This is a genomic window from Emticicia sp. CRIBPO (assembly GCF_009905725.1).
GTDB lineage: Bacteria > Bacteroidota > Bacteroidia > Cytophagales > Spirosomataceae > Leadbetterella.
The window spans coordinates 403,700-634,385 of record NZ_JAAAKV010000001.1 but is presented as its reverse complement, the minus strand read 5'-3'; the positions used below and the strand labels follow the sequence as shown (position 1 = coordinate 634,385).

205 protein-coding genes and 1 tRNA gene (2 of these 206 cut by a window edge) are annotated in these 230,686 nt (G+C 43.6%); 85 read left to right on the top strand and 121 right to left on the bottom strand.

What is annotated here, in order from left to right; genetic code table 11:
- The 6 genes from GVN16_RS02815 to GVN16_RS02790 all read right to left on the bottom strand — a co-directional run.
- Positions 1 to 1,014, bottom strand: the 5' portion of a protein-coding gene (locus tag GVN16_RS02815; RefSeq protein WP_166562309.1) for a TolC family protein. It extends 336 nt beyond the left edge of the window; 1,014 of the gene's 1,350 nt are visible here — the first part of the coding sequence; it begins with the start codon at positions 1,012 to 1,014; its stop codon lies beyond the left edge, outside the window.
- 7 nt (positions 1,015 to 1,021) lie between these two features.
- Entirely contained in the window at positions 1,022 to 4,090 is a 3,069-nt protein-coding gene (locus GVN16_RS02810; protein ID WP_166562308.1) for an efflux RND transporter permease subunit, read from the bottom strand.
- 36 nt (positions 4,091 to 4,126) lie between these two features.
- On the bottom strand, positions 4,127 to 5,164 hold the full coding sequence (locus GVN16_RS02805; RefSeq protein ID WP_166562307.1) for an efflux RND transporter periplasmic adaptor subunit: 1,038 nt from the start codon (positions 5,162 to 5,164) through the stop codon (positions 4,127 to 4,129).
- On the bottom strand, positions 5,154 to 5,624 hold the full coding sequence (locus tag GVN16_RS02800; RefSeq protein WP_166562306.1) for a hypothetical protein: 471 nt from the start codon (positions 5,622 to 5,624) through the stop codon (positions 5,154 to 5,156). Before GVN16_RS02800 ends, GVN16_RS02805 begins: the two co-directional genes overlap by 11 nt.
- Before the next feature lie 69 nt (positions 5,625 to 5,693).
- Positions 5,694 to 6,254 carry a Crp/Fnr family transcriptional regulator gene (locus GVN16_RS02795; protein WP_166562305.1) on the bottom strand — a complete coding sequence of 187 codons (561 nt, stop codon included), beginning with the start codon at positions 6,252 to 6,254 and terminating at the stop codon, positions 5,694 to 5,696.
- A gap of 61 nt (positions 6,255 to 6,315) precedes the next feature.
- The gene (locus GVN16_RS02790; protein WP_166562304.1) at positions 6,316 to 7,293 is read right to left on the bottom strand and encodes an alpha/beta fold hydrolase; all 978 of its coding nucleotides are present in this window, start codon (positions 7,291 to 7,293) and stop codon (positions 6,316 to 6,318) included.
- A gap of 176 nt (positions 7,294 to 7,469) precedes the next feature.
- On the opposite strand from GVN16_RS02790, the gene GVN16_RS02785 reads away from it, so the two are divergent.
- Positions 7,470 to 8,786, top strand: coding sequence for a DEAD/DEAH box helicase (locus GVN16_RS02785; protein ID WP_166562303.1), 1,317 nt, complete (start codon positions 7,470 to 7,472; stop codon positions 8,784 to 8,786).
- A 543-nt stretch (positions 8,787 to 9,329) separates the two neighbouring features.
- On the opposite strand, the gene GVN16_RS02780 is transcribed toward GVN16_RS02785, so the two are convergent.
- From GVN16_RS02780 to GVN16_RS02735, 10 genes are all read right to left on the bottom strand, one after another.
- A complete protein-coding gene (locus GVN16_RS02780) occupies positions 9,330 to 11,429 on the bottom strand; it encodes an alpha-amylase family protein (protein WP_166562302.1) in 2,100 nt (699 codons plus the stop codon).
- 97 nt (positions 11,430 to 11,526) lie between these two features.
- A complete protein-coding gene (locus GVN16_RS02775) occupies positions 11,527 to 11,910 on the bottom strand; it encodes a hypothetical protein (protein ID WP_166562301.1) in 384 nt (127 codons plus the stop codon).
- Between the two features lie 23 nt (positions 11,911 to 11,933).
- Positions 11,934 to 12,323, bottom strand: a complete 390-nt coding sequence (locus GVN16_RS02770; protein ID WP_166562300.1) for a hypothetical protein — start codon at positions 12,321 to 12,323, stop codon at positions 11,934 to 11,936.
- Between the two features lie 31 nt (positions 12,324 to 12,354).
- A complete protein-coding gene (locus GVN16_RS02765; RefSeq protein ID WP_166562299.1) occupies positions 12,355 to 12,747 on the bottom strand; it encodes a hypothetical protein in 393 nt (130 codons plus the stop codon).
- A 223-nt stretch (positions 12,748 to 12,970) separates the two neighbouring features.
- Positions 12,971 to 16,600 (bottom strand): M1 family aminopeptidase, encoded by a 3,630-nt coding sequence (locus GVN16_RS02760; RefSeq protein WP_166562298.1) that lies wholly within the window; start codon positions 16,598 to 16,600, stop codon positions 12,971 to 12,973.
- Between the two features lie 21 nt (positions 16,601 to 16,621).
- Entirely contained in the window at positions 16,622 to 17,497 is an 876-nt protein-coding gene (locus GVN16_RS02755; protein WP_166562297.1) for an ABC transporter ATP-binding protein, read from the bottom strand.
- Positions 17,498 to 17,714: 217 nt separating this feature from the next.
- On the bottom strand, positions 17,715 to 18,404 hold the full coding sequence (locus tag GVN16_RS02750) for a thioredoxin domain-containing protein (RefSeq protein ID WP_166562296.1): 690 nt from the start codon (positions 18,402 to 18,404) through the stop codon (positions 17,715 to 17,717).
- A 3-nt stretch (positions 18,405 to 18,407) separates the two neighbouring features.
- Complete coding sequence (locus GVN16_RS02745) at positions 18,408 to 18,602, bottom strand: DUF6132 family protein (protein WP_166562295.1); 195 nt, start codon at positions 18,600 to 18,602, stop codon at positions 18,408 to 18,410.
- A 118-nt stretch (positions 18,603 to 18,720) separates the two neighbouring features.
- Positions 18,721 to 19,755, bottom strand: coding sequence for a cytochrome d ubiquinol oxidase subunit II (gene cydB / locus GVN16_RS02740; protein ID WP_166562294.1), 1,035 nt, complete (start codon positions 19,753 to 19,755; stop codon positions 18,721 to 18,723).
- 4 nt (positions 19,756 to 19,759) lie between these two features.
- A complete protein-coding gene (locus tag GVN16_RS02735) occupies positions 19,760 to 21,133 on the bottom strand; it encodes a cytochrome ubiquinol oxidase subunit I (RefSeq protein WP_166562293.1) in 1,374 nt (457 codons plus the stop codon).
- Positions 21,134 to 21,590: 457 nt separating this feature from the next.
- On the opposite strand from GVN16_RS02735, the gene GVN16_RS02730 reads away from it, so the two are divergent.
- The 10 genes from GVN16_RS02730 (at position 21,591) to GVN16_RS02685 (ending at position 31,638) form a co-directional block, all read left to right on the top strand.
- Complete coding sequence (locus GVN16_RS02730) at positions 21,591 to 22,187, top strand: acyl-homoserine-lactone synthase (protein WP_166562292.1); 597 nt, start codon at positions 21,591 to 21,593, stop codon at positions 22,185 to 22,187.
- 67 nt (positions 22,188 to 22,254) lie between these two features.
- Complete coding sequence (locus GVN16_RS02725; protein WP_166562291.1) at positions 22,255 to 23,154, top strand: AraC family transcriptional regulator; 900 nt, start codon at positions 22,255 to 22,257, stop codon at positions 23,152 to 23,154.
- Positions 23,155 to 23,238: 84 nt separating this feature from the next.
- On the top strand, positions 23,239 to 24,078 hold the full coding sequence (locus GVN16_RS02720) for an SDR family NAD(P)-dependent oxidoreductase (RefSeq protein ID WP_166562290.1): 840 nt from the start codon (positions 23,239 to 23,241) through the stop codon (positions 24,076 to 24,078).
- Positions 24,079 to 24,215: 137 nt separating this feature from the next.
- Entirely contained in the window at positions 24,216 to 24,464 is a 249-nt protein-coding gene (locus GVN16_RS02715) for a DUF6364 family protein (protein ID WP_166562289.1), read from the top strand.
- Complete coding sequence (locus tag GVN16_RS02710; protein ID WP_166562288.1) at positions 24,464 to 24,886, top strand: PIN domain-containing protein; 423 nt, start codon at positions 24,464 to 24,466, stop codon at positions 24,884 to 24,886. Before GVN16_RS02715 ends, GVN16_RS02710 begins: the two co-directional genes overlap by 1 nt.
- A gap of 344 nt (positions 24,887 to 25,230) precedes the next feature.
- Positions 25,231 to 27,369 (top strand): bifunctional aldolase/short-chain dehydrogenase, encoded by a 2,139-nt coding sequence (locus GVN16_RS02705; protein ID WP_166562287.1) that lies wholly within the window; start codon positions 25,231 to 25,233, stop codon positions 27,367 to 27,369.
- A 190-nt stretch (positions 27,370 to 27,559) separates the two neighbouring features.
- Entirely contained in the window at positions 27,560 to 28,837 is a 1,278-nt protein-coding gene (locus tag GVN16_RS02700) for a sugar isomerase (RefSeq protein ID WP_166562286.1), read from the top strand.
- Between the two features lie 143 nt (positions 28,838 to 28,980).
- Positions 28,981 to 29,694, top strand: coding sequence for a (Fe-S)-binding protein (locus GVN16_RS02695; RefSeq protein ID WP_166562285.1), 714 nt, complete (start codon positions 28,981 to 28,983; stop codon positions 29,692 to 29,694).
- 1 nt (position 29,695) lies between these two features.
- Positions 29,696 to 31,057: a lactate utilization protein B gene (locus GVN16_RS02690; protein ID WP_166562284.1), complete on the top strand. Its 1,362-nt coding sequence runs from the start codon at positions 29,696 to 29,698 to the stop codon at positions 31,055 to 31,057.
- Complete coding sequence (locus GVN16_RS02685; RefSeq protein ID WP_166562283.1) at positions 31,057 to 31,638, top strand: LUD domain-containing protein; 582 nt, start codon at positions 31,057 to 31,059, stop codon at positions 31,636 to 31,638. Before GVN16_RS02690 ends, GVN16_RS02685 begins: the two co-directional genes overlap by 1 nt.
- Before the next feature lie 45 nt (positions 31,639 to 31,683).
- On the opposite strand, the gene GVN16_RS02680 is transcribed toward GVN16_RS02685, so the two are convergent.
- The 12 genes from GVN16_RS02680 to GVN16_RS02625 form a co-directional block, all read right to left on the bottom strand.
- Positions 31,684 to 32,409 (bottom strand): sterol desaturase family protein, encoded by a 726-nt coding sequence (locus GVN16_RS02680; RefSeq protein WP_166562282.1) that lies wholly within the window; start codon positions 32,407 to 32,409, stop codon positions 31,684 to 31,686.
- 305 nt (positions 32,410 to 32,714) lie between these two features.
- On the bottom strand, positions 32,715 to 33,284 hold the full coding sequence (locus tag GVN16_RS02675; RefSeq protein ID WP_166562281.1) for a Crp/Fnr family transcriptional regulator: 570 nt from the start codon (positions 33,282 to 33,284) through the stop codon (positions 32,715 to 32,717).
- Positions 33,285 to 33,371: 87 nt separating this feature from the next.
- On the bottom strand, positions 33,372 to 33,944 hold the full coding sequence (locus GVN16_RS02670; RefSeq protein ID WP_166562280.1) for a type 1 glutamine amidotransferase family protein: 573 nt from the start codon (positions 33,942 to 33,944) through the stop codon (positions 33,372 to 33,374).
- A gap of 119 nt (positions 33,945 to 34,063) precedes the next feature.
- The gene (locus GVN16_RS02665; RefSeq protein ID WP_166562279.1) at positions 34,064 to 34,474 is read right to left on the bottom strand and encodes a hypothetical protein; all 411 of its coding nucleotides are present in this window, start codon (positions 34,472 to 34,474) and stop codon (positions 34,064 to 34,066) included.
- Between the two features lie 138 nt (positions 34,475 to 34,612).
- Positions 34,613 to 35,206, bottom strand: coding sequence for a rhomboid family intramembrane serine protease (locus GVN16_RS02660; protein WP_166562278.1), 594 nt, complete (start codon positions 35,204 to 35,206; stop codon positions 34,613 to 34,615).
- Positions 35,207 to 35,250: 44 nt separating this feature from the next.
- Positions 35,251 to 36,462 carry a multidrug effflux MFS transporter gene (locus tag GVN16_RS02655; RefSeq protein ID WP_166562277.1) on the bottom strand — a complete coding sequence of 404 codons (1,212 nt, stop codon included), beginning with the start codon at positions 36,460 to 36,462 and terminating at the stop codon, positions 35,251 to 35,253.
- 18 nt (positions 36,463 to 36,480) lie between these two features.
- Entirely contained in the window at positions 36,481 to 37,017 is a 537-nt protein-coding gene (gene hslV / locus GVN16_RS02650) for an ATP-dependent protease subunit HslV (RefSeq protein WP_166562276.1), read from the bottom strand.
- A 149-nt stretch (positions 37,018 to 37,166) separates the two neighbouring features.
- Positions 37,167 to 38,810: a pyruvate dehydrogenase complex dihydrolipoamide acetyltransferase gene (locus tag GVN16_RS02645; RefSeq protein ID WP_166562275.1), complete on the bottom strand. Its 1,644-nt coding sequence runs from the start codon at positions 38,808 to 38,810 to the stop codon at positions 37,167 to 37,169.
- 92 nt (positions 38,811 to 38,902) lie between these two features.
- Positions 38,903 to 40,690 (bottom strand): translation elongation factor 4, encoded by a 1,788-nt coding sequence (gene lepA / locus GVN16_RS02640; protein ID WP_166562274.1) that lies wholly within the window; start codon positions 40,688 to 40,690, stop codon positions 38,903 to 38,905.
- Between the two features lie 276 nt (positions 40,691 to 40,966).
- Complete coding sequence (locus GVN16_RS02635; protein ID WP_166562273.1) at positions 40,967 to 42,439, bottom strand: capsule assembly Wzi family protein; 1,473 nt, start codon at positions 42,437 to 42,439, stop codon at positions 40,967 to 40,969.
- Positions 42,440 to 42,493: 54 nt separating this feature from the next.
- Positions 42,494 to 43,741, bottom strand: a complete 1,248-nt coding sequence (locus GVN16_RS02630; RefSeq protein WP_166562272.1) for a DUF819 domain-containing protein — start codon at positions 43,739 to 43,741, stop codon at positions 42,494 to 42,496.
- 22 nt (positions 43,742 to 43,763) lie between these two features.
- A complete protein-coding gene (locus tag GVN16_RS02625; RefSeq protein WP_166562271.1) occupies positions 43,764 to 44,321 on the bottom strand; it encodes a hypothetical protein in 558 nt (185 codons plus the stop codon).
- A 1,017-nt stretch (positions 44,322 to 45,338) separates the two neighbouring features.
- On the opposite strand from GVN16_RS02625, the gene GVN16_RS02620 reads away from it, so the two are divergent.
- The gene (locus GVN16_RS02620; protein WP_166562270.1) at positions 45,339 to 45,803 is read left to right on the top strand and encodes an Lrp/AsnC ligand binding domain-containing protein; all 465 of its coding nucleotides are present in this window, start codon (positions 45,339 to 45,341) and stop codon (positions 45,801 to 45,803) included.
- Between the two features lie 181 nt (positions 45,804 to 45,984).
- On the opposite strand, the gene GVN16_RS02615 is transcribed toward GVN16_RS02620, so the two are convergent.
- The 3 genes from GVN16_RS02615 to GVN16_RS02605 all read right to left on the bottom strand — a co-directional run bounded on the left by GVN16_RS02615 (position 45,985) and on the right by GVN16_RS02605 (position 51,977).
- Positions 45,985 to 46,827 (bottom strand): endonuclease/exonuclease/phosphatase family protein, encoded by an 843-nt coding sequence (locus tag GVN16_RS02615; RefSeq protein ID WP_166562269.1) that lies wholly within the window; start codon positions 46,825 to 46,827, stop codon positions 45,985 to 45,987.
- A 101-nt stretch (positions 46,828 to 46,928) separates the two neighbouring features.
- Positions 46,929 to 48,701: a RagB/SusD family nutrient uptake outer membrane protein gene (locus GVN16_RS02610; protein ID WP_166562268.1), complete on the bottom strand. Its 1,773-nt coding sequence runs from the start codon at positions 48,699 to 48,701 to the stop codon at positions 46,929 to 46,931.
- A gap of 18 nt (positions 48,702 to 48,719) precedes the next feature.
- On the bottom strand, positions 48,720 to 51,977 hold the full coding sequence (locus GVN16_RS02605; RefSeq protein ID WP_166562267.1) for a TonB-dependent receptor: 3,258 nt from the start codon (positions 51,975 to 51,977) through the stop codon (positions 48,720 to 48,722).
- A 402-nt stretch (positions 51,978 to 52,379) separates the two neighbouring features.
- Here GVN16_RS02605 and GVN16_RS02600 point away from each other — a divergent pair, with 402 nt between their 5' ends.
- The 11 genes from GVN16_RS02600 to GVN16_RS02550 all read left to right on the top strand — a co-directional run bounded on the left by GVN16_RS02600 (position 52,380) and on the right by GVN16_RS02550 (position 63,711).
- Complete coding sequence (locus tag GVN16_RS02600; RefSeq protein WP_166562266.1) at positions 52,380 to 54,254, top strand: NACHT domain-containing NTPase; 1,875 nt, start codon at positions 52,380 to 52,382, stop codon at positions 54,252 to 54,254.
- A 50-nt stretch (positions 54,255 to 54,304) separates the two neighbouring features.
- A complete protein-coding gene (locus tag GVN16_RS02595) occupies positions 54,305 to 56,128 on the top strand; it encodes a hypothetical protein (RefSeq protein ID WP_166562265.1) in 1,824 nt (607 codons plus the stop codon).
- Positions 56,129 to 56,547: 419 nt separating this feature from the next.
- The gene (locus GVN16_RS02590; RefSeq protein WP_166562264.1) at positions 56,548 to 57,015 is read left to right on the top strand and encodes a CYTH domain-containing protein; all 468 of its coding nucleotides are present in this window, start codon (positions 56,548 to 56,550) and stop codon (positions 57,013 to 57,015) included.
- Positions 57,016 to 57,230: 215 nt separating this feature from the next.
- Positions 57,231 to 57,749: a hypothetical protein gene (locus tag GVN16_RS02585; protein ID WP_166562263.1), complete on the top strand. Its 519-nt coding sequence runs from the start codon at positions 57,231 to 57,233 to the stop codon at positions 57,747 to 57,749.
- Between the two features lie 4 nt (positions 57,750 to 57,753).
- Positions 57,754 to 58,320: a dihydrofolate reductase family protein gene (locus GVN16_RS02580; RefSeq protein ID WP_166562262.1), complete on the top strand. Its 567-nt coding sequence runs from the start codon at positions 57,754 to 57,756 to the stop codon at positions 58,318 to 58,320.
- A gap of 6 nt (positions 58,321 to 58,326) precedes the next feature.
- Positions 58,327 to 58,914, top strand: coding sequence for a Crp/Fnr family transcriptional regulator (locus GVN16_RS02575; RefSeq protein WP_166562261.1), 588 nt, complete (start codon positions 58,327 to 58,329; stop codon positions 58,912 to 58,914).
- Positions 58,915 to 58,951: 37 nt separating this feature from the next.
- Positions 58,952 to 59,791, top strand: coding sequence for an SDR family NAD(P)-dependent oxidoreductase (locus tag GVN16_RS02570; RefSeq protein WP_166562260.1), 840 nt, complete (start codon positions 58,952 to 58,954; stop codon positions 59,789 to 59,791).
- Positions 59,772 to 60,185: a hypothetical protein gene (locus tag GVN16_RS02565; RefSeq protein ID WP_166562259.1), complete on the top strand. Its 414-nt coding sequence runs from the start codon at positions 59,772 to 59,774 to the stop codon at positions 60,183 to 60,185. Before GVN16_RS02570 ends, GVN16_RS02565 begins: the two co-directional genes overlap by 20 nt.
- Positions 60,186 to 60,291: 106 nt before the next feature.
- Entirely contained in the window at positions 60,292 to 61,227 is a 936-nt protein-coding gene (locus GVN16_RS02560; protein ID WP_166562258.1) for a carbon-nitrogen hydrolase family protein, read from the top strand.
- Between the two features lie 132 nt (positions 61,228 to 61,359).
- Positions 61,360 to 62,730, top strand: a complete 1,371-nt coding sequence (locus tag GVN16_RS02555; protein WP_166562257.1) for an SMI1/KNR4 family protein — start codon at positions 61,360 to 61,362, stop codon at positions 62,728 to 62,730.
- 141 nt (positions 62,731 to 62,871) lie between these two features.
- On the top strand, positions 62,872 to 63,711 hold the full coding sequence (locus tag GVN16_RS02550; protein WP_166562256.1) for an N-acetylmuramoyl-L-alanine amidase-like domain-containing protein: 840 nt from the start codon (positions 62,872 to 62,874) through the stop codon (positions 63,709 to 63,711).
- 210 nt (positions 63,712 to 63,921) lie between these two features.
- Here the strand turns inward: GVN16_RS02550 and GVN16_RS02545 are convergent, their stop codons facing one another.
- A complete protein-coding gene (locus tag GVN16_RS02545) occupies positions 63,922 to 65,511 on the bottom strand; it encodes a S8 family serine peptidase (protein ID WP_166562255.1) in 1,590 nt (529 codons plus the stop codon).
- A gap of 56 nt (positions 65,512 to 65,567) precedes the next feature.
- Between GVN16_RS02545 and GVN16_RS02540 the strand changes: the two genes are divergently transcribed.
- From GVN16_RS02540 to xerD, 5 genes are all read left to right on the top strand, one after another.
- Positions 65,568 to 66,833 carry an aminopeptidase P N-terminal domain-containing protein gene (locus GVN16_RS02540; protein ID WP_166562254.1) on the top strand — a complete coding sequence of 422 codons (1,266 nt, stop codon included), beginning with the start codon at positions 65,568 to 65,570 and terminating at the stop codon, positions 66,831 to 66,833.
- Positions 66,834 to 67,155: 322 nt separating this feature from the next.
- Positions 67,156 to 68,286, top strand: a complete 1,131-nt coding sequence (locus GVN16_RS02535; protein ID WP_166562253.1) for a sensor histidine kinase — start codon at positions 67,156 to 67,158, stop codon at positions 68,284 to 68,286.
- 5 nt (positions 68,287 to 68,291) lie between these two features.
- Positions 68,292 to 69,017: a LytTR family DNA-binding domain-containing protein gene (locus tag GVN16_RS02530; protein ID WP_166562252.1), complete on the top strand. Its 726-nt coding sequence runs from the start codon at positions 68,292 to 68,294 to the stop codon at positions 69,015 to 69,017.
- 104 nt (positions 69,018 to 69,121) lie between these two features.
- Positions 69,122 to 69,532 carry an OsmC family protein gene (locus tag GVN16_RS02525; RefSeq protein WP_166562251.1) on the top strand — a complete coding sequence of 137 codons (411 nt, stop codon included), beginning with the start codon at positions 69,122 to 69,124 and terminating at the stop codon, positions 69,530 to 69,532.
- Positions 69,532 to 70,431, top strand: coding sequence for a site-specific tyrosine recombinase XerD (gene xerD / locus GVN16_RS02520; protein ID WP_166562250.1), 900 nt, complete (start codon positions 69,532 to 69,534; stop codon positions 70,429 to 70,431). Before GVN16_RS02525 ends, xerD begins: the two co-directional genes overlap by 1 nt.
- A 523-nt stretch (positions 70,432 to 70,954) precedes the next feature.
- Here the strand turns inward: xerD and GVN16_RS02515 are convergent.
- Complete coding sequence (locus tag GVN16_RS02515; RefSeq protein ID WP_166562249.1) at positions 70,955 to 71,938, bottom strand: GlxA family transcriptional regulator; 984 nt, start codon at positions 71,936 to 71,938, stop codon at positions 70,955 to 70,957.
- Between the two features lie 193 nt (positions 71,939 to 72,131).
- On the opposite strand from GVN16_RS02515, the gene GVN16_RS02510 reads away from it, so the two are divergent.
- From GVN16_RS02510 to GVN16_RS02470, 9 genes are all read left to right on the top strand, one after another.
- Positions 72,132 to 72,911 (top strand): SDR family NAD(P)-dependent oxidoreductase, encoded by a 780-nt coding sequence (locus tag GVN16_RS02510; protein WP_166562248.1) that lies wholly within the window; start codon positions 72,132 to 72,134, stop codon positions 72,909 to 72,911.
- 12 nt (positions 72,912 to 72,923) lie between these two features.
- Complete coding sequence (locus GVN16_RS02505) at positions 72,924 to 73,559, top strand: Type 1 glutamine amidotransferase-like domain-containing protein (protein ID WP_166562247.1); 636 nt, start codon at positions 72,924 to 72,926, stop codon at positions 73,557 to 73,559.
- Between the two features lie 163 nt (positions 73,560 to 73,722).
- Positions 73,723 to 74,130, top strand: coding sequence for a VOC family protein (locus tag GVN16_RS02500; RefSeq protein WP_166562246.1), 408 nt, complete (start codon positions 73,723 to 73,725; stop codon positions 74,128 to 74,130).
- Positions 74,131 to 74,503: 373 nt separating this feature from the next.
- Positions 74,504 to 74,911 (top strand): VOC family protein, encoded by a 408-nt coding sequence (locus GVN16_RS02495; RefSeq protein ID WP_166562245.1) that lies wholly within the window; start codon positions 74,504 to 74,506, stop codon positions 74,909 to 74,911.
- Positions 74,912 to 75,383: 472 nt separating this feature from the next.
- Complete coding sequence (locus GVN16_RS02490) at positions 75,384 to 75,752, top strand: DoxX family protein (protein ID WP_166562244.1); 369 nt, start codon at positions 75,384 to 75,386, stop codon at positions 75,750 to 75,752.
- Positions 75,753 to 75,803: 51 nt separating this feature from the next.
- The gene (locus GVN16_RS02485; RefSeq protein ID WP_166562243.1) at positions 75,804 to 76,253 is read left to right on the top strand and encodes an SRPBCC domain-containing protein; all 450 of its coding nucleotides are present in this window, start codon (positions 75,804 to 75,806) and stop codon (positions 76,251 to 76,253) included.
- A 153-nt stretch (positions 76,254 to 76,406) separates the two neighbouring features.
- Positions 76,407 to 76,970, top strand: coding sequence for a dihydrofolate reductase family protein (locus tag GVN16_RS02480; protein WP_166562242.1), 564 nt, complete (start codon positions 76,407 to 76,409; stop codon positions 76,968 to 76,970).
- A gap of 16 nt (positions 76,971 to 76,986) precedes the next feature.
- Positions 76,987 to 77,217 (top strand): hypothetical protein, encoded by a 231-nt coding sequence (locus tag GVN16_RS02475; RefSeq protein WP_166562241.1) that lies wholly within the window; start codon positions 76,987 to 76,989, stop codon positions 77,215 to 77,217.
- A gap of 85 nt (positions 77,218 to 77,302) precedes the next feature.
- Positions 77,303 to 77,812: a hypothetical protein gene (locus GVN16_RS02470; RefSeq protein WP_166562240.1), complete on the top strand. Its 510-nt coding sequence runs from the start codon at positions 77,303 to 77,305 to the stop codon at positions 77,810 to 77,812.
- 276 nt (positions 77,813 to 78,088) lie between these two features.
- On the opposite strand, the gene GVN16_RS02465 is transcribed toward GVN16_RS02470, so the two are convergent.
- Positions 78,089 to 79,528 carry a PLP-dependent aminotransferase family protein gene (locus tag GVN16_RS02465; protein WP_166562239.1) on the bottom strand — a complete coding sequence of 480 codons (1,440 nt, stop codon included), beginning with the start codon at positions 79,526 to 79,528 and terminating at the stop codon, positions 78,089 to 78,091.
- Between the two features lie 112 nt (positions 79,529 to 79,640).
- Between GVN16_RS02465 and GVN16_RS02460 the strand changes: the two genes are divergently transcribed.
- From GVN16_RS02460 to GVN16_RS02450, 3 genes are all read left to right on the top strand, one after another.
- On the top strand, positions 79,641 to 81,044 hold the full coding sequence (locus GVN16_RS02460; RefSeq protein WP_166562238.1) for a pyridoxal-dependent decarboxylase: 1,404 nt from the start codon (positions 79,641 to 79,643) through the stop codon (positions 81,042 to 81,044).
- A gap of 67 nt (positions 81,045 to 81,111) precedes the next feature.
- Positions 81,112 to 81,900, top strand: a complete 789-nt coding sequence (locus GVN16_RS02455; protein WP_166562237.1) for a PhzF family phenazine biosynthesis protein — start codon at positions 81,112 to 81,114, stop codon at positions 81,898 to 81,900.
- A 213-nt stretch (positions 81,901 to 82,113) separates the two neighbouring features.
- Positions 82,114 to 83,202 (top strand): BamA/TamA family outer membrane protein, encoded by a 1,089-nt coding sequence (locus GVN16_RS02450; RefSeq protein ID WP_166562236.1) that lies wholly within the window; start codon positions 82,114 to 82,116, stop codon positions 83,200 to 83,202.
- 231 nt (positions 83,203 to 83,433) lie between these two features.
- Here the strand turns inward: GVN16_RS02450 and GVN16_RS02445 are convergent, their stop codons facing one another.
- Complete coding sequence (locus GVN16_RS02445) at positions 83,434 to 84,762, bottom strand: serine hydrolase (protein WP_166562235.1); 1,329 nt, start codon at positions 84,760 to 84,762, stop codon at positions 83,434 to 83,436.
- Between the two features lie 278 nt (positions 84,763 to 85,040).
- On the opposite strand from GVN16_RS02445, the gene GVN16_RS02440 reads away from it, so the two are divergent.
- Complete coding sequence (locus GVN16_RS02440) at positions 85,041 to 85,682, top strand: hypothetical protein (protein WP_166562234.1); 642 nt, start codon at positions 85,041 to 85,043, stop codon at positions 85,680 to 85,682.
- 51 nt (positions 85,683 to 85,733) lie between these two features.
- Here the strand turns inward: GVN16_RS02440 and GVN16_RS02435 are convergent, their stop codons facing one another.
- From GVN16_RS02435 to GVN16_RS02420, 4 genes are read right to left on the bottom strand one after another with little or no spacing between them, the layout of a single operon-like run.
- Complete coding sequence (locus GVN16_RS02435) at positions 85,734 to 86,195, bottom strand: RidA family protein (RefSeq protein ID WP_166562233.1); 462 nt, start codon at positions 86,193 to 86,195, stop codon at positions 85,734 to 85,736.
- 21 nt (positions 86,196 to 86,216) lie between these two features.
- Entirely contained in the window at positions 86,217 to 87,533 is a 1,317-nt protein-coding gene (locus tag GVN16_RS02430; RefSeq protein WP_166562232.1) for a gluconate:H+ symporter, read from the bottom strand.
- A gap of 40 nt (positions 87,534 to 87,573) precedes the next feature.
- Positions 87,574 to 90,711, bottom strand: a complete 3,138-nt coding sequence (locus GVN16_RS02425) for a PAS domain-containing sensor histidine kinase (protein ID WP_166562231.1) — start codon at positions 90,709 to 90,711, stop codon at positions 87,574 to 87,576.
- Positions 90,704 to 91,822: an FIST signal transduction protein gene (locus tag GVN16_RS02420; RefSeq protein WP_166562230.1), complete on the bottom strand. Its 1,119-nt coding sequence runs from the start codon at positions 91,820 to 91,822 to the stop codon at positions 90,704 to 90,706. Before GVN16_RS02420 ends, GVN16_RS02425 begins: the two co-directional genes overlap by 8 nt.
- A gap of 101 nt (positions 91,823 to 91,923) precedes the next feature.
- On the opposite strand from GVN16_RS02420, the gene GVN16_RS02415 reads away from it, so the two are divergent.
- The 3 genes from GVN16_RS02415 to GVN16_RS02405 all read left to right on the top strand — a co-directional run bounded on the left by GVN16_RS02415 (position 91,924) and on the right by GVN16_RS02405 (position 95,101).
- Positions 91,924 to 92,286: an Hpt domain-containing protein gene (locus GVN16_RS02415; protein ID WP_166562229.1), complete on the top strand. Its 363-nt coding sequence runs from the start codon at positions 91,924 to 91,926 to the stop codon at positions 92,284 to 92,286.
- A gap of 197 nt (positions 92,287 to 92,483) precedes the next feature.
- Positions 92,484 to 93,680: a glycosyltransferase family 2 protein gene (locus tag GVN16_RS02410; RefSeq protein WP_166562228.1), complete on the top strand. Its 1,197-nt coding sequence runs from the start codon at positions 92,484 to 92,486 to the stop codon at positions 93,678 to 93,680.
- Positions 93,681 to 93,901: 221 nt separating this feature from the next.
- Positions 93,902 to 95,101, top strand: coding sequence for a glycosyltransferase (locus GVN16_RS02405; RefSeq protein ID WP_166562227.1), 1,200 nt, complete (start codon positions 93,902 to 93,904; stop codon positions 95,099 to 95,101).
- Positions 95,102 to 95,225: 124 nt separating this feature from the next.
- Here GVN16_RS02405 and GVN16_RS02400 read toward each other — a convergent pair whose 3' ends face one another.
- The 15 genes from GVN16_RS02400 to GVN16_RS02330 all read right to left on the bottom strand — a co-directional run bounded on the left by GVN16_RS02400 (position 95,226) and on the right by GVN16_RS02330 (position 114,490).
- On the bottom strand, positions 95,226 to 96,275 hold the full coding sequence (locus GVN16_RS02400) for a sugar phosphate isomerase/epimerase (RefSeq protein ID WP_166562226.1): 1,050 nt from the start codon (positions 96,273 to 96,275) through the stop codon (positions 95,226 to 95,228).
- A 24-nt stretch (positions 96,276 to 96,299) separates the two neighbouring features.
- The gene (locus GVN16_RS02395; RefSeq protein ID WP_166562225.1) at positions 96,300 to 99,110 is read right to left on the bottom strand and encodes a c-type cytochrome; all 2,811 of its coding nucleotides are present in this window, start codon (positions 99,108 to 99,110) and stop codon (positions 96,300 to 96,302) included.
- A 170-nt stretch (positions 99,111 to 99,280) separates the two neighbouring features.
- The gene (locus tag GVN16_RS02390) at positions 99,281 to 100,615 is read right to left on the bottom strand and encodes a flippase (RefSeq protein WP_166562224.1); all 1,335 of its coding nucleotides are present in this window, start codon (positions 100,613 to 100,615) and stop codon (positions 99,281 to 99,283) included.
- A 5-nt stretch (positions 100,616 to 100,620) separates the two neighbouring features.
- Positions 100,621 to 101,577: a hypothetical protein gene (locus GVN16_RS02385; protein ID WP_166562223.1), complete on the bottom strand. Its 957-nt coding sequence runs from the start codon at positions 101,575 to 101,577 to the stop codon at positions 100,621 to 100,623.
- A 139-nt stretch (positions 101,578 to 101,716) separates the two neighbouring features.
- Positions 101,717 to 102,787 (bottom strand): ATP-grasp domain-containing protein, encoded by a 1,071-nt coding sequence (locus GVN16_RS02380; protein WP_166562222.1) that lies wholly within the window; start codon positions 102,785 to 102,787, stop codon positions 101,717 to 101,719.
- Between the two features lie 40 nt (positions 102,788 to 102,827).
- Positions 102,828 to 103,997, bottom strand: a complete 1,170-nt coding sequence (locus GVN16_RS02375) for a glycosyltransferase family 2 protein (protein WP_166562221.1) — start codon at positions 103,995 to 103,997, stop codon at positions 102,828 to 102,830.
- A gap of 3 nt (positions 103,998 to 104,000) precedes the next feature.
- Positions 104,001 to 104,876 carry a glycosyltransferase family 2 protein gene (locus tag GVN16_RS02370; RefSeq protein ID WP_166562220.1) on the bottom strand — a complete coding sequence of 292 codons (876 nt, stop codon included), beginning with the start codon at positions 104,874 to 104,876 and terminating at the stop codon, positions 104,001 to 104,003.
- Position 104,877: 1 nt separating this feature from the next.
- Positions 104,878 to 106,113, bottom strand: coding sequence for a lipopolysaccharide biosynthesis protein (locus GVN16_RS02365; protein ID WP_166562219.1), 1,236 nt, complete (start codon positions 106,111 to 106,113; stop codon positions 104,878 to 104,880).
- Positions 106,110 to 107,279 carry an acyltransferase gene (locus GVN16_RS02360; protein ID WP_166562218.1) on the bottom strand — a complete coding sequence of 390 codons (1,170 nt, stop codon included), beginning with the start codon at positions 107,277 to 107,279 and terminating at the stop codon, positions 106,110 to 106,112. The genes GVN16_RS02365 and GVN16_RS02360 overlap by 4 nt, the downstream gene beginning before the upstream one ends.
- Positions 107,280 to 107,302: 23 nt before the next feature.
- Complete coding sequence (locus tag GVN16_RS02355) at positions 107,303 to 108,496, bottom strand: glycosyltransferase (RefSeq protein WP_166562217.1); 1,194 nt, start codon at positions 108,494 to 108,496, stop codon at positions 107,303 to 107,305.
- Positions 108,497 to 108,527: 31 nt separating this feature from the next.
- A complete protein-coding gene (locus tag GVN16_RS02350) occupies positions 108,528 to 110,672 on the bottom strand; it encodes a hypothetical protein (RefSeq protein WP_166562216.1) in 2,145 nt (714 codons plus the stop codon).
- Between the two features lies 1 nt (position 110,673).
- A complete protein-coding gene (locus tag GVN16_RS02345) occupies positions 110,674 to 111,372 on the bottom strand; it encodes a TolC family protein (RefSeq protein WP_166562215.1) in 699 nt (232 codons plus the stop codon).
- A 6-nt stretch (positions 111,373 to 111,378) separates the two neighbouring features.
- Complete coding sequence (locus GVN16_RS02340) at positions 111,379 to 112,638, bottom strand: sugar transferase (protein ID WP_166562214.1); 1,260 nt, start codon at positions 112,636 to 112,638, stop codon at positions 111,379 to 111,381.
- A gap of 80 nt (positions 112,639 to 112,718) precedes the next feature.
- A complete protein-coding gene (locus tag GVN16_RS02335; RefSeq protein ID WP_229244008.1) occupies positions 112,719 to 113,111 on the bottom strand; it encodes a response regulator transcription factor in 393 nt (130 codons plus the stop codon).
- Between the two features lie 5 nt (positions 113,112 to 113,116).
- Positions 113,117 to 114,490, bottom strand: coding sequence for an O-antigen ligase (locus tag GVN16_RS02330; RefSeq protein WP_166562212.1), 1,374 nt, complete (start codon positions 114,488 to 114,490; stop codon positions 113,117 to 113,119).
- Between the two features lie 330 nt (positions 114,491 to 114,820).
- On the opposite strand from GVN16_RS02330, the gene GVN16_RS02325 reads away from it, so the two are divergent.
- Both GVN16_RS02325 and GVN16_RS02320 read left to right on the top strand, forming a co-directional pair.
- Entirely contained in the window at positions 114,821 to 118,063 is a 3,243-nt protein-coding gene (locus GVN16_RS02325) for a SusC/RagA family TonB-linked outer membrane protein (RefSeq protein WP_166562211.1), read from the top strand.
- Positions 118,064 to 118,075: 12 nt separating this feature from the next.
- Positions 118,076 to 119,371 (top strand): SusD/RagB family nutrient-binding outer membrane lipoprotein, encoded by a 1,296-nt coding sequence (locus GVN16_RS02320; RefSeq protein WP_166562210.1) that lies wholly within the window; start codon positions 118,076 to 118,078, stop codon positions 119,369 to 119,371.
- Between the two features lie 417 nt (positions 119,372 to 119,788).
- Here the strand turns inward: GVN16_RS02320 and GVN16_RS02315 are convergent, their stop codons facing one another.
- From GVN16_RS02315 to GVN16_RS02235, 17 genes are all read right to left on the bottom strand, one after another.
- Positions 119,789 to 120,235: an SRPBCC domain-containing protein gene (locus GVN16_RS02315; protein ID WP_166562209.1), complete on the bottom strand. Its 447-nt coding sequence runs from the start codon at positions 120,233 to 120,235 to the stop codon at positions 119,789 to 119,791.
- A 200-nt stretch (positions 120,236 to 120,435) separates the two neighbouring features.
- Entirely contained in the window at positions 120,436 to 120,894 is a 459-nt protein-coding gene (locus tag GVN16_RS02310; protein ID WP_166562208.1) for an SRPBCC domain-containing protein, read from the bottom strand.
- Positions 120,895 to 121,037: 143 nt separating this feature from the next.
- Positions 121,038 to 121,913 carry an alpha/beta fold hydrolase gene (locus tag GVN16_RS02305; RefSeq protein ID WP_166562207.1) on the bottom strand — a complete coding sequence of 292 codons (876 nt, stop codon included), beginning with the start codon at positions 121,911 to 121,913 and terminating at the stop codon, positions 121,038 to 121,040.
- 10 nt (positions 121,914 to 121,923) lie between these two features.
- Positions 121,924 to 122,415 carry an SRPBCC domain-containing protein gene (locus GVN16_RS02300; RefSeq protein ID WP_166562206.1) on the bottom strand — a complete coding sequence of 164 codons (492 nt, stop codon included), beginning with the start codon at positions 122,413 to 122,415 and terminating at the stop codon, positions 121,924 to 121,926.
- Between the two features lie 132 nt (positions 122,416 to 122,547).
- Complete coding sequence (locus tag GVN16_RS26320) at positions 122,548 to 122,733, bottom strand: helix-turn-helix transcriptional regulator (RefSeq protein ID WP_205748767.1); 186 nt, start codon at positions 122,731 to 122,733, stop codon at positions 122,548 to 122,550.
- 74 nt (positions 122,734 to 122,807) lie between these two features.
- Positions 122,808 to 123,095, bottom strand: coding sequence for a hypothetical protein (locus GVN16_RS25990; protein ID WP_205748766.1), 288 nt, complete (start codon positions 123,093 to 123,095; stop codon positions 122,808 to 122,810).
- 99 nt (positions 123,096 to 123,194) lie between these two features.
- The gene (locus GVN16_RS25985) at positions 123,195 to 123,662 is read right to left on the bottom strand and encodes an alpha/beta fold hydrolase (RefSeq protein WP_205748765.1); all 468 of its coding nucleotides are present in this window, start codon (positions 123,660 to 123,662) and stop codon (positions 123,195 to 123,197) included.
- 642 nt (positions 123,663 to 124,304) lie between these two features.
- A complete protein-coding gene (locus tag GVN16_RS02280; protein WP_166562205.1) occupies positions 124,305 to 124,910 on the bottom strand; it encodes an NAD(P)H-dependent oxidoreductase in 606 nt (201 codons plus the stop codon).
- A 174-nt stretch (positions 124,911 to 125,084) separates the two neighbouring features.
- On the bottom strand, positions 125,085 to 126,233 hold the full coding sequence (locus tag GVN16_RS02275; RefSeq protein ID WP_166562204.1) for a peptidogalycan biosysnthesis protein: 1,149 nt from the start codon (positions 126,231 to 126,233) through the stop codon (positions 125,085 to 125,087).
- 46 nt (positions 126,234 to 126,279) lie between these two features.
- Entirely contained in the window at positions 126,280 to 126,621 is a 342-nt protein-coding gene (locus GVN16_RS02270) for a MoaF-related domain-containing protein (RefSeq protein WP_409013158.1), read from the bottom strand.
- A gap of 114 nt (positions 126,622 to 126,735) precedes the next feature.
- Entirely contained in the window at positions 126,736 to 127,875 is a 1,140-nt protein-coding gene (locus tag GVN16_RS02265) for an aldo/keto reductase (RefSeq protein WP_166562202.1), read from the bottom strand.
- Between the two features lie 96 nt (positions 127,876 to 127,971).
- Positions 127,972 to 128,850 carry an AraC family transcriptional regulator gene (locus GVN16_RS02260; RefSeq protein ID WP_166562201.1) on the bottom strand — a complete coding sequence of 293 codons (879 nt, stop codon included), beginning with the start codon at positions 128,848 to 128,850 and terminating at the stop codon, positions 127,972 to 127,974.
- 30 nt (positions 128,851 to 128,880) lie between these two features.
- Positions 128,881 to 129,720 (bottom strand): SDR family NAD(P)-dependent oxidoreductase, encoded by an 840-nt coding sequence (locus GVN16_RS02255; RefSeq protein ID WP_166562200.1) that lies wholly within the window; start codon positions 129,718 to 129,720, stop codon positions 128,881 to 128,883.
- Between the two features lie 318 nt (positions 129,721 to 130,038).
- Positions 130,039 to 130,899, bottom strand: a complete 861-nt coding sequence (locus GVN16_RS02250) for a nuclear transport factor 2 family protein (RefSeq protein WP_229244006.1) — start codon at positions 130,897 to 130,899, stop codon at positions 130,039 to 130,041.
- An 83-nt stretch (positions 130,900 to 130,982) separates the two neighbouring features.
- Complete coding sequence (locus GVN16_RS02245; RefSeq protein ID WP_166562199.1) at positions 130,983 to 131,855, bottom strand: helix-turn-helix transcriptional regulator; 873 nt, start codon at positions 131,853 to 131,855, stop codon at positions 130,983 to 130,985.
- A gap of 174 nt (positions 131,856 to 132,029) precedes the next feature.
- Positions 132,030 to 132,584 carry a YbhB/YbcL family Raf kinase inhibitor-like protein gene (locus tag GVN16_RS02240; RefSeq protein WP_166562198.1) on the bottom strand — a complete coding sequence of 185 codons (555 nt, stop codon included), beginning with the start codon at positions 132,582 to 132,584 and terminating at the stop codon, positions 132,030 to 132,032.
- 87 nt (positions 132,585 to 132,671) lie between these two features.
- A complete protein-coding gene (locus GVN16_RS02235; protein ID WP_166562197.1) occupies positions 132,672 to 133,508 on the bottom strand; it encodes an AraC family transcriptional regulator in 837 nt (278 codons plus the stop codon).
- A 308-nt stretch (positions 133,509 to 133,816) separates the two neighbouring features.
- Between GVN16_RS02235 and GVN16_RS02230 the strand changes: the two genes are divergently transcribed.
- The 5 genes from GVN16_RS02230 to GVN16_RS02210 all read left to right on the top strand — a co-directional run bounded on the left by GVN16_RS02230 (position 133,817) and on the right by GVN16_RS02210 (position 142,186).
- Positions 133,817 to 134,665, top strand: coding sequence for an ABC transporter permease (locus GVN16_RS02230; protein WP_166562196.1), 849 nt, complete (start codon positions 133,817 to 133,819; stop codon positions 134,663 to 134,665).
- Positions 134,662 to 135,894, top strand: coding sequence for a polysaccharide ABC transporter ATP-binding protein (locus GVN16_RS02225; RefSeq protein ID WP_166562195.1), 1,233 nt, complete (start codon positions 134,662 to 134,664; stop codon positions 135,892 to 135,894). The genes GVN16_RS02230 and GVN16_RS02225 overlap by 4 nt, the downstream gene beginning before the upstream one ends.
- The gene (locus GVN16_RS02220) at positions 135,891 to 138,938 is read left to right on the top strand and encodes a glycosyltransferase (protein ID WP_166562194.1); all 3,048 of its coding nucleotides are present in this window, start codon (positions 135,891 to 135,893) and stop codon (positions 138,936 to 138,938) included. Before GVN16_RS02225 ends, GVN16_RS02220 begins: the two co-directional genes overlap by 4 nt.
- 206 nt (positions 138,939 to 139,144) lie before the next feature.
- Positions 139,145 to 140,197 carry an L-rhamnose/proton symporter RhaT gene (gene rhaT / locus GVN16_RS02215; RefSeq protein ID WP_166562193.1) on the top strand — a complete coding sequence of 351 codons (1,053 nt, stop codon included), beginning with the start codon at positions 139,145 to 139,147 and terminating at the stop codon, positions 140,195 to 140,197.
- A gap of 111 nt (positions 140,198 to 140,308) precedes the next feature.
- Positions 140,309 to 142,186, top strand: a complete 1,878-nt coding sequence (locus tag GVN16_RS02210) for a M1 family metallopeptidase (protein ID WP_166562192.1) — start codon at positions 140,309 to 140,311, stop codon at positions 142,184 to 142,186.
- 5 nt (positions 142,187 to 142,191) lie between these two features.
- Here the strand turns inward: GVN16_RS02210 and GVN16_RS02205 are convergent, their stop codons facing one another.
- From GVN16_RS02205 to GVN16_RS02190, 4 genes are all read right to left on the bottom strand, one after another.
- Entirely contained in the window at positions 142,192 to 143,376 is a 1,185-nt protein-coding gene (locus GVN16_RS02205; protein ID WP_166562191.1) for an MFS transporter, read from the bottom strand.
- Between the two features lie 45 nt (positions 143,377 to 143,421).
- Positions 143,422 to 143,778 carry a dihydroneopterin aldolase gene (folB, locus tag GVN16_RS02200; RefSeq protein WP_166562190.1) on the bottom strand — a complete coding sequence of 119 codons (357 nt, stop codon included), beginning with the start codon at positions 143,776 to 143,778 and terminating at the stop codon, positions 143,422 to 143,424.
- Positions 143,779 to 143,781: 3 nt separating this feature from the next.
- On the bottom strand, positions 143,782 to 144,978 hold the full coding sequence (locus GVN16_RS02195; RefSeq protein ID WP_166562189.1) for a DivIVA domain-containing protein: 1,197 nt from the start codon (positions 144,976 to 144,978) through the stop codon (positions 143,782 to 143,784).
- A 112-nt stretch (positions 144,979 to 145,090) separates the two neighbouring features.
- Positions 145,091 to 145,996: a WD40 repeat domain-containing protein gene (locus GVN16_RS02190; RefSeq protein WP_166562188.1), complete on the bottom strand. Its 906-nt coding sequence runs from the start codon at positions 145,994 to 145,996 to the stop codon at positions 145,091 to 145,093.
- A gap of 64 nt (positions 145,997 to 146,060) precedes the next feature.
- Between GVN16_RS02190 and GVN16_RS02185 the strand changes: the two genes are divergently transcribed.
- The gene (locus GVN16_RS02185; protein WP_166562187.1) at positions 146,061 to 146,684 is read left to right on the top strand and encodes a 4'-phosphopantetheinyl transferase superfamily protein; all 624 of its coding nucleotides are present in this window, start codon (positions 146,061 to 146,063) and stop codon (positions 146,682 to 146,684) included.
- Between the two features lie 8 nt (positions 146,685 to 146,692).
- Here the strand turns inward: GVN16_RS02185 and ytxJ are convergent, their stop codons facing one another.
- Together ytxJ and panC are read right to left on the bottom strand one after the other, a co-directional pair.
- Positions 146,693 to 147,028: a bacillithiol system redox-active protein YtxJ gene (gene ytxJ, locus GVN16_RS02180; protein ID WP_166562186.1), complete on the bottom strand. Its 336-nt coding sequence runs from the start codon at positions 147,026 to 147,028 to the stop codon at positions 146,693 to 146,695.
- Between the two features lie 130 nt (positions 147,029 to 147,158).
- Positions 147,159 to 148,001: a pantoate--beta-alanine ligase gene (panC, locus tag GVN16_RS02175; protein ID WP_166562185.1), complete on the bottom strand. Its 843-nt coding sequence runs from the start codon at positions 147,999 to 148,001 to the stop codon at positions 147,159 to 147,161.
- A gap of 112 nt (positions 148,002 to 148,113) precedes the next feature.
- Here panC and GVN16_RS02170 point away from each other — a divergent pair, with 112 nt between their 5' ends.
- Positions 148,114 to 148,722 (top strand): M23 family metallopeptidase, encoded by a 609-nt coding sequence (locus tag GVN16_RS02170; RefSeq protein WP_166562184.1) that lies wholly within the window; start codon positions 148,114 to 148,116, stop codon positions 148,720 to 148,722.
- On the opposite strand, the gene GVN16_RS02165 is transcribed toward GVN16_RS02170, so the two are convergent.
- From GVN16_RS02165 to GVN16_RS02145, 5 genes are all read right to left on the bottom strand, one after another.
- Complete coding sequence (locus GVN16_RS02165; RefSeq protein ID WP_166562183.1) at positions 148,719 to 149,636, bottom strand: EamA family transporter; 918 nt, start codon at positions 149,634 to 149,636, stop codon at positions 148,719 to 148,721. The genes GVN16_RS02170 and GVN16_RS02165 overlap by 4 nt on opposite strands.
- A gap of 62 nt (positions 149,637 to 149,698) precedes the next feature.
- Positions 149,699 to 151,537: a glutamine--fructose-6-phosphate transaminase (isomerizing) gene (gene glmS, locus GVN16_RS02160; protein WP_166562182.1), complete on the bottom strand. Its 1,839-nt coding sequence runs from the start codon at positions 151,535 to 151,537 to the stop codon at positions 149,699 to 149,701.
- Positions 151,538 to 151,711: 174 nt separating this feature from the next.
- Entirely contained in the window at positions 151,712 to 153,055 is a 1,344-nt protein-coding gene (locus GVN16_RS02155; RefSeq protein ID WP_166562181.1) for a DUF4270 family protein, read from the bottom strand.
- Positions 153,056 to 153,059: 4 nt separating this feature from the next.
- Positions 153,060 to 153,869 carry a glycogen/starch synthase gene (locus GVN16_RS02150; protein WP_166562180.1) on the bottom strand — a complete coding sequence of 270 codons (810 nt, stop codon included), beginning with the start codon at positions 153,867 to 153,869 and terminating at the stop codon, positions 153,060 to 153,062.
- A 379-nt stretch (positions 153,870 to 154,248) separates the two neighbouring features.
- On the bottom strand, positions 154,249 to 155,667 hold the full coding sequence (locus GVN16_RS02145; protein ID WP_166562179.1) for a M61 family metallopeptidase: 1,419 nt from the start codon (positions 155,665 to 155,667) through the stop codon (positions 154,249 to 154,251).
- A gap of 86 nt (positions 155,668 to 155,753) precedes the next feature.
- Here GVN16_RS02145 and rpmH point away from each other — a divergent pair, with 86 nt between their 5' ends.
- Entirely contained in the window at positions 155,754 to 155,909 is a 156-nt protein-coding gene (gene rpmH / locus GVN16_RS02140) for a 50S ribosomal protein L34 (protein WP_166562178.1), read from the top strand.
- An 80-nt stretch (positions 155,910 to 155,989) separates the two neighbouring features.
- Complete coding sequence (rnpA, locus tag GVN16_RS02135) at positions 155,990 to 156,391, top strand: ribonuclease P protein component (protein WP_166562177.1); 402 nt, start codon at positions 155,990 to 155,992, stop codon at positions 156,389 to 156,391.
- A 10-nt stretch (positions 156,392 to 156,401) separates the two neighbouring features.
- On the opposite strand, the gene GVN16_RS02130 is transcribed toward rnpA, so the two are convergent.
- Complete coding sequence (locus GVN16_RS02130; protein ID WP_166562176.1) at positions 156,402 to 156,731, bottom strand: hypothetical protein; 330 nt, start codon at positions 156,729 to 156,731, stop codon at positions 156,402 to 156,404.
- Between the two features lie 125 nt (positions 156,732 to 156,856).
- Between GVN16_RS02130 and GVN16_RS02125 the strand changes: the two genes are divergently transcribed.
- Entirely contained in the window at positions 156,857 to 158,509 is a 1,653-nt protein-coding gene (locus tag GVN16_RS02125) for a S41 family peptidase (RefSeq protein ID WP_166562543.1), read from the top strand.
- A gap of 4 nt (positions 158,510 to 158,513) precedes the next feature.
- Positions 158,514 to 159,203, top strand: a complete 690-nt coding sequence (tsaB, locus tag GVN16_RS02120; protein ID WP_166562175.1) for a tRNA (adenosine(37)-N6)-threonylcarbamoyltransferase complex dimerization subunit type 1 TsaB — start codon at positions 158,514 to 158,516, stop codon at positions 159,201 to 159,203.
- Between the two features lie 21 nt (positions 159,204 to 159,224).
- Here the strand turns inward: tsaB and GVN16_RS02115 are convergent, their stop codons facing one another.
- The 3 genes from GVN16_RS02115 to GVN16_RS02105 all read right to left on the bottom strand — a co-directional run bounded on the left by GVN16_RS02115 (position 159,225) and on the right by GVN16_RS02105 (position 162,723).
- A complete protein-coding gene (locus GVN16_RS02115) occupies positions 159,225 to 159,581 on the bottom strand; it encodes an HPF/RaiA family ribosome-associated protein (protein WP_166562174.1) in 357 nt (118 codons plus the stop codon).
- Positions 159,582 to 159,713: 132 nt separating this feature from the next.
- Positions 159,714 to 161,279 (bottom strand): hypothetical protein, encoded by a 1,566-nt coding sequence (locus GVN16_RS02110; RefSeq protein WP_310587405.1) that lies wholly within the window; start codon positions 161,277 to 161,279, stop codon positions 159,714 to 159,716.
- Positions 161,280 to 161,283: 4 nt separating this feature from the next.
- Positions 161,284 to 162,723: a TonB-dependent receptor gene (locus GVN16_RS02105; RefSeq protein ID WP_166562173.1), complete on the bottom strand. Its 1,440-nt coding sequence runs from the start codon at positions 162,721 to 162,723 to the stop codon at positions 161,284 to 161,286.
- Between the two features lie 311 nt (positions 162,724 to 163,034).
- Here GVN16_RS02105 and GVN16_RS02100 point away from each other — a divergent pair, with 311 nt between their 5' ends.
- The gene (locus GVN16_RS02100; protein WP_166562172.1) at positions 163,035 to 166,505 is read left to right on the top strand and encodes a M4 family metallopeptidase; all 3,471 of its coding nucleotides are present in this window, start codon (positions 163,035 to 163,037) and stop codon (positions 166,503 to 166,505) included.
- Positions 166,506 to 166,519: 14 nt separating this feature from the next.
- Here the strand turns inward: GVN16_RS02100 and GVN16_RS02095 are convergent, their stop codons facing one another.
- Genes GVN16_RS02095 through GVN16_RS02085 form a run of 3 tightly spaced genes read right to left on the bottom strand, consistent with a single transcriptional unit; the run spans position 166,520 to position 169,227 of the window.
- Entirely contained in the window at positions 166,520 to 166,954 is a 435-nt protein-coding gene (locus GVN16_RS02095) for a GNAT family N-acetyltransferase (protein ID WP_166562171.1), read from the bottom strand.
- Between the two features lie 2 nt (positions 166,955 to 166,956).
- Positions 166,957 to 168,738 carry a DUF885 family protein gene (locus GVN16_RS02090; RefSeq protein ID WP_166562170.1) on the bottom strand — a complete coding sequence of 594 codons (1,782 nt, stop codon included), beginning with the start codon at positions 168,736 to 168,738 and terminating at the stop codon, positions 166,957 to 166,959.
- A gap of 33 nt (positions 168,739 to 168,771) precedes the next feature.
- Complete coding sequence (locus GVN16_RS02085) at positions 168,772 to 169,227, bottom strand: nuclear transport factor 2 family protein (protein WP_229244002.1); 456 nt, start codon at positions 169,225 to 169,227, stop codon at positions 168,772 to 168,774.
- A 407-nt stretch (positions 169,228 to 169,634) separates the two neighbouring features.
- Here GVN16_RS02085 and GVN16_RS02080 point away from each other — a divergent pair, with 407 nt between their 5' ends.
- Entirely contained in the window at positions 169,635 to 169,817 is a 183-nt protein-coding gene (locus GVN16_RS02080) for a hypothetical protein (RefSeq protein WP_166562169.1), read from the top strand.
- Positions 169,818 to 169,875: 58 nt separating this feature from the next.
- Here GVN16_RS02080 and GVN16_RS02075 read toward each other — a convergent pair whose 3' ends face one another.
- Together GVN16_RS02075 and GVN16_RS02070 are read right to left on the bottom strand one after the other, a co-directional pair.
- Positions 169,876 to 170,364, bottom strand: a complete 489-nt coding sequence (locus GVN16_RS02075) for a YcxB family protein (RefSeq protein WP_166562168.1) — start codon at positions 170,362 to 170,364, stop codon at positions 169,876 to 169,878.
- A gap of 218 nt (positions 170,365 to 170,582) precedes the next feature.
- Positions 170,583 to 171,011 carry a DUF4783 domain-containing protein gene (locus GVN16_RS02070; protein WP_166562167.1) on the bottom strand — a complete coding sequence of 143 codons (429 nt, stop codon included), beginning with the start codon at positions 171,009 to 171,011 and terminating at the stop codon, positions 170,583 to 170,585.
- 112 nt (positions 171,012 to 171,123) lie between these two features.
- Between GVN16_RS02070 and GVN16_RS02065 the strand changes: the two genes are divergently transcribed.
- Positions 171,124 to 171,639, top strand: a complete 516-nt coding sequence (locus GVN16_RS02065; RefSeq protein ID WP_166562166.1) for a phosphoribosyltransferase family protein — start codon at positions 171,124 to 171,126, stop codon at positions 171,637 to 171,639.
- Positions 171,640 to 171,644: 5 nt separating this feature from the next.
- Here GVN16_RS02065 and aroC read toward each other — a convergent pair whose 3' ends face one another.
- Positions 171,645 to 172,724 carry a chorismate synthase gene (aroC, locus tag GVN16_RS02060; protein WP_166562165.1) on the bottom strand — a complete coding sequence of 360 codons (1,080 nt, stop codon included), beginning with the start codon at positions 172,722 to 172,724 and terminating at the stop codon, positions 171,645 to 171,647.
- A 7-nt stretch (positions 172,725 to 172,731) separates the two neighbouring features.
- Complete coding sequence (locus GVN16_RS02055) at positions 172,732 to 174,117, bottom strand: BatD family protein (RefSeq protein ID WP_166562164.1); 1,386 nt, start codon at positions 174,115 to 174,117, stop codon at positions 172,732 to 172,734.
- Between the two features lie 65 nt (positions 174,118 to 174,182).
- On the opposite strand from GVN16_RS02055, the gene GVN16_RS02050 reads away from it, so the two are divergent.
- Positions 174,183 to 175,199 carry a YCF48-related protein gene (locus GVN16_RS02050; protein WP_166562163.1) on the top strand — a complete coding sequence of 339 codons (1,017 nt, stop codon included), beginning with the start codon at positions 174,183 to 174,185 and terminating at the stop codon, positions 175,197 to 175,199.
- 52 nt (positions 175,200 to 175,251) lie between these two features.
- On the opposite strand, the gene GVN16_RS02045 is transcribed toward GVN16_RS02050, so the two are convergent.
- Entirely contained in the window at positions 175,252 to 176,439 is a 1,188-nt protein-coding gene (locus GVN16_RS02045) for a phosphoglycerate kinase (RefSeq protein WP_166562162.1), read from the bottom strand.
- 315 nt (positions 176,440 to 176,754) lie between these two features.
- Between GVN16_RS02045 and rpsF the strand changes: the two genes are divergently transcribed.
- The 3 genes from rpsF to rplI all read left to right on the top strand — a co-directional run bounded on the left by rpsF (position 176,755) and on the right by rplI (position 177,923).
- On the top strand, positions 176,755 to 177,132 hold the full coding sequence (gene rpsF, locus GVN16_RS02040; protein WP_166562161.1) for a 30S ribosomal protein S6: 378 nt from the start codon (positions 176,755 to 176,757) through the stop codon (positions 177,130 to 177,132).
- Between the two features lie 19 nt (positions 177,133 to 177,151).
- Entirely contained in the window at positions 177,152 to 177,406 is a 255-nt protein-coding gene (rpsR, locus tag GVN16_RS02035) for a 30S ribosomal protein S18 (RefSeq protein ID WP_166562160.1), read from the top strand.
- 64 nt (positions 177,407 to 177,470) lie between these two features.
- The gene (gene rplI / locus GVN16_RS02030) at positions 177,471 to 177,923 is read left to right on the top strand and encodes a 50S ribosomal protein L9 (RefSeq protein ID WP_166562159.1); all 453 of its coding nucleotides are present in this window, start codon (positions 177,471 to 177,473) and stop codon (positions 177,921 to 177,923) included.
- A 74-nt stretch (positions 177,924 to 177,997) separates the two neighbouring features.
- Here the strand turns inward: rplI and GVN16_RS02025 are convergent, their stop codons facing one another.
- The 4 genes from GVN16_RS02025 to GVN16_RS02010 form a co-directional block, all read right to left on the bottom strand.
- On the bottom strand, positions 177,998 to 178,318 hold the full coding sequence (locus GVN16_RS02025) for a c-type cytochrome (protein ID WP_166562158.1): 321 nt from the start codon (positions 178,316 to 178,318) through the stop codon (positions 177,998 to 178,000).
- Positions 178,319 to 178,469: 151 nt separating this feature from the next.
- Positions 178,470 to 180,131: a VRR-NUC domain-containing protein gene (locus tag GVN16_RS02020; protein WP_166562157.1), complete on the bottom strand. Its 1,662-nt coding sequence runs from the start codon at positions 180,129 to 180,131 to the stop codon at positions 178,470 to 178,472.
- A 3-nt stretch (positions 180,132 to 180,134) separates the two neighbouring features.
- On the bottom strand, positions 180,135 to 180,899 hold the full coding sequence (locus GVN16_RS02015; protein WP_166562156.1) for an MBL fold metallo-hydrolase: 765 nt from the start codon (positions 180,897 to 180,899) through the stop codon (positions 180,135 to 180,137).
- 12 nt (positions 180,900 to 180,911) lie between these two features.
- A complete protein-coding gene (locus GVN16_RS02010; RefSeq protein ID WP_166562155.1) occupies positions 180,912 to 181,289 on the bottom strand; it encodes a response regulator in 378 nt (125 codons plus the stop codon).
- 158 nt (positions 181,290 to 181,447) lie between these two features.
- Here GVN16_RS02010 and GVN16_RS02005 point away from each other — a divergent pair, with 158 nt between their 5' ends.
- Positions 181,448 to 182,224 (top strand): UDP-2,3-diacylglucosamine diphosphatase, encoded by a 777-nt coding sequence (locus GVN16_RS02005; RefSeq protein WP_229244000.1) that lies wholly within the window; start codon positions 181,448 to 181,450, stop codon positions 182,222 to 182,224.
- On the opposite strand, the gene GVN16_RS02000 is transcribed toward GVN16_RS02005, so the two are convergent.
- Complete coding sequence (locus GVN16_RS02000; RefSeq protein ID WP_166562154.1) at positions 182,221 to 182,856, bottom strand: DedA family protein; 636 nt, start codon at positions 182,854 to 182,856, stop codon at positions 182,221 to 182,223. The two genes, GVN16_RS02005 and GVN16_RS02000, sit on opposite strands and share 4 nt — an antisense overlap.
- A 251-nt stretch (positions 182,857 to 183,107) precedes the next feature.
- A complete protein-coding gene (locus GVN16_RS01995; protein WP_166562153.1) occupies positions 183,108 to 184,976 on the bottom strand; it encodes an ABC-F family ATP-binding cassette domain-containing protein in 1,869 nt (622 codons plus the stop codon).
- A 627-nt stretch (positions 184,977 to 185,603) separates the two neighbouring features.
- Here GVN16_RS01995 and GVN16_RS01990 point away from each other — a divergent pair.
- Positions 185,604 to 186,959, top strand: a complete 1,356-nt coding sequence (locus tag GVN16_RS01990) for an amidohydrolase family protein (RefSeq protein ID WP_166562152.1) — start codon at positions 185,604 to 185,606, stop codon at positions 186,957 to 186,959.
- Between the two features lie 164 nt (positions 186,960 to 187,123).
- Here GVN16_RS01990 and GVN16_RS01985 read toward each other — a convergent pair whose 3' ends face one another.
- Entirely contained in the window at positions 187,124 to 187,621 is a 498-nt protein-coding gene (locus tag GVN16_RS01985; RefSeq protein ID WP_310587404.1) for a VOC family protein, read from the bottom strand.
- Between the two features lie 214 nt (positions 187,622 to 187,835).
- Positions 187,836 to 188,270, bottom strand: a complete 435-nt coding sequence (locus GVN16_RS01980; RefSeq protein WP_166562151.1) for a GyrI-like domain-containing protein — start codon at positions 188,268 to 188,270, stop codon at positions 187,836 to 187,838.
- Positions 188,271 to 188,582: 312 nt separating this feature from the next.
- Between GVN16_RS01980 and GVN16_RS01975 the strand changes: the two genes are divergently transcribed.
- Positions 188,583 to 188,891 (top strand): hypothetical protein, encoded by a 309-nt coding sequence (locus GVN16_RS01975; protein ID WP_166562150.1) that lies wholly within the window; start codon positions 188,583 to 188,585, stop codon positions 188,889 to 188,891.
- Positions 188,892 to 188,997: 106 nt separating this feature from the next.
- Complete coding sequence (locus GVN16_RS01970) at positions 188,998 to 189,708, top strand: DoxX family protein (protein ID WP_205748763.1); 711 nt, start codon at positions 188,998 to 189,000, stop codon at positions 189,706 to 189,708.
- 266 nt (positions 189,709 to 189,974) lie between these two features.
- Here the strand turns inward: GVN16_RS01970 and GVN16_RS01965 are convergent.
- Positions 189,975 to 190,046 (bottom strand) — tRNA-Glu (locus GVN16_RS01965).
- 393 nt (positions 190,047 to 190,439) lie between these two features.
- Between GVN16_RS01965 and GVN16_RS01960 the strand changes: the two genes are divergently transcribed.
- The 8 genes from GVN16_RS01960 to GVN16_RS01925 all read left to right on the top strand — a co-directional run bounded on the left by GVN16_RS01960 (position 190,440) and on the right by GVN16_RS01925 (position 196,698).
- Positions 190,440 to 191,414 carry a DUF2157 domain-containing protein gene (locus GVN16_RS01960; protein ID WP_166562149.1) on the top strand — a complete coding sequence of 325 codons (975 nt, stop codon included), beginning with the start codon at positions 190,440 to 190,442 and terminating at the stop codon, positions 191,412 to 191,414.
- Positions 191,398 to 192,459, top strand: coding sequence for a DUF4401 domain-containing protein (locus GVN16_RS01955; RefSeq protein WP_166562148.1), 1,062 nt, complete (start codon positions 191,398 to 191,400; stop codon positions 192,457 to 192,459). Before GVN16_RS01960 ends, GVN16_RS01955 begins: the two co-directional genes overlap by 17 nt.
- Complete coding sequence (locus GVN16_RS01950; RefSeq protein WP_166562147.1) at positions 192,452 to 192,943, top strand: GDYXXLXY domain-containing protein; 492 nt, start codon at positions 192,452 to 192,454, stop codon at positions 192,941 to 192,943. Before GVN16_RS01955 ends, GVN16_RS01950 begins: the two co-directional genes overlap by 8 nt.
- 146 nt (positions 192,944 to 193,089) lie before the next feature.
- Positions 193,090 to 193,524 (top strand): LIC_13387 family protein, encoded by a 435-nt coding sequence (locus GVN16_RS01945; RefSeq protein ID WP_166562146.1) that lies wholly within the window; start codon positions 193,090 to 193,092, stop codon positions 193,522 to 193,524.
- 26 nt (positions 193,525 to 193,550) lie between these two features.
- Positions 193,551 to 194,240, top strand: a complete 690-nt coding sequence (locus tag GVN16_RS01940) for a YafY family protein (RefSeq protein WP_166562145.1) — start codon at positions 193,551 to 193,553, stop codon at positions 194,238 to 194,240.
- Between the two features lie 373 nt (positions 194,241 to 194,613).
- The gene (locus GVN16_RS01935) at positions 194,614 to 195,201 is read left to right on the top strand and encodes a TetR/AcrR family transcriptional regulator (protein WP_166562144.1); all 588 of its coding nucleotides are present in this window, start codon (positions 194,614 to 194,616) and stop codon (positions 195,199 to 195,201) included.
- A gap of 19 nt (positions 195,202 to 195,220) precedes the next feature.
- Positions 195,221 to 196,486 (top strand): MFS transporter, encoded by a 1,266-nt coding sequence (locus GVN16_RS01930; RefSeq protein ID WP_166562143.1) that lies wholly within the window; start codon positions 195,221 to 195,223, stop codon positions 196,484 to 196,486.
- Complete coding sequence (locus tag GVN16_RS01925) at positions 196,483 to 196,698, top strand: hypothetical protein (RefSeq protein ID WP_166562142.1); 216 nt, start codon at positions 196,483 to 196,485, stop codon at positions 196,696 to 196,698. Before GVN16_RS01930 ends, GVN16_RS01925 begins: the two co-directional genes overlap by 4 nt.
- Here GVN16_RS01925 and GVN16_RS01920 read toward each other — a convergent pair.
- Entirely contained in the window at positions 196,695 to 197,462 is a 768-nt protein-coding gene (locus GVN16_RS01920; RefSeq protein ID WP_166562141.1) for a ThuA domain-containing protein, read from the bottom strand. The two genes, GVN16_RS01925 and GVN16_RS01920, sit on opposite strands and share 4 nt — an antisense overlap.
- Positions 197,463 to 197,556: 94 nt before the next feature.
- Here GVN16_RS01920 and GVN16_RS01915 point away from each other — a divergent pair, with 94 nt between their 5' ends.
- Positions 197,557 to 197,976, top strand: coding sequence for a VOC family protein (locus GVN16_RS01915; RefSeq protein ID WP_166562140.1), 420 nt, complete (start codon positions 197,557 to 197,559; stop codon positions 197,974 to 197,976).
- Between the two features lie 42 nt (positions 197,977 to 198,018).
- On the opposite strand, the gene GVN16_RS01910 is transcribed toward GVN16_RS01915, so the two are convergent.
- Together GVN16_RS01910 and GVN16_RS01905 are read right to left on the bottom strand one after the other, a co-directional pair.
- The gene (locus GVN16_RS01910; protein WP_166562139.1) at positions 198,019 to 199,050 is read right to left on the bottom strand and encodes an Ldh family oxidoreductase; all 1,032 of its coding nucleotides are present in this window, start codon (positions 199,048 to 199,050) and stop codon (positions 198,019 to 198,021) included.
- A gap of 2 nt (positions 199,051 to 199,052) precedes the next feature.
- On the bottom strand, positions 199,053 to 200,009 hold the full coding sequence (locus GVN16_RS01905; RefSeq protein WP_166562138.1) for a c-type cytochrome: 957 nt from the start codon (positions 200,007 to 200,009) through the stop codon (positions 199,053 to 199,055).
- 319 nt (positions 200,010 to 200,328) lie between these two features.
- On the opposite strand from GVN16_RS01905, the gene GVN16_RS01900 reads away from it, so the two are divergent.
- A complete protein-coding gene (locus GVN16_RS01900; RefSeq protein WP_310587403.1) occupies positions 200,329 to 200,877 on the top strand; it encodes an HPP family protein in 549 nt (182 codons plus the stop codon).
- Between the two features lie 63 nt (positions 200,878 to 200,940).
- Here GVN16_RS01900 and GVN16_RS01895 read toward each other — a convergent pair whose 3' ends face one another.
- The 4 genes from GVN16_RS01895 to GVN16_RS01880 form a co-directional block, all read right to left on the bottom strand.
- Positions 200,941 to 202,554, bottom strand: coding sequence for a lytic transglycosylase domain-containing protein (locus GVN16_RS01895; RefSeq protein ID WP_166562137.1), 1,614 nt, complete (start codon positions 202,552 to 202,554; stop codon positions 200,941 to 200,943).
- Positions 202,555 to 202,684: 130 nt separating this feature from the next.
- Entirely contained in the window at positions 202,685 to 204,106 is a 1,422-nt protein-coding gene (gatA, locus tag GVN16_RS01890) for an Asp-tRNA(Asn)/Glu-tRNA(Gln) amidotransferase subunit GatA (protein ID WP_166562136.1), read from the bottom strand.
- Positions 204,107 to 204,191: 85 nt separating this feature from the next.
- On the bottom strand, positions 204,192 to 204,392 hold the full coding sequence (locus GVN16_RS01885) for a twin-arginine translocase TatA/TatE family subunit (RefSeq protein ID WP_166562135.1): 201 nt from the start codon (positions 204,390 to 204,392) through the stop codon (positions 204,192 to 204,194).
- Between the two features lie 156 nt (positions 204,393 to 204,548).
- On the bottom strand, positions 204,549 to 204,917 hold the full coding sequence (locus tag GVN16_RS01880) for a YkvA family protein (RefSeq protein WP_166562134.1): 369 nt from the start codon (positions 204,915 to 204,917) through the stop codon (positions 204,549 to 204,551).
- Positions 204,918 to 205,169: 252 nt separating this feature from the next.
- Between GVN16_RS01880 and mdh the strand changes: the two genes are divergently transcribed.
- The 4 genes from mdh to GVN16_RS01860 all read left to right on the top strand — a co-directional run bounded on the left by mdh (position 205,170) and on the right by GVN16_RS01860 (position 210,132).
- Positions 205,170 to 206,102 carry a malate dehydrogenase gene (gene mdh / locus GVN16_RS01875; protein WP_166562133.1) on the top strand — a complete coding sequence of 311 codons (933 nt, stop codon included), beginning with the start codon at positions 205,170 to 205,172 and terminating at the stop codon, positions 206,100 to 206,102.
- Positions 206,103 to 206,286: 184 nt separating this feature from the next.
- Positions 206,287 to 207,174, top strand: a complete 888-nt coding sequence (gene dapA / locus GVN16_RS01870) for a 4-hydroxy-tetrahydrodipicolinate synthase (protein WP_166562132.1) — start codon at positions 206,287 to 206,289, stop codon at positions 207,172 to 207,174.
- Positions 207,175 to 207,179: 5 nt separating this feature from the next.
- Complete coding sequence (locus GVN16_RS01865; protein WP_205748762.1) at positions 207,180 to 207,839, top strand: phosphatase PAP2 family protein; 660 nt, start codon at positions 207,180 to 207,182, stop codon at positions 207,837 to 207,839.
- A gap of 94 nt (positions 207,840 to 207,933) precedes the next feature.
- Positions 207,934 to 210,132, top strand: coding sequence for a S9 family peptidase (locus GVN16_RS01860; protein WP_166562131.1), 2,199 nt, complete (start codon positions 207,934 to 207,936; stop codon positions 210,130 to 210,132).
- Positions 210,133 to 210,342: 210 nt separating this feature from the next.
- Here GVN16_RS01860 and GVN16_RS01855 read toward each other — a convergent pair whose 3' ends face one another.
- Together GVN16_RS01855 and GVN16_RS01850 are read right to left on the bottom strand one after the other, a co-directional pair.
- Positions 210,343 to 211,080, bottom strand: a complete 738-nt coding sequence (locus tag GVN16_RS01855) for a hypothetical protein (RefSeq protein WP_166562130.1) — start codon at positions 211,078 to 211,080, stop codon at positions 210,343 to 210,345.
- Positions 211,081 to 211,270: 190 nt separating this feature from the next.
- The gene (locus GVN16_RS01850) at positions 211,271 to 212,089 is read right to left on the bottom strand and encodes a hypothetical protein (protein ID WP_166562129.1); all 819 of its coding nucleotides are present in this window, start codon (positions 212,087 to 212,089) and stop codon (positions 211,271 to 211,273) included.
- Positions 212,090 to 212,505: 416 nt separating this feature from the next.
- On the opposite strand from GVN16_RS01850, the gene uvrC reads away from it, so the two are divergent.
- Together uvrC and GVN16_RS01840 are read left to right on the top strand one after the other, a co-directional pair.
- Positions 212,506 to 214,320 carry an excinuclease ABC subunit UvrC gene (gene uvrC / locus GVN16_RS01845; protein ID WP_166562128.1) on the top strand — a complete coding sequence of 605 codons (1,815 nt, stop codon included), beginning with the start codon at positions 212,506 to 212,508 and terminating at the stop codon, positions 214,318 to 214,320.
- Positions 214,321 to 214,417: 97 nt separating this feature from the next.
- Positions 214,418 to 215,326 (top strand): sugar phosphate isomerase/epimerase, encoded by a 909-nt coding sequence (locus tag GVN16_RS01840; RefSeq protein WP_166562127.1) that lies wholly within the window; start codon positions 214,418 to 214,420, stop codon positions 215,324 to 215,326.
- 52 nt (positions 215,327 to 215,378) lie between these two features.
- Here GVN16_RS01840 and GVN16_RS01835 read toward each other — a convergent pair whose 3' ends face one another.
- The 6 genes from GVN16_RS01835 to GVN16_RS01810 all read right to left on the bottom strand — a co-directional run bounded on the left by GVN16_RS01835 (position 215,379) and on the right by GVN16_RS01810 (position 223,689).
- The gene (locus tag GVN16_RS01835) at positions 215,379 to 216,350 is read right to left on the bottom strand and encodes a UDP-glucuronic acid decarboxylase family protein (protein WP_166562126.1); all 972 of its coding nucleotides are present in this window, start codon (positions 216,348 to 216,350) and stop codon (positions 215,379 to 215,381) included.
- Between the two features lie 19 nt (positions 216,351 to 216,369).
- Positions 216,370 to 217,683 carry a UDP-glucose/GDP-mannose dehydrogenase family protein gene (locus GVN16_RS01830; protein WP_166562125.1) on the bottom strand — a complete coding sequence of 438 codons (1,314 nt, stop codon included), beginning with the start codon at positions 217,681 to 217,683 and terminating at the stop codon, positions 216,370 to 216,372.
- 287 nt (positions 217,684 to 217,970) lie between these two features.
- Positions 217,971 to 218,744, bottom strand: a complete 774-nt coding sequence (locus GVN16_RS01825; RefSeq protein ID WP_166562124.1) for a DUF3108 domain-containing protein — start codon at positions 218,742 to 218,744, stop codon at positions 217,971 to 217,973.
- Positions 218,741 to 219,769, bottom strand: a complete 1,029-nt coding sequence (locus tag GVN16_RS01820; protein WP_166562123.1) for an aminopeptidase — start codon at positions 219,767 to 219,769, stop codon at positions 218,741 to 218,743. The genes GVN16_RS01825 and GVN16_RS01820 overlap by 4 nt, the downstream gene beginning before the upstream one ends.
- Positions 219,770 to 219,838: 69 nt before the next feature.
- On the bottom strand, positions 219,839 to 220,882 hold the full coding sequence (gene recA, locus GVN16_RS01815; protein WP_166562122.1) for a recombinase RecA: 1,044 nt from the start codon (positions 220,880 to 220,882) through the stop codon (positions 219,839 to 219,841).
- 83 nt (positions 220,883 to 220,965) lie between these two features.
- Positions 220,966 to 223,689 (bottom strand): PSD1 and planctomycete cytochrome C domain-containing protein, encoded by a 2,724-nt coding sequence (locus tag GVN16_RS01810; protein WP_166562121.1) that lies wholly within the window; start codon positions 223,687 to 223,689, stop codon positions 220,966 to 220,968.
- 389 nt (positions 223,690 to 224,078) lie between these two features.
- Between GVN16_RS01810 and GVN16_RS01805 the strand changes: the two genes are divergently transcribed.
- Positions 224,079 to 225,404, top strand: coding sequence for a DEAD/DEAH box helicase (locus GVN16_RS01805; protein ID WP_166562120.1), 1,326 nt, complete (start codon positions 224,079 to 224,081; stop codon positions 225,402 to 225,404).
- A gap of 79 nt (positions 225,405 to 225,483) precedes the next feature.
- On the opposite strand, the gene GVN16_RS01800 is transcribed toward GVN16_RS01805, so the two are convergent.
- The 3 genes from GVN16_RS01800 to GVN16_RS01790 all read right to left on the bottom strand — a co-directional run.
- Positions 225,484 to 226,314, bottom strand: a complete 831-nt coding sequence (locus GVN16_RS01800; protein ID WP_166562119.1) for a sterol desaturase family protein — start codon at positions 226,312 to 226,314, stop codon at positions 225,484 to 225,486.
- A gap of 205 nt (positions 226,315 to 226,519) precedes the next feature.
- Complete coding sequence (locus GVN16_RS01795) at positions 226,520 to 228,109, bottom strand: serine hydrolase (RefSeq protein ID WP_166562118.1); 1,590 nt, start codon at positions 228,107 to 228,109, stop codon at positions 226,520 to 226,522.
- A gap of 343 nt (positions 228,110 to 228,452) precedes the next feature.
- Positions 228,453 to 230,686, bottom strand: the 3' portion of a protein-coding gene (locus tag GVN16_RS01790; protein WP_166562117.1) for an aconitate hydratase. 37 nt of this gene lie beyond the right edge of the window; only the last 2,234 of its 2,271 coding nucleotides appear in the window; the start codon falls outside the window, past its right edge; it ends in the stop codon at positions 228,453 to 228,455.

Genomic DNA, 230,686 nt, shown 5'->3' with positions numbered 1-230,686 from the left:
AATGTCCTGGATGTTCCATTTTAAAGATGCCCCGATGAACGGATTGTGAGCAGGGAAAAGATTATTCCCGGTCTGGAAACTGTACCCGGCAATCAATCCGAAGTCGGGCCTGTTACTAAGCCGGGCGGCTTTTATGCCATATTCTGCTTTGGTCTGCGTCAGCGATGCGATCTTCAGTTCGGGGTTATGCGAAGCTGCCATGCTTTTATAAGTCTCTGCCGGCAGGTATTGATCAGAATTTAAGCTGACGGGTTCCAGGATGAGTTCATTGGCTTTGATCCCTGTCAGCAGTTTGAGGTCTTCTGTATAATCTTCTGCCTGAATGCTGAGTTTAAGCAGGTTTTGCTCTTCATCGGCTATGGAGGCCAGCAGCCCGGCCTTGCTGATGTTGATGGTTTTACCGGACAATAAGGCACTTTCCACGTCATATATCCTGAGTTTGCTCAGTTCTATTTTAGACAAAGCCTCTTCTTTTTGTTTCTGATTGATCAGCAGACCATAATACAGCCTTTCAACAGCCTGTCTGATCTGAAGAGATACTTTTACTTTTTCCTGTCCGGCTATGTTTACCTCTGTTTCAGAAACGGCTACACCTGTTTTGATTTTGTCGAGTTGCGACAAGGGCTGATAGACGGATATCCCTGCATTGAAATTATTATGTTTACCCAGTTCAAATACTTTTTCTTCACCAGGCAGGGCAATGGTGTTTTCAGGACTCAGGGGAAGTGAACCGAAGGAACCCTGCGGTACCACGAGTTTTCCCAGGTTCTGGCTGTATTGATAAGTAGAGCTCAGGCTGACTGCCGGATATTTTCTGATCTTGTCTTCCGCTACTTTGGCCTGTTTTTCTTCGATCTGCATTTTCCTGATGTTGATCAGCTGGTTGTTTGTCAGAGCCAGGTCAATGGCCTTTTGCAGGCTTACCGGCTCAGACTGCTGGGCAAATCCGGGAATGATGGCACCTAGGGTTAGGATGATGGTCCAGCTTGTTTTTATGTTTTTAAGACTTTTCATGATGGTATTAATTATGCTGCAATTTGTCTTTCGGTTTAACAATGGCGATATAAAGCACCGGAACGGTGAGCAGGGCCATGACCATAGACCAGATGACACCCACCGCCAGTACACTGGCCAGGGGACTCCACATCGGTGAACCAGAAATAATCATCGGCAAGACACCTATCGCTGCAGCCATGGCGGTCAGGAAAATAGGTCTCAGACGTCGTTTTCCTGCTTCTACCGCAGCGGTAGGGATATCCATGCCTTTGTGAAGCAGTTCATTGGTGTAATCGATCAGGATGATGGCGTTTCTCACGACAATGCCTGATAAACTGACCAGCCCGACGAAGGCCGTGAAACCGAAATTGTTATGGGTAATGAGTAAGCCGAGAATGGCTCCGAACAGGCTCAGCGGGATGGTAAACATCACCAGGGTCGCTTCTTTGAGATTCCTGAACTGGAACAAAAGAATAAAGAAAATCAACACCAGGCTGATGACCAGCACCGTGATCATCTGGCTGAAAGTCTCTTTTTTGTTGGCATATTCCCCGCCATATTCTATTCTGTAGCCTGCAGGAAGCTGAATTTTAGCTACTTCCGGCTGGATTTCTTTTAATAACTCTGCAGGCAGTACACCGTCTTTCGTTTCGCTCTGGACAGTCAGCGTTCTGACCCCATTGCGATGCACGATCTTGCCGGTCTGCCATTCAGGTACCAGGTCGGCAATCTGTCTTAAAGGTACACTGGCTCCGGTAGCCGGTGAGGCCAGGTAAATATTTTCCAGGTCATCTGAAGTCTGGCGGTTTTTCTCATCCAGTCTCAATACCAGGTCTACCGGGTTATTGCCTTCATACATCGTTGAGACCGGGGCCCCGCTGAATCCGGTATAGACCATTTTTGAAATGCTTTCGGTGGTAAAACCCAGTCTGTTGGCTTCGTCTTTGAGCTGGATACTGATGCCGTAATAATCCTCCTTAAAGTCATTCCGCACCAGCGTGCTGCCATGGGCTTTTTTCAGAATGTTCTGTACCTGTGTACTCAGTTGTTTTAATTTATCGATATTTTCACCGATAATCCTGACTTCCACTTCTGCTTTCAGCGGGGAGCCTTGCTGCATCAGTTTTACCTGTGGCGTTCCTTCCGGGATAAGATTTCCTGTTTTTTCTGACAGTTCTTCTGCAAAAGACTCCGTTGTTTTTTCGTCCGTGGTGTTGATCAGGATCTGGGCATAGTTACTTACAGGCACTTCAGGCGAGAAGTTATAGTAAAACCTCGGAGCACTGGTGCCAATAAAGGTAGCATAAGAAGTAACCCTTTTGTCGTTTTTGACCAATTGTTCCACTTTCTGAATGGCCTGTTCTGTTTTTTCAAGACGGGTCCCGGTCGGCATCCATAACTCTACGACAAACTGGTTGCGTTCGGCCGCCGGGAAGAACTTCTGTTTTACCTGGGTGTACATCAAACCGGCCAGAGCGATGGTGAGGATACTGATTCCGATGGTCAGTTTTGAATGTTTTACACACCAGTCCAGTAAGTTATTATACCCGTTCTGCATCAGGTCGAGCAGAGACGTTTTCTTTTTCTTTTCTTCATCCGAATGGTCATGAAGGCCTTTTTTGATGAAGGTATAACACAACAGAGGCGTTAGGATCATCGCTACAATGAACGAGGCCGCCAGGGCAATGGCTACTGTAATAGGCAGGGCATGGATAAACTCACCCACTGAACCGGTCAGGATCACCATCGGCATAAACGAGGCGATGATGGTCACAGTGGCAGCCAGGACCGGAATCACCAGGTCTGTGGCACTTCTCCAGGCGGCTGTCCAGCGGTCAACCCCTTCGTCGAGCAATTCCACGTAATTGTCCGCAATCACAATCGCATCGTCAACCACCATGCCCAGCACCACTATCAACGCGGCCAGTGAAACCTGGTGCAGTTCTATGCCGAAAGCGTGTAAAAGTGCAAAAGTAACGGCCACTGTCATCGGAATGGCCATGGCAGCCACGGCGGCAATCCTCATGGGCAAAAGCAGGATGACCACAATCACCACCGAAATAATCGCCAGGAAAAACTCTTTGATAAAGTGTGAGATGTTCTCATCCACCAGCTTGGGCTGGTTCACAACGGTCGTCAGTTTAACATCACCCGGCAGCAGTTGCGATACTTCGCTGATTTTCTGCTGCACTTCCTCTCCGAATTTAACGATGTTGTTTCCTTCCTGCATCTGTACGGTCAGGATCATCGCATTGTTGCCGTTGACCGAAATCTTGCTTTTGGGCTCGGCATAGGTCCTGTTGATCGAGGCCACATCGCCCAGCCTGACGATGGCCCCGCTTTTGCTGGCATCGACGATCTGGCTGGCTATTTCATTTTCTGTATTGTAATATCCTGAAGTGTAGAGCGGTGTTTTACTGTTTTTTGTTTTGATTTCGCCGGTCGGACCAATCGAGTTTTGCGATTGCAATACCTGCACGACCCTTTGTAAACTGACGCCATACTGGGACAGTTTTTCAGAGTTGGAAGTGATGGTGATCTGCTCTTTCTGTTCACCCACTCTCTTGATTTTTGAAACCGATTTGATGGTTCTCAGGTGGTCTTCCAGTTTCTGGGTATATTCTTTCAGTTGTGCATAATCTGCATTTTTGCCTTCAATACCGATAACCAGGGCTTCCGTATCACCGAAATCTGAGTTGACGATGGGGCCCCTCACACCTGCAGGCAGGTCAAGGTTTTTAGCGAGCATCAGCTCATGACGGAGTTTACTCCAGAAAATATCCGGATTTTTGACCTTTTCGCCCAGTTCCACATTGATGACCACCATACCATCCTGCGTGGTGGAGTAAGTTTTATCTTTACGGACTTCTTCAAACTGGAAAAGGTATTGTTCGAGTTTTTTTGTGACCTGGTCTTCCACCTGTGCCGAATTGGCTCCGGGGTAGTAAGCCATCACAAGCCCCAGACGGACCGTGATTTTCGGGTCCTCTCTTCTCGGCATGTTGAGCAGCGAGTTTACCCCGATGGCAAAAACCAGCAACAGCACAGATAAAGTGACCTGTTTATATTTTAATGATGCTTTGACAAAATTCATAACGGTATGATTTAGGAATGGATAAAATCCGTTGGCTTATTTTTGAGAAATGGTAACGGGTGTGGCGTCATCCAGCTTGTGCTGTCCGCCGGTTACCACCACTTCGCTTTCCGACAGCCCGGACATGATTTCGATCTGGTTGTTGATCAGCTGACCGATGCTGATTTTACGTTTGAAAGCCTTGTTTTGCCTGGGATCTACCACATAGACATAACTCTGGTTGTCGCTGTCTCTGAGTACCGCGTCTGCCGGCAGGGTAAGTACTTCCCTGCTTTGGTCTGAGCTTACTTTTACTTCTGCGATCATACCGGGACGGATCAGGAGTTTCGGGTTCGGTAATTCTATTTTAATGGTAAAGGCCCTGGATGTTACATCAGCGGCAGAACCTACTTCGGTTACCCTGCCTGTGAAAGTGTCGTTTAAAGAAGAAATCAAAACCGTAGCCTGCTGCCCGAGTTTGATGTGATGCAGTTCACTTTCCGGAATAAAGGCGTTTACTTTAACGGTCCTGATATCTGAAACCACAAAAAGGGGAGTGCCTATACCGGTAATTTCCCCGGTTTCAGCCAGTTTTTTAAGTAATACACCGCTTATCGGGGAATACAGTTTGGTGTCGGCCAGGTTTTTATCCTGTAGTTTTTGCTGGGTTTTAGCCTGCTGTAGTCCGAAACTGACCTTCGAAAAATCGCTTTCACTCAGACTGTTCCTGTCTTTCATGATTTTCAGGCGGTTGTATTCGTCCTGCACCTGGTTAACCTGGATCTCAGCCATTTCATGGGCGATGTTGTAACTGGCCGGGTCAAGACTCGAGAGGAGCTGCCCTTTGCTGACCAGTTGCCCTTCAGCTGCTGCAATGTAGTTGATTTTTCCGGCCACCATAAAACCCAGGCGAACGGTCTTATGCCCTTCGATGTTTCCGCTGATGGAGATTTCGTGTTTTGAAGTGGTCTTCTGAGCCTGTTCTGTTACCACCGGAACGGCTTGTATTTCAGCAGTCTTTTCTTCTTTTTTGGATCCGCAGGCACTCAGCACAGCGGCAGTAATGATCAGGGGATAAATTTTCTTAGTTATCATTGTCTCTGTTGTTTAATTCAATTTGATGCTGCAAAATTGCTACGTGTGTTTTTCTTTTATTTTGATCTATATCAAAAAGCGTTACCAGCCCGTTACTTTCTCCAATGCCGAGAAATTCCAGTTGCTGCCTGACAGAAAAAGTAAAATCTTCGATACCCCTGATGCCGATATAAATGTGATCACGGGTGTTTTCATTGAGAATCACCTCTATGGTTTCCTGGCGGATATAGGCTGGAAAAGCTTCGGCGATGGTTTCGGTAAATACCTGTAATTGCTGATAGAAGTGCTCTTTGAGGGTCTTTAATTCTCTTTTAAACAGAAAATGACTTTCTGCAACGGCATAAACCAGGGAAACGTGATGGTCCCGGTTTTCGCGGAGTTTGTCTTTTAGCTGATAAAAAGCCGTATCAATACTGCTTTCATCGCAAATAAAAATGTAATGGTATGTCTGGTTCTGCATTGTTGTATCTGTTTGACAATGCAAAGTTCCGGTCTTCTGAAGAGAGCTCTTTTGATCTATATCAAAAAATCAACGGGCGGCCCTGATGCGGCTCAGGGTTTCCTGGGTGATGCCCAGGTAGGAGGCAACATTGCCCAACGGGGCCCTTAACAAGATGTTGGGGTAGTTGTCGATCATGGTTTTGTAGCGTTCCTGTGCCGACTGAAACTGCAGGGCATACAGCCTGTCGGAGAAAGATTTGAGGACGTCAATCAGCAGGAAACGGATGAATTTCTCAAGCTCTGAAGACTGCCCGAAGTATTTCTCCACATCCGGGTAGTTGATGGTCCTGACCACGCTGTTTTCAAGCAACTCCACTCCGTAAGGCGAAGTGTGGCCGTAAAAAATACTTTCAATGGGCATATTGAAGGCATTTTCAGGAAAGAAATGATGTGTAATATCCTTGCCGTCTTTTAAGTAATAGGTCCTGACCAGGCCCTGTTCCACAAAACATACTTTCTTGGACCAGTTGTCGGGCTGCAGTAATTTATGGTGCTTCGGATGTTCTTCTCTTTTAAAGGCGTGGTCAAGAGCCGCCTCCATTTCAGAAGGAAGTTGTACATGCTGCCGGATAAAACTGATCAATTCCATATATGCCCGATTGTTGGAGTGAAATTAAACAAATTGGCATAAAATAAATACAGAAATTAATTTAATGTGATTTTCCGACCATTTTGTGAATGGCATTGATCACCAGGTCCGGTTGGTCAAACTGTACATAATGACCACTTTTAGGAGCCAGTACGTGCGTCCCTTTGGTAGAAAGGGCCACCTGTTCTTTCTGAAGTCCCAGCCAGGCAGGGATAAACTTTTTGCCCATTTCAGGATCCGGGAAATCATTGATGCGGTTAGGGCTGGTGCCGGTGATGACGGTTAAAGGGATATTACCGAAACTGTTGATGTCCCTGGCTATCAGTGACATGGGGGCAAATTCATTTTTTTCTTCCAGTACCGCACTCAGCGACGAAGGAAACAAAGCGTTATTGATGATGTTGGTGGGGTCAGCCGGAAGTGTCGACGGGTAGTTTTCTTTTACCATCAGCCTCACCAGGCCGAGGTTGGAGGCCAGTTTGACCATCGCATCAGGAGGCAGGGCTTCCATGGCTTTGGCCAGTTCCGGAAAACGCGTAAGTTGCTCCGGATGGGAGGTGTCGACAAATACAATTCCGGCGACTTCCCAGGGATAGTTTTTAATGAAACTTCTGAGGATAATGCCCGCCATGGAGTGGCCCACCAGGATATACGGTCCTTTTAGTCCGGACTTATTTAATAAGGTATGTAATTCTTCGGCCATGGCCTCCCCGGTTTTCGGTTGCGGGCCCCTTTCACTGTAAAGGATCCCTGCACGGTCGTAAGAAAAGGCGGTGGTGAATTCGGCCACCTTGTCCTGCACTTTTGACCAGGCCAGTGAGCCGCCGCCGTCAAGGCCTGATTCGAAAACGACCACCGGTCCGCCTTTACCCCTGATGTCTGCATGTAATTTATAACCACCGATATCGGTCATGCTGCCGTGAGGCGGATATTTTTTCAGGGCCATGTTGCGGGAAATCTGCTCATACACAAATCCGGCAAGCAGTACCAATACTATAAACAGGAGAATTCCGATCGAGATCCTTTTGAACCATTTCATTTTTTATATCAGACTTTTAAAGTGCCGTGAACGCGGTTTCCGGTTTTACACAGCAAGGTTTTCATGCTTTATAGAAGTGTCCAAAACTACTGAATTTATGTTTTAAATCCTATAAAGAGTAAGGGCGTATGCATGGTAATTTCGCCTAATCCGGTATTTTCTCACTAAATTGCAGCATGAAAATCAACGAACAGCAAATTCTGGACAATCTCGGTATTGAAAGTCTTAATGCCATGCAGAAATCGGCATTAAAAAACATTACAAAAGAAAATGATGTTTTCCTGCTTTCCCCCACCGGTTCAGGTAAAACCCTGGCTTTTCTTTTACCTTTGCCGGGCATGTTAAAACCCGAAATCAATGCCGTTCAGTGTTTGATCCTGGCCCCGTCAAGAGAGCTGGCCCTGCAGATAGAGCAGGTATGGAAAAAGATGTCGACCGGATTTAAAGTCAACGCCTGTTACGGCGGCCATGACATGAGCACGGAAATCAATAACCTGAGCAATCCCCCGGCGGTCCTGATCGGTACCCCCGGTCGTATTGCCGACCACATGACCAGGAGGACTTTCTCCCTGAACAGCCTTCAGATCCTGATCCTGGATGAATTCGATAAATCACTTGCCATGGGTTTTCATGAGCAGATGTCGTTCATCATCGGCAATCTCAGGAAATTGAGAAAAAGAGTCCTGGTTTCAGCGACTTCGGGTATACAGATTCCTGAGTTTGCCGGGATCAAAGAGCCTGTAGTGCTTGATTTCATTCCTAAAGAAGAAACAGAAACGGCCCTTCTGACCCAGCTGGTGGTTTCGGAAGAAAAAGATAAGATCAATGCCCTTTTTCACCTGATCTGTAATCTCAATTCTGAAAATGCCCTGATTTTCTGTAACCACCGGGATGCCGTGGAAAGAACGAGCCAGTTGCTCAATGAAAAAGGTATTTTCAGCTCGTTTTATCACGGGGGTATGGAACAGGACGACCGCGAACGTGCCCTGATCAAGTTCAGAAACGGGACGGTCAGGTACCTGATCACTACCGATCTGGCAGCCCGCGGACTGGATATTCCTGAAATGAAATATGTGATTCACTTTCATTTGCCCGCTCATGAGCATGAGTTTATTCACCGCAACGGCCGCACCGCCAGGATGAAAGCCTCAGGTACAGCCTATGTACTTCTGCATCATGAAGAAAAAGTGCCGCATTATTTACCGGAAGACCTGGAAGAATTCAAAGTAAATAAAAACAGGCCTGTACCCAAACACCCTGAATTCCAGACGATTTATGTCAGCGGCGGCCGGAAAGACAAAGTCAGTAAAGGAGATATCGTAGGCCTTTTTTCTCAGAAAGGAAAACTGGAAAAAGAAGATATCGGTCTGATCGAAGTCCAGGATTTTATTTCATTCGTGGCGGTCAGAGAAGCTAAGGTGGCTGCTCTTTTAGCCGGTATCAAAAATGAAAAAATGAAAGGCAAGAAGTTCAAAATTGAAGTAGCGAGATAACCCGTTTAATCCTGTAATCCTGTCCTAAATAGTTAACGTAAAGTTACGTTGGAGCGGCGTAAAGTTACGTTGGAGCGATGTAAAGTTACGTTGGAGCGGCGTAAAGTTACGTTGGAGCGATGTAAAGTTACGTTGGAGCGATGTAAAGTTGCGTTGGAGTGGCGTAAAGTTACGTTGGAGTGGCGTAAAGTTACGTTGGAGTGGCGTAAAGTTACGTTGGAGTGGCGTAAAGTTACGTTGGAGCGATGTAAAGTTACGTTGGAGCGATGTAAAGTTGCGTTGGAGCGATGTAAAGTTACGTTGGAGCGACGCAAAGTTACGTTGGAGAGATGTAACTGACAGTTTGAGCTACGTATCTTGCAGTTTGAGTAACGCAGCTCGCAGTTGGGCCGACGTAAGAGAGGAGAGTGTAAACAGAACTGTGTCAGAGTAGACTTTTTTGCACTATTGTCACCTCAAGCGTAGTCGAGAGGCGAGGCTGATACTACTTTTTCAGGAGAGTGTAAACACAACCACACCAGGCCATGTTTACACCCCCCGTCTTTACTTATCGATCACAATTCCGTCAAACGACCCCAGTTTATCCAGTTTGAATTCCAGGATGCCATCTTTCCAGGTGAAGGCCAGCGGCTTTTTGGTGTCAAGAGAAATGACTCTCAAGGGTTTGAAAGCAGCTTTGATTTTAAAATTCAGATTGAAAACCGGTAAAGGTTCAAAATAAGTGATGCCGCTGAATCCAGTTAGATTGACCAGGTGGAGTATCAGTCCGTCAGATTCTTTTTTGTTCTTATTTTCCGGGATATTCCGGGTATACTCCTGCAAAATCACTTCGATCCTTTCATGGGCATTGGTTTCTACCATTTTGCCGGCATCCGGATAAAGATAATCAATCACATCCAGCAGGATATTTTTATGTTCCTGGTAACCGTGCTGATAGTATAATTTACCGAGGTTGGCCGGTATAATCGCCGCCGAACTGTTCGCGTGTTTCTTCACACCCATCGCCCAGAAGCCTGTAGGCTCATGGCCGCCGATGATTTCTGGCGGCCCCGGCCGTCCTTTTGACAGGATAGGTAAGGCTTTGAAATCAGCACCCGAAAGGTCATATTGCCCGAGGTTAAATTTCCAGAACAACATTTTTTGTCCCGGGAATCTCCTGAAAATAGTCCTGCTTTCCGGCTTCAGATAAAATCCAACCCCATCCATATCCCGCTGTATAATTTTGGCACCGAACAGCTCTTCCAGTGTTTCCGGAGTATCAAAGAATGTCCTGTTGGTAGCAATCAGATGCGTACCTCCCTGAACCGCCTCTTTCAGTACTTTGATGCCTTCAGCATTCAGATAGGTGATTTCGGGCAGGAGAATCAACCTGTAACTTTTAACTTTTTCGGCCAGGTTCCTGATCTGGTTGTCTTCAATGATGTCAAACGGAATATGGGCTTCTTTCAGCATCAGCTGAATGCCCCGGTATTCCTGCATGGGTTCGCCGGATGGCCACGAACCCGGTGCAATCAGGGCTACTTTGGCGACAGATTTGTATTTACCGAAATAGGCTTCGTTCTTTTTGTGATGGGCATATATTTTTCTGATGACTCCATAATTCCTTTCATCTTCATAGCCCCGCATATCGCCCATCATGCTGATGTCCAGTCCTGATCCGTGGGCAATGTTTTCATATAACCTGATGGCTACTTCCTGCGGTTCCACGGCATTGTATCTCGACTGGAAAGAGATCTGCTGGATGCTGGCGTTGCTGATGATGTGGTCAGGAAATGAACTCCCGGCACTGTTGACATTGTCAGACGCCGAATAAGGCCAGTAAGGTACCGTGGGGTTGGACTGGGATTCGTGCCTGATGATGTCCACGAACTTGTCCATGTAAGTACAGATTGCAATCTGGTCACTTTTAGATTTTACCAGTTTATGCAACCGTTCTGACCAGTCTTCTACGGTCGCTTTTTTGAACTCCAGGTATTTCTGAAAGACAGTATCTGCTTTATTTTCAACGGTGGGCAGGGTCATGCCGCCGCTGTATTCTGCAAATCTCTTTTTGTCGGATTCATTCTGGTCGATGCCATGATATTTGCCTTCATACGGATTATTGACCTGGTAGCCGGGCATATTCAGGAAGATGCCGTCGACGGGAAAGCGGTCGATGACCTCTTCGATGATCTTAAAGGCTTTTTCCTGCACATAAGGAGCGTTAATGGATACCACATACATGTCCGTATTGATGATCCTTTCGCCTTTCGGAGATATATAACACCAGTCGGGGTGGGCTTTAAAAATACTTTCATGCACCCGGCTGAAATCAAAGCGTACAATAACCCTGATATTATTTTCATGGCATTTCCTGACCACTTCCTCCAGCATGTTGTTTTTCACGAAAGGGTTCTTGTAATGAAAATCCAGGCCGGTTTTATAGAATGCCATGATACCACCCGCGTTGATCAGAAGGGTATTGGCTGAAAAGTTCTTAAGATCCCGGATCAGGGAGTCGGGGTGAAGGGTGGCTGCTTCGTATGCCGGGAGGTTGGTCTGTATGACCCTCAGGTTGTTTTTTTTCCACCAGGGGTCTTTTTCCTGTGCAAAACCGATAACAGTAGAAATGAGTAAAAACAAGACAGGACGGAGGAATTTCATCAGACTTGGTTTAAATGGTTGAATGCTCAAAAATAAGCATATTTGGCCATGTGTTAAGACTTCTCCGTCCTTTTTGAGGTACAAAAAAAGAGATTTATTACAATTTTGTGCAGAAAATAGTGTCTTTGGAAGACGGCAATTCTTTATTGCCTGAATCCGTGATTTTATCGTCCTCACATTGCCACCATGACAAGCTTAATGGTTTACGGCCGTTTTTCAGCAGTTCATCCATTTTAAAGGTCTTTGATCCTCCGGGTTCCAGGATATTAAAATGGGTACAATCCATAGGCATTCTGCTTATGTAGGTTAAGATAGAAGTATCTATGATGTTAAAGTGAACGGTTTTGGCAGTTTGGTTGGTCACAACCAGGTCTGCCCCTTTGATCGCAAAACACAATTCACCCTCTCTGGCCGTCAGGTTTTCTTTTTTACAACCATTTAAAAGCATAAGGAGCAAGGGGAATAACAGTAGTTTTTTCATCAATGATAAGTTAAGAATTGAGATTAATTTTTGATTTTGGCACATAACAAAGAGTGCTGATTGGTTTGAAAATCAGCAAAGTTGGTGTCTGTGATGATATTATTCTCACAGATCCACCAGGTGGCTCTCAGTGTTTTTTTGCCTTCTTTAATAAAACTGCTTAACCCATGGCTCTTGGATTTCCCTGGTTCAAGGATAAAATAGTTGTTACAATCATAAGCAGACCGGTTCATCAGATCCATCAGTTCAGTGTCCACGATGTCATAATGGACCGTTTTCCTGGTGTCGTTTTTTACTTCGATGCGGTCGACTTCAACGACAAAACAAAATTCTCCTGATCTGGCTTTGAGGTCATCCTGTTTGCAGCCGTTCATCAATAAAAATACGACAAAAAGCAGACTTAGCTTTTTCATAGAAGTAGTGTTAAAGTGAATGGTAATGGTGTTACTTTATGCTCGTGCAATAGTTGATATCCGTCGTGGTGACCAGGGTATGGTGACCCATGTTGCTGATTTTATCGCGTTTGCATTCCCACCAGGTAAGTACCAGTGGATTCCTTCCGTCCTCCAGTAGTTTATTCAGGTCATATGTCCTGGAGTTACCGGATTCCAGTATCTCAAAATTGCTGCAGTCAAATGGAATTCTGTTAACTCTGGGCAGCATTTCTGCATCAATCAGGTCGTAGTGAGCGGTTTTACCTGTTCTGTTAATGACCGTAATTTCATCCCCCTTGATGACAAAACAAAGTTCTCCGTTGGCGTTGCGTGCAGCAGGATCTTCATCGCCACAGGTTTTTAATGCAGTAAGAAGAGCCAGAAGTACAAATAGATGTTTCATGTTTGTAAGGTTGTTGTTGACTTATTGATTCTTTTTAAAGCCGGATGGTTGGAAGTGCAGAGGGAATAATTGAAATTGGCGGGTATAAAAATGTATTTTTTGAATCTGCAGATACGCACAGCCGTGCGTATCTGCAGACTTAAAAACGGGCCTTCAGGCCCGGAATCTCCTCGAGCAACAATTATTGACATTTGGCCCCGCCTTCAGGCGGGGCCAAATGAAATCAGGATACCTCTGCCGCTTCAGCGGTTTTGGTATTGTCGTCAGAGTGTCTGTCTATCAGCTTGTTGATCGGGTCAATGCCTGCTTTTGAAGGCAGCTCTTTAACAATGATCTTAAACTCACTCTTACCTTTTTTGACTTTATATTTCTTCAGATAGATCAGCTTTTGTTCTCCTTTTTTGTCGAGGGTATACACCCCAAGGTCTATCCAGTCGTTTGAGGCAATGCTTTTTTCATTGCCTTCTTTATCGGCCCTGAATTTCTCGCTGTTGACGCTCAGCGTCACTTCATATTTGCCGTCTTTCAGTTTTTTGTAACTTACTTTTTCGGCTTTGTTTTCATACAAAGTGATGGTCTCAAACATATCTTCAATGACATACTGCAGGCTGTCAGGTGTCTGGGCTTTGAAGAAACCTAGCAGGTCACGACTGGTCGGGTACCTGCCTTTCGGATGGTCCGGCCCCGGATATTGCCATTCTGCCAGGAAGTTACGCAAGGCCAGGTTTACCTTGTCTTCTCCGATGTAATCCTGCAGGGCATACATCACCAAAGCACCTTTCTGATAATGGATATAGCCCTGTGCCTCAACTTCCACCAGCGGTTGTTCTTTCTTACGTTCAGCCGAGCGTCCTCTCAGGTATCTGTCCAGTTCATATTTCAGGAACTTCTGCATCAGTTCAGGCGACTGGTTGTTTTTCATGACCATCAGGGCAGAATACTGGGCCTGGGTTTCTGATAACATCGCATTGCCTTTCACACCCGCTTCCGGCACCTGGTGACCCCACCACTGGTGTCCGAGCTCGTGGGCGGTTACATAAAACGGCATGTCCAGGTCTTCTTCAGGGTCTTTGATTTTCTGGATAAAACCTATGCCCTCAGAGAACGGAACAGTATTGGCAAAAGATTGAGCAAAGTCTGAATACTTCGGAAATTCCATGATCCTCATCTGTCTGTACTGATAAGGGCTGAAGTTTTTTGAGAAATAATCAAAGGACCTTTTCATCGAAGTCATCATCGTTTCGAGGTTGTAAGGGTGGCCTTTGTGGTAATAGATTTCAAGGTCCACATCCTTCCATTTGTCACGTTTTACTTCATACCTGGCAGAGACGATCGAGTAGAAATTGACCATCGGTACATCCATTTTGTAATGGAAATACTTCCTGTCACCCGCTTCCCAGCTTTTCTGAAGATAACCCGGGGCAATGGCGATCTGGTCTTTTGAGGTGCCGATCTGCATCTCAAAACGGATATAATCAGCGTCGTCACCAAACAGGTTCATCGCCAGACCACGCGGATCATTCTGTTCCAGCATCCTTTCTTTTTCAGGCAGTTTGTATTTCCTTCTTTCGTCATCGTCCCCGATTTCAAAATCAGAGCTATAACCCAGGCTCGGGAAATAGCCGTTGTTAAAGAATGTACCGTTGTAAACCACGTTGGTATTGGAGCCTGAAGCCACAAAACCTTTGGTCTCAAAGACGGTTTTGAATGATAGTTTGACCGAATCACCCGGTTGCAAAGGCTTGTTAAGCTGGTAAATGGTGTAGTCAAATTTGTCCCATTTCTGCTTCACTTTGGCACCTGTGGAGAAAGTCAGGTATTCCAGTTTCATTTTATGTAAAACGTCGTTCTGGATATGCACTTCCGAGATCACCTTTTTGGTTTTATTCTTCATCCAGTAAAAACCTTCCGCCGTGAAGTCCCTCTTTTCAGGATAGATTTCCACTTTAAGATTGGCTTCGATGATTCTGGGCTGATCTGTCTTTTCGTATTTTTTAAAGGTTTTTTCATATTCTACCTGCAGTTTTTCACGGTCTTCCTGGCTGGTATATTCATTGAGCTTGTTGGTGTTATAGAAAATATAACAGCCCGACATGATGAAGACCAGCAACGAAGTCAGCACAAAAGCAAGCATAGGCCTGGTTAATCTCAGCTTACCCACTTTGATCCTGCTTTTCAGAATGGCTTCAGAGCCTCTTACCCCGAATACGATGGCCAGTGCAAAAAGCAGCACCGAAAGCCCCGTCCAGTAAAGCTTGGTCCAGGAGAATGACGTCAGGAAGTGCCCGAAGTCGTTCATGTCCGAATAACTTCCCAGCCTGCCGCTGCCGAAGATCAGCATCGGGTGTTGTATACCCGCAGCACCTAAAAAGAAGGTCGTGATAAAGAACACAAACATGAGGGCAAAACCGACAAATTTGCTGTTGGAAACCACCTGCACAAAGAAACTGAGCAAAGAATACAAAAGGATGAAGGCGAGTGTACTCGAAAAAAGCGATTTGAAATAAAGCGGCAATTCAAAATTAAAGTAGCCCAAAGCCGCCTGAATACAAACCCCGCAGAAAATCAGGATAAAGATCAGGATGATGTTACTCAGCAATAAACCCAGGAACTTGGCCGTCAGGTTGACCCAGTCGGCCACAGGCGTAGCATCAACGATCAGGTTGAAGTTGACACTTCTTTCTTTCCAGACAAGTTCACCTGAGTAAAACACAATAATGATCAGGAAAAATAGATCAAATTCACTCAATAGCTCAATTACATTGGCCGTAACAGGGTAAGAACTTGTACCATACATTTGGTCGAAGTAGAATCCGCTAACTACAAGATTAAAAATACCCACAAACACAATGGCAAGATAAGGTATTTCTCGGGAGATCAGTTTTAAGTAAAACTTTGTCTGCTGGATAAGTTGTTGAATTGAGGTTGTAAATCCGCTGTGTTGGTGAACCAGAGGAATCTTAACAGTTTCTGGTTTTATCAGGTTATTTTCTGACTTTTTTGTTTTTTTTGATTTGAAGAAACTCTTCTGGACAACGTTAAAGTTGAAAGCAAAATAAGTAGCAGCCAAAATAAAGACAGCAAAACCACACCATATAAGCCTGTTGTAAAGCAAGAGGCCGGTAAGTGGTACAATCTGTGTGTTTTTCTGAGCTGGAGTCCAGTATTCGGTGTGTATCTCGAACGCTCTTAAGGCAAATGGATCAATCAAAGCGGCGAATGTCTTGTTTTCAATGTCAGAAAGTATGTCTGAAGTTACCTGATATAAAACAAGTAAAATGATACCTTGTGTGTAAATGACAATAGTTTTTCGGCTTAATGCACCGGAAGCAAAGAAGATAGCTCCCTGGATGAACAGGTTCGTTACACCGAATACAAAATAAGGTTGTAAATAAGACCAGGCATTAAAGGCGAGCATTTCTTTTTCTTTCCACGAAGGGTCCCATGGCAGGAATTTTCCGATGGAATAGCCAGTCATAAAGCCAAGCCATATAGAAGAATAAATCAGTACCATTACAAGGAAAGAACCCAGGAAACGGCCAAATAGATAATCGAATTTGGACATCGAAGTAGTAAACATCATAGACTCTGTTTTGTGATCAAAGTCTCTGAGTACTGCCACACCCATGATGGCTGAACAAATGAAGGTAAAGACGAAGGTCATGATCACGGTCATGAAAGCCAGGTTGAAAGGAGAGTTTTCCTTGATCTGGCCACCCGCCACACCCCCTATCGAAATATATTTTGAAGTTGCCGCTCCAAAGCAAAATAGAAATAAAATCCCAAAGTAAATATAGGTAGCCGGTCGCTTTTTCCGGTAATCGAATTCAAATCGTAAAATTTCTCTTAACATAATCGTCGGTTTTTAAAGGGTTCAGGCTGCGGTAATGATTCTGGAGAAATAAACGTCTTCCAGGTCGCCGGCAACTCCTTCAAAAGTTCCGTCAGGGTTTCCTTCTTCAGAAAGGATATGGATCAGCGGCGTTCCGCCAATCAGTTTTTCGGAGATCACCTTGAAATTATTCTTATAGTCAGCCAGTTCTGCTTTGGCGATTCTCTTGCTCCAGACTTTTCCTTCCAGTTCATTAATGGCGTCAAAAGGATTGCCTTTGTAAAGTACCTGCCCTCTGTTGATGATCGCCATATCTGAGCACAACTCTTTGACGTCCTCAACAATGTGGGTAGACAAAATGACGATGGTGTTTTCGCCGAGCTCCGACAAAAGATTAAGGAAACGGTTACGTTCCGCAGGGTCAAGTCCTGCGGTCGGCTCATCCACGATGATCAGTTTGGGATTGGCCAGCAAAGCCTGTGCAATACCGAAACGCTGTTTCATGCCGCCTGAATACCCGCCAAGGTTTTTCTTACGGGCGTCCCACAGGTTGGTTTTGTGCAGAAGGGCTTCCACCACTTCTTTTCTCTCGCCTTTATTAGTAATGCCTTTGAGCACGGCCAGGTGGTTAAGCAGGGTGACGGCATCCACTTTAGGATACACGCCGAATTCCTGGGGCAGGTAACCCAGGGTTTGTCTGACCTCATCTTTCTGGGTCAGTACATTGATGTCTCCCAGGAAAATTTCCCCGGAATCGGGTTCCTGCAGGGTGGCGATGGTACGCATCAGCGATGATTTTCCGGCACCGTTCGGGCCAAGCAGCCCGAACATCCCCTGGTTAATGGTCAGGTTGACGTCCTTGAGGGCATGGACACCATTTGAATAAGTTTTGTTAAGTCCTGATACAGACAATTTCATGGTTCAGATAGTTTGGTAAATGATATAGATTACAAATTAAGGATTTTACCTTACAATCAGAATACCAAATGGGAGGAATTCCCTGAATAAAAGTGATAAACGACAGGAATTGTGGGATAAGAGGAATACAATATATTCCTCCGGAGGTAAAAGGAGGAATATATTGCTGTATGATTGTCAAATGATCGATTGAAAAGTTATAGACGGAGCCGTAGCATTACATCCACTTTTTCAGTTGTTTAAGCATGTCTTTTTTGCTGATGTATCCGGAGTATTGCCACACCACTTCATTGTTTTTGTACAATTTGAAAACAGGCAGGGCATCTACTTTCTGGTCGGCAACGATGCTTTTATTCTTATCGGCGTCTATCTGTACAATAGAAACTTTTCCGGCCAGGTCGGTTTTGAACTGATTCAGGTAAGGTTCCATCTTTTTGCATGGTCCGCACCATTCCGCGAAGAAATCGACCAGGACCAGCTGTGAGGAAGTGGTCAGGCTGGTATATTCCTGTTGACTGATGCCCGTCCATCCGGCAGAGGGGCCTGATAAACCCGCCGCATTCCATTTGACAATGCCGCCTTTCAGTTCATAAACTTCCGTAAAACCCATGGCCCGCAATTTTTCGGCGGCCTGCTTACTCCTGATACCACTGAGGCAATAAACCATCAGCGGCTTGGTTTTGTCATAACCCGCCACCTTGTTTTCAAAGCCCGCTTCTTTCCAGTTGATGTTGACGGCTTTGCTTAAATGTTGCTTTTCGAATTCCTGTGGAGTTCTGACATCCAGGAGCAGCACTTCAGGCAAAGCCTTGATTTTACCCGCAAAATCTTCCGGTTCGAGTTCCTGTGCCTGGCTGCAGAATGTAATGGCGGACAGGAAAATAATACTTAACAGTTGGTTTCTCATGCTTTATCGTTTGGATTCTTTTGAAAACATACTCAATACCAGGCCGCCCATCATGGCTCCGTAAAGCGTACTGTTGACAGGTTTGGAAGTGATCATGCAGGTGCCGGAATTGCAACCTACAAAATGGTAATACAGGTAACCGCCCACCGCTCCGGCAACGACCCCGATACAGATCAGAATGATATTTCTTTTATTCATAATGACAAAATTAAAAAATAAGCAGAAAGGACCATGCGGCTTTCATAATTACTTCGCAGCAAGTCCTCGTCCGACGTAGCCGCCAGGCCGGGCGGGCTTTCCCCGTATTTCAGTCACTTCAGTAACTATGCTCCTCCAGTTTCACTTTCCCTTTAAACGTCCAGAAGACAAAAGTGGTATAAGTTAAAACCAGCGGAACGCCGACAGCTGCAAAGATCAGGACTATTTTCAGTGACTTTTCAGAAGCTGAAGCATTATGGACGGTCAGGTTAAAAGCCGGGTCGAGTGTTGAGACCACCATGTTGGGATATAACTCAACGGCTACGAGCAGCAACAGCAAACTCACGGTAAATCCTGAAGAAAGGAAGGCGTAAAGGTAATTCCTTCGGGTGATTTCCCGGGTAATGTTCGCAATGCTCAGCACCATCAGGATCGGCATGATGAACATCCAGGGATTGGCCCGGATGTTGGACGCCAGGTGAGGGACATACAAAATAGTATAAAAACTCAGCAAAAGCATACAAATGATAAAAAATATGGTCGTATTCCGCACCAGAATCGTCAGCTTGGCGTACAGGCGGTTTTCTGTTTTCATGACCAGGTAAATGGCTCCGTGCATCATAAAAAGGGACAGGGTGGTTATTCCCACCAGAACCGAATAAGGGTTAAGGAAATAGACCAGGGAACCTGTGAAATTCCCTTCTTTGTCGATCGGGATGCCCAGCAGCAGGTTTCCCAACACCACACCCAGCAGGAAAGCGATCATAGAGCTGGACAGGGAATAGGAGATATCCCACATGCCCCGCCACCAGAACATGGGTTCTTTGCTTCTGAATTCTATGGAAATGGCCCTTAAAATGAGAACAAACAGAAAGAGCATAAACGGCACATAAAAAGCCGAGAAGACTGTAGCATAAACCGCCGGAAATCCTGCAAACAAGGCTCCCCCGCCGATGACCAGCCAGACTTCGTTGCCGTCCCATACCGGGCCGATGGCGTTGATGGCGATCCTGCGGCTTTCTTCTTTTTTGAAAAACAAATGAAGGGCCCCGGCTCCGAGGTCGAAGCCGTCAAGAATAGCGTATCCTGTAAATACTGCACCGATGACCAGAAACCACCAGGTGGCGTAATCTAAACCTAAAAAAGTAGCCATAGTTTTATTGGATGTTGTCTGCAATGGTTTTTAATTTCGGACTGTGTTCTGAATGATCCTCATAATAAGGCCCGTGCTTTATTTTTTTATTCAGTAGGTAGATAAACAAAGCAAACAGCAAGGTGTAAATGACGGTAAACATGATCAGCGAAAACATGACCTGCTCGGCGGTCACCGCCTTTGACAAGGCATCTGAGGTTCTCAGCAGGCCGTAAACCACCCATGGCTGGCGACCTGTTTCTGCAGCATACCAGCCCACCTGGTTGGCAATTTGCGGCAGCAGGACACTCCAGGCAAAAACCTGTAGAAGCCAGGGCTGGTCAAACAGCTTTTTCTTCCATAGCATGTACGTCCCGAAAATGGACAATGCGATGAGGAACATCCCGATGCTGATCATGATGTGATAGGTCTGGAAAACGATGTTGGGCGAAGTGGGACGGTCTTCCGGCTTAAAACTTTTGAGTCCCCTGACCGGAGTAGTCAGGTCCTGGTGCATCATCATGGTCAGGCCTTTGGGAATGCTCAGGCCATGTGTTTTCTCATTCTTTTTGTCGACATACCCGAACAGGTACATGTCGGCCACCGCCAGGCTGTCGAAATGTCCTTCCATAGCGGCCAGTTTGGCGGGCTGGTATTCGGCCACCACCTCGGCCGAACGATGTCCGATAAACAACTGAACCACAGAGGAAATCGCTACCACATAAAAGGCGATTCTGAAAGATTTCTGAGCAAAATCAACGTGTTTTTTCCTGATCAGGTAATAAGCACTGATGCTCACCACCAGGAATGCCCCGGCAATGAAAGCCCCTGTCCAGACATGAAGAATACGCTCCACAGAAGAAGGGTTAAACACCATCGCCCAGAAATCGGTGATCTCTGCACGGGCATTGGTGCCTTCCCCGACGATGTGATAGCCTGCCGGTGTTTGCTGCCAGGAGTTGGCTACCACGATCCAGATGGCTGAAAACATGGAACCCAGTGTAACCATCACAGTAGAAAAGAAATGCACCCTGGGGCTCACTTTGTTCCATCCGAATAACAGGATACCCAGGAATCCGGACTCAAGGGCAAAGGCAAAAATACCTTCAGCTGCCAGTGCACTCCCGAAAATGTCCCCGACATATTTAGAGTAAACGGCCCAGTTGGTGCCGAATTCAAATTCCATCACAATGCCGGTGGCCACGCCGATGCCGAAGATCAGGGCAAATATTTTAGTGTAAAATTTGGTCATATCCTCATAAACTTTCTGACCGGTTTTGAGGTACATGCCTTCCATGAGGACCATCACTAGACCGAGACCGATGCTTAAAGGAGGATAGATGTAATGAAAGGCGATAGTAAAAGCAAACTGAATACGGGACAATACTTCAACATTCATGATTTCTTAGTTTTAATTTAAAAAAATCGGGAAAGCCTGTTGACAAATCACCATCCTGACAAACCTTGGATACACGTCTTTGTGGCGGTTTTGCCTGAGGGTTTCCTTCGAAACCATTCTTTTTTATGAGGGTCGATGTAAGGTTCGAGCAGAAAGAAATGAACCGGAATTGAAGGCTGAAATCAGGCTGCTCAGCGGTGGGATTCTGATGCTGCAAGTTAGGTCAGGAATGTGATATATGGATGGAGAAAGTGATTTTTTTATTTGTGGGTTCTGATTTAGAGATTGAGCGAATTCGTGATTGATCTCAGCTTCGATCGGGCCTTTGTAGAGATGTTGCATGCAATGTCGGGTTTTTATTCTCCTATAATGTTTTGGATTTGTTGGTATTTATGTAAAGTGTTTCGTATATTTATTGTTGTGTGTAAAATTTGCATATCCTTTAACTAACCAAAAAGTGAACTTATCTCCTTTTATCATCGATAGACGTGAAAACTTTAATAAAGATGTGTTGAATTCAATGCATAAATTAAGATACGATGTGTTTATTGGAAAAAGGAAATGGAAGACTGGATTAAAAAAAATAGGTAAAAAAGAATATGATAAATATGATAAAACAAATACTACTTATGTTATCAATCTGAATGAGAATAGGCAAGTGAACGCTTGCTGCAGACTTATTTCAACAGACACACCGTATATGTTGGCGGAAAGATATGCCGAAGCAATAGATTTAATCGATATACCAAATTCAAATAAAATCTGGGAAATTACTAGATTTTGTGCCTCAGATAAATTTATAGAAGAGACAAACCATAAAGTGCTTCCGCTAATGTTGCTGGAGGTAATAGAATTTGGATTAAAAAATAACGTTACAAATTTCATTTCATTAACCACCCTTGGACTAGTTGAGCAACTTAGAAAATCTTCTGGTTGGGACTTTAGTGTACTTGGAGAACCGATAAAAACACCTGATGATATTTCACAAGCCCTCTTTTTTACAGTTAATGAGATTGAAAGAGATAAGATCATAAGAAAGATCAATGAAGTATAAATAATTTCAAGACTATTTATATTTTAATATCTCTCTACATTATGTTTGAATCTTGTAACTTTGCAATATGAGCAAAGTAGAAAGCATCGAAGCGTTTTATCAATCCAAGCTGAACTGGATGCCTGAGAACCTGAAAAAGGAGATCGGTCATTTTAATGTTTTTAAGCTGGACGATTTTATGGGTTGCCGGGCCAAACCTATTCCATATAGCCGCAAGGATTATTTTAAGATTAGCCTGATCATCGGTAAAAACAGGGTGCATTATGCGGATAAGGTCGTTGACATTGAAAAACAGGCCTTGTTTTTTGCCAATCCCCAGATTCCATACAACTGGGAACAGCTTGACGAACAGCAGACGGGCTTTTTCTGTGTTTTTACTGAAGCTTTTTTTCATCAGTTCGGTCAGTTGAAAGACTATCCCGTTTTTCAGCCTCAGGGCACACCGGTATTTGCGATCAGCGATGACCAGGTGGAGACCATCAGTGCGATTTACCGCTCGATGACTGAGGAAATCGAGTCAGATTATGCCTATAAATATGATGTTTTAAGGAACCTGGTCTTTGATCTTATACACAAAGCGATGAAGATGCAACCGGCCAACCTCTCGGTGAATCATCATTCCAATGCTTCCAAACGCATTTCTTCTTTATTCCTCGAATTGCTCGAAAGGCAGTTTCCTATTGAAGACGCCCGCCAGCGGTTCACCTACCGCTCTGCTTCAGACTTCGCAGGCCAGCTGGCTGTTCATGTCAATCACCTCAACAGGGCCCTGAAAGAAACCACACAAAAAACCACTTCTGAGATCATATCGGAGCGTCTTACGCAGGAAGCCAAAGTGCTTTTAAAGCACACTGACTGGAACATTTCTGAGATAGCTTACAGTCTTGGTTTTGAAGAACCTGCTCATTTTAATAACTTTTTCAAGAAAAATATTCAATTGACACCTTCGCAATACCGGGCTGTTTGAATTTTGCAAGTTATTGTTTGAATCCCGCTAGCCGGGGCGATGCTGTACAAAGTAATTTTGCTGCATCATTTAAACAATATCATTATGAATGCAAACAAAGTATGGTTCGTGACAGGTGCTTCCAAAGGCCTGGGACTGAGCCTGGTTAAAAAGCTTTTGTCTGAAGGCTACCGTGTAGCCGCTACTTCGAGAACACTGAGCAGCCTGGAAGAACAAATAGGGGAGTCGTCGGCAGATTTTCTTCCGCTGGAAGTCAATATAGTCAGTGAACCCAGTGTGAAAGAAGCTGTTGAGAAGACCATCAGCCATTTCGGCGGACTGGATGTCGTAGTCAACAATGCCGGGTACGGCCAGATGGGGACGCTGGAAGAACTCTCTGATGAAGAAGCCAGGGCTAATTACGATGTCAACGTTTTCGGTCTCCTGCATGTGATCCGCCAGGTGATGCCGCATTTCAGGGCCAGGCAGAGAGGGCATTTCTTCAATATCTCTTCCATCGGTGGATATACCGCCAATTTTGCGGGCTGGGGAATCTACTGTTCCACTAAATTTGCCGTTTCGGGTTTGACCGAAGGACTGGCTGCAGAAGCTGCAGGCTTCGGAGTCAAGGTCACGCTGGTGTATCCGGGTTATTTCCGTACCAGTTTCCTGAGTTCAGACTCGGTTAAGACACCTGCCCGCTCCATTGAAGCCTATGAAGCAGCGAGGCAATCGGAGGCTTTTCACCAGGACGAGATGGACGGCAACCAGCCGGGTGATCCTGAAAAGGCTGCAGATGCGATGATAAAAATGAGCCTGGAAGAAAATCCTGCCCTACATTTATTTTTAGGAGAAGATGCTTACAGCGTAGCTCAGAAGAAAATACAGGAAGTAAACGGAGATCTCGAAAAGTGGAAAGAAGTGACTTTGTCGACAGCGTTTTGAAGGAACATTTAGGATTTTGATGAATAAGTTTGCTTTGTCGTAAAATATTTAACTCGAAAAAAAAACAATACGTGTAAAATGAAATTATTTTACACGTATTGTCGTTATTCCTGAAAGTAAAATAAATGATACAAACCATGAATACAAAATTAACTTTGACTATAGAGCATACGGTTATTGAAAAAGCAAAAAAATACGCTTTGGCACAAGAACGTAGTTTGTCGGATATCATTGAGAATTATCTTAAGTTAATAACCAGCGATGAAAGTAAAAGTGAAATAGAATTAAGTCCTACAGTTAAAGCCTTAAAAGGATCATTTAAAGCCCCTAATGACTTTGATTATAAAAAAGAACTTGGTAAAAGGTTATCTGAAAAATATATATAATGGTAAGAGTTCTGATTGATACTGATGTTATTCTTGATTTCTTTTTTGACAGGCAGCCTTTTTCGGAACATGCTGCAGAAATTTTTTCTCTATGTGAAAGAAAAGAAATCAAAGGATTTATTACTCCTGTTATTTTGAGTAATGTTTATTATCTGCTAAGGCAAGGAGCAAAGCATGAAAAGGTAATTGAAAAATTGTCAGGTCTGATCTCGATAGTGGAAATTCTTACCATAGATAAAGGAGTAATAAAAATGGCATTGGCTTCAGCATTTAAAGATTTTGAAGATGCATTGCAAAATTATTCAGCTGAAATGAGTGGAGAAATTGATTTGATATTGACGAGAAATATAAAAGACTATAAAAATAGTTTACTAAGTGTTTATACCCCGGAAAGCTATTGTGAATTGAGGTTAAATAGATAATGAGAATGTTTCGTTTTAATAGATATTTGGATTTACGTGACATGAAAGTGACTTTGTCGACGGCATTTTAATGAAGCCTTTCGTTTGTTGACGGTTTGCAGTTAGCTTCAGGATCAGAAAATAAGTAAAATAACAGGCCGGATGAAACTTTCATCCGGCCTGTTATTTTTTACATCATTACCAACAGATGACTATTGTTATGAACCGGAAAAGCTAATGGCTGAAGGCTGACAGCCAACCGCCCCAAAAATTATTTTTCAAAAAACAGGATACCATAGGATAGTTTAAATTACTATCTTTATTTGCTTTGCATAAATTACTCTTATATAAATATTTAGACGATAATGACAAAGACATTTGGGGTGGATAGTTTTAAACATGTTAGTTATTTGTGGGACGACGCCAGGGCGGCAGAACTGGCCGGTGATGAAGTGGCCCTGTTTATTTACCGTTCCAATCTCCTGGGTGCGGACTTAAGACTGACCAATTACGGCGGTGGCAACACCTCTGTGAAAATAACCGACAAAGACCCGCTTACAGGGCAGGACGCCGAGGTAATGTGGATCAAAGGTTCAGGTGGTGACATCGGGACACTGAAAAAATCGGGTTGTGCAGCTTTGTATGTGGAAAGGCTTCGCAGTCTTGAAAATGTCTACAGAGGCATTGATTTTGAAGATGAGATGGTGGAGTTGTTCAATCACTGTATCTTTGACCTGGCTTCAAAAGCACCTTCCATTGATACGCCTCTACATGGATTTTTACCTTTCAAACACATAGATCACCTGCACCCGGATGCGGCGATTGCGATTGCAGCGGCCAAAGACGGTGAGAAAATCACTGAGGAACTTTTCGGCGGGACCATCGGATGGGTGGGTTGGCAAAGGCCGGGTTTCGACCTGGGGCTTCAGTTGCGTGAATGTCTTGAAAAAGCGGCCGCAAAAGGCATTCAACTGAAAGGCATCATGCTGGGTTCACATGGTTTGTTTACCTGGGGTGACACCGCTTATGAAAGTTATATCAACACTTTAGAGGTGATAGAAAAATGTGCTGAATACCTTGAAAGTAACTATGGCAAAAAAGGACCTGTTTTCGGAGGTCAGAAAATCAGCAGCCTTGAAGAGGCGGACAGATTGAGCCAGGCCGCTAAACTGGCCCCGATCCTTCGCGGGTTCTGTTCGTCTTACAGAACCATGGTGGGCCATTTCTCGGACGATGACAGGGTACTGGAATTCATCAATTCAAATGACCTGGATAAACTGGCTCCTTTGGGAACCTCTTGTCCTGACCACTTCCTGAGAACCAAAATATCTCCGCTCGTGCTTGACCTGGCGGCTTCAGAAGACCTGACCGACACCAAAGGCATTAAAGAGAGACTTTCACCTGCATTTGAGTCATACAGGCAATTATATACCGATTATTACGAAACCTGCAAGCATGACAACAGTCCGGCGATGCGTGACCCCAACCCTGTGGTGATCCTGTATCCGGGTGTGGGTATGTTTACGTTTTCTAAAGATAAACAAACCGCGAGGGTAGCATCTGAATATTATACCAATGCCATCAATGTGATGAAAGGGGCCGAGGCGGTTTCTGAATACACTTCGTTGCCACGTCAGGAAGCTTTTGATATTGAGTACTGGTTGCTGGAAGAAGCAAAACTGCAAAGGATGCCGAAACCGAAACCTTTGTCGGGCAGGGTGGCTTTGATCACGGGGAGTGCCGGTGGAATAGGAAAGGCTATCGCGAAGAAATTTGTCCATGAAGGGGCTTGTGTTGTGTTGAATGACATTAACGCCGAAAGGCTGGAAGGGGCGAGAGCTGAGTTTGTGTCACTGTTCGGTAAAGATGCTGTGGCTACTACGGTCCTGAATGTAACCGATATTGAAAGCGTCAAAGCGGCTTTTGAAGCTTCTGCCTTAGCTTTCGGTGGTGTGGATATTGTTATTAACAATGCCGGTATCAGCATTTCAAGGTCTATTGAAGAGCACAGCCTGGAAGAGTGGGACAGACTTTATGATATCCTCGTAAAAGGCCAGTTTATCGTAACGCAGGCTGCTGTGGCGATCATGAGAAAACAAGGCTTCGGAGGCGATGTGGTTAATATTGTCTCTAAGAATGCCCTGGTAGCAGGCCCTAACAACGCCGGATATGGCTCAGCAAAGGCAGCACAGCTTCACCTGACACGTCTGAACGCTGCTGAATTGGGTGCCGATAAAATAAGGGTCAATACCGTTAATCCGGATGCTGTAATCTCCGATTCAAACATCTGGGCAGGCGGCTGGGCCGAAGGTCGTGCCAAGGCTTACGGAATCACCGTGGCTGAGCTTCCGGCTTATTATGCCAAAAGGACCTTGCTGAATGAAATCATCCTCCCGGACGATATCGCCAACGCCTGTTTTGCTTTTGTGGGCGGATTGCTCAACAAGTCGACCGGAAACGTACTGAACGTGGACGGCGGGGTAGCGATGGCGTTTGTGAGATAAATGGCTGTTGGCTTTTTAGCGGTTAGCTATTAGCCTCCCGATGTCATTGCTTTCATATTTTCGGATAAATTCGAAGCTATTCCTTGCGTAACAGATATCAACGGTTCTTTGAAAGTGAAAAACAGAAATAAATTAAAAAGCTAATAGCCCGAAGCTAACAGCTATCGGCTAAAAAACAATTCAACCAAAAATGAGTATTTCAAAAAACGATATAGAAGGATTTAACGGGAAAAACAGTTCTCAGCACCAGCTGAAACTGGCTTATGCCCTTTCGACGATTGAGCAGTCAGAAGAAGTAATTAATAAACTGATCGATTTTCAGATAGCCATCCCTTCATGGGCCCTGGGTACGGGAGGAACACGTTTCGGACGTTTTGCCGGTGGCGGGGAGCCGAGAAGCCTGGAAGAGAAAATAGCGGATGTGGGATTACTACACGCCCTTAACCAGTCTTCCGGGGCGATTTCCCTGCACATTCCATGGGACATCCCGCAAAATCCGGGTGCTATCAAGGCACTCGCAGGGCAGTACGGACTGAAGTTTGATGCAGTCAATTCCAATACGTTCCAGGACCAGCCCAACCAGGAATTCAGCTATAAATTCGGGTCGTTGCAACACGTCGACAGGGGGGTGAGAAAGCAGGCCATTGAGCATAACATTGAAGTGATCAAACACGGTATCGAGCTGGGCTCTGATGCCTTGACTGTGTGGTTGTCTGACGGATCATGTTTTCCGGGTCAGTTGAATTTCAGAAGGGCTTTTGAAAACACCCTGGAAGGTCTGCAGGAGATTTACGCGGCCTTGCCTGATGACTGGAAGGTGTTTGTAGAATATAAAGCTTTTGAACCCAATTTTTATTCCATGACCGTGGGCGACTGGGGTCAATCACTGCTTTATGCTTCCAAACTGGGCGATAAAGCTTATACTTTGGTCGATCTCGGTCATCACCTACCTAATGCCAACATCGAGCAGATCGTAGCCTTGCTGATGATGGAGGGCAAACTGGGTGGATTCCACTTCAATGACTCTAAATACGGCGATGACGACTTAACTGTCGGAAGTATTCGTCCTTATCAGTTGTTCCTGATATTCAATGAGTTGATCAGTGGCCAGCAGGACAATAACCCGCCTTTCGGTAAGAAAGGTTTCGGGTGGATGATTGATGCTTCGCACAATGTCAAAGACCCTCTTGAAGACCTTCTTCAGGCCGTCGAGGCGATCATGATTACTTATGCCCAGGCTTTGCTGGTAGACAAAAAGAAACTGAATGAAGCCCAGCTGAATAACGATGTGGTTCTGGCCCAGGAAATACTTCAGACGGCTTTCAGAACGGATACCCGGGCCCTGGTGGCTGAAGCAAGACTCAGAACCGGTGGAGCATTAAGCCCGCTGGGATTATTCAGGGAAAAGGAAATCAGAAAGCAGCTGATTCAACAAAGAGGAGCGAAGGCCATTGCGACGGGCCTGTAATTTCCCCTATTTTTCGATAATTGTAATTTTTATCTGAAAAACCCACCAGTGACTATTATATTTGGACTTCTGAACATCGCATAGCGATATGTGGTGTTCAGAATAACAACATTATTCAACCAGAAGGCACGGCCAAAATATAGATGAAAGTCGGACTTTTTATCCCCTGTTACATAGACCAGTTTTATCCACAGGTAGGCGTTGCTACTTTGGAACTACTCGAAAAATTGGGTTGCGAAGTAGGATTCCCCCTCAACCAGACCTGTTGCGGCCAGCCTATGGCCAATTCCGGATTTGAGCACCTGGCAGGATCATGCAGCCAGTTATTTATTGATAATTTTTCGGAATTCGATTACATCGTCAGCCCCTCGGGAAGCTGTACGCTGCATGTCAAAGAGCATGTCGGTATTCATCCCAAAGGCGGGATTTACGAACTGACGGAGTTTATCAATGATGTACTCAAAATTGACAAACTGGATGCCAGGTTTCCTCATAAAGTCGGATTGCACCAAAGCTGTCACGGACAACGCGGTCTGAAGCTTTCACAGATGAGTGAACTCAATGCTCCCGGTTTTTCGAAGCCCGAAAAACTCCTCAGGATGGTCGATGGCCTTGACCTGGTCACGCTTGACCGGAAAGATGAATGCTGCGGTTTCGGCGGTACTTTCTGTGTGACAGAAGAAGCAGTGTCTGTCAGGATGGGGATTGACCGCGTCAGAGACCATGTTAAAAATGGTACTGAGGTGCTTACCGGTGGAGATACCTCCTGCCTGATGCACCTGGAAGGGATCATCAGGAGAGAAAAACTGCCGCTGAAAGTAATGCATATTGCCGAAATCCTAAACTTCTCGAACTGAAATGCAACATTCAGAAGCTGCCGATATATTCAATAAAGATGTTGAACGGACCACCTGGCATGATGAAACATTGTGGTGGGTGCGTCAGAAAAGAGATAAAGTGGCCTTCCAGATTCCTGAGTGGGAATCGCTCCGGGAAACGGCCTCGCAGATCAAAAATAATGTCCTTTCCAATCTTCATGACTACCTGGTCTCATTCGAAGAGCAGGCCATCAGAAACGGGGTGAAAGTACACTGGGCTGCCGATGCGGAAGAGCATAATCAGATTGTTTTATCGATACTAAGGGAAAATAACATCAATTCATTGAGTAAGAGCAAGTCTATGCTGACGGAAGAATGTCACATGAACGAGTTTTTGTCTCATAATGGTATTGATGTCATAGATACGGATCTTGGCGAGCGGATTGTGCAGCTACGCCAGGAGCCTCCGAGCCATATTGTTATGCCGGCCATCCACCTTAAAAAGGAAGATGTCAGCGATACATTTCATGAGCACCTGAACACTGAAAAGGGTAATAATGACCCCCAATATTTAACCGAAGTAGCCCGTCATCACCTCAGGGAGAAATTCCTGGAAAGAAAACTGGCCTTGACCGGCGTTAATTTCGCCGTAGCGGAGACCGGAGAGTTTGTGGTTTGTACCAACGAGGGCAATGCCGACATGGGAGCCCACCTCGCGGATGTACATATTGCCTGTATGGGTTTTGAAAAGATTATCCCGAAACGCGAGCACCTGGGCGTTTTTCTCCGGTTGTTAGCCAGGTCTGCTACGGGACAGCCGATTACTACCTATTCTTCCCATTTCAGAAAACCACGTGAAGGGCAACAGATGCACATCGTGATTGTGGATAATGGTCGCTCTACGCAGCTGGGGAGAAAAGACTTCAGGAATTCTTTGAAATGCATCCGTTGTGCCGCCTGTATGAACACCTGCCCGGTGTATCGCCGGAGTGGCGGACACAGTTACCATAATGCCGTAGCGGGGCCTATAGGCTCTATTCTGGCTCCTAATCTGGACATGACCAAATTTGCCGATCTGCCGTTTGCATCCACTTTGTGCGGTTCATGCTCCAATGTGTGCCCTGTGAAGATTGATATTCATGATCAGCTATATAAATGGAGACAGGTGCTGGTTCAGAGCGGCCATGCCCCGACCGTCAAGAAACTGGGTATGAAGGCCATGAATTTTACCTTTTCACACCCTGCAGCGTATCAGTTGGGTGGGAGTGTAGGACGCAAAATCATGAAGGCTTTGCCTTTCCTGGTAAATAACGGAATGAACCCATGGTTTAAAAACAGGGAAATGCCTGAGCCTCCGTCGGAAAGCTTCAGAGACTGGTATAAAAAGAACCGGAAAAAATAATGAGTTCAAGAGAAAGTATATTGTCAAAAATAAAGGCCAGTCAACCGGAGCAGAGAGCCCTGCCGGGTCTTACGGGTTTAAACCTGCAGGTTGATTTGGTGTTTCAGAAATACAGGGAAGTATTGACTTCTATCGGCGGAACTGTGGTTGAAGTTGGTTCTTTTGATGAAATCAAGACATTTATCATGAGTGAATATAATACCTCATTAAGGTTGATCACGACTTTACCTGAGTTAGCAGATATCGCCGAAACCGGCTGGCTGGAAGCAGATCCCCATAGCCTCAGTGATGTTGAGCTCACGATCATCCGGGGTGTTTTCGGGGTAGCTGAAAACGGGGCCGTCTGGCTTACAGAAAAAGAAATGGGACAGCGGGTTGCCCCGTTCATTTGTCAGAACCTGGCTATTGTCATCCAAAAAGAAAATATTGTGGCAGACCTGCACCTGGCCTATGAGAGGATCGGAAACGAAGAAAATAACTTCAGTACTTTCCTGGCAGGGCCGTCTAAAACCGCTGACATTGAGCAATCACTGGTGCTGGGAGCCCATGGCTCCAGGAGTCTGGTGGTGTTTGTTTTGTAGGCTTGTGCCTCGAGGCATGGGCCTACAAAACAAACGCAAAATCAATTATTCTGCATCTTTGTGAACATCTTTGAATTTCAGCATATCAAAGAGTTTTTGTTCCTTATCATTGTCGAATCCGCAGGAAGTCCTGAATTCTTTAGGATTTTCATAAGTACCGAATAGCATATCCCACCAGACTATATCGCCATAATTGTTCGTGTGTTTGTTGTATTCATGATGTATCCTGTGCATTTCAGGCCGTTGAAAGACATACCCGATCCATTGAGGCGTTCTGACGTTTGTATGATAGAAAAATTCTCCGAGAGCTGTGCAAAGTGTATAAATTCCACCTGCTTCCAGACTGAGTCCGAGAAGAGAATAAACGAGCAAACCACCGATAATCGAGTTTACCGTCATTTCCAAAGGATGTTTGTAAAAAGACGTAATTACCTCTATACGCTGCGGGCTGTGGTGTATCTGGTGAAAACGCGTCCACAGAAAGTCAACGGTGTGTCTCCAGCGATGCCACCAGTAGAAAATAAAGGTGGCAATGAAGTAGGCAATGAGTCCTCCGAAAACAGGATTAACATGGTCTGAAAGGTTAAACAATGACCATGTTGAAAACCATTTTTCCCAGGTTATACCTGCGAGCGTCACAACGCCAAGCTGAACGAAGTTTATTCCTAAAACTCTGATTGTCCAGGTCGGTACCTCAGGTAATTTCCACCCGGGAATAATCCGTTCAAGAATAAAACAAAGTCCGAATACGATAAAGATGATGGTAAGCATTTGCCAGCGGTTAAAAGTTGTTTTGTGTTTTGGATCGTTCGGGAAAAGCCTGATTTTTCCTTTAAAAAACTTAAATATAAAGTCGGTAAAGGGGCCTCAATGATAGAAATTAATAAGCGAAGAGCATGTGGTCGGGGTTGCCGGATTTTTGGGTAGGGACTCAATATAAGCCAGGCCAGAATGATCGACGCTGAGCGTTGTTGAGGGATTGTTCGCATAGTGAATATAGTTTTAAAGTTTATGCTGCAAAACTCAGAACTTATTTATTATGAACAATTGACAAAAGTCAATTGTGAAGTTTTATTTCACCATTTCTTAGCCCTTAATCTGCTCAGGGTTTCAAAACTGATACCCAGGTAGGAAGCGATGAATTTCAGAGGAACACGATTACTTATATCAGGGAAAGAAGTGACCAGATGCCGGTAGCGTTCATCGGCGGTTTTCTTTCTTAAATTCTGGGTACGTTGCTCACTTAAAACATAATAACGCTCGGTTAACAAACGGCCCACCTGGTTAAATTCAGGGTATTGAAAATACAATTCGTTAAGTTGATCGTAGGAAATAGACCATAAAACACAGTCTTCAAGTGTTTCAATCATTTCTTCGGTCGGCATCTGGGTATAGAAACTGATAATGGAGATCACAAAATCTCCTTCTTTCATAAACCATGAATTGATTTCATTTCCTTCTCTCAGGTAATATCCTCTCAGGCAGCCCTGTTCAACAAAATACATGTGGTGGGCTGTTTGCCCTTCTTTTAGAACCAATTGTTTTTTGGGTATTATCTCCCTGACGATGGAGTTTCGCAGCGTATCTTCAAATTCCGGACACATTGAAGGCCATAGCTGTCTGGTGATTTGGATTAATTCTTCCATGTTATGTGATTATTATATTTTTTTTGTTGTGATTTTGGATGGGTTGGCCCGAACCTCGACGGCGGCTCCGTGCCTCGAGGCACGGAGCTACGCCTCCCAAATACCGTTTTTGAATAGTTGATACCATTTTTCTATTTCACTCTCTTCCCATAATTCGATTTTCCTGAATATCTCTCTTGCAAATTCTATCGGGGCGGTTCCGTTGGCGGTGATGATATTCTGATCTGAGGCAAACATTTCGGGCTGATAGAGGGCGTCTCCTTTGTATTCCGGTGCGACGGCTTTGAGGTAATTCAGGTCGTTGCTCACATGTTTTACATTATCCAGGTAACCCTTGGAGCCCAGGAATGTCGTGGCGGCACATATAGCGGCTATTGGTTTCCGGTGGTCATGAACTGTTTTTGTCAGTTCAGATACAAATTCCAGCTTTCTTTCATTCCAGTCTTCTCCGCCGGGAAGTACCAACAGCGAAACATCATCTGCTATTACTTTTTCGATGGATATATCAGGGAGGATTTTCAGGCCACCCATGGAAGTGACAGGCCCGCCATCCTTTGAGAAGGTGATCAGGTTTACCTTTTCACTTTTGTGAAGTTCGGGTGTCAGATATGCGATTTCCCAGTCAGAGAAACCATCAAAGAGGAATAGATAAATGTTCATTACTGATATGTTTAGACGGACGGACCGGCTTAAAAATAATCAGTATTTTAAACTTTCTCAGTACAATAAGAAATAATTTTTTTTGATTGCAGCAATTGTGATTTGATTGAATTTAGAAATTATTCCTTCACATCCTTTTTCAGGTCAGAATTTGTGAGCGTTTCCTGATAGTTTTTGATGTGATAAGGAAACTCGCTTTCGTAAATCTCCGATGGAATTCCCCCGATAGAAATTTCAAAACCGTCTGTCTCTGTTCCTTCTATGGAAGCAGAATTTCCCTTAATTTCAACTCCTTCTGTTGTGAATACCCGGAGCTTTGGAATGTTCAGGGTTGAAATCGACTTTTCATCCTGATAATAATTAAAGCCGATGGTGTTTTCAAGGCAATAGTCCCTGATGTAGTTACAGTCGTGGTGCGTATTTACCAGTTGAATAGAACCGGATACTATGCTCATAGGTACGTCGGCTTTTCCGAGGCTGGTTGAACCAAACCTGGCCCCATCTAACCAGATATCATATTGCTTGTTCATGCGGATTTGTTTTACAGAGATGAAAATTTACATATTTCTACAAGTTACGCTTTATTTCATGGATAATGCTATAAAATTATCCGGAATGAGATCATGACGGGATTTGTTCGTCGCAGTGCCGTGCCTTGAGGTTCCGACCTACGAAAATATTGCATTTTTCTTTTTTTCTCTGAAAATCCGGAATAGATTCAGAAAAACAGCAAACAGGATGACAATTATAATCTCATTTTTTAATTTGTGATCATTCCAGCAGAAATTGATCAGAAGTAAAACAGAGACGCCAACCCAGATTTTTTCGAACAGACCCGAAGTTTTCCAATGGGTCAGACCAAGAATAAAAGCGGTAACAACATAAGCCCATCCGATGAAAGCGGGTGAGCCCATAGGGGGATCAAAATCGTCAAGCCTGTGCATATACATATACGAGGCTCCTCCGATGACCGTGGCAGACAGGATCAGGGTCCATATTTGCTTTTTCTCCAGGTGTTTTTCGACCAGGAAGCCGGAACCGATCATCATAAACACAAGTATGACCCAGTTAAGAAGACCAGCCCCGTAAAAAGGATGAGTTAAAAGCCTGTACCACTGCCATGGCTCCTGCAGATTGGCCGGATAGACCAATATGAATAGCTTGATTTTTGAATAAGCAATGGTCAGAACATTCGTCACCAGGAATACCAGTACCAGGGAAATGGCAATTTTGGGTTTTATGTTTTTCAGGAAGGGCTTCATTTTAGTTTTTTTAGATTTTTTCTGTAAGATTTTGCTGAACAATCTTAGCTATCTTGACTCCTTAACGGTGAAAGTTCTAAACTGCGATAACTCAGACAACAAAGGCTGAGACTGGCAAAAAACAGAATCACCGCCACCATAGAAGTGGATGTTCCGTCTGAAAAATAACTCACCGTAAATGACGATAAAGCATTGATGCCCATTTGAAGGAAACCCGAAAGGGCAGAAGCCACACCGATATTGCGGGTAAATGGCTCAAGTGACAATGCATTCAGATTAGGGTTGATGATCCCGGTGAAAAGCAGGAAGAAGGCCAGGCAGGTAAAAATGGCCGGGAAGGAATCAAGTCCGTAATAGGTTAATGCCGCCAGTATCAAAGCCACCAGGAACAGCAGGCTGCCGAGGATAATGACCAGTTGCTCACTTGTTCTCCATTTGATCACCAGCCTGTTGACCTGCGATCCGAGGATGTAACAGGAAGCATTCAGTCCGAAAATCATACCAAATTGCTGTTCAGTCAACCCGAATTTATGCATAAACAGAGACGGTGAGCCAGTAATATAGGCAAACATACCCGCAGAGGCACTCGAAAAAGCTATGGTATATAAAATGAACCGCTTGTTGCCTAAGACTTCTGCATACTCCTTTAAAACTGCTTTGGGGTGAAGCGAGAAGCTTTTGTCGGGTTGTTTTGTTTCGGGTAAAAAGAATATGACGCTCAGGACAAGAAAAAGGGATATAACGGCCAATAAGGCAAAAATCGCCTGCCAGTTTAACGTTGTCACGATAAAGCTGCCCAGGGTCGGGGCCACAATAGGAGCAATACCCATGACCAGCACGAGCATCGAAAATACCTTGACGATTTCTTCTTTGGCAAAAAGATCACGGGCAATGGCCCTGTTGGCTACGAAACCCGCACATCCGCCAAAAGCTTGTAAGAACCTGAAGCCCACAAACTGCTCCACATGGGTTGCAAACAGACAGGCCAGCGAAGCCAGCAAATACAGCGACAGACCAAAGATCAGCGGCTTTTTTCGCCCGAACTTATCCATCAGCGGACCATAGAAGAGCTGCCCGGCACATACACCCACAAAAAATCCGGCCAGTGAAACTCCTACAGCGGCTACATCAGTATGCAGGCTGCGGGCAATGGCCGGAAATCCCGGAAGATACATATCGATGCTGAGCGGCATCAGGGCCGATAACACACCCAGCAGGATGATCAGCTGATAATATTTCTTGCGGGTTTCTATCACAAATCCTTTCCAGGGAGATTACAAAGTCTCGATAATGATGTTATGGTTGGTATAAATACAGATGTCAGCTGCAATGGAAAGGCCTTCCTGTACCATTTCTTCAGCAGAAAGGCTTGAGGCGTGTTTTTTTAATGCAATAGCGGCTGACTGGGCATACATGCTGCCCGAACCGATGGCGGCGATCTGGTTATCAGGCTCCAGTACGTCTCCTGTACCTGATATGATCAGCAATTCTTCTGAATTGGCTACGATCATCATGGCTTCCAAGCGTCTCAGGTAACGGTCCATTCTCCAGTCTTTGGCAAGTTCAATGGCCGCTCTTTTCATATTGCCGCCATAGGCATTCAGTTTTTCTTCGAATTTCTCTATCAGGGTAAAAGCATCAGCCGTTGATCCGGCAAAGCCCGCGAGGATTTTTCCGCCGGCCAGCCTTCTTACTTTTCTTACGTTTGATTTGGCTACGGTGTTACCCATAGTAGCCTGTCCGTCAGCCCCTAAAGCGACTTTTCCATTGTGTACGATTCCCAGTACGGTAGTTGATTTAATTTTCGTCATGTCATTTGATTTGTTAAAATCAAAATCCCCTCAAAACAAGGTTCAGAGGGGATTTTGATGGTTTATATTCCATGCAGATTAAACAGATGTTTACAGGAAACTGAAGAAAGCTGCAAATGAGTACTTTCCACTTTTTCCATTCTTTCTGATTAAACCAGCAATTTATAAGGCTCTTCCAGCAAATCTTTCAAAGTTACCAGGAATGCAGCACCTGTTGCACCGTCCACCACTCTGTGATCGCAGGTCAGGGTCAGTTTCATTACATTGGTAGCATAGAATTGCCCGTTTTTAACCGCAACAGTTTCTTTGATACCACCCACAGCCAGGATACATGATTCAGGCGGGTTGATGATAGAAGTAAACTGTTCGATACCAAACATACCCAGGTTACTTACCGTGAAAGTGTTACCTTCCCAGTCCTTAGGCTGTAATTGTTTGGTTTTGGCTTTGCCACCAAGGTCTTTGGTTTCAGCAGCCAGGGTAGAAAGCGACTTGGTGTCGGCAAATCTGATGACAGGCACGAGGAGTCCGTCTTCAACAGCCACCGCCATACCCACGTGGATATGGTGGTTACGACGGATTTTGTCGCCCAACCAAGAAGAGTTGACATTCGGGTGTTTGGTCAGGGCTACAGCAGCAGCTTTGATGACCATGTCATTGAATGATATTTTGACAGGAGACATGGCGTTCATGGCCGTTCTGGCCTCCATGGCTTTGTCCATATTGATTTCCATGGTCAGGTAGAACTCAGGAGCAGAGAATTTAGACTCCGAAAGTCTTCTGGCGATGGTTTTACGCATCTGGTTCAGAGGAATATCCTCATAGCTTTCCTGGCCTGTCAGTGACGGCGAAAGCTGGGTTTTAGCGGCTGCAGGAGCGGCAGGGGCTGCTTTAGGAACATAGTTGTCGATATCCGACTTGATGATCCTTCCACCTTCACCTGATCCGGCGACAGTGCCGAGGTTAATGCCTTTTTCTTCTGCCAGTTTCTTGGCCAGCGGTGAGGCAAGTATTCTTTCACCTGCATTGGAATGCGTTACAGCAGGAGCTTCTTCTTTTTTAGCCGGGGCAGCAGCTGCAGCAGCCGGGGCGGCTTCAGCGGCTTTCGGAGCTTCTGCAGCAGGTGCTGGGGCACTTCCATCGGCAGCGTTGGCTTTCAGTAAAGTCTCGAAATCAGCTCCTTTTTCACCGATAACGGCGATAACGGAATTGACCGGTGCAGCTTCACCTTCTTTAACGCCTATATAAAGTAAAGTACCGTCTTCATAAGCTTCGATTTCCATCGTAGCCTTATCTGTTTCGATCTCAGCCAGCATGTCGCCTGATTTCACAGAATCACCTACTTTTTTCAGCCAGGCGTGAACCACACCTTCAGTCATGGTATCACTCAGAAGCGGCATGGTAACCAGTGTCGCTTTGATAGATGAGGTATCTATGGCCGGAGCGGCTGCGGCAGGAGCTGCAGGGGCTTCGGTTTTCACTTCTTCTTTGGTTTCTGCCGGAGCAGCGGCAGGGGCTGAAGTACTTCCACTCAATAAACTCTGAAAATCTTCTCCCGGATTTCCAATCACTGCAATGATCGCATCGATCGGCACAGCTTCGCCTTTCTGAACTCCGATATGAAGAATGGTGCCATCGTAGTATGACTCCATGTCCATCGTGGCTTTATCTGTTTCAACTTCAGCTAAAATGTCACCCGATTTTACGACATCACCGACTTTAACATTCCATGCGGCAATTACACCTTCTTCCATGGTGTCGCTCATCTTGGGCATCCTGATTACTTCTGCCATAATTTATAGTATGTCTTTATTTTTGCTTAGAATTAATTCGTTTCAAAATTAACAGAATCCGTCTGAAAACTTATAAACTCAGCGAGTATATTTTAATTAATTTTCAATACGGCCATGAAAGCTTCCTGTGGCACTTCCACGTTTCCGATCTGTCTCATACGCTTTTTACCTTTCTTCTGTTTTTCGAGAAGTTTACGCTTACGGCTGATGTCACCACCATAACACTTGGCTGTCACATCTTTACGCATTGCTTTTACGGTTTCTCTCGCAATGATCTTCGCACCGATGGCCGCCTGGATGGCAATTTCGAACTGTTGTCTTGGCAAAAGCTCTTTGAGTTTTTCGCAAAGTTTCTTACCCCAGTCATAGGCTTTGTCTCTGTGTACAATGGCCGAAAGGGCATCCACAGGATCGCCGTTCAACAGGATATCCAGCTTTACAAGGGCTGATTCTTTATAGCCGGCCAGTGAATAATCAAGGGAAGCGTATCCTCTTGAAATGGTTTTCAGCTTATCAAAGAAGTCAAATACGACTTCCGAAAGCGGCATTTCAAAAGTAAGCTCAACCCTGGTGGCTGTCAGATAAACCTGGTTTTTAACAATACCACGTTTTTCCATACACAAGGTCATGATCACACCCACATAATCTGCGGCGGTGATGATCTGTGCATTGATATAGGGTTCTTCGATAGAGTCGATCAGGTTCGGATCAGGCATTTCTGAAGGAGCAGATACCTGTATGGTTTCTCCTCTCTTGGTCTTCAGGATGAATCTTACGGAAGGTACCGTCGTGATCACCGTCATGTTGAATTCCCTCTCCAGACGCTCCTGCACGATCTCCATGTGCAGCATACCCAGGAACCCGCAACGGAATCCGAAGCCAAGGGCGGCAGAGGTTTCCGGTTCCCAGATCAGGGCGGCATCATTCAACTGGAGTTTTTCCATGGCCTCACGAAGTTCTTCAAAATCCGTGGTGTCTACGGGGTAAATACCCGCAAATACCATCGGCTTAACTTCTTCAAATCCATGAATAGGCACAATGGAAGCATTATCTGTATGCGTGATGGTATCACCGACTTTTACTTCTTTGGCAACTTTTATACCGGAAATCAGGTAACCTACGTCGCCGCATTCCAAAACATCACGAGGCTGTTTTTTGAGCTTAAGACTTCCGATCTCATCCGCAAAATATTCTTTACCAGTGGCGATAAACTTAACTTTATCTCCTTTTTTGATTCTTCCGTTTTTAACCCTGAAGATTACCTCAATACCGCGATAGGAATTGAAGACAGAGTCAAAGATCAGGCCTTGCAGCTGACCGTCGGGATCTCCGACAGGATGAGGAATTCTGTGAATAATGGCCGATAAAATATCATCTATACCAATACCTTCCTTGGCACTGGCTAAAACTATGGTGTCAGGATCAATACCCAAAAGGTCGACGATCTGGTCTTTCACCTCTTCCACCATCGCTCCGGGCAGGTCAATTTTATTGATCACCGGGATGATTTCAAGGTCGTGTTCCAGGGCCAGGAAAAGATTGGAGATGGTCTGGGCCTCAATACCCTGGGCGGCATCAACGATCAGCAGGGCTCCTTCACAGGCAGCTATTGACCGTGAAACTTCATAACTGAAATCGACGTGACCGGGGGTATCTATCAGATTGAGGGTATATTTCTCATTTTCAAAGAGATAATCCATCTGGATGGCGTGGCTCTTGATGGTGATTCCACGTTCTCTTTCGAGGTCCATGTCATCCAGAAGCTGAGCCTGCATCTCTCTCGAAGTTACAGTTCCGGTAAATTCCAACAATCTATCCGCCAGCGTGCTTTTACCGTGATCGATATGGGCAATAATACAAAAATTACGAATGTGCTTCACTAAATCTTATGAAATTGAAATGTAATTGTTTCCGGAAGATACCGGAAACAGGCTTTTTAAAGTTTTGCAAAATTATAATAAAATAGGGAAAGTGCGGTAGTTTAGGGATATTTATTTAGCAGCAGGCTTTTAACGTCTGAAGGGGAGAAAAGAAAAAGGAGTAAAGAAAAAGGACGTGTCCGGATCCGGAAAAGTTTCCCTTGAAACAAAGCTTACCGACACAAGATGTTGTTTATTCCATTTTTCTCCACTTAGCCCGTAACACAATCCCTGTCTTCATTTCCAGATCCTCTGGTAACTCAGGTTAACCCCGTAGTTATCATTGATCAGGTCACCCTGGTCTATGCCCACACTTACTTTGATGTTTCCTTTCAGTTTGGCAGCGGGTACATAGCCCGTGAAAAGCAGCGACATCTGGTCGGCGGGACCCATCGCTTTTCTCGCCGTGCCGAAGTTTCTGCTGAGAGATGCCCTCATTTCAAGGTCTACCGAATTCAGTTTTGCATTCATTCCGATGAAAAAGGCCCTGATCCTGTTGTTGTTGGAGTAAAACTGCATGGTCGTGTTCCTTTTCTCTATTCTTATTTCCGGGTCCGGAATCATAAAGGGCGTGCCGATCGTCATCCGGTTATAAGACCAGCCGTCGAGATACTGTGCGTGATTGAAATAATAGGTATCGTTTCCGAACTGACGGTCTTTCAGCCCCAGCAAACGGGGCAAACCCGCCTGGTAGCTGCCCTGGTTTTTGGTGAACAGGAACTCAAAAACAAATCGCCGGAAAATTGTTTTTTCTGCCAGGCTCGTTAAGGATAAGCCATAAAGCCCGTCGTCGGCATTGGTGAGACTGCTGAAAGTCTGTCCTGTCTCAAAAATCGTCTGTTTGTATAACATCAGGTTGGTTTTCCTGATCCTGATTTCGCCTCCGATATCAAACTGCCCCACGTGATTGCCAAACCTGTTTTCCAGCTCAAAATTGGTATAGCCTGAAGTCGTGTCACGCAAGGCTTTAAATGGCAAAACCACTTGTTTGTAGGTAAACCAGTTGCTGGGCAATTTCCCGTTTTTAAAACGGCCGTCCCACGCCGGAATATCATACTTGGGTTTTCCTCCCCACTGCACATTGTGCAGGATACCGCCATAAAATTTAACTTTGGAGCCTGCTTTTCCGATCCTGCCGTACAAGGCTTTCTGATGCAGATAGTAGTTCTTTACATATTCCTGGTCCATGAACCATGCGTGGCTGTAATGCCCTTTGATAAACAGCCATTTGAAGATTAATTTCCGGTATTCGGGAATGGCCAGCTGGACTTCAGGCATTGGCAGCGAGTTGCCTGACCAGGTGACAGAGCCACTGCTTAAGGTGCTATCTACGATGCCATGGACCTGTTTTTTACGCCCGCCCATAACGGAGAAAATGCCCAGGTCAAATTTAAGATAAGCTTCGGGTAACAGGAACTGTGCCTGGTTGCCTACGACCACGGCCATGTCTGCTCCGTAACCAAACTTGAAAAACTTCCCGGTAGTGTCTTTTTTGGATGTTACAGATTGACGGAACAAAACGGTATTGCCTGTTTTTGGAATCACCCCGAACTGATTGCTACGCATCCAGAAAGGAATTTTATTGTTGATGGAGTAATAAGTGCCCAGCTCTACTTTGTATTCATAAGGTCTTACTTTTTGAGCGTATGCAGTCGGCAAACAGGCAAAGCCTGTCAGAAAATAGCTCAGATAATTTAGTAAATTCCTCATTTGGATTTATAAGAAAGCGTATAGAAATGTGTGATTGCAAAAACCAAGCCAAGCTTAGGTAGTTACCCAGCGGATGAGCTGGGCTGTCAGGTATCCTCCATAAGTACCTATGGCATAGCCTAATACCGCCATCATTACCCCGATGGTGACCAGTGACGAATGGAACGCTGCCGCTACTACCGAAGCAGAAGCTGCTCCGCCAACGTTGGCCTGCGATCCTACTGCCATCAGGAAATACGGAGCCCTGACCAGTTTGGCAGCGGCGATGACAAAGACAGCATGAATAAGTATCCAGATGATGCCGATCCATAGTAAACCAGGGTTGTCGGCAATGGCGAATAGATTCATTTGCATACCTATGGAGGCGATCAGGATATAAAGGAACAAGCTGCCGATTTTAGAAGCCCCCACATGCTCAAGTTCTCTGAACGAAGTACGTGACAAAATAATCCCGATCAATGTCACAATAGATACCACCCAGAAAAAGCCGGAGGTAAGACTGAATTGTTCAAGCTGGGGGTAATTGGTTTTGATAAAAGGCGTAATCAGGTCAGACAGGAAGTAAGCCAGACCGGTAGATACAAAGCCGACGGCCAGTATTTTTATATAATCGTAAAGCTCCGGGTGCTTTTGTTTATCCAGGCTGTCGGCCGTTAATTTCTCCTGTATTTCGTGGATCATGACCGGATCGGCTTTGATCCACTGATTGATGCGGTCATTGTAACCGACACCCACCAGCAGTAAAGCCAGCCAGATTTCGGCAACAATGACATCAAGGGCAACCATCTGGGAAAACAGGTTGGGGGAGGGCTGAAACACTTCTTTTAAAGCGGTTTGATTGGCTCCGCCTCCGATCCAGCTGCCTGCAATGGTCGCCAGGCCCCTCCATACTTCGTCAGCTCCCGTGCCTGAAAAAACAGAAGGATAAAGGCTTTTGATGATCAATGCCGCAACAGGGCCGCCGACAATGATTCCTAAAGATCCTGCGAAAAAAACGAAAAGAGCTTTTGATCCTAACATCCTGAGCATTTTCATGTCAAGGCTCAGGGTGAAATAAACGAGGCAGGCAGGTAACAGATATTTGGAAACAAAAGGGTAGACGCCTGAAGTTTCACCTGAAATGATATGAAACGAATTGAGTAATCCCGGCAGAAAATAACAAAGCAGGATAGGAGGAAAAAACCGGTAGAATTTTTTCCAGTACCGGTTAGCCGAATTTGAAGTATGAAAAACAAGAAGAAGGATACCACTTAGTATTCCGGCTACTACAGCATCGTTTGTAATCAGGCTTTTTTGGTCCATAAAGGTTTAATTATTTAGACGTTCAGGGCAGATTAAGCTTTTGTATCGAAAAAACGGCATTGCCGATAGGGCATATGATTACCTGTTTTTCTTTTTCAGGCACAAAAAATATATATACCGTATTTTGACCGATAACCCTTACTTTTTTTGTTCTTGAGTCGGCGAAAGTAATCAGATGGTCAGGTTTGGTAGTGCCGGCTTCTATCTGGCTTTTCAGTTTGGTGCCGCGACCGATTTCCACCCCGATAAACGGTGAAATCAACATCGCTAAAGAAATCAGCATTATTTTCCCGCTGGACAATGTTTTGGCAGGTTCTCCCTCTTTCTTTTTTTGGAATTTACGGAAAAAAAATCTGAAATACAGAAACGACAGCCCGAAGAATACCAGCAAAAATACCGTCAGAATGGGATTGCCGGTAATAAGGCTGATGGGAGAGAGCAGGATGTCGGAAAGGGAGGAGTAATTGAGAATGTTAATTCCCAGCAGTTTATAAAAGATGCTTTCAGTAATTAAACCAAGAATAAGTAAATAGATATAACCCAGGGACAGGTACTCCTGGAGACCGAGATTTTTGATCATGGCAGGTCAGTTAAAGTAAATATGGAACATAAATTTTTCACTTTCCAAAAATAAGGAATTATTGCAGATACTCTGACAAAGAATTTGCAAATCTACTTTTAATCCGGGTAATCAAATGAAAACAATCACTTAGTTCCGGCTTACAAGTATGGAAGATGACCGGCGATCCGGTTATAACGTTTACGCCAGGGTTCATGATGCGGACAGGCCCGTTTGAAAAGTGTAAAATCAGGGGTCTGGATACCTCCCGAAAAGAAGGTTTTCCGGTACATCAGGGACCCGTGGATCAGGCCTCGGGAATGAGGGTGTTTTATCTGACCGATGCCTACGGAAATAGGCTTGGATTCGGCAGGTCGCCGGCATTAAATTCACGAAAAAACGGAGGTGAGTTTCCTGTAATAATCAGTTCTGAAACCAGGTTTTAAAATGTGATGAGTTTTGATTAAGTAGTTGAATGTCAGTATGATATGAAAGGTAAGAAGAGCTATAAAACAAAACACACAGTCCACAATTCGGGACTGCGTGTCGCAATTACACTTCATCAACAAACTAAAAACCAAATAATATCTTTAGCATTTACAAATATGCAAAAAAAATGACATGAAAGAAATAAAAATAAGAAATTTTCTTCCATGTCACACGATGCTGTAGGAGGGGGATTCGAACCGCCCACGATGCAGTTAGCCAAAAAGCAAAATTTGGTGGTCAACCCCAGTCGACTTTGGAAAAAACCCGTCCGGCTTTACTTTTCGTTTATCCTGAAACCACCACCCCCGAGACAGGAGGGCACGGCTGCCAGTTTCGTCACCCTACATTATTTATAAGAACTAAACCAACGATTAAAAACTAATTTGTGGTTTTGTTTAACAATGCAAAGTTAATATGAAAAACCATTTCGATGCAAATTATTTATAAAAATTATCAATATTTAGGATAATATTTAGTTAATTTGGTGAATAGTTAAATTGTATTTAGTTTGTAAAAATAATTCATTCTTAAATCTGAATATTTTATATCATGGAAAAGTATCCCGGCATTGACGAAACCGACCTTAAAATCCTGACTTTACTAAGCAATGACGCCAAAATGGCTTATGCAGAAATTTCTGAGAAAGTTTTCCTGTCGCCGGGAGCGGTGCACACCCGGGTCAAAAAGATGGAAACTGCAGGAATCATCAAAGGTAGCAGTTTAATCATCGACACCCAAAGGTTAGGCTGGGATATCTATGCTTTTCTGGGTATTTACCTTGAAAAAAGCTATCTCTATGACGATGTGGCCAAACAACTGGTCGAAATCCCTGAAATCGTCAACATCAATTACACCACCGGGATATACAGTATTTTTGTTAAACTGGTGTGCCGGGATACCGCCCATCTTCGTGAAGTGCTGCACGACAAAATCCAGAAAGTGCAGGGGATTCAAAGAACCGAAACATTCATCTCGCTGGAAGAAAGCCTTTCAAGGACGGTGCCGATTATTTAAAGGGGGAGAAAGGAAAACGGCAGAACGGAGATAAGGTAGAATGCTTGTTTGTCCTGAGCTTTGTTCCGATGGGAAAGAATATTTATTATAATTTTTGTAAATATATGTTGCCCGGGTTTTTAAATTCAAGAAGGCTGCCGGATCAAGTCCGGCAGCCTTCTTAGCTAAATTCTTTTCGCGATTATGGCAAAACCACTTTCACCACCACCGGCTGGTGGTCAGAAGGGTATCTTTGTTCCAGTGCATCGGTAAGCACACCATATTTCAGTACTTTAATGCCTTTGCTGATAAAAATATAGTCAATCCTGGTTTTCAGAGGAGCGTCAAATTTGAAGCTGTTGAAGGTTCCTTCCGGTCCGTAAGCAGGTAATACTGAAACGGCTTTGCTGTCATTCAGGATGGTTTGCATGGCTTTGATTTGTTCCGTATCAGGGGTTGAGTTGAAGTCACCCGTACAAATCGCGGTAGCACCTTTGGCGATTTCCTGGATTTTTTTCACCATCAGTTTACCTGATTCTTTTCTCGCTTCCACACCTTGGTGATCAAAGTGCACATTGAAGAAATAGAAATCTTTTTTGGTCCTCAGGTCTTTAAATTTGGCCCATGAACAAATCCTGTTGCAGCATTTGGCATCCCAACCCTTACCCGGCACATCCGGAGTTTCGCTCAGCCAGAAATTGCCTGATTCCAATACTCTAAAACGGTCGTTTTTGTAGAAGATTGACGAGTGCTCTCCGGCTTCTTTTCCGTCGTCCCGGCCCACACCCAGGTAGGTGAATTCTTTCAGCTCCGAGATGTCCTGCAGCTGACCATGAAGGGCTTCCTGCACTCCGAAAATGTCAAATTCATGGTATCTGATCAGGGCTTTTACATTTTCTTTTCTGTTTGGCCAGGCATTGACGCCGTCATTCGAGGTATTATATCTGATATTGTAACTGGCTACAACGATAGGCGTTTCTTTCTGAGAAAATGCTGCTGTAGTGGTAAAAAGGGCTGCCATAAGGCATAAAATGATTGCTTTCATTGATTTTGTTGTTTTTTTAAGGTTGGTAAAATCTACCCCCAAAGTAAAAGCTATTTTGCGGAATATGTAACATGCATTCCGCAAAATAGCTTTGAAATTATTTACCAGCCCGGATTCTGACCCAGTGCCGGATTCAGCAGACGGTCGGTTTCAGGGATCGGGTACAGGTAGTATCTGTCATTCCATTTTCTTGGAATATTATTCAGCCAGGTCAACTCTCCTGAGGTGTCGTTCGACAATCTTTGCGGATTGGCTACACCACTGACTGTTTCGGCTACGTTGATGTAAGTCACGCCTGGCAATGAAGTGGCGGGTTTTACTTTGTAGAAAACCACGTCCATTTTCCCGTCTTCGTTAAGGTCCATCGGAACGTCAAGGGCGGGTACATAGAAACCATTCCAGGTCTGTTCCATCAGCTCGCCTCTTTTCCAGCGGATGATGTCCTGAAAACGAAGGCCTTCCAGTGTCAGCTCAATGCCTCTTTCACGACGGATTTCAAGTAAGGTGGCGTCGTTGATGGCAGGGAAATAATTAGCCTGAAGGTAAGTATCCACTACGGCAGGTTTGGCGGTAAGTCCCCCGGTAATGCCGGCTCTCTTTCGCAATGCTCCGGCTGTTTTGGCCCAGTCGTCGTTGGTCAGTGTACCTAATTCCGCTTTGGCTTCTGCATAATTCAGCAATACTTCAGCGTATCTCATGATCGACATCGAGTTGTCGTTACGTGATCCGCCGTCATAATACATATCATCCAGTGACCATTTGATCGGCATATAACCTGTGTAAGTGTAAGAGAAGACAGGAGGGGCGGCTTCCACGGCTCCGCCGTTGATCCTCGTATAATTTCCCATCCTGATGGTTTGCTGCAGTCTTTTGTCTCTTCCTTTGACTTCTTCTGCAAAGGTCATGGTTTTGTAACCTGCTTTGCCTGTAAACGGTGTCCCGTCGATGTTCAGGTAAGTGTTTATGAAAGTACGGTTAAAGCTGATTCTGGCCCCGTAAGTGGCACTGGTCCACCACCAGTTGGCGTCGTTAAACACACTCAGTGCAGGGTCCACAACGGCAGAAAGCATGATTTCTGAAGTAACCGGCAGTTTGTTTGTAAACAATTGTCTGTATGATTTATCGGTTCCTCCGGCTTCGTTCAGCGAGAACCCGCCTTCTTTCATCACCACTTCTGAAGCAGCAACCGCTTCGTTCAGCCATTTGTTGGCTGTTCCGCCAAGGTTATAGCCGGTCTGGTATTTTCTGAAAGTACCTTCAAACAAACAAACCCTTGATTTGAAACCGTAAGCCACATATTTGGTGATCAGCGTTCTTGAATTGTCGCTGGTGGTCCTGATGTTTTTGCAGGCATAGTCCAAATCAGCCAGTACAGAATCCATCACCAGGGTGCGTGAGTCACGGCCATTGAAAAGGTCCTTATCGGTTACATCCATGGCTTTGTTGATCCAGGGCACGTCACCGAATCTGACTACTTTCTCAAAGTAAAACCAGGCTCTGAAAAAACGGGCCAATGCGATGTAATGGTTCCTGGTCTCTACCGGAATGGCCGGATTGTCACAGTTGTCGATAAAGTAATTGATACTTCTGAGGTTTGTCCAGCTCCATCCCGAGCTCTGACGCGGGCCAAAGGCTCCTTCTCTCAGGAAATCAGGTACCTGCGTTCTTGCACCGTAATCGGTCATGGCGTCGCTCTGATGCACTGCACTGGCTGATGGCAGGATGTTGTAAAACGAGTTGGCGTACAGTTCCAAACCTTTTTCGCTGCCGAAAACGGCATTTTTAGAGGCGGTAGATTCCGGCACCTGGTCCAGTTGCTCACAGGCTACACCTGCCAGAGCTAAAAGTATAATCCAAAGATATTTTGCTTTCATTTCGATAAGAATTAATAATTAGAAGGTAGCTGACAATCCTACCGTAAAAGTTTTTAAAATCGGATAATTGTGTCCGTCACCACTGGTTCCGCTGGTTACCACCTGATCTGAAGCGGTAGCACTTTCCACGTCCATGTCCCTGGTGATTTTGTACATAGGAGAGTAAGACCATAGGTTTTCTCCCGACACAAACACCCTGGCTCCGTTCATACCCACTTTCTGAATCAGTACTTTAGGAAGGTTATAACCCAGCTGAACATTTTTCAACCTGATGTAAGCCACATTCTGAAGGTATTTGGTCTGGGCTTGTTTCAGCTCTCCCTGGCCGTTCTGGGCCACATACCCTCTGTATCTTGGCAGATAAGCATTCGGGTTGCTTTCAGACCAGATGTTATCAATCTGCCATGACGGAAGCTTGTTGTAAGGTCTGTTGTATTGTCCCCAGAAAGTTCCGGCTTCAGCACCCGGCCACCAGTCCTGCTTGCCCACACCCTGGAAGAAACCTGAAAAAAAGAAGTTGTTCCAGTCAGCTCCCAACATGACACCATAAGTGTATCTTGGGGTTGTATTACCGATCACCTTCATGTCGCCCGGGCTTGCTACGGTGTTGTTTCCGTTGTCAATCACCCCGTCGCCGTTCAGGTCGGCAAACTTGATGTCACCCGGCAGCCATTGTCCGGTGTTTGAGGCTTTGAAGAGGTTTTGCTTAGGTGAGTTTTTAACATCTTCTGCAGAAGTAAAGAATCCGGCAGTGGTATATCCCCAGATTTCGCCTACGGTTTGTCCGGCATAATAATCGCTCAGACGCTGATCAGGGTTATTATATTTGTCAATTTTTGAAGTGTAATCCGACATCGTCAGACGGATCTCATAACCAAGTGGCTTGGAACCCAGGTTTACCTTATCTCTCCAGGTCAGTACGGCTTCCCATCCTTTGGTCGTCAGGTCGGCGTAGTTACCTTTGGGAACGTTCGTTCCGAACACGGCCGGTAAAGTCATACCCACGGTAAACATATCCGTAGTTTTTCTCCAGTAGGCATCGGCAGTCAGTGAAAGCCTGTTGTTCAGCAAGCCCACGTCAAGACCCACATCTCCTGTAGTAGAAGTTTCCCAGGTCAGACCTGCAGGGATAACACCCGGCATAGTGGTTTGCTGTGGTTTGATACCGTTCAGGATCCTTCCTGACTGTGAGATGGCAAACTGCTCCTGGAAGGCATAGGAACCGATGGTACCGTTACCCAATGAACCATAAGAAGCCCTGATCTTTAAGTCGGTAATCGCTTTAGGAGAAACTTTCCAGAACGACTCATTGGCTACTCTCCAGCCCACTGATACAGAAGGGAAGAAAGCATAACGCTGATCGGACGGGAATTTGGAAGAACCATCATAACGGCCGTTGATTTCAACCAGGTATTTTTCGTCAAATGCATAGTTCAGACGATAAAAACCACCCAAAATAGCCCAGTTCTCTTTTCCTCCTGAAGTGGTGATCGATTGACCCAAGGCCAGGTTGATGTCTGTGGCGTCTTCATAAATGATCCCGTTTCTTACGGCTTCCAGTCTCTGGTAGTTTGATTGCTCATAGTTGTAACCTACGAGCACCTTCATGTCATGTCTGCGGCTGAATTTAGGCTCGTACTCAGCATAAAGGTTAGAGGCTGTGTAAAGCGTTTCCCTGTAGATATTCTGAAGGTCATTGGTGTTGGTACCTACATATTCAATGACACCCGGCTTTCTGCTGTAAGGCACAGCCACTCTCGTTCTGTATTCGTTGTTATCGGTATTCTGGAACGTGAAGTTACCGTTTATCCTCAGTTTGTCACTGAAGAATTTCGAGCTGAAATCCGTGGTGTTACGGAACACCCTCTTGTCCATGTCGATACCGTTTTTGCCGTACCAGAAATCACCTACTGTATACGCCGCCGAGTAAGTAAGTGTACCGTCCGGGTTGAACATCGGGGCCATAGTGTGGCCTTCATCCGAGATGTTTCTCCAGATACTTCCCCCTTCACCAACGTTCAGCGGGTTGTGGTATTTCATGGATGAAAAGTCAGCGTTGTTGGTCACTTTTAACCATGGATACAACTGGATTGAGCCCTTGGCTCTGACACTCAGGATCTTGTAATCATCCGAATTATATTTAAATAAACCTTCCTGGTTGTAATATCTTCCGGTCACATAAAAATCAGCTTTTCCGCTGCTGCCTGAAAACGACAGGTTATGTTCCGTGGCACTGGTGTTCTTTTTGTACAATTCCTTGTACCAGTCCATGTTCTCATAATACACATACTCTCCGTTGGAGCCAACTTCTGTTTTAGGCAGGCTCGGGTCCTTGTCACGACGCTCCAGTTCTGCAAGATAAGCCGGAGAAAAACGGACGGTCTTATTCACGTTCTGAGGAGTTTGTGAATAATCGTTCCATGCCGACCAGCCTTCGTTAAACATTTTGGCAAACAGGTAACCGTTGGTAACGAAATCAGGCGTAGCCGTAGGACTTTTGATCGACTGATTGACCGAATAAGTCACACTTGTTCTGTCTTTAACCGGGTTCCTGGTGGTGATCAGAACCACCCCGAAAGCACCTCTGGCACCATAAATAGAAGCCGAAGCAGCATCTTTCAAAACAGAGACCGAGGCTACATCGTTAGGATTCAGACGGCTCGGGTCACCTTCCACACCGTCGATCAGCACCAGGGCGTTACCACCCTGCCCGATAGAAGTGGTACCTCTAATGTTATACGAAGGTGACTGGATAGGCTTACCGTCACCCATTTTCAGGTTCAGGTTAGGGATAACACCCTGCAAACCTTGCGTAAGGTTAGGTAAAGACCTGTTTTCAAGCACTTCGCTGGTCACCTGGTCTACAGCCCCGGTAAGGTTAACTTTCTTTTGCGTACCATACCCTACCACCACAATTTCCTGCAATGATTTGGCATCCGATTTCAGGCTTACATTGAATACACTCTGGTTGTTTAGCAGCACTTCCTGTGTCTGAAAACCCACAAAGGAAAACACAAGCGTTGTTTCCTCTTCCTGTACGGTAATTTTGAATTTACCGTCTGCATCCGTGCTTGTTCCGTTTTTCTTTCCTTTCGCTACAATGCTCACGCCTGGCAGCGGCTCATTGTTTTCATCTGTTACCCTTCCGGACACCGTCCTTTCGGCGAGTCCGTTGAGTACTCCTGCCATGGCGGGTCCCGTCAGGGCAAAAAGCAGCAGCATAGTGGTTCCGGTCCGTTTGAAAAAACGGCCTCCAAAACATACAAATCCCTTCATAATGTTGAATTTTTGACTTTTTTAAGCAGAAATTAGACTATTCTGATAAAAAATTAAGTGATAGAAAGTTTAATAATACAATAGTTTCAGGGGACAAATGTATAGCAGCCAATGTTACCTGAAATTTAAATCGGGATGCTTAAGATTAAGGTTTTGTTAGGCGGGGGCGGCCAAGGTAGGAATGTAACTGGGTATTTTATTTTGTTGGTAAAAAAGAAATTCAAAAAAGGAAAAAGTATTAGCATATACGAACAATGTTCGGGAATATGCTATTTTTTAGTGGAGATTATAGTTACTTCTCCGAAGTCAGTTTTGTAATATTTGTTTCGTATATATTTTTTTGTATTTTCGTATGCTGTAACTCGGAAGGTGTTCTTTTTTATCATTGTTAACTAACAAAATATGGATTACCAATTTGAAAACTTAGGAGATGAAAGATTTCAAGAATTTTGCAGTACATTGATAGCAAAAGAGTTTCCTGATTCACAATCGTATCCTGTTGGGCAACCTGACGGTGGAAGAGATGCGATTGCATACTTAATGGATTCAAATAAGAAAGATTTCTATGTATTTCAAGTCAAATATGTTAGAGATCCAAATAGTATCAAAGATACTTATAGATGGCTAAGTGATGTAATTAATAAAGAAGCCCCTAAAGTTGATGAACTTACTACAAGAGGAGCTAAAAGATACTATTTACTTACTAATTTAAAAGGAACCGCTCATTTAGATAATGGCTCAAAAGATAAAATTAACAAAATCCTAGAGGATAAAATTTCTATCTCTTCATTGTGTTGGTGGAGAGATGATCTATGTAGATTAGTAGAAAAAGATTCTATATTTAGATGGTCATTTCCTGAACTAATTAATGGACAAGATGTGCTAAATTCCCTGGTGTTTCAAGGGATAAATGAAAGTAAAGAAAGGAGAGAATCAATAGTTAAAGCTTATTTAGCTGATCAATATTCAATTGATAACGAAGTTAAATTTAGGCAAATTGATTTGCAAAATAAATTGTTGGATTTGTATACGGATGTTCCAATCAGGATCAAAAAGCTTAACGAAAAAGATAGATTGTTGAAAAAAATGCTTGATCTATTCGAACGAAGTTACAGGCGGTCATTTTATAATGAAGATTTGTCTCATTTTGATGAAATAGAAAATGTTGGGGCGGCTAGTTTTCTTCTTCATCCCAAAGTACAAAGTCAATTAGAACGGGTTCTACTCGAAGGAGGGCCGGGTCAGGGGAAGTCAACAATTTCTCAATTTATATGCCAAGTTCACAGAGCCAGACTCCTAAATAAGGAAAGTGATGTTCAACTGATCCCGGAGCACATGAGAGTTACTCCTATTCGACTTCCTTTTAAGATAGACTTAAGGCACGTCGCAATGTGGGTTGAGAACAAAAATCCATATCAAAGTAGATTAAATGAAGAGCAGTTTAAGTCAATTTCAAGAAATTCGCTCGAATCATTCTTAATAGGACATGTGTTATATCATTCACAATCTGATAGTTTTAATTCAGATGATCTAAATGTAATTCTTAAAAATAGTTCTGCATTATTTGTCTTTGATGGTTTTGATGAAATAGCAGATTTGAAAATTAGAAAAGAAGTAATAGAATTTATAAACAAAGGGATAAATAGGATAAAGGAGAATTCAAAATCTATTCAAATAGTAGTTACTTCACGTCCAGCTGCCTTTTCAGATACTATCGGATTTTCAGTTGATGAATATCCCCATTTTCAACTGACAGATATTACCACGAAAACTACCAAAGAATACGTCGAAAAATGGATAAAGGCTAGTAAGTTAGATAGTAGAGAATCCGCTGAAATTAGAAGGTTAGTCGAAGAAAAACTACAACTACCTCACCTAAAGGATTTAGCCAAAAGCCCAATGCAATTAGCAATTTTTATAAGTTTATTGAGGACTAGAGGGGAATCATTGCCGAATAAGAGAACCGCTTTGTATGATAGCTATATTGAATTGTTTTTTAACAGAGAATCGGAAAAAAACTACACTATTAGAGATCACAGAGACTTAATAATTGATATACATCAATATCTTGCTTGGATTTTGCATTCTGAAGCTGAGTTATTAGGTAATAGCGGAAGTATTGGAATTGATGAATTAAAGCAACGGTTAAAGCAATATTTAATAAAAGAGGGACACAAAACGGACATTGCGGATAATCTATTTCATGTTCTTCAGGAGAGAGTTTGTGCCCTTGTTTCAGGGTACAAGGGACTTATGAATTTGAAGTACAGCCCTTAAGAGAGTATTTTTGTGCGAAATATTTATATAATACTTCACCCTATGCTCCGGTGGGAAGAGAGAAGAATGGGTCAAAGCCCGAAAGATTTAATGCGATTGCTAGAAACTTTTATTGGCACAATGTAGTCAGGTTTTTTTCGGGCTGTTTCGATAAAGGAGAGTTGCCTATGTTAATCCATGAGCTGAGAGAATTGCAACAAGATAAGGTTTTAAGGTACACAAATTATCCAAGGCTAATTACATCACAAATACTTTCTGACTGGGTTTTTACTCAATATCCAGTGTTACTGAAAGATGTAATTGAAATTATCTTGAATGGAATTAATATAGGTAGTATTATTAATCAAGATAGTAGATACGCTAGTAATGAACCAATCTTGCTACCCAATGAATGTGGAAGAACTGAAATCTTTAATGAATGCTTTAAACAATTAAAATTATTTCCTAAAAAAGATTATGCAATTGAGCTGATTGGAGTGATAAGAAATAATCCCCTTGATAACGAAAATGTATGGAAAAGGGAAGCATTAAATTATTCAAATAATGATTTAATTAAGTGGCTTGAATATGGACATCTACTTCAAATAATCTACAAACTAGATACAAGATTCCTTGGTGAAATTGTAATGAAAGATTCTTTGGATTATCAAGAGAGAAAAATACAAATATTAATACAAAGTAATCGTTTTGATGTTTTGGAAGAATCACGTTATTTAAAAGAGACACTACTAAATGGAATTCTTAAGAACTACCTATTTGCTACTGCTAGGAGAAAGTTAGAAAGTGGCATTCAATTTTTAAGTATGTTGTTGAATACTTATTCATTGAAAAATGTTTTAAAAAGCGAGAACGAAAATATTTCATTTTTAGAGTATTTATCTCAGACCTTGAGTTCCTATTCCTCAAGTGAAAAATACTTTGATTTTAAAGTAAATGACGAAATTGATTTAGGAATTAAGAAGGTAGCAGATGAATTAAAACCAATACTCGACCGGCCGGTGATTGAATGGAAAGTAGCATTAGAAAATTGGGATTCATTTGTAGAGGTTCTTAGACAGCATTATGGAGATACTTGGATAATTAATGCAATTGCGATTATTTCTAGTGGCATTAAATCAAAAGAGGAAAAATATGAATCGTTTAGCGAACTGGGCAATTTACATATTTCTTTATGCAAAAGAACGAGATGTGCGAGAATGAAATCTGGCAATTTGAGTTTTTGGAGAACTCAGCTAAATTTTTCGAAAGAGATTAATTACAAGCTCTGTGTGTATTTGACATGGGCAACCTCAAAGACAATAATTGAGATGTACAATGTAGTTTCCGATTTGATATCCAAACTCAGTGAAGAAGAATGTCTAATAATTATAAGGACACTTAAAAGTACCGCTGAATTGTCCACATTTAATTCAATGCAATCTTCTGAAATGATCACTTTTCTTAAAGGAAGTAATAGCAACGAAATGTTTAACTATATGATCAGTTTTAGACTTTCAGAATCGACAAGAGATGAATTTATTTATAAGGAAATAGGAGGTGAGTCGAATTTACTTTCGGACGAAATATATGAAGTGAAATTTGATTATTTAGTAGGCGAATATTTTCGCAATCCAAATGATATTGATTTATTAAATAGAATAAAAGAAGTTTATTCTGCTCTTCCCAATTTCAGCTTTCATGATTATATTTTTTATAGACATTACCATGAAAATAAAGTTATTATACCTTATGAAATTTCAAAGAATATTATGGCTGATGCTAAATCGTATCCGAGAATTATCGCTTCAATGGCAGAAAAAGCTTGTAGGCAATATGCAAATCGAGAAATAATACACGTTGGTAAGATAGCAAATGATGAGAAATGGTTCGACTAGAAGGCAATTACTTTTTTGATCTAAAGTGACTGATTTTTATAATTGAAACTTATAAGATGTTGTGTTAAAAAAAAGGGCTAAGAAGATTTTGAAAATTTGATTAAAGTGTGAAAGTATGATTTGAATTGTGTGTATATTAAATGAATTTCTTGGTTAAAGAAAAAGGTAATTTAGCGGTAGTGACGCTAGAACATTTTTTGAAAATTATAAAAATTGAAAAGGGTTGATATGTTCCTGAGATTCAAGTAGCAGACATTTAGGCCATATAATTCAATTAGATTATTACGGTCGTGTAAATCTATAAATCTAATTGAAGTAGTCGCTTAAAAAGAAGTTCGGAATCACATCAGAATAAATTTCGTTTGAAGTCCTACGTAAAGTATCTTGCTGGCTCATTCATCATAGCAGTAAACCTTCACATGGGAAAAGAAATCGAAAGGAAGTTTTTAGTTCATCATCAGATGTGGCAGGGAGTTGAGAAACCTGCCGGGCAGCATTTCAGACAAGGGTATTTATTAACAGACCCCGACAAAACCATCAGGGTGCGGCTCACAGATACACAGGGTTTTCTCACCATCAAAGGGCTTTCGACGGGAGCTACCCGGTCTGAATTTGAATATGAGATACCCGCGACAGAAGCCAAAGAGTTGCTGGATGAGTTTTCGGTTTCAGAATTGTCGAAAATCAGGTATAAAGTTGCTTTTGAAAATAAAATCTGGGAAGTCGACGAGTTCCTGGGAGATAATGCCGGACTTATCGTTGCAGAAATTGAATTATTAAGTGAAGAAGAAGCCTTTGAAATCCCTGCCTGGATAGACAAAGAAGTAACCGGCGAACAGAAATATTACAATTCTAAACTGACAGCGGAGCCTTTTAGCAAGTGGTAGGAAGAAAAAGGTCCGGGAATAATTTCAGATCGCTTTTGACTATTAAATTTATCCGTTAGTTTTATAAATTGAGTGCTTTGATATTTACCTTACAAAGTGGTTTTTATATAGTGGATAAAAAATATTCCTGGCTTTTATATTTTCATATTGATAAACCAAGTGTTGAGATTTACCAGAGTGGAGATAAAATAACTCCTTTCAAAACTTAATAGACCATGACCAATAAACTAAACAATAATTTAAAATCTAAAATTAAAGGACTGGCTTACTACCAGGTTGGCGGCGGGGTTCTGGGGTTTCTACTGACCTTTTGGGCTATATTTAATAACTTGGGTATCAATAGCTCGAGTGCTTTTCTTTTTCTTTTTGTTACCTGTTTTTGTACTTTTACTATTTTTTGTGGCGTGTTATTGATAAAGGGTGCCACCAAAACCGGATTAAAATATTCCATGATCAACCAGATATTACAGTGCTTTAATATCGCTCTTCCTGTATTTTCCTTCAGGTATGTTGCCGGCCTTAGTCTGAATGTTGGCATTGATTATACAAATGACCTTAATCCTTTTTTCAATCTTTATTTTGGAGAGTTTCAATTACATTTTAGTGGATCTGGAGAGCAAATAATAGTAGGGATTAATTTGATTGCGATCTACTTAATTTATCTGATAGGAAAGATACAGCATGAAATAGAATTGAAGGAGATGCTTTCCGGGACATCAAATTTCATCAAATAAAACCATGAGAAAACTAACCCTCATCGCCCATACCTCTCTCGACGGCTTCGTGGCCGGAGAAAACGGAGAACTGGATGGTTTTAAAGCCGGGGCAGAAAACCTCGCATTTGTTGTCGGATTAACCCAGACTGCCGATGCGGCTTTGTTTGGCCGTGTTTCTTATCAGCTACTTGAGAAATACTGGCCGTCGGCAAAAGATATTCCGGGTGCGACTGAGGGGGAAGTGGCCTATTCCAAATGGTATAACAAAACGGAAAAGATCATTGTGTCCCGCACACTGGAAGGGCAGGTGATGGGAATTACGGCCATTCTCAGTGAAAATGTGGTAGCTCGAATTGTTGCTATTAAAGAGCAAGCGGGCAAGGATATCCTGATCTTCGGAAGTCCGTCTGTGTCGCAACTGCTGATGGCGGAAAACCTGATTGATGATTACCGGATATGCATCAACCCGGTTATTTTTGGAAAAGGAATTCCGTTATTTACCCGTTCTGAAGAATTGAAAAAACTGCAACTCATCAGCACCCGGCAGTTTCCGAACGGAGAACTGGCCCTGCATTATATTCGTTGTTAATGACTCATGAAAACCCTCAGGAAATACATAGATTCGATATCTCCGTTAGCCGAAACGGAATGGACTGCCATTGTTGACCTCGCATTGACGGTACATTTAAAAAAGGGAGAATTACTGGTACAGGAAGGAGAGCGGTACAACAGGGAGGTGTTTATTGAAAACGGAATTATGCGGGGTTTTATCATAGATGAAGAAGGGAACGAGAAAAGTACGGCCTTTTTCCAGGAGGGAGAATTTATGAGTACCAATACATTCCGGACGCAAAACGGCATTTCTGCTTACAGCTATCAGGCCCTCTGTGAAATCACTTTGCTGTTGTTTGATGCCGATCGGCTGAAAAAAGTTTTGTCTGAAACTAAAAAACTTTCCGGAATAGGGAAAGCCATCAAAGAAAAAGAACTGAGCAGGCTGAGCAACCGGGACATTTGTCTTATGCAGGTCAAAGCTTCTGATAAATACCTTAAATTTACCAGGTTTTATCCCAGGATTGAAAGCCTGGTTTCTCAGCGTTACATCGCTTCTTACCTGGGCATCACGCCCGTGTCGCTGAGCCGCATAAAAAAAATGCTGATGCTTCAGACTGTTAACAATTGATAACACTTCTCTTTCAGGAGCAGGCTAGTTTTGCTTCATGAAAAAGAAAAAAACAGCACTCGTCACAGGCGGCACTTCCGGTGTTGGCCTGTCTATCGTCAAAGGTTTGATCCACGAAGATTATTTTGTGGTATTTATCGGGAGCAATAAAACCAAAGGAAAGGCTTTGGAGGCTTCGCTGGGTGAGCAGAACGCCACATTTATTGGTCTTGATCTGGGTAATTTAAATGAAGTTTACCGATTCACTGAAGATTTTGTCAAAACACACAGCCGACTGGACCTCTTAGCTAATGTTGCCGGGGTGATACTTCCCGAAAGAGAAATGACCCCGGAGGGTTTTGAAAAGACTTTTGCCGTCGGTTACCTGAGCCCGTTCGTGCTGTCTGTCAGACTGGCATCATTGCTGAAAAAGACACCCGGGAGCAGGATTGTCAACGTTTCGGCACAAGCCAGGACCATTCTGAACACCAGGCTTGATTTCGAAAATCTGGATTTTAGTAAGGCTTATAATGGTTTTAAGGCATCCATAGCCACTGTCCATGCTAAAACTGTTCTCACTGTCCTGTTGTCTGAGAAATTGCACCTGGATGTAAATTCGTTTCATCCCGGTATCGTCCGCTCAGACCTCACCCGGCATCAGCCTTTCTTTATCAGGTTCCTGACCCGGGTTTTTTCTCCACTGATGAGTAAAACTTCTCAAAACGGCATTTATGTATGTATTTCTAAAGACATAGAAGGCATAAGCGGACAGCTTTATGTCGATAAAAAACCGGTACCATTGAGCTTTGAACGGGATTATAAAGAAACCCTGTGGAAGAAAACCAACGAATTACTGAAAACATTAAAATTTGATTTATATGAGAACACCCAATTATAAAGCAGGATGGCTGATTCCGGGAAAAGTAGCGGCATTAACCCATTTTCATGCAGAAATTACCCGGGAGGATATGGCCGGCGTATTGACTGAAACCATGGCCTTGTTGAAGGATGTTAAAGATACATTCCATATCATTATTGACAACCGTGTGGCCCCTTTAGACAGGATTTATACCCTGGAAGAGCTTCAGAAGGCGTCTGTGGTGCTGAATCACCCTTTGCTGGAATATGTCGTGATCGTGAAACCTGATCACCTTGAATTAGAGGAAGAGGAAATGACAATACACTCGGCCGGGAATGTTCATCTGAAAAATGTATCCTCTATACAGGAGGCTGCCGGTTTTTTGTGTAGCGTGGATGCTGATCCAGACATTGACCTCGCTTTTTTTGGATAGACTGGTTGGGTTATGCGTTCTGTATTTTTCTGTGAAAAAAGCCTGGAATGTATGGCTTTCCGGAAGTTCTGTGCTAATTTTTGGAAACATTTAAATTAACCCGGCTGTGGAGTACCAAAAGAAAGTGAAAGTAGGGGTGGTGCAGGCCACGCCGGCCTTGTTTGATATTGAAAAGACCATCGGGATCATCATTTCATGGATAGAAAAAGGAGCTGAAGCAGGCTGTGAACTGTTATTGTTTCCTGAGTCCTTCATTCCCTGCTACCCGAGGGGACTGACGTTCGAAGCCACGATCGGCAGACGGACTGACAAAGGAAGAGAGCAATGGTTTGATTACTGGCAGAACAGCCTCGATACTTCCTCTGGGCACCTTGATACAATCAGTGCAGCCATAAAAAAGGCAAATCTTTTTGTGGGGCTGGGGGTTACGGAAAGAGAGAATACCGGTGGCTCACTGCATTGCTCCCTGCTTTATTTTGACAATCAGGGCCACTTCATGGGCAAACACAGAAAACTGAAGCCAACCGGACTGGAACGATATATCTGGGCAGAAAGCGACGGCAGTACCCTGGTCAGTTTTGACACGGAAATCGGTAAAATAGGAGGGCTGATCTGCTGGGAGAATTATATGCCCCTGGCCCGGATGGCCATGTACCAGCAAGGGGTTGAAATTTATCTTGCCCCAACGGCAGATTCAAGGGATTCGTGGCAATCCACCATGCAGCATATCGCTTTGGAGGGCAGATGCTTTGTGCTGGCCGCGAACCAGTTTGTGACCAAAGCCGATTATCCGGAAAGATACCTGGAAGACCTGAAAGACGAACCCGAAATCATGTGTCCGGGCGGCAGCGTGATCATCTCACCCATGGGCGAAGTACTGGCCGGGCCGCTCTGGAATGAAGAAGGGCTGCTGACTGCTGAACTCGATTTCTCTGTCCTGGCAAAAAGCAAACTGGACTTTGACGTCATTGGGCATTACGCCAGAAATGATGTTTTTGATTTTAAAGTGAATAAGCAGCCGGGGATTTTGCGGGTGGAGTGAAAGATTTTTTTTAGGTTTTGCCTATGATTTCCTTAAACCATCAATAAAGCCCAGGGTTAGGATAGAAATTAGATTAATTGCCGGAATAGAAACTGGAAAAAATGCCAGGAGAATTTAAAACATACTTTTACAATGAGCTTTGACGATCAGATAAACCGTATTAAAGAGAAACTTATCATTGCTAAAGAGAAAGATGCAGGCTTAAAAGTTTTTGGAGCGGGAAGGCATAAATACGTATTGAATAAACCTGCAACTATTAATGATATCAGAAGTTTCGAAAACTCATACTCAATAGATCTTCCAGAGTGTTATAAATCCTTTATGACAAATATAGGGAACGGAGGTGCAGGCCCATTTTATGGGATCTATTCGCTTGGAGAAGGTCTTAATGAAATAACAAGCAGTAAAGCAAAAAAATACTTAGGCAGGGATTGTATTATTTCTCCGGAAATTTCTGAATCATATTGGCTTTCTCTGAATAAGAAGATTGACGAAAATGAAGATATTTCTAATGATGATTATGAAAAGGAATTAGGTAGAATATTTGGAGGGATTCTGCCGATAGGCAATCAGGGATGCACTTATTATCATGGTATTATCTTAAATGGAGATCATAAGGGTAAAGTAGTAAATCTGGATTCTGACAGGCAAAAGCCTCAGTTTACCTATGAGGAGAACTTTCTTGATTGGTATGAAAGATGGCTTGATGAAATAATTTCGGGCGATTTACTGGAAGACGGGCCCAGTTGGTTTGGTTACTTGATGGGCGGGACAGATCGCGAAATAATTGAGAAATTCTTAATGTCAGATGATGAGACATTTAAGTCTGGTTGTCTGAAGTCTATTCTGAACTTGAAATCAATTGAATGTGAGACAGTCAAAATCATTGAACAGCAACTATCTGTTGAGTCTGAACATCTAAGAATTAAGCTGATTGAGTTATTGGTAAAGTTTGATTACGAAATAGCCAGGCCTCATTTACATACTTTACTCACAGATAATCTACTTTGCTTTTTTCAGTTTATTTGCTGGTATGCACCTGACAAAAGTCAGGAATGGTTGAGTGTTGCTGAACCTGAAATTGATAAAATTAGTGATAGCGAAACACTTCGGTTTTACATTCTTCTGCTCGAAAAGGCCGGCGTGGATTATGGCCCAAAGCTTGTCCCATTCACGTACAATGTGGACATGGACACAAGAGTAACTGCATTTTATAACTTAGGCCGTTTGAAAAACAAAAAAGATTATCTCGATCACCTCATAAGAGGTTTATATGATGAGTCCAATCCGGTTGTTCACACTACTTTGCAAGCTCTTTCGGGTTTAAAAGATTGGGAACTTTTTAATCACTATAGGGAAGTTGCAAGAAGATTTACCAAAGATGAGCATTCTATATTGACTAAGTTAAACAGTAATCTGCGAGTATTTGGATACGATAATATCTCGATTTTAGAAAATAATGAAAATAATAAAGTCGAGAAAAAGTGGTACAGATTCTGGTGATCGCTTCTGATTTGTGAACAGTTTATCACAAATCACCCCCGCCCGAACGAAGTTCAGGTCGGGCAGGCACCCACTAAAGCACAAACAAAAAACAATATCCTCCCCGATTATTTGTTTAAAGGAAAACGTGCTTAATTTTGTATGATCATAAAAACAGACATCTCCATGACCAGGAAAATCATTTTAAAATTCGCCTTTCTTTTATTTCCGGCACTGGCTTTTGCCCAGTCCAATTCACAGCAAATCGTAGAGGCACGTCTGAAATTGCCTCAAAAAAATACCCTGGCAGAGACCATTGTTCAGATAGGAGAGAGTTTTGCGGGATTGCCTTATACGGCATCTACACTGGAATTTGCTTCCGAGCAACTGGTTTGTAACCTCAATGAATTTGATTGTTATACTTTTGTCGAAAATGTGCTGGCTATCAGCCTGACCAAACTCAGCAAAGACAAAACCTACGAAAACTACAGAAGAACTCTGCAGAACCTGAGATACCGCAACGGTGAGATCAACGGATATGCTTCCAGGATACATTATTTCTTTGACTGGGCCAAACATGCGGAAGCCAACGGGCTGGTGCAGGACATGAGTCCGGAAATAGGGCAGAAGGTCACTAAAAAGATCAACTTCATGAGTACACACCGTCAGTTTTACCCGGCTTTTGCCACTGATGATAAGGTCTGGAATGAAATTAAAATGATGGAAAGCAACCTGTCAGGGCACGAACTGTTCGAAATTCCGAAAGCAAAATTCGCTGCTAATGAAAGCCAGATCCGTACCGGGGATATTATTGCCTTTACTTCAACTGTACCCGGCCTGGATGTCAATCACGAAGGCTTTGCGGTGTGGAAAAACGGGAAATTATACCTGATGCATGCTTCTCTGGACTTTAAAAAAGTAATTGTATCCACAGAAACCATGGGAGAATACCTCAACAGGATCAAGAAACACGCAGGTGTGATGGTTTTGAGACCTATCTGATTTTTTTGGAAGAAAGGAGTAAAAGAGAAAGCCCGCCCGGCCTGGCGGTCACGTCGGATGGGGAAAAGGAAAGTTTGTCGTTTTCTTAAATTACCTGATCAATAGCTTGTTAAAGAATGTAAAATCACCGGTGTAAAAGGCTGAATCTTTCAGATATTTTTTCCATTGCTTCGTCTGACTTACTGCCAGTTCCTTCCTTTTTCGGAAGAATTAATCCTCCCATTCAATCTCAATATTCCTGTCAGCCAGAACGAGGGTGGTGTGTGTGATGCCTTCCGGTCTTTCTATTTTGAAGGTCTTTTTCTTTATTTCTTTACGGAATTGTTCATTCACCAAGGTCGGGCTTGTCTTATGAAAAACGAGCACCTGGGCACCTTTGATATCTTTTAATTCGTAGGAATCTTTTGCTTTGATCCTGACAGACATTTTGATGATTTCCTGGCCCAGTAATATACTCAGTGACTTTAACGCATTCGGAAAGCCATAACCTACATAATTGTTCGGGAAAGGATACATATCGCCTGATTTGAACAACACTTCTTTGATATCTTCAGACTTCAGATCCGGTTTCAGTTGCAGCAATGCCCCGATATACCCCGTTATCAGCGGGGCGGCGAAAGAAGTGCCGTATAAGGCATAACAGGCAACGTCCGGTTTTACATAAGGTAGAAAATCAGGGCCGATGCTGCTGTAATCCATTTTGAGTCCGTGCTGGTCACTTGCTCCGACCGTAATGGGCTCGTAAGCATCACCTGGTGTTGAAACTACCTGCCAGGCAGGATTTTCGCCTTCATTGCCTGCAGAAACCACCAGGATCATGCCTTTTTCCCTGACGGCGAGCGTCGCCGCTTTAGAAATGACGCTGGTTTTGCCGTCCATGTTTTCAGGCAGATAGCTCTCATTCGGATCCGTAAACCCTGAGCCATAGCCCAGCGAAGTGTTGACCAGCCTGACACCCAGGCTGTCGAGCCATTCGATCGCAGCCACCCAGTTGTCTTCCTCTGCTCTGAATTCCCTTTTGCCGGAGTCGGTTCTCGCCAGGTAGAAACTCGCCTTATTGGAAATGCCCAGCAATATATCTTCCGATTCGATTTTGCCACCAATGGCTTTTAAAACCTCAGTGCCATGAAAATCAGAATCTGTTTCTTTTTCATCGAAATGATTCACTTTGGCCGGATTGATGTAGTCATGAACAGCCTTGATCCTTTGACTTTCGACGGCATGAGCCAGGGCCGGGTCTTTCTCCAATCCATAAAAACCGACATCTATGACCCCGATATTAACACCCGTGCCATCCAGGTTATTAAACAGAAAACCTTCTACACCCATTTGCTTGAGGGCGTAATCGACCCTCAGGTCGGGTTTGAAATCATCATGGGCTTGTGCCTCCAAAGGGATGTGGGCACGTGCCTCCAAAGGGATGTGGGCACGTGCCTCGAGGCACGTGCCCACGATGATTTCCCGGAGGCCTTTGACGAATGAAATCTCCGATAATTTCCTTTTCTGTTCGGGCGTCAATTCAGCCGAAACGGCATTCAACCACCTGGATTGACGATGTATTTCTATATCGAGGGACTGCAATGAATCAATATAGGTTTTCTTTAAAGGAAAATCCGATGTCTGGATTTCCTGAAGCTGAAGCATTCTTCTGTTTTCTATGGTCTCTCCGGAAATGGCCGGGGCGGCGTTTGTTTCTCTTTCATCAAAAAACACCCAGAACTTTTGCTGGGCCTGCATGACATGACTCAGCCCGAAAAGAAGGATGAAAAAGAAGGCAGACTCTTTGAATTTTGTGATCAAACTATTCAGATATTAATTAATATTGCAAATATTCTAAAATTAATCCTCAAAAAGGGATGCGTTACGAAAAAATTTCTCCTGAACTGTTTATTCAAAACCGGCAGCGGTTGATCCAAAAGTTAAAACCACAATCGGTAGCTATCTTCTGTTCTAACGACCCGATGCCGGCAAACGCCGACGGCACGATGGGCTTTATTCAGAATTCGAATCTTTTTTACCTGACCGGGATTGATCAGGAAGAGACTTTTCTCGTGATTAATCCTTCTCATCCGGACCCTGAAATGAGAGAGGTTTTGTTTGTCAGGGAAACGAGCGAGCATATCAGGATATGGGAAGGGGAAAAGCTGACGAAAGAAGAAGCCCGTGAAATTTCCGGTATCCGCACGGTTTACTGGTCATCCCAGTTTGAAAGTGTGGTTTACCGGCTTATTCCGGCTAATGAAAGGATTTATCTGAACCTGAATGAACATGACGGGGCAGACATTTCTTTTGAAACAAGGGAAAGGAAGCTGCTGAAAGAACTGAAAGAGAAATTCCCTTTGCACAACTACGACCGTTCGGCCCCCTTGCTGCAGAAGCTGCGGGAAGTGAAGAGCAAACATGAAATAGAACTGCTGAAAAAAGCCATTGACATTACCGGTAAGGCCTTCAGGAGACTTACAAGGTTTATCGGGCCCGGCGTTTTTGAGTACCAGCTGGAAGCCGAAATGACCCACGAGTTTCTGATGAACCGCTCCAGGGGACATGCCTTTCAGCCGATTCTGGCGTCAGGTGAAAACGCCTGTGTGCTTCATTATGTCACCAATAATAATTTTTGCAAGTCAGGCGACCTTATCCTGATGGATTTCGGGGCGGAGTATGCCAACTATAAAGCCGACATCACCCGGACTGTGCCGGTCAGCGGAAAATTCACAGAAAGGCAAAAAGCAGTTTATCAGGCTGTTTTGAACGTACTATATGCGTCCAGGAAACTCATCGTGCCGGGCAATACCCTGGTGCAGCTGAAAGAACAGGCCAACGAACTGATGAAGGAGGAACTCCTGAAACTGGGCCTCATCACACCTGAAAATCCTCAGGTCAAAAAATACTTTCCCCATGGTATTTCCCATTTCCTGGGCCTGGATGTCCATGACGTGGGTGATAAATATGCGATCTTCAAGCCGGGCATGGTTTTTACCTGCGAACCCGGCATTTACATCCCGGAAGAAGGCCTGGGCATCCGGCTGGAAAATGACATCCTGGTGACTGAAAACGGTAATATTGACCTGATGGAGGGCATCCCATTGGAGATAGAGGAGATTGAGAGGATGATGAATGATTGAGTGATAGAATGATTGAATGTGGGTTTTGTAGAGATGTTGCAGGCAACGTCTGACTCTCCGTAAAGCCCTGTAGGGGCGACATATCTGTAGCAAATTTGTTATGAAAATAACCAAAACCCCGTAGGGGTGACATATTTTAGGGAGTAAATGAGCGAGTGTTTTGCAGAGACCTTACAGGCAACGTCTGACGGCTGCGAAATTGTGAGGCAGAGGCATTTCAATAAACCACCATTTGTATTTCGTCAATAAAAAACAACCTGTTGTCAAGCAAATTTCTAATTCAGAGGTGTTGTGATTACTTTTCCCGTTAATTTTTTGTCAGATGGATGCCAAAATAAACCTGCCGGGAGAATCCTGGTTCTTTAAGTACAAGATTTACCATCTTCCTTTCTGGTTTGCCTACCATGTCATGTGGTGGACCATCACCATCGGCGATTTCGGTGACGTGGCACATAACATTATATATTCTGCCTATTCAGTTAAGTTCCTGTTTTATGTCGTTTTCCAGGCTTTCGGGGTTTATTTTAACCTGTATTTCCTGATGCCCCGCTACCTGTACACAGGCCGTTATGTAGCTTATCTCGGTTTTTTTCTGTCTACAGTGTTGATCTGTGCGGCTTTTATTGTCTGCGGATATTATTTCAGTGCTTATCTGTCTGACCTTACTTTTAAAGAGTTGTACGGCCGTGAATTGTCAGACTATAAATTCTTTTTTGCCATCAATACCCTGCCGTCCACGGTCGGGAGCATGACACTGGCCATGAGCATAAAACTCACCAAAAACTGGATTCAATCGCAGAAAAAGCAACAGGACCTGGAGAGAGAAAAGCTTGAAACAGAACTGAAATTCCTGAAATCACAGTTTCATCCGCATTTTTTGTTCAATACCATCAATTCTATTTTCGTCCTCATTCACAAAAACCCTGACCTGGCCTCTGAATCGCTGGCGACTTTTTCGGACCTGATGCGGTACCAGCTTTATGAGTGTAATGAAAATGAGATACAGCTCAGCCGGGAACTGAGTTTCCTGGATGATTTTATCCAGCTGGAAAAACTCCGGATTGATGAACAACATACCCGTTTATCCTATGAATTGAACGATCAGTCGGCCGCCGGACAAACCATTGCTCCGTTTATCCTGATGCCTTTTATGGAGAATGCTTTCAAGCACGTTTCCAAAGGTAAAGATCAGCAGAACAGGATAGAAATTGAGGTGAAAATTGACGAAAACAGCCTGGACCTTATAGTAGGTAACAGCGTATCAACTCAAAGGAATTACAGCAATGAAGCCTACGAAAGCAGAGGCATAGGACTCAAAAACGTACAAAGAAGACTTGATTTGCATTACGGGAAAAATTATCAGCTTCATATCAGCGAGTCAGAAGATTATTTTAAAGTGCACCTGAGCCTGTATTTTCAACACAAGAAAACAGAAGAATTTGCTTACCAATAAAACCCATGAAATTAAAATGCGTGATTGTGGATGATGAACCCCTGGCCAGGGAAGGTTTGTCGGGATATGTCAAAGAGATCGATTTCCTGGAACTGACAGGCGAGGCAGAAAATCCCCTGGAACTGAACAAGCTGCTGGACAGGGAGAAAGTAGACCTGATTTTCCTGGACATCCAGATGCCTTTGATGAGCGGGCTTGATTTTCTGAAAATCAAGTCTGATTTACCGATGGTCATCATTACCACGGCCTTTCCCAGCTACGCTATCGAGGGCTTTCAGTTTGATGTGATGGATTACCTGCTGAAACCGATCACTTTCAACAGGTTTTTTAAAGCCGTAAGCAAAGCGAGGGAATATCACCTGCTCCGCCAGCGGAAATTTGAAAGTATACAGGAGATTGAAGCGGATAAATTCTTCTTTATCAAATGCGACAATAAGTATGAAAAGATATTTGTAAGGGAGATATTGTTTGTGCAGGCATTGCAGAATTATGTGATCATCCAGACAGAAAAGGCTAAGTTTATGACCCTTTTGCCATTGAAAACAGTAGAAGAGAACCTTGAAAACTCTAATTTTATCAAAGTCCACAAATCATATGTAGTTTCGGTTTCAAAAATAGAAGCCATTGAGAACAATGAGATACTGATCAGGAACTTCAAGATACCCATCAGCAGGAATTTCAAGGAGCAGGTACTGGATAAAGTACTTAAAGTCAATCTGCTTAAAAAATAGGCTCTGTGAAGGTAATACCTTCGCAGATGCGTAAAAAACCTCGCCCTCTCTGCTGAAAGCTAGCCGCTAATCCCTAAATTTGTAAAAACATTAACTAAAGCAATATGCAGACTTCTTCTATCAGATACCTTGGTGATTTACGCACCGAATCAACTCATTTGAAATCAGGGAAAACTTATATCACAGATGCTCCTGTAGACAACAACGGTAAAGGTGAGGCCTTTTCTCCGACCGACCTGGCGTCTACTTCCCTGGGCAACTGTGCCATCACCATCATGGGTATTTCAGCAGGAAAAGAAGGAATAGATTTCGCCGGAACTGAACTGAAGATTACCAAGATCATGAGTGCTGAGCCTCCCCGCAAAATCGCGAAGATCATTGTGGAATTTGACATGAAAAGCAACGTCGTTCTGACGGAAGATCAGCAAAAAAGATATGAAAGACTGGCTCACAGCTGTCCTGTAGCTTTGAGTTTACACCCGGACCTGGTTCAGGAGATGATCTTTAACTGGTAATGGACTGGTCAGCCGAACTCCGGGATTTTAAAAATTACCTTAAACTGGAGCGGTCGCTGTCGCCCAACTCCGTCGAATCCTACATCAGGGACGCTGAAAAATTATTCCAGTTCGGTGAAATCAAAGGACTCAATAAAAAGCCGGAGAAACTCACCGAACAGGAAATACAGCAGTTCCTGATTTACATCAACGAAATAGGCCTTATTGCCACTTCACAGGCCAGGATACTGAGCGGTCTGAAAGCTTTTTACGCCTTTCTGGCCCTGGAGAACGAGACTTTGATCGATCCCACCCGCTTGATTTCTTCCCCGAAAATCACCCGGAAACTCCCGGATACCCTGCACTTTCATGAGATTGAAAACATGATCTCGATGATAGACCTCAGTCTGCCAGAGGGGCCGAGAAACAAGGCCATCCTGGAAGTGATTTACAGCAGCGGGCTGCGGGTATCAGAACTGGTCAACCTCAAACTTAGCGATTGCCAGTTTGATATCGGTTTTATCAGGGTCACCGGTAAAGGCAATAAGATGCGGCTGGTACCCATAGGCCAGCAGGCCATCAAATACGCTAAAATTTATATCCACGAGTCCCGCACAGCCATTGACATCAAAGACGGATACGAAGATTTCCTGTTTCTGAACCGCAGGGGAAAATCTCTCACCAGGGTCATGATTTTTCTCATTATCAAAGACCTGGCAGAAAAAGCAGGCATCAGGAAAAATATATCTCCCCACACCCTGCGGCACAGCTTTGCGACCCATTTGATAGAAGGCGGTGCCGACCTACGGGCTGTCCAGGACATGCTCGGCCACGAATCCATCACCACCACAGAAATATACACCCATCTCGACCGGGCGTTCCTGCAGCAGACATTGAAAGAATTTCATCCGAGGGGGTGAGGTAGTTTTGAATTTTGATTGAGTGAATGCCTGCCCGACCTGGGCTTTGCCCGGGCGGGATTGAATATAGAATGATAGAATGACCCGGACGCGATGAGTGATAGAATAAATGGACCGTATGACATTTTGTAGAGAGGTTGCACGCAACGTCCGAATGCGATGAATCCTTTTGCTGACAATCACATTTCTTTCATGCAGACAGTATCCGGAATACATTTTAAGGAATAGCTACATCAAAGAAGCCCTGTAAGGGCGACATATCTGTAGCAGCAAATAAGGTTTTCAAAAAAACAAAACCCCGTAGGGGTGACATATTTCATCGATTGAATGCCTTGCAGAGATGTTGTAGGCAACGTCTGATATTGATTAGGAGCTTTGTTACAAAAAAATAGATACACACGGCCGTGTGTATCTACTACGATATAAAGATAGACTTATCCATCTAAAATACCCCTAAAACTTAATGCCCTCATGGTAATCTGACGAAGCTAAGGGCTAAAAGCCAATAGCTAATCGCTGAAATCTATCCCCATACCATCACCTCTTTATTGTACTTATTCCTGTATTCCACCGGCGAAAGCCCCGTGGTTTTGCGGAAGATGGTCCTGAAAGCTTTCACATCCGAATAACCCACTTCGAACATCACCTCGTAAATATTCTTCCGGGTAGTTTCGAAATCCTTTTTCGCCACTTCGATTTTCACCCTCTGTATATATTCTGAGACCGTATTGGAAGTCGCTTTTTTGAATCTTCTTTCAAGGCTTCTCCTGTTCAGGGCCAGCAGGTCAGAAAGATGATCTACCGTAATTTTATCCTGGAAATGCTCTTCTATATAAGCCTGGGCTTTTCTCACTGTTTCATCTTCATGCTCTCTTTGTCCCTGGAACATGATGAAAGGAGATTGGCTCTTGCGGTCAATCTCGATAGCAAAGACCTTGGCGGCCATAATCGCCATTTCGTGCCCCGCATATTTACCGATCAGGTACAGGATCAGGTTTTGATAAGAAAACGCCCCGCCGCTGGAATAAATCCCCTGTTCGTCGGTGATGATCTTCTCTTCCACCAGTTCTACTTCCGGAAACATCTTCCTGAAGTCGTTGGCGGCGAGCCAGTGGGTTGCACATTTTTTGCCGTCAAGCAGGCCCGTCGAAGCCAGGAGGAAAGCCCCCAGGCACAAACTGGCCACTTCTGCACCACCCTGGTATTGACGGGCGATCCACGGAAGAAAGTCTTTGTTCTTTTCTATCGCAATCCTGAGATCTCCGTCGACAGCCGGAATGATAATCAGGTCGGTTTGTTTTACTTCGTCGATGAGCAGGTCGGCATTGGCCGTAAAACTGCCGCCGCTTAAAGGGGTCTCTTTGGTAATTCCGACCAGCTGGACATTGAAAAGAGGCTCCTGGCCCCGCATCCTGAAAAAGTTGTTGACCTGGGTGAGTAATTGCCTGGAACCTTCAAGGCTGCCCAGGATGGCCCCTTGCGGGATCAGAATCGAAATGTGTTTCATAGGTTTTGTTATTAGGTTGTCTCCGTGAACGGGAGGCGGTTGATTCCGGTGTGATGATAGCTTATTTCATGGTTGAACACCGGAAAACAAATATAAAAAGGAAAATTGTCGCAAACAACCCCTTATTCTGCCGCATCCGCACCACGCGATAACCAGCGTATTGCCGTAGGTTTGTATCATAAACTTTTTAACTATGTTACTCAAAGATAAAGTCGCCATCATTTACGGAGCAGCCGGAGCTGTCGGAGGGGCTGTTTCTCTGGCCTTTGCGGCAGAAGGAGCCAAAGTCTACCTCGCAGGAAGAACCGAGGCAACGCTTCAGGCCATGGCCGCAAAAATAAAAGAGGACGGCGGCAAAGCTGAGGTCATTGTTTCAGACGCTTTTGATAAAGGCGTGGTGGAACGGGGTCTTCAGAGAATAGTAGAAACAGAAGGCCGGATCGACATCTCCTTTAACCTCATCAGCACAGATGACATACAGGGAAAACTTCTGACGGAAATGGACGCAGGAGATTTTCTTCAGCCCATCCACAAGGCCATGAACAGCCATTTTATAACGGCCACCGCTGCCGCAAGGGTGATGAAAACCTCTGGGGTAATTCTGGCCCTGACCGCCAACGCTGCCAAAAGACCTTATCCGACTCTCGGAGGTTTTGGCGTGGCCTGTGCAGCCATTGAAGGTTTCTGCAGACAATTGGCTTTTGAAGTAGGGGAAAGAGGCATCAGGGTGGTTTGTCTGCGGTCTGCAGGTTCGCCTGATTCACCAGGTGTGGATGAAGTCTTTAACCTCCATGCCGGAAATGCAGGCTTGTCGAGGGAAGAGTTTGACCGGAATTTTGCGGCGGATACCATGCTGAAACGCCTGCCTTTACTGAGAGAGGTGGCAGATGCCGCCGTCCTGATGGCCTCAGATAAAGCGGGAGTTGTAACCGCAGCGGTTTTGAATGTAACTTGTGGTGAACTGGCAGATTAAATAGCAATAACCATGGCTGATTATCCGAAACTGTTTTTGTATTCCATGAACATTTCTGCAGGGCAGCTGGCTGACTTAAGCAAACTGACCGGAAAAGACGCCCGGGACATCAGCATAGTCCTGATCGAAAATGCGGCCGATGTGGAAGAAGGTTCCGAAAACTGGCTGCATGCTTTCAGAGAACCCTTCATCAAAGCCGGGTACCGAGTAACGATGGCCGATCTCAGGACCTGGGTGAATGACTATGAAGACCTGAAAGCAAAGCTCGAAGCCGCCGACATCATCTGGGCGGGAGGGGGCAACACCTATTATTTGAGGTGGATTCTGAAGACCACCGGGGTGGATGAAATCATCAGACAACACGTGAACAGCGGAAAAGTGTATGCCGGCTGGAGTGCCGGGGCCATGATAGCTGCACAGAGCCTGATAGGCATAGAAGCCATGGAAACCCGGATGGCTGCTCCTGAACTGATCAGGGAAGGGCTTGCTCTCACCGATTTAATGGTGGTGCCACATCTGGACAACCCGGATTTTGAAGAGACCGCAAAAATTACCCTGGAAACCTTAAATGATGCAGGTACCAGGACTGTGCCGCTGTTGGATCACCAGGTGCTTATCATCAGGGGGGACGAAGAAAAAGTGATTTAATGACCGGGAATTACTCATTTGTATTGAACTGAAAAAATAATGCTGAAAATATTTGTGCAACTAAAAGGTTTCGTTTAATTTGGCAACCAAAAGGTTTCATAATGATGTAACGATCTTTAGAATGAAGAAGCATAAGGGGTATAAATCATAAACTTGACAAAGAATGAAAGCGATCCAGGTATATCTCACTTTCCAGGGGAATTGCGGTGAAGCGATGACCTTTTACCAGTCCTGCCTCGGCGGGGAACTTAATCTCATGAAGGTCAGGGATTCACCGATGGCCTCGCAATGGCCTGACAACGTGCAGGAGCATGTCCTGCACAGCTATCTCAGCAGCGACGGCCTGGTACTTATGGCCTCAGATATGCCCGTTCCCGGAAGCAACATACACGGCAGTGCGATCAGTCCGGCCCTGGTATGCAGCAACGAACAGGAAATCAAAGCTTATTATGACAGACTTGCGGCGGGCGGCGAAGCCATTCAACCCTTGCATCCTTTTTTTGCGGGACTTATCGGCGTGTTAAAAGATAAATTCGGGGTCAGCTGGATGCTCAACTGCCCGCTTGAGTAATAATTTTACAGTGTTAGAAATAACATGTATTGACATCAGGTAAACTGACTTAAGTTTCTTTTGATCTTACTGTCAAGGTTATAAATTAAAAAGAAACAAATATCCGATTTAAAAATTCTCTGTTTGAGCAAAGCTGAAAACTGCGTAATGTTATCTTCAAAGGGAAGAGTTTTCAGATTTGTGAGTTAGAATTTTTGCTGCTTTTTTTGTTACTTTTTTTTCAGCCAAAAAAAAGTAAAGCCCTTTAATAATCCACTTGCGAGGTAGATGATTAACTATCTGATATGTTATTGATAAGCAGATATTTAAATAATTTTATCAATGGTAGAGCCAGGCTAAAACATTCAATAAACAACAAAATAACTTATCACTTATGGCAACTCAGATTTTTGTAAACCTCCCGGTAAAAGACCTTGACAAATCAGTGGCTTTTTTCACTGAACTGGGATATTCTTTCAATCCGAACTTCACAGATGAGAAGGCTACCTGCATGATCATCTCTGATACCATATTCGCTATGCTGCTGGTGGAACCTTATTTCATGGGTTTCACCAAAAAGGAAATACCAGATACCTCAAAAACTGCCGAAGTAACCCTGGCCCTTTCCCGCGAAAGCCGGGCTGATGTAGACAGTATTGTGAATATGGCCATTAAAGCAGGCGGAAAAGCACATAATGAACCGAACGACATGGGCTTTATGTACAGCTGGGGTTATGAAGACCTGGACGGTCACATCTGGGAAGTGATGTGGATGGACCCCTCAGGCATGCCGCAGGAGTAATTTTTTCAGAAGACCGGAAGAATTCTTCAGGAAATGCGACGTAAAGTTGCGTTGGGTTAACGCAAGAGGCAGTTTGAGCAACGCAAAGTTACGTTGGGCCGACGCAAAGTTACGTTAGGCTGACGCAAAGTTACGTTGAGCTGACGCAAAGTTACGTTGAGCTGACGCAAAGTTACGTTGAGCTGACGCAAAGTTACGTTGGGCTGACGCAAAGTTACGTTGGGCCGACGCAAAGTTATGTTGGGCTGACGCAAAGTTACGTTGGGCTGACGCAAAGTTACGTTGAGCCGACGCAAAGTTACGTTGAGCTAACGTAAGAGACAGTTGGGCTAACGTAAAGTTCAGTTCGGCTAACGTAATTTATCGTTTAGTCGCCGCATCCTGTAAATCCTGTAATCCTGTCCATAAAACCCATAATCGTGTTAATAAAAATAAAACCAATAAACCCTTTCATTCCTTAAATGATCTCAACATGAAAAAGAACAAAATTCTCTTCTGGATTTTCACCGGTATTCTTACTTTGTTACTAGGTACAGGTTCTGTTTTTGATGCTATTTCAGCCCCGGAGGCCATAAAAAACGTGACAGGTCTGGGTTATCCCGCCTACATCATCCCGTTTCTGGGCGTGGCGAAACTCGCCGGACTGATCGCCATCCTGATACCCGGATATTACAGGATCAAAGAATGGGCTTATGCAGGCCTTACTTTCGACCTGGTCGGAGCCACTTATTCCCTGATAGCCACAGGAGAGCCCGCCAAGCACTGGCTGCCGATGCTGATCGGGTTCGGGCTGATTGCAGGCTCGTACATTTATTACCACAAAATTTCAAAAGCAGCATAGTATTGTGCATCAACTGATTACGCTTCATCAACATAATAAACAGGAGGAATTATGATCAATAAAGTAATCAAAAAAACAATAGACATCCCCGCACCCAAAGAGAAAGTCTTTGAAGTGCTGGTGGATGACGAGTGCACCAAACACTGGTTTGCGGAATTCGGAGAGGGTGCACACGCCGAAACCACCTGGGAAGAAGGCAGCAAAGCGGCATTCACAGACGACAGCGGCAGCGGCCTGGTAGGGGTGGTGATGATCAATCGTCCCGGAGAAATCCTGTCGGTGAAATACACCGGGATTGTGGTGGACGGCCTGGAAGACTATGACAGCGAACTGGCCAAAGAAGTAAAAGACACGATGGAGACTTACGTTTTGACAGAAAAAGACGGGATTACTACGCTTTCTGTAGATGTCGACATGAGCGACGAGTACTACGACATCATGTCGGAAGCCTGGGACAACGCCATGAAGAAAATCAGTGAACTGGCCATAAGTCGCAGATAATCAATTTTTAACTATCGATTTGTTCGGAGCAAAAGCATTTTGCCTTTGTGCCCTCGTGGCATAAACCGACAAAAAGCTTACAGCATATAGCCTACACCTTACAGCAAAAATCAAAAAAGCTAACAGCTTAAAGCCAATAGCTAACGCCTAAACATGAAAAAACTCATTTCTTTCCAGATGATGACCCTCGACGGTTACTTCGAAGGTCCCGGTGGTGAACTCGACTGGCATAATGCAGACGAAGAGTTTAATGAATTCTCTGTCAGTCAGCTCCGGAACGCCGATACCCTCGTTTTCGGAAGAAAGACCTATGAAATGATGGAGCGTTTCTGGACAAGTGCTTTTGCTGAAGAAACGGATGCCGCGACTACCGTCCTGATGAATGATTTACCGAAAGTGGTTTTTTCTGAGACATTGCATGAAGTCAGGTGGACCAACGCGGTTTTGTATAATAAAGACTTAAAAGAAGTGATACAGGCACTCAGGAGCTCAGAAGAAAACACCGGTAAAGACATTCTGCTCTTCGGCAGTGCAGATCTCGCTTCATCGCTGATTGAAAACGGCTTGATTGACGAGTTCCGGATTATTGTCAACCCTTTGGTGTTGGGAAGCGGTATCCCTTTTTTTAAGAATTCGGGACACAGACTTAAAATGAAATTGATAAACAGCATGGTATTTAACTCCGGCAATGTCTTGCTGTGTTATGAACCGCAATAAACACTACTTTTTGACTATGATAGAAGTTTTTAAAACCAACATAAGGAACGTTACACAAGCCAGGAAACTGATCCGGGACATCAGGCGTGTGTTTACTGCTTACGAGGCCAATGTAGATCTGGACGACTGCGACCGCATACTCAGAATCGAAACCTGGCATGAAAACATTGAGATCAATTGCCTCATTGACCTTCTCCAAACCCATGGTGTACATGCTGTGGTTCTGGAAGACGTAGTACCTTCCTGATAAATATTTTTGAAAGTCAGCAGGGTTTTATAGTTTTGTGGCGGATTTATTCCATCCTGAACAATTTTTAACCAACCAACTTTTAATGATGAAACAACTTGTCCTTTTAATTCTTCTTTCTTTATTCACATCCTACACAAAAGCACAGGAAAGTGCCGGATATTACAGACAAGGTACTCCGCCCAAAACAGTCTTATTGAGTGTCGGACCTACATTGATAGGTGTTCATGCCGACGCCGGAATATTCTTGAAAGACAACTTACTGATAGGAGTAAATGCTGAAAGACACGAGTTTTTATCTTCGAGGAGAGAAGCCGGAGGTTTTATCAGGAGATACGGGAAAGAGAAAAATGCACCTTTATATCTTCAGGCAGGTCTGTCTTACGGACATTTCAAAAACTGGGACTGGAGTGACTGGGACACCCTCACTGAGCTCTCGCCCTTATATAAAAGCTTCAAAGCAAGTGGATTTGCAGGGTTCGATCTCCGGATTTCTAAACAATTCAGCATCGGAGGAGAAGCCGGCGGCGGCTTCCTCTTAAAAACCACCTGGTTTCAACCCTCTCTTAAATTATCCCTTACCTGTCGGTTATAATCTTATTTTCCCTCAGATGCTCAGGCCTCAAGGCCTGAGCAATGAATAAAGACTTTGGGTCTCAAGAGCCTTTACAGAGAAATTCACCCTTCAGGGCTTTATCTAGAGGATGGATTATATTATTCCTGCCCGGACCCTTTAGGGGGCCGGGCACTCGGAAATTCACAATTCATTCTATCATTCTATTATTCATTATTCACTCCCGCCCGGTCGAAGCCCAGGTCGGACAAGCATTCATTCATTAACTCATTCAAAATTCAGAACTCACTCACTCATTCAAAACTCACCTATTTCCTTCGCCATCTCCCCAAGCCTGATCAGGGCCCGTTGTACTTCTTCAGTCCATACCAGTCCGTAGTTTAATCTCAGGCAGTGATCAAATTGTCTTCTGAGGGTAAACATTCTGCCGGGCGAGAAACTGATTTTCTCAGCAGCCGCCTTTTTAAACAGATGGATCGTGTCTATTTTCCGGTCGAATTCTACCCAAAGTACAAAGCCCCCTTGCGGTCTGCTCACTTTTGTACCTTCAGGAAAGTGCTCCTGGATCACTCTCAGGTATTGCAGATAATTGGTATAAAGGGTATGCCTCATTTTCCTCATGTGGTTTTCATATCTCCCGGTTTCCAGGAAATTCGCGATTACCTCCTGTGTGATACTCGTGGAAGAGATCGTGTGGAGCAGTTTAATGCGGTTCACCTGTTCTTTAAAGATTCCCGGTGCTACCCAGCCCACCCTGTAGCCCGGTGCCAGGGTTTTGGAAACAGATCCGCACCAGAGCACCAGCCCGCTTTCATCAAAACTCTTGCAGGTTGAAGGACGGCTTCTGCCGAAATAGACATCGCCGTAAAGATCATCTTCAATCAACGCCACATGATGCTGCTGGATCAGTCTGACAACTTCTTTTTTATGCTCATCGGGCATGCAGCTGCCCAGCGGGTTACTGAAATTACTGATCAGGATACAAGCCTTCACCTTCTCTGTTTCAAGTGCTTTTTTGAGTGCATCCGGCTGTATACCCGTTTCAGGATGCGTCGGCAGTTCGAGTATCCTGAGACCCAGGCTCTGGGCCAGCTGTAAGATTCCGAAATAGACCGGACTTTCCACGATAATCGTATCTCCCGGCTTCGTAATGGCCATCAGGCTGCAGGAAAGGGCATTGATACAGCCTGTGGTGGTTACAATGTCTTCTTCTGTCAGGTGTCCGTGTCTGAAGGCATTCTTCGCGATCTGCCTTCTCAGTTTTACATTCCCTTGCGTGATTTCATAGGCCGTACCACTTCCCTGCAGGTCTCTCATCGCCTGGATCAGACCTTTATTCAGCCGGGCTACGGGAAGCATCTCTTCAGCCGGAACCCCGTGCGAAAACATCACCATGTCTTTCTGCTCTATATGACTGAAAACAGAATCGAGCAGGCTGTTCATTTCAAGATTTTCAAGACCGGAAACAGGCTGACTGGTGGCCGGAATGGCCGGAAATCTTTTGATCACCCGGCTGACAAAGTACCCCGACTGAGGCCTGGCTTCAATCAGGCTTTTACTTTCGAGGTGATAATACGCCTGCATCGCCGTGCTCTGGCTGATGTTGTACATCTCGCATAAACGCCTCAGTGAAGGCAGCTTATCCCCGATGCCGATGACTTTGGTCTTTATTTTTTGTTCAATGTTACCGGCTATTTGCAGGTACAGATGTTCTGTTTTTTCAGAGAAAGTATCCATAAATAAAATTGCTATGGTCAAAATTAATAAAACTGCATCTGCTTTGGTAATTATTTTTAAAAGAACTTTGTGCCGTTGAATAAATATGGATTTAAATGACCAGCCAGTGCATATGAATAAGCAATTAGAAAATGATCTGAAACAGGTAGACAGTCTGCTCGAAAAAGTAAAATGGCAGGGACTGGACTTCCTGGAGAAACTTTCAGAAAGACCCACGTCGGCAACACCGGTAAGTCAGACCCCGGAGACGTTGAATGAAGATGGATTGGGTGGATTAAATACACTCAGTTTGTTTAATAAAAGGTTTGAACAACTGATCGTAGGCTCATCAGGGCCGAGGTATCTGGGATTTGTAACCGGTGGCTCCACACCGGCGGCCATTGCCGGCGACTGGCTTGCTACGATCTTTGACCAGAACACCCAGACTGTTAAAGGTCAGGGGGATATTTCCGCTATTATTGAAACCGGAGCTATCCAATTGCTTCTCGACCTTTTCGGTTTGCCCGGCGGTTTCCTTGGGGGCTTTGTGACCGGAGCCACGATGTCCAATTTTACCTGCCTTGCCGTAGCCAGACAATGGGTCGGCAGACAATCCGGCAAAGACTTTGCCAGGGAAGGAGTTTCCGGTCACATCCATATTTTATCGGCCGTGCCGCATTCCTCGGTCATCAAATCACTTTCTATGCTGGGTATCGGCAGTAATAATTTTGAGAAGGTAAAAGTAGAAGAGGGCAACCGCGAGAGTATTGACCCGGAAGACCTGGAATCAAAAATAAAAGCCCTCAACGGACAACCCTTTATCCTCATTACCAGTGCCGGGACTGTAAATACTGTTGACTTTGACGACTTTAAGGCCATATCTAAACTCAAAGAAAAGTACAATTTCTGGTGGCATATTGACGGAGCTTTCGGAGCGTTTGCGGCTTGTTCTCCAAAGTATCAGCATCTCGTGGCAGGCTGGGAAAACGCTGACAGTATTACGGTGGATTGTCACAAGTGGTTAAATGTACCTTATGAAAACGCCGCTTTTTTTGTCAAAGAACAACACAAGATATTACAAACAGAAACATTTCAGAATGCCAATGCCCCGTACCTCGGCGACCCGATGGAGAATTTCAGCTATTTGAATTTCCTGCCCGAGAACTCAAGACGCCTCAGAGCCTTGCCAGTCTGGTTTACCTTGAAGGCTTACGGAAAGAAAGGGTACAGGGATATTGTAGAAAACTCGGTTAACATGGCCCGGCTTCTGGGACAGTTCATAGAACAAAGCAAGGCATTTGACTTACTGGCTACTGTAAGACTCAATAACGTCTGTTTTACTTTAAGCGGTGAACAAAACCAGGACAAAGTACCCGTCTTTCTGGCCAGACTGAATGAAACAGGAAAGGTATTCATGACTCCCACGGTTTACAACGGTAAAAAAGGAATAAGAGCCTCTTTTGTCAACTGGCGTACCACGGAAGAGGACGTTCAGATTGTAATAGATGAAATGAGTAAACTGACAGATAATGAATGATTTATCACCGGTTTTTAGACATAAATTTTGAAAAAGCTATATTTTTAACCATAATTATTTAAATCAGATGAAGTTACCTATTTATCAGATCGATGCCTTTACCGACAAAATTTTCGGAGGCAATCCTGCGTGTGTAGTACCCCTGGAAAGTTGGCTGCCTGACGAAACCCTTGTGAAAATTGCGGCCGAAAATGCAGTGGCAGAAACGGCCTTTTTTCTGCCTGACGGTGATGGTTTTCACCTCAGATGGTTTACCCCCGAGTTGGAAATGGACCTCTGCGGTCACGCCACACTGGCCACTGCCCACACTTTAAAAGCCATTTTGAACTATGAGCCGGAAGTCATAAAATTCAGGTCAAGAAGTGGTGAGTTGAAAGTAAGCAACACCGGAAACTTATATACCCTTGACTTTCCGTCGAGGATGCCCATCAAAGCTGAATTGCCTGATATTATTTCAAGGGCTATAGATATTCAGCCTTCAGAAGTATTAAAAGCAAGGGATTATTTCCTGGTTTTTGAAAGTGAAGAAGATATTAAAAACATAAAGCTGAACAGACTATTGCTGGATGAAATTGACCTTGCCCCCGGTGGAATTATCCTGACGGCACAGGGCGAAAAGGTAGATTTTGTGTCGAGATTCTTTGTGACACAGTCCGTTAATTTTGAAGACCCGGTCACGGGCTCAGCCCACTGCTCTCTCATCCCTTTCTGGGCTGAGCGGTTAGGGAAAAACCAGCTGAATGCCCTGCAGCTGTCAGAAAGACAAGGCAAACTCACCTGTGAAAATAAAGGCGAAAGGGTACTGATCTCAGGCTATGCCCGGACGTATTCAGAAGGATCTTTTTACCTGGATTGAGTTCTTGATAAATAAGAAAGCGGAAGTTCTGTGTATTTTCCAGGGCTTCCGCTTCATTTATTCGAATATTTCAGGGTCCTGACAGCGGTTTTACGGAAGTTTAACGTTAATTTCATACCTAAGTAAAACTAATACCATAGCTCTATGCCCGTCAAATCTATAAAATCAAAATGGCAAGTCAGTTGCACGGGTTTCTTAATCGTCTTGTTTTCAATGTCTGCCGAAGCACAGGAGAAAAAAAGATGGCTTTCCAGATTGGTGTATAAATTGGTTATTGATACCACTTCCTCCGAATCCCGCAGTTTCAGGGTATATCCCACCATTGCTTATTCACCTGAAACCAGCTTTGAATTCGGCTTTTCTTCGCTGATGTTGTTCAGGGCTAAGCAAGATACCTTAAACCGCCTGAGCGAAATCAACGCCTTTACTTTTGTGACGTTGAGGCAACAATACGGTTTGTGGTTTGATAATGCCATTTACGGCGATCAGGACAAGTGGTTTTTCCTGGGCAGGACAAGGATACAGCGTTTCCCGCTTTTATATTACGGCATCGGCCCGGTTACTCCCGGCAATGCCCCCGCCATTGTAGATGCCAATTATATCCTTTTCCGCCAGCGGGTGCTGAGAAAAATAGTGCCCAACTTATTCTTCGGGCCGGAGGTGGATTATCAGCTTTTATCAAAAACAGAGTTTAAACAACCCGAAAACCATGCTCCTTATCCCTTACCGGCGGGCAGCAGCGGCACGGAAAATCTCGGAGGGGGGCTCGCTTTGGTTTATGACAACCGCCATAACGTTCTCAATGTCAGGAAAGGATTCTTCGGAGAAATTGCTTTTTTGAATTATAACAAGACTTTTGGGAGTGATTTCAGCTTTCATTCATGGAATGTCGATTTCAGGTCATTTCACCCCATTCGCAAAAATAACGTGATTGCCTGGCAGGTGACGGGTAATTTTATCAACGGACAGGTGCCTTTCAACCAGATGGCCCAGATGGGCGGAGATATGATGATGCGGGGTTATTACCAGGGGCGATACCGGGACAAAAACCTGGTGGCGGCACAGGTAGAATACCGCATGCTTCCTTTCAGTTTCAGCAGGAGGATAGGAGGGACGGTCTTTGCGAGCCTTGCCAATGTGAGCCCTGCACTGGACCAGATGATGATCAACAAAACACGCCTGGCCGGAGGGGCAGGATTACGCTATCTTTTATTCCCTAAAAAAGATATTTTCCTGAGGTTCGACCTTGGATTTACCGAAGAAGGCCCCGGCTTTTATATTTTCACCGGAGAGGCATTCTAGGGAGGAGAAGGGAGGAAGGACAAAGGAACATTGTCTATTGTCCTTTCTCTCTGTTTGCAAGTATATATGAGACTCTTCCGCATCTTTTGTCCATCTTCCGTTGTCATTTCTTACCTACGTCCACTTTTCTTTCCTCCATTGTCATTTTTCGAGGTCCGATATAAATATCCTTTTTCCGTTGTCCTTTCCTCCTTTCTCCCCGTCCGAACTGGCGGTCAGGCCGGGCGGGCTTCACCTAACAGCCTTCACAACACTCTTGACAAACTCCACATGGTTGAAACCTTTACCCGGAGTACAGCCAAGTCTGACAATGACCATCTCTTTTGACGGGATGACCGTCACAAACTGGCCTTCAAAACCATCTGCAAAAAAAGCATCCTGCGGGAAAGTTTTATCCCGGTGGTCAACCCAGAACTGAGCCGCATATTTACCATCTGAATGGGGTGTTTCTGTCGAAGAATACTTTACCCAACCCTCCGGCAGCAGTCTTTCACCGTTCCAGATGCCATCCTGCAGATAAAACTGGCCGTACTTGGCCCAGTCGCGGGCATTGGCATACATGAAGGAAGACCCCACGTAAGTTCCTGAAGCGTCAGGCTCCAGCACTGCACTCTTCATGCCCAATTTATGAAACAGCCTTATATGAGGAAACGCCAGGTAGTCTGCATGCGTTTTGAATTGTCTTCTGATGATTTCCTGCAGGATATTGGTCGTGCCGCTCGAATAAGACCAGACTTTGTCGGGATCAGTGGCGGGTTTGCTTTGAATGGCATATTCACCGGCGGCTTTTGATCTGAAGAGCATCTTCGTGGCATCGCTCGGTGCCGCATAATTTTCTTCAAAGGCCAGACCGCTGCTCATCCTGAGTAAATGGTCCGTGGTGATCTTGTTTCTGGCATCTGCCGCCCATTCTGCCACCGGGGCAGGTTTTTTAATGTCAATTTTCCCGTCTTTTACCAGTAAACCGATCAACGTACTCGTCACACTTTTGGTCATTGACCAGCCCAGCAAAGGGGTGCCCTGCGGAATGTTGTCGGCATATTTCTCGGCGATGATCTTGCCTTTGTAAAGTACTACCACGGCTCTTGTACGCTTGATGTTTTGCGGGTCTTTTTCTGTGAAAACATCTTCTACGGCCTTGGTAAGAGCCACTTTATCGATGGAAGCATTTAAAGAATCACCCCATACCAGGTAGCTTTTCGCGGAATCGGCCGGAGGCACACCCGGCTGTTTCCGGATTTCTTCTTCAGTCAGTTCGTTCACTAAAGTACAGCCCAGCCCTTTTCTGTAAATGGCTTTGGTCTTTGCCAGACCGTAGATGTCTACACTAACGGTTTTATTTTCTTCGTCCACCGAAATATTGGAATAGGGTACAGCATATAAATCTTCGTTTTTGATGCTGTTCAGGTCCCTTCCTGAAACAAACATGCACGAGCAAACGGTTTTCGCATTATACGAAGAGCCTATGTAGGCATATTGAAGGCCAAAATAAAAACCATAAGCAAGGGCTGAGATTACGAGCACACCTATCCCAAGGAAGATTTTTTTAGCAGTTGACATAATTCTTGTGTTAAGGGTAAATTGATTATTAATCCAAGTTAATACAAAATTCCAATAATCGGGAAACCGACCGGGCTTTCCAGGCTGATTTGGTCACAATTTTAGTGAAAAAAAAATCGGCCCGGCTGTCGGCAAATGCCACCCGGTTTGTCGATAATCTCACTCCGGTTGTCGAACAGGCCGGTATTCAGTCTAAACCCTCATACCCTTTTGGCTGTCATAGAAGCAAAACAGGCAGTTAATTTCCTGAATTTTTAACCAAAAAAAAGATTGAAATCATGAAAAAGTTATTGGTAGTATTCGCCATCTTTATCGCCGGCTTGTCGGCAGAAGCCCAGGTTAAAATCAACGTTAACATCGGTGTTCAACCAGCCTGGGGACCAACAGGGTATGATTATGCGGGGTATTATTATTTCCCTGAAATCAATGTCTACTATGATGTGACCAGTGAGCAATACGTTTACTTTAACAACAGACAGTGGATACACGCTTACAGACTTCCGTCTTATTTCGGTAAACCGGATTTGTTCAGAATGTATAAAGTGGTGATTAACGAGCGTAATCCATACCTGAACAACAGAATTCACGTAAGTCAGTACTCAAAGTTCAAAAAACAATATAACCAGCAGGTCATCAGAGACAGCAGAGAAGAGAAATACTATCAAAGCAAGTTTCACCCGAAACATGACCAATGGGAAAGAGAACAGGTAGCCAAAAACTATCACAAAAAAGACAAAGATGTGAAAGTGGTTGTTAAAAATGATGTGAAAGTAGTTGTTAAAGAAGATAATCATTACAAAAACGATAAGGGCAGAGGTAACGACGGAAGAAATGATTACAGTAAAAATGACAACAGCAACAATAGAAATAGCAGCAAGAAAGAGGATAAGGGAAGAGGTTCATACGGACCGAGATCCTGAAACAAAAACAGCGGGCCATAGACCCGCTGTTTTTTTATGTTATCCTGTTTTTCAGATCAGTTCAAAAATAACTTCGATTTCTGTTGTGATGTTTCCCGGCAATGAGCCCATGCCCACTGCACTTCTCACACCTATACCGTGTTCTTCTCCCCAGATCTCAGCAAAAAGCTCACTGCAACCATTGATCACATAAGGATGGCTGCCGAAATCAGGAGCAGCGTTGACCATACCCAACACTTTAACCACTCTTTTGATCCTGTTCAAAGTACCCAGGTTTTCTTTAAGGGTAGAAAGGATGGTCAGGCCCACCTGCCTGGCTGAAGCCTTGGCAAACTCGATGTCTACTTCAGAGCCCACTTTACCTACAAACTGGGTGCCGTCAGGTCTGTTGGGGCCATGTCCCGAAACATAAAGAAAATTATCAACAATCAGGCAGGGCTTATATACCCCGGCCGGTTTTGGAGCTTCAGGTAATTCTGATCTGTACTTCTCCAGCTTAATATCAGCAGTCATTTAATATATGTATTTATTATTTTAAAGCAAAGGTAATACTTTTTGGAGAACCAATACCCCGAGAAGCCCTACGATAGAAACGATGGTTTCCATTACCGACCAGGTTTTGATGGTGTCTTTGATGCTCAGGTTGAAGTATTCCTTAAACAACCAGAAACCACCGTCATTGAGGTGCGAAAACATCAGGCTGCCTGCCCCGATAGACAATACGATCAGTTCGGGCTCTATCGAAGTCTGCGATTTAATCAAGGGTAAAAGGATGCCGACAGCGGTTAAACCGGCAATGGTGGCAGAACCCACGCAAACCCTGATAAAGGCCGCAATCACCCAGCTGAGGATCAAGGGGTTGAGATCAAAATGTTTGAGTTGCTCACCGATATAAAGGCTGGTGCCGCTTTCTGTCAGTACTTGTTTTAAAGCCCCGGCTCCGGCAATGATCAGCAGGATAGGAGCTACGCTTTTGAAAGATTCTTCCAGCAGTTTACTGGTTTGTGAAATCGTTTTTCCCTGTCTGATGCCCAGGAAATAAATGGCCGATAATACAGATACCAGCATCCCTACATAGGGCTCAGACAACAGGGCGATTATTTTAATGCCCGGAAAATAGGATTTAAAGGACGCAGTGAGTGTCAGCAGGATCACCGGAAGCAAGGCCACAAAAAGGCTGACGGTAAGGCTCGGCTGCTCATTTACCGGGATTTCCTTTGTGCTGAATAAACTCGTGTTGAGCGTAGGATTGTATTTTTTTAAGGTCTTTCCGAAAAGCGGTCCGGCAATGGCAATGGCCGGGATCGCAATGATAATACCGTAAATAAGGGTTTTACCAAGGTCTGCATCCAACTGACTGGCAATGGCCGCCGGTGAAGGGTGAGGGGGGAGGTATCCATGGGCCACCGACAATGCTGATAACATCGGAATACCGACATACAGCACAGGCAGACGGGCCGAAGTGGCAATGCTGAAAATCAAAGGGACCACGATGATGAAACCTGCATTGTAAAAAAGCGGGATGCCGATCACAAAACCCGCCAGGGCAAGTCCCCAGGTCAGGTATTTTTTACCGAAAAGGTCCAGCAGTTTGGAAGTGATCCTTTGAGCGGCACCACTTTCTGCCACCAGTTTTCCGAGCATACCTCCGAAACCGATGATGAGGGTCAGGTCGCCGAGCGTGCCGCCGATGCCTGACTGGATGGCCTTCCCGATGACAGGGATCTCGAGCCCGCTGACGAGCCCGAGTCCGATGGCCACAATAATGAAGGATATAAAAGTATCAAGTTTGACAAGCGTAATCAGAAGAATCAATACCAAAATGGCCAGTAACGTAAACAATAAAGGCATAGAAAGTATGTTTTAGGGTTGAACAAAGTCCCAATATACATCAAAAACCTAAATATTCTTCTAATTTTTCCTTTAATTGTGATGGTGTAAACGGTTTCGTAATAAAGTCGTTCATGCCCACCGACAAGGCCTTGTTTTTCTGATCCAGTAAAGCCGAAGCCGTTAACGCGATGATGATCGTATGCTGGTTGATATTCTCCGAATTCCTGATGCTGATTGTCGATTCATAGCCATCCATGACCGGCATCTGTAAGTCCATCAGTATCAGGGAATACTTCTTCTGAAAGGTCAGCTCCAGGGCTTCCTTGCCGTCATTGGCGATTTCGAAATCAATGTCAAACTTGCTCAGTACTGTTCTGATGTATTTCTGATTGGTCAGGTTGTCTTCCACCACCAGGAGCGGATCCAGTCTGACATCGGCTTTCTGATTGATTTTCTCAATCACTTTCACTGATTTCTGGGCAAATTCGTGGTTTTGGTCCAGATCAGAGTTGTATTTTTTGAAAGGAAGCTGGAACGTAAACGTCGTTCCTTCTCCTTTTTTACTTTCCACACCGATCTGCCCGCCCATCACAACGATCAACTGTTTGGTAATGGCCAGCCCCAGTCCTGTACCGCGGTATTTTTGTCCGGTATCGCTTTTGATCTGCTTGAATTTCTCAAAAATGGCATCAAGATTGTCGTTACTGATACCGATACCGGTGTCGTACACCTTGAACTCAATCCACTGGACCGTCGGATCATCCTGTTCGATCAGCTTTGCCTGCAGACCGATGGTGCCTGATTCGGTGAATTTCTCTGAGTTACTCAGTAAGTTCATCAAAACCTGGTTAAAGAGGGTTTCGTCACCGATAACCGCCGGATTAAGTTTTTCGTCAATATGGGTCTCTATTTTTACCGGTTTGTCGCCCACCTTCAGCTTGAATGTCTTCCTGAGGGTGTTCAGGTTAGCAGAAAGGTTAAACGGTTTCGGGTGCAATTCGATCTTGCCCGATTCAATTTTGGCGATGTCGAGAATATCGGAAATGAGGGATAACAGGAAGTTGGCCGAAGAATTAAGGGTATCCAGGTAGTCGATCTGCTCATTGGTCGGCTTGGTGTCATACAGCAGGTTGGTCATCCCGATGATGGCATTGAGCGGTGTCCGGATCTCATGACTCATGTTGGAAAGGAACTGCTTTTCTGCTTCCTGGGCTTTTTCTGCCAGGTTTTTGGCCTTGGCCAGCTCTTCCTGGAACTGTTTCTGTTCGGTGATGTCATAATGAATCCCTACCGAACCCACCACGTTGCCGTCATAATCAAAAACAGGGCCGCCGCTGATGAGCACCCAAAGCCGCTCTCCGTTCTTTTTCCTCAGCTGCACCTCGTAGTTGCCCACCCGGCCTTCAAGCCTGTCATTGTCTTGCCTCAGCAGGGTTTCTTTAAACTCCTCGGGCGTAAAAATCTCCATGGCATTCTTCCCGATCAGTTCGGCTTCCGTATAGCCGCTCATGCGGCACATCTGGTCATGGGCCCGTATGATTTTGCCGTCCAGGTCCACTTCCAGAAACCCGAGTTCCATGTTTTCCATGATACCACGGTATTTTTCCTCACTTTGTCTCAGGATCAGTTCCGTCCTTTTTCTTTCGGTAATATCTCTTGTAAAGGCAATCACAAAGCCCTGGTTCTCAATATTAAGGTATTTGGCACTGACTTCTACCGGGTATTCGTGGCCGTTTTTTCTCACATGGCGGCCTTCAAGTATTTGTTGGTCCACTTCTTTCAGTTCGGCCACATGTTCTTCCCATTTGCTGTGATCCTGAAACATGATCTCCACGGTCCCTATATGCTGACCGATAAGTTCTTCCTTGGTCTTTCCCAGGCGATTGGCCGCTTCTGTATTAATAAAACGGATGTTTCCGGTTTCATCAATAACATGCATGGCGTCACTCGATTCATCTATCCAGGTAAGCAGCTGCCTGATCTGAGCTTCGCTTTTTTTCCTTTCACTGATATCATTCTGAATAGAGAAAAAGCCTTGTACGTTTCCGTCGTCATCTTTCAGCGGGCTACCCTGGATATTGATCCAGACAGCTTCCTTTTTCTTATTATAAATAATAATATCTTTATCAATCGGCTTTTGCAGGAGAATGTCCGTGACTATCTCATTGAGGGTTGTTTCGTCAGACAGCGGCCCGCGAAGGAGCCACCAGGGCCTCATGCCCCGTGCTTCGTCTGCTGTATACCCGGTCAGCCGGATAAACCCGTCATTGACCCATTCTATTTTACCTTCCAGGTCAGTGATCAGTACGCTGCTGTCGGTCTGGCTGGCTACCAGCGACAAAAGCTTGATTTCTTTCTGATTGTTTTTGAACTCAGTGATGTTTTTACCTATCCCGACAATTCCCAGTATATTTTGATTTTCGTCAATAAGCGGGAATTTAGAAGTATTGAGGACAGCCTTAAAACCTTTTTTATTTTCAAGGAACTCTTCAACATTCAGCATGGGAAGCCCTGTTCTCAATATCTCTTTTTCGACCTTGGTAGCATGATCTGCCAGTTCCGGGGGGTAAATTTCTGAATCAGTTTTACCCAGAATTTCGGATTCTGAATCATAGCCCGAAAAAAACAGGTCGGCCTTGTTGGCCACCAGTTTTTTTAAGGAAAGGTCCTTTAGATATATGGAATCAGGAATATGATCAATGATGGTTTTAAGCAGAAGTCTTTCTTTATTCAGCTCTTCTTCGGCAAACTTCCTTTTCTGAATTTCCATGGCATTGTTGAGGGCCTGGCCCAGAAACTGGATGACCGGAATGAGCTCATCAATGACATTATCTCCGAAAGCTTCTTTTCTGCCCAGTATCAGGAAAATTTCCGGATTGAGCGAAAACAGATAATAATTAAGGCCATTTTCTGAAAGTTCTGTCAGGCTGCCGATTTTGCCGGACCTGATTTCTTCAAGCACTTTTTCACGGAAAGTGGGCCATTCTTTTGTTTTTGATAATGAGATTGGTAATATAAACTCAGATTTTACCTTTCCCTTATCAGTGTGAAAAACCAAAGCAACCGTACAGTTCAGCCTTCTCAGGTAAAGAGGCAGTGTTTTTTTGAGTATTTTATTATAATCTGTTTCACCCCCGATAACAAGTGTTAATTCTAGCAGGATTTCTTTTAGAACTTTACTGTTTACGTCAATCATTTTCAAAAATGCCCACTACGGCTGTTTTATTATAAATTTCCAGATAAGAATTCCCGAAATTCGCGATTTCGCCTAAAGTTAAAGCTCCGAAAGCAACGTTTTCTGGGTCCAGTGCATTTAATTCCTTATGAAAATTTTCATCTAAAAATAGTGATCTGGTAATGCAATCTATAACAAAAATCGAACCTGAATTCTGATTTCTGATATTATTTTGTGCATATGCTTTGGCTAACCCGGCCCCTTCAACAAGATTCTGCTCTTTTGCGTAGACAATATTAATATAAGATCCTTGCTCAACGGCGTCAAGGGTAAAGATAGAGCCGTCTTTTTCCATGAAAGGGTCCCGGACAACCATCTGAGAATCAACTTTATTGATCCCGAAGGGATAAGATTTGACAAAATCCCCGAATTCAGATTTTTTGAAAAGTTTACCTGAATGTTTTTCTACCACATACTGATACACTTCCATGGCCGGTTTCCAGTTGAGACTGATGATCTGGTTGTTGACAGACTCCGTCACCTTGAAAGAATCACTGATGGCTGTATAACCATGATCTACGCCTATAGAAATACTTCCATCATACAAGCCGATAATGGCCGACGACTGGACCAGCCCTTCATTGGAATATATGCTCGGGATATTTTCAAAACTCAGGGAACCGGCACCACCGCCGATGTAAGCCGGGAACATCCCGAAATAATTATATAAGGAATCGATCAGGCCGGTCTTGTTGAAATGAAGGGCGTCTGTAAACAAAAAAATACTTTTTCCTTCCGGGTTATCATCCTTAAATTTTTCACTGATCAATTCATATATTTGCTCTTCGGAATTATTACCTTCAAAAAGGAGCGTTTTAGTTTCTTTGTACAGGCCGACAACGATCATTCCTGATTGTTTTCTTTGACCCTGATAGATGAGTTCGGGGAAAAGTCCACCAAATACGGGTTTATTTAAACGTTTTAAAATCAGATCAATATCTGTTTTTGGGGTGTGATCTTTATCGCATGACAAGATAAGGATACTCTTGATTTCAGGATCCAGGTCACAGGCCCCCAGGGTTTCTGCTACCGGCGAAACGTCCAGTGGGTTTTGGATAAAAAAAGTTTTCATGAGTTTTAAGACAGGTTGAATTATTTAGGGACATTAATTTCAAAGTTTTTATAAATTTATAAGGTGGCATTTTTTTTGCACTGAAAAACAAAAAGGTAATTATGAGTCAAGATCTAACTTTAGTAGATACAAAACATCTTCAGGAACTATACGGCGAAGATAAAGAAATTTTATCAATAATTTTTGAGTCTTTTTTAGAGGATTCTTTACTGATCTGGAATCAGATCGGCACTTTAATTGAATTGAATAATTTTAACGAGGCCGGTCAGAAAATCCATCAGATCAAGCCTAACTTTTCTATGGTTGGCCTTACCGGCATATATCCCCTGATACAGGAATTTGAGAGGGTAGTAAAAGATTTTAACGGTTCTGATAAAGCCGGTCTGAAGGCCGCCTATGATAACCTGGACGCTAATGTGCAGGCAGGAGCCGGGAATATCAAACTGAAAATGGAATCGCTTTAAGTAATAGCAGGATAGTTTTTTATCCATAATGTGCTCCTGATATAAAAAAACTCAGGTGTTGATCTTACAGGAATTCAGAAGGAAGTTTCTTTACTGAAGCCGTAGGTTAATGCCTTACATGTAGCCGGAATCCGATTTGCAAAATAGCCAGCCCGTATGACGGTAGTTGTGTCATACGGTTAATAAAAATTACATTCATGATCCCTTTCCTGATTTTCGTTTTTTGGTTTTCTCTCTTTCTGGTTTTTTACACTTATATAGGATACGGCATCCTGATTTATGTACTGGTCAAAATCAAAAAAGCTCTAGGCAAAGCCTATAAAAAGGACTTTGATGATCAGTATCTGCCTGAAGTGACCCTCATTATCCCGGCTTATAATGAAATGTCATGTATCAAGGAAAAAGTCGAAAACTCACTGGGACTTGATTATCCGGCCCATTTGCTCAGGCTGCTGTTTGTGACCGAAGGGTCTGACGACGGCACCACAGAATTTGTCAGGGAACTGTCTGGAAAAAATGCTTCTGTCCATTATCTCGGTGGCAGCGAAAGACGAGGTAAGATTGAGGCGATGAACATCGCCATGAAAACCGTTTCTACGCCCATTGTCATTTTCTCTGATGCCAATACGACACTCAACAAACTCGTCATTAAAAATATCATCCGTCATTTTAAAGATGCCTCAACCGGGGCAGTAGCCGGGGAAAAAAGGATCATGATGGATGACAATGAAGCCGCTGCCGGAGCAGGAGAGGGGCTTTACTGGAAATACGAATCTTTCCTTAAAAAACTGGATACCGAACTCTACTCTGTAGTCGGTGCGGCCGGTGAACTCTTTGCCGTCAGGACTGAGCTTTTTGAAGAAGTAGAGAAAGATACGCTGCTTGACGATTTCATGATTTCACTTCGTATTGCTGCCAGGGGATTCAGGGTCATTTATGAGCCTGATGCCTATGCAAGCGAAAGGCCTTCTTTTTCAATAGGTGACGAACAGAAACGCAAAGTCAGGATTGCTGCCGGAGGTTTTCAGTCGATTGCCAGGCTCGGGTTTCTTTTAAACATTTTTAAATACGGCTGGTTGTCATTCCAGTACGTTTCGCACCGGGCGATGCGTTGGGCGGTGGCACCTTTTTGTTTACCGTTGATTTTTGTTGTGAATGTAGCCCTGGTTGCCTTGTCGGCTGACATGATTTATATTTATTTTCTGGCAGGACAAATATTGTTTTATGGCCTCGCGATCCTGGGTAATTACTTTGAAAATCGTAAAATCAGGATAAAACTGCTGTTCGTGCCTTATTATTTCTCTTTTATGAATTATTGTGCCATCAGGGGATTTTTCAGATATCGCAACGGGCTCACCTCAGGCATCTGGGAGAAGGTCCGCAGGGCTGAATGAGAAAAGGTAAACGGCTGGTGCACAATAAGATGCAGATATATCGGGATTCTCAGCCAAAAATCATTATTTTTCGTAGATTTAGGAATGAGTACCGGATGTGTTTTTTTAAATAATACCGATAAGTGGGTTGTTAATAAAAATATCAGATAATTTCAGCAGGGCTGAAAGTATTGGTATGTTAATTGATATACAAGATTGATGTTTAAAAGTAGCAGGAAAATATGCTGAAAGAAATATTCTTTATTCTGTGGATACTGTTGCAGGTATACATTGGCTGGCATTTGTTCTTACCTTTCATTTTGTTTGTTTTTTATAAACTGGTTTCCTTGTTTAAAAAGAAAGACAATCATCTTGGTAGAGAAGTACAATACTCAGACTACGCGGTCATTGTAACGGCTTATGAGCAGCTAACGAATATTCCCAATGTGGTCCAGTCCATTCTGAATCTCGACTACCCCGACTTCATTGTTTATGTGGTAGCCGACAAATGTGACATCACCGGCCTGCACTTTGAGGACGAGCGTGTGGTGATCCTCAGACCTGAAGAGACCCTCAGCAGCAACACCAGGTCACATTTTTATGCCATCAACCGCTTCAAAAGGCCTCACGAAAGGCTGACCATCATTGATAGTGATAACCTGGTTGAGCCTGATTTCCTCAGAAAACTTGATGTATTTTTTGACAAAGGCTTTTTGGCCGTCCAGGGGGTCAGAAATGCCAAGAACCTGGACACCGAATATGCCAGGCTCGATGCTGCCCGTGATATCTACTATCATTTCTATGATGGAAAAATCCTTTTCGGTCTGGGCTCATCTGCTACACTGGCCGGTTCGGGTATGGCTTTTACCACTGCTTTGTATAAGGATTGCCTCGAGTCTAAAGACATTACCGGGGCCGGATTTGACAAAGTGCTTCAGGCTGAAATCCTTAAGAGGGATGTCCGTATCGCTTTTGCAGAAGATGCCATTATTTACGACGAAAAAACTTCCAAATCTGATCAGCTGGTAAATCAGCGGGCCAGGTGGATCAATACGTGGTTCAGGTACTTTAAATATGGTTTTCAGATCATTGCCAGGGGCGTTAAGAACTTCAGCCTCAATCAGTTCCTTTTCGGGATTGTGCTGCTCAGACCCCCCTTGTTTATCAAGCTGGGTTTTGCCATCGTCTTCATTGTCATTGATTTATACATAAGCCCGATTGAAAGCGTCGTCTGGGTAGCCGGACTGATATTTTTTGTAGTGGGTTTTGCCACTGCCCTGCTTAATTCGAAAACCGACCGGGTCATCTATAAATCGCTCGTCAGCATTCCGAAGTTCATCTTCTTCCAGGTGATCTCTCTTCTGAACGCGGTAAGGGCCAACAAACGCTCTGTAGCGACCAAACACTTCCATCATTCAGATTCTTCTCTGGATAATAAGTAAATATCTCTTACACGATGTTTGGGGGCTTTCGGCGGATCGTATTTCATGCCAGGGTCACGATTTTGCCCATAAAAAAACGATCCCGATTTTCACCGGGACCGTCTTCTATCATAGGTATTATTGATTAACTCAATATTTTCTTACAATACTCTACACATTTTTTTACTTCATTTACCGAAGTAGAGCCTTCCGGAACTTTGTATTCCAGCTCAATCGTAGCGGGGAACTTGTACTTCTCTTTTCTCATCAGACCCAGGACTTCAGTCAAAGGCGTATCTCCTTGTCCCCAGACCAGGTTTCCTTTGCCGTTGGCAGGCTTCTGACGGTCTTTCACGTGCATGCTGCTGATCCTGTCGTGTTTCTTTCTGATCAGGTCAAGAGCATCCGTGTTACCGGCTGCAATGTAGTGACCCAGGTCAAGGTTCAGGGCGTTGGCCGGCGACTGGGCCAGGGCCGTATCCCAGAAAGTAGGGGTTTCCTGCTCATGGCCGTGGTATCCTACCTTGATGCCCACGCCTTCAGCCAGTTTTCCTAATCTGAGTGTTTGTGCGTCGTCGGAAGGGTGTTCCAGCGTCACGTGTGAAGCTCCCAGGGCCTTTGCGGCTTTCATGCCGTAAAGCACTTCCGCATCAGAGTTGTTTTTACCGAAAGCATTCGGTTTGAAGGCATAAATTTTAACACCGGCATCGTTGTACATCTTACGAACCTGCTCAAATTTAGCCATTGAAACGCCGGCACGCCATTTGGTTACCTCTTCGTTATATGACTTCATCTGGGCTTCGCCGTCAGCCAGTTTCTTTTTCTCTTCTTCCGTCAGCTCCTGCTTTTCGTTTCTTTTTCTCATCAGGGGATAAAGGGAACGGAAATCAACCGTGCTTTTCGGCTTGCCTGCAAAACTCTCTGCAGGGTCTCCCATCAGTTCAATCGCACTGACACCTGTGTCCAGTACATATTTAAGGGTGGCTTCCGCACTCTGATCCGGTAAATCTCTGAATGAGTAAGTGATAACGCCAATCTGAACGCCATTGATCAGTGATCCGGGACTGAGCAGGTTACGAATGATGGCCGGAGCCCCGAAAAGGTTGTTTGATCCCAGAACCGCACCGGAAACGAGAGCCGCTGAAGTGCCGAGGAAATTACGGCGTGATACAGATAAATCGTTTGTTTTTTTCATTGTTTGATTAGCTATTTATTAAGGTTAGAAATTTTGACCGAATATTTTCATTTGTTTCATGGTCCAAGGGACATCCTCATTTTCTTTCTCTACGCCTTCATTCAGCTTTATCCTGATAAACCGGGTTTTGGGGGCGTTGAATAAAAGAACATTCTGTCCTTCCTGTCCTTTGGCAGAGCTGAGGGTTTCCTGCCAGTTGACACCGTCTGAAGACGTTTCCACAACGTAAACCCTCGGGAATGTCTGCACAAAAGGCCTTGGTTCATTGGGCTTTTTAGGGTCCGGTACCCAGCCTTTGCGTATCATCTGGGCAGAGGTAAAGTGTATTTCGTTGAGGTTGACTTCTTTCGGGAATTCTATCTGGTACCACATTCCTTTTTCCTGTTTAAGCCCTGTAGACCAGCCTTCATAGGTAAACGCCGTGTTGGGAGAAACATTGCCGCCTATCCTTGTCGAAGCCGTATGACTGGCGGTCACCTTCCAGTTTTCTTTCAGCTGTAATTCCTGCGGCACCTGCTTTATCAGTCCGTCATAAAGATACGTGCCGGATTGACCGGAGGTCCTGGCTCTTATTTTGGCTACCTGGTCGGCAGTAATCATCGAAGCATCGTTAGACAGTCCGTTTCTGATATAAGAAACCACATCAGAGACCCATTCATCAGATTGCTCTTTCATACTGGCCATCATATTGCCTGCATAGGTTTTCCCTTCGATAGCCCCTTCCATTCCGTGCAACACCACCCTCACGGCATATTCAGGATGAGATTGTATCCGTAAGGACCCGGCCAGGGCAGGGGCCAGTAATTTGCCGTCTCCGGCGGGCGTCCCCATACCATTGTTTCCGTGGCACTGGGAGCATAATTCATTATAAATAACCTCACCTCTGGCCAGCATTTCCTTCTGGCTTTTGTTCAGCTCCTGTGCACCGCCCGTCGCAAAACCACGGGGCTTGGGCGGGGTAATGATCTGCTGACCGACCAGTTTGACACCGGCAGCCTTGTTTTTTTCGATGGTCGCTTTAATATGACTTTCAGTATCGGGCAGTTTAAGGTGCTGTGCTGTCAGCATCGCCTGGATCACCACATCTGTATCCTGGTCGTTGATCAGGGCCAGGAAATCGTCTTTCAGCTCCTTTTCTCCGGCTTTGTAAAGTGATTCTCCCGCACGGAGGGCCTGGTTGCGGATCCTCGGATTCGGGTCTTTTAATAATTTCTGAACGGTTTCTTTTTTCAGGGCTCCCAGTCCTTCAAGCGACCATAAGGCATGTATCCTGGCCTGTACATTCTGAGAATTCGATACCATCGATTCAAGGGCAGGTGCAACGGAAAGGTCTTTTCTCAGGACAATCTGCTGCTGGGCAGCGTCACGCCACCATCCGTTGGGATGTTCAAAATGCTTCACAAGCCTGGATGTTTTTTCGCTGAGCATCCTCGGCTTGGTTTTATCGCGGTCTATGCCTTCGTAGGTGATCCGCCAGATCCGGCCTAAACCTACTACTTTTTCCAGCTGATATTGTTCGATCTTGGTCCTCAGATAAGTACCTTTTTGTGTCCACTGGCCTTCCTGGATAATGCCGTGGTACATGTCTACTATATAAAGCGTTCCGTCAGGAGCAGTGGCCATATCCACCGGTCTGAACAGGGGGTCACTTGAACGTAAAAACTCTGATTTCTGATCCTGGTATACATTATGAAGCGTCGTGAGTCCTTCTGTAACGATCGGATTGATCTGTCTGACGATCCTCGCGACCGGTTCACCATAAAAATACTGTCCTCTCAGGTCGGCAGGCAGCCTGTCGCCGCGATAAACGTCGTTTCCGGCAGACCCTGTTACTCTTTTCAGTGAACCGTCCGGCTGCCTGATTTCATCCATTCCCCCCTGCATATCGCTGATTTTGATGGCCGAGCCCCAGGGAACGTCAAATCCCTTGGCAAATTCATTCGGCACTTCAAAATTGCCGTAATGGATAGGAAACTGGAAATAAGAAGGTAAGCCGCTGGCTCCGCCCTGAAACCAGAGTTTGCCGTTGTCATCATGGGTAATGCCCCACTGGGCCCTGTTGAATCCCGTTTTTTCGCGGATCACCCCACCCGGCGTTTCTCTGACCCTGAAGGCATTGACCGTGCTGTAAAGCCAGTTGTCCATGCCCTGGTACATAAATGCCTGCTGGTGCTCCACGTTGCCGGAGCGGCCGTATTTATTGGTAAAAAACTCTTTTTTATCAGCTTTACCGTCGCCGTTGGTGTCGGTGTATTTATAGACATTGTCTGCATCAGACTCCATGGTCAGTATACAATCCTTGCCATAAGGCAGTACAAATCTCGGGAAAATCAGGCTGTCGACAAACGTGGTACCGGACTCGTAGATCCCGTCATTGTTTTTGTCTTCCCATCTGGATATCCTGCTGGTCGGTTCCAGCTCATCTTTTGAGTCGGCGTCCAGCATGTAAGAGCGGAGCTCCAGTACATACATGCGGCCATTGCCATCAAAAGCAATGGCTCCGGGCTGCTGAATGGCAGGTTCTGTAAGGATGGGTTCAATTTTGTAACCCGGGGGAAGAAGGAAGCTTTTGGCTTCTTCTGAAGGGTAAAGTGGTTTTACAGGAGATTTGGCCTGCAGGTCAATGTTTTTCCAGTCATCACTCTCCGGATCAGCGGTTTCGGGTAGTTTTACCGCGGGTGATTGCTCGGAAAAGGTACCGATTACATCTTTGACAAGGTCCCTGGTAGCCGGGCTGCTTACTTTACAGGCGGTCACCCATCCGGTCAGTAAAACGGCAGAAATAGTGAACCGGTAAAACAGTTTAATTTTAAGGTTTCGGTCGGGTAATTTCATTTAAATAATAAATTTTATAAAAATACCTTTTTTTTGATCAAATTTCCAAAGAAAACCGACCACCAAGCCAATAAAACCGACAAGTACCGTAAAACGAACGAGGAAAGTAAAGAATCAGGAAATGTAGGAAAACCGGGAGGGCCGGTTTAAGCTTTGTTCGCAGGAAATAATCATGCCCCCCTCTTCAGTCTTGGTGCAATATGCGTCTGGTAAAACTCAGGATAAAACCGGTAAGCATAAATAAACGGGTGAAGAATGTTGACTTTCAGGAATTTATATAAAATCACCTGCCCGATAACGAACCCGATGATCTGGGAATACAGGGTGGCATAAGCGGCTCCCAGCAGACCGTTGGATTTGATAAAGAAGTAGTTCATGCCGATGTTGATACAGGCCGAGATGAAAACCACCCGGAAAGTGGTCCGGGTTTTTCCGATAGAGTCCAGTATAGTGCCGAACTGACGGCCATAAGGTACTAACAAACAATACAATAAAGTGATTTTAAGCAGAGGGATGGTGTCGTCATATTTATCCCCGGCGATCAGCCCGATGGTGAGGTCGGCAAAGAAATAAAGGAACAAAACCATGGGAATAACAAGGGCCAGGATGGTGCCCACAGATTTCTCATACAGGTAACGGATGCCCTCCAGGCCTGTTTCTTCCAGCCTTTTGGCACTTTGCGGAAAAACAATGTTGGCGATGGCATTGGTAGGGATTTCGATCAGATTGGTGATCCTGATGGCTACATTGAACATCCCTGAAGCCACCGGCGACAGCATCCCGCCCAGCATGATCTGGTTAATGGACCCTGAAATAATAGAGCTTACCGTAGTTCCGAAGGCATATTTGCCATAATTAAAGATCTTTTTTATCCATTCAGGATGAAAACTCCAGGTAAAAACGAGGTATTTTCTCACAAAAAACCAACCGGCAGCCGCACTGACGACAATCGCCAGGATCAACACGTAAACCAGGTAGGTGAGGGGTGGTACGTAATTCTGGATGTAACAAATCAGAATGTACAGAAACATGATGATCTGCCTTAAAAACGTAGTAATAAATATGCCTTCAAAATGAAAATGAGCTTGTTCGATGTTATTAAAAAGAGAGAGTAATCCCGAAAAAATAAAAATGATGGTGTAGTAATAGAGCAAGGGGCTGAGCTCGGGTATTCTCCAGTAACTGCTGAGATGATCTGCAAAAATAAAGGTCAGCAGGATATAAAGTAAGGTAATAAAAAAGCTGATCGTAAAGGCGGCAGAAATGATCTTTGGCCGTTCAGCTTCCGGTTCTCCGGAAACAAACTTAATGAGGGCGTTGCTGATGAGCCCGTTTCTGAAGACTTCAATGATGGTGGTGGTAGTGAGAAACAAGGTCCAGGTACCAAACTGGTTTTTATCCAGCAGCCTGACCAGAAAATAGAATCCGCCGAAGCCAAACAGGACAGAAGTCATGTTCTGAACGATATTCAACATGCCTGAACGTAACCAGTAATTGTTCTTCATTTTATTTAATTTTTAGTAAAATGAGAATTTATATAAGCCCTCAACTCGTCTTCTGTTTTAGCGTGCAAAATAGCAGCTCCCGAAAGCTGTGGAAAAAGCTTGGTAAAGCAATGAAAATGGTGTTCCGGACCTTGTTTTGAAAAAATAAGGTTGGTTCCGCCGAAATAACTGGCAAAAGTGGCCGTCCCGCCGTGGATTGAAATGAAATGATCTGCGTTGGAATAAGCCATCATCTGGAAATGATTAAAGTGATGGGCATTATGTGGGTTATCGCGATACATTTCGCTCAAAATATGTATTTCAGGGTGGTGTTCTGCTATCCATTCATAATCTTTCAGGTCGTAAGTAAGGCTGTGGTCAGGCACCAGGTGCTGTGGTTTGGGACGGTTATAAATGATGGTAAACTTATCTTTCAGGGTGGTGATCATCTCGTCGAGTATCTCCAGACTGAAGAAGCTGACCGGCGGGCCGTCCCATTCCGTATTGTACCGGTTGGCGATGATCAGAATGGGTTTGTCAAATACGAAGAAATCGTTTTTGTAATGTTCTTTTAAGGGAACCCGGACCCACTTTTCCATGTCGTAGTCCTGGCTGTAAAGAATGCGGGGCAGATCAAAATTATAATTGCCTTCGTCCGACCGGGCAGTGAATTTCTCGGTGTGATCGGGTGAGAAAAAATAAAACTCTTTGGTAAATAGGGAGCTTGTGGTGTTTTTAAGGGTACCGTTGAGATGATGCCAGTACGCAAAAGGCAGGGCAAACATCAGCTCAGCTCCGAACTCCCCGCTGAATGATATTTCCTTGTAAGGTTTTTTAATGAAATAATCCCTTATGACAAACCTCCATTGCCTTAACTGGCACATATAAGTATGTCTGTAATAATATTTGATATTAACAGGTAACTTTCCGTATCTGAGCCATACCAATAAGCTCAAAAGTTTATTCAGTACATATATAAACATTCAAAATATAGGTTAAAACTACATTTTTAATCGCATAACAGAAAGCAGGCCTGCCTGGCTTATTCATACCTCAGCAAATAGCAAGCCAAAAGAATAATAAATACTGAAAGTTAAAAACAGAAGAAAAAAGAGGGCCGGATCACAGTTTGAAAACCTGGAAAAAACGGGCCACCGGGTCTGACAGGTAACTGACATATTTGGTGTCCTTAAACGAGGTTTTCTTCCCGGATTTCAGGGCATCAAAATATTGTTTCAGGGCAATTTGCCTGCCGTGGGTTTGCTTCGGAATATCCACAGGCTCATTAAGGGCCAGTTTGAGCATAATCAGCGGGAAATTGACTTTGGCTTTCAGACATGAAGTAACCACTGAAGCCCAGAACCTGCCGTTGATTTCAAGAATGTATACTTTTTTATCACGCTGGTCTCTTCTGAGGTCTACACAAGCCACGCCTGACCAGTGCAGGAGTTTCATCATTTTACTTACTTCGCGTATCACTTCTTCGTCTTCATGAAACTGCAGGACGTCATTAGAGCTGAAGTCTGAGCCTGTTTTTACGGGCGATTCCTGGATGGTATAACAAATGATCTCGCCTTCCTTACAAATGACATTACAGGTGATATCGCTGCCTACAATGAAAGGCTGAATGATAAATTCGCGGTCTTCCGGCGGATTGCTGTTGTAATAATCTTTAAGATCTTCCCAGTTCTCAAACTTCCGGATCATACGCCCGAAAGAGCCCCTGGTGGGTTTTAACAGCAAAGGGTATCCGATCTGTCCGGCAATGTTTTCAAGCTCTTTCAAGTCATTTACCGTGGCATAAACCGGGCATGAAACACCGTTTTTGGTCAGAAATTCTGCGAGCAGCTTTTTGTTGATACCTATGTCGAAAAACTCAGTGTCTGTAGACCAGCTGCAGGGAGCATACTGGCTCAGAAGTTCTTTGTGTTGCCTGATAAACCTGATTTCGATCTCGTCAATGGGCATGATGAGGTCAATGTGATTTTCCTGCACAATTTTAATGATGTCGTCCTTCGAGTTGATGGCTTCCCTGACGTGGATTTTATCCAGGAACCTGGAATGCCTGGCTGCATTTTTCTGGTTACTTGTCAGGAGATGGATCGTATAATTAAAAGATCTCAAGCAGTAAATTACTCCTAGTGAAAGGTTAGAATCGTAACCTATAAGTAAAACGGCCTTTTTATGTGACATGAACTGAGTTGACTATAAAGTTTAAAATTGGTTTATCAGGTTAATGGGTCGTGTCGTGCGGGGTATGGATGAATTTTTTATTGGCATCCCCGATTTTTGTGATCGACTTAAGGAATTTAAAGAATAATTTAGGCAAAAGCAATATTTCACGCCAGCCTATCTGTTTTTTCAGCCATCCGGGAATGGAAATAAAAAACACAATGGCAAGGGCAGATATCATCGACAATGCCAGGATGGTCTGCTGATAATTCTTGAGCAAAATGGTAACCGGCACTAAAATAAATAATAAACCAAGCAGGATGATCCTCGGCAGCATCATGGCCTGGAACACCTTGTTGAAATAGTCGATATTGCCCCTGAACAAGTGCACAAATCCTGAAAAGAAGTTACTTTTCAGGTATTTTAACTGGGCGGCAATCCATCTTGTTCTTTGTTTTTCGAAGACTTCCGGGTTCTGCACCTTTTCGTCGTAAACGAGAGCGTCGTCCAGGTATTCAAAGGCGTATTCCTTTTTCAGAAGTCTCATTTCCAGTTCCTTGTCAAAACCACCCAGCGTGTCGATCTTGATCATCGTGTCTTTAAACAACTTATAATCAAAGGCCATGCCGGAGCCCAGTAATCTTGAAGACAGCCCGAGTGCACGGTGACCCTTGTTGAAAATGTGATTGTTGGACTCTTCACTGATGGCATCCAGGACAGCCGTGGTGGTATTGGTATTTTTGGCGGTACGATGCCCCTGCACGATAGACCAGCCGTTCTGGAAGGCAGCGTTGATCTTATCCAGGAAATCGTCTTCCATAATATTGTCGGCGTCGAGGATCAGGGCAATGTCATAAGCGTTGTCGTCCAGGGTGTTCATCGCAAAGTTCAGGGCCTTGGATTTGCTCGACAACTCAAAAGAAACAACGATGGTTTTGACCGGAAGCTGATTCAGCAGCCCGATGGTTTCGGGTTTCATTGAATCGGCAATGACAATGACGTCAAATAATTCTTTCGGATAATTTTGTTCGAGTGCTTTTTTGGTGGAATTCAGGATGACCCCGTCTTCTTTGTACGCAGGCAGAAAGACCGCGAATCTGCTCTTTCTATCGGAACTGGCATATTTCTTTGCCGGAACCAGTATGCCGGCAAAAGCAAATATCGCCAGATAAGCGACATATACTCCGCAAACAACCAGAAGTAAAGAAATAAGTAAAGTTACAATAGTCATGGCTTAATGTTTGAAATTCCAGAAAATCCCCCTGTAAAATGCTTTGAGATGATCGAATCTCTGGTTAATGACAAATTTAACAGTATTTTTTGGAATAGAAAATATAGTAAAAAATAAGGTAAATACGAGTTTTTGAGAACCGGTAAAGTTTCTCCTGACATAAAAAATCCTGTTCCTGGTCTGATAATAGACCTTTAACGGACTGTTTTTTCCTGTGGCTATCGATTCTTTGTGCTTTACCAGCGAATCGGCCACGTACCATATTTCAAATCCGGCTTTTTTGAAACGTGCACACCAGTCGAACTCTTCGTAATAAAGAAAGAATTGGTCTTCCATCAGACCTACCTTCTCCATCGCTCCGGCCGACACCAGCATAGCTGCCCCATGAATAAACGCCGTTCTCATGGTGGTGTCAAACCTGCCGTCATCTTCCTGTTTTTCACCGATGAAAAAGCTTCTGGCCGTATAGGAGTTCATTTCGGTACTGCCTGCATACTGGACGAGATTGTCCTCAAAGAAATACCTGATTTTCGGACTCGCCATTCCGATCTTCGGATTGCTCTCCATCAGTCTGACCAATGGCTGAAGAAAATCAGGCTCCACCTCGGTGTCATTGTTGATAAAAAGCAGGTATTTTCCTTTGGCTTCTTTCACCGCCAGGTTGTTGCCGCCTGAAAATCCCAGGTTTTCTTTGCTTTCAATAAACCTGAATTCCGGAAACTTCGGTATTAATGATCCTACTCCCTGCGTAGGGCTGGCGTTGTCTACCACAAAGAGCTCATAATTGGGATAAGAAATCTTCTGAATGGACAACAGAAACTCCTCAGTCACTTGTGTCTGATTGTAATTTACCGTGATGATCGAAACTAAAGGGTCCATCTTACTTATTTTCTTTAAACCATTTTTTTAATACAGCAAATCCTATTCCAACTCCGACTAAAACTGTAAATACTGTTACAATTGCTACCGGAAGTGGATCAGGATACACTTTGAGGATGACATAACTGCCAATACCGTTGACCAAAACCATGACAATGACCTTGATGGTATTAAATTTGGGCTGTCCTATGCTGTCGAGTGTTATGCCAATAAACCTGTCTGCGGGCAGGAAAAGACTATAAATACAAAATACCCTCAGGATGTTAGCCGACTCGCGGTACTCTTCGCCACCCATCAGTACGACGAATTGCTCGGCAAAAATCAGTACCAACAAACTCACAGGGGCCAGGTATAATGAAAGTTTTCTGATCCTGTTTTCGTAAATCTCCTTGATGGCTTTGTTGTTTTTTTCATGACTGTGTTTTGACAGGTCCGGCAAAGTCGTAGCCGCAAAACTCCTCAGCGGAATTTCAATGATGTCAATCAGTTTGTATGGCAGGTTGTACATCGCCGTTGCTGTCGGATTGAGCAGGGCACCGAGGATAAACGTATCTGTGCTTTTCAGCAGGTTACTCGCCAGTGTGGTTCCCATGGTGTACTTGCCGTAATGAAGCATTTCCCGTATCCTGACCATGTCGATTTGCCGGACCGACTGCAAGTGTGTCCAGCCTCCGATAATGGTGAGCAGCGAAATGACCCCATAAAGCACGTTCTGTGCCATAGAGATGTCGAGAGACGTCCATTTGAAATAAAAACCTGAAATATTAAAGAGCAGGAACGGGACCGCAAATCCAAGCCTGAGGATCAGGATCTGGGTAAATTTGCTTTCGGCCTGCAGCACCCAGCTGGCTACGCCACCAGGTAAAGTGACGATGAAATAAATCCAGAACTGATGCAGGAAAAACGGCATTTGCAGGCCGTTGTATAAATCAGGAAAAATGAGGTCAATGATCGTGAGGATGACCAGGATGGCGATCGTCAGCACCCCGCTGATGATCCAGGAGCTCCCGACATAGGATTTCTCGTCTGACCCTGAGTAAAAGCGTACAAGGGCAGTCTGAATCAATCCTGAGCGGATGATCTCAAAGAAAGTAATAGCCGTCAGATAAATCAGCCATTCACCCATCATGTTGGTGTTCAGCACACGGGCAAGAATGGCAAAGCTTAAAAAGCCCGCTCCGGCAGCAACGAGGTTACCTGCCAGTGACAGCATATTCTTGTTTCGGAGGATACTCATCTGGCAAATACTGATTTAAACCGGGTTGATAATTTTTGCGGCCAGTTAGCATCCATGCAAGGCTTTTCTATCATTAAAAAGAATATGACACTGCAAAAGAAAAGGAACGGTAAAAATAGGATGATACCCACAAAATAAGCAACCGGGTAATCATACAGCTCAATGATCCGGCGGAAGGCCATGGTGAAAAACTCGGCCAGGGCCAGGTGAATCAGGTAAATGGAATAGCACATGCCGCCGATGGAGCTGATCCAGGGATTTCTGAAAAAGCGGTTGATGGCTATGCTCCTGAAGCAACCGTAAATGGTCATGAAAAGAGAGAAAATGAATACGAATTTCCAGGTGAGGTTCTTTTCCCAGGTCCAGGTTGAAAACAGGGTAATGATGCTGATTACGGTGATATAATCAAAGATTTTGCTCCTGGGTACCCCGTCTTTCCAGTCGACGATATAAATGTCTGCGAGGAGAATACCTACCAGGAAGAATTCATAAACATAAGGTAAAGTCAGGTCAAAACCGTCGAGCACCGTAGTGAGGTTATGTACCAGTATTTTGGCCAGCATGAGTCCGATCAGGAGTGAACGTCTTGCCCACAGTTTCTTGATTGAAAAGTAAAAAATGGTCAGGAACGGAACCAGGATATAAAACTGTATCTCGACTTCCAGTGTCCACGAAGGTGGATTCAGAGGACTCCATTCTCCGTAAATCAAGCGGTGAGCATAAAATAAGCTGGCGATATAATGGGGCAGCAACTCAAAGAAATCCTGGTGCTTGACAATGATCAGTACAAAAAAGAAAAAGGTCATGATCAGGAGATAGGGCGGTTCAAGCCTGGTGAGCCTCCTGATAAAATATTTTTTCAAAGAAACCTCAGGCCCGGCATTGATGGAATGCCGTCCGAAGGGCAATGAAAGAATAAAACCGCTGATAGCAAAGAAAAGATATACTCCGATGTGGCCGTTCGCTACGGTAAGTGACATTTTTTCTTCAAACGGAGTGTTTATCCCGGTAATTCTGAAAATCCTGTCGCTGAAATGGTGAAACACCACGGGTAAAATCGCCAGAAAGCGGAGACCGTCAATTTCACCTATGAAATTATGGCCTGTGGTGACCCTTCCGAGTTTCTGTACCAGCGTTGAAAAGAATTTCCGGATAAATGTTAACATTGAATGTCTTTTTTATTAGGTTATTATCTTAATAATTTTGAAAACTCAACCGCACGTTTTTCCCATGAATTGCCCTTGGCGATAGAAACCCGCTTATTCTGGAATCCCTGGTTGTCATTTTCAAAGTAGTCGGAAATAGAGCTGACAAAGTTTTCTTTGGTTCTGGCGATGTCAATCAGCCCTTTGAAGGTGCTGAGGTCGGCAAAGTCGGTACTGACCACGGCCAGTCCGGCGGCCAGGTACTCATTGATTTTCATCGGATAAATGGCTGCGGTCTGGTCATTTTTGACAAAGGGGATGATCCCGATGGTGGCCTGGGCCAGGTAGGCTCCGAGCTCTTCAGGGGCTTTTGCTCCTTCAAAAATGACGTTCGGGATCAGCTTCAGTTTCTCTATCTTTTCTTTGACATACGGCTCGTCATAAACCAGCCTGCCTACCATCACCAGCGAATGGTTAGGGAATTTTATGGCTATTTCAGTCAGAATGCCGTAATCAAGACGGCTGTCGATGCTGCCGATGTATAAAATTTTCTTTGGTTTTTCTTTTTCTTCGAGTTTGACAAATGACTGGTGAAAAAGGTCAAAGTCAACGCCGTTGTTGACTATATGGCAATTTTCATTGGCGGTGTGTTTGGTGTCATAGAGACCTTTTGAGCTGACAATCACCTTGTCTACCATCTTCAGGTATTTGTCTTCCAGTCTTTTACCGTGATTTTTGGCCCATAAACAGGTGCTTATTTCATCATAGCAATAGTAAACCTCGTCCGTAATGTTCAGCTTTTTTTGTAAAAACACCCCGATCTGCGGCGTAAAAGCATTGACGTATTTCGGATTTCTGATACCGATTTGCTTTATTGCCTTTTTTACCGAGCGGGCGATGATTCCGGCATTCCATCCGGCAAAAAAATCATAGATGGCCGGGGACCTGATAAAATTAATCGAAAGGATAGGAGGCGGCGTCAGGATGTAAATATATGTGTTGTCCTCCAGTTCCAGTTTCCGTAAAGGGTTTTCTAATCCCAGCATCCTTTTTACCGGCACATATTCACTTTTTCCGAGCATTCCCCAGATCAGGTCTTTGATCGTGTATTGATAGTCGACGTACAGGATTCGATGATTGGCCGCCAGTTCAGCCATGATTTTGACCGTACTTTTAACATAATCACCCTCCCACGAAGGATTAGCAACACAAATGATATCGGCGTGTTCAGAGGACATCGGTTGTTTTTTTAATGTTTTGAAATTGAAATCAGGCTATAATATTTTTTATTTTTCTTCTGAACCATGATCTTTTTCTTGGCAATTCGCCGATAAGATCTTCCAGCTGATCATATTTAACTTTATTGACAAAAAGCACGATCTTGTCTCCTGCAATTTTCCTCAGGTTGTCAAGAATGAACTTGTCTGCCGGTTTCCAGCTCCTGGTGGCGTCTACCAGGTACACTATCATTTTGGCATTGGCAATGAGCCTTGTCGGTGTCGGGTTGTCAAACAACGCCGGCAGTTCCAGGAATACGTAATTGACAGAACCCGGGTCTCTTCTCAGTCCAAGGTCTTCGATGTTGCGGGCATGCACAAAATTCGAAGTGACCGTGTAATTGAAGGCGTAATCCTCCGGTTGCTTTTCATGCGGATGTATCCACATCGACGTGCAGATGGAGGCTTCCAGCTTTTCGGCCAGTTTGCTCGCCAGATAGCTTTTGCCTTCTTTGGGTCTGTTGCTGCATATCACGATCAGGTTGTTATTCACGCTGTAATCGGTTTCGATGGTGATCGCCGTCATCAGCTGGTTTAACAACTGGCTTTCCATCTTTTCATAGTTGATCGACTTCTTTCTCGGCTGGTAAAACGGCAGGGCACCGATAAACGGCAGGCCTACTTCTTCTACAGCCCTGGCCGGGTTTTTCATTGAGCCGTCAAAAAACTCCCTGGCAATGATGACAAAAATCACCAGCACCATGCCCAGTATATAAGAAATGGCTACCAGCAGAAGCCTTTTGGAATCTTCGGGCTCAGCAGGGTATTTCGGCGGGTCAATCACCTTCAGATGTGACGACATCAGCAGGTTTTGCTCACGAAGCTTGCTGACGTTTAATCCGTGCAGAATTTCCAGGTACTCTTTCTCGGCCACACTGATTTCACGTTCCAGCTTGCTCAGGCTCGCTCCCAGGGGAGCAAACTGATTGGTATAACGTTCCGCATTTCTCTTAACATCACTCAGGATCAGTAACTTGGCCTCGGATTTGTCTATGTCAATAAACGATTGGATCCAGTCGGTAAACAACATCTGGTTGGGCACCCCGTTCTTGCTGTTGTTGATGTCATAAATGTCGGATATATCGCTTTTAGTCTTGTTCTCTAATTTCGTAATGATGCTTTTCAGGTTCCTGATAGACTCTTTGTTGGCATCCGGGTTAAATTCAAGCAAGGTAAGTCTTGAATTATAAACAGAAAGTGAATCTCTCAGGTCAGCCAGTTTTTCATTTTTAAGGGCTACATCCTGCCTTAAACTCAGGCGGTTGTTCAGGTTTTTAAAGGTAGCTTTGGCTGCTTCCAGGTCGGCTTTCTCCTTCTGTATTTCCTGTTCCACCAGGTTGTCCTGTTCGGCTACGTACTTGGACTGCTCCTCAAAATTAACGATCTTGTTTTTGGTAGAAAAGTCCTTGAGGTTATCTTCTGAGCTGTACAATTTCTCGCTGGCCTTCTGAAGTTGCTCTTCAAAATAGGAGACAACATTGCCTGTTTCACTGACTTTCAGCTCTTTGTGTTTGTTCATAAAGACGTCAGAAATAAGCACCAGGGTGTTCTTGGTTACAGCGGCGTCGTTCGATTCATAGGCAATCTTGACCATGTCGCTTGATCCTTCCCTCTGTACTACCAGTGATCGGGTAATGCCTTTCAATCCGTAAATACTCGCATCAGGAATCAGTAAGTTCAAAGACACCAGGTTATTCGGAAGTATAATGTAGTTATTCAGGTTTCTGATGGTGTTGTCAACCGAATTATAATCCACAAGCCTTTTGACCAGAGAATCAGGCAATGCTTCGTGAAGTCTTTGAAAGGTCACTTCATTGGCAATGGCATTGTCAGGATACCTGAGCATCAGGTGGGAGGCCAGAAGCCTTAAACCTACCTCTTCAATGGTGGTACGGGCTTTAATGGTATTGATCAGGTTATCAAATGCGTTGTTGATACTTGAATAATCACTTTTTCCGCTTCCTTCTGATTCGATGGTATATCCTGAAGCCAGCCCGGTGTAAATCAGGGTACTTGCTTTATAATTGTTGTCTTGTTTCCTGGTCATGTAGAATACGCCGGCGGCCAGGGCCAGCGGAAACAGGATGAGCCAGGTTTTATTATCAAGGATAAGCCGTATAAGTCTTATAATACTCATTTTATAATAGTTTTTTCCCCGTAAGGACTTCTAAAACTCTTATGTTTTCAATTAATGTCTGTCTGGTGGTTTCGTATTCTGCGTCTGCCCTGGCAGCACTTTCGATCACGGTTGACATATCTGATACCGGGATCTTGCCTTCTGCAAATTCCTTTTCTGCCATGGCCCGTGTTTGTTTGTTTACCTGTTTGGCCTCACTCCTGATCTCCAGCATTCTCAGGGTGGTCAGTACGGTCTGATAGCGGGTCAGGATGGTCAGTCTTAATTCCTGGATCAGGATTTCCCTTTGCTGATAGCTGGCCTTTTTTTCATATTCAGCTATTTTAACGGCTGACTTGCGGTTGACCAGGTCAAAAGCCGAAACGCCCAGGTTTAAAGTAGCCCTGTACCCGTTATTCAGGTTGGAGTAAGATTCAACCGTACCTACCGCCTGCTGAATGAGCAGGGCCTGGTTACCGGAACCCAGCTCGAAATTGAATTTTACACCCGAAATCCACTTTTGTTTCTCTGTTTTGATAAGGTAGTCATTTTTCAGATACAAAGCGTCCTGTTGTTTCAGATGGGGTGAATTGGCAATGGCGGCATCCACCAGTTCTTCCGGTGAAGGCAGTTTTAAGCTGGCGGCTGAAATAACAGGATTGACCTGTGCTGTCAGACTGCCAGAGATTAGGAAAGCAACGATTAATGGTCTGAACTTCATATTTTTTTACACGTTTTCTGATTGGAACAAAGCCGGGAATGTCTTCAGAATAATACTGATGTCCATTTTCATAGAAAAGTTTTTGGCGTATTCTATGTCCAGTTGTATTCTTTCTTCCTCGGTCATGTCTTGTTTACCTTTGCCTCTTTTGGTCACCTGCCAGAGGCCTGTCAGACCACCCGGGCCTGCAAAACGCTGGATATAGGCGTCAGTGGTAAGTTTCTCAGCTTCATACAAGGGAAGCGGACGGTTACCCACCAGCGACATATCTCCGAAAAAGATATTGAAAAGCTGAGGCAGCTCATCAATGCTGGAGTTTCTGAGGAAATGCCCCAGTTTGGTGATCCTCGGATCATTCTGGAACTTCATGAAAGCCACTTTGGCTTCTTTTTCCATGTTGTATTGTTTTTCACAAAAGACTTTTCCGTCGAGATAGAGTTTTTGCTGACACTCATCTGTATTGCCCGCTTTGCAGTTGTCACACAAGCCTTCCATTTTAGGCGTATCGGTGTTTTTTGAATACATGTTCAGCGAGTCCATCTGCTTGATGAGCTGGTCTGCGTCAGTCCTCATGGACCTGAATTTGTAAATCTCAAAAATCTTGTAGCCGGCACCCACTCTTTTACTCTTATAGACGATCGGCCCCTTGGAATCCAGTTTGATGAGGATAGAGACCACAATAAGCAAGGGAGAGAGCAACAACAGGGCTGTTCCTGTACTCAGCACATCAAAGGCCCTCTTCCAGAAAGGGATTTTTACGTTGAAATTGGCCGATTCAGAAAGGTTATTGGCTTTAAATTCCATCCTTTTCTGGAAATAATTGACCCTTTCCAGTAAATCACCGCTGCTGAAATCTTTCGGAAAAATATCGTCTATTTTTATCTTCTTCGCCTCATTTATCAGCCCGGAGGTGATTTGTTCGGTGATGAGGATGATCGGAATATTTTTGGTCCATTCCAGTGATCTGACGGTTTCGATGAACTTGAAACTGTTCATTTTACGGTCAATGATGATCGTATCGGGAGGGTAGTTTTGTTTCAGATAAGCGAAGCCGCTGTTTTCAGATTCAAAAACATTGATTTTCAGGTTTGCTCCGAATTTGCTCACAAAGTCATTGATCAGTACTTTGTCATTGGCAATGAGGAACACCTGGATATAGTCCTTTGTGCCGTGCACGTTATAGGGATCCGCAATGACATTTCCGCCCGGGGGCTGCTGGAGATCCACATGCCTGTTGAATAACAATGTATTTGAAGCTTTTTCCATTTTAACGGAATGGTTATATTTTTTTCGGTAAAAAATGTTCTGAATTTCTGGTTGAAGAGGTTTGACTATGCCCGCTTCTGTTAAAAAATGTTCTTTTTCAAACTGTTCATTCTCCTTAGTATCGCCCTGATTTTGGCTTTTACTTCTTCAGGGTTAAAGGGTTTGATCATGAAATCATCCGCTCCTAAATTGAGGCATTCGATCCTGTCTTTGCTCTGGTCGGAACCTGATAAAATAATGACCGGGATATCTCCGAAGAGATTACTTGACCTCAGCACTTTCGTGAATTCACGCCCGTTCAGGTTCGGCATGTTCAGATCGGCCAGTATCAGACTGGTTTCATTACCTTCTTCCAGCCAGGCCATTGCCTCCATTCCATCGCTTTTCAGGGTAATTTTATAATCAGTTGACAAAAAGTGTTCCAGAATTTTTCGTGTACTGGGTTCGTCATCGATTATTAGCAGATGATTCATAGTGTTCATGTTTTTTGTTCTTCTTTTGTAAAAATGTATAAAAAGGCTATGCCCAAAAATATGACTGTACTGGTCGGGGTTTGGCCGATCACAGGGTTACCATAATTCGCCACCGTCACACCCGTTACCCCCGCATAAATCGCCATGAGTTTTTGCCGCATCATCGACGGTTCCATTTTCCAGAGCTTGATACCGAAATAGATCAGGATATAAATAAAGAGCCCCAGGTAGATCGTGAGGCCGACCACCCCTGTTTCAACCCACACCCTTACGTACCAGCTGTCGGTAGGTGTCTGGGCCAGGAAAGTGTCGGGACGAAACCTTAAGCCCCAGTATCCTGATGACCCGATGCCGCCGCCCAAAGGCCTGCTGGCAAGGTACTCTTTTAATTTTTTCTGATTGTTAAGCCTTACCTGGAACGAGGCATCGGTAGGGTCAAGGGCACTCCGCATACGCTGTACCTGGTAGTTACCCTGACCTATGAATGTAAATTTCAGGATAAAAAGGATAGTCAGGGCTGTCCCTCCGCCGACAATCAGCAATTTCATGTTTTTAACCAGCAGGAAATAAATCGCAAATCCGGCGATGGGTACAAAAAGGCCGCCTCTCGTACCGGAAATGGCCAGACCCCACAAACAAAACAAGCCTGTGATCCAGTAGAAAAGTTTTTTTCCCTTTGAAAAATCACCCAGGGCCAGAATGACTCCTACCAGACCAATGTGTCCCATGGCTGCTCCGAACTGGCCTGCATCGGAATAAAATGAAAATACCCTGAGTTTGCCGTGGAGTACATGCGTCAGTGCATTGCCGTCATCCAGCCATTTTTGTTCTACGGCACTTACCCCCAAAAACAATTGCTTGGCTCCGTAAATAACCGCCAGGCACGAGAAGAATATCCAGATATGTAAAAATCTGTCGAGGTCTTTTTCAGTATTCATCAGCTCCATTCCCAGGATCATGATAATCAGCATATAGAAGAACAGACTCCTCATCGCAAAAAACCACGGGCCGGGACCTAAGGACTGGGGGTTGACGAGCTCAAATACGCAATAGGCACTCCAGACATAGGTAAAAATCAGCACAGGGTTGTTTTTGAGACTCGGCCATTTCTTGGAGTAAAAACGATGGAAAAATTCTGCCAGCAAAGTCAGAAGCAGGATGCCGTCCGTCATGACGCTCATCGGAGCATCAAGGTAACGGCCTAAACCGTTGAGTATAAATGAAATAATCAGATAGGTGTAAAGGCCCACCACCGGATACTTGATCTGTAAAACCAGGTAAGCAAGAGCAAAGGGTAAAGCAAGAAGAGCTATTCCAATGACCAGACCTCCCTTGGCAACAACAAAGGCCAGAGAAACTGCTGTTATCAGGAAAAGCAAAAAATGCAGAATGTACCGATATGTAAGTTTTATAAGCACATTTGAGGTGGTTGCAAAAATTAGTCCAAACTTTTCGGAGGATAAAGAATGATAAAGAATATCACAAAAATGTTATTGACCGGGCATTTTTCTGGATTTTAGGGAGAAAATATTGAATGAAACAAATCCTCTCATTTTAAAGATTTTATGCCTTTAAATAACGTTTGTGGCCTATTTTAATAATAAGTTTTAAATTTTATCAAATAATTTGGCTATAATGCATTTGGTTTTGGAGACAACCTTTAACTATAATAATTCGTATATTTTTGAAATATCTAAACGGTCATCTTGATGAAAAAAAAATTACCCTTATTCTTTCTTTTGTTTCTGGGAATTTTAACGGTAGAGGCTCAGAGCCGTGTCTCGGGCAAAGTAACACTGAATGGTGATGGCTCCGCCCTTCCGGGAGTAACCGTCCAGGTCAAAGGCTCAGGCAAAGGCAGCCAGACCAACGGAGAAGGAAATTATGTTATTGAGGCTGCCAAAGGCCAGACCATCGTCTTCAGTTTTATAGGAATGGTAACGAAAGAGGTTTTGGTAGAAAACCAGAGTATCATCAATGTGGTGATGGAGGAATCTCTCAGCCAGCTGAATGAAATCGTGGTTTTAACAGCCCTGGGCCTGGAACGTAAAAAGGACGACGACGTGAGTTCATCCACGCTGATTGATGCCTCAGCCCTTAAAAGGTCGGGCGAGTCAGGGGTGATCCAGAGTTTGTCCGGTAAAACCTCAGGTCTGACCGTCGTCAGAAACTCAGGTGACCCGGGTGCGGGAGCGTATATCCAGATCAGGGGGCAGAATACCATTTTCGGGGAATCAAGTCCTTTGATTATCCTGGATGGGGTGCCTATTTCAAATTCAAGTCTAGGAGGCGGGGTTGACGGCGTGGTTCAGCAGTCGCGTCTGAATGACCTTAACCAGGACGACATAGAAAACGTGACGGTATTGAAAGGAGCCGCCGCCGCTGCGGTGTGGGGTACGGGAGCGGCCAACGGTGTAATCCTGATCCAGACCAAAAAAGGCAAAGCCGGCGGAAAAAAAGTCAGCATAGAAGTTTCCAACCAGGTGTCGCTGGATCACATCATCCGGGAATTTGAAAAACAGACTAAATTTGGTCAGGGGTATCCAAGGTACTGGATATCCGGAGCTTCGCGTGAAGCCTATACTTTTTTATACGATCCGAACAGCAGCTTTTCTTGGGGAGACAAGATCGGTTTAAGGTCGGGAGCAAAAGACGATGTGCGTGCCGGCAATGAGCGTTTTGAGTCTCAGAGCGGTAACGTTTATTATCCGATCCAGCAGAAAAATTCAAAGACAATTTATAATGAAAGCAACAGGGACCAGGTTTTTCAGACCGGGTTTACCTGGAATAAGTCAGTAGGTATCAATTTTAACAGTAACGCAGGAAGTACTTTTTTCAGCTTCTCGGACTGGGACCAGGAAGGTATTTTCAGGGATAATTCCACTTACCGGAGAACGACCCTCAGAATCAACAATGAAACCAAGCTGAGCGAAAAGGCCAAGTTGAAATTCAATACGACTTTTTCAAAAATACATTCGGACAGGATACAGCAGGGATCCAACCTGAACGGACTTTACCTGGGCTATCTGAGAACCCCGGCCGATTTTGACAACAGGGATTACAAAGGAACTTACTATAACCCGAGTGGTGTGGCTACTCTGAATGCCCACAGATCATACCGTAAATACCTGGGCGACGTGGCTCCCGAATACAACAACCCGGGATGGACCATCTACGAGCAGGAAAACCCGAATGACGTAAGCCGTTTTATTTTAAATCCGGAGTTAAGTGTGCGATTATATAAAAACATTACACTGACCTCCAGGTTCGGTATTGATTACTATAATGATGTGAGGGAAAGTTACTTCCCGGTTAACTCTGCCGGAGCAGCCAGCACGGGGTCGTTCGGCCGCACGGAGATGACGGAAATGAATACGAGTTTCAATACTTTCCTGACTTCAACACATGTTATCAGCGACAAATTTAACTTCAGCTGGATACTCGGCTCCCAGTTTGAGAGCCTTAAGTTTTCTTCATTAGGCGGCGGATCTACGCAGTTTACCAACCCTTATGTGGGTGATCTGAGGATATTCGGGAATGCCATAGCTGCGAATGAAAGCGTAGGTCTGAGTCGTCAGGCGAGTAAAAAGTCAGGAGCTTATGCCGTCATCAATGCGGAGATCCTGAACCAGGTTTACCTTGAAATGACCGGAAGGTACGAATTACCTTCCACGCTTCCTGCTGCTGTATTTTATCCTTCCGTGTCTGCCGGGTGGGTGTTTAATAAATACCTGCATTTCAAACCGCTTAATTATGCCAAACTCCGTGCTTCATTCGGGCAGGTGGGTATCGAGCCGGGAGCTTATCTGAGCAGCACCAACTACGGAGCCTACGACAGGGGCTCTACCTGGGGGGACTTCCTGCAGGCCAGCAATTATGGTAACCCTTATGCCAGAAGCAGCAGTGCCGGTAACCCGAACCTGAAACGGGAATTGGTGACAGAATATGAAGTAGGCGGAGATTTCAGGTTCTTTAATGATTTTATCACGATAGGAACAACTTATTATAACAGGAAAACAACCGATGCTCTTTTGCCGGTTAACCTTGCTCCGTCATCAGGATACACTTCCGTGTGGAGAAATGCGGCAGAAATATCCAACAAAGGATTTGAGATTGATGCAGGCATAAGACTGGCGAAGACACATGACCTTGAGGTCAGGCTGGATGCGAACTTCTCGAAAAACAAGAATATGGTAGAAAGCCTAAGCGGTGTGGAATCATTCTTCCTGGATGGTTTTGCCGGGGCGTCTTCAAGGGTAGTGGAAGGTTATCCTTTCGCGGCTTTGTGGGGAGGTAAGTGGCAGAGAGACGGTCAGAACAACCTGATCCTGGATCAGAACGGTTTTCCGTTGCCGTCAACTTCCGAGGGTGTGATCGGAGATCCGAACCCTAAGTGGAAAGGCGGCCTGGGGGCTAACCTGAGCTGGAAAGGCATTTCTCTTTCCGTTCAGTTTGAGACTTTCCAGGGCAACCAGGTCTGGGCCGGAACCAGCGGTATCCTGAAATATTTCGGGATAGATCCCGAAACAGCCAACGAATTTGTTACCAAACAGGAAATGAAAACCTATGACGGCAGAACGGTTTCGACCGGAACGACAGTCAGAGGAAACGTGGCCAATTTTGGTGGCGGTAATGTTATCCTTGACGCCGACTGGTATTCTGACCTGGGTGGTGGTTTTGGTCCGGTGTCTGAGCAGTTCATTGTCGACGGCTCATGGACCAAACTCAGAGAAGTATCTGCCGGATACACTATCCCGGCTTCATTGGTACAAAAGATCAGGCTGAATTCTGCTTCGATTAATTTTACGGGAAGAAACCTGTTCATCTGGTCGCCTATTAAATATTTTGACCCTGAGGTCAACCTGACGGGAGCGTCAAAAGGAAGAGGTCTGGAGTATTTCACCAACCCCGGTACAGGCTCTTATGTCGTCACAGTTAAATTAGGATTTTAATTAATTAAGGCAATGAAAATAGCAAGAAACATCATATTACTCTTTTTAGGAATCAGCCTCAGTCAATGCAAAAGTTTTGTGGATGGGGTGAACGTCAACCCCAATCAATTTACCGATGCTCCGCCTGAACTGATCATCGGGCAGGTTGAAATTGCGGTGGTGATGCTTAACGAGTCACAGCCGGCCAGGTTTGCGGGTATATTCACAGACCAGTTTACAGGTTTTGACCGCCAGTTTTTAGCCTACGATTCTTATAATGTTATTTCAGGTGACTTTGATGATACCTGGACCAATATTTATTCTTCGGGCATTGCCCAGGCACGTATCGTGCAGGAAAAAGCCGATAAAAATCTCGTGCTGAAAGGTCGTGCACAGATCATGGAGGCCATTCTGGCAGGTGAAGCTACGGCTTTGTATGGTGATGTGCCTTATGTGCAGAGTTGTAAACCGCTGGAGTTTCCAAATCCGAAATATGATGCCCAGAAAGACGTTCTGGCGGCTGTGCAGACCCTTCTGGACCAGGCCATCCAGAATGTCGGTACCACCACTGCTTCGGGGGCTTTGTTTACTGCTTCCAACGCCACCTGGGCTGAGATTGCCCATACTTTGAAAGCACGGTATTACCTGATTGCGAAAGACTACGCCAACGCCAGAACACAGGCTTTGATAGGCATTTCCAAGGTAAACGGCGGTCTTCACTCGTTGCACACGGATGTGACTGGTCAGAAAAACCTTTTTTACCAGTTTGGCATTGAACAAAGGGGCGGCTATATGACCGTTACAAGGTCACACCTGAGAAAACTGATTACAGGCGAAAGGGCCAGGTTGCTGGCTACTCCGGGGGATGCCAACAGGGGTGAGGTCTATTTCGACCGTGAAGAACTCAACTATTTTGATAACGGATATTTTGCTGTCAATGCCCCTTTTCCTATCGTCAACTGGTATGAAAACCAGCTGATACTGGCTGAAGCACAAGCCAGAACAGGCAATACCACAGCGGCAGTAACAGCTTTTAACAACGTCAGAGACCGCCTGGCGGTGGTTTACGGCGGAAGCTTCCCCAGGACCACGGCTACCGGTGACTTGCTGATCAGGCATATCCTGGAAGAGAAGTATGTGACGATGATAGGTTCGCTACAGGTTTATCATGACATAAGAAGAACGGCCAACGCCATCGGTATTCCGGTAAAACTCAGTACCTCAAAACTGATTCCTCAGCGGTTTATTTATCCTCAGGTGGAGAAAAATGCCAATACGAGCTTCCCGGGTTTTGTGGATATATTTGTCCAGACCCCGGTCAATAAATGATCTTAAAACAATTTTTTTTAAAGGTCGCTCATTCATCAGGGGCGGCCTTTTTTTATTAAGTCATTCCTTAAACTGCAATTCAGTTAAGGGATAGAATCTCCACATTTGTTTTAGGACCAATTACAAAGTCAGTATTGAGATGACGTTCGGGATATCTATGCGTGCGTTCGGTACAACTGTGCTTCCGGTCCGCATGCCTGTGTAGGGTAGGAGCGTAAACAGAAATGTGTCGAGGTGATGTTTCAGGAGGTTTGTTTCCGGGTAGGAAATCGACGCACAGCTGATCCGGTCTGAACGGGAAAGTATTGCCAAACCGGGCCACAGGAGTTGTTCAGTTGAAAAACCTTTGCTGAACTTTGAACATCGGACTTTCAGATGCAAAACCCATCCTGGCGGTTCATCGTTCTTTTTACCATATCAGGATTTGGTTTGAGTACTTAGCAGGCGTTCCAGTTTTGAAAAGGTGCTTTGCCATCCTTTTACGTAATCGTGTTTTGAGTCGCTGCCGGGATTCTTATGTTCAAACTGCATCCTGGTAGATTCGCCTGCCGGAGTTAACATCAGAATAATAAATGATTCAACATCGGGTTCACTTTTCCACCGCCAGCTGAAAGTCAGCTTAGACAAAGGCAGTACCTCATCATACGTTCCACTGCAGGTGTGCTCTGTCTGGTCAGAGTCTCGAAATGTTACTTCAAAGTAGCCTCCCGGCCTTACATCAAGCTCTGCCTGTAAGACTTTTCCATTGGGATCAGAGCCAAACCAATTCATTATCTGGCTTGGATTTGTCCAGGCATCCCATACTTTTTCTACAGGGCTCCCGAAAGTGTGTTCAATAAATACGGAAGAATCATTGGTTATCATGCTTAATTTTTTTGATTGCCGGGGGTGATATTTTCGGTTCAGAGGAGCAACCCGTTATGATGAACGCAGCTTGAGAACCAAAGCCGCACTTCATCCTTATTCATATTGTCAAACGAGAGCGTTTTTAGCACAAAATGATGCTGACGTTGCGGTCCGGCACGCCAGCCTATGAACCTTGTACAACCTGCCCCGGCAAACGGTTATTTTTCACAGATTTCTTTCAGCTTACCGAGTGCTGTAGGGTAGGTCTCGTTCATATAATCTACAAAATCTTCAGTGGTGTCCAGGTCAACCGTAACGGTGGTAGCCCCGTTGTTTTCTTCGAAAGTGTAGTTTTCAAATCCGTTTGCCCATTTTTCAACGTCCGGCCCTTCTGTAATTTCCTCGCCGGCTGTTAAAAGACCATAATGCTGAATAGAAACAAAGCGGTGGGGAACGTTTTCAGTTATCCTGGAAACCATACCTCCCTTTTCTCCATTCTCATCGACGCCCACAAACAGGATTTTACTTCCTTTGTCCCAGTTCCCTTCATAGGTGGATGTCGGGTTAAACAAAGCAACCCATTGTTCATAAGTTGATTTACTGCCCAGGCCAAGCATAACATCATATACCTTGGTCACAGGTGCATTGATGTTTACTTTGAATTGTAATTTTTCCATAATATCGATATAGGTTTAAATTAATCTTTTGTTTCTTTATTTTCCTTCATACTTAGCTGTCGTTTAACATAGCCTGTAACCGCCAAATTGGGAAACGGATTATGAAGATACCAACAAAAAGCCGGATTGAAAATCGGAATGGTTTACTTTAAAAAATCATCCAGGTACCCTAATATTGTTTTCGTCTGCATCATCAGGGTTACGTGTCCCTGTGAAGGGACTATAGCTAAATGCGATTTTGGCATCGGTGCCATATCGGCAACTACACCACCTCCGAGGAGTTGATAAGTTTTCATCAACTCAATTTTATCCAGGCCATCATTGTCGCCTGAGATGAGCAATACCGGCGAAGTAATTTTTGCAATATTGGAGTCACCGCAGTCAAACGGCTCTCCTGCAAACTCAATCATTTGTTGTAAGAACTTTCTCCATTTGGTTTTGTCTGGTGCTACCGCATCGTATGCAGCTTTCAATGGCGTGTTATCAAAAAATTCAGGCTTAAAATCCTCAAATGCACCGTTTACTTCCGGTAACCAGCCACCGGATTTGTAAGTAGAAGAAATAATCACTAATTTTCTTAATCGTTCAGGGTAGTTTATGGCGAATTGGTAAGCTATAGAACCGCCCATACTATAGGCCGCCACATCAGCACTATCAATTTTTAAATGGTTCATTACTCCTTCCACATCACTTGCAAGGCTGACAATGTCTAATTTTCTCTCTGAAAAAGGGGAGTGTCCGTGTCCCTGGAATTCAATGGCGATAACTTTTCTTGTTTTTGACAATTCAGGTATTAATTCACCCCAATTCATGTTAATGTCATAAAAAGCACCGTGCAGCAATACGATGGGCTTGCCCTTTCCATATACTTCGTAATAAACCTTAATGCCGTTAACTGGTGCGTAACCACTGGCGTCGGGTTTATTCTGTTGCCCGTTAGATTGAAATACTGTAAAGAAAAGTATGGCAACTACTGATATGAGTCTGGGGGCGTTGAATCCGTTAAATACTCTTTTCATAGTGTTATTTTTAAGAGGTTAATAATTCGTTCAGTTCGTTTAATGTTGCTGTAAATCCTTCTTTGAAGCCCATTTCTGTCATTTTTTCCAATTCTTCAAGTGATTCAAAGTAAATTGAAATACAGACTTTAGTGATTCTGTTTCGTTCACTAAAAGCCAGGTCCCAGTTTGTAGCTGGCAGAATCGGCGTTTCGTCCTTATCTGTAAAAGAACTGAGGCATTTAAAATTTGATTTGGGTGTAACAGAAGTATAGTTAAATATTTGCCAACCTATTTCCGTTCCTTCCGGGTTTACCATTGCGTAAAACCTTTTACCTCCAACTCTGAAATCCATATATTTTGTTTTTGAAATAAATGGCTTTGGTGCCCACCACTGGTCAAGAATTTCCGGCTTTGTAAATGCATCCCATACGAGTGAAAGTTCAGCATCAAACTCTTTGTCTACAAATACGGTGTTTGTTGATTTGTCAACTTTAAAGTTGAATAATAAACTACTGTTCACTTTTTATTTTTTTAATGGTTGCTGATAAATTGTCAGTTTGATTGAATCTGGTTTCCCGGATTTTTCTGTATTGTTCTGACACCTTGCTAGTTATTAATGAAACTAATCGGTTGCGAATATATGTGCAACTATTTAGTTTCGCAAATTTATTTTGATTTTTTTATGAGGAAATGTCGGGTTTTGCATTTTGGGAACTCCGAAAATTTCTGCAAGTCGGTTTGATTTCGTGATGTCTGGAGCTGATTCACCTCTTTCCCATTTGCCTGCTGCCTGTGGACTAACTGCTTGCGAAAGATTGATTTTTTCCTGCTTTGGCAATTTTATTGCCGATTGATTTTGACTTTATAAAATTTATTTTATGGAATATTACAAGTTATTTTGTTGTCATCTCCTTATCCTTTAATACTGGCAAGTTCACGGACCGCGTTGGCGACAGCACGGAAATCTTTTTTCAGAATAGCATCGTGATTGCTCGAAACCTTTGCACTTATTTTGATTTTCGGATTACGTTCTATTACCGCATTAACCCCGGTACGAATTAGTTCTTGCTCGTCACCTTTGCTTCCGAATGACGCTCCGGATGCAAGTACATACCTTGTAGGTGTCGTAATTTTGTCCATAACCGGACTCAGTTTGTTTACGCTGGCTATTCGACCTAGCTCAATGTTAATTTCTGCCATCTTAGAGGCACTTATACGAGGAGTCAGCCCCGTTGGTCGCAATACCCACATTAATGGGTTTAGCCATCGGAAAAGTTTCCTGATACGCGTTTCTATTTTCTAGTTCATCCAGTCATAAGGCTGTGCACCGTCAACCAGAACTGCACCCAAACAACGGTCGGGATTGCGACTTGCCCAATGAGCTGCCACGAATGCTCCGTACGACCAACCCACCACCAATGCCTGCTCTACGCCTCTAGCGGCAAGAATAGCATCAACATCCTTAACACAAGTATCGAAGGAATAGTCGGCTGACTTCTTCGATTTTTTGCCTCTTGCCCGTTCGTCAAAAGTAATATGTCTGAATTCTGAGCCGAGCTCAACAATGACTTTCCGCCAATACCCCTGATTGGCAAACTGACCATTAAGGTAGATTACAGGAATCCCAGAACCACCAGTGTCGGTGACGGATAAGGCTGTATCGTCAATAGAGACCATACCCGTCCAGGCAAACTGACTATGTGATAGATTTTCGTTTTTCTCAGATAAGGCAATTTTATTGCCAATTGGTTTTGAATTTAGCATCATACTTTTTTTGTTTTTTGATGCTGCAAAGTTATTTTGTCCGGTGGGCGTAGTGCAAATAAAACCGGCTACTTAAAGTTGTAGATACGCTATATTCAGTTGCTTTCTGACAACTAATAGTGGTCTTGCAGATTCTCACGGATTTGTTGTCATAAAGTGTCTTAAAACATTGTCTTTGATTGGCGTAAAGTCGTAAGCTATTTTTTTATCATTTTTTTGGCTGTTGTTTGGTTTGTGTGATCGTCCAACATTGGTAATGGACAGGCGTTGTCGAAGGGGAAATAAAATTCCGTCCGCCCCTATTTTGACAAACCAATGTTAGCGGCAGTAGTTTTCCGCCTACAAGAAAGCCATTCCCAAAAATGAGAATGGCTTTTGTCTGCCTGTAAATGAAGTCTGTCAGAATTTCCCGTTGTTGTTTTTCCAGCTTTCTTTTGGTGCTATGGGTTCAATAATGTCCCAATGCATGGTAACTTTTCAATTATCAGCTCTAAACAAGTCGTAAAATGAAGTGTGCTTACCTGCAAGATGTCCTTCTCTAAGAACTAAAACAAAATTGCCTTCACCTAATACCTTGTGCATCGTGTCGTATTCATTGTGATACCTTCTACCTCCTGTTTTTTCGAAGGGTTTGTTCCGTCCGTTTTATAAGCCTAGAACTTTTGCTAAATGAGACGGATAATTTGCAACGTCTTTGGCAATATCTGTTCGTCTGTAAATGTTGAAGCAATTAAAACTGTCTAAAATGTCGTAACCACAAAAACGATAGTTGCTTGTAATGGGTAAGAACATATCTGATAAACCTTTGCCTTGAAGTAAGGTTTGGTCAGGGTTATCAAATGCTTCTGTTGGTGCATTCCACGTAGCTGAAATCATAAATTTTTTGCCTTGCATTAGTCCGCCTGTTCCATATTGAGCAGCCGGGTTTTCGGGTGTTCTGCCGTCACCAGTCAGGAATGATTTACTAAACAGGGCACTGTTAAAAACTTCGTCCACATATTTTTTGTAAATCCAGGGTGCTCCAAACCAATTGATGGGTGTTTGCAAAATTACGATATCGGCCTGTACGTGTTTTTTAACTTCTTCGTCTGGTTGGTAACCATCTTCAATTATTGTTTCTAAAACTTCGCAAGCATTGGCTTCAAAAAAGTCTTTTGCAACTTTAAAAAATGAGTTGTTCAGAGTTCCTTCTGTCCAATTTGGATAGGTCAAATGTGTATTGATAAGCAATACTTTTTTTGTTTCTGCCATTTTAAATTTGTTTTGTGATTATGGTACAAAATTAAAACTTCGTAAGACGAAGGCCGGAAACATTCTACTTCAAAAAAGGAAACAATTTACTGATTGAAATAAACCGATATTCTTTTAAGGTTAGGCTTGCTAGCTTTTTGAATAATTTGGAAAATAATCAGGGTATTCATCTACCTAATTAAAAGGGTTTCGTTCTTGCCAAACTACTTTTGGCTCCAAGTAATTAAAAGCTTTTTCAAATGTAAGGTCTGCAATCAAATTGCTGTGTTTTGCAAAACCGTACATTTCTTGTGGTTTAGCACCAATGGAACTCTTGATTTCCAAAGCGGTTCTTGCAAAGATTATTTTTTCAAAACCTTTATTTATGGAATAAGCAACCATGTCGTAAAGCATATTCAAATACACCATTTTTTTACGTTGAATGCTTTCATCGTATCCCAAAAAATAAGTATCCATGATTGTTCCGTTTTCAACCAATGTATTAAACCCAATCAGTTTTTCATCCATGAAATAGCCAAAAAAAAGGAACTTGTCTTTCAATAATTCTTTAAAGACTCGAAAGTGGTTTTTGGTAAGAAAAAAAGTATTGAAATAGGCATTTTTAGCTACATGATGATACATATTGTAAATAGTGTCTTCGTATTTAATTATGTCTTCCAAATTCATCTTTCTTTTTTCGATGCCTTCGGATTTTTTCCTCGCCCGCTTGTATTGGTCACGATATTTTTTAGACAAAGCATTGATATAATCTTGCTCTGTTTTCCATTGGTTAGGAATATCAAATACCATACTGGGTTGAGTCGTAAATTGAAAATATTGTAGAAAGCCAGCTTGCCGAAATGATGTCACTTCCTCGTTTTCAAAATCTTTAAAAGTGGTAATATGTACTTTTAGTCCTTTGTTCTTAAAAATTGTTTTCAATCTTCCAGAAGCCATTTTTAAGGTTTTCAATGCTTCGATTTTATCTGTTTCATCCAAAAAAGAAAAGGCATTCTGACCTGTGAACATATTGTTTCCAATAATCAGAATATGTGAAATAAGGTTTTTGAAAACAGTATTTCGAATAGCTGTTGTTATGCACTTATCTCTATTCCCTAAAGATTCTAATTGATTTAAATTCAAAAATTGCGAAAGTGCAATGCCAACCAATTCATCTTCCTGGTAAATCCCAATAAAATGGCAGACCATGTTGGCTGGAGCCGATTTTTCGAGAACTTCGAGGTATGGTGTAGTCAAAAATACATTTTTGGTACTCAATGAATCCCATTCTAAAGGCAAGTCGGTTACATTGGTGAATATCTTGAAAGAATAAGTTGTTTTCAATTTTTTTGAGGTGTTTTTTTAATCAAAATTATCCTTTTTGTTGGTATTAATTTACAAACTCAAATTTACCATCTGTAAACGTTGAATTTCTTTTCCCTCTGGCCATTTCATCATTAAAACTCCAAAAGGCTTTGACCTTCCCATCTTTTGTATTTATGATCAGGCTAATTACATAACCATTTTTTTCTACCCAGTTCAGGAAATGCAAGTTATCTGTCAATTTCTCATAGCTTATTTTTTCATCTCCTTCGGCAACTATACCTTTACTGTTAGTTGTCTTCCAGTGCATCGTACTGTCTGAAATGTAGTTTGTTTCTACCTTCATTTTAGGAAATGTTGTAATTCCTTTTTTGCCTATTAAAGCGTAGTCTGATTTTGTGTATACCAATTCTTTTGTTGGATTTTTTGCAATGCAGTTTATTGCTACAACAAGACGTAAAAAATATTCCGCTTAAAATTATGATGGTTCCTAATTTTCTCATGTTTAAATTTTGTGTAATTCTTATTCGCAAAAAGTCATTTGCATTGCATTCATTCTGCCACCATACACTTTTAATTTTGCATAATCTGTTTCTAATTCGTTCAAATCAGTTGCCGTTAATTGAACGTCTAATGCCCCAAAATTCTCATTTAAATGTGGAATGTTTCTTGTGCCGGGAATGGGAACAATGAATGATTTTTGTGCCATTAACCATGCCAAAGCAACTTGAGAAGAAGTTGCATTTTTCTTTGATGCAAGACGGTTGAGTAAATTTACAATTGGCATATTTGAAGCCAGGTTGTCAGAATTGAAACGGTCAAATGCTGAACGTAAATCTAACTTGCTGTCAAATGAAGTCTGGGCATTTAGTTTACCTGTTAAATAACCCATTCCTAAAGGGCCCCATGGAACAAAGCCAATTCCCAATTCTTCACAAACTGCTAAAACACCGTTTTTCTCAACACTTCTTTCCATAAAAGAATATTCAGATTGTATGGCTGAAATTGGTTGTACAGAATGTGCTTTACGAATGGTTTTTGTACTTGCTTCGGACAAGCCAAAGTGCAAAACTTTTCCTTCTTTGATTAAGTCTTTTACCGCTCCTGCAACGTCTTCTATTGGTACATTTGGGTCAACCCTATGTTGATAATAAAGGTCAATCCTGTCAGTCCTCAATCGCCTCAATGATTCTTCAACTACTTTCCTGATATGGTCTGGCTTGCTGTTTAAAGCGATATTCGGGCCACCAATTTCAAAGCCAAACTTCGATGCAATAGATACTTTATCTCTAAATGGTGCTAATGCTTCGCCTACTAATTGTTCATTTGTATATGGACCATATACTTCGGCGGTGTCAAAAAACGTAACACCTTTTTCATAGGCTTCACGGATTGTTTTGATGCCTTGTTTCTTATCTGCTGCTGCACCATAGTTTGCACTAATGCTCATACAGCCAGCTCCCAAAGCTGAGACTTCTAATTTTCCTAATTTTCTTTTTTTTAAATTATCTCCTTTTCCTTTGTTATGCCTGATCTCGGTTTGATTGGCGGATTCAGCTAACAAATTGGTGGCAAAAAGCAAACCTATTCCTGGAATGGCAGATTGTTGAAGGAACCCTCGTCTTGAACTCTCTCCTTTTTTTTCAGAAGAATTATTTTCCATATCCTTAATGTTTTGATTACAAAACAAAGGTAGACACAGGCAAAATAAACAGAAGGTAGATATTACTACAAAAAAGGAAACAAATTACTGATTGGGTTACATTCGTTCCATAGCAGATTGTTTGTCTAATACCTTAAGTCGATATTCTTTTGGGGTGAGATTGACTTGTTTTTTAAAAAACCTGGCAAAGTAGTTTGGATATTCAAAGCCTAATTCGTAAGCAATTTCTGTATTGTTTAAATCGGTTCTTTTTTCAAGCATTTCTTTTGCTTTCGTGATTACAAATTCGTGAATGTTTTCAATAGGAGATTTTTGGGTAAAGTGTTTGATGATGTCGCCAAAATAGTTTGGTGTTAAGCCTAATTTATCAGCAAAAAATTGAACATTTGGTGATTGACTTACCGGTGCATTGTAATAATCTTTCAGGCTTTGTTGAAAATCTGTTACGATACGGTTGTAATGTTTTGGGTCGGCAGAAAATTGTCTTTTATAAAATGCTTCTACCAATGATATTAATACATTTACATAAGAAAGAAGTACGCCATAATTTTGTTTATCCTGGTTATAATATTTTATCATTAAACCGTATAAGGTGCTAATTTCCTCTAATTCGCTTTCAGTTAAAAACAGAGCTTCGTGCAGTCCATAGTCCAAATAATTTTTAAACAAAAAACGATTTTCTTCAATAATTTTTTTAGAAAGTTGCAAATACATTCCCGAAAATGTGGGTTCAATATCCCAACCTCCCACCATTTCCGGACTGTTGAAAAATACCGCAGTAATAGGTTTAGCGTTCGGTGTTGTTTTATCTGTAAAATTTATTTTAAAAGAAACTCTGTAGAAATCAATCATTACAGGGTCCGACTTTAGAAGCATAGTCGCCGGTTCGTAATACCCAATGTCAATATCATTATCTAACGGTTTTGACACCCCTAAATATTCATTGTAAGTTTTGAAGTCTTTAAATAATTTCATTCCACAAAGTTAGAAATTTCTGATTAGTATTTATTCATAAGAAAGTGACAAAGATAATTCACGATAAGCCCTTGCTTGCTCTTGTAATTCCGTTATTTTCCTTTCCACTTCTGCCAAACAGTCTGCACCTGCCATCCAACGTTTTGGCGGTGTATCTTCATTGGTAATTTTAAGTAATGCTGTGGCAAATTTTACCGGGTCGCCACCTTGTTTGCCGTTCCTATATTCCCAATTTGGGCGAAGCATTGCCAAACGTTCTGCATAGTCTGCTATTTCGATTTCTGACCATTGTATGGACGAAGTTCCCAATAGCTCTGTTCTAAAAAAGCCTGGCTCTACAATAGTTGTATTTATGCCAAATGGTGCGACTTCCATTTGTAAGGATTCCATAAAACCTTCTAATCCAAATTTGGAAGCGGCATAAGCCGTACAAAGTTCATAACCCACCAAAGCGGCAGTAGATGTAATGGTGATGATATGCCCTGATTTATTTTTTCTCATCAATGGTAAAATCGCCCGTGTAACATTCATAGGTCCAAACAAGTTTGTTGCAATTTGTTGTTCCACCTGATTTTGACTCAATCCTTCAAAGAAACCTGCATAGAAGTTTCCTGCATTGTTCACGAGCACATCAATTGTTCCGAATTTTTCAATGGCCGAATTTACAACCGCAATTATTTCATTTGTTTTAGTAACGTCCATTTGTACTACCAACAAATTATCGGTTGTATTATTGATTGCTTTTGATATTTTGTTGGCATCTCTGCCTGTTGCAACCACCTTATTGCCTTCCGCAAGTGCTGTTTTTGCTACTTCCAATCCAAGTCCGCTACCTGCACCTGTTATTAGATAAATTTTACTTTTTGCCATTTTTTAATTTTTATTTGCGAGTCACAAATGTAAAAACTGCTAAAAAAAGTAAGAGAAACATTCCACTATAAAAAAGGAAACAAATTACTGATTGTAGTGTGTTTTTGTCTGCATGTTCTTGTTGGTAAGATGTAGGTGGGGCAATAGATGTACTTAGCGTTCCACTAACGTACAAAAGTTTAATAGAAGCACAAAAGCTGAAGTTTGTACTTCAGCCCTTCTTCTGCAAATACCTTGTAAGCGGCAGTAGTTTCCCGCCCACAAGAAAGCCACTCCCAAAAATGAGAATGGCTTTTGTCTGCCTGTAAATGAAGTCTGTCAGAATTTTCCGTTGTTGTTTTTCCAGGTTTCTTTTGGTGCTATGGGTTCAATAACGTCCCAATGTTCAGCGATTTTACCATTTTCTACACGGAATAAATCGTAGAAAGAATTGTGGCTTTTTCCGAAATGTCCTTCGCTTACAACCAATACAAAATTTCCTTCTCCAAGCACTCTGTGGATTTTGTCGTATTTCAGAAAGATGCCTTGTTTGCCAAGTGCTTCGAGTGTCTTACCAAGTCCTGAAAGTTGGTCTGGAATGGCTGGATTGTGTTGAATGTAGTTGTCGCCATCAAAGTAGCCGGCTAACTTCTCCATTTTCCCATTCACTAAAATGTCGTCCACAAAACTTCTGACCAAAGTTTTGTTTGCTTCTGTTTTGTCAAGGTCTTTGAGTTCAGTTGCTCCGTCAATCATTGTATGTCCACTTGGATTTGGCATTGCCGTTTCTTGCAAATTGTCCCAATGTTCTACAATTTTACCATCTTCAAACCGGAAAATGTCAAAGCCGGTTTTAGGGCCGAAAAAATCATAGTCCGTATGAGTGAAAACAAAATCTCCGTCCTGAAAGGCACGGACTGTATTGACTTTTGCAGAGTTGGGTGGTAAAGCCTGCAATAGTGCCCCAAAGCCCGCAAGTCCGTCTGCCGCACCTAAATTGTGCTGAATGTATTTGTTTGGATTAATGTATCCGATGGGTTCTGCCGCCCCTGTTTCAATTGCTTTCAGCAGGCTTACTACTTGTTGTTTGTTTTCCATTTTTACTGTTTTTTTTGTTTTAGAAATTGACTTGTTTTGTGCGTTTGCCGTCGACAATCCAAGTCCTGAAATTATCGTTGCAGCTAAAATTATTTTGTTCATTTTGCTTTGTTTTTAATTACAATGCAAAGGTGCTACAAACGGTAAAAATGGAAAAGGTAAGAATAAGCCTTTGAGTGATACTTTTACGCCAGGGTATTTTTTTCTCTAAATTCGCTTGGCGTAAGTGTCGAGTGTTTTTTGAAGTATTTGATGAAATTGGTAGGCTCTTCAAAGCCCAGGTTATAGGCAATTTCCTTTACGCTCTCGGTAGTGTGAGCTAAAATTCTTTTGGCTTCTAAAAGTACCCGGTCGTCAATGAGTTCTTTAGGCGATTTGCCCAAAATCTTTGCAGTGGCCTGGTTCAGGCGTTTTTCGGTAATGATTATTTGTTTGGCGTAGTAATTGACTTGCTTTTGATTTTTATAATCAGTTTCCAAAAGGTCTTTAAAGAGCATGACGTAATCAAGGTCTGCACCTTTTTTTATTTCGGTAAAGTTTTGTTTGCGTCTTTCTCTTTCCGAATGAAGCAAGAAATTATGCAGTAAGTTTTGTAAAATGTCGGCTTGGGAATTGTCTTTGATGCCTTGAAGTTCGTCCGTCATTTGTTGGAGCAGATCCGAAAATAATTTTGATTGCTTTTGGGCTTGAATTTGAGAAACTGAAAACAAGTCATTGAACAGAATACTGTTTCGTAAAAACTTATGGTCGGCTTCAGTCTTGCAGAAAAAACTGTCGGTAAACAAAATGGCTTTTCCTCCGAATTTGCTTTTGTCATCAAAACGTTGAACGATGTCTTTATTTAAAAACAATAAGGTGTTGGACTTAATTTTAATTGGTTTGAAGTCAACCAAATGCGTTGGGCTACCCTGCTGAAACCAAATGATGTGGTAAAAGTCTGTCCTGTGTGTTGTGGTTAAAGTGCCTTTGAACTCTTTGTATAATCTTGCGATGTCCACAATTTCAAATTCCTGCGGAAGTCCTGTCTTGAAGTCGTATTTTATGATGTCTGTTGTCATCTGCAGGGTGTTGGCACAATTAACAATAAAGTTTTCCGGCCTGGCAAAGACAGGGATTTAATGCACCATTGCTCAAGTAAACACTAATGCCAAATATAAGCACAAATGTCGAATTGAGCAATGTCGCCCCGCTTTTGCCAAACCGATGTTGTGGGCATAACTATTTTGTTAATGCTATTTGTCCCGTTTGTAATAGGCTACAATACTTGCTTTTGCAAGCGTATTATTCCAGAGATAAAAACCAACAACAGCAGGATTAATGTTTCCGTCAAGTCCTAATTTGTCAGTTTTTAACGCATGAACCGTTATGATGTACTGATGAAAACCGTGGCCAACAGGTGGGCAAGGACCTCCAAAACCATTAATTCCGTAGTCTGTTTTGCTTTGTATGGCTCCTTTAGGTGCTAAATTAAGTTTAACATTGCCTGCGTTTGTCACTAACTCGTTTATGTCCGATGGAATATCAAATACAACCCAATGCCAAAACCCACTTCCCGTAGGTGCATCAGGGTCATACATTGTAATAGCAAAACTTTCTGTCCCTTCGGGTGCATTTTTCCAGGATAGTTGAGGCGATAGGTTGTCTCCCGAACATCCAAACCCGTTGAACTCTTGCATTTTAGTGGTTTCTCCGCCCAAATCCTTACTTGATAAAGTAAATGTCTTCTGCCCGAAAAGTGCCGTTGAGAAAATCAGGGACAGCCCTAAAATTAAATTTGTTTTTTTCATTTTATTACGATTTTAAATGTCAGACAAAATTAGGCTGTTCGATTCAGAATTAATTCAGGAGGACGTTCAAAAACTGTCGCCAAAAGCTCAATTTTTATGATGCTGTTTGGGTGTGATCCCGTATTTCGATTTATAAGCCTGAGTAAAGCTCGATAAATTCTCGTAACCAACTTCAAGATAAATCTCGGACGATTTTTTCTGCTCCTGGTTAAGCAAATAATGTGCGTGTTCCAGTCTTTTATTTTGAAGCCACCTGACAGGCGATTCAGAGTAGTGTTTTTCAAATTCCCGCTTGAATGTAGAGATACTCATATTACACAAAAACGCCAATTCCTTTAATGTCAGCTTACTCAGTTGATTGCTTTCAATGGTCCGGATGAATTTTTGCGTAGTATCGTCACTGTTTACTGTCAGCGAGTATAGGAACTCAGTTCCGTATATTTCTGTAATATAGAGCATTATCTCTTCAAACTTCACTTCCAGCAATTTCTTCTGTATCTTCCTTGAAAGTTTGGAAATATCCAGCAAGCTGTTTACAAAGCGTTGGATAAATTCATCGTATCCGAATGAGTAAACGGATTTATATTCGGTTGATCCGGTTTTAGGCAGTTCGGCTTTCCGCATGAATTTTAACAGGACTTCATTAGTAAAGAACAGAAGTATACTTCTATAATTTTTGATGTCTGAGAGTTTTTCGGTCATCAGGCAATGTCCTGACTTCATGATGAGAAATCTGGAATTGTCGATTGATAAAGTTGAGTTGTCAAAAACAACTTCTTTATGCCCCTCAGTTAAAAAACTAAATGTATTTTGATTCAGAATAATTTGCTGTTTAGCAATTTCTTTTGAGCTGCGGTAGTCAAAAACCTGAACGGATTGTAAATCATCTGAAATTAATTCGTCGGGTAGTGTAATTGTTTTCATTCACATCTTTTATTCGTTTTTATACACTTTTGTGAAGTAATAACCAAAACTCCCAAATGTACGAAATTTTGTCATGCTTCTTGTATTGTTCTGTACTATTCGCGTCGTAACCCTTATTTAACGTTTTTTATGCCCGTCAATATCGCTTAAGTCAACAGTATTAACCCGTGAATAGTAGCGGCAAGGATGAAATGGTAAAGGCCGTTTCTTTCGGAAGAGACAGCTTTTTTATTGACACCGGGTGATGCTTAATGGCATGATGTTTGCCATTTTTTCTGTTGCAATGTTTTCTTAATAAGAATTTTTAAATGGAAGAATCCGGTAAGTGGGATTGGAAAATCAGCCCTGTTCAAAAGTGGTATGATTTCAACTGGCAGGAATTTGTACGTTATCGCGGACTTATCCGCCGGTTTGTGAAGCGTGACCTGCTGAGCAACTACCATCAGACGATTATGGGTTCTTTCTGGCTGGTTTTACAGCCCCTGCTCACCACGCTGGTTTTTGTCCTTATTTTCGGAAACATCATGAAGATTTCCACCGACGGGTTTCCATCCCTGCTGTTTTATTTAACGGGAAACATCATCTGGGGCTTCTTCTCAGATTGTTTCAACGGCTCCATGTATTCCTTCAGACATAACCTACATATTTTCAAAAAGATATACTTTCCCCGGCTCATTATTCCGGTCAGTGTGGTCATGACCCATGCTTTCAGGCTCCTGATCCAGTTTGTTCTTTTGTTTGCCATCAGTTTTTACTATTTGTGGACAGGCGACCAGGTGGAACTGACCTGGAGGATATTCCTGTTTCCTGTATTATTTTTACTGACGGCCTGTTTTGCGATGGGTCTGGGGCTGCTGGTGAGCACTTTTTCAGTCAAGTACAAAGACCTGGAAAATTTCATGCAGTATTTTTTAAGGCTTTATATGTTTGCCACGCCTATCGTTTATCCGAGTTCTATCGTTAGCGAAAAATATAAGGTATTGTTCTGGCTGAATCCGCTGACTCCCCTGGTCGAAACCTTTAAGTCAGGGTTTTCAGAGCAGACAGAGCTGAATTATCCGGCTTTGGGTATTGCTGTTCTGGTCATTGCAGTCATTTTTACTTCAGGTGTGGTATTGTTTAAGAAGCGTGAACTTAAAGTGATGGATTATTTATGAAAGCCGGGAAATTGGTTATCAGGGCCGAGGGCATTGCCAAGTCTTACCGGCTGGGCATCACAGGGGCCGGGTCATTTAAAAAAGACCTGCAAGACTGGTGGCATGCCTTTTTCAGTTCAGGTAAAAAAGGCGGTGAACACCAGGATAATGATGCTTTCTGGGCTTTAAAAGACATCACTTTTGATATCAGGGAAGGTGAAGTGGTGGGTTTTATTGGGAAAAACGGTTCGGGGAAATCGACCCTGCTGAAACTGATTTCCAGGATTTATCCACCTACAGAAGGCGTCATCAAAGGCAGGGGAAAGGTAGTCAGTCTGCTGGAAGTCGGGACAGGTTTTCATGAAGAACTCACAGGCAGGGAGAATATTTATCTTAACGGGGAAATTCTGGGCATGACCACCAGCCAGATCAACGATTGTTATAAGGATATCGTTGCTTTTTCGGGAGTGGAGAAGTTCATTGATACACCCGTAAAGCGTTATTCCAGCGGTATGTATGTCAGGCTTGCTTTTGCCGTGGCAGCTCATATTGATCCTGATATCCTGATCATTGACGAAGTGCTGGCGGTCGGCGACGCCGGGTTCCAGGAAAAATGCCTGGCTAAAATCCAGGAAATAGCTTCAAAAGGAGACAAAACCATCATTTTTGTCAGTCACGATATGAATACCGTCAGGCGTCTTTGCAACCGGGTCATGTACCTCAGCGAGGGCAGCATCATAGCCGACGGCCCGCCTGACGCCGTGATTCAGAAATATCTGAAGAAAGAACAGATCGATTATTTTCTGCAGGAATATGATTCTCCGGAGCAGGCTCCAGGAAACGACCGTATCAGGATAAAAAAGGCCCAGATCATTCCTCCGGCGGAACCGTCAGGCAAGGATTCATCATTTGTCATCAAGGCTTCATTCTGGCTGACGAAACCGGCCACCCGGCTTTCTTTAACCATACTCGTCTACAATTTTATGGGGGATTGTATCCTCAACCTGGATTCTGAAACCGCTGGATTTGATACAGGATTGATAGAAGCCCGGAGTGTTCTGCCTGCCGGCTTTCTTAACCCGTCTTCGTATTATGTCACGCTGATATTTTCAGACGGACCTGATCAGCTATTCGAGTTTCCTGTTTGTCTTTCATTTGATGTGGCGGGGCATACGGAATCATTTTCAAGGGCAAAGGGCCTGGTTAATCCCGGCTTCCCTTTATTATTAAAACAGGCATCAATCGCATGAAAGAATTTCAACCTTATAAAATCCTGAATATCCGCCTGGAAGAAGATTATCCCACCGGAACTTTCCTGCAAAATGCTTTGCTGGTTTTCTGGTGGAAGAAAGTACCTCTGGGGCACCTCTGGCTCAGGGAAGAACCTGAAGGGAAAGCGGCAAAGTCTCTTTTCTGGGGAGCTATAAAGAAGGCCGTTACGCATCACAACCGGGTAAACGGAGTGCTGGATTCGGAAGAACTCGCAGACCTTGAAAATATAGATTTAAGAGAAGCCCGGCCTGTTTTTGAAAGGTTGTTCAGAGAAGGTAAAAAGACATCTGCTGTTGAAAAGATACCTTTGTCGGTGGTGATCTGCACCAGGAACAGGCCCGAAGCCATCAGGATTTGTCTTGACTCACTTCAGAAGTCTTCCGATAAGGATTTTGAGCTTATTGTGGTGGATAATGCTCCGGACGACGACCGGACACAACAGGTTATTGCCGGTTATCCAGAGGTAAAATACATCAGGGAACCCCGGAAAGGACTTGACATAGCCCGGAACACCGGGGCCAGGAATGCTTCACATGCTTTGATTGCTTACACTGACGATGACGTCGTGATCCATGAAGATTGGGTAAGTACCGTTAAAACGGCTTTTGATGACCCCATGACGATGGCCGTCACCGGATTGATTCTGCCGGTAGCCGTCCGGACGGAATCACAATATATTTTTGAAAAATACTGGGGATTTAACAGGGGATATGTGCCTCTGACCTTTGATCACCGCTACTTCTTATCGCACCAGGCCTTCGGGGCCCCGGTCTGGGATGTGGGGGCGGGAGCCAATATGGCGTTCCGCCGCGAGGTTTTTGATCTTGCCGGATGGTTTGACGAGCGACTGGACGTCGGGGCAGCAGGATGCAGCGGAGATTCTGAATTCTGGTACCGCGTACTGGCAGAGGGATGGAACTGCCGCTACGATCCGCAGGTATTCGTACATCACCAGCACCGCGAAACCCACAAGGATTTGCATCACCAGATATTCTCCTACATGCGGGGCAATGTTTGCTCCCTTCTGATCCAGCATGAGAAATACGGTCACGAGGGCAACCTGAAGAGACTTTACAAGGCCTTGCCTGAATATTATCTGAAAAAATTCTTTAAACTGATCCGCCATCCTAATGATCCCGCCAATCAGACACTATGGTCTGAAATCAAGGGTTGTTTTTCAGGATGGAGATACTATCAGAAGCATAAAAATATCGCCCAGCCGTCACCGCTGCGGCTTGATCCGTCTTTGCAAGACAAGGCAAAAGTGAATCCCGGAGCCCTGGTATCCGTGGTGATTCCCTGCTATAACCAGGGTAAATTTCTCAGGGAAGCTATTCAGAGCGTAAGAGCCCAGAGTTATCCTCATCTCGAAATCATTGTGGTAGATGACGGCTCCACTGACGAAACTGCAGAAGTCTGCAAGAATGAAAAAGGCCTGACTTATGTGTATGCCCACCGGGTGGGGGTTTCGGCGGCAAGAAACATCGGAGCGGCCCATGCCCAGGGGGATTTCGTTATCTTTCTCGACGCCGACGACTATCTTTATGCCAACGCCGTTGAACTTCACCTTTATTACTTTAATTATGCCCCGGAATCGGTTTTTGTAGCCGGCAGCTTTGACAGGGTAGATGCGAATAATAAACTTCTGGAGTTTGTAAAGCCCTTGGAGATGCCCGGTGATTTGTATTTATCTCTCTTACAGGGCAATTTTATCGGCATACAGTCCAATGTCATGTACCGGAAAGACGTGTTCTTCAGTTTTCATTTCAACACGCAGCTCAGGCCGTGTGAAGACTATGATCTGCATCTGAACATCACCAGGCATCTGCCCGGGTTTTGTTATCCGGAGAAAATAGCAGCCTACAGGATTCACGAAAGCAATGTTTCCCATCAGAAAACATTAATGCTCGAAACTGCCCTGCAGGTTCTTGAAAGCCAGAAGAAACATAACCTGAACGCTGAGCAGCTGAAGGCCCTTGAAACAGGAAAAGACAACTGGAAAAAATATTATAGTGAAGCAGATAATATGCTGCCTGAGCGGACTCCCCAGTCACCGCCGCAGATTGCCCCGCTTGACCCGGATACAGAAAGGCCGCTGTGGTCGGTGATGATTCCGGCTTACAACTGTTCTCCTTACCTCGAAGAAACCATCCTGAGCGTTCTGGAGCAGGATCAGGGCCCCGAAGCCATGCAGATCGAGGTCATTGACGACGGTAGCACGGATGCGGATGTCGCCGCCATTGTCAGCCGGGTGGGAAAAGGAAGGGTGGGGTATTTTCGCCAGAACAGGAACGTGGGAAGCCTCAGGAATTTCGAAACCTGCATCAACAGGGCAAAAGGACACCGTTTACACATCCTGCATGGGGATGATAAAATTCTGCCGGGTTTTTATGATGAAATATCCGTCTTGTTTGAACAGCACCCGGATGCCGGGGCTGCTTTTACGGATTATTATTATATGAATGAAGAAAGCCGGAGAATGTGGGCTGAAAAGCCAATTACCGATACCCCCGGCATCCTGAAGGACTGGTTGCTGACCATCGCCGGGGGACAGAGGATCCAGCCTCCGGCCATTGTCGTTAAAAGAAGCGTTTATGAGCACCTGGGTAGTTTTTTTGGGGTGCACTATGGCGAAGACTGGGAAATGTGGATCAGGATCGCCGCCCATTATCCGTTTGCCCATTCACCCAAACACCTGGCCCACTACCGTTGCCATACCCAGAACATCACCAGCAGGTCGCTGCTGTCCGGTCAGAACATCCGTGACATTATGCAGGTGATCGACACGGCCCAGCAATATCTGCCTGAAGAGCATAGGAAGGAAATCCGGAAAACAGCCAGGATGCAGTTCGCGGAGTATTTCAGTCAGAAAGCCCACGAGATCTACCATGATTATAAAAGTCCGGAAGCCGCCAGGGTCCAGGTTTACGGAGCCCTCCGGATGCACACCAACAAAGATACCCTCAGGAACTTCACCAAGGTGATGATCAAATCGCTGATCAGGTACAAACAAGGTAAGTAAGTTATTTCTTCAGAATACCCATCCTAAGTCCCGGTTAAAACCGTGGCTTAGGATGGGGCAAAACCATGTATTTTATGTCTGCTCAAATTAATTTTCCAAAAAGCGGAGAGTGTAGGAGAGTTGTTTGTTGACCGCGGACTATATTTACAAAAAGCATGGAATTGTTCAATCATTAATTAATATTTTTATACCAACCATTTAACCTTATGCAAGCATTATTAGGAGTTATTTTTCACTTTATCGGGGGATTTGCCTCCGGTAGTTTTTATATGCCTTACAAGAAAGTCAGAGGCTGGGCATGGGAAAGCTACTGGATCGTCGGGGGGATTTTTTCATGGCTGATTGTGCCCCCGGTGGCTGCTTACCTGACCGTTCCCGGATTCGCGGACATCATTCAGTCTACCGACATCTCTATTCTTAAAGTAACCTATATCATGGGGGTGCTGTGGGGCATCGGTGGTCTTACCTATGGTTTGGGCGTGCGTTTCCTGGGGATGTCTTTAGGCAACTCCGTCATCCTGGGTTTTTGTTCTGCATTCGGTTCCCTTGTCCCTTCTATTTATTATAACTTTGTGCCTACCGCGGGCAAAACGTCTTTTACAGATATGCTGGCCGATACAGGCGGTCAATGGGTGTTGGCAGGGGTAGTGGTTTGCCTGATCGGTATTGCCATCTGTGGTAAAGCCGGGATGATGAAAGAAAACGACCTGGATGAAGAGGCCAAACAGAAAAGTGTTTCAGAATTTAACATTTCCAAAGGATTAATTATCGCTACTATATCAGGAATTCTCAGTGCTTTTTTTAACTTTGGCATTGAAGCCGGAAAACCCATGGCAGAAGAGGCGGTGGTAAGGGGTTTTAATCCTTTGTTCCAGAATAATGTGATTTACATTATTTTACTCTGGGGCGGACTGACCACCAATTTTATCTGGTGCATGATCCTTAATTTCAGAAATAAAACGTTTGGAGATTATAAAAACCCGTCGACACCGCTACTGAAAAACTACATATTTTCGGCCCTGGCCGGAACCACGTGGTTTTTGCAGTTTTTCTTTTACGGAATGGGAGAAAGCAAGCTTGGCAACGGAGCCAGCTCGTGGATTCTTCACATGGCGTTTATTATCCTGATATCAAACTTATGGGGCATATTCTTGAAAGAATGGGCCGGAGTAAGCAAAAAGACAATCACAACCATCAGCATAGGCATCGGCCTTATTGTCGCATCGGTGCTGATTGTCGGATATGGCAATTCAATTTAGGGTGTATTATGGAGTACAATCTACAATTGAGAAAGGGGAGCTCCGGCTCCCTTTTTTTATGCAACCGGCTCAATATTTTTCACTATTTTTAGCACCACAAACCGAACAAAAATGAAGTGTCTCCGGAATATCCTTTTTCTATTGCTGCTGCCGTGGGCAGGATTTTGTCAGTTAAGCACCAGGACCGCCAGCTACGATATTGAGGTCAGTCTGGACCCTGAAAAGAAAACCCTGACCGGGAAACAGACCCTTACCTGGACAAATCCTTCTGATGATGTCATTACTGAACTGCGGTTTCATATGTATCTCAATGCCTTCAGAGATGAGAAGTCCACTTTTATCAAAGAATCAGGAGGAAGGCTCAGGGGGGATAAAATGGAAAAAGGAGCTTACGGAAATATAGACATCACCGGAATCAGGGTCAGGAATGGCGAAAACCTGCTGCCATCCATGCAGTTTGAGCAGCCTGATGACCTCAACCTGAACGATAAAACCGTCATGAGTGTCAGACTGAGTAACCCGCTTAAAGCCCGTCAGACCATTGTGCTGGACATTTCATTCAAAGCCAGGTTACCAAAGGTTTTTGCCCGTACCGGACGGGCAGAGGGAGATTATTTCCTGGCCGGGCAATGGTTTCCGAAGATCGGCGTCTATGAAGCGGCCGGAGTCAGATACGCCAAAACCGGGCAGTGGAACTGCCACCAGTTTCATGCCCATTCTGAGTTTTATGCAGATTTCGGGAATTATAATGTGAAAATCAATGTCCCTGCCCGGTTTACCGTGGCTGCTACGGGTCTGCTGAAATCTGAAAGTAAAGAAAAGAACAAGACGAAGACCTTACATTTTAAAGCAGACGATGTGCATGATTTCGCCTGGACGGCTTCTCCTCATTTCAAGGTCTTTGAAGACAACTGGAAAGGCGTAAAACTCAGGGCCGTTATGCAGCCGGAACATGCTTCTCAGGCCGGAAGGTATTTTGAATCGGTGAAACTGGCCCTTGATTACTATGAAAAAGTCATGGGGAAATACCCGCATCCTGTATTGACCATGGTTGACCCTCCTTTAAACGGTTCGGGTTCAGGCGGTATGGAATATCCCATGTTTATCACCTGCGGCTCCTTCTGGGGCATCGGCAAATGGGCGAAATTTGCGGAACTGGTCACTGTCCATGAATTCGGGCATCAATATTTTCAGGGGATCCTGGCCAGCAATGAGTTTGAGGAATCATGGCTCGACGAAGGTTTTAACCAATACATGGAAGGAAGAATCATGGACGAAAGCTACCCCGGAGGCTCTCAGATTAACTTACTGGGTTTTAAGGTCAATGACGCCGAAACCTCCAGAAACAGCTACGTGTCCCTTAAAAATCCCAATATCACGGAAATTTTCAGAAACTCCTGGGAATATCCAGGAGGCACTTACGGCGTGATGACTTACCAGAAAACCGCTACCTGGATGCATACCCTTGACCGGCTGATCGGTCGGAGCGTCATGGATGAAGTGCTGAAGACCTATTATCAGAGATGGAAATTCAGGCATCCGTGTGCACGTGACTTCATTGCTGTGGTCAACGAGGTCGTACCCAGGCGGTTAGGCAATAAATACGGCAGAGATATGAACTGGTTTTTTGACCAGGTTTTGTATCGTGCCCCATCGTGCGACTACAAAGTAAAGTCTGTTACGAAAGAAAAACAGGTGACGATAGAAAGGGCCGGAGAGATGTTTATGCCCACGGAGATTTTGGTAACATTTGAAAACGGTGACGTTGAAATGGTCAACTGGAACGGGAAAGACCATATCAAAACCTTTATTTTTGATCAGCCGGTCAGCAGTGTAAGCATTGACCCGGAACAAAAAAACATGATGGACCTGAATTGGATCAACAACAGCTATGCCGTAAAACCCGGCACCTTGCCCGCTGCCAAATATGCCGCAAAGGTCCTGTTCTGGGTACAAAACCTGATGCTGATGTTTGCCGGATTATTTTGAAACCATCAGACTCCTACTTTGAGAGCTTCTTTTCTGCGGTAAAACAACAGGTAAACCAAAGCCACCAAAGCAAAGATTACAGAAACAAGGATAGCGTTAGGAAGGTTTTTCAGTTCGTTGTGGTAAATCAGCGTCGGGAAAAAAGCACCGATGCCGATTCCCGCCTCCAGGGCAATGTACATGGTCGCAATGGCCCGCCCCCGGTTGGCATCTTCGCATAAGTCTACGGTCCAGGCCTGGGTAATTGGCGAAATGATCCCCATAGAGATGCCGTATAAAGCAGCCGCACAGGTGAAAATGAACACATTGGTAGAGTAAGCCGTAAAGATCATGGCAATTACCAGGAAGATACAACCGATAATCAAGACCGGAACACGGCCGTTCTGGTCAGACCATTTACCCGCCACAAACCTGATCAGCAGGGAGGCCAGTGTATAAATCAGGAAGAAGAAACCTTTATTTTCCAGACCGATGGACTTACTCAGGTCGGGTGTCAGTGTGGCTACAGTTCCGAAAGTAAACGAAGTAAAGAAGACCACGATCACAACAGGGAAAACCGCCCAGTCAAAAATATCATGTCTTCCGATTTTGATAGATGATAAGGTGAATTTCTCCTTATGCTCTTTCGGAAGTGTCTCTTTCATGTTGACCAGGATCAGGATCGATAACAACGAAAAAGCCGATGAACAATAAAAAAGCACATTCATTGAAAACTCAAGAGCGATCCAGGATCCTATGGCAGGCCCGAAAGCCATGCCCAGGCTGCCGATCAGCCCGTGAATGCCCATAGACTCACCACGCCTTGTAACAGGGACAATATCGGCTATATAGGCGGCCGTGCCCGTAGGTTTAAAACCTGTCGAAAATCCGTGAACAAACCGCAGAAGTAAAAAAGGTAAAACCGTCGTCACAAGAGGATATAAAAAGCCGCAGACAAAACACACCAGCGATCCGAAAGCCATCACCGGCACCCTGCCGATCCTGTCCGTCAGTTTTCCGCTGAAAGGCCTGGATAAACCTGCTGTGAGTGTAAATAAGCTGATGATCAGACCCTTATATTCTGCCCCGCCCAGACTTGTCAGATAATCCGGCAACTCCGGAATAAGCATGTTAAAACTGGAGAAAAACAGGAAGGAGCTCAGACATAGCAGCCAGAACTGCAGGGTGAAAATACTATTGGACTTTTTCAAACGAAAATCTTTAAAAAATAAATTATATGCGTGGAAGAACGGAAATTACTGATCAGAAGAAATGACAATTCTGGCCCTTTCACAAACCCCGCCGATAGGAGGATTGAACTTGGAAACAGAAACCGAAACTTTTTTCACTGAAGGAAAAGAAGCCTGGATATTTGAAATAATGTCATGACCCACATGTTCAAGCAGCCTGTGCTTCTTTTGCATGACCAGGCTCACCATTTTATAAATATCCCCGTAATTAATGGTGTCCTGAAGCCGGTCGGATTCAGCAGCTCCACTGAGGTCGGCATCTATACTGACATCAATGGAGTACTTATTTCCAATACGCTGTTCTTCGTCAAAATGCCCGTGATAGGCAAAAAACTCCATTCCTTCCAGAGAAATCAGGCCCATGTGTTAATTGAAATTATCAAAGAAAGAACCGCCCTGTTTTTTTTCTGCAATCACATCATTGATGCTTTTCGGAACAACCACCTCAGGTTCTGCCTTTTCATTTTTCTCTGTCATGGCCTTTCTGATCGCTGCTTTTACTTTATTGACCTTATCAAGCATCTCTTCTGTAGAAGATTCAGCTGTTTTTTCTTCTGCCGGAGCTGGCTTCTCTACCGCCTTGGCCTGCTCTTCCACTACTTTTCTGCCGGCAATAAGCTCGGTTTTCAATGCCTCCAGTTGTTCCCACTTACCGGTTTCAGCCAGCATCGCCTGTTCAACCCACGAAGTAGGGTCATGCATCGCAAAATGCGGCCCGGCAGCCTCAAGAATATCTTTAATACGGTAAACCGGGGTATAAGCCAGGTCTCTGAAGGTTTTTATACCTGAAGCACTCAGCAGATCCTTGATTTTCGGTCCGATACCTTCGATGATCTCCAGGTCCTGCACAGCGACAGGCTCAGGCTCACTGATGATTTCATTGGCTGACGAAGAAAAACTACCCACAGAAATAACTTCTTCTTCCTCTTCGATTTCCTGTACCGGCACAATCTCTTCTTCGATTTCTTCCACTACCGGGGCAAAAGTTTCTTTCTGAACGGCCGTTTCCGGAACCACCACTTTAGGGATCTCCGGAATGTTCCCGAAATCATTTTTTTCAAAGGTACTGACTCTTTGAATGGTACCGTTGGCTATTTCTTTCAGTTGATTCAGGATTGATTTCTTAAAAGTTTCAAGTTCCGCAAACTGATTCTCAAGATCCCTGAATTCGTTTTTGGCCGTCATGCTGATAGACACCGCCTTTTGTTCGGCATCTTCAATCATTACTTTGGATTGATGACGGGCATCTTCCAGTATTTTATTGGCTTCGTCCTGTGCACTTTCAATTTTCCTGTCAGCTTCAACCTTGGCATTCTCCGTGATCCTGGAGCTGGTATCTTCTGCTGTTCTGAGTGTTTTGATCAAAGTCATTTCAACTTCCCTGAGTTTGGAAGCTTCTTTCTCGGCAATATCAAGCTGCATTTTAAGCATCTTGCTGTCATTAGTCAATCTTTCCCATTCCTGTGCCAGGTTCGAAAGAAAAATGTCCACTTCCTCAATATTATATCCTCTGAACGATTTTTCAAATTCGTGTTGTTTGATTTCCAATGCTGTGATTTTCATTTTGGCGAGATTTATTTTAAATGTTATTGTTTTTTAATTTAAGGCACCATTTTGAAATAATCCAAAGTGTAATTGCTTTATTTCTGCAAAATAACGAAAAAATGTACTCATATTAAAAAATATTCCACATTGAAATTGTCCTGTCATCGCTTGCAGCCAATAGTTTTTTTGAATCTTTAAGCCACAGCAATTTATTTATGGAAGTTCCGTGGCCCGGATGCCTCGCCCGGTCTATGACTTTCAGCAGCCGTAAACTGTAGGTGTCCCAGATTTTGATGGATTTGTCCATACTGCAGGTCGCAAAAAGATCGGTGTCGCCCAGCATCACCATGTCATTGATAGTGAACAGGTGAGCCGCCACGTCATTGACTTCGTCATAGTCAGTTTCGGCATACCACGACTTCAGGTGGGCATCCCTCGAGCCTGAAATCAGGATTTTCTCATCCTGGCTGTATGCCAGTGTAAAGACCGAATTGTTGTGTCCCGAAAGCGTATATTTGAGCTCATAAGTGTCAAGGTCAAAAATCCTGATTTTGTGATCGCTGTAGCCTGCCGCCAGCTCATTCCTCGAACGATTGACCGCCAGGGTCCTCACACTCCGGTCCGAAGCCTTCAGGTGCTTTTTAAAACTCAGCGTTTCCTTGTCGATCACATGGATCACGCCTTCTTTGTCACCGAGAAACAAAGCCCCCCCGTGACTTTTAAGGTCGAAGAAGGTCGTCTTTCCTATTTTTAGTGATTTCAGTTCTTTCTTATCGGCAGGGTCGATCAGGTGAATGCCTTCAAAATTGTTGGCTACCCATAGTTCATTCTTTTCGTCGTCAAACAACAGCGTGTAGATAGAGTTTCTGGCCTGGACAATCGGCCTGCCCAGGTCGGGCGTATCAGCATTCCATTCCACCACCATGCCGTCTCCCGCTGCAGAATAAAAAACGTTCTCTTTTTGTGCTTTCGACAAGGTATACACACAATCCCTGTGGCCGGTGAAACTGTCTATTTTTTCGATACGAAATGTCATGTTTTTCAAAAAATATTTTCAAAAAGAGGTTTTTATATGCAACTTACAGCCAAAAATCAATGGCATGCCTGTCCTTATCAGCAAAGAGTACAACAACGGGATTAAATTATTAGTTTGGGAATTGGCAGAAACGAGCGAAGAACTTCTCACCCTTCTACCTTCAGATATCCTTTTAAACGCAGATTTATCAAAAATATCGCACCCTCAGAAACAAAGGGAGTTTTTGGGAAGCAAAGTGGCCGTGGTGGCCCTGGCCGGTTTATTGAAACTTGATTTCAGAGGGACGGGAAAAGACCAGGACGGCAAACCTTACCTTATAGGATCCGGCTGGCAGATGTCGGTGACCAATTCTGCAGACTACATAGCGGTGGTATTTCATCCCAAATACGACATCGGCATAGACATTGAAAAACCCAGCCTCAAAATGTGGAATATCCTGGAAAGGATGTTTACGCCCGTAGAGGTCAAAGCCGTAGGAGATAATCTCAACACCATGTCCGTTTACTGGTCGGCTAAAGAAGCCTTGTATAAATTATATGGCAAGCGTAAAGTGGATTTCAGGGCCAACCTGGCTATTTACAGAAAAGAAGACCGGCTTTTCGGCTACATAAAAATGCCCGACCATGAGGCCGAGCACCAGTTAATTATTGAGGAAGTGAATGACTATGTTCTTGTAATTGCGATCTGAATACCTGCTTAAGCTTTTTCTACCACTTCGTCAAAAGAAATAGAGTAATGTGATTCGTCGTAAACACTTTCTCCGTTTTTGATCAGGATCACCTGTGGTGACTGATGTTCTACCTCAAAAGTTTCAGCTACCTGGTTGGATATCTGACGGTTGGCGATCAGGTCAAGATAGTAAGGTTTTACACTTTTGGCTGATTCGTCTTTCCAGGCCCTTTCAAACCTGCTCAGGGCCATGGCACTGATGGAACAACGCGTGCTGTGTTTGAATATAACGACCGGCACATCAGCCGATTCTGATTTTATAGTTTCCAGTTGTTCTATGGTTTCCAGTTTATTCCAGTTCATCTTTGTTAAATCAATTATGAAAGAGAAACATCATTATGATTCAAAATAGTTTCAGTATCACGGAATAGTTCAATTTAATGTTTGTAAAAATATTATTTTTACTTATATCTTCCTTCAACTGTCCAATTTCTTAAAACACGATATTATCAATCAGCCTGACCCCGTCCAGGAATGCGGCGATCACAATAGCGGTCTTTTGTCCCTCCGGCTTTTTTTCGATAGGATTCAGGGTATCAGCTTCAACGATCTCATAATACTCCAATGTAAACTCCGGGCTGTTTTCGTACCATTCCACCACCTTTTGTTTGGTTTCCTCTACATTCAGGCCCTCAAACAGGTATTTCTGACCGATCAGCAGCGATTCGAAAATCTTGGGGGCCACTTCCCTGGCACTAGAACCCAGCCTTCGGTTCCTCGACGACATCGCCAGCCCGTCGTTTTCGCGTATCGTATCACACACGATCAGCTCCAGGTCAAAACTCAGGTCCTTTACCAGTCTTTTTACCACTGCGACCTGCTGAAGGTCTTTCTGCCCGAAATAAGCTTTGGTGGGTTTGACGATATTGAAAAGTTTGCTCACCACGATCCCCACGCCGTTAAAATGCCCCGGCCTGAATTTCCCTTCCAGGATTTGTTCGAGGTATCCGAAGTCCATTCTCAACACCGGAGTTTCTTCATACATTTCCTCTGCCGACGGAGCAAAGACCAGGTCACAGCCTGCTGCCTGCAGCATTTTGCAGTCTTCTTCCAGTGTTCTCGGATATTTTTTCAGGTCCTCAGGATTATTGAACTGCGTGGGATTCACAAAAATGCTGCAGACCACGATATCGTTTTCCAGTTTCGCCTTTTCGACCAGGGCAATATGGCCCTGATGCAAAGCCCCCATGGTAGGGACAAACCCGATGGATTTGCCGTTTTTTATCTGATTTTTAAGGAATTCTGTTGTTTCGCTGATGTTTTCTATAATGACCATACTATCGTTTTAAGGCTTTCGTTTTTGTCGTAATGTTCCTGTTTTTTTCGAAAAGTAGCAGATTTCAATTTAAAACAGGTATTTTTGCAAAAAGAAAAACACAATTTAAGTAATGAGAATATTTGTTTTATTGTTTTTGGTGTTCAGACTCCACGCACAAACCGCCTTTATTCCTGTCAAAGGACTGGAGAAAATCACTGTAGCGAGTGAAGAAGATTATTGGCTGACAGAACTTACCCCTTTAACCGACCTGGATGAGATTGTTTCATTTATTCATAATGATCCGTTTAAGAACCAGTTTATCGGTTTTATTCCTGCCGGCAATCCTTTGGTAAAGGAAATCTCCGTTAATTCGTTTTACGGCGTCAGAAATCACCCTGTGCATAAAATGATGAAATTTCACAGGGGCATAGACCTGCAGGGCAAAACCGGTGAACCCATTATCAGTACCGGAGAGGGCGTGGTGATTGACTGCGGCTTCAGGGCTGACCTTGGTAACTTCGTAAAAATCAAACATAAATACGGTTTTGAGTCAATTTACGGTCACCTGAACTCCATTGGAGTAAAGAAAGGACAGGTAATTACCAGGAGCCAGAAAATAGGCACTTTAGGAGCGACAGGCCAGGTAACCGGTCCGCATTTGCATTATACCCTCAAAAAGAATGAGGTTTATCTTGACCCCTTTGATTTCCTCTTTATGAATTTCGAAAGACAGCTTTAATTTTTTTCATAGCCTGTCTTTTTTCTTCCGATGGTCATAAACATCACGGCCAGTAAAATCATCGCAGACGCCATCAGTGATTGTTTGCCGAAAGATTCACCTACAAAAAACCAACCCAGAAACATTGCCACTACAGGATTGATGTAGGCGTAAGTCGAAGTCAGCAGGGGAGGAGCATTGTTGATCAGCCAGACATAGGCAGAATACCCGATAAACGATCCGAAAATGATCAGATACCCGAGAGCCAGGTAAGTGGTGTTGTTCATGCTTTTAATGGCCTCTACCTGGTTTTCTTCTGCCAGCAGGCTGATGATTAAAGCCACTGCACCTCCTGAGATCATCTGCAGGGCTGTAGACTGAAGCGGGGCAGGTTGTTCCGTCTTCGAAGAAATGACAGTACCCAAAGCCCAGGAAATACTCCCCACAAACACGATTAAAGTCGGGAACACCGGAATAGCGGCATTTCCGACAGATTCGAAAGGATTCATCAGGAAAAGAATGCCCACGATACCCAGTACCAGGCCGATTCCCGAGAGCAGGGAAGGGGCTTTGCGGCTGAAAAAGATAAAGTCAAGCACAAAGGTCCAGAAGGGCATCAGAGCCACCAGCAGGGCCACAATGCCGGAAGGAATATATTTAATGGAATAGGCCACACTGCCCGTGCCGATACCACTCAGCAGAAAACCGATCAGCGAAGCCCCCCAGAACTGCTTTTTCGTCGGGAGCGGCTGTCCGATTAAGAGTGTAAACCCGAAGAAAATAGTCCCCCCGATGAGGAAACGCATGGAAGTGAGTAACAGGGGCGGTAAAACCTCAATCCCGTATTTGACACCAAGATAAGTGGACCCCCAGATAAAATAAACCAGCCCTAAAGAAGTGAAGAGTTTGGTCTGATAAGAAAAATGTAGTTTCATATTAAAAAATACAGCCCTGCTTCAAGCAAGGCTGTAAACAAATGTATACAATGCAAATGCTATTATTCTACGGTTACCGATTTTGCTAAATTTCTTGGCTGATCCACATTCCTGCCACGCATGACGGCGATGTAATAAGACAAGAGTTGTAAAGGCACAACTGTCAGCAAGGGCATCAGGATTTCGTGGGTATTCGGGATTTCGATCGCAAAGTCAACCATCTTTTTGACATCCACATCACCCTCCGACACGATCGCAATAACGCGGCCTTTCCGGGCTTTTACTTCCTGGATATTCGATACCACTTTTTCATAAGAACTGTCTTTGGTGGCAATGAACACCACCGGCATGTCCTCGTCGATCAGGGCAATCGGGCCGTGCTTCATTTCTGCGGCCGGATAGCCTTCTGCATGGATATAAGAGATCTCCTTCAGCTTCAGAGCCCCTTCCAGTGCCACGGGGAAATTAAGCCCCCTGCCCAGGAATATAAAGTTGGACGCAAAAGTAAACAGCTTGGAAATGTCCTTGATCTCTTCTGCTTTCTGAAGGATCTGTTCTACTTTCTGAGGGATAGCCGCCATTTCAAACAACAACCTTCTGAACGTGTCTTCGTTGATGGTTCCTTTGGCTTTGGCAGTGGCAATGGCCATGAGCGTAAGCACCGTCACCTGTGCCGTAAAGGCTTTGGTACTGGCTACCCCGATCTCCGGTCCTGCATGGGTATATACCCCCGCATCGGTGATCCTCGAAATAGAAGAACCTACCACATTACAAACCCCAAGAATAACAGCTCCTTTTGACTTCGCCAGCTCAAGAGCGGCCAGGGTATCGGCTGTTTCACCGGATTGTGAGATGGCAATAATAAAATCACCTTCTTTGATGATGGGATTTCGGTACCTGAACTCTGAAGCATATTCCACTTCGACGTTGATCCTGGCCAGTTCTTCGAAAAGATACTCACCCACCAGACCTGCATGCCAAGAAGTGCCGCAGGCTACAAAAACAATACGCTTGGCCTTGGCCAGCTTATCGATATGATTTCTCAGTCCGCCCAGAAGGATCAGGGCTTCGTCGGCATTCAGCCTCCCTCTCATACAGTCGGCAATAGACCTCGGTTGTTCGAAAATCTCTTTCAGCATGAAGTGGTCATATCCGCCTTTCTCAATGGCCTCAAGTTCCAGTTCAACCGTCTGGATAAACGGATCTTTTTCCTGGTTTTCCAGGTTCTTGATATTTAATCCTTCGTCGTTTACCACAGCAATTTCATAATCGTTCAGATAAACCACGTCTTTGGTATATTCGATGATCGGTGTGGCATCAGAGGCAAAAAAGAACTCATTTTCGCCTACACCTATCACCAGCGGACTGCCTTTTCTGGCGGCTACCAGTTGTCCGGGAGTTTCAGCGTCCATCACCACGATGGCGTAGGCCCCAACCACTTCCTGGAGGGCCAGTCTTACCGCTTCTTCAGTACTGCAGTTTTTGTTTTTCTGAATGTCTTCAATAAAATTTACCAGGACTTCTGTGTCGGTCTGGCTTTGGAATTCATAGCCTTTTTTGATCAGGCTTTGTTTGATGGTCGAGTAATTCTCAATGATTCCGTTGTGAATGATAGCCAGCCTTTTGCCGAAAGAGTAATGCGGGTGAGCGTTCACATCGTTGGGTTCTCCGTGGGTAGCCCACCTGGTGTGCCCGATTCCGATGGTGGCGTGAAGGACTTTGTCGGCTATTAAAGCCTCAAGGTCAGCTACTTTGCCTTTCTTTTTATATATTTTTAATCCGTCACCGTTCAGCAGGGCGATTCCGGCACTATCGTACCCACGGTATTCCAATCTTTTAAGTCCTTTCAGAATGAGAGGAGCGGCCTCTCTGTTCCCTACATAAGCAACAATTCCGCACATAGTTTTGAGATTTAATTAAAATAGTACAAGTATATCCAGATTTTTAAACCAAAATTATTAAAATAATCTAAATACATCTCTTAAAAATGTTAAGATTCGGAAATAATTATATTAAAACTAAAAAAGCCCTTATCTGCGTCGGCAAATAAGGGCTTTCTTAAAATTATTTAATAATTACTTGGAATAATAGAGTTTTAATTTCGGTTTTCTCAGGACTGATCTCCTCAGGTTATCGTTGGATATGAGAGCCGTCTGGTTGGCCGTCAGACCCGCCGGAAGAATCAGGAGTGAATTATCTTTGGCTTTATTCTGCGACAAACCGTGTACAAAATAAGTGATATCAAATGTAACCGTATAAGTTGAATCCATCAGGGCCGGATTTCCTGCAAAACCTGAGCCTGTAGTAGTCAGATAGGTTGGCAGATTCGAAACCCTTTTTTGTTGGTTGCGGCCATCTACTTCTGAAAGGACATAATAGTAATTGAAGGGGTAAAGCTTTTTAACCTGGCTCGAATCAAGTTTGAATTCCAGCGTAGCTTTATTGACGGTATAGTTCCCTGTCATGTTTTTCAATCCGTCCAGTTTGATTTTTGTACCGATTCCCGAACTGCTCTGAATATAGGTCAGCCCGCCTGTTTTATCTGAAGAAATTTCATCACTTCCTTTTTTAAGGTCTGCTACTTTAGTACCTGCACGGTTGAAATCAATGCCTGAATACCTCGTCCCGCTGAAATCAAAGAAATAAGCGGTGCTGGTTGTTTCACCCGTTGCATGATAGTAGAGGCCGATCGTCGACATTCCGGGACCTACATTGAACCCATAAACCGCTTTGGCATTGACAGACGGTACGATGGCGAAACCTTTAAAAGCTTCATTGAACTTAGCGTTGTCTTTTCCTGCGTCGGTATTGGCCAGGGTCAATAGCTCATTAGCTATCGCTATCGGCATTTTTACACTATAATTCCTGGTTGAGTCGCCTGTCTTGTTCTTGAAAGTAGCCAGGTTAATAGAAAACGTGAAAATAGGCGTAGACTCATATTCGCTCGGTTCATTAAAATTATAGTATTTTCCCGGCGTCAGGGATTTTTTTAACCGATACACAGAATACTCAGTTTTCGGCAGAGTATCACCGATATATAAAGTACTCGGGTTGAATAACCACAGTAAAACAGAGTCAGCAACGGTATTGTCTTTTTTGGTAAACTCCGCGATCTTAGGCAGACCGGTAACCTGGTCCGTATAAGTTGTCAATGCAGGTTGTACATAAGCGTTGGCTTTGATACCTCCGAACACCGGATCCTGGGCCATACCGGCCAGAACATAATTCTGATTGGCATTAATCGCCGAATCCGACAATACAGTTGAGGTAGTTACCTTTAAAGTATCTGAGTAATAAGGGGTGATGTTTCCGGAGTTTGAAAGGTCAAATCCGATGTCTTTAGGATCATCACAAGAGAAAAAAAATGCAGAAAGAAGCACAATGGCTACGTTCCGCACTTTAAGAATATTATTAAACATAGAGTTAATCGACCAATTCGGTGTAAAGATTGTAGTAGGTTTCGGTGACGTTCGCGTCATTAATAAGGGCATCAATTTGTTTTTCAGCAATTTCATTTACGGCAGTGTTCACGTTTTCGTTTAATGCTTCATTGGCTTTAACCACCACATCAGCATATTGGCATCCTATTTTGATAAAACCTAAAAAGTCGGCCGAACGAAGGTTGGCAAGATTTTCATCACTGATGTCCATCATTTTTACCTTAGGGAACATGTCATCGCCAAATTTGTGGTCGAAAACATTGTTGTAAACAGTAAAAATTGATTTGGTGTTCTTGAAAATCGGGTCGTTTTTATAGGTTGTTTTTAAGTACAAAGGAATCAGGGCAGTCATCCAGTCGGTGCAATGAACGATGTCAGGCGACCAGCCAAGTTTCTTTACGGTCTCTAACGCTCCCTTGCAAAAGAAAATTGCACGTTCGTCGTTGTCATCGTAAAAATCTCCTTTTTTGTCTGTAAAAACTGTTTTTCTCTGGAAGTAGTCCTCATTGTCCAGAAAATAAACCTGAAGTTTGGCAGTTGGGATGGAAGCTACTTTAATGATAAGAGGTTTTTCTTCTTCTCCGATGGTGATGTTGATTCCGGATAACCGTACGACTTCGTGAAGTCTGTGTTTTCTTTCATTGATCAGCCCGAAACGTGGAACCAATATGCGGATTTCCATACCTCGTTCCTGCATTTCCTGCGGAAGCTTTCTTAACAAACTGGCAATTTCAGAAATTTCAAGGAACGGGTCGATTTCGCTGGAGATGTATAAAATACGAAGTTTACTCATATAAACACTTGATAAATTTAATCGGAGAATACTCCTTTTGAAGCCGCAAAGATACTAAAAAATAATTATTAAATAAGCAAGATATTTAAACTAATATTATTAAATGACTCATTTTTAAATATATTAGGCGAAAGTCGTAGTAAATTGATTGTTTGAACATGAAAAATGCAAAAAATGAGATTTTCAGACGACGATGGAAAAACCAGAGTAAGGAAAGGAAAAATGTTGCGAACATTTACGGCTTACAGCCTACTTCCGGTGCGGTTCCGGGACACAGAATTGGCGGGATGCGGTTAAGTTTTTTTATTACAGCAGATACACACGGCTGTGCATATCTACTGTAATGAGTATTTAAATTTAAAATTCCTGAAATCCTTAATCACTGTTCACTCAGAGATTTCAGCTTAACCATCCCGTAAGCATCTCTTTCTACATAAAGTTGTATTTCTTTCAGCTGCCCGTTCAGATCATGGAGGACAGATTCGTTGCTTTCTATTATTTTTTTGAAATAAGCGGATAATGATCCTTCAAAAACTTCCTCGCAAATATCCTGGTAATCCTTATACAGATAACCTTTGAAAGGCCTGCCGAATCTTTCCCACATGATACGCATCACATCATCCAGAGATTTTTTGCCGTTAAATTTCTTTCTGATCATACCATCCAGTATTTGAGCGGCAATGGCCCCTTTATGATAAACCGATACCTTGCGGTTAGGGATTCCTTTCTCATATCCATCAAGCCAAAGGTCATAAGACGACTCCAGCAGGGATTGAGAGGCGGGATCAGATTCTTCAAAATGCCTTTTATACCTTGTTTCCAGTTCCTTATAATATTGTTCCTGTGTAAATACCCCGCTGTCAAAAAGGGCTTTGTCGCCATAATAGGTGGTTACACCCTCTGCAATGAAACAGGTGGCGAAATAGTTCTCCTTGCTGTAATCATACGGCAGGAGCTCCGCAGGCCTGATTTTGCAGATGTTCCAGGTATGAAACAGCTCATGAGAGGCCAGTCCTAGTATTTCCTGGTAGATTTCCTCAGGTTCGCTGCTGTCCGGGCCTAAGACCATCATCGTGGAATTCCGGTGTTCTACCCCATGATAATAAGGATGCTGCGGTACTATCAGGATAAAGTGGTAATCTTTTTCAGGGAACCCGCCGAAAATCCTGATCTGGTTTTCTGTAAAAAGCCGGAAGTCATGAATGAGCCTTTCGTTGTCAAAATCCATATTGCCATGGATGTGAAAATGGAAAGGAATGTTGTCAGCATGATAGGTGATGGTTTCGAGGTAATGGCTCATCACCAAAGGGGAATCCGCCACGTGGTGAAAATCACGGGCTTTCAGAATCAGATTGTCTTCCGACTGAAGTGATCCCAGACCGCAGGCGATTTTCTTCTTTTCCGGATTGTGAATAATCAGTTCGCAGGGCTCATTCATCCTTTCTTCTACATACAGACAAAGGTTTACCGGGTTGATGTACAGTAAATCGGCATTCAGAAAAGAACTTCCGGCATTAATTTCGCTGGCGTAGTAAGAATAGCGGATAATAAGGGTTTGGGTATGCTCTGTGTTTGCAATCCAGCCGTCTTTTTTGTATTTTTGAATGGATATGCTGTTGCCGTCCTGATCATAAGCATGAAAATCCTTGATATTTTTAGCAAAATGCTGAAGCTGGTATCTGCCCGGACGCCAGGCCGGAAATTGTACTTTCAACTGATTTTCAGTGATGTTTCCGAGTCTGAATTCCACCTGGATCAGGTGTTTTTCGGGATTAAGAGAAAAAAAATAATAAATCATTTGGTTCAGGACTTTTTCAAATAAAAAAAAATAACTACTTTTGCACTCCGATTTTATGAATGAAGGCACTAAATTAATAAAAGATAATGAAACGTACATTCCAACCATCGAACAGAAAACGTCTTAACAAACACGGATTTCGTGAGCGTAGTGCTACCCCGGGTGGCCGTCGTGTATTGAAAGCCCGTCGTGCAAGAGGTAGATGGAAACTGACAGTTTCTGATGAGAAAACTCACAAGTAATCATCAGTATTTGTCATTTTAACATTATATTTGTTCAGAATGAAAGATATAGCCGCCTTTTTTGGTGGCTTTTTTAGTTTATGGCTCATACATTCAAAAAAGAAGAACGCCTCAGCAGCAAAAAAATGATTGATACATTGTTTGCAAGAACAGACAGTATCAACCGCTCTTTTTTGATTTATCCTGTAAAAGTCGTTTTCCGTACTGAAAAAACAGAGCCCGGGCACGAAGCAAAACTGCCCCAGATCCTCATTTCCGTTTCAAAACGTCATTTTAAGAAGGCTGTAAGCCGGAATCTCATCAAAAGACGTCTACGGGAATCCTATCGCCTCAACAAAACACTTATTTCTACCCCCGATCAGCTTTTTGTAGCCTTTATTTTTGTGGCCAAAGAAATCCTGGATTATCAGGCTATCGAAAAATCAATGGTCAATTCCCTTAAACGCATTAGCCATCTCCTCAAAACCGCTCAGCCGGAATAATACACGTTTGTCAGATCTTCCTGATAAAGCCGCCCATAAAACTGGCAGCAAAAGAAGGAAATATACTGACATGTGAAGCAAATATGGCGGTTTGTTCGTAGGCTGCCCTGATACCCTGTGCTTCCATGATCCAGTAGGCTGCAATCAGGATAACCACCTGCAGTAAAGCCAGTATCCAGCCTTTTTTGGGTTGAATGAGTCCGTAAACCACACTGAAAAGCAAAGTGAAAAGCAATGGTACGTAAACAATCTCTGAAATATGGATGATATAAATCTGAATGGCTGAAAACAAGACAACAAGGAGTAAACTCTGCGGGAAATTTAAATTAGGTATTTTCATTCTTCTGGTACGGTAATAGTACCGCAAATGTAAGGTTTGAATCGTATTCAATACCGAAACTTAGCCCGTTTTTTAGATTTTTTTTATTTACTTTACGTTATCAATGCGAAATAAATATTTTAATGATGAAGAAGCAGTTAAAACGTTATTGGTTTGTGGTGATCCTGGTATTGGGAATTGGTTTTACCGGATTCAAAATGGACGACAGGTATTTCGAAATTGCGAAGAATCTGGATATTTTCGCTACGATGTTTAAAGAACTCAATGCGTTTTATGTAGACGAAGTGAATCCCAACAGGGCCATGCGTAGCAGTATTGAGGCTATGCTGAAGGAACTGGATCCATACACAGTATTTTATCCTGAAGATGATATTGAGGACTATATGACGATGGCTGCCGGCAAATACAACGGCATCGGGGCGACGGTCAGCTCATTTGACGGGGCTCATACCGTTGTGATGATTTTTGAAGAATCTCCTGCTGACAAATCCGGCATTAAAATAGGAGACGACATCCTGAAGATTAATGGCATTGACATCACCCATAAAGATGAATCGGAGTTTGGCCGCCTTCTGAAAGGACAAACCGGGACTTCGGTGAAACTGACCATCAAAAGATTCGGGCAAGCCAAGCCTATTGAGATTTCGGTCAACCGCGACATCGTCAAAACACCGAACGTGCCCAACTACGGCATGATCAACGAAGAAGTGGGATATATCCAGCTGAGCGACTTCAGCATTACAGCCGCCAAAGAAATCAAGGCGTCTTTCGGAGAACTGAAAGACAAAGGGATGACCAAGCTGGTACTGGACCTGAGAGGTAATCCCGGTGGTTTGCTGAACATGTCTATCGATATATGTAACTTCTTTGTTCCCAAGGGCAACCTTGTAGTGGAAACCAAAGGTAAAGTAGGGGAGTGGAATAAGAAATACCTGGCCATGAATGCCCCGATTGATACGGAGATCCCGATTGTGGTGCTGATCAACGGACAAAGTGCCTCGGCTTCTGAAATCGTGAGCGGTACCCTGCAGGATTATGACCGTGGTGTGCTGATCGGTCAGAGGTCTTTTGGTAAAGGATTGGTGCAAACGACCCGTGACCTGAGTTTTAATTCAAAACTGAAGATCACTACCGCCAAATATTACATTCCTTCAGGCAGATGTATCCAGGCCCTGGATTACAGCCACAGAAACCCTGACGGGAGCGTTGGTAAAGTGCCGGATTCATTGAAATCTGCTTTTAAGACCAAAAACGGCCGTGTGGTTTATGACGGTGGCGGTGTGGAGCCGGATATTGTCCTGGAAGCCCAGGTGCCGTCTACGCTGACACAGGCCCTGATCCGTGAGAAAAAGATTTTTGACTATGCGACCAAATATTATTTTGAACATCAGAATACCAAACCGGAGAATAATTTTGCTTTATCGGATCAGGATTATCAGAATTTTATGACCTGGATTAAGAATGAGCAGTTTACTTACCAGACTCCTGACGAAAAGGCGATTGAAGAAGTGGTGGCCAGTTCAAAATCAAGTACTGATTATGCCAAAATGAAGGCTTCTCTGGATGAAATCAAGAAAATAGCATTGGAGTCAAAAAGCAAGAGTTTTATTACATTTAAAGAAGAAATCAAGGATCAGCTGGAACTGGAGATCCTGAGCCGTTACTATTACCAGAAAGCGATGAAATTTGTTTCTTTTGAGAAGGACCAGGAAGTACAGGAAGCCCTGAAACTTTTCAAGAACATGAATAAATATAAAGCGATACTGGCAGGAAAATAAGCATATGAGTTTAATACTGGCCATTGATGCCTCAACAAAGGGCTGTTCTGTTGCAATTTTTGATCAGGGAGAATTAGTAACTTCCGCCGAGTTGTTTTCAGACCGTTCTTCTTCCGGAATGCTGACCACACTGGTCAGCCAGACTGCCGGATTTGCCAACATCACCTTACATGATCTGGACGCCATAGCGGTAGCCAAAGGTCCCGGTTCATACACAGGCCTCAGGATAGCCGTTTCGACGGCCAAGGGACTGTGTTTCGGGCTTGATAAGCCCTTGCTTTCGTACAACACCCTCGAGGCCATGACCCATCAGCTGGTTGGGGTAAACGACCTGCTGTGCCCGATGCTGGATGCCAGGCGAATGGAAGTTTATTGTGCCTTGTACGAGGGAGATACAAAGCAGGAAGTTACGGAAACACAGGCCCTGATTATTGACGGGCAGGCGTTTGAAGAAACGCTGAAAGAACATAAAATACTTTTCTTCGGAGAAGGGGCTTTGAAGTGTAAACCGGTGCTGGAGGGTAATCCCAATGCGGTGTTTACTGAAGAGGTGATTCATCCTTCTGCCAGATTTGCAGGTAAGATCATTCACAAGCGTTTTGTTGCGAGGGATTTTGAGGATCTGGCGGCCTTTGAGCCTTTTTATCTGAAAGAGTTTATGGTGGCAAAACCAAAGCAAATAAAAAAGGCCTGATCTCTCAGGCCTTTTTTATTTTCAGAATTCGTCTGCTTCTTCAGCCACCAGTTCAACTTCGGGCTTTTTGTGAGAAACTATATTTACCTTTTCCTTATATCGCTTTATCTTTTTGGTTAATGTTTCAAGGGCGATGTCAGTAGCTTCTTCAAATGAATCTCCGGTTTCTTTTACGAAGAGGGTAGACCCCGGAACATTAACTTTGACTTCTATTAACTTCTTCTGTACTTTGCTTTTCTCGCCTTTGTCTAGTTTTAAGAAAACCTCACTGCTCACAATGCGGTCATAAAATGTTTCCAGTTTATTTAATTTTTTTTGAATAAAAGTTATCAACGAACTATCTGCGTTGAAATGGACAGCATTAACCTGGATCTTCATACTCTTTGCTATTTAAAAGATTGAACATTGCGTAAAATGATTAAACGATAACATAATCATATTATCAATAACCATAATTGAAGGTAACCATTTAAAGAATATGAGTCAAGCTTTTTCTGATGTTTTTTAGGCTTACATCGACAGGTTATTCTGAGGGTTGAAGTCCTTGAAAACCTTTTTGATGTTCTGGTCCGTGGCCTTTGATTTAGCCTCCCATGAAGCGTCAAGTTCCAGAGCCACAAGGCCTTTCAGGTTCATTGTAGACATGAAATCATCCACTTTTCTGATGAAATCATTGCTTCTTCTGGCCGATTTCAGAGAGTAATCACGGGCAAAAATATCTCCCTTGGTCTGCAGTTCGTTTTTCTTTTCGATGATATAGTTCAGACGGTCGATCAGGTCTTTCATTGATTTCCCGATGACTTCTGTAGCCTCCAGCGTACCGATGGTAAGCACGGTGGTGCCTCCTACGGTAGAGATCAGTCTCTGGGTGTCCGGATTCTTTTTCGACAGGATCGAAGACAAGCCCGTAGTGGCTCCCAATGAAGCGTTGACGACTGATCTGCCTCTCTTGCCTTTTTTGGCTTTGTTATAAGACCTTTTGAGTACTTCTTCCTTTTCTTTCAATTGTTCCATCAACTCCCAGGCCCTGGTGAGTGTGCCGCGGTACAAGTCATAAAACTTGCGGTCCATTTCGGCCTCATTCACTGTGTTAACAATCGAGAAATAGATTCTTTTTACCTCTCTCTTTTGTGTTTTGTCCAGTACGAAGAAGTCGATATAAAGGGATAGCGAATCTTTCGGGTCCTGTACAAAATCATAGCCGGGTGTCCAGATGAACTCGTACTGGGTATTTGTATTTTTAACGAGTACATCCTTCTTCACGTTCTGGTTGCTCGACAGGAAATCAAACACTTCCACATCCTCGTCGCCGTTAGGATCGGAAAGATAAAAACGGATATTGATCGTTTCGTTTTCCTTGATTTTGAAGTAATCCACTTTCGGTACCGTCGTAATTACCGGAGGCAGGTCCATCTGGGTAGCTTCCAGCTTTATCCTTCCTTTCGACTGAGTTTTGGCAGGCTGATCCTGCACATAAAACTCAATAAAGGTTTCTTTCGATTTAATGGCCTTGTACTGGCTCAGGGAAGGCGACCAGGTGATCTCACCCTGAGCACTGATACTCATGCTTTCAGGAAGCTGTTCGATCGACGGGATAAACACAATGGGGTCATTGTCCTCATCATAAACAGACGAGCTTTCGATCTTATAAACATTGTTCGAGTTATATTTGAGATAAAAAGGCTTGAGCTCATTGATCACCGGCGGGCGGTTGGTGTGCGTTACCGTGATGTCGATGTTTTTGGTCACACTGTTGCCGTTACTGAGTTTAAGCTCAATAATCATCTGGAAAAGCCTTTCGTGTTCAATCCTGTCTACGAGGTTGTATCCGGGCACCCATGAGAAATTTCCGAGGGAGTCCAGTTTCATGCCGGCCAGTTTGCCCTGCTGAATCGAGAATTTGGATTTGGTTAAAGTGCTGTCAACATTGGAGGTTATTTTAAAAGCAATGGGACTGCCCTCTGCGACGACATTCCAGTCGGCGGTTTTCGGAAGAATAATTTCAACCTGATCCTGGGCTTTAAGCGTAGTAAAAGCAAGAACAAAGAATATAATACTTGTAAGTCTAATCATCATTTTTTTATTTTTTTTCAGGAAGAACAACGCACGGGAAGCCAAAAAGGCAACGGTCCATGATCATTTTCACCACTTCATTGGGGACATGCTCTTCCCAGCCTTCTTCACCGCTTTTAATTAATTTAAGAACGTTATCAGTCTGAACACTAAGGTTTTTCTCGTTATAGTGATAGATGTCTTCAATCTTATTATTAGAGATAAGGAATCTGTATAAATCAATCAGATGTAATGGCGGATTAAATTTCATGCAGTTCATGATTGTGTTTTTCCTCAGTGTAGGATACACAAAAAGCTTCACTTTCCGGCTGAAAAGCGTAGCAAAAGACTCGAGGATACCCCCAGGAAGGTCCTGGTAGTTGGCTTCTTCAAAAATGTACTCCAGGTTCGGGAAACCAATGATCAGCCCGATTTTCAGCTTGGTGATTTTTGACAGGTAAGCGACCAGTTTATAGTATTCATGATAATTCGTGATCATTACGGTCTGCCCGAGAGAACATAAAATGTCCACCCGGTCAAGGAAATCTTTTTCGTCAACCAGCTCACCGTCCTGGCCTTCTTTCAAAGACTGCAGCGTCAGCTCCGAAATGACAATGACGTTGTCTTTATCTACGTCGGGTTCCTGCAGGTATTGCCTCACCCCGTTTTCAAGCATATCGCGGTGTACATTGATGATAGGTCTGAATCTACCCCTTAATACGGCGATGTGTTTTTTATAAAGTGAATCGGAGGGCTGCAGGGTACGTCCGCTCGGATCAAATAGAGCAATGTCCGAAAAACCATATTTTACGAGCCTCAGACTCATCAGGCGACTGTCTACTTCCTTGTAGCTTGACCCTTCAAAACGGACCATATCGATCTGTATCCTGTCTTTTGAAAGATTATCCATCAGGGAAAGCAGGAGCACCTCCGGGTCTTCACTGTAGTAATAACAGCCGTAAATAAGATTGACACCTATAATTCCTAAAGCCTGTTGCTGCAAAACGGTATCATTGTCCATCATTTTAACGTGGATAATGACATCATGGAAATCACCGTGGGGCGTAAGCTGAAAACGACAGCCTATCCAGCCATGCGGTTCATTGTTTTTCCGGTAATTGAGGGCCACTACGGTGTTGGCGAAAGAAAAGAACTGCGTGCTTTCTCCTCTTTTCGATTCAAGCCTTTCAATCAGCAGGTTATACTCGTGATCGAGCATGCTCAGTAAACGTTCCTCACATACGTATCGGCCGTCTTTTACGCTGCCGTAGATGGCGTCGGAAAACGTCATATCGTAAGCAGACATGGTTTTAGCGATGGTGCCTGAAGCTCCGCCGGATTTGAAAAACACGGCAGCAACATCCTGTCCGGCACCAATTTCTGCGAAAGTGCCATAAATCCTTTTATCCAGATTTATCCTCAGGGCTTTTTGATTGGTACCTAAATTCTGATCGTGATTTATTTTCATGTATAATTCCGGATGAAGTCGTTGCAGGAGTAAAGATACTCCATTTTATTTTCTTTGATTCAGACTACAAATTTAATAAATTTTGGACTTTTCCCAGTAAAATAACAAAATTTAAATGGTTTTATTGTACGAAGATCTGATTTGCAACGACCACACAATAAAAAATTATTGAGCGGATATTTTTTTTGACTATTTTTGATTTTTAATGTTATTTTTTAAATAATAACCTTGAAAATTCATTACTGAATCTAATTTTACACTTGAATTGATACTTCATTTATATTCATTTCAAAACAGAACTTTAAATCAATATGAGAATAAAATTTACACTGCTCTTCCTGTGTGTTTCATCCATGGCTTCCTTCGGTCAGAAAGGTTTTGACCAGAAAAAGAAAACCCAGCGTACTGCTCCCAATACCATTACGACGCCTTTCCTGGAGGTGGATGCCGGCAAATCGCCCGGAGCCAGGGTTGGAGCCAAAAGCCAGTTGATCGATCCGGCTCTGATCAAGAATAAAATCTATAAGGATTCGCTTGACGGCACCGTCATTTTTATCAGGCGTAATTCGGATAAAATACCTTCAAAAAACCTGAGAAGGAGTTTTCAGCAATCGGGTATGGCATTCCTGGAAGAAGTCAAATCGCAGATGAAGGTCAAAGACCCGAAATCGGAGTTTGAACTTACAGCACAGACCGAAGATGAGCTGGGATACAGTCACTTGAGGTTTCAGCAGAAGTTTAACGGAGTGCCTGTTTACGGAGGAGAGGCCCTGCTGCACTCCAAAAGCCAGGGAGCCGTAGAGTTTTTAAACGGACGGGTTTTTCCTACGCCCCAGCTGTCTGTCAAACCCGGGTTTGGTGAAAAAGAAGCCATAGAAAAAGCCCTGGCAGATCTGAAGAACATTACTATTATACAGAAAAGCGGCATTACCGGTAAATTCCTGGAAATCGAAAAGGACAAAGCCGAGCTGATGATCATGCACCACAATAAGAAAGAAAAACTGGTGTATCATCTGACCGTCAAACCCAATATACTGGAAAGGTGGGTTTATTTTATTGATGCCCAGAGCGGCGAGGTGCTGGATAAATACAACCACACCTGTACACTCGATGGCGTGTTTAAGACCTCTGCCAAAGACCTGAACGGTATTACGCAGGCTTTTAACATGTACCAGAAAGGGGCTACCTATTTTATGATCGATCCTTCCAAACCGATGTTTAACGCTTCCAAATCAACACTTCCGGATACCCCGGTAGGTGCTTTGTGGACGATCGATGCCCAGAACTCAAGGATTGACGACGACGAAATGAAGTTATCACATGTGGTTTCAAACAACGGGACAACCTGGAATCCTACAGCAGTTTCGGCTCATATCAACGCCGGTATCTGTTACGATTATTACCGGACCAAGTTTAACAGGAACTCCCTGAACGGAAACGGCGGCAGCATCATTTCTGTGATCAACATAGCCGATGAAGACGGTAAAGGCATGGACAATGCCTACTGGAACGGCCAGTTTATGGGCTATGGTAACGGAAGAGATGGATTTAAGCCGCTGGCCGGAGCATTGGATGTGGCAGGACATGAAATGACCCACGGAGTCATAGAAAATACAGCCAAACTGGAATACAGAAACCAGTCAGGAGCCCTGAATGAATCATTTGCAGATATTTTCGGCGTATTGATAGATAAGGACGACTGGACTTTGGGTGAGGATGTGGTGAAGAAAGCGGTTTTTCCGTCCGGAGCATTACGCAGCATGGAAAATCCTAACCAGGGTGGTAAAAGCGACCCGGGATATCAGCCTAAAAACATGTCTCAATATGCATTTTTGAGAGATACCCCAAGCGAGGATAATGGCGGGGTGCACGTCAACAGCGGCATTCCCAATCATGCCTTTTTTCTTTTTACCACGGCTTCAGGCATGAACCGTGATAAAGCGGAGAAAGTATATTACAGGGCACTGACCAATTACCTGACAAGGACTTCCAAGTTTACAGATCTGAGACTTGCGGTAGTTCAGTCGGCTAAAGATTTGTTTGGCGAGGGCTCTGAGTTTGCGGCGGCCAAGGCGGCCTTTGATGCAGTGGGTATCGCCGATCCGAACGCCGGAACAGGCAATCCTAATCCAACGACACCTACCACACCGAGTACAGACATCCAGGTGAACCCGGGAACGGAATCTATGGTGGTATTTGATCCTACAGACGGCAGTATGTATGCAGGGCCTTTTTCAAGTAATGGTAATTTCAGTGTCATTGCCAGTAAACTGGGCTGTCTGGGTAAACCAAGTGTGACGGATGACGGGTCGTTTGTTTATTTCGTCGGAGCGGATAAAAACATCTACAGGGTTAACCTGATACAGAAAACAGCCCCTCAGAAATTATCTACCGATGCCTCATGGAGGAATGTGGCCATTTCAAAAAACGGGATACTGCTGGCAGCTCTGGCCAACACCTCTGATCAGTATATTTATGTATTTAACCTTCAGACCAATAAAAACGTCAAATTCAAACTTTACAATCCGACGTATTCCAATGGTGTGAATACCGGTGAGGTGCAGTATGCCGACTCATTTGAATGGGATTATTCAGGAGAAAACCTGATTTATGATGCCTTTAATGAGGCCAAAAGTTTGTTTGGTAACATTGAATACTGGGACGTGGGTATTCTGAAGGCCTGGGACGCTTCTGCCAACGATTTCGGTTCGGGAACCATCGATAAGATATTCTCGGATCTGGAAGAAGGGGAGAACATCGGTAACCCTGCCCTGGCTAAGACCAATTCGAGCATCATTGCCTTTGACTATTTCGACTCTTCTGATGAAAGTTATTATATATTGACTGCCAACCTGGAAACCGGCGACCTTAAAGCGGTGGTGGAGAACAATGATATCGGCTATCCGGATTATTCCAAAGCAGATAAGATCATTGTTTATAATGCCCTGGATGCCCAGCAGAATATCGTTAACGGTATCAAGATCAAAGCAGATAAGATTTCGCCTGATGGCAATCCAGAAACCTACTTTACAGACGCCAAGTGGGCTGTATGGTATGCCCAGGGGGCCAGGACACTGCCTACCAAAACGGGTCAGACGATTACTTTTGCGGGCATAGCCGATAAGCTGCCTTCTGCTGCTTTCGACCTTTCTGCTACAGCCTCTTCGAGTCTTCCGGTTCAGTTTTCTTTGATTTCGGGGGATGCCCAGATATCAGGAAAGCGGATCACTTTAGGTAAAACGCCCGGTAAAGTAAATGTAAAAGCCTTCCAGATAGGGGACTCCAAATTTACGTCTGCCAGTGCCGAACAGACTTTTTGTATCATTCCACCGGCTCCGAGCCTGAGTGAAAGCGGTGATTTCCTGGTGGCTTCCGGCGGACAATTGTATCAATGGTATATCAACAACAGCCCGATAGGTGGCCAGACAACCAATAACCGCTTCAAGAAGGATTTTGCGGGGGCTTACAGTGTAAGAGCCGTGACGCAGGATGGTTGTCTCAGTTCGCCTTCCAACAGCTTTGGAATTGCAGCCCTGGCCAACGAACCGGCTTCTTCGGCTCTGGCCTTTAAAGTCTATCCCAACCCGGTTAAGGATTTCGTGGAGATTGAGCTGAATAACTCTGATAAATTTGAGAAAGCCTGGGTGATGGACATGAATGCCAGGAGTCTGATTGAATCGGAAGAGACGAAGATCAGGGTGCAGTCGCTGCCATCAGGAACTTACCTGATCAAAGTGAAAACCAACAAAGCGGAGTATATGAAGAAAATGATCAAAGAATAAGAATTTCTTTGCTTTTATAAGATTCTGACAAATTTAAAATGATTTTGGGCGAATCCGTTTTTGAGATAAAACTGATGAGCCCGAAGTCTTTTTTTATTTGAGCTCACTTCCAGCTGCAGCCAGTTGTTTTGCCTGGCAAAACGGACTACTTCTTCGAGAAGTGCTTCGCCGATGTGCATGCCTCTGAATTTTTCTTTGACAATCAGCTCCTGCACTTCGCCTACCAGGCCGCAATGATGCAATAGAAGCTGGCAATGCAGGCTGATCATCCCGATGACCTCAGGGCCTTTTTCAGCCAGAAGGTACAAATAAGCAGGATTACTGATGTTAATTTCAAAAATGGACCTGAAGGTCTCAGCGTCTAAGATAGTATCTTCCAGGTCACATATGAGCCCATAAATGGCCTCATAGTCACCGGAAGATACTTTTCTGATAGTGAAGTCAGACATAATTATTGAACAGGCAGGGAAATTTTATCGGCCCATGCCGTTAGTTTTTCTTCGAGAACATCCAGTGGCAGACAGCCTTGCTTCAAAAACTGATCATGGAAATCAGCCAGTACAAACTTATCGCCTAATTTTGAGCTGAACCTGGCCCTCAGTTCGGCAATTTTCAAAGCCCCGATTTTATAAGACAAGGCCTGGCCCGGAATGGCCATATATCGTTCTATTTCGGCAGTAGCCCCATCTTCAGAGATCGCCTGGTTGTCCATCATGTATTTAATGGCTTCTTCGCGGCTCCAGCCCTTGGTATGTATACCCACATCCACCACCAACCTGATGGCCCGGTGCATTTCATCGCCCAGAGCTCCCATATATTGATAAGGATCGGTATAAAGACCCAGCTCTTTACCCAGCGATTCGGTATACAAAGCCCAGCCTTCGCCATAGGCTCCGTACCAGCTGAACCGCATGAATTTAGGCAGGGTGGTGTTTTCCTGCTGCAGCGAAATCTGGTAATGATGACCCGGAATGGCTTCATGCAAAAACAGGGATTCCATACCCGAAGTAATGTTGAATTGCCTGGCATCCGGTATGGGGACATAGAAAATACCGGGACGGGAGCCGTCAGCTGAGCCCTGAATGTATTCCGCACTGGCTGAGGCCTCCCTGAAAGCTTCTGTTCTTCTGATCTCGAATTTCGTTTTCGGGGTATTCTTAAACATGGAAGCCAGGTGAGGGGTTATCCTGGACTGGATGGCCGCAAAAGCCGCCAGGACCTCTTCAGGGGTTTTGTAAGGGGTGAATTTCTTATCAGTCTTAAGATATTTGAAAAAAGCATTCAGATCGCCTTTGAAGCCTGTTTCTTCCTTGACTTTTTCCATTTCTTTCCTGATCCTGATGACCTCGCTCATACCGGTCTGGAATATTTCATCCGGTGTTTTGGAGGTGGTTGTCCAGTATTTTACCATATAATTATAATACGGTTTGCCTTCCGGGATCGTCAGTACACCACTGGATAAACCGGCCTTGGGCAGGTATTCGTTTTTAAGGAAATCCCTCAGTTTCAGGAAAGAGGTATTCAGCTTTTCTTTGATCGCAGAATTGTATTTTTTGGTGATCTCAGCTTTCTCTGCAGCCGAAAAACCGGCAGGCAGCTGAGTTACTGGTCCGTAAAACAAACTCTTCGCCGGATCTTCACTGATCATGTCCTGCATCTGCGGAATCATCTTGACTACCAGTGATTTCGGAAGAACATAGCCAGTAGCCATGCCTTTTCTGAAGTTAGCAATCGCGGTGTCCGCCCAGACGGCAAATCCATCCACCCGTTTAAGCCAGTCATCATAGTCTTTTACGGTTTTGAACGGCTGACTTCCCTGTCCGCTTCCCAGCTGCCCCATAGTCAGAGGCAGACCCCAGAATTGCTGAAAAGGAATCAGGTGGGTTTTGAAGGTAAGCCCCTGCAGTTCAATTTCCAGGGAATACTTCAGGGTATTGTAGATGACTTTGTCGTCTTCACTGAGTTTTGAGGCGTCAGCGGCCAGCAAGCGGTCAAGATACTTCTGATAAAAAGCACCGAGTTTGGCCCTGTAAGCTTCTGAAATATCATTGGGAAGCTGGTCGTTGTACCTGGCATCGCCCTGCGAAGTGGCTTCCAGCGGGAAAAACGTGAGGCGTTCTTCGTAATAATCTTCATATAACTGATTCAGGTCGTTGTCCATCGTCTTTTTCTTGTCTTGGTTACATGCGAGCAGGGTAATAGAAAGAAAGGCAAACAGAATAAGTCTTTTCATTTATCTTAACGTTTTTAGTATGTTTGGTAAGGCTTAATCACACCCGTCTTTTCTGCGGGTATCCATAATAGCGGTGATTTTCCAGCCAGCTTTGGTCTTTATTAAGGAGAAAACATTGACCCCGCAATGCCTGAAGGTGTCGTTGACATAAAAACGGTAAGGGGTCCAGGCTATGCCCATGTCTCCGTCGACCTTGATGTCAAAAGAGGTGAGTCTTTCATCCAGTTTTATACCTTCTCGTTTAGTGCCGACTGATTTGATGAATCCCTGGATTTTTTCCTCATTGATTACCGTCTCACCTTCTTTGCTTCTGGCTACCGATCTCAGGGTACAGTTTTCATGAATCACCGCTTTGATTAAGGTGGAGTCAGTGTTTCTCATCCCGTCAAAAAACTGGTTGATGGCGGCTTTGATACCTTCCTGGTCACTTTGGGCTTTTGTAATGACTGAAGTCAGCACGAGACAAAAACAGAGCATTAGCTTTTTCATTGTTCTTTTGGTTTATTGATTTGACGGCCGAACGCGGAGTTTAGCCGGAAACAAAAATAGCGAAATGACAGGGCTAAACAATTAAGAGCCGGTTTAATTTTATTTCCGGTGCACAGGTTCTGAAATTTTGAGTATAAATATTAAAAAGCCATTGATTTTTGAATATATTTCAGGATAAATGCCGGCCGGAAAGGGCTTTGCTGATGATGAGAAAACTATCACTTTTCTAATATATTATTATCTTGGCGTGTTCCGATAAAAACCATGCCAACCATCTGGTTTTTAGTAGTTTGACGTTGATAATAATGCGTTATTCTTTAATTGTTTCGTAAATTGTTTAAATTCCGAATTTCGAATTAATTGGCATTTTATTTGCAGTTGGTATAGATAAAAAATATATTTCGGCGATGCAGCACAAAGTTTTTATTCCGGCAGAATACCTTGAAAGAGTCATGGAAGTGAGCCAGGGTGTTTTCAATCAAGATGAAGAGCTTTACTTTTTGAAAGCTTGTATGTACTATTTAAAGGAAGGTATGAATGCCGACCAGGCCATTGATATGGCAATGATTGACTATCTGGTGGATCTATAAATATAAAAAAAACTTCTCCTTTTCAGTGAGAAGTTTTTACTTTCATTCGTCAGGTATCTTACAATAAGTTCTTTCTTCTTAAAATCGATTCGAAAAGCTTTATATCATGTTCTGAAGTAAAGACGTTTTTCGGAAAATGAAGAAACTGTCCCCTCCCGATAATCAGGAAAATTCCGGTGTCATCCATTTCTGCAGACTGAATCGTATCCCACTTCACTATACCGCCTTCTTTCTGATTAATTTTCACCAATATCTGGCGGCTGTCTATTTCATAAGCAAATTTTTCAAACATCTGTTTATTCTGATCCATTTGTGTGGCTGCATAAAACTGTGCATACCAGAATAAAACATACAGAGCTCCTCCGATTATCGCAGTGATCATGATCCACCAGTTTTTATAAACGCCGGAGAAATGAAGACCCAGTCCAAGAATAACAATGGCAGCAGGAATAAGCAGCCAGTACCAGCTTTGTTGTATCTGCTTTTTAAATGATCTGTTGATGTAAAGTTTTTTATCTAAGGCAAATTTCTTTGTTTTGACAACCATTTTTTTCTTGTTTATAAATTTTGTGACGCAAAAATAAAAAAAAAGGCCCGGAACTCGTCCGAACCCTTCAAAAATATATTTATCAATGTCGTATACCCGGCCAATCACGCAAAGAATATCTAAGACACATACCATAAATTTCTGCGTCCTCCGTTTTCCATGGTCCTTTTTCTTTCCATCTTCTTTCTTCCATTCTGCTTTTCCTTTCTCCTTAATATTTAACTCTGCTTCAATTGCAGCGTATTGATCACATAATTGGAATCCTTTCTCTTTTTGAACAACATGTAAACAAGGTACTCTTTATTTTTGCTTCTGTAGTTAGCTATAAAATACTTGAGGTCTGTCTCCATGTCGCCTTTATACACGAAAGTAAAGGAAACAGGAGGGTTCTTTTTAAAGAAATTGTCCATGATCGTTTCTGCTTTTGCAGAAGAGAGTTTCTCAAAATCAATTCGGTCGGCATCAATGTGCAGTTCAATCACTTTGTCGAGGCATGTCCCCAGCATCTGTGAGTTTCCGATTTTGAACGACTTACTGATCAGTGTCGACATGTCGTTGATGTTCTTTACTGAGATTTCATTTTCTTTTTTTACAGGAGAAGCACCACTCAAAATCAAAACAATAAAAAGTCCAATAAAATATTTCATAATCTGATTTGTTATTGAATTGTATTTATATTTGTCTTTGACTAAGGTTAATCAAACCTTATCAGAAATTGTGCCAAACAATTATAGACGAATATCAACCTAAGACGAAGGTATGTCAGTAGCGAAAGAAAAAATCAGGCTTTTAGAAAAAGCGACAACACTGCAGAAAGTAAAGAGAATTGCTTTTGAAATATATGAGAATAATTTTCTCGAAAAAGAAGTTATCCTGGCCGGAATAGATGGTCAGGGCTATGTACTGGCCACTTTGCTTTTTAAGGAACTCAGCGAAATATCCGGGCTCAAGGTTAGTCTGGCCAGGGTTATTTTTAACAAGAAAGCCGACTCACAGCCGGACCTTGATATTGAAAGTGATGTAGATACCTTTAAAAACAAGGCGGTGGTGATTATTGACGACGTGCTGAATACCGGACGCACGCTGGCATTCAGCCTCAGGCCGTTTTTATCTATTCCCCTGAAGAAACTCCAGGTGGCGGTGCTTGTAGACAGGAATTACCCCATTTACCCTATTGCTGCCGATTATGTAGGATACAGCCTTTCTACCACCATGAACGATCATGTGCAGGTGGTATTGGGAGAGGAAGAAGAAGTAGGCGTTTATCTTTACTGACAGGCTCAGATCTTGTTGAGCCTTGCCCTCAGGTAGAAATCCATCAGTACAATAGCTGACATGGCGTCAACGATAGGTACTGCACGTGGTAAAACACAGGGATCGTGACGGCCTTTGCCGGAAACGATCACGGCTTCTCCGGCTTCATTGACACTTTCCTGGTCGGTCATAATCGTAGCCACAGGTTTGAAGGCTACCTTGAAATAAATATCCTCTCCGTTGGAAATACCCCCCTGAATACCTCCCGAATGGTTGGTCCTGGTGTGTACTTTTCCCGTTTCGTCGGTATAAAAAGCGTCATTGTGCTCTGAACCATGAAGACTCACGCCTTCAAATCCGCTTCCGTATTCAAATCCTTTGACGGCATTGATGCTCAGCATGGCCTTGCCTAACTCAGCATGAAGTTTGTCAAATACAGGCTCACCCCATCCGGCAGGCACTCCTTTGATCACCCCGGTGATGACGCCTCCGACAGAGTCGCCGTTTTTACGCACCTGGTCTATGTAATCAAACATCTGCTGGGCTACTTCCTGGTCCGGACATCTGACGGCATTGTCATCTATCTGCTGAAGGTCAACTTCGTGATAATCTTTTTCAAGTCTGAGCTTACCAACCTGCGACACATACGAGTAGATTTCGACACCGAGACTCTTAAGGGCCAGTTTGGCCAATGCCCCGGCAGCCACCCTCGCGGCAGTTTCACGGGCTGAGCTGCGTCCGCCGCCACGATAATCCCTTACACCATATTTGGTGGAGTAAGTAAAGTCGGCATGGGAAGGGCGGAATTTGTCGGCGATGTGGCCGTAGTCTTTGCTTCGCTGGTCTTCATTGAAAATGACCAGGGCAATCGGTGTACCGGTTGTTTTTCCTTCAAAAACGCCTGACATCACCTCAAAACTATCCGCTTCCTTTCTTTGGGTAGTGATCCTCGACTGGCCGGGTTTCCTGCGGTCAAGTTCATTTTGTATAAAATTTTCATCAAATGTAATGCCTGACGGACACCCATCTATAACAACACCAATGGCCCGTCCGTGTGATTCACCAAAAGTTGAGATTTTAAAAACTTTACCGTAAGTACTACCCATTCAATTATTATTTTTTTCTTTTGAAATCTATCAGATAAAACATGCCCAGCAGCATCAAAATTACGGCTACATTTGCAATATTCTTTATTATTTTGCGATAATTTACATTGATCCCACTTGTTTTAAGCAAATCGATGTGGTCAAACAAATCCCCGCTGGTGTTCGCGTTGTTGGTGATTACTTCTCCTGATACTTCAATTAACTGGCTGGAAGTCAATGTGTCATAAGTCATTGTTTTGGTATTGAAGTACACCCAGAAGAAATAATTTCCCAGGTTATAAGTCCCTGAATCTTTAGGCAGGATTTTGAAAATAAACTCCTTTTCTCCAAGCTGAGAGCCGTTTTTCTGGTTTTGTATGATCTGCGGCGGGAAGAAGTCAAAGTGGGCATCATTGCTTAATTCTTCAAAATTGATGGCGTTGAAATTCCCGTCACCGATGATTTTAAATGAGTAATCGAAGCTTTTGCCGGTGTTGAAAGTTTTTGACTGTATCCTTTCTTTAAGGATAAAATCTCCGACGGCCAGCTTTTCCTTTTGCGGGTGTTCCGGCAGCGGTTTCACCGAAATGGTGACGGCCTTGGTTTTGAAATCCACTTTCTGGGAATTGTTCTCGCCCAGGTTTTTGATCATGGGCAGCCGCACTGAAGCAAATCTGATCGGGAGGTTGTTGAGCGGGTAATACACCGCCTCGAATAATTTATAGAAAGTGATTTTTTTATCGTCAATAACCAGGTCTGTTCCTTCAATGTTAGTGATAGACAAGCGGTTTTCAAGACACTCTTTGGGCTTGAGGATCCTGGCTATTTTCTCGATTTCTTTGTTGAGTTCCTCTGCCGGAAGAAATTCCCACGGAGTGGTATTGAATTCAGGAATATAAAAACCCAGGGTAATTTTGACACCTTCTCCTACATAGATATCGGGTTTGGAATGCGTAAGGTTCAGTTCGACTCCCGAGATCAGTTTGGAGTTGATGTTGGTTTTCTCCGTAAAATCTGAGTTGACAATCGGCTTGTCCCCGACAGAAATACTGAATTCTTCTATATGGTAATTTCTATCATTGACAACCAGGTCGAAAGCCGGAACTGCAAAGACACCGTTGACGGTAGGGGAGTAGTTCTGGGTAATGGTATGTTGTATGACTTTCCTGCCTTGTATCTGAACCTGCGTATGGGCTATTGATTTACTGTTTTTCTTGAAACCTTTGATCTCCGGTAATCCTTCCACCTCATATTCCTTGCTGTTCTGAATGACCACTTTTATACTGAAGGCCTCGTTCAGCTGGATATACCTGGAAGATAGCTCGGTTTTGACCTCCTGATCCTGGGCAAAAGCGGCCTGAGCCTGCATCAGAACCAAAAAGAAGAGTACAAAATGTTTTATCCCGTTTATCATCCTGCAAAAATAATGATACCAATTGATTTTTTGATTAATTTAGGCAAACGAATCTAAGACCCCAAATGAAAACATTTTTATTCTCCCTGATCAGCCTTTTTATGGTGATGTCAGAGGCGTCATCCCAATGGGTGATTTCTGAAATTGATACCAAAGCTTCGTTCAGATCCATACACGCTGTCAACAGCAAGGTGGTGTGGGCCGGTGGCAGCCAGGGTACTGTTCTCAAGACCACAAATGGTGGTGCCAACTGGATTGTTCTCAAAGTGGCCGGTTACGAACTGCTGGACTTCAGAGGAATATATGCCATGAGCCATAATGTGGCATTTATCATGAGTGCAGGAGAAGCTGAGAAGGCTGCAGCGGTAATTCTTAAAACAGAAGACGGCGGCGTAACCTGGAAGGAAGTCTTCCGGACGTTTGAAAAAGGAGTGTTCCTGGACGCTCTGAAATTCAGGAATGCTAAAGTCGGCTATGTTCTGGGAGACCCGGTCGGGAACAAACCTTATGTGTTGAAGACCACTGACGGCGGCAAATCATGGGCTAGAATTGCCCCTGAAAATTTCCCGGATATGAAAGAAGGTGAGGCATCATTCGCTGCAGGAAATTCCTGCCTGTTTGTGCTGGGTGATAATGTCTGGTTTAATACCCAGGGCCGTGTGTTTGTTTCAAATGACAACGGAGGCAAATGGGAAGCTTATCAGACCCAATTCACACAGGGCAAGACCTCGGGTATTTTCGGCATCTATTTCTGGAGCAAAACAGACGGCATTGCGGTGGGAGGGGACTATGTCAATGATAAGGACGAATATCTGAATAACTGCAAGACCTATGACGGGGGTAAAACCTGGTTCAAAACCAATAATTCAGTGTCCAAAGGTCTGAAAGAAGCCGTGGGGCAGCTTCCGGAAAACAAACTGATCATGGTAGGTACGACGGGGTCCAATATTTCACATGATCTTGGTAAAACCTGGACGCAGTTTGACAATGAGTCGTTTCATACCCTGTCCTGTTACAAAACAGACTGCTGGGCAGTGGGAGCGAAGGGTAATCTGGGTAAATGGAAGGTGTTAAAAAAATAAAGACCGCCATTAAATGACGGTCTTTAATCAATATATAAGTATTATCATAATCTTAAGACAAAGCGGCTACACCCGGAAGTACTTTCCCTTCCATATATTCAAGTAATGCTCCGCCACCTGTAGAAACATAAGAAACCCTGTCACCCATGCCGGCGTTGTTGATGGCCGAAGCTGAGTCACCGCCCCCGATAAGAGAGAAAGCATTGTTTTCTTCTGTAGCTTTTACAACCGCCTTAGCGATAGCGTTGGTGCCGATGGCAAAGTTTTCAAATTCGAAAACGCCCATAGGTCCGTTCCAAAGTATGGTTTTTGAAGTTCTGATCACTTCTTCAAAGATCTTGATCGACTCAGGTCCGATGTCCAGGCCTTCCCATCCGTCAGGGATCTGACCGGTGGCTACAATCTGTCTGTTGGCGTCATTGCTGAAATCATCCGCACAAACGTTGTCAACCGGCATGATTATGTTAACTCCCTTGGCTTTGGCTTTCTCGATGATTTCAAGAGCAAGCTCCTGTTTGTCAGCTTCAAGAAGCGATTTTCCGATAGACCCGCCCTGAGCTTTGGTAAAGGTATAAGTCATACCGCCACCGATGATCAGGTTATCCACTTTGTCAAGAAGACGCTCGATGATCAGGATTTTATCAGATATTTTGGCACCACCCATGATAGCGGTGAATGGTCTCTCTGCAGTTTCAAGGATATGCTGGGCATTTTCGATTTCAGCCTGCATGACATAGCCACACACCCTGTCTTCAAAAAACTGTCCGATAATAGCTGTAGAGGCGTGAGCCCTGTGAGCGGTACCGAAAGCGTCATTTACCCAAACGTCTCCTAATTTTGAAAGCTTTTCAGCAAACTCAACATTTCCTTTTTCTTCTTCTTTATAAAAACGAAGATTTTCCAACAATAAAACTTCACCGGGCTGAAGGCCTGCTGCCAGCTCAGCCGCTGCTTCACCAATACAATCATCTGCAAACTTTACCGGTACTCCCAAAATGATAGAAAGTGGAGTAACAAGGTGTTTCAAAGAGTATTTTTCAGTAGGACCGTCTTTTGGTCTGCCCAGGTGCGACATTAAAATGCAGGAACCTCCATCGCCAAGAATTTTCTTTATGGTAGGAATGGTAGCTGAGATACGGGTATCATCTGTAATTTCATGTCTTTCATTCAACGGAACATTGAAATCAACCCTTACTAAGGCTTTTTTGCCTGAAAAATTAAAAGAATCCAGTGTTTTCATTAATTCAATTTAAGTGAGATAATTAATTATTGGCTTCGTAATTAGGATAACAAATATAAAATCTCAATTTAGATTATCGGATGATGCGGTTAGTATATTCGCATTTTTTGATATAAAATATAGGTTAAGTGCAAAAAAATAGTTTTTTTATCACAAAATCGGGTTTGATTTAGAATATTCTTCTTCTGAGCCGGCTCCTGTTTTTTAATTATCTCATATATTTTCGGGTAGATATTTGATTTTCAGGTAAAAAACGGTTAATTTTGCACTCCATTTTTTGGAAAAAGAATTGTAAACTAAATTTTAACAAATCAGATGTTTCAAAACCAGTACGAGACAGTGTTCATTTTAACTCCCGTTTTATCTGAAGCTCAGATGAAGGACGCTGTTGACAAATTTAAAAGTGTGCTGACTGATAACGGAGCTGAACTAGTTAACGAAGAGTCTTGGGGCCTTCGCAAATTAGCTTATCCGATCCAGCATAAAACTACGGGTTATTATCAGTTATTCGAGTTCAAGGCTAGTCCTGAGTTTATCGCTACATTAGAAACTGCCTACAAGCGTGATGAGCGTATCCTACGCTATCTGACCACCAAGTTGGACAAGCATGCGGTTGAGTATTCTATCCGTCGTCTTAAAGGCAATCTTGGTAAGAAAAAAGAAGCAGCCGCTGCTGCAGAAACTAATGCTTAAACTTTAAACAATCAAGACTATGTCACTAGTAAACGAACCAGTAGAACGTAAAGATCAGATACGTAAAAAATATTGTAGATTTAAGAAATTGGGTATCAAGTATATCGATTACAAAGATCCTAACTTCTTGTTGAAATTTGTGAATGAGCAAGGTAAAATACTTCCTCGCCGTTTGTCAGGTAACAGCCTGAAATATCAGAGAAAAGTTTCAACAGCTATCAAGCGTGCCCGTCACCTGGCTTTGATGCCTTATGTTGCTGACGGACTAAAATAAGCATTGTTGAGCATATCAGTCTTAAGGCTGAACCTCATTTCACAATCAAAAAATTAATTTTAAAATGGACATTATATTAAAAACGGACATTGCCGGCCTTGGTTATAAGAATGACATCCTTTCTGTAAAACCTGGTTATGGTCGCAATTATTTGATTCCACAGGGCTTCGCTGTTCTGGCAACCGAATCAAATAAGAAAATTATGGCTGAGAACCTTAAGCAGGTTGCTCACAAAGCCGAAAAAATCAAAACAGAAGCTCTTAATCTGGCTGAGAAAATGGGTGATGAGCCTATCACTATCGCTATGAAAGTGGGTGAAAGCGGTCGTATCTTCGGTCGTATTACCAATACTCAGATCTCTGACGCTCTTGCAGTGAAAGGCATCGATGTAGACCGTAAGAAAATTACTGTTGATGACATCAAGTTTGTAGGTGATTACAAAGCGATTGTTGACCTTCACAAAGAAGTGAAACACGAGCTTAAAGTAAGCGTAGTAGCTGAAGAAGTAGTAGCTTAATCACTGTCATAAAGCATTAAAAAGGCTTCCCGGAATTTCCGGGAAGCCTTTTTTAATATATTATCTTATTGAAATTATTTCAATGAAGAAATCCATTTTGCGATGATCGCAGCCTCTTCCTTAGGAACCTGTGACATAGCCGCCATCGGAGGATAGCCAGGCCAGTTTTTAGGATTCGGTTTATAGATTAATTCAACAATTTCTTCCGGCTTATATTTTTTCTGCTTCATTACCTCTTTGTATGCCGGTCCTACTAATCTGTTGTCAGGGTTGTGGCAGGCAAGACAGGTATTTTTTTGTAACAATTTTTGTACTGCCGGTGGAATTTTAGTTTGAGCTTTCGAAATTGACGCTACCCCAAGAGCAAAAGCCATAGTCAAAATTATTTTTTTCATTTTTTCGGTTATTGATTTGAATTTTAAAAAAGAATATCGAACATCACCAACGGCTAGTTACTTTTCGGATGTAAAGTTATTATTTTTTTTTAACAGACATAGAAAAAATATGTTAATAGCTCGTTAAAGCCGGATATTTAAAAATAATCATCTAGTCTTTCCTGAATTTTACTCTCAAAACTTTGGCGTTCACCCCGATTTCTTTAAAATACCGCAGCCAGTAAAGCTGCTGGTTGCTCAGGTTATCGGTAGGTGATTTCACTTCCACAAATTCATAATGGTACTCGCTCCAGATAAAAAGGTCGGGTAAACCCCGTGAGTTCTCCACGATGTTTTCCGCTATCCTTTCCAGGATCAGCCTGAGACGGGTTATTCCCAGTTTGGTTACCGCGGCTTCTACCATCACCCAGATCTCATCCAGCCATACCACAAACGGGTTGGCAATGCCCATGTTTTTGTGGTAATTGGCCTGCAGGTATTCAATCAGGTCTTCGGTTTCTTCAAACCTGTTGAGCTGTTGCTGAATCTGACTTTTGGTTTTTTCATAGAAGTCGGGCAGGTGCAGGTCAGAAGGCCGCCGCTGGAAGGGGTGGTGAAAAGAGACGATGGACGGATCAAAGATGATTTCCCAGAACATCAGGCCGAAAATAGCCCTCCAGAGGTGGTTTTCGGAGAAGGCGGCGTTGTGACCCTCGTCCAGGTAGTATTGCATCGTCCCGGCCTCTACCTGGTGTCTGTACATGCCGTCTATCTCAATCTCATCCGACAGGTGAAGCCAGGTGGTGGTGCTTTTCTTGTTCCGTGTCTTTTTCTCTGACTGTATCCTGATAAAATCTTCTGCAAAAAAACGCTCGTCTGCATTCTGATAGGTCTGGAGCATGGTCTGGCAAATGGCCAGGGCTTCTTCCATCTTACCGAGCTTCTGAAAACACCTGACCCTTCTTTCACGCGAAGGGGCAATGGAAGTAAACTCAAAAGTTTCGATGGCCAGCTCGTAATGCTTTTTCCTTTCAAAGTGCTGCCCGATTTTCAGGATCAGGCGTTCATAACCCGGCAGGGCTATCTCACTCAGGTTTTTGATGGAATCATTGAGGGTCAGGAACCAGTCAAACAGGGCAGGGGGCTCCAGTTCATCTTTTAAGGTGCTGAATATCTCATGCTGGTCGGTGATCAGCCATTTGTCGTCGGCGTCTTTGCGGGTGTTAAACCGGGCTACCAGCTGGTCGTCATTGTGTCCGTAATATTGTACAAAACCAAGGTCCCGCACGACAAACTCCGTCATGTCCATCGACCGGTTACCGAAGAAAAGGTAACGAAGGAAAGCTACTTCAAACTCAAAATTGACTTTAACCACTGCCACCCGCTCAGCGATCGTCTCAATGATATCTTCCGGTTCAAACTTTTCCATGACCAGGTCATCGAGGGCTTCCCTTTTCAGATTTTTGAAAGCATTGAGCCCGAAAATGCTGATCAGGTCTGCTTTGGTGAGTATCCCGATGATGTCTTTGAGGTGCAGCTGGTGTTTCTGAGGGTCGAGGGCTTCAATAAACTCCCTTTTCTTAAGGTCTTCTATCACTTCCGGGATATTGCTGAGCTCCTGGTATCTGATGCTGTCTGTTTTGAAAAACAGGCCTTTCCTGTTGGTAAACCTGATAAAAAGGCATTGAGCGTCCTCACTCAGGCAATAGTATTTTCTGAGGAATTTCCATTCTTCATGATTCAGGATGTTTTTGTATTTTTCCTGAACAAAATCCAGAAGATAATTGAAATATTCGAGGTAATATTTGGGAGCGAGCTCCGGTTTCTCTGCCATGGCTTACAGCTGGATTGTCAGACCATCATAAGCTATAAACACATTGGGAGGTAATTCTGTTTCAACTTCTCTGTGAAGTCCCAGTTTATGACTTATGTGGGTAAAGTAGGTATGTTCTGCATTGATCTTCCCGGCCACTTCCAGGGCTTCTTCAAGGTTAAAATGCGAGATGTGTTTGCTGCGTTGCAGAGCATTCAGAACGACCACTTTTGAGCCCCTGATTTTTTCGAGCTCTTCATCACTGATGTAGTTGGCGTCAGTAATATACGTGAAATCATTGATCCTGAAGCCTAACACGGGAAGATTAAGGTGCATCACCTGAATGGGAATGATCCTGACTCCTTCAATATCAAAAGGTTCGCCGGTAATGGGGATGGTTTCCAGCAAAGGAACACCCGGGTAAGAATTTTCGAGAAATGCGTAATGAAACTCCTGTTTGAGTTGGGTCAGGACCCTTTGATGGGCGTAAATTTTAAGGTATTTTTTGCCACTGAGATAATTGTACGGACGGATGTCGTCCAATCCTGCTGTATGATCTTTGTGTTCATGGGTAAAGATTACCGCATCAATTTTCTCAATTCTCTGGTTGAGAGCCTGTTGTCTGAAATCCGGGCCAGTGTCGATGACGAAAGACTTGCCTTCCGTTTCAATCAACACTGAGACCCTCATTCTCTTATCTCTGAAGTCAATTGATCTGCAAACCTCGCAATGACAGGTTAATACAGGCACACCTGATGAAGTTCCGGTTCCTAGAAATGTAACCTGCATGCAAAAAGATAATTACTCTGTTAAACCTTTAACGACAAGAACCAGTCTGTCAAAGTTTAGCGGTTTCATCAGAATTTCATTAAATCCTGCTTCTTTGAATTCTTCTTCTGAGTAATTTCTGGCGTTACCGGTGATGGCTACTACCGGAATTTCGGATTTGGCTTTGTCGTCAAGGCCTCTGATGGCTTTCACACAGTCCATACCATCCATAACCGGCATATTGATATCCAGAAGGATCAGATCAAAGTTTTCTTTTTGAAGTAATTGCAATACCTGTTCTCCGTTTTTAACTGCAGTGATCTCGAAATTCTGAAACTCAAGAATTTTTTTGACCAGATTTTGAATAACTGAACTATCCTCTGCTATGAGAACTCTGTTTGGTGTTGGCATATTGAATGTCGTAATTAATAGTTGAGATGTAAATATAAACCAAAAGAATAATCTTTTGAAAAAAACTTTAGAATTGAGAGAAAAAATATTTTTAAAACGTGTTTTTGGGTATTTGCCGGTTTAGAATATTAATTTTGAGAATTATTAAAAATAATTATTTGGAAACAATTCAGCTGGCCCCCGGTAAGAAAGTGTATTTTGCTTCTGACTTCCATCTCGGGGCTCCGGATCACCGGAAAAGTCTTATTCGTGAAAAGAACGTCTGCCGCTGGCTCGACACCGTTAAGGCTGATGCACAAGTGGTCTTCTTATGCGGTGATCTCTTCGATTTCTGGTTTGAATACCGTCAGACGGTGCCGAAAGGCTATGTAAGGTTATTAGGTAAAATAGCTGAGTTATCAGACCTTGGTATCGAAATAATCATATTTTCGGGTAATCACGACATGTGGATGTACGACTACTTTAAGGTAGAACTCGGGGCAAATGTGTACCGTGAGCCACAGCAATATCTCATCAACGGTAAAAAGCTGATGGTAGGCCATGGAGACGGCCTTGGCCCCGGAGATTATGCCTATAAGTTTCTGAAAAAAATATTTGAAAATAAGCTCTGCAGGTTTTTATTCGGCAGGATCATGCACCCGAACCTGGGGATATTCCTGGGCAATACCTGGGCTCAGAACAGCTGGAAAAAGCATGAAAAAGAAGGTGATAACTATACGTATGAGTCGCCTGAGAAAGAGATTCTGTTTAAATACTGCCAGGAAATCAATGCGGCTGAACCGCATGATTACTATGTTTTCGGGCACAGGCATTATAAACTGGACCTGCAAGTCGCTGAAAACAGCCGGTATGTTAACCTGGGAGACTGGATCGTGTTTAATTCGTATGCCGAATTTGACGGAGATGATCTGAGGCTCCTGGATTTCCGGGCTTAAAGGGTATCCATTTCTTTTTTGGCGTTCAGGTAGCCACGGATGACGGTAATGGTGGTAATCAGCAGGAAAAAGCCGATGATGTATTCCACGTAATTGATGATGCCGGGATACCGTTCACCCAGTAAGTAGCCACCACCTACAAGGGCAAGTACCCATATGGCTCCACCGATCAGGTTATATAGGCTAAACTGGAAGAAATTCATTTTGACAAGGCCGGCCAGGATAGGAGCGAAGGTCCGGATGATCGGAAGGAATCTGGCAATGATCAGGGTACGGCTTCCGTATTTTTCAAAGTATTTACGGGTGTTTTCCACATATTTCTTCTTGAAAAACAGCGAATCTTTTTTGTTTTCAATCGTATCCCCGAAAAACCTCCCTGAAATATAGCCGGTGAGACAACCCAGCACCGCAGCAATGAAAACGGTGCTCAGGAGCAACGAAATTGGTACATCCAGAAGTTCTGTTGAGCAAAAGACCCCTGAGAGAAACAGGAGGTAGTCGCCCGGAAGAAAGAACCCGAAAAAAAGGCCGTTTTCAATATAAACAATCAATAAAATAGCAATAAGACCGCCTGTTCGTATAATTTCTTCAGAATTCAACAGATAATTAAAAAACTCAAGGATTTGATTCATTGCTTTTAGTTAATTCTATGGGATAACCCGAATGGTTGTAAATATAATACAGAAATAGTTGAGAACCGTACTACCTCTTAAATTATTGATGTTTACAAAAAGACGGGAAGGCATGGAGGGAAGGAAGTTCCTTCTCTTTCCTGTGCCTATTCAAAGGCCATTCCGGACAGGTTTAAAAATATGTTTAATGTAATTAAGGAAACCGGAAAACAGCCGCAGCCATCTTCCGGTGGTTATCTATATTACGTTAATCAGGCCTCGGATAGTTCCAGCCACCTGAATTCTTTTTCTTCCAGTTCGTCTGTGATCTTTTTCAGTTCAATGCCCAGAGCGTTGATTTCTGTATGGGAAAGGGTGCCTTCGCTGAGTTTAACGGCAAGGTCTGCTTTGAGATTTTCCAGCTTTTGAATGTCTTTTTCAAGGGTTTCAAATTCCTTTTGTTCTTTGAAACTCAGCTTTCTTTTCTCTGTTTTCTGAACAATTTCAGGTTCAGGCTCAGGAAGCTCCGCTTTTTTCGAACCGGATTTTTGCTTTCCTTCGGCGTTTTCATCTTTCCAGAACCTGTATTCGGTGTAATTACCCGGGAAGTCCTTGATATAACCGTCTCCTTCAAATGCAAAGATATGGTCTACGATGCGGTCCATGAAGTACCTGTCGTGAGAAACCACCAGCAGGCAGCCTCCGAAAGCCTCGAGGAAGTCTTCCAGGACGTTCAGCGTCGCAATGTCAAGGTCGTTGGTAGGCTCATCCAGGATCAGGAAGTTAGGATTCTGAACCAGTATTTTAAGTAACTGTAATCTTCTTTTTTCGCCGCCGCTCAGTTTGTGTACGTAGTTGTACTGCATTTTAGGCGGGAAGAGGAATAAGGTAAGGAATGCAGAGACAGAAAGCTCACGGCCGTCACTCATTTTGACAAACTCCGCAATCTCCCTCACCACTTCAATGACCTTCTGTCCTTCTTTAAATTCAAGTCCTTCCTGTGAGTAGTGCCCGATTTTAATGGTATCGCCTTTTACCACACTGCCCATGTCGGGTTTGGTAAGGTCGGTAATGATTTTGAGCAAGGTAGATTTACCCGCCCCGTTTTTCCCGATGATACCGATTTTATCCCCACGCTTGAAGGTGTAAGAGAATTCCTTGATGATCGGCACACCATTATAGGATTTGCTGAGGTGGTTGATCTCGATGATCTTATTGCCGATCCGCTCAGACTTCATGCTCAGTTCAAGCTTCTCTTCTTTACGGATACCCGTTGTTTTGTCTTTCAGGTCATGAAAGGCATCAATACGGTACTGGGCTTTGGTAGTACGGGCCTTGGGTTGGCGACGCATCCATTCCAGTTCCTTTTTCAGAAGGTTCTGGTTTTTCTCCATCGTTGAGGCTTCCATTTCTTCCCTTTCAGCCTTTTTTTCCAGGTAATAGGCATAATTACCTGTATATTTATAGATCTGGTTATTAGACAGCTCCATGATACGGTTACAGACCTTATCCAGGAAGTACCTGTCGTGAGTCACCAGTAATAATGTAGTATTCGAAGTAGATAAGTAACCTTCCAGCCATTCGATCGTGTCAAGGTCCAGGTGGTTGGTAGGCTCATCGAGAATGATAAAGTCCGGTTCTTCGATCAGCAACTTAGCCAGTGAGACCCTTTTTTGTTGTCCTCCTGACAGTTCACCCATCAGTTTTTCGAAATCATGCACGCCCAGTTTACCCAGGATCTGCTTTACTTTGGCTTCATAATCCCAGCCGTTGAGGGCATCCAGCGTTTCGATGCTTTTAGAAAGCAAGTCGTCGTTGCCGGTTTCTATCGATATTTCGTAGTTTTTAAGGGCCTGTGTGATTTCGTTTTCAGCATAGAAAATGGTTTCCAGGACCGTTTTGCTGGCCTGGAACTCCGGGTTCTGGTCCAGATAACCTACACGGATATCCTTTCTGATGCTGACCACACCGCCGTCTGGCTGCACTTTGCCGCTGATAATGTCCAGTAAAGAGGATTTGCCGCAACCGTTTGATCCGATCAGGGCTACTTTTTCGCCCTGCAGGACACCGAAGGTCAGTTCTTTAAACAGCCATCTTTCACCCAGGTTACGACTGATATTTTCAGCAGATAAATAATTCATATGTATTGTTGAGATAAATAAAATGCCCGGGAGCTAGGCTCATTCCGGCAATTAAGGTGCAAAGGTAGTTCTTTTCTTGGTGGAACGGAAGGGCGGGAGGGAAATGGGATAACACGATCTTAAAACTTTCCTATATTTCATCTGAAAATGTTCAGGAGAGGGGTTTGCAAGGTTTTAGTAGTCTGTCAATTCAAACTCAATATCATACCCTTCAAGTAAAACCGGGGGAATGTTTTTTATTTCATTGTATTCAATCAGCAGCCTTATGACTTCCAACGTGGATTGTTTTGCTTCTTCGAGGGTATTTCCGGCACCCCCAGACACCTCTTACTTCAGAAAAGGCAGAGTACATGCCATGGCTTTTTTCAATCTTAACCCTGATGATGTTTTTAGTTGGTGACATATTGATTATATTTATTTAAGTAATGGAAATATGGAGTATAAAGTTGTATTAAACTGTTTTGATATGCAATAAAACAACCATATTTTTATTGAAAAACTGCAACATGTGAAAGAATTCAGGAGTATTGATAAATCCTTTTAGATGGCAGCCAGGAGAGGAAAAAGAACCCTAAACGAATCAAGTTGTTTCTTAATTTATAGCTGGTTACCTTTTATTTTTTACCCATGAAAATCAAATCAAATTTCCTGTTCGCCGTACTCTTAGCTGGTGTCTTGCTATCGGCCTTCAAAACCCCAATCCCGCAAAAAGCCGCCCCGGTATTGTATAAGAATTTCACCCTCATAGATGGTAACGGAGGGACTCCGGTGGTGGGCACGGACATGCTGGTGGAAAACGGCAGGATAACAAAACTGGGTAAAAATCTGAAAGCTGCCGGAGCTACGGTCATTGATCTGCAGGGGAAAACGATCATTCCGGCCTTGACCAGTGCCCATGTACATATCGGGACTTTGAAAGGGAATGTTACGAATGCAGAGAATTATACCAAAGAGAACATCATCCGTCAGCTGAAGAAATATGCAGATTATGGCGTGCTGAACGTCTTGTCGATGGGGACAGACCGCCCGGTTTTGTTTGAAAATAATTTTTATGATGAAGCCAAAAAGGGTATTCCGGGTGGTGCCAGGATGCTTTCTGCAGGATACGGGTTTGGGGTACATAACGGAGCTCCGCCGTTTGGTCCGGGAATGGATATGATCTACAGGCCATCTACTGTTGAAGAAGTTGAGGATCACGTGGCCGAATTATCAGAGCTTAAGGTAGCCGCCATAAAGATCTGGGTGGATGACTTCGGCACCAAAATACCCAAAATGGAACCGGCTATTTATAAGAAGATCATCAGCGAAGCCCACAAATATGACATCAAAGTGGTGAGCCACGCTTATTATTTATCAGATGCCCGTCGTTTGGTGGCCGATGGCGTAGATGTGATCGGTCACAGTATCCGTGACAGCCTCATGGACGATAACCTCCTGAAACAAATGAAACTTAAGAATGTGGTCTATATTCCTACCCTTACGCTGGATAAATATTCCTACGCCTATGCAGGGAGCCCCGAGTGGATTGACGATGATTTTTTCAAAAAGTCGCTGGAGCCGGGCGTGCTGGATATGCTGACTTCAGCCAAATACAAAACCGATCAAAAGAACTCTCCATCCTATAAAAGAAACAACCATGCCTTCGAAACAGCCTTGAAAAACCTGAAGAGGGTCTATGACGCAGGTATCCTGGTGGCCCTCGGCACCGACTCGGGAGCTAATCCCGTACGCACCCAGGGGTTTTCTGAACACCTGGAGCTGGAACTGATGGTACAGGCCGGACTCACCCCTCTTCAAGCCCTCACTGTAGCTACCAAAAATGCCTCGAAAGTATTGAAACTGGACAAAGACCTGGGAACGCTTCAAGCCGGAAAATCGGCAGACTTTATAGTCCTGGGTGCCGATCCGTCACTGGATATTAAGAATACCAGGAAGATTGAAGGGGTGTATAGGGGTGGGGAGAGGATTGATGCGGGTAAGTGATTGTTGTACATACTTCTGTCTTTCTCTTTAATTTCCGGAATTCTGTATAAAGTCCATTGCCTTCTTCGGTTAAGGCCTTTCCATACAAATGACATTGATATTACAGAAAGCAAAGTCGTCTTAATCATGATTAAAACGGCTTTGCTTTTTTTATTATAAATTTATCACCGATGTTGATCAAACAAAATCACATTCCCGTCAGGGTCAGTCAGCATAAGACTCGCGGGGCCAGAGGTAGTTTCGTCGGCTTCAGAGGATAACGGGATGCCTTTGCTCTTCAGTTCTTTTTGAATGGACCTGATGTCATCAAACTGTTCCATGTTCTGAGCGTTTTCGTCCCAGCCGGGATTGAAAGTCAGGATATTGCCCTGAAACATACCCTGGAAGAGGCCAATCAGAGCATTGCCGTTTTTCATGATCAGGTATTTTTTCTCCAGGCCTCCTGCAAAAACTTTAAACCCGATGTTCTCATAAAATTGTTTCGAGACGTTAATGTCCTTGACACTTAGACTCATTGAAAAAGCACCTAATTTCATATCTTTATTTTGTTTAATGTCCCGGTTTACTGTTGTTGATGACGCGAATGCACTGAGTTTACCAAGGCCGGCACCGGCTATGGTCAGGACGGTTCTTTTCAACCAGTTTCTTCTGTTTGCTTTCATTTGGTCAGATTTTAGAGTAGAAAACCTTTTTTGATTCCGTAGATTAATGCTGAACGCGGTCTTTATATTGAGTGTGAAAATTACATATTTTATCTGTCAGAAAATATTCTCAAGTGTTTAAAACTTTTGTTACAAGCTTTGGCAATCCCTGCTGGCCTGCGTCTGAGACGCTAAACAGCTCCCGGGTGTCTGTCTTCAACATTATACCTTACCATTATTTTATGGCCATGATGAGTTCTGTTTCCAGTTTTGTTTCGTCGGCTGTCCAGTGGCCATACATCTCAATATAGGGCTCGGTCGTTTCAAATCCCTGGCTTTTTAACTCACTTGTCATTTCCTTTCCCGACTTACTTATTAAATGATAAGGGCCGACGTGCCTATAGTAAGCATAGGTGGGTAAAAGAATAATTTTTTGTTCCAGCTCAATACTCTGAAGGGGAGGACTGTTAAATTCAACACCTGCAAATACCATTTCTCCGGATCCGTAAACCCAGATATTTATGCCCTTGTGATCAAATCTTTTTTCCCTGACTTTCTGCCACACCTGGTCTGACAGCTTAAATGCGGTACCGGCATAATCCTTGTTTACAGCCATTCCGGAAAATCCGTACAGGGTCAGCTCAAGGTCCTTTTTGATCTCAATATTCATAGTCTGTGTATTATTTGGGTTGGTAACAATCTTCCTTACAAATACGAATTAAGTAAAAGTGCTTAATACATGAAGCTGGTATCGGAATATGGGCGATGAATGTAGTTTTTGTTTCGAATTCCTTTTGACTTCAGGTGCGTTAGTCGCTGTCGAGGGCCTTGAGACCTGCCGGATGGACCAGGGTAACGCCGGAAATTAATTTTCCGGAAAAATATTTGGAATACTAAGTGGTTTATTTAACTTTGAAATACAAAGTACTTTTAAATATCTTTTAAATAGAATAAGATGAAGATGTCAAAAACAAAATTCATTATGATTTTCCTCATTTCGGGGTTTGTCTTTCAGTTTATCTCTAATTCGCTTTTAGGTTCTGAAGTCCGGCTTTTTCCCGTAAACGGAGAGTATTTCCCGGGAGCCGGATCGCCAATAGCCTGGAAGAGTATCGTGTCCACGATTTTATATCCGGTTAAAATCGTTTTGCTGGGGCCTTTGTTGTCTTTATTTGAATTGCCTGATCCGCCGCCACCACTTTTGGTTATTGCGTTTGCCCTGTACTGGACGCTCCTGGCGTTAATGCACTATTTTCTCCTGGATAAAATAAATACCCTTAAAAAGATGTGAACTTCAGCGGGGGAGCTTTTTCTACCCATGCTTATTTTCGTAATTTGGAGTAAGTACAGCAAAAAGATCCGGTTTTACCTCACTATGATATACTGTTATGAACAGAATGGAAGAATTATACCATGAGGCAAAGGCCGACAAGTGGTTTCAGCGGTTTGTTGTTTTTTGCCGGATCGCTTTAGCTGCCAGCTTTATTCCGTCAGGCTATGTAAAAATGATGGGTGAGCGGTTCACAGGCCTGCCGCCCAATAATCCTCTGGGGCATTACTTTGATGCTCTGCATATGACAGGGTATTACTACACCTTTATCGGCGTTGCCCAGATCATCACTGCCATCCTGTTACTCATTCCACGGACCAGTCTTCTCGGGGCTCTGATGTATTTTCCCATCATCCTGAATATTGGTGTCCTGACTTATGCTACACGGTTTGAGGGCACCCGTATTGTGACTTTTATGATACTGGCGAGCTTGTTTTTACTGATCTGGGATTATAAGCGTTTAAAGCATCTCTGGCTATCTGAGCCTCCGGAAACGGAACCTGTTGTGATAAAAAAGTCTTTAGGGAATCGGCTCAGGGTCATATTTTTCGGAAGTTCTTTTGCACTCATAGCCTTTATTATTATCGGTACGTTTTATTTATATGAGATCAGGCCGGGCAACTCTGAGGCGGAGTGCAGAGGCCAATGTGCCTCCGGTAAGAACCCTGCAGCTTGTGAAACATTCTGTAATTGCCTTTATACTCAGGGTCAATCGCTGGACAGTTGTCTGGCAACTTTTAATAAAGCGAAAGATATCCGTACACCTGAAGTGAAATAGCTGCGATCTACCCAAAAATTTGTTTCAACAGCTAATTGATGTACTAAAGAATGTGACTTTGAAACATTAATTTTATCCTGTTCAGAAAAAAAATGTGAGAAAGTTTTATCTCCTCAACTTGATCCCCAAAAAGTGCTACCAGAAAAATCCACATTGTCAGCAAAGTCTTACCACGGGTCAATGGGGACAGACAGTCAATTGAAATGGCTTAAAACAACAAAAGAGAGGCATTTCTACCTCTCTTTGTCGCTGATACTAGTTTTAAGTGACCCTACGGGGAATCGAACCCCGGTTTCATCCGTGAAAGGGACGTGTCCTAACCGCTAGACGATAGGGCCGGCTGGTCCCATTTATCGCTCAACTTCGTATCAGAACTTTCACTTTTTTACTTTCCGAAAAACTCACTTTTTACATTCTGTGTTGTTGTTTTCCGTAATTGTGGTGCAAAGGTAGCCGCTTTTTTTAACAATGCAATACTTTGAAAAAAAATATTTGTAAGTTTTTTGATCACTTTTTTGTGTCGTTTATTTAAGTCGTTGTAATCCAGTAATTTGTACATTTTCATGAATGCGTAATGTGGATAAGTTTTCTTTACAATTTCTTAAAATTGAAATCCGCCCTGAATTTTTATGCCCCGCACTTATTTGTGGATACCTTTCTTCACAAATAAAAAAAGCATCCAAACTTTTATGTAAATTTAGATTTTAATTAAAAATACCTGAAACCGGGAGATGCAAGCCAGAAATCTGAAAAGACAAATCATTCATTTGTTCAGCCGGCACAGCCATTGGAGTGCGGCCGGTGTTGAAGCTGCTTTCAAAGAGCAAAACGTTTATGCAGATAAAAAAGACTGGAAATTATTTCTGAATATTTTCCTTACGGGTCTGGGGGCTTCGTTCATGATTGCCGGAATTGTATTTTTCTTTGCTTTCAACTGGGACCACCTGCATAAGTTTGCCAAGCTGGGTATCATACAATTGCTGATGGTTTGTCTGGCAGTGTGGATACTGCTCTTCAAACCCGGGGAGCTGGTCAGGAATATTGTGCTGACTGTGCTGTCATGCCTGACGGGTGTTTTGTTTGCCGTTTTCGGGCAGATATACCAGACCGGGGCCAATGCTTACGACTTCTTCCTGGGCTGGACCCTCTTTATCGCCCTGTGGGCTCTTATCTCTGATTTCCCTCCTTTGTGGCTGATATTCCTGGTGCTGGTCCATATGACGCTTTATCTGTACACAGAACAGGTGTCGGACCGCTGGAACTACGCAGGGCTGATCAATATCCAGGTGGTGATTGATCTTTTGGTGCTGCTGATGGTCGAATGGCTTTTCAAAAAACGGCTCAGAGAGGTTAAAACCGGCTGGTTTGTGTATCTCACAGGCCTGTATGTGATCGTAATTCTCACTTCAGCCATCATCTATGGTATTTACAGCAGAATACACATGACAGAGTGGATGATTTCTATCGGCCTCAGTATTCTGACATATACGGCAGGGGTGTTTCACGGATTCAGAACACGGAATGTCTTTTATCTCTCAGCTGTCGGTTTCAGCCTCATCGTGATTCTGACGGCCTTACTCATCAAGCCGTTTGAAGACCCCGTCGGCATATTCTTTATCGCAGGTCTGTTCCTGGTACTGACCACGACATTTTTGATAAGACAAATCATGAAATTAAACAAAGAATGGCATGCAGCAGCTCAATGAAATGATCACCTGGGTAAAATCAAAAGAAAGTGCTGATTTTCAGCTGGATGAAGAAGCTTTGAAAACGGATTTTCTGGAATACCAATCGGCTTACGGAAATATATCGCTTAAAGTTTTGTCCATCCTCGGCGGCTTGCTGGCTACGGCTTCGTTCATGGGTTTCCTGGTGCTGACAGGCTTCTATGATTCGGATCGGCTGGTCACCATTTCCGGGTTTGTTTTCATTGTGGCATCTGTTCTTCTCAACAATAAATTTGATCATTTGCTGCTGGATACTACCACCATTGCTACCCATGTGATAGGCTATGTACTCATAGGTCTGGGTTTTGATGAACTTCATATGAACGAGCGTTACCTTATCGGCACCTTTATGATCATCAGTTTGCTGGTGATGGCTTTTTCTGAAAATTACATGATTGCCCTGATTTCTGTGCTGGTGTTCAGCGGAAGTCTCGCTGCTTTTTTTGAGATATACGACCTTGAAAACTATGTGATTATTCTTTTCCTGCTTTTCGGAGGCTCGTGGACCTGGGTTTCTGCTCATGAGGGGCTTATTATTTCAGGATCGCGGAAGTTGAATAAACTCTTTCAGCCTGTTCATCTGGGCTTGTTCATCGCCTTTACATCGGTTGTTTTTTTCCTGGTGATGGACGGAAAATTTTCTTTTCAGATCAAAAACCTCTGGGTATATGCCCTCGCAGCCTGGGCCGGGATCATTTACCTGATCAGCCCCTTGTTTGGTAAAAACGGACTGACGGATATCAAATCAAAAATATGCATCGTTATCCTGGCTGTTTTATTGTTGATTCCCTCACTGTATGCCCCTTACATAGCGGGTGTGACGTTTATGCTGCTACTGACTTACAAGTATGGCTTCAGAACACAGTTTGCCCTAAGTGTGGCCTTTCTCGTTTATGCTTTTTCACAGTATTATTATGACCTCAATATGACCCTGCTGGTTAAGTCCGGAATCCTGTTTGGTTCAGGAGCATTGCTGCTGGCAGCCAGGCTTATTTTTAATAAACAACTGACTGATCATGAGTAATTTAAAGAAGATCATTATATGGATTAACCTCGTGCTTCTGCTGGTTTATTTTAACTGGTCGATAGGAGAGAAGGAACAGCTTCTGACCTCGGGAGAGACGGTTTTATTCGAACTCGCCCCGGTAGATCCGAGGTCGCTTATGCAAGGGGATTATATGCTGCTGAATTATGCCGTGTCAACTTTAAAAGTCAATGAAAAAACTTCAAAAAACGGGTATTGTGTTTTTAAAACAGATCAGTATCACATAGCCCGGAAGGTGAGGTTGCAGGATCAGCCGACACCACTTTATAAGGATGAAAAGATCATTAAATACCATGCAAATAATACCTGGAATATAAAACTGGGAGCAGAATCTTATTTCTTTGAAGAAGGAACAGGAGAAAAGTTTGAGAAGGCAAAATTCGGTGGTTTGAAAATTGATAAGGAAGGTAACAGTGTGTTGACAGGTTTGTATGGAGCTGATCATCAGTTGATAAAGCCCTGATAAAGCACACAGGGTAAGGAGCTTGACGGAAGACAGCATAAGGTTTTTGGTATCCTTTTGTTTTTTTGAAAACAAAATCACTAATTTTATGCGTCTTGAAAAAGATAAACCATAACATTTAGAATAACCTTTTACCCCTAAAAACTATGTTCAAGAAATACAAATTCTGGACCAGGCTCAGTATATTCTTTTCGCTGGCCACCGCTTGCCTGCACACCATAGGTTTGGTCAGCGGCTTTAAACCTCAGAACCCCGGAGAAAAAACGCTGATTGATTTAATGAATAACTATAAACTGGACCTGGGTCTGGGTTTTGTCAGGACCATGAATAACCTGATGACTTCTTTCAGTATCAGTTTTACCCTGCTTTTTGTTTTTGTGGCCATGATCAGCGGAGTGGCGGTGCAGAAGTATACCACAATTGTTGTCGCCAGAAGTTTGCTGGGGTATAGCGTAGTGATCTTTGCGGCTTGTTTTGTGACCATGTGTGTATTGACTTTCATCATCCCGATAGTTTGTGTAGGTTTGGTTTTTGTATCCTTATTGTTTGCCTGGGTACTGAGCATGAGGCCTGCAGAATGAGGATTTAATATTTTATCTGATTTAAAATGAATCGTGTCGACAGACTTTTTGCTATTCTGACGCTTTTACAATCCCGGAAATTCACACCAGCGGAGAAGATTTCCGATAAATTCCACATCAGTATCAGGACCGTGTACCGGGACATCAAAGCCCTGGGTGAGTCGGGTATACCCATCAGTTTTGAACCGGCCAAAGGATATTTTATTATGCAGGGGTATTTTCTCCCGCCTGTGGCTTTCAGCACGGAAGAGGCCAATGCTCTATTATTGCTGGAGTCTGTGGCCTACGGTTTTACGGATAAGTCGATACAAACCCATTACAGCAATGCCCTCAATAAGGTGAAGTCTATTCTTAAGTTTTCGCAGAAAGAAAGGATTGAATCCCTGTCAGACAACATCCGGTTTCAGCTGCACCCAGGGATCAAATATGATTTTGACTACCTGTCGGTTCTCCAGGAAGCGATCTCCTCCAAATTTATCCTGCAGATCAGCTACAAAAATAATAATGAAGAGACCTCCAAAAGACTCGTTGAGCCTATCGGGCTGGTGTTTTATGCCTTCAACTGGCACCTGATAGCCTGGTGTCATACCCGCAATGATTACCGCGATTTCCGTGTCTCCAGGATCATCGACCTCAAAAACACAGAAACTCCTTTCAAAAAACAGGATCATATCGAGCTGAATGCCTATATGAAGCAATTGCCTGTGAATTATTGAGCGATAGCATCGAACCGGGCCTTCAGGCCCATAATTCTCATTATTCCTGCCTGGGCCTTTAGGCCCAGGGAATCTGAGAAAACAGGGTAATGATGAATAGCATCCTGCATATGGTTACCCGTGCCTGAAAGCCCGGACAGGAAAGGAAGGGTTCCCGGCCTGAAGGCCGCATTTGCATAGAATGGAGCAAGCTAATCCCTGCCATATCTGTTCTCCGGAAAAATCAGCTTACAACTTATTGCTAAAAGCTTACAGCAAAAAAAAACTTTCCCAGGACTGCCATAGGGTTGTCAGTAAGCCCGTATTTCTTTGTCATAAATAATCCGGGAAACGCTTTTAAATGAATGAATGTTCATTTATATTTGCAGCCGATATGAGAATAAGAGATGAAAATAAAATCAATTCCATCAGGGAAAAAGCCATCGAGATGATCGTTGGAGAAGGTTTTGATGGCTTGAGCATGCAGAAGCTGGCCAAAGCCGCCAATGTTTCTCCTGCCACCATTTATATCTATTTTAAGAACCGCGAGGATTTGTTGAGTCAGTTATATAACCATGTTCAGAATACTTTTTCGGAAGTGACCCTGGATGGGTTTTCTCCGGAACTGAGTTTCAGGGACGGGCTCTGGCTGCAATGGAAAAACAGGTTCAGGTTTATCCAGGAGCACCCCTTGTATTTTCAGTTCCAGGAACAGTTCCGTAACTCCCCGCTGATCAACCAGTGCGGCGTTGACATCTCAGACTTTAAATCGAACATGAAGAATTTTGTGATCAACGCGGTTAAAAGGGGAGACATGAAACCTATGGAGCCGGAAGTATTCTGGTCTATCGCTTATGGTACACTCTATTCTCTGATCAAGTTTCATCTGAACGAAAGGTCTATGATGAACAACAATTTTACGCTGACAGATGAAAAAATGAAGCAGGCCTTCGAAATGGTCATCAAAGCATTTAAGCATTAAAAAATACAAACAATATACAATGGAACCCGAAAAAGCAATTCAAAAACAAGCCTTTACCAGGTACGAGATATTCGTCATCGCAGTGCTGGCTTTCTTACAATTTACCGTTATCCTTGACTTTATGGTACTGAACCCTCTGAGTGCCATTTTGCTGGATGATCTCAATATCCATACTTCAGAGTTTGGCCTGGTGGTTTCTGCCTATGCCTTCAGTGCTGGGGCTTCCGGACTACTGGCTGCAGGCTTTGCCGACAAGTTTGACCGCAAGAAAATACTGGTGTTTTTCTACATCGGATTCCTGATCGGTACCGCTCTTTGTGCTATGGCTACCAATTATCACTTTTTACTTGGTGCAAGAATTTTTACAGGCTTATTTGGCGGAGTAATCGGCTCGATCAGCTTTGCCATTATTTCAGATCTTTTCCCGGTCCACATGAGAGGACGCGTGATGGGCTTCGTACAGATGGCTTTTGCGGCCAGCCAGGTGCTTGGATTACCGATAGGTCTGTGGTTGGCTAATCATTACGGATGGCATTCACCATTCTGGCTGATCGTCGGTTTTGGGGTAGTGGTAGGTATTTTTATCATTCAGTTTTTGAAACCTGTGACAGGACATTTACAATTGAAATCAGAGAAAAACGCATTTCAGCACCTGTGGCATACCCTCAGGAAACCTGAATACCTGAGAGGGTTTCTGGCCACGACCCTGCTGGCTACCGGAGGGTTTATGCTGATGCCGTTCGGTTCTGCTTTCAGTATCCATAACCTGAAACTGACCATGGACGAACTACCCCTGCTTTATGGCGTTACCGGTGTATTCTCGATCATTTTCGGCCCGATTACCGGAAAGCTGAGTGACAGTATTGGTAAATATAAAATGTTTGTGATCGGATCGGTCATCATGGTCGTCCTGGTAGGTATTTTCACTAACCTGGGCCCGACACCCCTTTGGCTGGTGATGGTGTTGAACGTAATTATTTTCGTAGGCATTTCAGCCAGGATGATTTCTTCTTCCGCCCTGATGACTTCTGTACCTCTTCCGCAGGACAGGGGAGCATTTATGAGCATCAACTCCTCTGTTCAGCAGGTAGCAGGTGGAATAGCCTCTGCGATTGCCGGTATGATCGTATTCCAGTCTCCGAGCGGGGAATTACAGCACTATCCTATATTGGGTATTGTGGTCATCGTTTCGGTACTCATTACGATTGTCCTGATGTATTATCTTAACCGCCAGATCAATAATAAAGCAAAATCTCAACTGATTAACCAACCTGTAGTATCATGATATGGGTATTTAAAACATCTGTTAAAAGCAAATCCAAGGTCAAAAGCATTTCTGCCATTCTTGACTCCCAGGTTTATCCCGGGGGGAGCTGGAATTTTGATCTGGACGATTGTGACAAAGTACTAAGGATTGAATCTGAAAGACTCGAGGTTCAACGCCTGCAGGATTCACTGGCACAGGCCGGTGTGGTCTGCGAAGAACTGGCAGGTTAATTTCTGTCCTTCTGTGCGGCCCAGAAGATCGCATTGGAAAACATTTTGGTATATGCCGCATTATCGAACAGAAGCGGGGAATGTCCCATGAAGATATAGACATTCCTCGCTTTCATTTTTTCGTTGGTCCATACCACCGGATGATCTCCCATTTTAATGGCTGAGGCCGGCGAATAAGTCGCTTCATCAACCGAAGCCAATACTTTTACATTTGTCCTGGGGCTCTTATCATAAATATACCATTCTTCTTTTTCAATCAGAAACGGCGATTCAATACCCATCATCACCGGATGTTTCGTTTCTTCGATATTCACTTTGGCAGAAACAAACGTAGCAATGTAGTTTTTATACCGTATCCCTCCCATAAAATCCGAAAACCACGGCCACATCGGGAATCCGTCAAACTCACCCAGCAAAGTAGCATGATGAAAGCCGATCCAGCCGCCTTTGCCTTGTTCAATATAGTTCTTAAACGCTGCTTTCGACGCATCGCTCCAGTTATAGGGAGGATAATCCAGCTGGATAAAAAGCTGGTATTGCGAAAGCATTTTCTCATGGATGCTGCTTGTGTTATTGATGAAATCAATTTGAAAATGACCGGTCTCAGCCAATTCCTTCAGCCACACCTTGGCCCGTTCTGAATAGGCCACATGATGTCCTTTGTCTTCTGAGAGGGCAACTACCCTGAATGCAGGTTTCTGAGAATAGGCCTTACTTCCTGTAAAAATCAGGACAAATAGCAGCAGGTACAGGGTTGACTTCATAAATGATAATTGCTAAACTTTGTAGTAAAAATAAAGATAAGGCGGAAACAGACCAAATGCTTAAGTAACTTTGGATGTAACCAAAATATATGATATGGAACAGCGTCTCAGTTTTATTACCCTTGGTGTAAAAGACCTTCAGGCCATGAAGGAATTTTATGTTGATAAATTCGGATGGAAGACCCATCATGACGAGAACGGCATTGTCTTCTTTAAGCTGAATGGCTTTATACTCAGCCTTTTCCCTGTTGAAGAACTCGCAGAAGATGCTACGGTGAGTGCTGACGGACAAGGTTTTAAAGGATTTACTTTAGCCATTTGTCTGAATTCTGAAAAAGAAGTAGACGATCTTTTTAGTGATCTTGGATCTAAAGGTGTCAAAGTAGTCAAGGCCCCGCATAAAGTCTTCTGGGGCGGATACAGCGGTTATGTGGCAGACCTGGAAGACAATCTCTGGGAAATTGCCTGGAACCCGTTCCTGGAGCTGAGCCCTGAGGGAAATGTGCTTAAGTGATGCGGAAAGGAAAACGGTGACAGGAGGACTGATTTAAGGTTTTCAGGGCAGGCCGAATTTTTCCAGGAGGCTTTTGAATCCTTTTTCTGTCTGAGGTAACAGGTCCAGTCCGTTTTGCAACTGGCGGGCTTTCAGTTTCAGGGCCTTTTCTCCCGGAATACGGACAGGATTGGCCGGATCAAGTGGTTGTGAACTCAGACATGCATTTTTAAAATAATCGATTTCTCTCATAAAACCTCCCTGTCCGGCAAAAGAGGCAGGGTCAATCACCTGCACAAAAACATTGGCTCCCCATCTGCCCGGGTCATCAGCACGCCCGAAGCCTCCCAGGGCACTTGTCAGCACCTCGATCATCATCCCCAGGGCAAAGCCCTTATAACCCAGGTCCATTCCTCCCAGGGGCAGTACTGTGGCCGGAGGCTCATGAAAGAAGGCAGAGGGGTCATTGGTGGCCTGTCCGTCTTTCTGCAGTAACCATGGGCCGCCCAGTTTTTCTCCTTTGGCCGCCGCCAGGGCTACCACTCCGTTGGCGGTCGCAGACATGCTCACATCAATCAGGATCGGATCACCGGAGGTCGGAATACCCATGGCCAGGGGATCGGGGCTGTAGACCGCCGTGGTGCCTCCGAAAGGGGCTACAGACTTGTTGGCAGGGTCCGAACAAGCCAGGAGCAGCACCAGGTTTTGCCTGGCAACCTTCTCCAGGAAGGCTGCCAGACAAGCTATATGATGTGATTTTCTGATGACAACAGTTCCTGATCCATTGCTTTTTGCCATTCCGATGGCCTTGTCAATGGCTTTTTCAACCAGCCAGATACCGGGAAGGTACCTGCCGTCAATGAGACAGGTAGCCGGATTTTCGTTAAGAATTTCAAAACTACCTTCCGTCTCCATTTTTCCTGATTTTAATGACTCCACATACGCCGGAAGAAGCTGAAGGCCGTGCGTTCTGTGCCCCAGTAAATCTCCTTCGATCAAAATCCTGGCTGTGCTCTCCGCTTTCTCAGCATCAAGGCCACATTTCTTCAGGATTTGTTGTGTTGATCCGTACAAATAGTCAAAAGAATAAGACATGATCAGTTTACTTTGTTTTTAATTTTCGGAATGGTTTTCAAGTAAGCATAAATTGCTTTTACTTCATAATCCGTCAGGGTGACATGTGGTCCCATCGGGTATCTGAGGATGCTTCCGTCAGGTTTTTTACAGAACTTAACGGCGTCGATAAACTGGGCCTCATTATATTTTCCGGCAATTCCGGTTTCATTATCAAAGGTAAGGTTTGAACTCGGAACAATCTTTCCGTTCAGGTCCGGCATCGGGTTGCCGCCGCCATAAAAGCCCAGAGACAACTCCGGATTAAGCGGATCCTGTTTCGCAAAATCTTTTGAATGACAGGCATAGCAGGCAATCATGTCATTGGCCACATATTTCCCAAAAGCCACCAGGTCGGTTGAATCCGGCACATGGATGGGCTCAGTTACCACAGGTATAGGCTTCATCACGGTGTTGGACAGGATTTTTAATAATAAACTTGGTTCCTGGGCGGGTTGTTTGCCTTTGGTGGCTTGCACAGGATATCTGTCCGAATGAAGATAGGCCACCACCGATTGGATGTCTTCGTCAGCCATTCTCGGGAATTTAGGCATAATAGGAGAGAACTTCCCGTTGGGCTTGATACCTGTTTTAAGGAAATTGATCAATTCGCCGTCCGTCCATTTACCAATGCCATCTTCATTGTCCTGGGTGATGTTAAGGGAATAGGCCTTCCCGAATGCCGCCGGAAGGTCAACGATGTTTTTGCCGGTAAGGCGGCTGTTGTTGTCAATGTGGCATCCATTACAAACCACAAGAGCAATTTTTTCACCCCTGGCGACCCGCTCGGGAGTCACCTCAACTTTGATGGTTTTGATTTTTTCAGGGATTTCGACCTCATAACTTGGAACGCCTCTGAAGGCAAAAAAGGCCACCAGGCCTGCAATAAGTACAATGATAACACCTACCGCGGAGGCGGTAATTTTGAAGATTTTTTTCATGGCTTAATTAATAGATTTTAATAGGATAACTGTCAATTCTTCAAAAATATAAAAAAACCAAGAAGAACGGAAAGTTTCGTACACAACTTGTTGAAAATGTTATTCATTTGTGATAAAACAGTATGATTTGAAGGTAGAAAATGTTGAAGGTGTTTTATGGTGCTGATAATGAGCTGCAATCAGAAGTAGGCAACCCGGTTTCGCCTTTTGATAAAATATGATTATTTAAAGGTTTGTTTTGGCTTTTCCGGGAGTTTTGTGCAACGAGCCTTTCAACGGATTAATTTTGCTGAACAACAAGACCGTTTTTAAAATAATTGTGAAGAAAAGAATCAAAAGATCTTACCGGATAGCAAAATATGTTGTCTATCGCCAGACTATTGTAGAACCCATAGATAACCTCTGGACTTTTATCGGAGCTTTTGCAGGGATAAGTGCCATCGGACTTATCCAGAAATCGGGTTTGTCTCTTCATGACAGTGTTTTCCTGATCGGTTCTTTCGGTGCCACAGCCGTACTGGTTTTCGGGGCCACCAACAGTCCGCTGGCCCAACCCAGGAACCTTATCGGCGGTCATTTTCTTTCGGCTGTTATCGGTGTAACGGCCTACAAACTGTTTCCTGATAACATGTGGCTTTCGTCAGCTTTGGCGGTATCCACAGCCATAGTCCTAATGCAGATCACAAGAACCATGCATCCTCCGGGAGGAGCTACGGCCATCATTGCCAATATCGGTTCGGAGAAGATTAAATTGCTGGGTTATTATTATGTTGTTTTCCCGGTGATGACCGGAGTCCTTATCCTCTTCCTGGTGGCACTTCTCGTTAATAATATCCCCAAAAACAGGAATTATCCTTACAGAAAATAATCAGACAGGCATAAAAAAAGGAGCTCTTGCGGGCTCCTTTCTTTTTGTATTATTTTCAGAATATTATCCTCTCACTTTGATTTTCTGTCCCACTCTTACGGTGTTACCTGACAGGTTATTCATCTTTTTGATGTCATCGATCGTCGCTCCGTCATAACGTTGCGAAATGTTCCAAAGTGTATCGCCTGGTTGTACGGTGTGATATACCGCTTTGATTTTACCTGATGATTTACCTGAGTGCTCATTTTTCGCTACTGTCGAGCTTTTCACCTTTTGGGTTTCAGTCACGTAGATTACCAGTCTTTCACCTGAAATTACTTTAGAACTGCGTTTGTTGTTCCATTTTTTGATGTCGTTCATTCTTACATCATAACGGGCCGCAATTTTATTTAAGAACTCACCTCTTTTTACTTTGTGATATTTCTTAACTCTTTTGGTCAGGCTGGTCGTTTTAACTTCTCTTTCATTTGATTCAGCCTCCTCTTCATATTCAGGGCCGTTTACTTCAGAAGAAACTACTTTACGTCCGATGACAAAAGAACCGTCTTCCATCTGAACGGCATTGCCTGAAGTCTGAACCGGAGTAGAGGAACCTGAATTTGAAGCAAGAACAGCTTCGTTAGACGATTCTACCAAAGTAGAAGGGGAATAATTCTTTCTTCTTGAAGCAGAATCCAGGATGAAATTCATATTGCTTTCTACATAAGCGTAGCTTTCGGCAGGAATTTTCAGTTCGTAATTTCTGACATAATCAGGAAGTACGTTTTTCTTGATATGAGGGTTAAGCTTCTTGATTTTTTCGATATCCATTCCGCCTAAGTCGGCCAGTGTTTTAAGATCAAGATAACCGTTGATGTAAAGTTTGGCAGCATCCGGTTGTTTATCCACTTTAGCGGGAACTATACCATGTTCAGTCGGATAGTTCATCAGGTAATTCAGAGCGATAAACTGGGGAACATAAGCCCTGGTGTCCGGATGGATATAAGGGTGAAGATCCCAGTAGTTGCTGAATCCTGATGACCTGATGACCCTTTTGATACGGCCCGGGCCGGTATTATAGGAAGCCAAAGCCAGATCCCAGTCGCCATAAATATTGTAAAGTCTTTTCAGGTACTTACAGGCCGCATCAGTTGATTTCTCGATGTTCATCCTTTCGTCGATGTACTCGTCAATGGTCAGACCCATTTCACGACCTGTTACTGTCATAAACTGCCACAAACCCACCGCCTTACTTCTTGAGATGGCTTTAGGGTTCAGACCGGATTCCAGGATAGACAGATATTTTAACTCATCCGGCATGCCGTTCTGAGCCAGGTATTTTTCGAAGATCGGGAAATAATTCTGTTTGATTTCGAGCATCTCTTTCGTGAAGCTCGGACGTTTATTTAAAAAGTAATTGATATAGTTCTGAACACTCTCATTGTACACCATCGGCATGATGTTTTCAATAGCCTTCAAACGCTTTTCAACCAACTGCGGATCTTCTACATACACCGTAAAATATTCACCTGTCCTCACATCTTTCACCTGGGTGGCATACGGATACGAAGGTCTGGCTACAGTGAGTGTAACATTACCCTGGGTGGTATCAGCAGTTTGTTCTTGAGAAAATGAGGGGAAGGCAATACAACATCCGATTAGGCTTGAAAAGGTCAAAATTCTTTTTGAGATTTTCATATTTTAATAATTTATATCTTTAGTTTCTGATCAAATTTGAACACTATTATTAGGAAGCATTGACCAAAAATATTCAATTTTTTTAAAAATGTCAATACTTTGCCTCAAAAAGAACGATAATTGATTGTTTTTATTTGTTATTTTCTAAATAAAATGCGAAATTTAATAAATCCTGCTCTTTAAAATTCCCTCCAAGTACCTGAAAACCAACCGGTAATCCTTCCTTGTTTTTGCCGTTCGGAAGCGACATCGCCGGGAATCCGACCACATTGGCATGCACGGTAAATATATCCGCTAAAAACATCTGTAACTGATCGTCAGACTTTTCACCGATCCTGAAAGCTGGTGATGGTGTGGTAGGGGAGATCAGGAAATCCACTTCCGTCAGGATTCTTTCCGTTTCCTGTTGAATTAACTTTCTGACTCTCTGGGCTTTGGTGTAATACGCATCATAGTAATCTGCACTCAGTACAAAAGTCCCCAGCATGATTCTCTTTTTAACTTCCGGGCCAAAGCCTTCCGACCTGCTTTTTTTGTAAAGGTTTTCAAGGTCAGAAGCATTACCTGTCCTGTAGCCATACCTGATGCCGTCGTATCTCGACAGGTTGGAACTGGCTTCTGCAGTAGTCAGGATGTAATAAGTAGGGAGCAGGTATTTCATCAGCGGGAAATCCACTTCCACGATTTCATGACCCGCACCTCTCAGGCTTTCTATCTTCTTAAAAGTCAGCTCTTTTACTTCCGGATCTAGTCCTTCCGATTCGAGGGCTTCTTTAAAATATCCTATTTTGTATTTTTTATCCCCGGCCGACAGGTTAGAGTAGTCAGACACAGGACGGCTCGAAACAGTGCTGTCATATTCATCAGGACCCGCCATGATTTCGAGCAGGAGGGCGGCGTCTTCCACGTTGCCGGTAATAGGCCCTACGCAATCAAATGAAGAAGCATAAGCTGCCAGACCCCATCTTGAGATCCTGGAGTAACTCGGTTTGAATCCGACCACCCCGCAAAAAGCCGCAGGTTGTCTGACAGAACCACCTGTATCTGAGCCTATTGAGGCGTGACAAAGGCCGGCCTGAACAGCGACAGCTGACGCCCCGGATGAGCCTCCGGGTACCCTGGTTTTGTCGGCAAAGTTTTTAACCGGGCCGAAAGCCGAGTTTTCGTTGGAAGACCCCATGGCAAATTCGTCACAGTTCTGTCTGCCGATGATGATGGCGTCCTCGTCAATCAGCCTTTGAATGGCGGTGGCCGTAAACTGTGATTTGAATCCGTTAAGTATCTTACTGCCGGCCTGCAAGCCATGATCCTGGTAGGCTAACACATCTTTGATGCCGATGACCATCCCTGCCAGTTTACCTGCCGTATTGTTTTTGATTTTCTGATCCACTTCAATGGCTTTCTGTTTAGCATCTTCTGCATAAACTTCCAGGAAAACATTGAGGTCTTGGTGTTGTTCTATGGCGGAAAGGAAATAGTTTACGGCTTCTGTGCAGGTGTATTCCCCGTTTTTGAGGGTTTCCTGGTATTTTTTGAACGATTGGTAAATCACACGGAGTTGGTTTTAAATAAAAAACAACAGCCTCAAAAGAAAATTTTGAACCTGTTGTCTCCCTAATAATCTTTAAGAAAAATAATTAATCTTCGCTTTTAGCGGCTTTCTCAATATTTTCTTTTACCTCTTTGGTAGCATCTTTGAATTCGCGGATACCTTTTCCCAAGCCACGAGCCAATTCCGGTAATTTCTTCGCTCCAAAGAACAATAAAATGACAAAAACAATGACAAATATTTCTGTACCCCCTAAATTACCTAAGAACAATAATGTTGCTATTTTCATGATGTTTATTAACTATTAATGATGACAAAAATAAGAAAGTTTTAAATAAAAAAGAATCAAGGTTGGTTTTTTTATTTAAATAACTGCATTTACTTACAGATTATTTTGTGAAAAAGGCCTTCCGTGAAACGGACAATCAACATACGCTTAAAATGATCAAACAGATTTATTGTTATTTAAATCCCAGATTTCGAACTTTTCAATTTCGTCTCCGAGACTTCTGAAGATGAAGGTAAGAAAAGCCACATCATCTGTAAAACCGAGCACCGGAATAATGTCTGGCAACAGGTCGATAGGGGAAAGAAAATAAACCAGTGAGGCAATGATAATGACCACATTCTTTAGTTCAATATCCCTGTATTCACCTGTGGCATAAGCCTTGATCAGCTTGCCCAGCACAACCAGCCGTTCCCGGATTTCGTCAAATATTCCGCCGACACCCATCTTCTGGGTTTTGTTCAATACGTTTTTTAATAGTTGGAGCAGGCTCTGTGAATTGCGTGAAATTCTCGAAGCTTTGCTCATTGAGTTTCTGTAAAAGACTGACTCAAAGATTTTGTTAAGTATGTTTGTATTTTGTGCTGACATTTAACGGTTCTTTTTTAAACATTAAAACAGTATAATTTCAGAAAAATTACACCTTAATCGAAGAATGCAAAAATAAGGGTAAAAATGATTGGTTTTTATCAGAAATGTACAATATTTTTGCCCAAAATTAATTTTATTTTAACTGAATCCCGATAGGGCCGGTTTTTAACAATATAATTCAATCATATAATGAAAGTAACTGTTATAGGTGCAGGTGCTGTAGGGGCGACAGCCGCCGACAACATCGCAAGAAAAGAGATTGCTGATGAAGTAGTTATCCTGGACATCAAAGAAGGTTATGCTGAAGGCAAAGCCATGGATTTAATGCAGACAGCTTCTCTTGAGGGTTTTGATACCAAAATTACAGGATCAACCAACGATTATGGCAAAACCGCCAAGTCGGACGTAATAGTAGTTACTTCAGGTTTGCCACGCAAGCCGGGTATGACACGTGAGGAACTGATCGGAATCAACGCCGACATCGTCCGCACTGTGGTTACCAACGCATTGACCGCTTCTCCGAAAGCTGTCATCCTGATTGTTTCGAACCCGATGGATACCATGACCTACCTGACTTATCAGATTGCACAGGAAATGGGTGTTTCTAAAAAGAAAGTAATCGGTATGGGCGGAGCTCTTGACTCGGCACGTTTCCGTTACCGTCTGGGAGAAGCCATGAATGTTTCTCAGAACGATTTGAGCGGTATGGTCGTAGGCGGACACGGTGACACCACCATGATCCCATTGACCCGTCTGGCTACCTGGAACGGTATTCCTGTAAGCAGATTCCTTAACGCTGACGCTCTGAAAGACGTAGCTGCCAAAACCATGGTAGGCGGTGCTACACTGACAGGTTTGCTGGGTACTTCTGCATGGTATGCTCCGGGAGCAGCCATCAGCCAGATCGTTGAATCTATCCTTCGTGATGAAAAGAAAATCATTCCTTCTTCTGTTTACCTTAATGGTGAGTATGGTCAGAAAGACATCTGTATCGGTGTTCCGGTGACTATCGGACGTAACGGATGGGAGAAAATCATCAACCTGAGACTGAGCAACGAAGAGAAAGAAGCTTTCGAAAAATCTGCTGAGGCTGTCAGAGCCATGAATGCAGCTCTTAAGTAAGATACTTTGTTTTTGATATTTAAAAAGGCCGGTCCCGGATTTCGGGGTCGGCCTTTTTTGTTTACCGGATTAAGACCTGGTCTGCAGATTGGAACAATACAATTTTTGAGACATTTATCCGCTTAAACTCTTCTTTAAGTACAATATTTTAGTTTAATTTGTGCCTCTATTTAATAATATAAACATGGGACAGCAGCTGAGAGGCGTCGGAGTAGCATTAATTACTCCTTTTAACGAAGATTTGAGTATTGATTTTGACGGTTTAAAAAAACTGATCAATTATGTGTCGGAAAACGGAACTGATTACCTGGTTGTCAACGGTACCACAGGTGAATCAGCGACTACGACTACTGCAGAAAAGACTGAACTTCTGGCTTTTACAAAGGCCAATAACGTTAAGAAACTCCCGATTGTTTACGGAATAGGCGGAAATAATACCTTTGAGGTAGTTAATCGCATCAAGGAAACTGATTTCAGTGAAGTGGATGCTATTTTATCCGTTTGTCCATATTATAATAAGCCTTCTCAGAATGGCATCATTGCCCATTTTAAAGCCATAGCTGACGCTTCACCGGTGCCGGTGATCATTTATAATGTTCCGGGAAGAACGGTTACGTCGATACAAATCCCTACCGTTCTGGAATTAGCGGCTCATCCGAACATTATCGGTTTGAAAGACGCTTCCAGCAGCCTGGAACAAGCGATGGAACTGGCGAAAAAAGTACCTGCAGGTTTTTTACTGCTTTCGGGTGACGACAACCTGGTTACTCCGCAGGTAAGTATCGGATACGAAGGCGTTATTTCTGTGATTGCCAATGGTTTTCCGAAAGAGTTCGGTGAAATGACCTGGGCGGCTCTGAACGGTGACTTTAAGAAAGCTGCTGAGCTTCAGTTCAGATTCCTTGATTTTGATACTTTGCTTTATGTAGAATCTAACCCTGTCGGTATCAAAAAAGTGTGTGAGATCCGTGGATTGTGTGACTCACGCGTCAGACTGCCATTGGTGAAAGCTACAGATGAACTGGGAGTGAAATTGGTGGATGCCATGAAAACAGAAGGGTTTTTAAACTAAGCCTGATGAAATTTAAAATAACAGATATGTATAATTGGAAACCTCTGCAAAGAGGTTTCTTTTTGTTATGGTCAGTATTCATGACTTTTCAGGCACCGGCACAGAATGCCGACATTGATTTACTGAGAAATATCAATGAAAACCGTAACCCTGCCAACGACCGGGGCATGTATTTCCTGACGCAAACGGCAGATCCTGTCGCTATTGCCACGCCCATAGTTCTGATCGGTGCCGGGTTTCTGACAAAAGACCCTGAATTGAAAAAGAATGGTTTTATTTCTGCGGTTTCTGTTTTCGGTACCTATTCCGTCGGATACATCCTTAAAAAGGCGGTCAACAGACCAAGACCTTATGAGAGATATCCTTTTATACAGCATTACAGGATAGAAAATGATGCTTCATTTCCTTCAGGAAGTACGGCTGTGGCTTTTTCAGCCGCCACCTCACTTGCAATGACCTTTAAAAAGTGGTACGTGATCGCTCCGGCCTATGCCTGGGCGGCAGGAGTGGGGTATTCCAGGATGCACCTGGGGGCACATTATCCTACCGATGTGCTGGCAGGTGCTGTTTTAGGTACCGGTTCTGTTTTTGTGACCAGGAAGCTAAATAACTGGATCAACCGCCCGGACAGAAAAAAGAAGGTGCCCTCCGGTAAAGGCCTCTGAGATGCATGAATTTTATTAAATATCAGACTTCAGAATTTAGTATTCGTTTAATACTTTCTTATTTTTACTTCATCAATTAACAAAAAAACTACTGATGAGATTTGTCTTTATCATTCTGCTCAGCATATCAACTGCTTTTGCCCAGAAGAAAACCTATGAAAATCTTCGGGAAGCCCTGACGTCGGCCGGAAACCTTTCAGGCAAAAGGGGGCCGCAAAGCGTCAACTGGATCAACAACGGCAATGCTTTTTCCTATATTGACAGGCCGTCGACCATCAGTACTTTTAATCCCCAGACCAAACTGGAATCCAAGGTGTTTGATGCGAGCGGATTGAAGTTTCCCGGAAGCTCTGAGCCGTTTGAATATGAAAGCTTTCAGTGGTCTGCTGATTTTAAATATTTGTTGTTTCAATCCAACTTCAGACCAGTCTGGAGAAATTCGGGAGATGCGGACTATTATTTATATGCCCTGGATTCCAAATCCCTTCAGCTGGTAGCCAAAGATGCCCGTACAGCTGAACTTTCGCCGGATGATAAAAAAGTGGCTTATGAAAGGGGGGGTAATCTTTTTACCTACGAACTGAGCACAAAAACAGAAAAACAACTGACCAATGACGCTACTGCTTCAGTTTACAACGGACGTTTCGGATGGGTTTACGAGGAAGAATTCGGCCTGGTGCAAGCCTGGGCCTGGTCGCCCGACAGCAAATACATCGCTTTCTGGAAGTCGGATGAGAGCAAAGTTCCGGTCTATCAGTTGTCTGATTTTCAGGGTCTTCATTCCGATTTTGAGAAAATCCCTTATCCAAGAGTAGGCGACCCCAATGTCGAAGTGAAAATCGGTTTTATTGAAGTAGCAAAACAAGCTCCTGTCAAATGGACCAATATTGAACTGAACGACGGCTATATACCAAGGATTTACTGGACTTCAAAGCCTGGTGTTTTGGCTGTACAGCATCTTAACAGGGCACAAAACCATCTTACCTTGTATTTTTCGAATGCCTTAACGGGTCAGTCCCAAAAGATATTTGAAGAAAAAGAAGAGAAAGGCTGGGTGGATGTTTATGATTTTTTTGCTTTTTCAAACCATTTTATGAGCTTTCCATCTTCCAAAGAGGAATTTTATTGGATATCGGGAAGAGATGGTTATCAGCACTTATACAGATATGATTATTCAGGAAAACTGCTGAACCAGGTCACTTCAGGAGCCTGGGATGTGAACAATATTGCAGGAGTAAATGAAAAGCAGAACACTATTCTTTATGTTTCTACAGAGCAGTCGCCCCTTGAAAGGCATCTTTACAGCATCGGCACAGATGGAAAAGGCAAGAAGAAACTGACAGAAGCTGCCGGAAGGCATATGGTGAACGTCTCTGACAACGGTCAGTATTTTATAGATACCTATTCCAACCTGGACACTCCGACCCAGGTCAATCTCCGTTCTGTAAATGGTGATCTGGTCAAAGTTTATGAAGAAAATAAGGCGGTGAAGGAGTATGCCGAAGCACATTTTTATGCCAAAAGAGAACTGCTGAGTTTTACTGCTTCTGACGGACAGAAAATTGATATCTATCTGACCAAACCGGCTAATTTTGACCCTTCAAAAAAATACCCGCTGGTGTTGACCATTTATGGAGGGCCGGGTTCGCAATCAGTTTATAATCAGTGGAGCAGCGGTGCCTGGGAGCAGTGGCTTGCACAGAATGATTACGTAATAGCCAGTGTAAACAACAGGGGCAGCAGCGGTTACGGACAGAAATTCATGCAGGCGGTTTATGAAAAACTGGGCGAGAACGAAGCCAGGGATTTTGTAGAAACAGCAGGTTTTCTGGGGAAAACTTATCCATGGGTAGATACACAAAATGCGGCCATTCAGGGTCATAGCTATGGTGGTTTTATGAGTACTTACACGATGTTGAAACACCCGGACGTTTTTAAAGTGGCTCTGATTGGTGCCCCGGTTACAGACTGGAGGCTTTATGATAATGTTTATACAGAAAGATACATGGGCGTAATGCCACAGAATGAAGCAGTTTATCAGAAATCTGTTTTGTCAGACTACGCCGGTAATCTGAAAGGGAAAGTATTGCTCGTACATGCCACGATGGATGATAACGTTCATATTCTGAATACCTTCCAGATCGTTAAGGCTTTTACAGATAAGGGGATTGACATTGACCTCAGGATTTACCCTCCGGGCAACCACTCTGTGGCTTATAATTTTGAAAGCTATGTATTGCTTCAGCAGACCTATTTTAATTATCTTGAAAGACATCTGAAAGGAAAAAAATAAAGGATCAAACTAAAAGCCGGTTCAATTGGTTAATATAATCTGAACCGGTTTTTTAAGATTTCGTGTGAAGATGAACAGAAAGGAAAAAATATTAATGTGGCTCAAAAAGATGGGCTGGGCTGGCTTCTTTTTCTTCTTGATCAAAGGAGTAACCCTTTATATTGTCTTGCCTTACCTGGTGACAAAAGGACTTATTAACTGTGAATGATCTCAGGCGTTTTTTGGCCAGAAACCAAAATCTGCATTCAAACACTTATCCGTGCCGCTTATATCTTTAGGGTTGGTGCATATCTTCGTCCAGACACTGTTCCTGTTTATTTCCAGGCAGTTCCCCTGCTGGATACTGTAAATGTTCCTGTATAATGTATTCTGGTCTTCAGGGAAAGTATGTTTTTCAAGCGAAAGTACAAATTTGACCATTTGATGCCCGTCGAGTTTTTCTTCTACAGCCGGCAAACACAAAAGAGCCTGGATGTCGGTGGAAAAAGCCAGGTATTTTTGTCTTTTGTAAGCATAGAATAACTGGTTTTTGCCTTCCTGATCTCGTCCGAGGGTAAATCGTTGACTTGCAGGGTCATATATGGCAAAAGCATAGCTGCCTTTCAGCATATCAATACAATTGTTTCCGTATTTGCGGTAAGCTTTCGCAATGATTTCCGTGTCGTTGATCCTGTTTGCTTTGTCCGGTTTGATATGCAGGAGCCTGGCGAGTTCCTGGCTGTTGTCGAGTCTGGCGTTTGAAAACGCGATTTCACCCGAGGGAAGTCTGAAAAAATCACTTCCCGAATCTTGTTTCTCCGTGTTTATTTTCAATAACGCAGCTGAAGGTTCCTTGTGTGAGACCATTGTGTCAGAAGGATTTTTCTGAAGCACATCAGCCATCAGATCAAGTTCATTGGTGATAAGATGTCCGTTTTCAAAATAGATAATTCCACATATACTTGGCATGGTTATGTAAATTTTACAGTCGTTGTTGATCGTCAGAAATAGTTCAAGTGAAATATTGTGACCGTTAGATTTTGATGTTACTGGCAAGCAGTAGTTTCCTTTGTGTTTCGGTTTCTTATCCGGTTTCAGGGAGACAAAAAGGGGCAATATTCAGCCTTGTCTGATGGTGTATTTTCATTTTATGGTTGTATTATTTGATCCGGGACAGGCTTTCTGCTGTGAGGTGCAGGTCAGCTTCCCTTTCAGGCGGTTTTAACTGATAAACATTGATCATGTTAAGCAGTTTTTCGACATTTCTGAAATGCACCACCATTACATTCTCATGTTTACTTTCCAGCTTAAGATAGAATTCATAAAATACCTTTTTAAAAGCTTCAAACTTTGGCATATGATACGGACTGAATGAGGCGTCAGGACATAAAAAGCATATGTAATCCAGTTTTATATCTTTCAGAAGGAGCTGATCTTCTATCAGGGTGTCAGTATTCACTGAACATGACGGTATCATAAACGGCTCATCATTCAGAAATGAAACCACAGATATTTTTTCTGAGATAACCTGTCCCCCCGATTTTATACAGTTTTTAATCATTCCGTTCTGATGCTCCTCCCGTCCCATGAATAAGATGCTTTTGCCGTTGAAAACCAGATGGGTTCCATGGAGCACCAGGTGGCCTTTTTGATGTAATAATGTCGCAATTCCACAGTTAAAGAGTAAGTTTTTTGATTTTTCTCTTAATCTTTTCAGTGGAGTGATCTCAACCTTCTGACCATAGTATGCATTCAAACTCCCCAGGTTTTTGTGATGAAAAAAGATGGTTTGTTTTCCTTTTTCCGGAACGGATCCCGGTTCGGGTTGCACTGACTTTTTATGGTGCATTTCTGCGGTATTCACCTTTATAGTAACCGATTCTTTATTTGAAATCTCTTTTTCTATGGGAAAAAGGGTGGGCCATTTATAGTTGGTATAAATGTTCAGGCCAAAGCCAAAATAAAGTTTAAAAGTCATAGCACAGGTGAAATTTAGTCACTGGAGGAAAGGTTGATTTCGTCCGGCCATCCGGTAAAATGGCATCCCCGGAAACAGGTGTAAAAAAACCGGAGCTGCAGCTTCAGGTTCTTTTGACATCAGGGTGGTTTCCAGGAAAACTGTATGCCGGATGGTTTAAATTAAGACGTCCGAAGCTTTAAAAAGTAACGGCCTTTTGAAGTTCATTTTTAAAATAAAGATGGGAGATGTGGTGTTGTTTTATGATAAAGTGCTGATAAGTAATGCAATATGAATTAATTGTTAACCCATGTTTTTGCAGATTTTTTTTCAAATAAATTTCATTTGACATCTTTGCTGAAAGTTTTGAGCAGGCAAAAGAAAAACATGTTAATTTAGTGTCTGTTTTATTGATCTTCCGGATTCTGAAATAATGTATGTCTGAAATAAAGTTCGATTATAAATCTGTTTTGCCTTTGCTTCCCACTGAACCCGGAATATATAAATATTTCGATGAGTCGGATGAGATCATCTATGTAGGTAAAGCCAAAAGCCTTAAAAACAGGATCAGCAGTTATTTCTATAACTATGACCGGAACGACCGGAAGACCAGGCGGCTGGTGCAGATGATCAGGAAGCTGGAGTATACCGTCGTTCATTCAGAATGGGATGCCCTGCTGCTTGAAAACACTTTGATAAAGGAACTTCAGCCGAAGTACAACATTCTTTTAAGGGATGATAAGACTTACCCGTATGTATGTGTAACCCATGAAAGATTTCCACGGGTAATTACCACCAGGCGGATAGAAGACAAGGAGAAAGGGAAAATGTACGGTCCGTACGTGAATGCCAAGGCGATGCATGCTTTGCTGGATATGTTTACCCAGCTTTATACCATCAGGACCTGCAAGTATAACTTGTCCGAAGAAAATGTGGAAGCCGGGAAATTCAAGGTGTGTCTTGAGTACCACATCGGTAACTGTAAAGGGCCATGTGAAGGGCTGCAGGCAGAAGCTGAATATCAGAAGGAGATAGACCAGGTACATCATATTTTGAAAGGGAACATCAGTCCGGCGAAAGTGTATTTTAAGGCCAGGATGCAGGAGTCTGCTGCTAAAATGGCTTTTGAAGATGCCCATCAGTTCAAACTGAAGCTTGACTTCCTTGAAAACTACCAGAGCAAGGCTACTGTTGTCAATCCCTCTATCAATGACGCTGATGTGTTCAGCATACAGTCGGATGATACGGCAGCCTATGTCAATTATCTGAAGGTGGTCAACGGAACCATCATCAGGACCCAGACGCTGGAAGTGAAGAAGAAGCTGGAAGAAACGGACGAGGAGATTTTAAGCATTGTTATTTTTGATCTCCGTGTCAAATATGAAAGTGAGGCCAAAGAAATCATTTCCAATATCAACCCGGACATTGATTTTAAAGCCCAGATTACCATCCCTCAGATAGGTGATAAAAAGAAACTGCTGGAGATGTCGCTGCGGAATGTCATGTTTTACAGACATGAAAAGGCTGAAAGAGACGCCATCGCGGCCAGCGGGGCCACCAATAAAAAAGACCGGGTCCTGATCAAACTGAAACAGGACCTGCGTCTGGTAGACCTGCCGAGGCATATTGAGTGTTTTGATAACTCCAATATCCAGGGTACTAATCCGGTGTCGGCCATGGTTTGTTTTATCAACGGGCAGCCATCTACCCGTGACTACCGCCATTATATTCCTAAAACAGTGGTAGGGCCTGATGATTTTGCCACCATGCGGGAAGTGGTGTTCAGACGATACAGCAGGTTGGTGGAAGAAAAAGCCGAGTTGCCAAACCTGATCATCATTGACGGGGGAAAAGGGCAGCTTTCGGCTGCATGCGACGCCCTGAAACAAGTGGGACTTTATGGCAAAATCCCTATCATCGGCATTGCCAAACGCCTGGAAGAAATCTATTTTCCGGAAGATAACCTGCCGATTTACATCGATAAAAAATCGGAATCCCTCAAACTTATACAGCGATGCAGGGATGAAGCCCACCGGTTCGGGATTACACATCACCGCAACCGCAGAAGCAATAACTTCCTGATCAGTTCGCTCGAATCCGCTCCGGGCATTGGTAAAACCACTGCTACCAAAGTGCTTAAACATTTTAAGACCATCAGCAACATCAAAAGTGCATCGGAGGAAGAGCTGAATACTTTGCTCGGAAAAGACAAAGCCAGGAGAATCAGGGAGTTCCTGGAGAATGAATCCTGAGCTTTCCGTAAGCAAAATATTAATCTGATTTGTGTACTAAAAATTATAAAATATTGCATATTTTTATTTTTCCGAATCAACCTTAATATTTTACCAGATGAAAAGACGAGATTTTGTTAGAAATACGGGCCTGGGCCTGTTAAGTGCATCATTTTTAACCTCCGAGGCAGTAGCTGAACTGGCTAAGAAGAAAACCCTTCTGAGTCTTCAGCTGTACTCCATCAGAGACCATATGAAGACCGACCCGGTCGGAACCATCAAAGCTTTAAGTAAAATTGGCTATAAGGACTGCGAGCACGCAGGTTACAACGATCAGAAAAGACAGTTCTACGGCCATTCTCCTGAAGAATGGAAGAAAATACTGGCTGATAATGGCATGACCATGCAAAGCGGCCACTCTGTTTTTGGAAAACAACATTGGAATTTTGATAAAAAAGAGCTCGCAGACGTTTGGAAAACAACGGTTGAGGACTCTGTAAAGGCCGGTCAGAAATACATCATCAGCCCATGGCTGGATGTGTCACTGCGGAAGAACTTCGACGATTTAAAGCAATTTATGGACGCCTTCAATGTTTGCGGGGAATACTGCAAGAAACAAGGCATCAGATACGGATATCATAACCATGATTTTGAATTCAGTCTTAAGCTGACCAGCAAGAGGGTATATGATATTATTCTTGAAAACACAGACCCTAAGCTGGTGGCCCAGCAACTGGACATCGGTAATATGTATGGTGGCGGCGGCAGAGCGATGGAGCTGCTTAAGCAATATCCGGGAAGATTTGAATTGCTTCATGTTAAGGATGAAGTGGATAATGGTAAAGGTGGTCACGAAAGCGGTATTCTGGGCACAGGCATTATCGGTGTTCAGGAAATCCTTAAAACGAGTGTTAACGCCGGACCGACTTTCTACCTGATCATTGAGCAGGAGTCATACCAGGGCAAAGATCCTGTGGCTTGTATGAAAGAGAATTATGATGTAATGAAGAAATGGGGTTATGCCTGATTTCAGCATAAGACATAAAAAAACCTCACTTTAAGTGAGGTTTTTTTATTTATCAGAACTCCCTGTGGTTCACTTCGTCGAAAAGTCGTTCCTTCGGAAGGTTTTTGAAATATTTATATGTTATTTTAAGTCCCTCTTCACGGCTGAACTTAGGTTCCCAGTTCAATATTTGCCTGGCTTTGGTAATGTCCGGCTGTCTTTGTTTAGGGTCATCTTTAGGCAGGTCTTTATACACCACTTTCTGGTCCGTTCCTGTCAGTTTAATGATTTCTTCAGCAAATTCCTTGATGGTTATTTCTGAAGGATTACCGATGTTTACCGGTTGTGCATGATCAGAAAGCAACAGGCGGTAAATACCTTCCACAAGGTCGTCTACAAAACAGAAAGACCTGGTCTGGCTTCCGTCTCCGAAGATAGTAAGGTCTTCTCCTCTTAAAGCCTGCCCGATAAACGCAGGTAAAACACGGCCGTCATTCAGACGCATACGCGGACCATATGTGTTGAAAATTCTGACGATCCTGGTTTCAAGGCCATGGAAAGTATGGTATGCCATGGTCATGGCTTCCTGGAAACGCTTGGCTTCGTCATATACACCACGCGGGCCAACAGGGTTTACATGTCCCCAGTAGTCTTCTGTCTGAGGGTGTACCAGCGGATCACCGTAGACTTCAGAAGTAGAGGCAATCAGTACCCTGGCATTTTTAACCCTGGCTAATCCAAGGCAATTGTGGATACCCAACGAGCCTACTTTCAGGGTTTGTATCGGAATTTTTAAGTAATCAATCGGACTGGCCGGAGAAGCAAAATGAAGGATATAATGTAAATCTCCCGGCACATGGATGAATTTACTCACATCGTGGTGATAAAATTCAAAATTGGGCAATTTGAAAAGGTGCTCAATATTTCTGAGATCTCCGGTGATCAGATTATCCATGGCAATCACATGAAAGCCTTCTTTGATAAATCTGTCGCATAGGTGTGATCCAAGGAATCCTGCACCGCCCGTAATAAGTATTCGTTTCATAGTTTTGAGAATCGTATGATTATTGTTTTACAGTTTTACGGCCGATAGAATGGTATTCATACCCCATTTTAGCCATGTCCTCAAGTTCGTAAAGGTTACGTCCGTCAAATATAACTTTATTTTTTAAACTGGCATTCAGTTTTTCGAAATCCGGTGTCCTGAATTCAGGCCATTCCGTCATAATCATCAGAGCATCAGCACCTTCTACGGCGTCGTACGGGTTTTTGGCATATTTAACTTTTTTGCCGACTTCTCCTTTTACATTGTCCATGGCTTCCGGGTCAAATACCACCACCTTGGCACCAGCTCTTCTCAAAGCCTTAATATTGTATAAGGCCGGGGCCTCACGGATATCGTCTGTATGAGGCTTGAATGCCAGTCCCCAGAGTGCGATGGTTTTGCCTTTAAGATCCCCGTTGAAATAGGCTTTAAGGCGTGGCAGAAGTTTGGTTTTCTGTTTTTCATTAACACCCATCACTGATTTCAGAATTTTGAAATCATAATCATATTCGGCGGCTGTTTTAGCCAGGGCCTGCACGTCTTTCGGGAAGCAGCTGCCACCGTAACCGATACCTGCAAAAAGGAATCTTTTACCGATCCTGCTGTCTGTACCGATACCTTTACGCACGCTGTCTACGTCAGCCCCTGTTTTTTCACACAGGTTGGCAATTTCGTTCATAAAAGTGATTTTCATGGCCAGGAATGCATTCGCAGCATATTTGGTCATTTCAGCCGAACGCTCATCCATAAAAATGATCGGGTTACCCTGGCGGACCAAAGGAGCATAAAGTTTTTCCATCACCGCTTTGGCACGGTTTGAATTGGTCCCGATCACCACGCGGTCAGGTTTCATAAAATCATCCACAGCCACACCTTCCCTTAAGAATTCAGGGTTTGAGATGACGTCGAATTCTACCGTAGCATTCTTTGCCACAGCTGCTCTTACTCTTTCGGCTGTTCCTACCGGTACAGTACTTTTATCAATAATAACAGCGTATTCTTTCATGGTGTGGCCCAATGCGTCTGCCACGCCAAGTATATATTTTAAATCAGCTGAGCCATCTTCGCCCGGAGGGGTAGGCAGAGCTAGGAAGATCACTTCAGCCCCTTCAATACCTTCAGCCAATTCTGTTGTAAATTTCAAACGGCCTTCTTTGGTGTTCCTGTCGAACAAAACATCAAGGCCGGGTTCGTAAATGGTCATTTTACCTTTACGGAGTTTTTCAACTTTTTTAACATCGACATCAACGCAGGTTACATAATTCCCGGTTTCTGCAAAACAAGTACCCGTCACCAGACCTACGTATCCGGTTCCTACAACTGCTATTTTCATACGATTTAAATTTTAAGCCATCAGAGGCAGTTCGTTTAAATTAGATTTTTTGTTCATTAAAGGATAAACTTTAACAACAGAGTGAATTTCGGAATCAAAGGTATATTAATATTGATTAATTAAAATGCAAATGGTCTGAAAAATAACACTGACTTGTGAAATGTACCCACTTAATAACATAAAACCTTTACCAAGTCCACTTTTTTGCTCTGGCATGGTGAAATTTCGGCCTGAGATATTACATGCGAATATCAAGCCAGAATGACTGCATAAGGTAAAATTATTTTTTAGTTCCAGTTGAAGGGGTGCTTCTCGCCTTTGTAGGAACGAAGCTCCATGACGGCAGTGCCGACGGAAAAGTCAACCTCAAGTTTAATAGGAACACGGTTTTTGTCGTTCGAAACCCATATTCTGATAGCGTCTTCGCCTTTGAAGAGGTTGTTTTTGGGAAGGATCGGATTGAGTTTCAGTACTTCGATCTTACCGAATTTGGTATTGATTCTGCCTTTGCCATTGTATTTGACGGCCATATTGTAGAGTTCATCATCAAAAAACAAAGGAGCGGAGACTGTCTGCCCGATTTTAAGTTTGGAAAAATCAATAGTCCTTAAGAAATAATAGCCCGATATAACATCCTGGATATTATTAGGCACCTTATAGTTGGTGGCTTCGTCTTTTTCTACTTTGGTTACGCGATTGCTCTGATGGTCAAAACTGAAAGTCTGATCACGTTTATAATCCCTTTCCCTGGCACTGTAGAGAAATTTCTGGGGAACAATGGCGGAAGTATCGATATAAGACCGGTAGGTGTTTTTAACCCTGAAAATGTCGGTAATCCCTGCAGTTTTTCCTAAAACATTTACTTTATAACACGGACGGCTGTTGACCATGTAAATTTTGTCGTCTACATCAATGTTAGCTGCACCGATGGTCAGAATGCCGAACTTAACTTTATAATCAAAACTTTCGCCGGCCTGGAAACTATCATGTTTGATTTCACGGTAATCGTCCTGAACAAAAGCAAAAAAAATAAAAGCTGTTATAATCGTCTTAATTTTCATAACCCGATCGAAGGATATTTTTGTTTTAAATAACGCATGTATGACTTAAAGTCACTGTTAAATTTTGTTCTGAACTCCTCTTCAAAAAGATTTTGCTTTGCCTGGTAAGTCTTAAATGCCACAAAATAAGCGTTGTTCAACTTGGGGATTTTCTTACTCCATCTTTTTCTTCCCAACGTATCAGAGCTTGTAATAATTTCATTAATCAAATGAAATTTTAGTGAATCTTTTAACTTAGACTGCATTTTACCATCAAAGGTTGCATACAAACTGTCTAACTTACGTGTACCGTGCATGATATGGTTGCTGAATTTCTGATAATAATTTTTATCGGCATTGTATTGTATATACTCTTTTGAATTTTTACCGTATTTAAACTCAAGAAACTTCAGGGCTCCGTAATCTCCCACAAAATCTGCGAGGTTCTCATTGAACTCCAGGTTATTCTTTACAAATAGTGTTCCGTGTGTCAGTTCATGAATAATCAGCGATGCGAGTTCTCCCGGATCTTTGTTCAGCATTGAGCTCAATACGGGGTCTTTGAGGTATCCCAGGGTGCTCCAGGCAGATACTTCTCCCAGCCGTGTGTCCCAGCCCTCTTTTTTTAAAGCGGTGATGTCTTCGTCAGCATACTTTTTTTCAAAGTGGCCCTTGTAGCTGAATTCTCCGACAATGGGGAATTTCCATTTCCGGGCCTCAAGCCTGTATGGTTCAGAGGCGGTGATTACCCAAAGGATGGGTTTTCCATGTTGTTCGTAATAAGTGGTGTAGTTTTTTGAGGGATTGATCCCAAGCGAATCAATCGCAAATTTCTTGATTTCTCCGATCAGTTCCAGTTTGACTTTTACAGAATCGGGGGTGTTGGGCAACGTTCTGATGGTTTCAAGGTCTTCGGTGTCAAATATGATGCTGAGCTGGCCCTTCAATTGCCGGAATCCATACCTTAATACGGAAAAATTCACGGCTCCGTAGATCAGGATAAAAAGCAGAATCGCCAGCCCTGTATATTTTAAGATCTTTTTCATGCTGATAATAAAAAAGGATACTGCACTGTGCAGTATCCTGATATGATTAACGGATTTTCAAGCTCTAGATTATTCGTCAGCGTCTGCACCGGCGTTTTTGTCCATCAATGCGTCGGAATTTCCTGCAACAGTCTGCTTGATTTTTTCTTCGATATCGGCCATTAACTCAGGGGTGTCTTTGATCAGTTGTTTCACTGAGTCACGACCCTGTCCTAAGCGGCTGTCACCATAAGAAAACCATGAACCTGATTTTTTAACGATATCCAGGTCAACGGCAAGGTCAAGTACTTCACCTGACTTGGAAACGCCTTCACCATACATGATGTCAAACTCAATGACTTTGAATGGTGGTGCAACTTTGTTTTTAACGACTTTAACACGGGTACGGTTACCGATAATATTGGTGTCATTGTCTTTGATCTGACCTATCCTGCGGATGTCAATCCTCACCGAAGCGTAGAATTTCAGGGCATTACCACCCGTAGTGGTTTCAGGGCTGCCGAACATCACGCCGATCTTATCTCTCAGCTGGTTGATGAATATACAGCAACAGCCGGTTTTGTTGATCGTACCGGTCAGTTTTCTCAGGGCCTGGGACATCAAACGGGCCTGAAGACCCATTTTACTGTCACCCATTTCACCTTCAAGCTCAGCTTTAGGCACAAGGGCGGCAACAGAGTCAATAACCAGAATGTCAATAGCACCGGAACTGATCAGGTGCTCGGCAATTTCAAGGGCCTGCTCACCGTAGTCCGGTTGTGATATCAGAAGGTTTTTAGTGTCAATTCCCAGTTTTTCAGCATATACACGGTCAAAAGCGTGTTCTGCATCAACAAATGCGGCAATACCACCTTTTTTCTGTGCTTCTGCAATGGCGTGCATGGCCAGGGTGGTTTTACCTGATGATTCAGGTCCGTAGATCTCGATGACCCTCCCTTTCGGAAACCCGCCTACTCCGAGAGCAAGATCCAAACCAAGCGATCCGGTTGAGATGACAGGTACATCCAGTACTTTGGTGTCACTCAATCTCATCACCGTACCTTTACCAAATGTTTTGTCCAGTTTGTCAAGTGTGGTTTGAAGAATTTTTAATTTATCTGTATTGTCTGCCATTTAATTATTTTTGTATTATGGTTCGAAGGGCAAATATATTGAATTAAACTTATTTTGTACGCTAGTATTTTTAGCAAAATGCATCATTCTTTAGTAATGACCTCATCCAGGTTCAGCATGACGTTAGCAGCTACACTCAAAGCCGCCAGTTCAGGGTCAGGGCCAGTTGATTTTAGCAATTTTACGGACTCTTCCGGTGATTTTTTATACGATTTCAGAGACTCGTTATAGGTTTTTTCGAGGATCGCCAGCTTATCGTTGCTGATGTCACGCTTCATGATTTCTTTAAAACCGGACCTGATTTTATCGCTCACTTTTCCTTTTGAGTTCTTCATTTTCCTGCCCAGGGCAATCGCACATTCCACATAAACAGGATCGTTCAGAGTCACGAGGGCCTGCAGTGGTGTATTGGTTCTTATCCGCCTGATCTGGCAGAATTCACGGCTCGGGGCGTCAAATGAGGTCATAGAAGGGTAGGGGCTGGTCCTTTTCCAGTAAGTATACAAAGCCCTTCTGTAGCGGTCTTCGTTTTCTGCATTTTTCCAGTCTTCACCATTCCAGGGCGATTGCCACAAACCTTTGGGCTGAGGCGGCATCACACTCCTGCCATACATTTTCGGAGAGTATAACCCACTGACCACCAGTGCCTGGTCCCTGATTTGTTCCGCATTGAGTCTTACCCTGGGTCCGCGGGCCAGGTAGCGGTTATACGGATCAGCCTCCATCAGTTCAGGAGTCGTTTTAGACGACTGCTGATAGGCCGATGACATCACGATGTACTTCAGGATTTTCTTGGAGCTCCATTTGAAGTCGTTCTGGAATTTTAGGGCCAGGTAGTCAAGTAGTTCCGGGTGAGAAGGGGTGAATCCCTGTGTGCCGAAATCTTCCTGGGTTTCGACAAGCCCTATGCCGAAAATCTGTTCCCAGTAACGATTGACAGCCACCCGGGCAGTTAAAGGGTTTTTGCCGTCTACCAGCCATCTCGCAAAACCGAGCCGGTTTTTAGGATAGCCGACGGGGAGTTTGCCCAGATAGGAAGGCACATCCGGTTTGACTTCTTTGCCATGCACCAGCCAGTTTCCTCTTTCAAAAACAAAGGTTTTTCTCAGCAAATCACCCTCTCCGTCAATGAAAATCGGAGCGTTATCGGTGCCTGCATTCAGAATCTCGGCGTATTGGATTTCTGCTTTCGGGTCGGTCTCAGCCAGTGCTTTCTGGAATGCCACCCATTTGACGGTCAGCCAGGTTTTGGGCTCTGCCGGATTTGTAAAACTGAAATTTAACGTGTGCTTTCCTTTCAGCTCAGGAATAGCCAGGATCATCACCGTGTCTTTGTTGGACGGCACCTGGAATTCCGTCAGATTTTGCTCATTGGTATAGATTTTCAAAACTCCCTTTTTGGCCCCTGTAGAGAGCTGGATCAAAAGCCTGTTTTTGCCGGTTAAGGTCACATTTTTCAGTTTACCCAGCCCGGTATGCTGTAAACCCAGGTATTTTTCGTCCAAAAGCGTAGAAGTAATCACGGAAGCCCTTTCGATATCATGAGAATTGAATTTGGGCTCAAGTACTTTGATGAATTTTTCGGTGGTTTTCCTGGTCTCGGGGTTAGCGTGCCGGTTCAGCCACGATTTCAGGGCCACGATTTTTAAGGAATCCTTTTCATTATAAAACTTCAGGTAAGGCGTCTCGCTTACCACGTCTTCGTCCCGTGTCTGGTTGAAGAAAGCCATCAGTTTATAATATTCGTCGTGTTTAAACGGATCATAAGGGTGCGTATGACACTGTACACAACCCATGGTAGTGCCCTGGAAAACATCAAATGTGGTATTTACCCTGTCGATAAGGGCAGCCACCCTGAATTCTTCATCGACAGTCCCTCCTTCATCATTCGTCATGGTATTCCGGTGGAAACCCGTCGCGATGTACTGGTCATTCGTAGGATTGGGAAGTAAATCCCCGGCGAGTTGTTCCACCACAAACTGGTCGTAAGGTTTGTCCTGGTTAAACGCTTTTATGACATAATCCCTGTACCTCCAGATGTTCCTGTAAACATCCCTTTCATATCCTTTGGTATCGGCATATCTCGCCAGGTCAAGCCACATCCCGGCCCATTTTTCGCCGAAATGCTGGGAGGCCAGAAGCTGGTCCACCACTTTTTCATAAGCACCGGGTGACTGATCAGCCAGAAAGGCATTCAGCTGTTTTGTAGTAGGAGGAAGACCGATCAGATCGAGATAAGTTCTTCTGAGTAAGGTACTTTTGTTTTCCTTTGCCGATGGCGTAAGGTGCTCTTCCTTGAGTTTGTCCAGTATAAAATGATCGATGTCATTGCTGACCCAGTTTACTTCTTTGTCGTCTGTGATGCCCAGTCTGCCCAGGAAAGAGCCCACAGCCGGAACATCTACTTTTTGCGGCGGTGTATAAGCCCAGTGATCACCCCATTTTGCCCCCTGATCTATCCATTTTTTCAGGATTTCGATTTCTTCTTCCGGCAATTCCTCTTCGTTCTTGGGCATCCGGTCTTCCGGATCTTTGGAGATGATTCTTTTGTAAAATTCCGAATGCTCCGCATCTCCCGGAACAATACCTGTTTTGCCGGATTTTCCTTTTGTGTTGATGGCCTCATTGGCAAACAGGAAGCTGATTTCCCCCGCTTTTTTGACTCCGCCATGACAGGCTACACAACGTTTATTGAGTATAGGTTTAACCTGGGTGTTAAAATCCACCTCTTTTTCCCTGGAAAGGAAATAGATGGAAAGAGTAGTAATAAATAATACTGAACCAATAATTAAGGCTCTGTTGAACATTTTTAATGAGGTTGAATGAGCGTGAATTTAGCAAAAATAGTTTTGATTCGGAAATTTTTTAAAACCGGGACTGATGAACGGGGCGGTTTTAAAACAAAAAGAACGGACACAAAGGCCCGTTCCTTATTATTATGCGATAATCAGGGTTGGAGATCTTGATCAATCAGAGATTAACAACACTGACTTTAGTGGAATTCTTTTCTGTAATAATACCGCTTCTCAGCATACAAATATAACAGTTTTCTGAAGTAATTTGAAATTATTCTAAATAGTATTTTTGCTATCGCTTTTTTCTGATCCGACCAGCCGGAAACTGTTGATTTGAGTATTAAATTTGGTTATTTTACACGGGTAACGAACTAGTTTTACATTTTAAAGTGTTTAGAGGTATGACTTTCGAAGAACTCAATTTAAATAAACCTCTGTTAAATGCTCTGACTGATCTGGGTTTAACAGAGCCGACACCCGTACAGGAAAAAGTGTTTTCTGTGGTAATGTCCGGAAAAGACGTTTGTGCCATTGCACAAACCGGAACAGGAAAAACATTCGCCTATCTCTTGCCTTGCTTAAGGCAATTTATATTCAGCAAAGTTAAATATCCCCAGTTATTGATCCTCGTGCCGACGCGTGAGCTGGTGGTTCAGGTGGTGGAAATGATAGAGCAGCTGACCATTTATTCAAGTATCAGGGCCGTCGGCGTGTATGGAGGGGCTAATATGAAGCCTCAGATGGCCGAAATTGCCAAAGGAACGGATATTATCGTGGGTACGCCCGGCCGTGTGATCGATTTGCTGTCAAACGGATCCTTTAATCCCAAGACACTTAAACGCCTGGTGATAGATGAATTTGACGAAATGCTCAACCTGGGTTTCAGACCCCAGCTGAAGAATATTTTTGATAAAATACCTGGCAAACGCCAGAACCTGCTGTTTTCCGCTACCCTCACCGAAGAAGTGGAGCAGTTGACCGAGGTGTTTTTTAACAATCCTGTCCGGATAGAGGTGGAAGCCTCCGGAACACCCCTTCAGAATATTGCCCAGAGTTATTACGAAGTGCCTAACTTTTATACTAAGATCAATTTCCTGGAGCTTTTGCTGACCAATAACGAAGGCATGGACAAAGTCCTGGTTTTCGTGTCTACCAAGAGGCTGGCAGATCTGCTTTATGATAGACTCGAGGAACAATATGAAGACAGGGTAGAGGTGATCCACTCCAACAAAGCCCAGAATCACCGTTTTGCCAGTATCAACTCATTTCTGAATGGTTATTGCCGGATCCTGATTGCGACGGATATCCTGGCCCGCGGACTGGACGTTGAAAATGTAACCCACGTGATCAACTTCGATTTGCCGGAAGTGCCGGAAAGTTATATCCACAGGATAGGAAGAACCGGGCGTGTGGAAAAGAAAGGTACGGCAATTTCTTTTGTAACCGAAAAGGACAAAGAGTTTCTGACAGGTATAGAAGCTCTGATGGATTATAAAATCCCTAAACTTGAGGTGCCGAAGTTCCTGGATGTTTCAGAAGAACTGCTGGAAGAGGAGCGGCCTAAGATCAACATGAAGACGATCCTGACCAAACCTAAGAAGAAGGAGGTTGGTCCGGCATTCCACGAAAAATCATTAAAGAATCAGAAAGTCAATGTGAGAAGGGACATTGAAGAAGAAAAAAAGAAGAAATACGGAAAGGCCTATAAAAAGAGGGCCAAGAAATAAAAGGAAAGTCAGGTGCACGCACCTGACTTTTTTGTTTTAGGGAAACCATGGTTTTGTTCCGGAGTTCTATGAGTTTCTTTTATTTAGACATTTCACTTCTTGGATCTTTAGATTTAAAGATCGGGTAGCCTAACTGCACATACCAGGGCTCTTCATGATAATCTTCGATACCAATGTGCTCAGGGAATTTCCTGGTGATTTTGGCTGTCCCGAAGAGCACATCCCAGAAAAAGAACATGTTTCCGTAGTTGCCGTTAATGACCCCGATACCGTCTTTGTCGCTGGCTGCATGATGGGCGTGGTGTGTGGCAGGAGTAGAGATGACCCTCTCCACCACCCACATGACCGGATGAAGCCACTTGATCTCATAAAGCGGTTTGTCCCATCTGATGCTTGAATGAGCCGATATTCCGATCAGGATTTTAAGAAAATACCCGATAATAAAAGCTTCTCCGAAACCCAGGAATATAAGTATGGTTGAGACAATGCGTGAAGGGAAAATCAGCAAATAGACCCATGAGTTTCTGCCTGAGAGGAAAACGCTCATTTCAGGGGCAGAGTGATGGACCCTGTGACCTTTCCAGAGCCATTCATAGGTATGAGCCGCCCTGTGCCACCAGTACTGCGTAAAATCCTCAAGTACACAGGTGATCAGTACACCGGCCCAGATAGGAACCGCGGCAAAAGTATTATAATAATCTGCAAAGAAGACATTCAGGATGTAAGAGTAAATCAGGAAACTGAGCGGGCGGGTAATCACGCTGGACAAAGCCAGTCCTGCTATCGTAATGTGCCACTCGTTTTTTGTCCATTTACCGCTTTTAAAAGCACCTGTAAAAAATTCACCCAAACTGAAAACAATCAAGAGTATAAGTATTTCATAATAAATAGTACTGTCTGTAAATTTCATGGTAAAAGATAAGTTTATTGCTGATAAATTATATAGTCTACTAAATCCATAGACAAAGTAAATTAACTATCATTTTTTATGCAAACTTTTCAAGAAGTTTTTTTTCAGAACAGTATATTTTTTTTCTTAACCGTCTGTTTTTGAAAGCTTAAGCATAAAAAAAGCCACCAGTAAGGTGGCTTTTGAATATTTTACCAGAGATGCCTCAGGCGATCGTCCCGGAGAGGGCCGGCCGGCCGTCAGGCGTACCTGACAATATCGAGGTACTCTTTTTGAATTCTATCTTAACGCCTGTTCCTGAGAAAGTATACCTGACTTTTTCATAATGAGCGGTTTCTATGTATCTCAAAGTCAGCTCAAGCGTATTTCTCTCCAGCCAGGTAGCACTGGCGGCTACCCTGGTTTTTGTTTCACCGGGCACAGGGGTCGGCACCAGTTTTACCGGAGCAATTGACATATCGGTAAAACCGTCTTTCCATTTGCCAAGTCCGCAAAGGATATCATGCTTCCCTTTGTCATTTTCCAGGGAGACTTTGCAGGCATCAGGAGAAAAAGAGAAGGTAACCTGGCTGATGTTCATCTCATTCGTGTCTATTTTGAAACTTTTGCCGCTGATGTCCGGAATCAGGGAAGAATAATTTTCTGCCACAGGAATTTTTAAAGCCAGGTTACCCAGCCTTTGTCTGAGTTTTGCCTGATTGCTTTTATCCTCAGGAAGTTCGTTGCCTTTGATGGCCGGCAGGATATGGTCCCACATGTTGTCCATAATGGCCTGCATGTTGGAGGTCTCGCTGGTAACGGCGATGACAAGGTCCTGATTCGGAATGACCACACAATACTGCCCCATGGCTCCATCACCGCGGTAGCCGTCATGCCTGCAACGCCAGAATTGGTAACCGTAGCCCTGAAGCCAGTCATTTTCTTCTTTTTTCCTTGATCCTCCCACCGATTGTATTTCAAAACTGGTAGCATCGTTGATCCAGCTTTCTGCAATGAGGCGTTTGCCGTTCCACATTCCTTTCTGAAGGTACAGCTGCCCGAACTTAGCGATGTCTTCTGTTTTTAACCTTAATCCCCATCCCCCGGTACAAACTCCGGCAGGGTCGGTTTCCCAATCGGCACCTTTGATGTCGAGTGGTTCAAAAAGTCTTTTTTCAAGATAGGTCAGCAGTGTCTGCCCGGTCAGTTTCTGAATAATGGCCGAAAGCATGTACGTGGCTGCCGAGTTGTAGACAAACTGCGATCCTGGTTTAAGGTCCAAGGGTTCGTTGAAAAAGGCCTTTACCCAATTGGTATTCTGAGGTGCCCTCACCGCTCCGGTCGGGTCTTTCGCATGCCCGGTTGACATCGTCAGTAAGTGTTTTACCGTCAGTTCTGACAAGTTCTTGCTGACTTTGGCAGGCACCTCTTTCGGGAAAAAGGAGATAACCTTGTCAGATACCTTCAACCGACCTTCCTGCACGGCCATCCCGATCGCTGTGGATGTAAAACTTTTACTGAGCGAATATAAGGTATGCTTTAAATCGGGAGCGTAAGGGGCCCACCAGCCCTCTGCTATGACTTTACCGTGCCGGAGCACCATCAGACTATGTAAATTGAGATCGGCCAGCTCAACGGCATCCAGGAAGTCGAGTATACCGGATGAGGCCACGCCCTGGGCTTCGGGCAGACTTCTGACCAGGTGCGGGGCATTTGGTTCACCGGCAAAAGCCCGTGACGGTAAATAAGCCAGTAATCCTGCCTGGGCCACACCAAAACCCAGTTGCTGAAGAAATGCTCTTCTGTTTAAACTCATCGTTTTTTTAAATTTTAAGGGTTGAAACTGATTCCTGTTGTGGTGAATTGACGAAGTCTTGCATTGCAGATTTGAAGATACTCAAAAGATGGCGATTATTTGCAGGGAAATTTGTGATTTAGTGAATGATTGAATGATTGAATGAATGAATGCTTGCCCGATCTGGGCTTTGACGGGGCGGGAGTTACTGGATGATTTGGCAGAGGTGTTGCTGTTAAACAAATCAACCTGTACTCTCCGCACCACATCCGGACCTTTTCCTTCCTCCATTCTCTTTTTTCCAATACAACAAAAAAAGCCCCGAAGTCACGACTTCAGGGCTTTCTGTTATATCGCTGAAAAATTAAGCGTTTGCATTCGCTGCAATGATATTCAGGGCAGCACCGGCTTTGAACCAGGTGATCTGGGCATCATTGTAAGTATGATTCACTTTGATTTCATCTTTTGTTCCGTCTGAGTGGTTAGCCACTACAGTCAGTTGCTTACCCGGAGCAAAAGTCGTCAGACCTAAGATATCAAAAGTATCATCTTCTTTAATTTTATCATAATCAGATGTGTCGGCAAAAGTAAGGGCCAGCATACCTTGTTTTTTAAGGTTGGTCTCGTGGATACGGGCAAAAGATTTTACCAGTATCGCTCTTACTCCCAGGTGACGTGGCTCCATGGCCGCGTGCTCACGTGATGAGCCTTCACCGTAGTTTTCATCACCTACAACGATGGTTCCGATACCGGCAGCTTTGTAAGCTCTCTGGGTAGCAGGAACTTCACCGTAGCCTCCTGTGATCTGATTTTTAACCGTGTTGGTTGAGTCGTTATATGAGTTAACCGCACCGATCAGAAGGTTATTGGAGATGTTGTCAAGGTGACCACGGAATTTCAACCACGGACCAGCCATTGAGATGTGGTCGGTAGTACATTTTCCTTTGGCTTTGATCAGAAGTTTCAGTCCGCTGAGGTCAGTACCTTCCCAGGCAGTGAACGGAGCAAGCAACTGAAGACGGTCTGATTTCGGGCTTACTTTAACCTTTACATTTTTACCGCTTCTCGCCGGTTTCTGATATCCTGCATCCAGTACATCAAATCCAAGTGGCGGAAGTTCGATACCCAACGGCGGATCCAGTTTTACCTGCTCTCCGTTTTCATTGGTCAATGTATCTTTAGCCGGGTTGAAAGTAAGGTCACCTGCAATCGCAAATGCTGTTACTACTTCAGGAGAAGCTACAAAAGCATGGGTATTAGGGTTACCATCTGCACGTTTCGCAAAGTTCCTGTTAAACGAAGTGATGATAGAGTTTCTTTCTCCTTTCTCAGCTCCGAATCTGGCCCACTGTCCGATACATGGTCCGCAGGCATTGGCTAACACCACACCGCCGATTTTACCGAAAGTAGTCAGAAGACCATCTCTTTCTGCGGTATATCTTACCAGCTCCGAACCCGGAGTGATAGTAAAGTCTGCCTTAGCTTTAATATTTTTCTGAACAGCCTGTGCCGCTATGGAAGCAGCACGCGTCATATCTTCGTACGATGAGTTGGTACATGAACCGATCAGACCCACGTCCAGTTTCTCAGGCCATTTGTTTTTTCTGACAGCGGCAGCAAATTTAGAAAGCGGCCAGGCCAGATCCGGCGTGAACGGACCGTTGATTCTCGGCTCAAGTTTCGAAAGGTTAATTTCGATCACCTGGTCGTAGTAGGTATGAGGATTGTCGATACAATCCTGATCAGGACGAAGGTATTCTTTTATTTTAGATGCCATCGTGGCTACTCTGGCTCTGCCGGTAGCTTTAAGATAGTTGGCAATTTTCTTGTCAAAACCGAACACTGAAGTGGTCGCTCCGATTTCAGCTCCCATGTTACAGATGGTTCCTTTACCTGTAGCTGAAAGTTTGTCAGCACCGGTACCGAAATATTCAACGATAGCACCTGTACCACCTTTTACAGTCAGCTGGCCGGCTACTTCAAGAATAATGTCTTTTGGTGAAGCCCATCCTTTCAACGATCCGGTTAGTTTAACACCGATCAGTTTAGGCATTTTAAGTTCCCAGGCCAGACCTGCCATCACGTCACAGGCATCAGCACCACCCACACCGATGGCGATCATACCCAGACCACCGGCATTCGGAGTGTGAGAATCGGTTCCGATCATCATACCGCCAGGGAAAGCGTAGTTTTCAAGTACCACCTGGTGGATAATACCCGCACCCGGCTTCCAGAAACCTATACCATATTTATTAGAAACAGAAGATAAGAAGTCGTAAACTTCCTTGTTTACTTCATTAGCCACTTTAAGGTCTTCTCCGGCACCGATCTTAGCCTGAATCAGGTGATCACAGTGTACAGTGGAAGGAACGGCGACTTTCTCTCTCTGAGCCTGCATAAACTGCAACAGGGCCATCTGAGCCGTTGCATCCTGCATAGCTACTCTATCTGGAGCAAAATCAACGTAATCTTTGCCTCTTGTAAAAGCCGTAGCCGGAATATTATCCCAAAGGTGAGAATAAAGAATTTTTTCGGCTAAAGTCAATGGCCTTCCTACAATCTTCCTTGCAGCCTCAACTCTTTCAGGAATTCGGGCAT

Excerpts from the sequence above, each read along its gene's own strand:
- mdh (WP_166562133.1), top strand. The coding sequence starts at position 205,170 with ATGAAAGTAACTGTTATAGGTGCAGGTGCTGTAGGGGCGACAGCCGCC.
- tsaB (WP_166562175.1), top strand. The coding sequence starts at position 158,514 with ATGAGTTTAATACTGGCCATTGATGCCTCAACAAAGGGCTGTTCTGTT.
- GVN16_RS02450 (WP_166562236.1), top strand. The coding sequence starts at position 82,114 with ATGTCTGCCGAAGCACAGGAGAAAAAAAGATGGCTTTCCAGATTGGTG.
- GVN16_RS02790 (WP_166562304.1), bottom strand. The coding sequence starts at position 7,293 with ATGAAATGGTTCAAAAGGATCTCGATCGGAATTCTCCTGTTTATAGTA.
- panC (WP_166562185.1), bottom strand. The coding sequence starts at position 148,001 with ATGGTCATTATAGAAAACATCAGCGAAACAACAGAATTCCTTAAAAAT.
- GVN16_RS02470 (WP_166562240.1), top strand. The coding sequence starts at position 77,303 with ATGATGAAACAACTTGTCCTTTTAATTCTTCTTTCTTTATTCACATCC.
- GVN16_RS01980 (WP_166562151.1), bottom strand. The coding sequence starts at position 188,270 with ATGAATATTGAGATCAAAAAGGACCTTGAGCTGACCCTGTACGGATTT.
- GVN16_RS02460 (WP_166562238.1), top strand. The coding sequence starts at position 79,641 with ATGAATAAGCAATTAGAAAATGATCTGAAACAGGTAGACAGTCTGCTC.
- GVN16_RS02525 (WP_166562251.1), top strand. The coding sequence starts at position 69,122 with ATGCAGACTTCTTCTATCAGATACCTTGGTGATTTACGCACCGAATCA.
- GVN16_RS02015 (WP_166562156.1), bottom strand. The coding sequence starts at position 180,899 with ATGCAGGTTACATTTCTAGGAACCGGAACTTCATCAGGTGTGCCTGTA.
- GVN16_RS02095 (WP_166562171.1), bottom strand. The coding sequence starts at position 166,954 with ATGTCTGACTTCACTATCAGAAAAGTATCTTCCGGTGACTATGAGGCC.
- GVN16_RS02395 (WP_166562225.1), bottom strand. The coding sequence starts at position 99,110 with ATGAAATTACCCGACCGAAACCTTAAAATTAAACTGTTTTACCGGTTC.
- GVN16_RS02760 (WP_166562298.1), bottom strand. The coding sequence starts at position 16,600 with ATGTTAAGAGAAATTTTACGATTTGAATTCGATTACCGGAAAAAGCGA.
- GVN16_RS02210 (WP_166562192.1), top strand. The coding sequence starts at position 140,309 with ATGAAGTGTCTCCGGAATATCCTTTTTCTATTGCTGCTGCCGTGGGCA.
- GVN16_RS01825 (WP_166562124.1), bottom strand. The coding sequence starts at position 218,744 with ATGAAAATTAAGACGATTATAACAGCTTTTATTTTTTTTGCTTTTGTT.
- GVN16_RS02580 (WP_166562262.1), top strand. The coding sequence starts at position 57,754 with ATGAGAAAACTAACCCTCATCGCCCATACCTCTCTCGACGGCTTCGTG.
- GVN16_RS02185 (WP_166562187.1), top strand. The coding sequence starts at position 146,061 with ATGCCTGTCCTTATCAGCAAAGAGTACAACAACGGGATTAAATTATTA.
- GVN16_RS02240 (WP_166562198.1), bottom strand. The coding sequence starts at position 132,584 with ATGAAAAAAACAAATTTAATTTTAGGGCTGTCCCTGATTTTCTCAACG.
- GVN16_RS02090 (WP_166562170.1), bottom strand. The coding sequence starts at position 168,738 with ATGAAAAGACTTATTCTGTTTGCCTTTCTTTCTATTACCCTGCTCGCA.
- GVN16_RS02050 (WP_166562163.1), top strand. The coding sequence starts at position 174,183 with ATGAAAACATTTTTATTCTCCCTGATCAGCCTTTTTATGGTGATGTCA.
- GVN16_RS02130 (WP_166562176.1), bottom strand. The coding sequence starts at position 156,731 with ATGAAAATACCTAATTTAAATTTCCCGCAGAGTTTACTCCTTGTTGTC.
- GVN16_RS02515 (WP_166562249.1), bottom strand. The coding sequence starts at position 71,938 with ATGAAACACATTTCGATTCTGATCCCGCAAGGGGCCATCCTGGGCAGC.
- dapA (WP_166562132.1), top strand. The coding sequence starts at position 206,287 with ATGGGACAGCAGCTGAGAGGCGTCGGAGTAGCATTAATTACTCCTTTT.
- GVN16_RS02725 (WP_166562291.1), top strand. The coding sequence starts at position 22,255 with ATGAGCAAAGTAGAAAGCATCGAAGCGTTTTATCAATCCAAGCTGAAC.
- GVN16_RS02780 (WP_166562302.1), bottom strand. The coding sequence starts at position 11,429 with ATGAAATTCCTCCGTCCTGTCTTGTTTTTACTCATTTCTACTGTTATC.
- GVN16_RS02425 (WP_166562231.1), bottom strand. The coding sequence starts at position 90,711 with ATGATTGACGTAAACAGTAAAGTTCTAAAAGAAATCCTGCTAGAATTA.
- GVN16_RS02755 (WP_166562297.1), bottom strand. The coding sequence starts at position 17,497 with ATGAAATTGTCTGTATCAGGACTTAACAAAACTTATTCAAATGGTGTC.
- GVN16_RS02195 (WP_166562189.1), bottom strand. The coding sequence starts at position 144,978 with ATGAAAATCACAGCATTGGAAATCAAACAACACGAATTTGAAAAATCG.
- GVN16_RS02670 (WP_166562280.1), bottom strand. The coding sequence starts at position 33,944 with ATGAACATTTATCTATTCCTCTTTGATGGTTTCTCTGACTGGGAAATC.
- GVN16_RS02155 (WP_166562181.1), bottom strand. The coding sequence starts at position 153,055 with ATGTTTAATAATATTCTTAAAGTGCGGAACGTAGCCATTGTGCTTCTT.
- aroC (WP_166562165.1), bottom strand. The coding sequence starts at position 172,724 with ATGGGTAGTACTTACGGTAAAGTTTTTAAAATCTCAACTTTTGGTGAA.
- GVN16_RS01795 (WP_166562118.1), bottom strand. The coding sequence starts at position 228,109 with ATGAGTTTAAACAGAAGAGCATTTCTTCAGCAACTGGGTTTTGGTGTG.
- GVN16_RS02085 (WP_229244002.1), bottom strand. The coding sequence starts at position 169,227 with ATGAAAAAGCTAATGCTCTGTTTTTGTCTCGTGCTGACTTCAGTCATT.
- GVN16_RS01920 (WP_166562141.1), bottom strand. The coding sequence starts at position 197,462 with ATGAAGTCAACCCTGTACCTGCTGCTATTTGTCCTGATTTTTACAGGA.
- GVN16_RS02770 (WP_166562300.1), bottom strand. The coding sequence starts at position 12,323 with ATGAAAAAGCTAAGTCTGCTTTTTGTCGTATTTTTATTGATGAACGGC.
- GVN16_RS02555 (WP_166562257.1), top strand. The coding sequence starts at position 61,360 with ATGAGCTTTGACGATCAGATAAACCGTATTAAAGAGAAACTTATCATT.
- GVN16_RS02660 (WP_166562278.1), bottom strand. The coding sequence starts at position 35,206 with ATGAAGCCCTTCCTGAAAAACATAAAACCCAAAATTGCCATTTCCCTG.
- GVN16_RS01950 (WP_166562147.1), top strand. The coding sequence starts at position 192,452 with ATGAGTAATTTAAAGAAGATCATTATATGGATTAACCTCGTGCTTCTG.
- GVN16_RS02380 (WP_166562222.1), bottom strand. The coding sequence starts at position 102,787 with ATGTCACATAAAAAGGCCGTTTTACTTATAGGTTACGATTCTAACCTT.
- GVN16_RS02020 (WP_166562157.1), bottom strand. The coding sequence starts at position 180,131 with ATGGCAGAGAAACCGGAGCTCGCTCCCAAATATTACCTCGAATATTTC.
- GVN16_RS01805 (WP_166562120.1), top strand. The coding sequence starts at position 224,079 with ATGACTTTCGAAGAACTCAATTTAAATAAACCTCTGTTAAATGCTCTG.
- xerD (WP_166562250.1), top strand. The coding sequence starts at position 69,532 with ATGGACTGGTCAGCCGAACTCCGGGATTTTAAAAATTACCTTAAACTG.
- GVN16_RS02585 (WP_166562263.1), top strand. The coding sequence starts at position 57,231 with ATGACCAATAAACTAAACAATAATTTAAAATCTAAAATTAAAGGACTG.
- rplI (WP_166562159.1), top strand. The coding sequence starts at position 177,471 with ATGGACATTATATTAAAAACGGACATTGCCGGCCTTGGTTATAAGAAT.
- GVN16_RS02680 (WP_166562282.1), bottom strand. The coding sequence starts at position 32,409 with ATGCTTACCATCATCTTTATCGTATTCGGACTTTGTTTTATTCTTGAA.
- uvrC (WP_166562128.1), top strand. The coding sequence starts at position 212,506 with ATGTCTGAAATAAAGTTCGATTATAAATCTGTTTTGCCTTTGCTTCCC.
- GVN16_RS02335 (WP_229244008.1), bottom strand. The coding sequence starts at position 113,111 with ATGAATCATCTGCTAATAATCGATGACGAACCCAGTACACGAAAAATT.
- GVN16_RS02415 (WP_166562229.1), top strand. The coding sequence starts at position 91,924 with ATGAGTCAAGATCTAACTTTAGTAGATACAAAACATCTTCAGGAACTA.
- GVN16_RS01865 (WP_205748762.1), top strand. The coding sequence starts at position 207,180 with ATGAAATTTAAAATAACAGATATGTATAATTGGAAACCTCTGCAAAGA.
- GVN16_RS02265 (WP_166562202.1), bottom strand. The coding sequence starts at position 127,875 with ATGGAAAATAATTCTTCTGAAAAAAAAGGAGAGAGTTCAAGACGAGGG.
- GVN16_RS02465 (WP_166562239.1), bottom strand. The coding sequence starts at position 79,528 with ATGGATACTTTCTCTGAAAAAACAGAACATCTGTACCTGCAAATAGCC.
- GVN16_RS02590 (WP_166562264.1), top strand. The coding sequence starts at position 56,548 with ATGGGAAAAGAAATCGAAAGGAAGTTTTTAGTTCATCATCAGATGTGG.
- GVN16_RS02615 (WP_166562269.1), bottom strand. The coding sequence starts at position 46,827 with ATGAAAGCAATCATTTTATGCCTTATGGCAGCCCTTTTTACCACTACA.
- GVN16_RS01935 (WP_166562144.1), top strand. The coding sequence starts at position 194,614 with ATGAGAATAAGAGATGAAAATAAAATCAATTCCATCAGGGAAAAAGCC.
- GVN16_RS02485 (WP_166562243.1), top strand. The coding sequence starts at position 75,804 with ATGATCAATAAAGTAATCAAAAAAACAATAGACATCCCCGCACCCAAA.
- glmS (WP_166562182.1), bottom strand. The coding sequence starts at position 151,537 with ATGTGCGGAATTGTTGCTTATGTAGGGAACAGAGAGGCCGCTCCTCTC.
- GVN16_RS02630 (WP_166562272.1), bottom strand. The coding sequence starts at position 43,741 with ATGGACCAAAAAAGCCTGATTACAAACGATGCTGTAGTAGCCGGAATA.
- GVN16_RS02390 (WP_166562224.1), bottom strand. The coding sequence starts at position 100,615 with ATGAAGAACAATTACTGGTTACGTTCAGGCATGTTGAATATCGTTCAG.
- GVN16_RS02150 (WP_166562180.1), bottom strand. The coding sequence starts at position 153,869 with ATGAGTAAACTTCGTATTTTATACATCTCCAGCGAAATCGACCCGTTC.
- GVN16_RS02480 (WP_166562242.1), top strand. The coding sequence starts at position 76,407 with ATGAAAAAACTCATTTCTTTCCAGATGATGACCCTCGACGGTTACTTC.
- GVN16_RS02355 (WP_166562217.1), bottom strand. The coding sequence starts at position 108,496 with ATGTCCTCTGAACACGCCGATATCATTTGTGTTGCTAATCCTTCGTGG.
- GVN16_RS01910 (WP_166562139.1), bottom strand. The coding sequence starts at position 199,050 with ATGTCTTATTCTTTTGACTATTTGTACGGATCAACACAACAAATCCTG.
- GVN16_RS01840 (WP_166562127.1), top strand. The coding sequence starts at position 214,418 with ATGAAAAGACGAGATTTTGTTAGAAATACGGGCCTGGGCCTGTTAAGT.
- GVN16_RS02600 (WP_166562266.1), top strand. The coding sequence starts at position 52,380 with ATGGATTACCAATTTGAAAACTTAGGAGATGAAAGATTTCAAGAATTT.
- GVN16_RS25990 (WP_205748766.1), bottom strand. The coding sequence starts at position 123,095 with ATGGCAGAAATTAACATTGAGCTAGGTCGAATAGCCAGCGTAAACAAA.
- GVN16_RS01810 (WP_166562121.1), bottom strand. The coding sequence starts at position 223,689 with ATGTTCAACAGAGCCTTAATTATTGGTTCAGTATTATTTATTACTACT.
- GVN16_RS02250 (WP_229244006.1), bottom strand. The coding sequence starts at position 130,899 with ATGAACAAAATAATTTTAGCTGCAACGATAATTTCAGGACTTGGATTG.
- GVN16_RS02080 (WP_166562169.1), top strand. The coding sequence starts at position 169,635 with ATGCAGCACAAAGTTTTTATTCCGGCAGAATACCTTGAAAGAGTCATG.
- GVN16_RS02340 (WP_166562214.1), bottom strand. The coding sequence starts at position 112,638 with ATGGAAAAAGCTTCAAATACATTGTTATTCAACAGGCATGTGGATCTC.
- GVN16_RS02105 (WP_166562173.1), bottom strand. The coding sequence starts at position 162,723 with ATGAAAATAAATCACGATCAGAATTTAGGTACCAATCAAAAAGCCCTG.
- GVN16_RS02695 (WP_166562285.1), top strand. The coding sequence starts at position 28,981 with ATGAAAGTCGGACTTTTTATCCCCTGTTACATAGACCAGTTTTATCCA.
- GVN16_RS01820 (WP_166562123.1), bottom strand. The coding sequence starts at position 219,769 with ATGAAAAAGATCTTAAAATATACAGGGCTGGCGATTCTGCTTTTTATC.
- GVN16_RS01990 (WP_166562152.1), top strand. The coding sequence starts at position 185,604 with ATGAAAATCAAATCAAATTTCCTGTTCGCCGTACTCTTAGCTGGTGTC.
- rpsF (WP_166562161.1), top strand. The coding sequence starts at position 176,755 with ATGTTTCAAAACCAGTACGAGACAGTGTTCATTTTAACTCCCGTTTTA.
- GVN16_RS01930 (WP_166562143.1), top strand. The coding sequence starts at position 195,221 with ATGGAACCCGAAAAAGCAATTCAAAAACAAGCCTTTACCAGGTACGAG.
- GVN16_RS02620 (WP_166562270.1), top strand. The coding sequence starts at position 45,339 with ATGGAAAAGTATCCCGGCATTGACGAAACCGACCTTAAAATCCTGACT.
- GVN16_RS02410 (WP_166562228.1), top strand. The coding sequence starts at position 92,484 with ATGATCCCTTTCCTGATTTTCGTTTTTTGGTTTTCTCTCTTTCTGGTT.
- GVN16_RS02550 (WP_166562256.1), top strand. The coding sequence starts at position 62,872 with ATGATCATAAAAACAGACATCTCCATGACCAGGAAAATCATTTTAAAA.
- GVN16_RS02055 (WP_166562164.1), bottom strand. The coding sequence starts at position 174,117 with ATGATAAACGGGATAAAACATTTTGTACTCTTCTTTTTGGTTCTGATG.
- GVN16_RS02070 (WP_166562167.1), bottom strand. The coding sequence starts at position 171,011 with ATGAAATATTTTATTGGACTTTTTATTGTTTTGATTTTGAGTGGTGCT.
- GVN16_RS02280 (WP_166562205.1), bottom strand. The coding sequence starts at position 124,910 with ATGGCAGAAACAAAAAAAGTATTGCTTATCAATACACATTTGACCTAT.
- GVN16_RS02810 (WP_166562308.1), bottom strand. The coding sequence starts at position 4,090 with ATGAATTTTGTCAAAGCATCATTAAAATATAAACAGGTCACTTTATCT.
- GVN16_RS02445 (WP_166562235.1), bottom strand. The coding sequence starts at position 84,762 with ATGTCAACTGCTAAAAAAATCTTCCTTGGGATAGGTGTGCTCGTAATC.
- GVN16_RS01855 (WP_166562130.1), bottom strand. The coding sequence starts at position 211,080 with ATGCCAAGTATATGTGGAATTATCTATTTTGAAAACGGACATCTTATC.
- GVN16_RS02455 (WP_166562237.1), top strand. The coding sequence starts at position 81,112 with ATGAAGTTACCTATTTATCAGATCGATGCCTTTACCGACAAAATTTTC.
- GVN16_RS02145 (WP_166562179.1), bottom strand. The coding sequence starts at position 155,667 with ATGATTTATTATTTTTTTTCTCTTAATCCCGAAAAACACCTGATCCAG.
- GVN16_RS01800 (WP_166562119.1), bottom strand. The coding sequence starts at position 226,314 with ATGAAATTTACAGACAGTACTATTTATTATGAAATACTTATACTCTTG.
- GVN16_RS02505 (WP_166562247.1), top strand. The coding sequence starts at position 72,924 with ATGGCTGATTATCCGAAACTGTTTTTGTATTCCATGAACATTTCTGCA.
- GVN16_RS01940 (WP_166562145.1), top strand. The coding sequence starts at position 193,551 with ATGAATCGTGTCGACAGACTTTTTGCTATTCTGACGCTTTTACAATCC.
- GVN16_RS02255 (WP_166562200.1), bottom strand. The coding sequence starts at position 129,720 with ATGGCAAAAAGTAAAATTTATCTAATAACAGGTGCAGGTAGCGGACTT.
- GVN16_RS02535 (WP_166562253.1), top strand. The coding sequence starts at position 67,156 with ATGGATGCCAAAATAAACCTGCCGGGAGAATCCTGGTTCTTTAAGTAC.
- rhaT (WP_166562193.1), top strand. The coding sequence starts at position 139,145 with ATGCAAGCATTATTAGGAGTTATTTTTCACTTTATCGGGGGATTTGCC.
- GVN16_RS02260 (WP_166562201.1), bottom strand. The coding sequence starts at position 128,850 with ATGAAATTATTTAAAGACTTCAAAACTTACAATGAATATTTAGGGGTG.
- GVN16_RS02230 (WP_166562196.1), top strand. The coding sequence starts at position 133,817 with ATGGAAGAATCCGGTAAGTGGGATTGGAAAATCAGCCCTGTTCAAAAG.
- GVN16_RS02700 (WP_166562286.1), top strand. The coding sequence starts at position 27,560 with ATGAGTATTTCAAAAAACGATATAGAAGGATTTAACGGGAAAAACAGT.
- GVN16_RS01835 (WP_166562126.1), bottom strand. The coding sequence starts at position 216,350 with ATGAAACGAATACTTATTACGGGCGGTGCAGGATTCCTTGGATCACAC.
- GVN16_RS02765 (WP_166562299.1), bottom strand. The coding sequence starts at position 12,747 with ATGAAACATCTATTTGTACTTCTGGCTCTTCTTACTGCATTAAAAACC.
- GVN16_RS02500 (WP_166562246.1), top strand. The coding sequence starts at position 73,723 with ATGAAAGCGATCCAGGTATATCTCACTTTCCAGGGGAATTGCGGTGAA.
- GVN16_RS02715 (WP_166562289.1), top strand. The coding sequence starts at position 24,216 with ATGAATACAAAATTAACTTTGACTATAGAGCATACGGTTATTGAAAAA.
- GVN16_RS02375 (WP_166562221.1), bottom strand. The coding sequence starts at position 103,997 with ATGACTATTGTAACTTTACTTATTTCTTTACTTCTGGTTGTTTGCGGA.
- GVN16_RS02510 (WP_166562248.1), top strand. The coding sequence starts at position 72,132 with ATGTTACTCAAAGATAAAGTCGCCATCATTTACGGAGCAGCCGGAGCT.
- GVN16_RS02065 (WP_166562166.1), top strand. The coding sequence starts at position 171,124 with ATGTCAGTAGCGAAAGAAAAAATCAGGCTTTTAGAAAAAGCGACAACA.
- GVN16_RS02605 (WP_166562267.1), bottom strand. The coding sequence starts at position 51,977 with ATGAAGGGATTTGTATGTTTTGGAGGCCGTTTTTTCAAACGGACCGGA.
- GVN16_RS02360 (WP_166562218.1), bottom strand. The coding sequence starts at position 107,279 with ATGTTAACATTTATCCGGAAATTCTTTTCAACGCTGGTACAGAAACTC.
- GVN16_RS02745 (WP_166562295.1), bottom strand. The coding sequence starts at position 18,602 with ATGAATAAAAGAAATATCATTCTGATCTGTATCGGGGTCGTTGCCGGA.
- GVN16_RS02645 (WP_166562275.1), bottom strand. The coding sequence starts at position 38,810 with ATGGCAGAAGTAATCAGGATGCCCAAGATGAGCGACACCATGGAAGAA.
- GVN16_RS01995 (WP_166562153.1), bottom strand. The coding sequence starts at position 184,976 with ATGAATTATTTATCTGCTGAAAATATCAGTCGTAACCTGGGTGAAAGA.
- GVN16_RS02690 (WP_166562284.1), top strand. The coding sequence starts at position 29,696 with ATGCAACATTCAGAAGCTGCCGATATATTCAATAAAGATGTTGAACGG.
- GVN16_RS02570 (WP_166562260.1), top strand. The coding sequence starts at position 58,952 with ATGAAAAAGAAAAAAACAGCACTCGTCACAGGCGGCACTTCCGGTGTT.
- rnpA (WP_166562177.1), top strand. The coding sequence starts at position 155,990 with ATGGCTCATACATTCAAAAAAGAAGAACGCCTCAGCAGCAAAAAAATG.
- GVN16_RS01955 (WP_166562148.1), top strand. The coding sequence starts at position 191,398 with ATGCAGCAGCTCAATGAAATGATCACCTGGGTAAAATCAAAAGAAAGT.
- GVN16_RS02540 (WP_166562254.1), top strand. The coding sequence starts at position 65,568 with ATGCGTTACGAAAAAATTTCTCCTGAACTGTTTATTCAAAACCGGCAG.
- GVN16_RS02225 (WP_166562195.1), top strand. The coding sequence starts at position 134,662 with ATGAAAGCCGGGAAATTGGTTATCAGGGCCGAGGGCATTGCCAAGTCT.
- GVN16_RS02530 (WP_166562252.1), top strand. The coding sequence starts at position 68,292 with ATGAAATTAAAATGCGTGATTGTGGATGATGAACCCCTGGCCAGGGAA.
- GVN16_RS02440 (WP_166562234.1), top strand. The coding sequence starts at position 85,041 with ATGAAAAAGTTATTGGTAGTATTCGCCATCTTTATCGCCGGCTTGTCG.
- GVN16_RS02665 (WP_166562279.1), bottom strand. The coding sequence starts at position 34,474 with ATGAACAAGCAATATGATATCTGGTTAGATGGGGCCAGGTTTGGTTCA.
- GVN16_RS01880 (WP_166562134.1), bottom strand. The coding sequence starts at position 204,917 with ATGAGCAAAGCTTCGAGAATTTCACGCAATTCACAGAGCCTGCTCCAA.
- GVN16_RS02170 (WP_166562184.1), top strand. The coding sequence starts at position 148,114 with ATGAGAATATTTGTTTTATTGTTTTTGGTGTTCAGACTCCACGCACAA.
- GVN16_RS02320 (WP_166562210.1), top strand. The coding sequence starts at position 118,076 with ATGAAAATAGCAAGAAACATCATATTACTCTTTTTAGGAATCAGCCTC.
- GVN16_RS02310 (WP_166562208.1), bottom strand. The coding sequence starts at position 120,894 with ATGGAAAAATTACAATTCAAAGTAAACATCAATGCACCTGTGACCAAG.
- GVN16_RS01850 (WP_166562129.1), bottom strand. The coding sequence starts at position 212,089 with ATGACTTTTAAACTTTATTTTGGCTTTGGCCTGAACATTTATACCAAC.
- GVN16_RS02235 (WP_166562197.1), bottom strand. The coding sequence starts at position 133,508 with ATGAAAACAATTACACTACCCGACGAATTAATTTCAGATGATTTACAA.
- GVN16_RS02115 (WP_166562174.1), bottom strand. The coding sequence starts at position 159,581 with ATGAAGATCCAGGTTAATGCTGTCCATTTCAACGCAGATAGTTCGTTG.
- GVN16_RS02495 (WP_166562245.1), top strand. The coding sequence starts at position 74,504 with ATGGCAACTCAGATTTTTGTAAACCTCCCGGTAAAAGACCTTGACAAA.
- GVN16_RS02430 (WP_166562232.1), bottom strand. The coding sequence starts at position 87,533 with ATGCCTTTATTGTTTACGTTACTGGCCATTTTGGTATTGATTCTTCTG.
- GVN16_RS02220 (WP_166562194.1), top strand. The coding sequence starts at position 135,891 with ATGAAAGAATTTCAACCTTATAAAATCCTGAATATCCGCCTGGAAGAA.
- GVN16_RS02775 (WP_166562301.1), bottom strand. The coding sequence starts at position 11,910 with ATGAAAAAACTACTGTTATTCCCCTTGCTCCTTATGCTTTTAAATGGT.
- GVN16_RS02400 (WP_166562226.1), bottom strand. The coding sequence starts at position 96,275 with ATGAAAAAAACAAACGATTTATCTGTATCACGCCGTAATTTCCTCGGC.
- GVN16_RS02575 (WP_166562261.1), top strand. The coding sequence starts at position 58,327 with ATGAAAACCCTCAGGAAATACATAGATTCGATATCTCCGTTAGCCGAA.
- GVN16_RS02010 (WP_166562155.1), bottom strand. The coding sequence starts at position 181,289 with ATGCCAACACCAAACAGAGTTCTCATAGCAGAGGATAGTTCAGTTATT.
- GVN16_RS02110 (WP_310587405.1), bottom strand. The coding sequence starts at position 161,279 with ATGATGATTAGACTTACAAGTATTATATTCTTTGTTCTTGCTTTTACT.
- GVN16_RS01860 (WP_166562131.1), top strand. The coding sequence starts at position 207,934 with ATGAGATTTGTCTTTATCATTCTGCTCAGCATATCAACTGCTTTTGCC.
- GVN16_RS02385 (WP_166562223.1), bottom strand. The coding sequence starts at position 101,577 with ATGTTTATATATGTACTGAATAAACTTTTGAGCTTATTGGTATGGCTC.
- GVN16_RS02365 (WP_166562219.1), bottom strand. The coding sequence starts at position 106,113 with ATGAGTATCCTCCGAAACAAGAATATGCTGTCACTGGCAGGTAACCTC.
- cydB (WP_166562294.1), bottom strand. The coding sequence starts at position 19,755 with ATGGCTACTTTTTTAGGTTTAGATTACGCCACCTGGTGGTTTCTGGTC.
- ytxJ (WP_166562186.1), bottom strand. The coding sequence starts at position 147,028 with ATGAACTGGAATAAACTGGAAACCATAGAACAACTGGAAACTATAAAA.
- GVN16_RS02100 (WP_166562172.1), top strand. The coding sequence starts at position 163,035 with ATGAGAATAAAATTTACACTGCTCTTCCTGTGTGTTTCATCCATGGCT.
- GVN16_RS02565 (WP_166562259.1), top strand. The coding sequence starts at position 59,772 with ATGAGAACACCCAATTATAAAGCAGGATGGCTGATTCCGGGAAAAGTA.
- GVN16_RS02475 (WP_166562241.1), top strand. The coding sequence starts at position 76,987 with ATGATAGAAGTTTTTAAAACCAACATAAGGAACGTTACACAAGCCAGG.
- GVN16_RS01895 (WP_166562137.1), bottom strand. The coding sequence starts at position 202,554 with ATGAAAATCTCAAAAAGAATTTTGACCTTTTCAAGCCTAATCGGATGT.
- GVN16_RS25985 (WP_205748765.1), bottom strand. The coding sequence starts at position 123,662 with ATGATGCTAAATTCAAAACCAATTGGCAATAAAATTGCCTTATCTGAG.
- GVN16_RS01925 (WP_166562142.1), top strand. The coding sequence starts at position 196,483 with ATGATATGGGTATTTAAAACATCTGTTAAAAGCAAATCCAAGGTCAAA.
- GVN16_RS02705 (WP_166562287.1), top strand. The coding sequence starts at position 25,231 with ATGACAAAGACATTTGGGGTGGATAGTTTTAAACATGTTAGTTATTTG.
- GVN16_RS02800 (WP_166562306.1), bottom strand. The coding sequence starts at position 5,624 with ATGCAGAACCAGACATACCATTACATTTTTATTTGCGATGAAAGCAGT.
- GVN16_RS01975 (WP_166562150.1), top strand. The coding sequence starts at position 188,583 with ATGATTTTCCTCATTTCGGGGTTTGTCTTTCAGTTTATCTCTAATTCG.
- GVN16_RS02750 (WP_166562296.1), bottom strand. The coding sequence starts at position 18,404 with ATGAGAAACCAACTGTTAAGTATTATTTTCCTGTCCGCCATTACATTC.
- folB (WP_166562190.1), bottom strand. The coding sequence starts at position 143,778 with ATGGGCCTGATTTCTCTGGAAGGAATGGAGTTTTTTGCCTATCACGGG.
- GVN16_RS01945 (WP_166562146.1), top strand. The coding sequence starts at position 193,090 with ATGTTCAAGAAATACAAATTCTGGACCAGGCTCAGTATATTCTTTTCG.
- recA (WP_166562122.1), bottom strand. The coding sequence starts at position 220,882 with ATGGCAGACAATACAGATAAATTAAAAATTCTTCAAACCACACTTGAC.
- GVN16_RS01985 (WP_310587404.1), bottom strand. The coding sequence starts at position 187,621 with ATGAAAGCAAACAGAAGAAACTGGTTGAAAAGAACCGTCCTGACCATA.
- GVN16_RS01830 (WP_166562125.1), bottom strand. The coding sequence starts at position 217,683 with ATGAAAATAGCAGTTGTAGGAACCGGATACGTAGGTCTGGTGACGGGT.
- GVN16_RS02435 (WP_166562233.1), bottom strand. The coding sequence starts at position 86,195 with ATGACTGCTGATATTAAGCTGGAGAAGTACAGATCAGAATTACCTGAA.
- rpsR (WP_166562160.1), top strand. The coding sequence starts at position 177,152 with ATGTCACTAGTAAACGAACCAGTAGAACGTAAAGATCAGATACGTAAA.
- GVN16_RS02125 (WP_166562543.1), top strand. The coding sequence starts at position 156,857 with ATGAAGAAGCAGTTAAAACGTTATTGGTTTGTGGTGATCCTGGTATTG.
- GVN16_RS02785 (WP_166562303.1), top strand. The coding sequence starts at position 7,470 with ATGAAAATCAACGAACAGCAAATTCTGGACAATCTCGGTATTGAAAGT.
- GVN16_RS02610 (WP_166562268.1), bottom strand. The coding sequence starts at position 48,701 with ATGAAAGCAAAATATCTTTGGATTATACTTTTAGCTCTGGCAGGTGTA.
- GVN16_RS02420 (WP_166562230.1), bottom strand. The coding sequence starts at position 91,822 with ATGAAAACTTTTTTTATCCAAAACCCACTGGACGTTTCGCCGGTAGCA.
- GVN16_RS02000 (WP_166562154.1), bottom strand. The coding sequence starts at position 182,856 with ATGAATCAAATCCTTGAGTTTTTTAATTATCTGTTGAATTCTGAAGAA.
- GVN16_RS02685 (WP_166562283.1), top strand. The coding sequence starts at position 31,057 with ATGAGTTCAAGAGAAAGTATATTGTCAAAAATAAAGGCCAGTCAACCG.
- GVN16_RS02675 (WP_166562281.1), bottom strand. The coding sequence starts at position 33,284 with ATGGAAGAATTAATCCAAATCACCAGACAGCTATGGCCTTCAATGTGT.
- GVN16_RS02315 (WP_166562209.1), bottom strand. The coding sequence starts at position 120,235 with ATGATAACCAATGATTCTTCCGTATTTATTGAACACACTTTCGGGAGC.
- GVN16_RS02190 (WP_166562188.1), bottom strand. The coding sequence starts at position 145,996 with ATGACATTTCGTATCGAAAAAATAGACAGTTTCACCGGCCACAGGGAT.
- GVN16_RS02325 (WP_166562211.1), top strand. The coding sequence starts at position 114,821 with ATGAAAAAAAAATTACCCTTATTCTTTCTTTTGTTTCTGGGAATTTTA.
- GVN16_RS02245 (WP_166562199.1), bottom strand. The coding sequence starts at position 131,855 with ATGACAACAGACATCATAAAATACGACTTCAAGACAGGACTTCCGCAG.
- GVN16_RS02710 (WP_166562288.1), top strand. The coding sequence starts at position 24,464 with ATGGTAAGAGTTCTGATTGATACTGATGTTATTCTTGATTTCTTTTTT.
- GVN16_RS02490 (WP_166562244.1), top strand. The coding sequence starts at position 75,384 with ATGAAAAAGAACAAAATTCTCTTCTGGATTTTCACCGGTATTCTTACT.
- GVN16_RS02635 (WP_166562273.1), bottom strand. The coding sequence starts at position 42,439 with ATGAGGAATTTACTAAATTATCTGAGCTATTTTCTGACAGGCTTTGCC.
- GVN16_RS02805 (WP_166562307.1), bottom strand. The coding sequence starts at position 5,164 with ATGATAACTAAGAAAATTTATCCCCTGATCATTACTGCCGCTGTGCTG.
- GVN16_RS01885 (WP_166562135.1), bottom strand. The coding sequence starts at position 204,392 with ATGAAAATAGCAACATTATTGTTCTTAGGTAATTTAGGGGGTACAGAA.
- rpmH (WP_166562178.1), top strand. The coding sequence starts at position 155,754 with ATGAAACGTACATTCCAACCATCGAACAGAAAACGTCTTAACAAACAC.
- GVN16_RS01960 (WP_166562149.1), top strand. The coding sequence starts at position 190,440 with ATGCAAGCCAGAAATCTGAAAAGACAAATCATTCATTTGTTCAGCCGG.
- GVN16_RS01905 (WP_166562138.1), bottom strand. The coding sequence starts at position 200,009 with ATGAAAAAAATCTTCAAAATTACCGCCTCCGCGGTAGGTGTTATCATT.
- hslV (WP_166562276.1), bottom strand. The coding sequence starts at position 37,017 with ATGACGAAAATTAAATCAACTACCGTACTGGGAATCGTACACAATGGA.
- GVN16_RS02735 (WP_166562293.1), bottom strand. The coding sequence starts at position 21,133 with ATGAATGTTGAAGTATTGTCCCGTATTCAGTTTGCTTTTACTATCGCC.
- GVN16_RS02305 (WP_166562207.1), bottom strand. The coding sequence starts at position 121,913 with ATGAAAAGAGTATTTAACGGATTCAACGCCCCCAGACTCATATCAGTA.
- GVN16_RS02165 (WP_166562183.1), bottom strand. The coding sequence starts at position 149,636 with ATGAAACTACATTTTTCTTATCAGACCAAACTCTTCACTTCTTTAGGG.
- GVN16_RS02350 (WP_166562216.1), bottom strand. The coding sequence starts at position 110,672 with ATGAGTATTATAAGACTTATACGGCTTATCCTTGATAATAAAACCTGG.
- GVN16_RS02625 (WP_166562271.1), bottom strand. The coding sequence starts at position 44,321 with ATGATCAAAAATCTCGGTCTCCAGGAGTACCTGTCCCTGGGTTATATC.
- GVN16_RS02795 (WP_166562305.1), bottom strand. The coding sequence starts at position 6,254 with ATGGAATTGATCAGTTTTATCCGGCAGCATGTACAACTTCCTTCTGAA.
- GVN16_RS02720 (WP_166562290.1), top strand. The coding sequence starts at position 23,239 with ATGAATGCAAACAAAGTATGGTTCGTGACAGGTGCTTCCAAAGGCCTG.
- GVN16_RS02025 (WP_166562158.1), bottom strand. The coding sequence starts at position 178,318 with ATGAAAAAAATAATTTTGACTATGGCTTTTGCTCTTGGGGTAGCGTCA.
- GVN16_RS02075 (WP_166562168.1), bottom strand. The coding sequence starts at position 170,364 with ATGGTTGTCAAAACAAAGAAATTTGCCTTAGATAAAAAACTTTACATC.
- GVN16_RS01915 (WP_166562140.1), top strand. The coding sequence starts at position 197,557 with ATGGAACAGCGTCTCAGTTTTATTACCCTTGGTGTAAAAGACCTTCAG.
- GVN16_RS02345 (WP_166562215.1), bottom strand. The coding sequence starts at position 111,372 with ATGAAGTTCAGACCATTAATCGTTGCTTTCCTAATCTCTGGCAGTCTG.
- GVN16_RS02405 (WP_166562227.1), top strand. The coding sequence starts at position 93,902 with ATGCTGAAAGAAATATTCTTTATTCTGTGGATACTGTTGCAGGTATAC.
- GVN16_RS02370 (WP_166562220.1), bottom strand. The coding sequence starts at position 104,876 with ATGGACCCTTTAGTTTCGATCATCACGGTAAATTACAATCAGACACAA.
- GVN16_RS01970 (WP_205748763.1), top strand. The coding sequence starts at position 188,998 with ATGGAAGAATTATACCATGAGGCAAAGGCCGACAAGTGGTTTCAGCGG.
- GVN16_RS02045 (WP_166562162.1), bottom strand. The coding sequence starts at position 176,439 with ATGAAAACACTGGATTCTTTTAATTTTTCAGGCAAAAAAGCCTTAGTA.